Origin of the sequence: Serratia sp. 22264, assembly GCF_052045345.1 — a bacterium.
GTDB classification, from domain to species: domain Bacteria; phylum Pseudomonadota; class Gammaproteobacteria; order Enterobacterales; family Enterobacteriaceae; genus Serratia; species Serratia plymuthica.
The window spans coordinates 1,588,952-1,814,828 of the sequence record NZ_JBQEOY010000001.1; the positions used below are offsets into that span (position 1 = coordinate 1,588,952).

The 225,877-nt window shown below is 54.9% G+C and carries 220 protein-coding genes, 2 tRNA genes, 2 other RNA genes, 3 pseudogenes, 1 riboswitch and 1 other annotated feature (2 of these 229 cut by a window edge); of the genes and pseudogenes, 107 read left to right on the forward strand and 120 right to left on the reverse strand.

Features of this window, described 5'->3' with window-relative positions; all coding sequences use genetic code 11:
* The 6 genes from sapA to ACTJJ1_RS07335 all read left to right on the forward strand — a co-directional run.
* A protein-coding gene (gene sapA / locus ACTJJ1_RS07310) for an ABC transporter substrate-binding protein SapA (protein WP_004945131.1) crosses the window boundary here: on the forward strand, positions 1-266 show its 3' end. The gene continues 1,384 nt to the left of window position 1, outside the view; 266 of the gene's 1,650 nt are visible here — the last part of the coding sequence; its start codon lies beyond the left edge, outside the window; the stop codon is at positions 264-266.
* Positions 263-1,228, forward strand: coding sequence for a putrescine export ABC transporter permease SapB (gene sapB / locus ACTJJ1_RS07315; RefSeq protein ID WP_004945135.1), 966 nt, complete (start codon positions 263-265; stop codon positions 1,226-1,228). The genes sapA and sapB overlap by 4 nt, the downstream gene beginning before the upstream one ends.
* Positions 1,215-2,105: a putrescine export ABC transporter permease SapC gene (gene sapC, locus ACTJJ1_RS07320; protein WP_006325668.1), complete on the forward strand. Its 891-nt coding sequence runs from the start codon at positions 1,215-1,217 to the stop codon at positions 2,103-2,105. The genes sapB and sapC overlap by 14 nt, the downstream gene beginning before the upstream one ends.
* Complete coding sequence (gene sapD / locus ACTJJ1_RS07325; protein ID WP_004945143.1) at positions 2,105-3,097, forward strand: putrescine export ABC transporter ATP-binding protein SapD; 993 nt, start codon at positions 2,105-2,107, stop codon at positions 3,095-3,097. Before sapC ends, sapD begins: the two co-directional genes overlap by 1 nt.
* Before the next feature lies 1 nt (position 3,098).
* Positions 3,099-3,911: a putrescine export ABC transporter ATP-binding protein SapF gene (gene sapF / locus ACTJJ1_RS07330; protein WP_004945147.1), complete on the forward strand. Its 813-nt coding sequence runs from the start codon at positions 3,099-3,101 to the stop codon at positions 3,909-3,911.
* Between the two features lie 417 nt (positions 3,912-4,328).
* Positions 4,329-5,519 carry a CMD domain-containing protein gene (locus tag ACTJJ1_RS07335; protein ID WP_004945150.1) on the forward strand — a complete coding sequence of 397 codons (1,191 nt, stop codon included), beginning with the start codon at positions 4,329-4,331 and terminating at the stop codon, positions 5,517-5,519.
* On the opposite strand, the gene ACTJJ1_RS07340 is transcribed toward ACTJJ1_RS07335, so the two are convergent.
* Together ACTJJ1_RS07340 and dacD are read right to left on the reverse strand one after the other, a co-directional pair.
* Positions 5,520-6,416 carry a LysR family transcriptional regulator gene (locus tag ACTJJ1_RS07340; protein ID WP_006325669.1) on the reverse strand — a complete coding sequence of 299 codons (897 nt, stop codon included), beginning with the start codon at positions 6,414-6,416 and terminating at the stop codon, positions 5,520-5,522.
* A 72-nt stretch (positions 6,417-6,488) separates the two neighbouring features.
* A complete protein-coding gene (gene dacD, locus ACTJJ1_RS07345; protein ID WP_440832990.1) occupies positions 6,489-7,658 on the reverse strand; it encodes a serine-type D-Ala-D-Ala carboxypeptidase DacD in 1,170 nt (389 codons plus the stop codon).
* A 276-nt stretch (positions 7,659-7,934) separates the two neighbouring features.
* On the opposite strand from dacD, the gene ACTJJ1_RS07350 reads away from it, so the two are divergent.
* The 3 genes from ACTJJ1_RS07350 (at position 7,935) to ACTJJ1_RS07360 (ending at position 14,753) form a co-directional block, all read left to right on the forward strand.
* On the forward strand, positions 7,935-10,241 hold the full coding sequence (locus ACTJJ1_RS07350) for an FdhF/YdeP family oxidoreductase (protein WP_004945158.1): 2,307 nt from the start codon (positions 7,935-7,937) through the stop codon (positions 10,239-10,241).
* A gap of 209 nt (positions 10,242-10,450) precedes the next feature.
* A complete protein-coding gene (locus tag ACTJJ1_RS07355) occupies positions 10,451-12,385 on the forward strand; it encodes an exoribonuclease II (protein ID WP_004945160.1) in 1,935 nt (644 codons plus the stop codon).
* A gap of 307 nt (positions 12,386-12,692) precedes the next feature.
* Complete coding sequence (locus ACTJJ1_RS07360) at positions 12,693-14,753, forward strand: carbon starvation CstA family protein (protein ID WP_037433004.1); 2,061 nt, start codon at positions 12,693-12,695, stop codon at positions 14,751-14,753.
* Here ACTJJ1_RS07360 and fsa read toward each other — a convergent pair.
* Positions 14,746-15,411 (reverse strand): fructose-6-phosphate aldolase, encoded by a 666-nt coding sequence (gene fsa, locus ACTJJ1_RS07365; protein ID WP_440832993.1) that lies wholly within the window; start codon positions 15,409-15,411, stop codon positions 14,746-14,748. The genes ACTJJ1_RS07360 and fsa overlap by 8 nt on opposite strands.
* A gap of 209 nt (positions 15,412-15,620) precedes the next feature.
* Between fsa and ACTJJ1_RS07370 the strand changes: the two are divergent.
* Positions 15,621-15,707, forward strand: a pseudogene (locus ACTJJ1_RS07370) (hypothetical protein); the annotation flags it as partial.
* A 48-nt stretch (positions 15,708-15,755) separates the two neighbouring features.
* Entirely contained in the window at positions 15,756-16,502 is a 747-nt protein-coding gene (locus tag ACTJJ1_RS07375; RefSeq protein ID WP_006325686.1) for a DeoR/GlpR family DNA-binding transcription regulator, read from the forward strand.
* A 41-nt stretch (positions 16,503-16,543) separates the two neighbouring features.
* Here ACTJJ1_RS07375 and araD read toward each other — a convergent pair whose 3' ends face one another.
* Positions 16,544-17,239, reverse strand: a complete 696-nt coding sequence (gene araD / locus ACTJJ1_RS07380; RefSeq protein ID WP_062791824.1) for an L-ribulose-5-phosphate 4-epimerase — start codon at positions 17,237-17,239, stop codon at positions 16,544-16,546.
* A gap of 370 nt (positions 17,240-17,609) precedes the next feature.
* Between araD and osmB the strand changes: the two genes are divergently transcribed.
* Positions 17,610-17,828, forward strand: a complete 219-nt coding sequence (gene osmB / locus ACTJJ1_RS07385; protein WP_004945176.1) for an osmotically-inducible lipoprotein OsmB — start codon at positions 17,610-17,612, stop codon at positions 17,826-17,828.
* Positions 17,829-18,031: 203 nt separating this feature from the next.
* Here osmB and yciH read toward each other — a convergent pair whose 3' ends face one another.
* Positions 18,032-18,358, reverse strand: coding sequence for a stress response translation initiation inhibitor YciH (yciH, locus tag ACTJJ1_RS07390; RefSeq protein ID WP_004945179.1), 327 nt, complete (start codon positions 18,356-18,358; stop codon positions 18,032-18,034).
* 11 nt (positions 18,359-18,369) lie between these two features.
* Entirely contained in the window at positions 18,370-19,098 is a 729-nt protein-coding gene (gene pyrF / locus ACTJJ1_RS07395; protein ID WP_440832996.1) for an orotidine-5'-phosphate decarboxylase, read from the reverse strand.
* Positions 19,099-19,426: 328 nt separating this feature from the next.
* Between pyrF and bhsA the strand changes: the two genes are divergently transcribed.
* Both bhsA and ACTJJ1_RS07405 read left to right on the forward strand, forming a co-directional pair.
* Positions 19,427-19,687 (forward strand): multiple stress resistance protein BhsA, encoded by a 261-nt coding sequence (gene bhsA, locus ACTJJ1_RS07400; RefSeq protein WP_004945185.1) that lies wholly within the window; start codon positions 19,427-19,429, stop codon positions 19,685-19,687.
* Positions 19,688-19,854: 167 nt separating this feature from the next.
* On the forward strand, positions 19,855-20,151 hold the full coding sequence (locus ACTJJ1_RS07405) for an Arc family DNA-binding protein (protein WP_004945188.1): 297 nt from the start codon (positions 19,855-19,857) through the stop codon (positions 20,149-20,151).
* Between the two features lie 42 nt (positions 20,152-20,193).
* On the opposite strand, the gene lapB is transcribed toward ACTJJ1_RS07405, so the two are convergent.
* The 3 genes from lapB to pgpB all read right to left on the reverse strand — a co-directional run bounded on the left by lapB (position 20,194) and on the right by pgpB (position 22,786).
* Complete coding sequence (gene lapB, locus ACTJJ1_RS07410) at positions 20,194-21,363, reverse strand: lipopolysaccharide assembly protein LapB (RefSeq protein WP_004945190.1); 1,170 nt, start codon at positions 21,361-21,363, stop codon at positions 20,194-20,196.
* 6 nt (positions 21,364-21,369) lie between these two features.
* Positions 21,370-21,672, reverse strand: a complete 303-nt coding sequence (locus ACTJJ1_RS07415) for a LapA family protein (RefSeq protein WP_006325701.1) — start codon at positions 21,670-21,672, stop codon at positions 21,370-21,372.
* Positions 21,673-22,015: 343 nt separating this feature from the next.
* Positions 22,016-22,786, reverse strand: a complete 771-nt coding sequence (gene pgpB / locus ACTJJ1_RS07420) for a phosphatidylglycerophosphatase B (RefSeq protein WP_063201058.1) — start codon at positions 22,784-22,786, stop codon at positions 22,016-22,018.
* A gap of 278 nt (positions 22,787-23,064) precedes the next feature.
* Between pgpB and ribA the strand changes: the two genes are divergently transcribed.
* Positions 23,065-23,658 carry a GTP cyclohydrolase II gene (ribA, locus tag ACTJJ1_RS07425; RefSeq protein ID WP_006325706.1) on the forward strand — a complete coding sequence of 198 codons (594 nt, stop codon included), beginning with the start codon at positions 23,065-23,067 and terminating at the stop codon, positions 23,656-23,658.
* A 56-nt stretch (positions 23,659-23,714) separates the two neighbouring features.
* Here the strand turns inward: ribA and acnA are convergent, their stop codons facing one another.
* The gene (acnA, locus tag ACTJJ1_RS07430; RefSeq protein WP_004945198.1) at positions 23,715-26,387 is read right to left on the reverse strand and encodes an aconitate hydratase AcnA; all 2,673 of its coding nucleotides are present in this window, start codon (positions 26,385-26,387) and stop codon (positions 23,715-23,717) included.
* 128 nt (positions 26,388-26,515) lie between these two features.
* On the opposite strand from acnA, the gene ACTJJ1_RS07435 reads away from it, so the two are divergent.
* Complete coding sequence (locus ACTJJ1_RS07435) at positions 26,516-26,791, forward strand: hypothetical protein (RefSeq protein ID WP_147150476.1); 276 nt, start codon at positions 26,516-26,518, stop codon at positions 26,789-26,791.
* A gap of 251 nt (positions 26,792-27,042) precedes the next feature.
* Here the strand turns inward: ACTJJ1_RS07435 and ACTJJ1_RS07440 are convergent, their stop codons facing one another.
* The 3 genes from ACTJJ1_RS07440 to topA form a co-directional block, all read right to left on the reverse strand.
* Positions 27,043-27,498: a phage tail protein gene (locus tag ACTJJ1_RS07440; protein WP_041416971.1), complete on the reverse strand. Its 456-nt coding sequence runs from the start codon at positions 27,496-27,498 to the stop codon at positions 27,043-27,045.
* Between the two features lie 416 nt (positions 27,499-27,914).
* Positions 27,915-28,889, reverse strand: a complete 975-nt coding sequence (gene cysB, locus ACTJJ1_RS07445) for an HTH-type transcriptional regulator CysB (protein ID WP_004945202.1) — start codon at positions 28,887-28,889, stop codon at positions 27,915-27,917.
* A 355-nt stretch (positions 28,890-29,244) separates the two neighbouring features.
* A complete protein-coding gene (gene topA / locus ACTJJ1_RS07450; protein WP_004945205.1) occupies positions 29,245-31,842 on the reverse strand; it encodes a type I DNA topoisomerase in 2,598 nt (865 codons plus the stop codon).
* A 425-nt stretch (positions 31,843-32,267) separates the two neighbouring features.
* Here topA and ACTJJ1_RS07455 point away from each other — a divergent pair, with 425 nt between their 5' ends.
* Positions 32,268-32,519 carry a YciN family protein gene (locus ACTJJ1_RS07455; protein ID WP_004945208.1) on the forward strand — a complete coding sequence of 84 codons (252 nt, stop codon included), beginning with the start codon at positions 32,268-32,270 and terminating at the stop codon, positions 32,517-32,519.
* 46 nt (positions 32,520-32,565) lie between these two features.
* On the opposite strand, the gene sohB is transcribed toward ACTJJ1_RS07455, so the two are convergent.
* Positions 32,566-33,612, reverse strand: a complete 1,047-nt coding sequence (gene sohB / locus ACTJJ1_RS07460; protein ID WP_004945212.1) for a protease SohB — start codon at positions 33,610-33,612, stop codon at positions 32,566-32,568.
* Positions 33,613-33,971: 359 nt separating this feature from the next.
* On the opposite strand from sohB, the gene ACTJJ1_RS07465 reads away from it, so the two are divergent.
* Together ACTJJ1_RS07465 and cobO are read left to right on the forward strand one after the other, a co-directional pair.
* Complete coding sequence (locus ACTJJ1_RS07465; protein WP_006325743.1) at positions 33,972-34,733, forward strand: YciK family oxidoreductase; 762 nt, start codon at positions 33,972-33,974, stop codon at positions 34,731-34,733.
* Positions 34,734-34,746: 13 nt separating this feature from the next.
* Positions 34,747-35,337: a cob(I)yrinic acid a,c-diamide adenosyltransferase gene (gene cobO, locus ACTJJ1_RS07470; protein WP_004945218.1), complete on the forward strand. Its 591-nt coding sequence runs from the start codon at positions 34,747-34,749 to the stop codon at positions 35,335-35,337.
* 44 nt (positions 35,338-35,381) lie between these two features.
* Here the strand turns inward: cobO and rluB are convergent, their stop codons facing one another.
* The 5 genes from rluB to rnm all read right to left on the reverse strand — a co-directional run bounded on the left by rluB (position 35,382) and on the right by rnm (position 39,467).
* The gene (gene rluB / locus ACTJJ1_RS07475; protein WP_004945221.1) at positions 35,382-36,278 is read right to left on the reverse strand and encodes a 23S rRNA pseudouridine(2605) synthase RluB; all 897 of its coding nucleotides are present in this window, start codon (positions 36,276-36,278) and stop codon (positions 35,382-35,384) included.
* A gap of 208 nt (positions 36,279-36,486) precedes the next feature.
* Positions 36,487-37,284, reverse strand: a complete 798-nt coding sequence (locus ACTJJ1_RS07480; RefSeq protein ID WP_325986685.1) for an alpha/beta hydrolase — start codon at positions 37,282-37,284, stop codon at positions 36,487-36,489.
* A 151-nt stretch (positions 37,285-37,435) separates the two neighbouring features.
* The gene (locus ACTJJ1_RS07485) at positions 37,436-37,795 is read right to left on the reverse strand and encodes a Rap1a/Tai family immunity protein (protein ID WP_004945227.1); all 360 of its coding nucleotides are present in this window, start codon (positions 37,793-37,795) and stop codon (positions 37,436-37,438) included.
* 114 nt (positions 37,796-37,909) lie between these two features.
* Complete coding sequence (locus ACTJJ1_RS07490; RefSeq protein WP_004945230.1) at positions 37,910-38,530, reverse strand: L-threonylcarbamoyladenylate synthase; 621 nt, start codon at positions 38,528-38,530, stop codon at positions 37,910-37,912.
* Between the two features lie 49 nt (positions 38,531-38,579).
* Positions 38,580-39,467 carry an RNase RNM gene (rnm, locus tag ACTJJ1_RS07495; protein ID WP_020439146.1) on the reverse strand — a complete coding sequence of 296 codons (888 nt, stop codon included), beginning with the start codon at positions 39,465-39,467 and terminating at the stop codon, positions 38,580-38,582.
* A 242-nt stretch (positions 39,468-39,709) separates the two neighbouring features.
* Positions 39,710-39,813: a sequence feature (Trp leader region), on the forward strand.
* Between the two features lie 25 nt (positions 39,814-39,838).
* Between rnm and ACTJJ1_RS07500 the strand changes: the two genes are divergently transcribed.
* From ACTJJ1_RS07500 to ACTJJ1_RS07525, 6 genes and pseudogenes are all read left to right on the forward strand, one after another.
* On the forward strand, positions 39,839-41,401 hold the full coding sequence (locus ACTJJ1_RS07500; protein WP_062871021.1) for an anthranilate synthase component 1: 1,563 nt from the start codon (positions 39,839-39,841) through the stop codon (positions 41,399-41,401).
* Positions 41,401-42,995, forward strand: a pseudogene (gene trpD / locus ACTJJ1_RS07505) (bifunctional anthranilate synthase glutamate amidotransferase component TrpG/anthranilate phosphoribosyltransferase TrpD). The gene ACTJJ1_RS07500 and the pseudogene trpD overlap by 1 nt, the downstream one beginning before the upstream one ends.
* Positions 42,996-42,998: 3 nt before the next feature.
* Positions 42,999-44,360, forward strand: coding sequence for a bifunctional indole-3-glycerol-phosphate synthase TrpC/phosphoribosylanthranilate isomerase TrpF (trpCF, locus tag ACTJJ1_RS07510; RefSeq protein ID WP_004945247.1), 1,362 nt, complete (start codon positions 42,999-43,001; stop codon positions 44,358-44,360).
* 162 nt (positions 44,361-44,522) lie between these two features.
* Positions 44,523-45,713: a tryptophan synthase subunit beta gene (gene trpB, locus ACTJJ1_RS07515; RefSeq protein ID WP_004945250.1), complete on the forward strand. Its 1,191-nt coding sequence runs from the start codon at positions 44,523-44,525 to the stop codon at positions 45,711-45,713.
* Positions 45,713-46,519 (forward strand): tryptophan synthase subunit alpha, encoded by an 807-nt coding sequence (gene trpA / locus ACTJJ1_RS07520; RefSeq protein WP_440833005.1) that lies wholly within the window; start codon positions 45,713-45,715, stop codon positions 46,517-46,519. The genes trpB and trpA overlap by 1 nt, the downstream gene beginning before the upstream one ends.
* 220 nt (positions 46,520-46,739) lie before the next feature.
* Positions 46,740-47,054: a BON domain-containing protein gene (locus tag ACTJJ1_RS07525; protein ID WP_004945257.1), complete on the forward strand. Its 315-nt coding sequence runs from the start codon at positions 46,740-46,742 to the stop codon at positions 47,052-47,054.
* A gap of 41 nt (positions 47,055-47,095) precedes the next feature.
* Here the strand turns inward: ACTJJ1_RS07525 and ompW are convergent, their stop codons facing one another.
* Complete coding sequence (gene ompW / locus ACTJJ1_RS07530; RefSeq protein WP_006325752.1) at positions 47,096-47,740, reverse strand: outer membrane protein OmpW; 645 nt, start codon at positions 47,738-47,740, stop codon at positions 47,096-47,098.
* A gap of 282 nt (positions 47,741-48,022) precedes the next feature.
* Here ompW and ACTJJ1_RS07535 point away from each other — a divergent pair, with 282 nt between their 5' ends.
* Both ACTJJ1_RS07535 and ACTJJ1_RS07540 read left to right on the forward strand, forming a co-directional pair.
* Positions 48,023-48,463: a YkgJ family cysteine cluster protein gene (locus tag ACTJJ1_RS07535; RefSeq protein WP_037433010.1), complete on the forward strand. Its 441-nt coding sequence runs from the start codon at positions 48,023-48,025 to the stop codon at positions 48,461-48,463.
* A 97-nt stretch (positions 48,464-48,560) separates the two neighbouring features.
* The gene (locus ACTJJ1_RS07540) at positions 48,561-49,313 is read left to right on the forward strand and encodes a YciC family protein (protein ID WP_004945267.1); all 753 of its coding nucleotides are present in this window, start codon (positions 48,561-48,563) and stop codon (positions 49,311-49,313) included.
* A gap of 47 nt (positions 49,314-49,360) precedes the next feature.
* Here the strand turns inward: ACTJJ1_RS07540 and ACTJJ1_RS07545 are convergent, their stop codons facing one another.
* A complete protein-coding gene (locus ACTJJ1_RS07545) occupies positions 49,361-51,064 on the reverse strand; it encodes a SulP family inorganic anion transporter (RefSeq protein WP_440833008.1) in 1,704 nt (567 codons plus the stop codon).
* 234 nt (positions 51,065-51,298) lie between these two features.
* Here ACTJJ1_RS07545 and ACTJJ1_RS07550 point away from each other — a divergent pair, with 234 nt between their 5' ends.
* A complete protein-coding gene (locus tag ACTJJ1_RS07550; RefSeq protein ID WP_006325764.1) occupies positions 51,299-51,838 on the forward strand; it encodes a septation protein A in 540 nt (179 codons plus the stop codon).
* A gap of 75 nt (positions 51,839-51,913) precedes the next feature.
* Complete coding sequence (gene yciA / locus ACTJJ1_RS07555; protein WP_004945276.1) at positions 51,914-52,342, forward strand: acyl-CoA thioester hydrolase YciA; 429 nt, start codon at positions 51,914-51,916, stop codon at positions 52,340-52,342.
* Positions 52,343-52,406: 64 nt separating this feature from the next.
* Here the strand turns inward: yciA and tonB are convergent, their stop codons facing one another.
* Entirely contained in the window at positions 52,407-53,153 is a 747-nt protein-coding gene (tonB, locus tag ACTJJ1_RS07560) for a TonB system transport protein TonB (protein WP_440833011.1), read from the reverse strand.
* A 237-nt stretch (positions 53,154-53,390) separates the two neighbouring features.
* The gene (locus tag ACTJJ1_RS07565; RefSeq protein WP_122289116.1) at positions 53,391-54,044 is read right to left on the reverse strand and encodes an epoxyqueuosine reductase QueH; all 654 of its coding nucleotides are present in this window, start codon (positions 54,042-54,044) and stop codon (positions 53,391-53,393) included.
* Between the two features lie 182 nt (positions 54,045-54,226).
* Between ACTJJ1_RS07565 and ACTJJ1_RS07570 the strand changes: the two genes are divergently transcribed.
* Entirely contained in the window at positions 54,227-54,523 is a 297-nt protein-coding gene (locus tag ACTJJ1_RS07570) for a YciI family protein (RefSeq protein WP_004945285.1), read from the forward strand.
* A 333-nt stretch (positions 54,524-54,856) separates the two neighbouring features.
* Positions 54,857-55,069: a KTSC domain-containing protein gene (locus ACTJJ1_RS07575; RefSeq protein WP_006325768.1), complete on the forward strand. Its 213-nt coding sequence runs from the start codon at positions 54,857-54,859 to the stop codon at positions 55,067-55,069.
* A gap of 73 nt (positions 55,070-55,142) precedes the next feature.
* Here ACTJJ1_RS07575 and ACTJJ1_RS07580 read toward each other — a convergent pair whose 3' ends face one another.
* Positions 55,143-55,718, reverse strand: coding sequence for a TetR/AcrR family transcriptional regulator (locus ACTJJ1_RS07580; RefSeq protein ID WP_004945288.1), 576 nt, complete (start codon positions 55,716-55,718; stop codon positions 55,143-55,145).
* Positions 55,719-55,842: 124 nt separating this feature from the next.
* Between ACTJJ1_RS07580 and ACTJJ1_RS07585 the strand changes: the two genes are divergently transcribed.
* Positions 55,843-57,318 carry an MFS transporter gene (locus ACTJJ1_RS07585; protein ID WP_440833014.1) on the forward strand — a complete coding sequence of 492 codons (1,476 nt, stop codon included), beginning with the start codon at positions 55,843-55,845 and terminating at the stop codon, positions 57,316-57,318.
* A gap of 121 nt (positions 57,319-57,439) precedes the next feature.
* On the opposite strand, the gene ACTJJ1_RS07590 is transcribed toward ACTJJ1_RS07585, so the two are convergent.
* Positions 57,440-57,616 carry a YciY family protein gene (locus tag ACTJJ1_RS07590; protein WP_004945296.1) on the reverse strand — a complete coding sequence of 59 codons (177 nt, stop codon included), beginning with the start codon at positions 57,614-57,616 and terminating at the stop codon, positions 57,440-57,442.
* 253 nt (positions 57,617-57,869) lie between these two features.
* On the opposite strand from ACTJJ1_RS07590, the gene cls reads away from it, so the two are divergent.
* Together cls and ACTJJ1_RS07600 are read left to right on the forward strand one after the other, a co-directional pair.
* On the forward strand, positions 57,870-59,330 hold the full coding sequence (gene cls, locus ACTJJ1_RS07595; RefSeq protein WP_004945298.1) for a cardiolipin synthase: 1,461 nt from the start codon (positions 57,870-57,872) through the stop codon (positions 59,328-59,330).
* 56 nt (positions 59,331-59,386) lie between these two features.
* Positions 59,387-59,710 carry an HI1450 family dsDNA-mimic protein gene (locus ACTJJ1_RS07600; RefSeq protein WP_004945300.1) on the forward strand — a complete coding sequence of 108 codons (324 nt, stop codon included), beginning with the start codon at positions 59,387-59,389 and terminating at the stop codon, positions 59,708-59,710.
* A gap of 93 nt (positions 59,711-59,803) precedes the next feature.
* On the opposite strand, the gene oppF is transcribed toward ACTJJ1_RS07600, so the two are convergent.
* From oppF to ACTJJ1_RS07635, 7 genes are all read right to left on the reverse strand, one after another.
* Positions 59,804-60,805: a murein tripeptide/oligopeptide ABC transporter ATP binding protein OppF gene (gene oppF, locus ACTJJ1_RS07605; RefSeq protein ID WP_004945302.1), complete on the reverse strand. Its 1,002-nt coding sequence runs from the start codon at positions 60,803-60,805 to the stop codon at positions 59,804-59,806.
* A complete protein-coding gene (locus ACTJJ1_RS07610) occupies positions 60,802-61,818 on the reverse strand; it encodes an ABC transporter ATP-binding protein (protein WP_004945304.1) in 1,017 nt (338 codons plus the stop codon). Before ACTJJ1_RS07610 ends, oppF begins: the two co-directional genes overlap by 4 nt.
* Before the next feature lie 11 nt (positions 61,819-61,829).
* Positions 61,830-62,738: an oligopeptide ABC transporter permease OppC gene (gene oppC, locus ACTJJ1_RS07615; RefSeq protein WP_004945306.1), complete on the reverse strand. Its 909-nt coding sequence runs from the start codon at positions 62,736-62,738 to the stop codon at positions 61,830-61,832.
* 14 nt (positions 62,739-62,752) lie between these two features.
* A complete protein-coding gene (gene oppB / locus ACTJJ1_RS07620; RefSeq protein ID WP_004945308.1) occupies positions 62,753-63,673 on the reverse strand; it encodes an oligopeptide ABC transporter permease OppB in 921 nt (306 codons plus the stop codon).
* Positions 63,674-63,756: 83 nt separating this feature from the next.
* Positions 63,757-65,394, reverse strand: coding sequence for an oligopeptide ABC transporter substrate-binding protein OppA (oppA, locus tag ACTJJ1_RS07625; protein ID WP_004945311.1), 1,638 nt, complete (start codon positions 65,392-65,394; stop codon positions 63,757-63,759).
* Positions 65,395-65,544: 150 nt separating this feature from the next.
* Positions 65,545-67,182 carry an ABC transporter substrate-binding protein gene (locus tag ACTJJ1_RS07630; RefSeq protein ID WP_409442681.1) on the reverse strand — a complete coding sequence of 546 codons (1,638 nt, stop codon included), beginning with the start codon at positions 67,180-67,182 and terminating at the stop codon, positions 65,545-65,547.
* 690 nt (positions 67,183-67,872) lie between these two features.
* A complete protein-coding gene (locus tag ACTJJ1_RS07635) occupies positions 67,873-68,517 on the reverse strand; it encodes a YchE family NAAT transporter (RefSeq protein WP_004945318.1) in 645 nt (214 codons plus the stop codon).
* 521 nt (positions 68,518-69,038) lie between these two features.
* On the opposite strand from ACTJJ1_RS07635, the gene adhE reads away from it, so the two are divergent.
* Entirely contained in the window at positions 69,039-71,711 is a 2,673-nt protein-coding gene (gene adhE / locus ACTJJ1_RS07640; protein WP_440833020.1) for a bifunctional acetaldehyde-CoA/alcohol dehydrogenase, read from the forward strand.
* A gap of 125 nt (positions 71,712-71,836) precedes the next feature.
* Here the strand turns inward: adhE and ACTJJ1_RS07645 are convergent, their stop codons facing one another.
* Positions 71,837-72,421 carry a thymidine kinase gene (locus ACTJJ1_RS07645; protein ID WP_004945324.1) on the reverse strand — a complete coding sequence of 195 codons (585 nt, stop codon included), beginning with the start codon at positions 72,419-72,421 and terminating at the stop codon, positions 71,837-71,839.
* A gap of 700 nt (positions 72,422-73,121) precedes the next feature.
* Between ACTJJ1_RS07645 and hns the strand changes: the two genes are divergently transcribed.
* The gene (gene hns, locus ACTJJ1_RS07650; RefSeq protein ID WP_004945327.1) at positions 73,122-73,529 is read left to right on the forward strand and encodes a histone-like nucleoid-structuring protein H-NS; all 408 of its coding nucleotides are present in this window, start codon (positions 73,122-73,124) and stop codon (positions 73,527-73,529) included.
* A gap of 208 nt (positions 73,530-73,737) precedes the next feature.
* Here the strand turns inward: hns and ACTJJ1_RS07655 are convergent, their stop codons facing one another.
* The 5 genes from ACTJJ1_RS07655 to rssA all read right to left on the reverse strand — a co-directional run bounded on the left by ACTJJ1_RS07655 (position 73,738) and on the right by rssA (position 79,291).
* Entirely contained in the window at positions 73,738-74,748 is a 1,011-nt protein-coding gene (locus ACTJJ1_RS07655; protein WP_004945331.1) for an NAD-dependent epimerase, read from the reverse strand.
* Between the two features lie 9 nt (positions 74,749-74,757).
* Positions 74,758-76,101: a UDP-glucose dehydrogenase family protein gene (locus tag ACTJJ1_RS07660; protein WP_006325794.1), complete on the reverse strand. Its 1,344-nt coding sequence runs from the start codon at positions 76,099-76,101 to the stop codon at positions 74,758-74,760.
* Between the two features lie 43 nt (positions 76,102-76,144).
* Entirely contained in the window at positions 76,145-77,062 is a 918-nt protein-coding gene (gene galU, locus ACTJJ1_RS07665) for a UTP--glucose-1-phosphate uridylyltransferase GalU (protein WP_004945340.1), read from the reverse strand.
* Between the two features lie 208 nt (positions 77,063-77,270).
* Positions 77,271-78,284, reverse strand: coding sequence for a two-component system response regulator RssB (gene rssB, locus ACTJJ1_RS07670; RefSeq protein WP_004945343.1), 1,014 nt, complete (start codon positions 78,282-78,284; stop codon positions 77,271-77,273).
* Between the two features lie 104 nt (positions 78,285-78,388).
* Positions 78,389-79,291 (reverse strand): patatin-like phospholipase RssA, encoded by a 903-nt coding sequence (rssA, locus tag ACTJJ1_RS07675; RefSeq protein ID WP_004945347.1) that lies wholly within the window; start codon positions 79,289-79,291, stop codon positions 78,389-78,391.
* Positions 79,292-79,438: 147 nt separating this feature from the next.
* On the opposite strand from rssA, the gene ACTJJ1_RS07680 reads away from it, so the two are divergent.
* The 9 genes from ACTJJ1_RS07680 (at position 79,439) to ACTJJ1_RS07720 (ending at position 83,904) form a co-directional block, all read left to right on the forward strand.
* Positions 79,439-79,903: a YchJ family protein gene (locus ACTJJ1_RS07680; RefSeq protein WP_020439162.1), complete on the forward strand. Its 465-nt coding sequence runs from the start codon at positions 79,439-79,441 to the stop codon at positions 79,901-79,903.
* A gap of 126 nt (positions 79,904-80,029) precedes the next feature.
* Positions 80,030-80,878 (forward strand): formyltetrahydrofolate deformylase, encoded by an 849-nt coding sequence (gene purU, locus ACTJJ1_RS07685; RefSeq protein WP_004945352.1) that lies wholly within the window; start codon positions 80,030-80,032, stop codon positions 80,876-80,878.
* A 280-nt stretch (positions 80,879-81,158) separates the two neighbouring features.
* Positions 81,159-81,243 (forward strand) — tRNA-Tyr (locus ACTJJ1_RS07690).
* 126 nt (positions 81,244-81,369) lie between these two features.
* A tRNA-Tyr gene (locus ACTJJ1_RS07695) sits at positions 81,370-81,454 on the forward strand.
* 45 nt (positions 81,455-81,499) lie between these two features.
* Positions 81,500-81,626, forward strand: a non-coding RNA gene (locus ACTJJ1_RS07700) — RtT sRNA.
* 45 nt (positions 81,627-81,671) lie between these two features.
* Positions 81,672-81,798: non-coding RNA, RtT sRNA (locus ACTJJ1_RS07705), on the forward strand.
* A gap of 179 nt (positions 81,799-81,977) precedes the next feature.
* On the forward strand, positions 81,978-82,550 hold the full coding sequence (locus ACTJJ1_RS07710; RefSeq protein WP_440833024.1) for a TIGR00730 family Rossman fold protein: 573 nt from the start codon (positions 81,978-81,980) through the stop codon (positions 82,548-82,550).
* A 100-nt stretch (positions 82,551-82,650) separates the two neighbouring features.
* A complete protein-coding gene (xthA, locus tag ACTJJ1_RS07715; RefSeq protein WP_004945359.1) occupies positions 82,651-83,457 on the forward strand; it encodes an exodeoxyribonuclease III in 807 nt (268 codons plus the stop codon).
* A gap of 45 nt (positions 83,458-83,502) precedes the next feature.
* Positions 83,503-83,904 (forward strand): pyrimidine (deoxy)nucleoside triphosphate diphosphatase, encoded by a 402-nt coding sequence (locus ACTJJ1_RS07720; RefSeq protein WP_041416975.1) that lies wholly within the window; start codon positions 83,503-83,505, stop codon positions 83,902-83,904.
* Between the two features lie 17 nt (positions 83,905-83,921).
* Here the strand turns inward: ACTJJ1_RS07720 and ACTJJ1_RS07725 are convergent, their stop codons facing one another.
* From ACTJJ1_RS07725 to ACTJJ1_RS07745, 5 genes and pseudogenes are all read right to left on the reverse strand, one after another.
* Entirely contained in the window at positions 83,922-84,215 is a 294-nt protein-coding gene (locus ACTJJ1_RS07725) for a DUF1496 domain-containing protein (RefSeq protein WP_004945365.1), read from the reverse strand.
* On the reverse strand, positions 84,212-86,137 hold the full coding sequence (locus ACTJJ1_RS07730) for a DNA topoisomerase III (RefSeq protein WP_440833027.1): 1,926 nt from the start codon (positions 86,135-86,137) through the stop codon (positions 84,212-84,214). Before ACTJJ1_RS07730 ends, ACTJJ1_RS07725 begins: the two co-directional genes overlap by 4 nt.
* A pseudogene (locus tag ACTJJ1_RS07735) lies at positions 86,137-86,451 on the reverse strand (hypothetical protein); the annotation flags it as partial. The gene ACTJJ1_RS07730 and the pseudogene ACTJJ1_RS07735, both read right to left, overlap by 1 nt.
* Complete coding sequence (selD, locus tag ACTJJ1_RS07740) at positions 86,426-87,487, reverse strand: selenide, water dikinase SelD (protein WP_041416978.1); 1,062 nt, start codon at positions 87,485-87,487, stop codon at positions 86,426-86,428. The gene selD and the pseudogene ACTJJ1_RS07735, both read right to left, overlap by 26 nt.
* 154 nt (positions 87,488-87,641) lie before the next feature.
* The gene (locus ACTJJ1_RS07745) at positions 87,642-88,193 is read right to left on the reverse strand and encodes an NAD(P)H nitroreductase (protein WP_004945372.1); all 552 of its coding nucleotides are present in this window, start codon (positions 88,191-88,193) and stop codon (positions 87,642-87,644) included.
* 160 nt (positions 88,194-88,353) lie between these two features.
* Here ACTJJ1_RS07745 and sppA point away from each other — a divergent pair, with 160 nt between their 5' ends.
* The 4 genes from sppA (at position 88,354) to ACTJJ1_RS07765 (ending at position 93,491) form a co-directional block, all read left to right on the forward strand.
* The gene (sppA, locus tag ACTJJ1_RS07750) at positions 88,354-90,210 is read left to right on the forward strand and encodes a signal peptide peptidase SppA (RefSeq protein ID WP_062791851.1); all 1,857 of its coding nucleotides are present in this window, start codon (positions 88,354-88,356) and stop codon (positions 90,208-90,210) included.
* A gap of 94 nt (positions 90,211-90,304) precedes the next feature.
* On the forward strand, positions 90,305-91,321 hold the full coding sequence (gene ansA / locus ACTJJ1_RS07755; protein ID WP_004945378.1) for an asparaginase: 1,017 nt from the start codon (positions 90,305-90,307) through the stop codon (positions 91,319-91,321).
* 24 nt (positions 91,322-91,345) lie between these two features.
* Positions 91,346-91,978: a bifunctional nicotinamidase/pyrazinamidase gene (gene pncA / locus ACTJJ1_RS07760; protein ID WP_440833030.1), complete on the forward strand. Its 633-nt coding sequence runs from the start codon at positions 91,346-91,348 to the stop codon at positions 91,976-91,978.
* A gap of 232 nt (positions 91,979-92,210) precedes the next feature.
* Positions 92,211-93,491, forward strand: coding sequence for a glycoside hydrolase family 18 protein (locus tag ACTJJ1_RS07765; RefSeq protein WP_440833032.1), 1,281 nt, complete (start codon positions 92,211-92,213; stop codon positions 93,489-93,491).
* A 38-nt stretch (positions 93,492-93,529) separates the two neighbouring features.
* Here ACTJJ1_RS07765 and ACTJJ1_RS07770 read toward each other — a convergent pair whose 3' ends face one another.
* Entirely contained in the window at positions 93,530-93,802 is a 273-nt protein-coding gene (locus tag ACTJJ1_RS07770; protein WP_004945385.1) for a YeaC family protein, read from the reverse strand.
* A gap of 63 nt (positions 93,803-93,865) precedes the next feature.
* Complete coding sequence (msrB, locus tag ACTJJ1_RS07775) at positions 93,866-94,279, reverse strand: peptide-methionine (R)-S-oxide reductase MsrB (protein WP_004945389.1); 414 nt, start codon at positions 94,277-94,279, stop codon at positions 93,866-93,868.
* Between the two features lie 348 nt (positions 94,280-94,627).
* Here msrB and gapA point away from each other — a divergent pair, with 348 nt between their 5' ends.
* Both gapA and ACTJJ1_RS07785 read left to right on the forward strand, forming a co-directional pair.
* Positions 94,628-95,623 (forward strand): glyceraldehyde-3-phosphate dehydrogenase, encoded by a 996-nt coding sequence (gapA, locus tag ACTJJ1_RS07780; RefSeq protein ID WP_004945391.1) that lies wholly within the window; start codon positions 94,628-94,630, stop codon positions 95,621-95,623.
* A gap of 83 nt (positions 95,624-95,706) precedes the next feature.
* Positions 95,707-96,582: a D-hexose-6-phosphate mutarotase gene (locus ACTJJ1_RS07785; RefSeq protein ID WP_004945395.1), complete on the forward strand. Its 876-nt coding sequence runs from the start codon at positions 95,707-95,709 to the stop codon at positions 96,580-96,582.
* A gap of 175 nt (positions 96,583-96,757) precedes the next feature.
* Here the strand turns inward: ACTJJ1_RS07785 and ACTJJ1_RS07790 are convergent, their stop codons facing one another.
* The gene (locus ACTJJ1_RS07790; protein ID WP_122289106.1) at positions 96,758-97,522 is read right to left on the reverse strand and encodes a MipA/OmpV family protein; all 765 of its coding nucleotides are present in this window, start codon (positions 97,520-97,522) and stop codon (positions 96,758-96,760) included.
* 428 nt (positions 97,523-97,950) lie between these two features.
* On the opposite strand from ACTJJ1_RS07790, the gene yeaG reads away from it, so the two are divergent.
* A complete protein-coding gene (gene yeaG / locus ACTJJ1_RS07795) occupies positions 97,951-99,885 on the forward strand; it encodes a protein kinase YeaG (RefSeq protein WP_041416981.1) in 1,935 nt (644 codons plus the stop codon).
* A gap of 64 nt (positions 99,886-99,949) precedes the next feature.
* On the forward strand, positions 99,950-101,221 hold the full coding sequence (locus tag ACTJJ1_RS07800) for a YeaH/YhbH family protein (RefSeq protein ID WP_006325825.1): 1,272 nt from the start codon (positions 99,950-99,952) through the stop codon (positions 101,219-101,221).
* A 28-nt stretch (positions 101,222-101,249) separates the two neighbouring features.
* On the opposite strand, the gene ACTJJ1_RS07805 is transcribed toward ACTJJ1_RS07800, so the two are convergent.
* On the reverse strand, positions 101,250-101,681 hold the full coding sequence (locus tag ACTJJ1_RS07805; protein ID WP_041417349.1) for a GNAT family N-acetyltransferase: 432 nt from the start codon (positions 101,679-101,681) through the stop codon (positions 101,250-101,252).
* Between the two features lie 612 nt (positions 101,682-102,293).
* On the opposite strand from ACTJJ1_RS07805, the gene ACTJJ1_RS07810 reads away from it, so the two are divergent.
* Positions 102,294-102,866 carry a type 1 glutamine amidotransferase family protein gene (locus tag ACTJJ1_RS07810; protein ID WP_004945410.1) on the forward strand — a complete coding sequence of 191 codons (573 nt, stop codon included), beginning with the start codon at positions 102,294-102,296 and terminating at the stop codon, positions 102,864-102,866.
* Between the two features lie 48 nt (positions 102,867-102,914).
* On the opposite strand, the gene ACTJJ1_RS07815 is transcribed toward ACTJJ1_RS07810, so the two are convergent.
* Together ACTJJ1_RS07815 and ACTJJ1_RS07820 are read right to left on the reverse strand one after the other, a co-directional pair.
* Complete coding sequence (locus tag ACTJJ1_RS07815) at positions 102,915-103,604, reverse strand: alpha/beta hydrolase (protein WP_004945412.1); 690 nt, start codon at positions 103,602-103,604, stop codon at positions 102,915-102,917.
* A gap of 547 nt (positions 103,605-104,151) precedes the next feature.
* Positions 104,152-104,310, reverse strand: coding sequence for a YqaE/Pmp3 family membrane protein (locus tag ACTJJ1_RS07820; protein WP_004945416.1), 159 nt, complete (start codon positions 104,308-104,310; stop codon positions 104,152-104,154).
* A gap of 356 nt (positions 104,311-104,666) precedes the next feature.
* Here ACTJJ1_RS07820 and ACTJJ1_RS07825 point away from each other — a divergent pair, with 356 nt between their 5' ends.
* The gene (locus ACTJJ1_RS07825; protein WP_004945419.1) at positions 104,667-104,843 is read left to right on the forward strand and encodes a GhoT/OrtT family toxin; all 177 of its coding nucleotides are present in this window, start codon (positions 104,667-104,669) and stop codon (positions 104,841-104,843) included.
* A 52-nt stretch (positions 104,844-104,895) separates the two neighbouring features.
* Here the strand turns inward: ACTJJ1_RS07825 and ACTJJ1_RS07830 are convergent, their stop codons facing one another.
* Positions 104,896-107,013, reverse strand: a complete 2,118-nt coding sequence (locus tag ACTJJ1_RS07830; protein ID WP_440833037.1) for a TonB-dependent siderophore receptor — start codon at positions 107,011-107,013, stop codon at positions 104,896-104,898.
* 1,050 nt (positions 107,014-108,063) lie between these two features.
* Here ACTJJ1_RS07830 and ACTJJ1_RS07835 point away from each other — a divergent pair.
* Positions 108,064-108,396, forward strand: a complete 333-nt coding sequence (locus ACTJJ1_RS07835; RefSeq protein ID WP_230554758.1) for a hypothetical protein — start codon at positions 108,064-108,066, stop codon at positions 108,394-108,396.
* Between the two features lie 10 nt (positions 108,397-108,406).
* Here ACTJJ1_RS07835 and ACTJJ1_RS07840 read toward each other — a convergent pair whose 3' ends face one another.
* On the reverse strand, positions 108,407-108,562 hold the full coding sequence (locus ACTJJ1_RS07840) for a hypothetical protein (protein ID WP_004945427.1): 156 nt from the start codon (positions 108,560-108,562) through the stop codon (positions 108,407-108,409).
* A gap of 152 nt (positions 108,563-108,714) precedes the next feature.
* Between ACTJJ1_RS07840 and ACTJJ1_RS07845 the strand changes: the two genes are divergently transcribed.
* The 6 genes from ACTJJ1_RS07845 to ACTJJ1_RS07870 all read left to right on the forward strand — a co-directional run bounded on the left by ACTJJ1_RS07845 (position 108,715) and on the right by ACTJJ1_RS07870 (position 115,495).
* Entirely contained in the window at positions 108,715-109,524 is an 810-nt protein-coding gene (locus ACTJJ1_RS07845; protein WP_440833040.1) for an ATP-binding cassette domain-containing protein, read from the forward strand.
* Between the two features lie 3 nt (positions 109,525-109,527).
* Positions 109,528-110,310, forward strand: coding sequence for an ABC transporter ATP-binding protein (locus tag ACTJJ1_RS07850; RefSeq protein ID WP_440833042.1), 783 nt, complete (start codon positions 109,528-109,530; stop codon positions 110,308-110,310).
* 24 nt (positions 110,311-110,334) lie between these two features.
* Entirely contained in the window at positions 110,335-111,843 is a 1,509-nt protein-coding gene (locus ACTJJ1_RS07855; protein WP_006325837.1) for an ABC transporter substrate-binding protein, read from the forward strand.
* Positions 111,844-111,908: 65 nt separating this feature from the next.
* Entirely contained in the window at positions 111,909-113,570 is a 1,662-nt protein-coding gene (locus tag ACTJJ1_RS07860) for an ABC transporter permease subunit (RefSeq protein WP_440833619.1), read from the forward strand.
* A 62-nt stretch (positions 113,571-113,632) separates the two neighbouring features.
* Positions 113,633-114,193 (forward strand): 3'-5' exonuclease, encoded by a 561-nt coding sequence (locus ACTJJ1_RS07865; protein ID WP_004945437.1) that lies wholly within the window; start codon positions 113,633-113,635, stop codon positions 114,191-114,193.
* A 108-nt stretch (positions 114,194-114,301) separates the two neighbouring features.
* The gene (locus ACTJJ1_RS07870; protein ID WP_440833044.1) at positions 114,302-115,495 is read left to right on the forward strand and encodes a multidrug effflux MFS transporter; all 1,194 of its coding nucleotides are present in this window, start codon (positions 114,302-114,304) and stop codon (positions 115,493-115,495) included.
* Between the two features lie 3 nt (positions 115,496-115,498).
* Here ACTJJ1_RS07870 and dadX read toward each other — a convergent pair whose 3' ends face one another.
* Both dadX and ACTJJ1_RS07880 read right to left on the reverse strand, forming a co-directional pair.
* Entirely contained in the window at positions 115,499-116,572 is a 1,074-nt protein-coding gene (gene dadX, locus ACTJJ1_RS07875) for a catabolic alanine racemase DadX (RefSeq protein ID WP_006325841.1), read from the reverse strand.
* Between the two features lie 72 nt (positions 116,573-116,644).
* Positions 116,645-117,949 (reverse strand): D-amino acid dehydrogenase, encoded by a 1,305-nt coding sequence (locus ACTJJ1_RS07880; protein WP_004945444.1) that lies wholly within the window; start codon positions 117,947-117,949, stop codon positions 116,645-116,647.
* Between the two features lie 536 nt (positions 117,950-118,485).
* Between ACTJJ1_RS07880 and ACTJJ1_RS07885 the strand changes: the two genes are divergently transcribed.
* Positions 118,486-120,021, forward strand: coding sequence for a SpoVR family protein (locus ACTJJ1_RS07885; protein ID WP_006325844.1), 1,536 nt, complete (start codon positions 118,486-118,488; stop codon positions 120,019-120,021).
* Positions 120,022-120,109: 88 nt separating this feature from the next.
* Here ACTJJ1_RS07885 and fadR read toward each other — a convergent pair whose 3' ends face one another.
* Positions 120,110-120,829 carry a fatty acid metabolism transcriptional regulator FadR gene (gene fadR / locus ACTJJ1_RS07890; RefSeq protein WP_004945449.1) on the reverse strand — a complete coding sequence of 240 codons (720 nt, stop codon included), beginning with the start codon at positions 120,827-120,829 and terminating at the stop codon, positions 120,110-120,112.
* 243 nt (positions 120,830-121,072) lie between these two features.
* Between fadR and nhaB the strand changes: the two genes are divergently transcribed.
* Together nhaB and dsbB are read left to right on the forward strand one after the other, a co-directional pair.
* On the forward strand, positions 121,073-122,644 hold the full coding sequence (gene nhaB / locus ACTJJ1_RS07895; RefSeq protein WP_122289101.1) for a sodium/proton antiporter NhaB: 1,572 nt from the start codon (positions 121,073-121,075) through the stop codon (positions 122,642-122,644).
* 123 nt (positions 122,645-122,767) lie between these two features.
* The gene (dsbB, locus tag ACTJJ1_RS07900; RefSeq protein ID WP_004945454.1) at positions 122,768-123,298 is read left to right on the forward strand and encodes a disulfide bond formation protein DsbB; all 531 of its coding nucleotides are present in this window, start codon (positions 122,768-122,770) and stop codon (positions 123,296-123,298) included.
* A 511-nt stretch (positions 123,299-123,809) separates the two neighbouring features.
* On the opposite strand, the gene ACTJJ1_RS07905 is transcribed toward dsbB, so the two are convergent.
* Entirely contained in the window at positions 123,810-124,256 is a 447-nt protein-coding gene (locus ACTJJ1_RS07905; RefSeq protein WP_006325851.1) for a YcgN family cysteine cluster protein, read from the reverse strand.
* Between the two features lie 407 nt (positions 124,257-124,663).
* Between ACTJJ1_RS07905 and ACTJJ1_RS07910 the strand changes: the two genes are divergently transcribed.
* Positions 124,664-124,912 (forward strand): CsbD family protein, encoded by a 249-nt coding sequence (locus ACTJJ1_RS07910; RefSeq protein WP_004945460.1) that lies wholly within the window; start codon positions 124,664-124,666, stop codon positions 124,910-124,912.
* A 72-nt stretch (positions 124,913-124,984) separates the two neighbouring features.
* Here ACTJJ1_RS07910 and ACTJJ1_RS07915 read toward each other — a convergent pair whose 3' ends face one another.
* The 3 genes from ACTJJ1_RS07915 to ACTJJ1_RS07925 form a co-directional block, all read right to left on the reverse strand.
* Positions 124,985-125,641 carry a fumarylacetoacetate hydrolase family protein gene (locus ACTJJ1_RS07915; protein WP_440833048.1) on the reverse strand — a complete coding sequence of 219 codons (657 nt, stop codon included), beginning with the start codon at positions 125,639-125,641 and terminating at the stop codon, positions 124,985-124,987.
* A gap of 82 nt (positions 125,642-125,723) precedes the next feature.
* Positions 125,724-126,797: a lytic murein transglycosylase gene (locus tag ACTJJ1_RS07920; protein WP_440833621.1), complete on the reverse strand. Its 1,074-nt coding sequence runs from the start codon at positions 126,795-126,797 to the stop codon at positions 125,724-125,726.
* Positions 126,798-126,859: 62 nt separating this feature from the next.
* A complete protein-coding gene (locus ACTJJ1_RS07925; protein ID WP_020439176.1) occupies positions 126,860-127,132 on the reverse strand; it encodes a YcgL domain-containing protein in 273 nt (90 codons plus the stop codon).
* 136 nt (positions 127,133-127,268) lie between these two features.
* On the opposite strand from ACTJJ1_RS07925, the gene minC reads away from it, so the two are divergent.
* From minC to minE, 3 genes are read left to right on the forward strand one after another with little or no spacing between them, the layout of a single operon-like run.
* On the forward strand, positions 127,269-127,970 hold the full coding sequence (gene minC, locus ACTJJ1_RS07930; RefSeq protein ID WP_004945469.1) for a septum site-determining protein MinC: 702 nt from the start codon (positions 127,269-127,271) through the stop codon (positions 127,968-127,970).
* A 25-nt stretch (positions 127,971-127,995) separates the two neighbouring features.
* Complete coding sequence (gene minD / locus ACTJJ1_RS07935) at positions 127,996-128,808, forward strand: septum site-determining protein MinD (protein WP_004945470.1); 813 nt, start codon at positions 127,996-127,998, stop codon at positions 128,806-128,808.
* A 3-nt stretch (positions 128,809-128,811) separates the two neighbouring features.
* Positions 128,812-129,081: a cell division topological specificity factor MinE gene (minE, locus tag ACTJJ1_RS07940; protein WP_004945472.1), complete on the forward strand. Its 270-nt coding sequence runs from the start codon at positions 128,812-128,814 to the stop codon at positions 129,079-129,081.
* 238 nt (positions 129,082-129,319) lie between these two features.
* Here the strand turns inward: minE and rnd are convergent, their stop codons facing one another.
* The 5 genes from rnd to ACTJJ1_RS07965 all read right to left on the reverse strand — a co-directional run bounded on the left by rnd (position 129,320) and on the right by ACTJJ1_RS07965 (position 135,791).
* Complete coding sequence (gene rnd, locus ACTJJ1_RS07945) at positions 129,320-130,441, reverse strand: ribonuclease D (RefSeq protein WP_006325858.1); 1,122 nt, start codon at positions 130,439-130,441, stop codon at positions 129,320-129,322.
* An 89-nt stretch (positions 130,442-130,530) separates the two neighbouring features.
* On the reverse strand, positions 130,531-132,219 hold the full coding sequence (gene fadD / locus ACTJJ1_RS07950; protein ID WP_006325859.1) for a long-chain-fatty-acid--CoA ligase FadD: 1,689 nt from the start codon (positions 132,217-132,219) through the stop codon (positions 130,531-130,533).
* A gap of 208 nt (positions 132,220-132,427) precedes the next feature.
* Positions 132,428-133,018: a Slp family lipoprotein gene (locus ACTJJ1_RS07955; RefSeq protein ID WP_004945481.1), complete on the reverse strand. Its 591-nt coding sequence runs from the start codon at positions 133,016-133,018 to the stop codon at positions 132,428-132,430.
* Between the two features lie 101 nt (positions 133,019-133,119).
* Entirely contained in the window at positions 133,120-133,821 is a 702-nt protein-coding gene (gene tsaB / locus ACTJJ1_RS07960) for a tRNA (adenosine(37)-N6)-threonylcarbamoyltransferase complex dimerization subunit type 1 TsaB (protein ID WP_440833052.1), read from the reverse strand.
* 65 nt (positions 133,822-133,886) lie between these two features.
* Positions 133,887-135,791: an ATP-dependent DNA helicase gene (locus tag ACTJJ1_RS07965; RefSeq protein WP_004945486.1), complete on the reverse strand. Its 1,905-nt coding sequence runs from the start codon at positions 135,789-135,791 to the stop codon at positions 133,887-133,889.
* Positions 135,792-135,972: 181 nt separating this feature from the next.
* Here ACTJJ1_RS07965 and ACTJJ1_RS07970 point away from each other — a divergent pair, with 181 nt between their 5' ends.
* Positions 135,973-136,317, forward strand: coding sequence for a RidA family protein (locus ACTJJ1_RS07970; protein WP_004945489.1), 345 nt, complete (start codon positions 135,973-135,975; stop codon positions 136,315-136,317).
* Positions 136,318-136,375: 58 nt separating this feature from the next.
* Here ACTJJ1_RS07970 and mdtI read toward each other — a convergent pair whose 3' ends face one another.
* The 4 genes from mdtI to zwf all read right to left on the reverse strand — a co-directional run bounded on the left by mdtI (position 136,376) and on the right by zwf (position 139,883).
* Positions 136,376-136,705 (reverse strand): multidrug/spermidine efflux SMR transporter subunit MdtI, encoded by a 330-nt coding sequence (gene mdtI, locus ACTJJ1_RS07975; RefSeq protein ID WP_020453871.1) that lies wholly within the window; start codon positions 136,703-136,705, stop codon positions 136,376-136,378.
* A complete protein-coding gene (mdtJ, locus tag ACTJJ1_RS07980) occupies positions 136,692-137,060 on the reverse strand; it encodes a multidrug/spermidine efflux SMR transporter subunit MdtJ (protein ID WP_004945494.1) in 369 nt (122 codons plus the stop codon). Before mdtJ ends, mdtI begins: the two co-directional genes overlap by 14 nt.
* A gap of 551 nt (positions 137,061-137,611) precedes the next feature.
* Positions 137,612-138,253, reverse strand: a complete 642-nt coding sequence (locus ACTJJ1_RS07985) for a bifunctional 4-hydroxy-2-oxoglutarate aldolase/2-dehydro-3-deoxy-phosphogluconate aldolase (protein WP_004945498.1) — start codon at positions 138,251-138,253, stop codon at positions 137,612-137,614.
* A gap of 154 nt (positions 138,254-138,407) precedes the next feature.
* Positions 138,408-139,883, reverse strand: a complete 1,476-nt coding sequence (gene zwf, locus ACTJJ1_RS07990; protein ID WP_004945501.1) for a glucose-6-phosphate dehydrogenase — start codon at positions 139,881-139,883, stop codon at positions 138,408-138,410.
* Between the two features lie 395 nt (positions 139,884-140,278).
* Between zwf and ACTJJ1_RS07995 the strand changes: the two genes are divergently transcribed.
* From ACTJJ1_RS07995 to ACTJJ1_RS08005, 3 genes are all read left to right on the forward strand, one after another.
* Positions 140,279-141,151: a MurR/RpiR family transcriptional regulator gene (locus ACTJJ1_RS07995; protein ID WP_006325867.1), complete on the forward strand. Its 873-nt coding sequence runs from the start codon at positions 140,279-140,281 to the stop codon at positions 141,149-141,151.
* A 181-nt stretch (positions 141,152-141,332) separates the two neighbouring features.
* Positions 141,333-142,775 (forward strand): pyruvate kinase, encoded by a 1,443-nt coding sequence (gene pyk / locus ACTJJ1_RS08000; RefSeq protein ID WP_004945505.1) that lies wholly within the window; start codon positions 141,333-141,335, stop codon positions 142,773-142,775.
* 106 nt (positions 142,776-142,881) lie between these two features.
* Positions 142,882-143,766, forward strand: a complete 885-nt coding sequence (locus tag ACTJJ1_RS08005) for a leucine-rich repeat domain-containing protein (protein WP_409442697.1) — start codon at positions 142,882-142,884, stop codon at positions 143,764-143,766.
* A 69-nt stretch (positions 143,767-143,835) separates the two neighbouring features.
* Here ACTJJ1_RS08005 and lpxM read toward each other — a convergent pair whose 3' ends face one another.
* The 3 genes from lpxM to znuA all read right to left on the reverse strand — a co-directional run bounded on the left by lpxM (position 143,836) and on the right by znuA (position 147,251).
* On the reverse strand, positions 143,836-144,804 hold the full coding sequence (gene lpxM, locus ACTJJ1_RS08010; RefSeq protein ID WP_006325872.1) for a lauroyl-Kdo(2)-lipid IV(A) myristoyltransferase: 969 nt from the start codon (positions 144,802-144,804) through the stop codon (positions 143,836-143,838).
* A 149-nt stretch (positions 144,805-144,953) separates the two neighbouring features.
* Positions 144,954-146,276 (reverse strand): murein DD-endopeptidase MepM, encoded by a 1,323-nt coding sequence (gene mepM, locus ACTJJ1_RS08015; RefSeq protein ID WP_006325873.1) that lies wholly within the window; start codon positions 146,274-146,276, stop codon positions 144,954-144,956.
* A 21-nt stretch (positions 146,277-146,297) separates the two neighbouring features.
* The gene (gene znuA / locus ACTJJ1_RS08020; protein ID WP_122288895.1) at positions 146,298-147,251 is read right to left on the reverse strand and encodes a zinc ABC transporter substrate-binding protein ZnuA; all 954 of its coding nucleotides are present in this window, start codon (positions 147,249-147,251) and stop codon (positions 146,298-146,300) included.
* A gap of 78 nt (positions 147,252-147,329) precedes the next feature.
* Between znuA and znuC the strand changes: the two genes are divergently transcribed.
* The gene (gene znuC / locus ACTJJ1_RS08025) at positions 147,330-148,088 is read left to right on the forward strand and encodes a zinc ABC transporter ATP-binding protein ZnuC (protein WP_004945518.1); all 759 of its coding nucleotides are present in this window, start codon (positions 147,330-147,332) and stop codon (positions 148,086-148,088) included.
* Entirely contained in the window at positions 148,085-148,870 is a 786-nt protein-coding gene (gene znuB / locus ACTJJ1_RS08030) for a zinc ABC transporter permease subunit ZnuB (protein ID WP_004945521.1), read from the forward strand. Before znuC ends, znuB begins: the two co-directional genes overlap by 4 nt.
* A gap of 62 nt (positions 148,871-148,932) precedes the next feature.
* On the opposite strand, the gene ruvB is transcribed toward znuB, so the two are convergent.
* The 7 genes from ruvB to ACTJJ1_RS08065 form a co-directional block, all read right to left on the reverse strand.
* On the reverse strand, positions 148,933-149,937 hold the full coding sequence (ruvB, locus tag ACTJJ1_RS08035) for a Holliday junction branch migration DNA helicase RuvB (protein ID WP_004945523.1): 1,005 nt from the start codon (positions 149,935-149,937) through the stop codon (positions 148,933-148,935).
* A 19-nt stretch (positions 149,938-149,956) separates the two neighbouring features.
* Positions 149,957-150,571, reverse strand: coding sequence for a Holliday junction branch migration protein RuvA (ruvA, locus tag ACTJJ1_RS08040; RefSeq protein WP_004945526.1), 615 nt, complete (start codon positions 150,569-150,571; stop codon positions 149,957-149,959).
* 112 nt (positions 150,572-150,683) lie between these two features.
* Positions 150,684-151,205, reverse strand: a complete 522-nt coding sequence (gene ruvC / locus ACTJJ1_RS08045) for a crossover junction endodeoxyribonuclease RuvC (protein WP_440833059.1) — start codon at positions 151,203-151,205, stop codon at positions 150,684-150,686.
* A gap of 73 nt (positions 151,206-151,278) precedes the next feature.
* Entirely contained in the window at positions 151,279-152,022 is a 744-nt protein-coding gene (locus ACTJJ1_RS08050; RefSeq protein WP_004945533.1) for a YebC/PmpR family DNA-binding transcriptional regulator, read from the reverse strand.
* 19 nt (positions 152,023-152,041) lie between these two features.
* Positions 152,042-152,488: a dihydroneopterin triphosphate diphosphatase gene (nudB, locus tag ACTJJ1_RS08055; RefSeq protein WP_006325886.1), complete on the reverse strand. Its 447-nt coding sequence runs from the start codon at positions 152,486-152,488 to the stop codon at positions 152,042-152,044.
* Positions 152,488-154,272: an aspartate--tRNA ligase gene (gene aspS, locus ACTJJ1_RS08060; protein WP_440833061.1), complete on the reverse strand. Its 1,785-nt coding sequence runs from the start codon at positions 154,270-154,272 to the stop codon at positions 152,488-152,490. The genes nudB and aspS overlap by 1 nt, the downstream gene beginning before the upstream one ends.
* Positions 154,273-154,345: 73 nt before the next feature.
* A complete protein-coding gene (locus tag ACTJJ1_RS08065) occupies positions 154,346-154,576 on the reverse strand; it encodes an FmdB family zinc ribbon protein (RefSeq protein ID WP_004945545.1) in 231 nt (76 codons plus the stop codon).
* Between the two features lie 203 nt (positions 154,577-154,779).
* Here ACTJJ1_RS08065 and ACTJJ1_RS08070 point away from each other — a divergent pair, with 203 nt between their 5' ends.
* The 5 genes from ACTJJ1_RS08070 to cmoB all read left to right on the forward strand — a co-directional run bounded on the left by ACTJJ1_RS08070 (position 154,780) and on the right by cmoB (position 158,534).
* Positions 154,780-155,358: a hydrolase gene (locus tag ACTJJ1_RS08070; protein ID WP_006325887.1), complete on the forward strand. Its 579-nt coding sequence runs from the start codon at positions 154,780-154,782 to the stop codon at positions 155,356-155,358.
* A gap of 47 nt (positions 155,359-155,405) precedes the next feature.
* Positions 155,406-156,221, forward strand: coding sequence for a DUF72 domain-containing protein (locus ACTJJ1_RS08075; protein ID WP_086016592.1), 816 nt, complete (start codon positions 155,406-155,408; stop codon positions 156,219-156,221).
* 102 nt (positions 156,222-156,323) lie between these two features.
* Positions 156,324-156,719 carry an MAPEG family protein gene (locus ACTJJ1_RS08080; protein ID WP_004945554.1) on the forward strand — a complete coding sequence of 132 codons (396 nt, stop codon included), beginning with the start codon at positions 156,324-156,326 and terminating at the stop codon, positions 156,717-156,719.
* Between the two features lie 103 nt (positions 156,720-156,822).
* On the forward strand, positions 156,823-157,566 hold the full coding sequence (gene cmoA, locus ACTJJ1_RS08085; RefSeq protein ID WP_004945557.1) for a carboxy-S-adenosyl-L-methionine synthase CmoA: 744 nt from the start codon (positions 156,823-156,825) through the stop codon (positions 157,564-157,566).
* On the forward strand, positions 157,563-158,534 hold the full coding sequence (gene cmoB / locus ACTJJ1_RS08090; protein WP_062791873.1) for a tRNA 5-methoxyuridine(34)/uridine 5-oxyacetic acid(34) synthase CmoB: 972 nt from the start codon (positions 157,563-157,565) through the stop codon (positions 158,532-158,534). The genes cmoA and cmoB overlap by 4 nt, the downstream gene beginning before the upstream one ends.
* Positions 158,535-158,570: 36 nt before the next feature.
* On the opposite strand, the gene ACTJJ1_RS08095 is transcribed toward cmoB, so the two are convergent.
* From ACTJJ1_RS08095 to cutC, 3 genes are all read right to left on the reverse strand, one after another.
* On the reverse strand, positions 158,571-159,938 hold the full coding sequence (locus ACTJJ1_RS08095; RefSeq protein ID WP_440833064.1) for an FKBP-type peptidyl-prolyl cis-trans isomerase N-terminal domain-containing protein: 1,368 nt from the start codon (positions 159,936-159,938) through the stop codon (positions 158,571-158,573).
* Positions 159,935-160,336: a hypothetical protein gene (locus tag ACTJJ1_RS08100; protein ID WP_020439184.1), complete on the reverse strand. Its 402-nt coding sequence runs from the start codon at positions 160,334-160,336 to the stop codon at positions 159,935-159,937. Before ACTJJ1_RS08100 ends, ACTJJ1_RS08095 begins: the two co-directional genes overlap by 4 nt.
* A 563-nt stretch (positions 160,337-160,899) precedes the next feature.
* Positions 160,900-161,658 (reverse strand): copper homeostasis protein CutC, encoded by a 759-nt coding sequence (cutC, locus tag ACTJJ1_RS08105; RefSeq protein ID WP_421412727.1) that lies wholly within the window; start codon positions 161,656-161,658, stop codon positions 160,900-160,902.
* 102 nt (positions 161,659-161,760) lie between these two features.
* On the opposite strand from cutC, the gene ACTJJ1_RS08110 reads away from it, so the two are divergent.
* Positions 161,761-162,912, forward strand: a complete 1,152-nt coding sequence (locus ACTJJ1_RS08110) for a MalY/PatB family protein (protein ID WP_440833067.1) — start codon at positions 161,761-161,763, stop codon at positions 162,910-162,912.
* On the opposite strand, the gene ACTJJ1_RS08115 is transcribed toward ACTJJ1_RS08110, so the two are convergent.
* On the reverse strand, positions 162,909-163,472 hold the full coding sequence (locus ACTJJ1_RS08115) for a VOC family protein (RefSeq protein ID WP_006325898.1): 564 nt from the start codon (positions 163,470-163,472) through the stop codon (positions 162,909-162,911). The genes ACTJJ1_RS08110 and ACTJJ1_RS08115 overlap by 4 nt on opposite strands.
* Positions 163,473-164,396: 924 nt before the next feature.
* Between ACTJJ1_RS08115 and argS the strand changes: the two genes are divergently transcribed.
* Entirely contained in the window at positions 164,397-166,127 is a 1,731-nt protein-coding gene (gene argS, locus ACTJJ1_RS08120; RefSeq protein WP_004945573.1) for an arginine--tRNA ligase, read from the forward strand.
* 72 nt (positions 166,128-166,199) lie between these two features.
* Here the strand turns inward: argS and murJ are convergent, their stop codons facing one another.
* The 4 genes from murJ to rimJ all read right to left on the reverse strand — a co-directional run bounded on the left by murJ (position 166,200) and on the right by rimJ (position 170,056).
* Entirely contained in the window at positions 166,200-167,735 is a 1,536-nt protein-coding gene (murJ, locus tag ACTJJ1_RS08125; protein ID WP_004945575.1) for a murein biosynthesis integral membrane protein MurJ, read from the reverse strand.
* A gap of 166 nt (positions 167,736-167,901) precedes the next feature.
* Positions 167,902-168,822, reverse strand: a complete 921-nt coding sequence (locus tag ACTJJ1_RS08130; protein WP_020439187.1) for a Gfo/Idh/MocA family protein — start codon at positions 168,820-168,822, stop codon at positions 167,902-167,904.
* The gene (locus ACTJJ1_RS08135) at positions 168,815-169,459 is read right to left on the reverse strand and encodes a YceH family protein (protein WP_122290039.1); all 645 of its coding nucleotides are present in this window, start codon (positions 169,457-169,459) and stop codon (positions 168,815-168,817) included. The genes ACTJJ1_RS08130 and ACTJJ1_RS08135 overlap by 8 nt, the downstream gene beginning before the upstream one ends.
* Positions 169,460-169,471: 12 nt before the next feature.
* Complete coding sequence (rimJ, locus tag ACTJJ1_RS08140) at positions 169,472-170,056, reverse strand: ribosomal protein S5-alanine N-acetyltransferase (protein WP_006325909.1); 585 nt, start codon at positions 170,054-170,056, stop codon at positions 169,472-169,474.
* Positions 170,057-170,400: 344 nt separating this feature from the next.
* Here rimJ and mdtH point away from each other — a divergent pair, with 344 nt between their 5' ends.
* The 5 genes from mdtH to ACTJJ1_RS08165 all read left to right on the forward strand — a co-directional run bounded on the left by mdtH (position 170,401) and on the right by ACTJJ1_RS08165 (position 175,104).
* Positions 170,401-171,606, forward strand: coding sequence for a multidrug efflux MFS transporter MdtH (mdtH, locus tag ACTJJ1_RS08145; RefSeq protein ID WP_020439189.1), 1,206 nt, complete (start codon positions 170,401-170,403; stop codon positions 171,604-171,606).
* Between the two features lie 86 nt (positions 171,607-171,692).
* Complete coding sequence (locus tag ACTJJ1_RS08150; protein WP_440833071.1) at positions 171,693-171,941, forward strand: hypothetical protein; 249 nt, start codon at positions 171,693-171,695, stop codon at positions 171,939-171,941.
* A gap of 127 nt (positions 171,942-172,068) precedes the next feature.
* Positions 172,069-172,716 carry a glutaredoxin 2 gene (grxB, locus tag ACTJJ1_RS08155; protein ID WP_004945588.1) on the forward strand — a complete coding sequence of 216 codons (648 nt, stop codon included), beginning with the start codon at positions 172,069-172,071 and terminating at the stop codon, positions 172,714-172,716.
* A gap of 30 nt (positions 172,717-172,746) precedes the next feature.
* A complete protein-coding gene (locus ACTJJ1_RS08160) occupies positions 172,747-174,387 on the forward strand; it encodes an ABC1 kinase family protein (protein ID WP_202290955.1) in 1,641 nt (546 codons plus the stop codon).
* Positions 174,388-174,540: 153 nt separating this feature from the next.
* A complete protein-coding gene (locus ACTJJ1_RS08165; protein WP_004945593.1) occupies positions 174,541-175,104 on the forward strand; it encodes a lipoprotein in 564 nt (187 codons plus the stop codon).
* A gap of 81 nt (positions 175,105-175,185) precedes the next feature.
* Here ACTJJ1_RS08165 and yebF read toward each other — a convergent pair whose 3' ends face one another.
* The 4 genes from yebF to dbpA form a co-directional block, all read right to left on the reverse strand.
* The gene (gene yebF / locus ACTJJ1_RS08170) at positions 175,186-175,545 is read right to left on the reverse strand and encodes a protein YebF (RefSeq protein ID WP_440833074.1); all 360 of its coding nucleotides are present in this window, start codon (positions 175,543-175,545) and stop codon (positions 175,186-175,188) included.
* A 71-nt stretch (positions 175,546-175,616) separates the two neighbouring features.
* A complete protein-coding gene (gene yqfB, locus ACTJJ1_RS08175) occupies positions 175,617-175,925 on the reverse strand; it encodes a N(4)-acetylcytidine aminohydrolase (RefSeq protein ID WP_004945601.1) in 309 nt (102 codons plus the stop codon).
* Between the two features lie 39 nt (positions 175,926-175,964).
* Complete coding sequence (locus tag ACTJJ1_RS08180; RefSeq protein ID WP_004945604.1) at positions 175,965-176,288, reverse strand: YebG family protein; 324 nt, start codon at positions 176,286-176,288, stop codon at positions 175,965-175,967.
* A gap of 89 nt (positions 176,289-176,377) precedes the next feature.
* Positions 176,378-177,760 carry an ATP-dependent RNA helicase DbpA gene (dbpA, locus tag ACTJJ1_RS08185; protein ID WP_004945607.1) on the reverse strand — a complete coding sequence of 461 codons (1,383 nt, stop codon included), beginning with the start codon at positions 177,758-177,760 and terminating at the stop codon, positions 176,378-176,380.
* A gap of 242 nt (positions 177,761-178,002) precedes the next feature.
* Between dbpA and purT the strand changes: the two genes are divergently transcribed.
* On the forward strand, positions 178,003-179,181 hold the full coding sequence (gene purT / locus ACTJJ1_RS08190; protein WP_004945610.1) for a formate-dependent phosphoribosylglycinamide formyltransferase: 1,179 nt from the start codon (positions 178,003-178,005) through the stop codon (positions 179,179-179,181).
* Positions 179,182-179,214: 33 nt separating this feature from the next.
* Here the strand turns inward: purT and ACTJJ1_RS08195 are convergent, their stop codons facing one another.
* Both ACTJJ1_RS08195 and ACTJJ1_RS08200 read right to left on the reverse strand, forming a co-directional pair.
* Entirely contained in the window at positions 179,215-179,460 is a 246-nt protein-coding gene (locus ACTJJ1_RS08195) for a YoaH family protein (RefSeq protein WP_004945613.1), read from the reverse strand.
* Between the two features lie 63 nt (positions 179,461-179,523).
* Positions 179,524-180,531, reverse strand: coding sequence for a glycosyltransferase (locus ACTJJ1_RS08200; protein WP_004945615.1), 1,008 nt, complete (start codon positions 180,529-180,531; stop codon positions 179,524-179,526).
* A 528-nt stretch (positions 180,532-181,059) separates the two neighbouring features.
* Here ACTJJ1_RS08200 and pabB point away from each other — a divergent pair.
* The 4 genes from pabB (at position 181,060) to ACTJJ1_RS08220 (ending at position 186,717) form a co-directional block, all read left to right on the forward strand.
* Positions 181,060-182,433, forward strand: a complete 1,374-nt coding sequence (gene pabB / locus ACTJJ1_RS08205; RefSeq protein WP_122290048.1) for an aminodeoxychorismate synthase component 1 — start codon at positions 181,060-181,062, stop codon at positions 182,431-182,433.
* Positions 182,430-183,008 (forward strand): CoA pyrophosphatase, encoded by a 579-nt coding sequence (locus ACTJJ1_RS08210; protein WP_004945621.1) that lies wholly within the window; start codon positions 182,430-182,432, stop codon positions 183,006-183,008. The genes pabB and ACTJJ1_RS08210 overlap by 4 nt, the downstream gene beginning before the upstream one ends.
* A gap of 446 nt (positions 183,009-183,454) precedes the next feature.
* On the forward strand, positions 183,455-184,819 hold the full coding sequence (gene sdaA / locus ACTJJ1_RS08215) for an L-serine ammonia-lyase (RefSeq protein WP_440833078.1): 1,365 nt from the start codon (positions 183,455-183,457) through the stop codon (positions 184,817-184,819).
* Between the two features lie 281 nt (positions 184,820-185,100).
* Positions 185,101-186,717, forward strand: a complete 1,617-nt coding sequence (locus ACTJJ1_RS08220; RefSeq protein WP_208904113.1) for an EAL domain-containing protein — start codon at positions 185,101-185,103, stop codon at positions 186,715-186,717.
* Positions 186,718-186,735: 18 nt separating this feature from the next.
* Here the strand turns inward: ACTJJ1_RS08220 and ACTJJ1_RS08225 are convergent, their stop codons facing one another.
* The gene (locus ACTJJ1_RS08225) at positions 186,736-188,280 is read right to left on the reverse strand and encodes a TerC family protein (protein WP_004945630.1); all 1,545 of its coding nucleotides are present in this window, start codon (positions 188,278-188,280) and stop codon (positions 186,736-186,738) included.
* Between the two features lie 641 nt (positions 188,281-188,921).
* Here ACTJJ1_RS08225 and manX point away from each other — a divergent pair.
* The 5 genes from manX (at position 188,922) to mntP (ending at position 193,106) form a co-directional block, all read left to right on the forward strand.
* Positions 188,922-189,893 (forward strand): PTS mannose transporter subunit IIAB, encoded by a 972-nt coding sequence (manX, locus tag ACTJJ1_RS08230; RefSeq protein ID WP_440833081.1) that lies wholly within the window; start codon positions 188,922-188,924, stop codon positions 189,891-189,893.
* Between the two features lie 55 nt (positions 189,894-189,948).
* On the forward strand, positions 189,949-190,749 hold the full coding sequence (locus tag ACTJJ1_RS08235; RefSeq protein WP_004945641.1) for a PTS mannose/fructose/sorbose transporter subunit IIC: 801 nt from the start codon (positions 189,949-189,951) through the stop codon (positions 190,747-190,749).
* Between the two features lie 15 nt (positions 190,750-190,764).
* Positions 190,765-191,607 (forward strand): PTS mannose transporter subunit IID, encoded by an 843-nt coding sequence (locus ACTJJ1_RS08240; protein WP_004945644.1) that lies wholly within the window; start codon positions 190,765-190,767, stop codon positions 191,605-191,607.
* A gap of 54 nt (positions 191,608-191,661) precedes the next feature.
* Entirely contained in the window at positions 191,662-192,120 is a 459-nt protein-coding gene (locus tag ACTJJ1_RS08245) for a DUF986 family protein (protein WP_004945647.1), read from the forward strand.
* 221 nt (positions 192,121-192,341) lie between these two features.
* Positions 192,342-192,525, forward strand: a riboswitch (yybP-ykoY riboswitch).
* Positions 192,526-192,536: 11 nt separating this feature from the next.
* Positions 192,537-193,106 carry a manganese efflux pump MntP gene (gene mntP / locus ACTJJ1_RS08250; protein ID WP_004945650.1) on the forward strand — a complete coding sequence of 190 codons (570 nt, stop codon included), beginning with the start codon at positions 192,537-192,539 and terminating at the stop codon, positions 193,104-193,106.
* Between the two features lie 68 nt (positions 193,107-193,174).
* Here mntP and ACTJJ1_RS08255 read toward each other — a convergent pair whose 3' ends face one another.
* A complete protein-coding gene (locus ACTJJ1_RS08255; protein ID WP_440833084.1) occupies positions 193,175-194,560 on the reverse strand; it encodes an MFS transporter in 1,386 nt (461 codons plus the stop codon).
* Between the two features lie 129 nt (positions 194,561-194,689).
* Here ACTJJ1_RS08255 and ACTJJ1_RS08260 point away from each other — a divergent pair, with 129 nt between their 5' ends.
* Positions 194,690-195,427 (forward strand): ArsR/SmtB family transcription factor, encoded by a 738-nt coding sequence (locus ACTJJ1_RS08260; RefSeq protein WP_440833086.1) that lies wholly within the window; start codon positions 194,690-194,692, stop codon positions 195,425-195,427.
* On the opposite strand, the gene rlmA is transcribed toward ACTJJ1_RS08260, so the two are convergent.
* Positions 195,424-196,242 carry a 23S rRNA (guanine(745)-N(1))-methyltransferase gene (rlmA, locus tag ACTJJ1_RS08265; RefSeq protein ID WP_004945656.1) on the reverse strand — a complete coding sequence of 273 codons (819 nt, stop codon included), beginning with the start codon at positions 196,240-196,242 and terminating at the stop codon, positions 195,424-195,426. The genes ACTJJ1_RS08260 and rlmA overlap by 4 nt on opposite strands.
* Positions 196,243-196,374: 132 nt before the next feature.
* Between rlmA and ACTJJ1_RS08270 the strand changes: the two genes are divergently transcribed.
* On the forward strand, positions 196,375-197,088 hold the full coding sequence (locus tag ACTJJ1_RS08270; protein WP_004945657.1) for a polyphenol oxidase family protein: 714 nt from the start codon (positions 196,375-196,377) through the stop codon (positions 197,086-197,088).
* Between the two features lie 55 nt (positions 197,089-197,143).
* Here the strand turns inward: ACTJJ1_RS08270 and cspE are convergent, their stop codons facing one another.
* The 3 genes from cspE to ACTJJ1_RS08285 all read right to left on the reverse strand — a co-directional run bounded on the left by cspE (position 197,144) and on the right by ACTJJ1_RS08285 (position 199,381).
* A complete protein-coding gene (gene cspE / locus ACTJJ1_RS08275; RefSeq protein WP_002221949.1) occupies positions 197,144-197,353 on the reverse strand; it encodes a transcription antiterminator/RNA stability regulator CspE in 210 nt (69 codons plus the stop codon).
* Between the two features lie 41 nt (positions 197,354-197,394).
* A complete protein-coding gene (locus ACTJJ1_RS08280) occupies positions 197,395-197,511 on the reverse strand; it encodes a DUF2627 domain-containing protein (protein ID WP_002211058.1) in 117 nt (38 codons plus the stop codon).
* Between the two features lie 871 nt (positions 197,512-198,382).
* Positions 198,383-199,381 carry an MBL fold metallo-hydrolase gene (locus tag ACTJJ1_RS08285; RefSeq protein WP_041416991.1) on the reverse strand — a complete coding sequence of 333 codons (999 nt, stop codon included), beginning with the start codon at positions 199,379-199,381 and terminating at the stop codon, positions 198,383-198,385.
* Positions 199,382-199,603: 222 nt separating this feature from the next.
* On the opposite strand from ACTJJ1_RS08285, the gene ACTJJ1_RS08290 reads away from it, so the two are divergent.
* Positions 199,604-199,894 carry a hypothetical protein gene (locus ACTJJ1_RS08290; RefSeq protein ID WP_004945665.1) on the forward strand — a complete coding sequence of 97 codons (291 nt, stop codon included), beginning with the start codon at positions 199,604-199,606 and terminating at the stop codon, positions 199,892-199,894.
* Positions 199,895-199,933: 39 nt separating this feature from the next.
* On the opposite strand, the gene ACTJJ1_RS08295 is transcribed toward ACTJJ1_RS08290, so the two are convergent.
* The 3 genes from ACTJJ1_RS08295 to ACTJJ1_RS08305 all read right to left on the reverse strand — a co-directional run bounded on the left by ACTJJ1_RS08295 (position 199,934) and on the right by ACTJJ1_RS08305 (position 202,095).
* Positions 199,934-201,301, reverse strand: a complete 1,368-nt coding sequence (locus tag ACTJJ1_RS08295) for an amino acid permease (protein WP_006325942.1) — start codon at positions 201,299-201,301, stop codon at positions 199,934-199,936.
* 175 nt (positions 201,302-201,476) lie between these two features.
* Positions 201,477-201,713 carry a DUF4060 family protein gene (locus ACTJJ1_RS08300; protein ID WP_004945669.1) on the reverse strand — a complete coding sequence of 79 codons (237 nt, stop codon included), beginning with the start codon at positions 201,711-201,713 and terminating at the stop codon, positions 201,477-201,479.
* A 67-nt stretch (positions 201,714-201,780) separates the two neighbouring features.
* The gene (locus ACTJJ1_RS08305; protein ID WP_006325943.1) at positions 201,781-202,095 is read right to left on the reverse strand and encodes a phage protein NinX family protein; all 315 of its coding nucleotides are present in this window, start codon (positions 202,093-202,095) and stop codon (positions 201,781-201,783) included.
* Between the two features lie 170 nt (positions 202,096-202,265).
* Between ACTJJ1_RS08305 and fos the strand changes: the two genes are divergently transcribed.
* Positions 202,266-202,673 carry a fosfomycin resistance glutathione transferase gene (fos, locus tag ACTJJ1_RS08310; protein ID WP_004945676.1) on the forward strand — a complete coding sequence of 136 codons (408 nt, stop codon included), beginning with the start codon at positions 202,266-202,268 and terminating at the stop codon, positions 202,671-202,673.
* A gap of 50 nt (positions 202,674-202,723) precedes the next feature.
* Here fos and ACTJJ1_RS08315 read toward each other — a convergent pair whose 3' ends face one another.
* Complete coding sequence (locus tag ACTJJ1_RS08315; protein ID WP_004945679.1) at positions 202,724-202,996, reverse strand: YebO family protein; 273 nt, start codon at positions 202,994-202,996, stop codon at positions 202,724-202,726.
* A 99-nt stretch (positions 202,997-203,095) separates the two neighbouring features.
* The gene (locus ACTJJ1_RS08320) at positions 203,096-203,239 is read right to left on the reverse strand and encodes a PhoP/PhoQ regulator MgrB (protein WP_006325944.1); all 144 of its coding nucleotides are present in this window, start codon (positions 203,237-203,239) and stop codon (positions 203,096-203,098) included.
* Positions 203,240-203,417: 178 nt separating this feature from the next.
* Between ACTJJ1_RS08320 and ACTJJ1_RS08325 the strand changes: the two genes are divergently transcribed.
* Positions 203,418-203,651, forward strand: coding sequence for a YobH family protein (locus tag ACTJJ1_RS08325; RefSeq protein WP_004945682.1), 234 nt, complete (start codon positions 203,418-203,420; stop codon positions 203,649-203,651).
* A gap of 40 nt (positions 203,652-203,691) precedes the next feature.
* On the opposite strand, the gene ACTJJ1_RS08330 is transcribed toward ACTJJ1_RS08325, so the two are convergent.
* A complete protein-coding gene (locus tag ACTJJ1_RS08330) occupies positions 203,692-203,931 on the reverse strand; it encodes a DUF2766 family protein (protein ID WP_440833092.1) in 240 nt (79 codons plus the stop codon).
* Positions 203,932-204,132: 201 nt separating this feature from the next.
* Here ACTJJ1_RS08330 and ACTJJ1_RS08335 point away from each other — a divergent pair, with 201 nt between their 5' ends.
* On the forward strand, positions 204,133-204,345 hold the full coding sequence (locus ACTJJ1_RS08335) for a YccJ family protein (RefSeq protein ID WP_004945687.1): 213 nt from the start codon (positions 204,133-204,135) through the stop codon (positions 204,343-204,345).
* A gap of 513 nt (positions 204,346-204,858) precedes the next feature.
* Positions 204,859-205,245, forward strand: a complete 387-nt coding sequence (locus tag ACTJJ1_RS08340) for a helix-turn-helix domain-containing protein (protein ID WP_013813378.1) — start codon at positions 204,859-204,861, stop codon at positions 205,243-205,245.
* A 28-nt stretch (positions 205,246-205,273) separates the two neighbouring features.
* Here the strand turns inward: ACTJJ1_RS08340 and ACTJJ1_RS08345 are convergent, their stop codons facing one another.
* From ACTJJ1_RS08345 to lysM, 5 genes are all read right to left on the reverse strand, one after another.
* The gene (locus ACTJJ1_RS08345) at positions 205,274-205,627 is read right to left on the reverse strand and encodes a DUF1304 domain-containing protein (protein ID WP_004945694.1); all 354 of its coding nucleotides are present in this window, start codon (positions 205,625-205,627) and stop codon (positions 205,274-205,276) included.
* A gap of 428 nt (positions 205,628-206,055) precedes the next feature.
* Positions 206,056-206,997, reverse strand: a complete 942-nt coding sequence (locus ACTJJ1_RS08350) for a pirin family protein (protein WP_004945697.1) — start codon at positions 206,995-206,997, stop codon at positions 206,056-206,058.
* A 95-nt stretch (positions 206,998-207,092) separates the two neighbouring features.
* Positions 207,093-207,257, reverse strand: a complete 165-nt coding sequence (locus ACTJJ1_RS08355) for a hypothetical protein (protein ID WP_004945699.1) — start codon at positions 207,255-207,257, stop codon at positions 207,093-207,095.
* Positions 207,258-207,280: 23 nt separating this feature from the next.
* Positions 207,281-207,421 carry a hypothetical protein gene (locus tag ACTJJ1_RS08360; RefSeq protein WP_004945701.1) on the reverse strand — a complete coding sequence of 47 codons (141 nt, stop codon included), beginning with the start codon at positions 207,419-207,421 and terminating at the stop codon, positions 207,281-207,283.
* Between the two features lie 287 nt (positions 207,422-207,708).
* Positions 207,709-208,155, reverse strand: coding sequence for a peptidoglycan-binding protein LysM (gene lysM / locus ACTJJ1_RS08365; RefSeq protein WP_004945703.1), 447 nt, complete (start codon positions 208,153-208,155; stop codon positions 207,709-207,711).
* A gap of 229 nt (positions 208,156-208,384) precedes the next feature.
* Between lysM and ACTJJ1_RS08370 the strand changes: the two genes are divergently transcribed.
* Complete coding sequence (locus tag ACTJJ1_RS08370) at positions 208,385-208,576, forward strand: YebW family protein (RefSeq protein WP_004945705.1); 192 nt, start codon at positions 208,385-208,387, stop codon at positions 208,574-208,576.
* Positions 208,577-208,706: 130 nt separating this feature from the next.
* Positions 208,707-208,931 carry a biofilm development regulator YmgB/AriR family protein gene (locus tag ACTJJ1_RS08375; RefSeq protein ID WP_004945707.1) on the forward strand — a complete coding sequence of 75 codons (225 nt, stop codon included), beginning with the start codon at positions 208,707-208,709 and terminating at the stop codon, positions 208,929-208,931.
* 82 nt (positions 208,932-209,013) lie between these two features.
* Here the strand turns inward: ACTJJ1_RS08375 and ACTJJ1_RS08380 are convergent, their stop codons facing one another.
* From ACTJJ1_RS08380 to ACTJJ1_RS08405, 6 genes are all read right to left on the reverse strand, one after another.
* Positions 209,014-210,096: a porin gene (locus ACTJJ1_RS08380; protein ID WP_110605840.1), complete on the reverse strand. Its 1,083-nt coding sequence runs from the start codon at positions 210,094-210,096 to the stop codon at positions 209,014-209,016.
* A 651-nt stretch (positions 210,097-210,747) separates the two neighbouring features.
* Complete coding sequence (gene astE / locus ACTJJ1_RS08385) at positions 210,748-211,731, reverse strand: succinylglutamate desuccinylase (RefSeq protein ID WP_004945711.1); 984 nt, start codon at positions 211,729-211,731, stop codon at positions 210,748-210,750.
* A gap of 11 nt (positions 211,732-211,742) precedes the next feature.
* A complete protein-coding gene (gene astB, locus ACTJJ1_RS08390; RefSeq protein ID WP_004945713.1) occupies positions 211,743-213,083 on the reverse strand; it encodes an N-succinylarginine dihydrolase in 1,341 nt (446 codons plus the stop codon).
* Between the two features lie 240 nt (positions 213,084-213,323).
* Positions 213,324-214,808, reverse strand: coding sequence for a succinylglutamate-semialdehyde dehydrogenase (gene astD, locus ACTJJ1_RS08395; protein WP_440833098.1), 1,485 nt, complete (start codon positions 214,806-214,808; stop codon positions 213,324-213,326).
* Entirely contained in the window at positions 214,808-215,842 is a 1,035-nt protein-coding gene (gene astA, locus ACTJJ1_RS08400; protein ID WP_004945720.1) for an arginine N-succinyltransferase, read from the reverse strand. The genes astD and astA overlap by 1 nt, the downstream gene beginning before the upstream one ends.
* A 52-nt stretch (positions 215,843-215,894) precedes the next feature.
* Positions 215,895-217,109: an aspartate aminotransferase family protein gene (locus tag ACTJJ1_RS08405; protein ID WP_004945723.1), complete on the reverse strand. Its 1,215-nt coding sequence runs from the start codon at positions 217,107-217,109 to the stop codon at positions 215,895-215,897.
* A gap of 660 nt (positions 217,110-217,769) precedes the next feature.
* On the opposite strand from ACTJJ1_RS08405, the gene ACTJJ1_RS08410 reads away from it, so the two are divergent.
* On the forward strand, positions 217,770-218,744 hold the full coding sequence (locus ACTJJ1_RS08410) for an alpha/beta hydrolase (protein WP_122289244.1): 975 nt from the start codon (positions 217,770-217,772) through the stop codon (positions 218,742-218,744).
* Here the strand turns inward: ACTJJ1_RS08410 and ACTJJ1_RS08415 are convergent.
* The 6 genes from ACTJJ1_RS08415 to ACTJJ1_RS08440 all read right to left on the reverse strand — a co-directional run.
* Positions 218,741-219,709: an ABC transporter ATP-binding protein gene (locus tag ACTJJ1_RS08415; protein ID WP_004945728.1), complete on the reverse strand. Its 969-nt coding sequence runs from the start codon at positions 219,707-219,709 to the stop codon at positions 218,741-218,743. The genes ACTJJ1_RS08410 and ACTJJ1_RS08415 overlap by 4 nt on opposite strands.
* Positions 219,699-220,685 carry an ABC transporter ATP-binding protein gene (locus ACTJJ1_RS08420; protein ID WP_004945729.1) on the reverse strand — a complete coding sequence of 329 codons (987 nt, stop codon included), beginning with the start codon at positions 220,683-220,685 and terminating at the stop codon, positions 219,699-219,701. Before ACTJJ1_RS08420 ends, ACTJJ1_RS08415 begins: the two co-directional genes overlap by 11 nt.
* On the reverse strand, positions 220,682-221,632 hold the full coding sequence (gene opp4C, locus ACTJJ1_RS08425) for an oligopeptide ABC transporter permease (RefSeq protein WP_006325976.1): 951 nt from the start codon (positions 221,630-221,632) through the stop codon (positions 220,682-220,684). Before opp4C ends, ACTJJ1_RS08420 begins: the two co-directional genes overlap by 4 nt.
* 2 nt (positions 221,633-221,634) lie before the next feature.
* Entirely contained in the window at positions 221,635-222,591 is a 957-nt protein-coding gene (locus ACTJJ1_RS08430; protein WP_440833102.1) for an ABC transporter permease, read from the reverse strand.
* Positions 222,592-222,639: 48 nt separating this feature from the next.
* Complete coding sequence (locus ACTJJ1_RS08435) at positions 222,640-224,328, reverse strand: ABC transporter substrate-binding protein (protein WP_421412764.1); 1,689 nt, start codon at positions 224,326-224,328, stop codon at positions 222,640-222,642.
* Between the two features lie 154 nt (positions 224,329-224,482).
* Positions 224,483-225,877: the 3' portion of an aminotransferase-like domain-containing protein gene (locus ACTJJ1_RS08440; protein WP_006325985.1), read on the reverse strand. The gene runs 24 nt beyond the window's last position; the window shows 1,395 of its 1,419 coding nt (coding positions 25-1,419); the start codon falls outside the window, past its right edge; it ends in the stop codon at positions 224,483-224,485.

Below are 225,877 nucleotides of genomic sequence, written 5' to 3' on the forward strand. Positions count from 1 at the left end.
CGCAAACCAACTATGCTCACTGGTGTGACCCGGGGTTTGACGAGGTGCTGCAAAATGCCCTGCTGTCACAGCAGTTGGCGCAGCGCATCGAAAATTACCAGAAGGCGCAAAAAATTCTTGAGCAGCAACTGCCGGTGTTGCCGCTGGCCTCCTCATTGCGCCTGCAGGCTTACCGCTACGACATCAAAGGACTGGTATTGAGTCCGTTCGGCAACGCGTCATTTGCCGGGGTGTACCGTGAATCCGCGGAGGGGCCGAAAAAGTGATTATCTTTACCTTGCGCCGCATCTTGTTGCTGCTGATCACGCTGTTCCTCCTGACTCTGGTCAGCTTTAGTCTGAGCTATTTCACGCCGCGCGCGCCGTTGTACGGCGCCGCCCTGCTGGATGCCTACCACTTTTACTTCGTCAGCCTGCTGCACTGGGACTTTGGCGTTTCCAGCATTAACGGCCAGGCGATCAGCGAGCAACTGCGCGAAGTGTTCCCCGCCACCATGGAGCTGTGCCTCCTTGCTTTCACTCTGGCGTTGTTTATCGGCATTCCGCTGGGGATTATCGCCGGCGTGATGCGCGGCAAATGGCAAGACACCGCCATCAGCACCTTTGCCCTGATCGGATTTTCGATGCCGGTTTTCTGGTTGGCGTTGCTGTTAATGCTGTTTTTCTCGCTGCACCTTGGCTGGTTGCCGGTCTCCGGCCGTTTCGACCTGCTGTATCAGGTCAGGCCCATCACCGGTTTTGCGCTGATCGATGCCTGGCTGTCGGATTCGCCGTACCGTTCCGAGATGATCGGCAGCGCGTTGCGCCATATGATATTGCCGATTACCGCGCTGGCGGTGGCCCCCACCACCGAAGTGGTGCGCCTGATGCGGATCAGCACCGACGACGTGCTCAGCCAAAACTACATCAAAGCCGCCGCTACCCGGGGCTTGTCCCGCTTTACCATTATCCGTCGCCATGTGCTGCATAACGCGCTGCCGCCTATCGTTCCCAAGCTGGGGTTGCAGTTCTCCACCATGCTGACGCTGGCGATGATCACCGAAGTGGTCTTCAATTGGCCGGGCCTGGGGCGCTGGATGATTAACGCCATCCGCCAGCAGGATTATGCGGCAATCTCCGCCGGCGTGATGGTGGTCGGCACCTTGGTGATCGCCATTAACGTCCTGGCCGATATTTTGGGCGCAGCAACCAACCCACTGAAACATAAGGAATGGTATGCCCTTAGATAACGTATACCGCGAAAAGAAAATGCCCAGCCCGCTGCTTTATACCTGGCGGATTTTTTACGGCGATGCCCTGGCGATGATCGGCTTCTACGGCGTGATCGCGCTGCTGTTGCTGTGCGTATTCGGCAGCCTGTTGGCGCCTTATGCACTCGATCAACAGTTCCTGGGTTATCAGTTGCTGCCGCCCTCCTGGTCGCGTTACGGCAACGTATCCTTCTTTCTCGGCACTGACGATCTCGGCCGCGATATCCTGAGCCGTCTGTTGACCGGTACCGCCGCCACTTATGGTTCGGCGTTGTTGGTTACCGTCGCCGCCGCCTTTTTCGGGGTAATCCTCGGCGTGTTTGCCGGCGTGACCCACGGCCTGCGCTCGGCGGTGCTGAACCACATTCTCGACACCCTGCTCTCCATTCCCTCGCTGCTGCTGGCGATTGTAGTGGTGGCGTTCCTTGGGCCAAAGCTCGAGCACGCGATGCTGGCGGTCTGGCTGGCGTTGTTGCCGCGCATGGTGCGCACCATCTACAGCGCAGTGCACGACGAACTGGAAAAAGAGTATGTGGTGGCAGTGCGACTCGACGGTGCCTCGACGCCGCAAATCCTGTGGTATGCCGTAATGCCGAACATTGCGGCGGTGCTGGTGACCGAATTTACCCGTGCGTTGTCGATGGCGATCCTGGACATCGCCGCACTCGGTTTCCTCGACCTCGGCGCACAGTTGCCCTCTCCTGAATGGGGCGCCATGCTCGGCGATTCGCTGGAGCTGGTGTACGTCGCGCCCTGGACGGTGATGCTGCCCGGTGCGGCAATCCTGATCAGCGTGTTGCTGGTTAACCTGTTGGGCGACGGCATGCGCCGCGCAATCAACGCAGGAGTGGAATAATGCCGTTACTTGATATCCGCAACCTGACGATTGAATTTATGACCGCCGACGGGCCGGTCAAGGCAGTCGATCGCGTCAGCATGACGCTGACCGAAGGTGAAGTACGGGGTTTGGTGGGTGAATCGGGCTCGGGCAAAAGCCTGATCGCCAAAGCGATTTGCGGCGTAACCAAAGACAACTGGCGTGTCACCGCCGACCGTTTCCGCTTTGATGATATCGATCTGCTGCAATTGACGCCGCGCGAGCGACGCAAGCTGGTCGGGCATAACGTCTCGATGATTTTCCAGGAACCGCAGTCTTGCCTGGACCCTTCGGAGAGCATCGGCCGCCAACTGGCCCAGGCGATCCCCGGTTGGACCTATAAGGGCCGCTGGTGGCAACGTTTCAACTGGCGCAAACGTCGTGCCATTGAGTTGCTGCACCGCGTTGGCATCAAAGACCATGTCGACATCATGGGCAGCTTCCCCTACGAACTGACCGAAGGCGAATGCCAGAAAGTAATGATCGCCATCGCTCTGGCCAACCAGCCGCGCCTGCTGATTGCCGATGAACCGACCAACGCCATGGAGCCTACCACCCAGGCGCAAATTTTCCGCCTGTTGGCCCGGCTTAATCAAAACAACAACACCACCATTTTGTTGATCAGCCATGATTTGCAGATGATGAGCAAATGGGCCGACCGGGTGAACGTGCTGTACTGTGGCCAAACGGTAGAAAGCGCGCAGTGTGAAGATCTGCTGGCTGCTCCTCACCATCCGTACACGCAGGCGCTGATCCGCTCAATGCCGGATTTTGGTCGTTCATTGCCGCATAAAAGCCGGCTCAATACGCTGCCGGGCGCCATTCCATCGCTGGAACATCTGCCGATCGGTTGCCGGCTGGGGCCTCGCTGCCCCTACGCGCAGAAAAAGTGCATCGAGACGCCGCGCCTGCGCCCGGTGAAAAACCACTTATTCGCCTGCCACTTCCCGTTGAACATGGAGGAGCAATAACATGGAAACGCTGTTGGAAGTGCGCAACCTGACCAAAACCTACCGTTACCGCACCGGGCTGTTCCGTCGCCAGCACGTTGAGGCGGTGAAATCGGTCAGCTTTACCCTGCGTGAACGGCAGACGCTGGCGATCATCGGTGAAAACGGTTCCGGCAAATCGACGCTGGCCAAAATGCTGTCCGGCATGGTTGAACCATCATCCGGGGAACTGCTGATTGACGATCACCGGCTCGGCTACGGCGATTATCGCTACCGCAGCCAGCGTATCCGCATGATATTTCAAGATCCGAGTACGTCGCTTAACCCGCGCCAGCGCATCGGTCAACTGCTCGACGCCCCGCTGCGGCTGAATACCGATCTGGAGGGCCCAGAGCGTGAACAGCGCATCTATCAGACGCTGCGCCAGGTGGGCATGCTGCCGGACCACGCCTATTACTATCCGCATATGCTGGCCTCCGGCCAGAAACAGCGTGTGGCGCTGGCCCGTGCGCTGATCCTGCAGCCCAAGGTCATCGTCGCCGATGAGGCGCTGGCTTCGCTGGATATGTCGATGCGTTCGCAGATCATCAACCTGATGCTGGAACTCCAGGAGAAACACGGCATCTCGTACATCTATGTGACTCAGCATCTGGGCATGATGAAGCACATCAGCGATCAGGTTATGGTGATGCACGAAGGGGAAATCGTTGAGCGTGGCAGCACCGCCGAAGTGCTGGCCGCGCCATTGCACGATCTGACCAAGCGCCTGATCGCCAGCCATTTCGGTGAAGCGCTGACCGCAGACGCCTGGCGGCGCGACGGCGGCCGATTCTGACGCTGGCAGGAAACCCGCTTTCGAGCGGGTTTTTTATTGCCTAACTCTCCACTGCGCTTATCCAATATCCTCAAATACAAATTACAATTTTGTTATATATCATTATATTTTATTCCATTCAGTTATTGATTAGCACTTAACATTATTTTATCTCGCCTATCTAATCGGTGAGGATATCCCCTACGTTGAGCTTATTAAACGACAGGATATCACACTGATGAACAGCCCCCGCAATCGCCGACTCGCGCAGTTTCTGCTCGCTTTAGCCGCAGGTTTCTCTGTTTATGGTCACGCATTGTGTTGCGATGACCGCCGCTGATCCTGCCATTCCATGCCCGCTTCGGGTATGCACCTCTTGTCTTGCCGCCGCTGCCTGTCGCACCGGTGGCCGTTGCTCATGATTAAGGATTACCCCCTATGGAACTACTACGTCGACAACATAATGCCCAGTGGTATCACGAAACCCAAAGCAGCGTTCGCGGAGACCAGCCGCTTGAGCCGCAAGCGGCCACAGTCCGCGACAAATTCTTGCTGGGGCTGGGCGCATTTGCCGACGAAGCGTTGAACACCGCACTGACCGCGCGCGCCGGGGTATTTAATGCCTCGCACGCCAGCTATCACGTGCTGTTCCCGGATCATGTGACACTGACAAGAATGGTGACATTGTCACCTTACGATCGCCTTAGTACCGCACTGACCGTGGCTCAGGTGACCGGCGTTCAATCCCTTTGTAGCCATTACGCCGCTCGCCTCGCCCCGCTGCACAGCCCCGACGCCTCACGTGAAAGCAACATCCGCCTCGCCCAAATCACGCAATACGCCCGGCAACTCGCCAGCCAACCGACCCTGATTTGCAGCAAAGCGCTGCAACAGCTCAGCGATGTCGGATTAAGCCCGGCGGATATCGTGACCTTCTCGCAGATTATCGGTTTTGTCAGTTACCAGGCGCGCGTCGTCGCCGGCGTGGCGGCGCTGGCCGGGCGGCCAACGGGTGTGGTGCCCGGTTTCCCGAATATAGAGGATGCTGAAGGAGTGGAGTTCACCGACGAGGAACTGACGTGGCAATCGCGATTACCGCCGATAGCCCTGGAAGACGCTCGCGCTGAACAGCTCGACGTGCTCGACCAAAGCCACCCGGACGCTCGCAGCGAGCCTTATTATCTGCTGCTGGCCCACGATGCCCCCGCGCTGCGCGAACGCAATGGCGTCTTTAACAGCATCAACGCGGACGGTTACGGGTTGTCGGCGCGGTTGAAAGCGCTGGCGACGCTGGCCGTTTCGCGCATTAACGGCAGCCGCTATTGCGCATCGACCGTGGCCCAGGATATTCAGGACGCCGCATTGGCAGGCGCCATCTTCACCGACATTAACCGCGGGCTGGAAAGCAGCGATAATCCCGTAGTCCAGGCGGTGATCCGCGTTGCCGCAGACCTGACCCGCACGCCGGAAAAGTTCACCCCGCGCAGCGTACAGCCGCTGTTTAACAGCGGGCTGAATCAGGCTCAAGCCCTGGACGTGATCCTCACCGGTGCCCTCTACGCCTGGGAGAACCGTTTACGGCAGACCCTCGGCGATACACAGACGATCGGCGAGAGCCAACCGGCATAATTACTGCAACAGCCAACTGCTGGCGGCATCGAAAAAATGCTGGGCCAACGGCGACGCCCGTCCCGGCTCAGCTATCACCACTGCCGCATGCCGCGACATGGCGGGAATGGCGACTGGCCGCCGCTGCAAGTCCGGCGTCATGGCAGGCAGCAGGTTACCTTGCGGAAACAGGCCGCAGCCCAGGCCAACAAAAATGCCTTCCAGCAGTTGGAAAATAGACGTGGTTTCCATGCGCGCATGCAACGTCAACCCGGCTTCACGAAAGTTTTGATCGAGGTAACGACGGAAGTAACGTGTAGGTTCAGCCAGGCACAGCGGCAGCGCGGTGACCTCCGCCAAGGTCAAAGGTTTATCCCCCACCAAGTGCGGGAAGTGCTGCGGATGGAAGACCAGTTCGACGCCGGCGTCAGCCAAAGGCTGCGACTGAAAATGCAACTCTTTCAGCGTCGCCAACTCAAAGAAACCGATGCCGATATCCACGGTATGCGCCGTCAAGGCTTCCAGCAACTGATCGGCGCTCAACACCGCAACCCGATAGTCCAACTGCGGGAAACGCTCGCTGACCGCTTTAAGCATTTGCGCCAGTGAAATGCTGCACTGCGGCACGGCACCGATACGCAGGGTGCCGTTAAAGCCGTGCTTGAGCGATTCCACCTCCAGTTTCAACCCCTGATAAACCGATACAATTTCGCGCGCCCACGCCAACACACGCTCGCCTTCCGCGGTAAAACCTCCAAAGTTATTGCCGCGGTTGATCAACGAAACACCCAATTCTTTTTCCAGGTTTTTCAACCGCATGGATAACGTAGGCTGGCTAACGAAACTGGCTTCCGCCGCTCGGCCAAAGTGGCGCTCTCGTTCCAGATTGCACAGGTAAATCAGTTGTTTAATATCCATAAGACGGCTCGGGAAATAATGACAGTCCTTAGTATATCACTGCGGGGACTTTTGGGCGCTGTGCTCGATGGATCAGAGTTTCAGTTTCGCATAGTCCATCAGGCGCGAGAACATACCGCCGTTGTTTACTGGCTGCAGCGCCACCAACGGCAAAGTTTTCAACAGCTTGCCGTTATCGCTGATGCGGATCTCCCCAATCGGCTGCCCCTTTGCCAACGGGGCCTCAAGACGCGAAGGTTTTATCACATACTGGGCTTTCAACTTGTCCGCCTCGCGCTTTGGCAGGCTGAGGTATTGATCCTGTTCACTGCCCACCGGCACAAGGTGGCGATCGCCATACCACACTTTTTCCTGCCCCAGCGTTTGCCCGGCGCTAAACAGATGCACGGTGGCGAAATCTCGCAGACCCCAGGTCAGCAGTTTGCGGGCCTGATCTTCTCGCCCTTTTGCGCTTTTACCGCCCATCACGACGGCAATCAAACGCCGGTCCCCTTCGGTTGCGGAGGCAATAATGTTAAAGCCGGCCGATGCGGTATGACCCGTTTTCAGGCCGTCCACCCGCAGGTTTTTATCCCACAGCAGCCCGTTGCGGTTCTGTTGAGTGATCCCGTTCCAGGACAGCGATTTTTCGCTGTACATATGATATTCCGCCGGTTCGCTCATGATGATGGCGCGTGAAATCACCGCCAGATCGCCGGCCGTAGTGAACTGGCCCGGTGCGTCCAGCCCGTGGACGGTTTCAAAATGCGTATTTTGCAGGCCAAGCTGAGTGCTTTTTTCATTCATCAATTTGACGAATGCGGCCTGGCTACCCGCCACGTAGTCCGCCATCGCCACGCAGGCATCGTTGCCGGAGTCAATAATAATGCCGCGACTGAGATCGCGCACCGTGACCCTGTCACCGGGCTTCAGGAACATCAGCGAGGAGCCCTTGAACACCGGATTGCCCTGCGCCCAGGCGTCTTTGCCCACGGTCACCACGTCGTCCAGGCCAATTTTGTGCTGGTCGAGCGCATGATCAATCACCAATCCGGTCATCAGTTTGGTCAGGCTGGCCGGATTGCGTCGCTCGTCCGCATTGTTCTCCGCCAGTACCTGACCGGTGGTGTAATCCATCAATACGTAAGAAGCCGCGTCTATCGCCGGCGGAGTATTGAGAGGGAAACTGAGTGGCGCATCCGCCGCCTGTACCGCCAACGGCAGCAGAACTCCGGTCATCACAGACAATACTGAACGCTTCACTCACCCATCCTTAAATAAAATTCTAATATAATCCGCGGGATAGACTGCACTAAAGGCGCAGTCAGCGGAATCATTAGTCTTTTTCAGGGAATAACATAGTGAAACTATTTGTATGCCCAGCCGAGGAGCAAGACAGCGCGCGATAAATCCGCTCTATGCCGCGATTACCTAATTCTATTAGACGCCCATGCCGTACCTACCTAAACTTGCGACATAAATACCTAAAACGATTAAAAAATCGTTTACTTTTTAGCTACAACACATGCGAAAACAATCATGAAATTCAAACCGTCAATAAAGCCGTATACCGGCGCGGCAGGCGGCTGGGGTTCACTTGAAGCCACCACGCGCTACGTGCTCGACAGCAAACAGACGTTGAAAAACCTGCGCAATCTGATGCGCGTGAATAAGGTACGCGGCTTCGACTGCCCGGGCTGCGCCTGGGGCGACGACAATCACAGCACCTTCAGCTTCTGCGAAAACGGCGCCAAGGCGGTCAGTTGGGAAGCCACGCGCAATGCGGTTGAACCGGCATTTTTCGCCACCCACAGCGTCAGTACCCTGCAACAGCAAAGCGACTATTTCCTCGAGTATCAGGGCCGCATTACCCATCCGATGCGCTATAACGCAGAAACTGACCATTACCAGCCGATCAGTTGGCCGGACGCGCTGGCGCTGATCGCCCGCCACATCCAACAGATGGATAATCCGAACCAGATCGAACTTTATACCTCCGGCCGCGCCAGCAACGAAGCCTCTTATCTGTATCAGCTGTTCGGTCGCATGCTCGGTACCAGCAATTTCCCCGATTGTTCCAACATGTGCCATGAGGCCAGCGGCGTCGGATTGAAACAAAGCATCGGCGTGGGTAAAGGCACCATTCGCATGGATGACTTTGAAAAAGCCGACGCCATCTTTGTGTTTGGCCAAAATCCGGGCACCAACCATCCACGCATGCTGCACAGCCTGAAAAACGCCGCCGCTCGTGGCGCGCGCATCGTTAGCTTTAACACCCTGCGCGAACGCGGCCTGGAGCGCTTCGCCGATCCGCAAAACCCGATTCAGATGCTGACGCCAACATCGTCACCAATAAGTTCAGCTTATTTTCAGCCCAACCTCGGCGGGGATATGGCGGCGGTACGCGGCATGGTGAAAGCGCTGCTCGAGAGCCATCGCCGACGTTTGGCGGCCGGTGAGCCTGGCCTGTTCGATTTGGCGTTCATTGAGCAGCACAGCGTCGGCGTGGAGCGCTACCTGGCGCAGGTGGATGCCACCTCCTGGACTCACATCATCCAACAGTCCGGCCTCAGCGAAGCGCAACTGCGGCAGGCGGCGGCGATTTATCAGGGCGCCGAACGGGTGATTTGCACCTGGGCAATGGGCATCACTCAGCATAAGCATTCGGTGCCGACGGTGCGCGAGATAACCAACCTGCAACTGCTGTTCGGCCAGTTGGGCAAACCGGGCGCCGGCCTGTGCCCGGTGCGCGGCCACAGCAACGTACAGGGCAACCGAACCATGGGCATTGACGAGAAATCACCCAAGGCGCTGCTCGACAGTCTGGAAAAACATTTCAACTTCTCCCCAAGACGCGAGCCGGGCCATAACACGGTAGAGGCCATCGAAGCCATGCTGCGCGGTGAAGTGAAGGTGCTGTTGGCGTTGGGCGGCAATCTGGCGGCCGCCGCACCGGATACCGAACGCACCGCTCGCGCCCTGCGCTGCTGCGATCTGACGGTACATATCAGCACCAAGCTCAACCGCAGCCATCTGGTCACCGGTAAAGACGCGTTGATCCTGCCGACGCTGGGGCGTACCGAGCAGGATCTGCAGGCCAGTGGCCCGCAGTACATCACGGTGGAGGATTCATTCAGCATGGTTCACGCCTCCGAAGGCGTCGGTAAACCGCTGGCGGATACCCAAAGGTCGGAAACCGCCATTGTCTGCGGCATCGCCGATGCGGTGCTGGGCAACAAGCCATTGGATTGGCTGGCGCTGGCAGATGACTATTCGTTGATCCGTGACCATATCGCTGCCACCGTTCCCGGCTTCGAGGATTTCAACCGTCGCTGCGATCAACCCGGCGGTTTCTATCTGGGCAATGCCGCCGCCGAATTGCGTTTCGCCACGCCTAGCGGTAAAGCGGAATTCAGCGCAGCCTCGCTGCCAAAGAGCCTGCTCCCGGAGTTCGACGGCCAAAAAGCGCCGTTCACGCTGCAGACTCTGCGTTCCCACGATCAATACAACACCACCATCTACGGATTGGATGACCGCTATCGCGGCGTGTATGGCCAGCGTGAAGTGCTGTTTATCCACCCGGAAGACCTGGCGGCGTTGGGCATGCAAGACGGTGAGTTTGTGGAGATCGAAACCCTGTGGAATGACGGCGTCATTCGCAAGGTGAGCGGTTTCAAACTGGTGAGCTACGATATTCCGCGCGGCAACCTGGCGGCCTACTATCCGGAAACCAACCCGCTGGTGCCACTGGCCAGCTTTGGCGACGGTACCGGCACGCCGACCTCCAAATCCATTCCGGTGACGATCCGCCGCTGCGCGGCGCAACCGACGCGGCGTATCGCCTGACCTGATGCGCCCGGTTTACGCCGGGCGCATGACGCTCTGCGGCCACCTTGCGCACGGCGATTTTCTTTCCCGCCTTTTGATCGCCGGATATTCAGTAAAATCGCGTGCCAACACAGGAAAACCGTGACGTTAGGCTTGCCCGCAGCGGGTGATTCGCGTAAAACTGTCTGCCGCAAATCTTGCCACTCACAACCCATTCACTGGACGATATGTTTCAAGATAACCCGCTGCTGGCGCAGCTTAAACAGCAACTTCACTCTCAGACCCCGCGCGTTGAAGGCGTAGTAAAAGGGACTGAGAAAGGCTTTGGCTTTCTTGAGGTCGACGGTCAAAAGAGCTATTTCATCCCACCGCCGTACATGAAGAAAGTCATGCATGGGGATCGCGTGATCGCCACCCTGCACACCGAGAAAGAACGCGAAATCGCCGAGCCGGAGACCCTGGTCGAGCCATTCCTGTCGCGCTTTGTCGGTCGCGTGCAGAAGCGTGATGACCGCCTGTCCATCGTGCCCGATCATCCGTTGCTGAAAGACGCGATTCAGTGTCGCCCGGTGCGTGAACTGACCCATAACTTCCAGGCCGGTGACTGGGCGGTAGCGGAAATGCGCCGCCACCCGTTGAAAGGCGATCGCGGCTTCAACGCCGATCTGACCCACTTCATCACCGAAGGCGAAGATCATCTGGCCCCTTGGTGGGTCACGCTGGCTCGCCATAATCTGGAAAAAGAAGCACCGGAGATGGTGGCCATCAGCGAGCCGGACGCCGCGCTGCCGCGTGAAGATCTGACCGCGCTGAATTTTGTCACCATTGACAGCGCCAGCACCGAGGATATGGACGACGCGTTGTTCGTTCAGGACAACGGCGACGGCTCGCTGCAACTGACCATCGCCATTGCCGATCCTACCGCTTACGTAGAGCAAGGCAGCCCGTTGGATGATATCGCCCGCAAGCGCGCCTTCACTAACTACCTGCCGGGCTTCAACATTCCGATGTTGCCGCGCGATCTGTCAGATAACCTGTGCTCGCTGCGCCCGAACGAACGCCGTCCGGTACTGGCTTGCCGCGTCACCATAGGTACCGATGGCGCGTTGGCTGACGACATTCGTTTCTTCGCCGCCGAGATCGAGTCGAAAGCCAAACTGGTTTATGACGAAGTCTCCGACTGGCTGGAAGGCATTGCCGGCTGGCAGCCGCCAAGCGACGAGATTGCACAGCAAATCACCCTGTTGAAACGCGTCTGCGATGCCCGTAACGCCTGGCGCCATCAGCATGCGCTGGTGTTCAAGGATCGCCCTGATTACCGCTTTGTTCTGGGCGAAAAAGGCGAAGTGCTGGATATCATCACCGAACAACGCCGCAGCGCCAACCGTATCGTTGAAGAGTGCATGATTGCCTCTAACGTGTGCGCCGCCATCGTTCTGCGCGATCGCCTGGGCTTCGGGATTTACAACGTGCATACCGGTTTCGATCCGGCGCTGGTTGAACAGGCGGTGACCGTGCTGCAAGCCAACGGTGTGGAAGCCGATGCCGAGAAACTGCTGACGCTGGACGGGTTCTGCGAACTGCGCCGTCATCTGGACTCGCAACCTACCCAGTTCCTCGACAGCCGTATCCGCCGTTCCCAGACTTATGCCGAGATCAGCACCACGCCAGGCCCGCATTTCGGCCTGGGGCTGGAAGCCTATGCCACCTGGACCTCACCGATCCGTAAATACGGCGATATGGTCAATCACCGTCTGCTGAAAGCCATCATCGCCGAACAGCCTGCCGAAAAACCGCAGGACGACGTGACGGTCCAATTGGCGGAACGCCGTCGTCTTAACCGCATGGCGGAGCGTGACGTCGGTGACTGGCTGTATGCGCGTTACCTGCAAGACAAAGCCGGCACCGATGAACGCTTCAATGCGGAAATCATCGACGTGACCCGAGGCGGTCTGCGCGTGCGCCTGCTGGACAATGGTGCGGTCGCCTTTATCCCTGCACCGTTTATTCACTCGGTGCGTGATGAAATGGTCTGCAGCCAGGATACCGGCACGGTGCAAGTGAAAGGCGAAGTCGTCTATCGCCAAAGCGATACTCTGCAGGTCAACATCGCCGAAGTGCGTATGGAAACCCGCAGCGTGATCGCCAAACCGGCGGCATAATCTTGCGCGAGTAGCCCAGCGTCATGTAAACACCGGCAGGGAAACCTCCGGTGTTTTTTTTCGTCGGTCGACAGGCCACGCCGGTGAAAAGATCCGGATGATGCGAGGCTTCGGTATCGCCCTCTTACGTCCCTTGCAGCTCTCCGCAACAGCGACATCACATTGTTTTTACGCTATTACTCAACCAGCATCACATTTCTCATCCGACCTGCTACTTTTCGCGCGCAAAACTCCTATTTTTAATCTGTATTCATTCTCCATAAGAACATCTCTTTCTTTATCTCTGCACACCAAGGAGTTGTTGATCATGAAAAACGTCAAGTCCGGGATTATCTGGCTGGTGGTGGCGTTAGTCGGTGCATTTGCCTTCGCCATGCTGGCGCTCAGCCGCGGAGAGCATGTTAACGCGGTCTGGCTGGTGGTGGCTGCCGTCGCCTGTTACAGCATCGCTTACCGTTTCTATAGCCTGTTCATCGCCAAGAAAGTGTTTGAGCTTGACGACCGCCGCATGACGCCGGCGGAACGTCGTAACGATGGCCTGGACTATGTCCCGACCAACAAGTGGGTGCTGTTTGGTCACCACTTTGCCGCCATCGCCGGCGCCGGGCCACTGGTTGGACCGATTCTGGCCGCGCAGATGGGTTTTTTACCGGGCACCATCTGGATCCTGGTCGGCGTAATGCTGGCCGGTGCGGTGCAAGACTTCCTGATCCTGTTCATCTCTACCCGCCGCGACGGCCGCTCGCTGGGTGAAATGGCCAAACAGGAACTCGGTGCCTTCGCTGGGGTGATCACCATGCTTGGTGCTCTGGGCGTAATGATCATCATTTTGTCTGCGCTGGCTCTGGTGGTGGTAAAGGCGCTGGCCGACAGCCCCTGGGGGCTGTTCACCATCGCCGCCACCATTCCTATCGCGCTGTTTATGGGCGTGTACATGCGTTTTATCCGGCCGGGGAAAATCGCCGAAATCTCGGTGGTCGGCTTCGTGCTGATGCTGCTGGCGATCATTTACGGCGGCAATGTGGCGCAGCACCCTTACTGGGGCCCCTTCTTTACGCTGCATGGCACCACGCTGACCTGGGTGCTGGTGATCTACGGTTTCGTCGCTTCGGTGCTGCCGGTATGGCTGTTGTTGGCGCCCCGTGACTACCTTTCCACCTTTATGAAGATTGGCGTCATTATCGGGCTGGCGATAGGCATCGTCTTTGCCATGCCGGAAATGAAAATGCCCGCGGTATCGCGGTTTATCGACGGCAGTGGCCCGGTATTCGCCGGTTCACTGTTCCCGTTCCTGTTTATCACCATCGCCTGCGGCTCGATTTCCGGCTTCCATGCGCTGGTATCCAGCGGCACCACGCCGAAACTGGTGGAACGTGAAAGCCACATCCGTTTTATCGGCTATGGTGCCATGCTGATGGAGTCCTTCGTGGCCATCATGGCGCTGATTTGCGCTTCGGTGATCGACCCCGGCGTTTACTTCGCCATGAACTCTCCGGCGGCGCTGATTGGCACTACGGTGGAAAATGCTTCGCAGGTCATCAACAGTTGGGGCTTTATCATCACGCCGGAAACCCTGACGATGATCGCCAAAGACGTGGGTGAGCATTCGATCCTGTCGCGCGCCGGTGGCGCACCGACTTTTGCTGTGGGGATGGCGCACATCATCACCGAAGTGTTTAACAGCCGCGCGATGATGGCGTTCTGGTATCACTTCGCCATTCTGTTTGAGGCGCTGTTCATTTTGACCGCCGTCGATGCCGGCACCCGCGCCTGCCGTTTTATGGTGCAGGATCTGGTTGGCGTGGCGATCCCTCGACTGGCCAACAACCGCTCATGGTTCGGTAATCTGGCAGGGACGACGGTGGCCGTCGCCGGTTGGGGTTTCTTTGTTTATCAAGGCGTGGTCGATCCGCTCGGCGGCATCAACACCCTGTGGCCCCTGTTCGGCATAGGCAACCAGATGCTGGCCTCAATGGCGCTGATACTCGGTACCGTGGTGCTGTTTAAAATGAAAAAACAGCGCTACGCCTGGGTGACCATTCTGCCAACCGTCTGGTTGTTCATTACCTCGATGACCGCCGGCTGGCAAAAAATCTTCCACGAGAAACCCAGCATCGGCTTCCTGGCGCAGGCGAAGAAATTCTCCACCGGCATTGAGCAAGGCACACTGATTGCCCCGGCCAAATCGCTGAAAGATATGGAAACCATTGTCTTCAGCAACCAGATTAACGCGGCTTTGTGTGCGTTCTTTATGCTGGTGGCGGTAACCATGCTGGTTTCTGCGTTCTTTGTGATCCGCCGGGCGCTGAACGCCAACCAACCTACGGCAAATGAGTCGCCAGTCGTCTTGCGTGAAGAAACTAGTTAAGCAGGTTGGTGCCGAATGCCCCCTGCCAATCCTGCTCGAACCGTTCGACCGCCGCCTGTACCGCCGGAGCGGCAAGGAACTGTTCGGCCACATCGACAGGCAAGGTAATGGCCTGGCAACCCGCCAGCAGGCACGCCAGTGCCTGCCGCGGGGTCTTGAAACTGGCGGCCAGCACCCGGGAGCCCGGTGCATGCAACGTCAGCAATTGCTGCAGTTCATGCACCATTTCGATGCCGTCACCGCCCTGCGCGTCCAGTCGGTTAACGTAGGGGGCTACGTATTCCGCGCCGGCCAGAGCCGCCAACAACCCCTGGCCGGCACCGTAGACTGCGGTGCCCAGCGTTGGAATCGACATAGATTTCAGTTTTTTAATCGCCGCCAACCCCTCTGCGGTCGCCGGGATCTTGACCACCAACCCAGGCACTCGCTGATGAAGCAGCGCCGCCTCAGCCACCATGCGCTCGGCGTCGTTGGCCATCACTTGGGCAAACAGCTTGCCGGTCCCGCCCAGAGCATCACGCAGCGCCGGCAGCACCTCCCAAATGGGTTTCCCCTCTTTGGCGACAATGCTCGGATTGGTAGTGACGCCGTGCAGCGGCAGAATGCGTGCCAGGCGTTTTACAGCATTCACATCAGCGGTATCGAGATAAAGCTCCATTACGAACTCCTGAATCTTCTGTGGGTGAATTCAAACTCTCATCATAGTAGGACAAAAGAACTTATGATTTTTGATCGCAATCAAATCAATTTTCATTCAAAACCCCTTTAATATGAAAAATGGAGTAATTGAATGACGGGTCACTTGCGTTCCCCACTCTGCAACGCTATTCAATCCCTGCCGACCGAGCATTCGCAGCGTAGTCTGCTCGCATCGCTGGATATTCCGCTTTCTTTACCGCATCATCTTCTGACGCGCAGGATGGTATTATTGCGCGAACAGAACATACTATTTAAACAATAAATATTAGCGGCCGCACATTGGTAGCCGCACATCAGGTCGATATGAATTCAAGACAACAAACAATTCTGCAGTTGGTGAACGAACGCCGAAGGATCAGCGTCAGCGATCTGTCGCGCACCACCGGTGTTTCAGAGGTCACTATCCGTCAGGATTTGAACCTTCTGGAGAAGCGCAGCTATCTGAAACGGGTGCATGGCTCTGCGCTGGCGCTGGAAAGCGACGACGTCGATGCCCGCATGATGTCCAATTTTTCTCTCAAGCAGAAGCTGGCGCGATTTGCCGCTGCGCAGGTTAACGACGGCGAAACCATCTTTATAGAAAGTGGCAGCACCAACGCCCTGTTGGCGCGCTATATCGCCGAGCGCAAAACCATCACGCTGATCACCGTCAGCCACTATATCGCCAACCTGCTCAAAGAGAGCGATTGCGAGGTGATAGTGCTGGGCGGCATGTATCAGAAAAAGAGCGAGACCGTGGTCGGGCCGCTGACGCGCATGTGCATTCAGCAAGTGCATTTCAGCAAGGCGTTCATCGGCATTGACGGTTACCATGCGGAAACCGGCTTTACCGGCCGCGATATGATGCGCGCCGACGTAGTCAACGCCGTGCTGGCGAAGGGCGTGGAAAATATCGTGCTGACAGACTCGTCTAAATTTGGTCAGATCCAGCCCAATCCTTTGGCATTGCATGGCAAGGTTGATCGGGTGATCACCGATTCACGCCTGGAATTGGAGTATCAACATCAGTTGAAACGCCAGGGAATACGGCTGGACAAGGTCGGCGATTAATCGCCTCGAGGAACGGCGGGCATGGCTTGCCCGCCTGATGATCACTGCCCGTAATAAGCGTTTTTACCGTGCTTGCGCAGGTAGTGCTTATCCAGCAGCGTTTGCTGCATGTTCGCCAGCCCTGGCGTCAACTGGCGTGAAAAAATCCCCATATAGGCAATCTCCTCCAGCACGACGGCATTGTGCACCGCGTTCTCCGCGTCTTTGCCCCAGGTAAACGGCCCGTGCGAATGTACCAGTACCGCCGGCATGCTGGCCGGCTCCAATCGCCTTTCGCGGAAGGTTTCGACGATCACCCTGCCGGTCTCCCATTCATAACGCCCGGCGATTTCCTCATCCCGCATTGTTCGCGTACAAGGAATGTCACCGTAGAAGTAATCGGCATGCGTCGTGCCCCAGGCGGGAATATCCTGGCCGGCCTGCGCCCAGATGGTGGCATGTCGCGAATGGGTGTGCACGATGCCGCCGACCGCGTCGAACTCGAGATACAATGCCCGGTGGGTATCACTGTCTGAAGAGGGTTTTTTATTGCCCTCCACCACCTTGCCGCTTTCGAGTTCCACCACAACCATGTCATCGCGGGTCATCACCCCATACTCCACCCCCGAAGGTTTGATCACCATCAGCCCTGCCTGGCGGTCAACGGCACTGACGTTGCCCCAGGTGAAGGTCACCAGGTGATGGCGTGGCAATGCCAGATTAGCGTCCAATACCTGCTGTTTGAGATCGTTGAGCATTTGTCTTTCCCGGTTAAGCCTGTCTGCGAATATTGTCGGTAGGCCGGTGACGGGGCGGTATGGCATAAATCGCTAAAGACCGCGTAGGCTTCTGCTGGATACGGAGTTCTGTGGGGTTAGCGGCGAATCGCTCATATCAACGAAGGAGAGATATCTGGAATTTCGGACTATTTACCTGTTTATTGACCAACGGAAGCTTATAGTGAATTTGGGCAGAGAGACCGCTTTCAACTTTTTATTGTTCTGCCTTTAACAAATAATGCCATTTTTTATATCGATACTGTATGGGAGCCGATAGCAGGCCGAATTTATGGTTCACGCCTATACTTAAAGGGCACTTCCATATAGCCAATGCTAAGGAGAAGTCATTATGATGATTATCAATAAACGTTTCGCCACCGCCGCTCTGGCACTGACTCTGGCGTTTTCACTCAGCGCTTGTTCCAACATGTCCAAACGCGACCGTAACACCGCAATTGGTGCCGGCGCAGGGGCCGTAGGCGGCGCAGTGCTGACCGATGGCAGCGCATTGGGTACGCTTGGTGGGGCCGCCGTTGGGGGTATCATTGGTCATCAGGTAGGTAAATAACCTGCCCGGCCACTTCATATACCTCTGCCGACAGGCTGGCAAAAGCGTTCTCGCTTTGACGTATTAAGCATAATAAAGATTATTTCAGGTCTGTTTTACCTTCAAGCCATGGCATTTTCGCCATCGACGGGCTCCGGTCCGACAGCTCGACCTAAGCCATGCCGCAGCTATTGCACCGCGGCATGGCACTCCGCCAGCGGCAGTTAACCGCCCGCCAGCTTGACCTTCATTCCTTTGGCTTCCAGCAACTGCTTAAGCAGATCGCGCTTATCGCCCTGGATCTCGATCACCGCGTCTTTGACCGAACCGCCACAGCCACATTTCTTCTTCAGCTCTGCCGCCAACTTTTCCAGCGCCGCATCGTCCAAATCAATTCCGGTGATCAGGCAAACGCCTTTCCCCTTACGGCCGCTGGTCTGGCGCTGAATGCGCACGATGCCGTCACCCTTGGTTCGCTGCGGTTTGGCCTCTTCTTGCTTGATACGCCCGCTGTCGGTGGAGTAAACCAGCCGGCTATTGTCGTCATTCATCGCGAGCCCCCTCAGGCCAGGGAAGCGCGAATAGCGCTCAGCGTAGCGGCAGGATCGGCGGATTGGGTGATCGGACGCCCAATCACCATATAATCTACCCCGGCGGCCTGCGCCTGCACCGGCGTCATAATACGGCGCTGATCGCCGGCTGCACTGCCCTCTGGACGAATGCCTGGCGTGACCAGTTGGAACTGACGCCCGCAGACCGCTTTCAGCCGTTCAGCTTCATGCGCCGAACAGACAACGCCGTCCAGCCCGCACTCACGAGTCAAACGCGCCAGCCGCTCAGCCTGCTCAGCCGGGGAAATGTCGATGCCGATAGCTTGCAGATCCTCCGCCTCCATACTGGTAAGAACGGTAACGGCGATCAACAGTGGCGCCTCTGCGCCATAAGGCAGCAACGCTTCTTTAGCCGCGGTCATCATACGTGCGCCGCCGCTGGCATGGACGTTAACCATCCATACGCCCAGTTCGGCCGCGGCCGCTACCGCATGGGCCGTGGTATTGGGGATATCGTGGAATTTTAAATCCAGGAATACGTCGAAGCCACGATCGTGCAAATCACGCACCAATTGCGGCCCAAACAGGGTGAACATTTCTTTGCCCACTTTTAACCGGCAGTCCTGTGGATTAATGCGATCGACAAACGCCAATGCGGCGCCAATATCTGCGTAATCCAACGCAACGATGATTGGAGATGATTTTAAGTCATTGTTATTGATGTTATTTTTAGACTTCATTTCTTCTACCTTCTTTAAAATGGACATAACCAGGTAACAACCCACCAAACTGACCGCCGCATTCTACATGCCGCCCGGCAGAAATCCCAGCCGCAGCGCACCTTGCCGTTAAGTAATGTTAATCCATCGTTCGTCATCAAGCGTCAATAAAGCCTCAAAACCAATAGCGCAGGCTGCGTAAAGCGCCGTAAAGATGCGTAAATTATCAATCAGATATTTTGAATAAGATACTCAGCATTATCAGATTTTAAATCCTCATGGATGCTTTATTATTCAACTCATCGGAAGCGAACTGCTTCCAACCTAAAAAAACTGACTGGAGTCACCCATGAAAACCATCAAATATTTTGCAACTGCTGCCGCCATCGCCCTGACCTCTTTCGCTACCTTCGCCGCTGAGCCGGTTAATTTGCAGCAGGCTAACGACCTGGCCCCTGCCGGCGTAGTCTCCGCAGGCCACGCGACGACCCTGAGCGGTCTGGAAGCCAAACTGGCGGCGAAAGCAGAAGCCCAGGGCGCCAGCAGCTACCGTATTATCTCCGCCGGTGGTAACAACTTGCTGAGCGGTACTGCCATCATTTACAAGTAATTCTCTTCGCTATAGGGCCCGGCACGCCGGGCTCTGCCTATTTCCCCGCCATTACGTTCATTATTCCCGCGCACAATGTTACATAAATATTAAATTTTTATTACACCCTAGACTCTTACTCATTACTGGCTTAGCTTGAAGGTATCTTCCCGCAGAAAGGCTTCAAAATGAGCGAGATATCTACACTAACCATCAAAATCCCTCTGGAACTCAAAGAGAAAATTCGTGCTATTGCCGCTGATAACCAACTCTCTCTGAGTGCTGAGGTGTGTCAACGCCTTGAAAGCAGCTTCGAAGCGCCGGTTAAAGCGGAAAAAACCGCTAAAAAATCGGATGAGCTGCACCACGGCGAAATCGATAATCAGGGGATTGAAGAAGAAATCGAACAGCCTCTGAATCAAAAAGAATTGAAAAAGCTGCGTCAGTTGCTGAAAGGCGGCGTGAAAGCAGGCAAGAAAAAGTAATTCCGTCTACTACGAAAAACGGGGCGATCATCGCCCCGTTTTTTATTGTCCATCCAGCCCTCGAATCGGCTTAACCGATGCCCAGGCCCGGCATGACGGGCAATGCCAATAAAGTGAATGCGCGGTAAAACCGCATTTATGGCAACGATAGCGCGGCTTGGTGCGGATTTGCTCACCCACCATGTCCCGCAGCAGCAGCAGGCTCTCTTTTGCGCGCCCATCTTCGGCGTCCGCCAGGTGGTAATCCATCAGGCGATAAAACACGCGCATGGTAGGATGACGCTGTAACTGACGGTTGATATACACCTGAACTACGTCGCGCCCTTCATGCTGCTCGATGATCTCCGCCAGCATCAGTTCGGCGGTCGCGCCCGTATTTTCCTCAACGCAACGTTTGAGGAACTCCGCCCAATCCTGCTGGTTTTCCAAATGCTGATAACATTCATGCAGCATAGGCAGCGTTTCGCTTACCAGCTCTTTATCCTGATTCAGCACCCGCTGCAGAGACTCGACCGCTTTGGCGTATTCAGCCTGCGCCATGTAGATGCGGCCGACCATAATCGACACACGGGCGCACTGTTTATCCGCCGAGGCCGCACGTTTCAGCAGGCTCATCGCCTTATCGAGATCGTCACTGCCCATTGCCTGGAGCGCCAGCTCACAGTAGAAATGCGCGATCTCGATACGTTGTTTGTCTTTACCCAGCTTGACCAGTTTTTCCGCCACGTCGATCGCTTTCAGCCAGTCGCTGGTTGCCTGGTGGATCACCAGTAATTGCTGCAGCGCCGAGATACGGAAATCCTCTTCGCCGACCAACTGGCCGAACATGTCTTCCGCGCGATCGTACATGCCGGCGGCCATATAGTCGCGGCCCAGCTGTTGTACCGCCAGCAGGCGTTGTTCGAAAGTGAGAGAAGCGCTTTCCATCAGCGCCTGATGGATGCGTATTGCGCGGTCGACCTCGCCACGCGAGCGGAACAGGTTACCCAGCGTCAGGTGGGCCTCAACGGTGGTACTGTCCTCTTTCAACATATCTAGGAACAGATCGACCGCTTTATCCTGCTGATTGGAAAGCAGGAAGTTAACCCCGGCCACGTACTCACGCGACAGGCGGTTGGCTTCCTGTTGTTTATCCTGTTGAGCACTTCTGCGCCCCATGTACCAACCGTACGCGGCAGCCACGGGCAGCAACAGAAACAACAGCTCTAACATAGAAGATTATTCCTTGCTGACAACGGACTGAGCTGCCGGCTCAGCAGGTTGTTCAAGCTGCAGTTCCAGCCTCTTGACTTTGCGTTCGGCTCGCCCCAGCGCAATGCGGGTACGCAGATAAAACAGGCCGCAAATGACCCAGCCGAGAACAAAACCGGCGCCAAACAACGCAGCCAACAGGGTCGATATACGATAATCACCCTGCGCAACCAGGTAATTAAAACTCACAACCTGATCGTTATGCGCGCCCAACGTGACAGAAATCACGAAAACCACCAGAACCAACAAAAAAATCAGCAAATATTTCACATTCTTTCCCGCGATGCCGAGTTAATCGGATGAATTATACCCGATGTATTTCAAGTTGCCGCCTGGCGGCGACTTGAAAGACGAAAGGTATATGCCAATACGTGGCGTCCCTCCCATTAAGTTAGCATTTCCCATCGTGCCAGGGAAACCCTGCTGCACGATAAAACCAGATATCTGCCGGCATATTCGGCAGTAAATGGCGCTCCCGGGGAAATTAATGAGAAAGCTTCTCAAAATAATGAATTTATAAAGATATGGGGGCAATCATAGCAATTGCAATGATTGGCGAATGTAAGAGATTAATACGGCGCCTTCTCGGCGCCGCGTTAAGTGACAATGTCACCTAATGTTTCCTTCCGGACGTTCTTTCCACCACTTCCTGTTGCTCCTGAGGAGGCAGCGTCAGCGGGCCAAACCAGCGCTGCGCCAGCCAGCAGGCAATCGTCACCAGCAGCCAACTGATCAATGTCGCCATAGCCAGGTCGCGCGGCCAGTGCATGCCCAGCAGCAAACGGCTGCCCATCACGCCGCTCGCCCACAGCATCAGCAATGCGACGGTTTTGTAATGACGGCGCGGCCACAACAGCCCCACTCCCAGCAATGCCCAGGTGGCGGCGAACAGGGTATGCCCTGAAGGAAAGGCAAAGCCGGTTTCAAACTGCCAGTGCTTGCGCAGCCAGACGGGCACCAGCGGCTGATCATGCAACTGTTCCGCCACCAGCGCGCTGCGCTCTTTGCGAGGCAGCGAGTAAAAGTATTTTTCATCCACGCCGTGATTTTGCTCCAGCCAGACGACAAAAGGCCGCGGCTCCTGTACACGATCCTTGATCATTGATTTAACGCCCTGGCCGATCAATACCGCGGCAGAGAGTAAAATGACCAGACCTATGGCTGCCTTGAGGCGAAAGCGCAGACACCAAAGAAACCAGGCGGAGAGAATGATGCTGGTGATGATTCCCCACGGCGAGGTCACGGTTTCGGTGATCCAATAAAGACCTTTCAGCAAGGGGTCGTTACCGCCCGGCTGCCATTGCCAGCCTGATAACCACACGGCCAGCGGCATCAGCAACAACACTATCGCCCCCGCTGCCGTACGTTTTGCTATCTCAAACATTCCAGGTTTCCTTTGTTTAAGCCAAAGGTCAGTGTAACAATCTTGCAATATCGATAACACTCGAAAAATTAAACAGATAACAAACCTGTCGCAATAATAATGAGCTGAAAACGCCGGATGCTGGTTTGCTGAGCACCTCAGGGCAAGAAGTTATGGCAAAATAACCGATAATTAACGAAATAGAGATCGTCGTTGCGCGTTTTAATACTGGTCAGGTCACTGCGTCGGACGTAGGATGCGCAACAATGATTGAATCGGATGTGTTTGTGGAGAGCAACATGCAGCTTAAACGGGTGGCAGAGGCAAAACTGCCAACACCTTGGGGCGATTTCCTGATGGTAGGATTCGAAGAACTGGCTACCGGGCACGATCATCTGGCGCTGGTCTTCGGTGATATTACCGGCGCGACGCCGGTACTCTCACGCGTACATTCTGAATGTCTGACCGGCGATGCGTTATTCAGCCTGCGCTGCGACTGCGGTTTCCAGCTGGAAGCGGCGTTGGAGCATATCGCAGAAGAAGGCCGCGGGATCCTGCTCTACCACCGCCAGGAAGGTCGCAATATCGGGTTGCTGAACAAGATCCGCGCTTATGCCTTGCAGGACAAGGGCGCCGATACCGTAGAGGCCAACCATCAACTCGGCTTTGCCGCTGATGAACGTGATTTCACCCTGTGTGCGGACATGTTCAAATTGCTGGGCGTGGACGCGGTGCGTTTGTTGACCAACAACCCGAAAAAGGTTGAGATCCTGACCGAGGCGGGGATCAACATCACCGAGCGCGTGCCGTTGATCGTCGGCCGCAATCCAAAAAATGAACGCTACCTGGCGACCAAAGCCGCCAAAATGGGCCATTTGCTGGACCAGAAGTAATTTCCCTTCAAAAAATCAGGGCGCCATCAAAGGCGCCCTTTCTTATTACCCTACTCTTACAGCATTTTCCTGATCACATAGTGCAGGATGCCGTCGTTCTCGTAGTAGGTCAGCTCATTGCCGGTATCGATACGACAGCGGGTATTGACCACGTCCTGACGACCATCCGCATAAGTGATATGCACCGGCACCGTCTGCCCCGGCTTCAGCGTTTGCAAACCGCTTACGCTGATCTGCTCATCGCCGCTCAGCCCCAGTGTTTTGCGGTTGACGCCTGCCGGGAACTCCAGCGGCAGAATGCCCATGCCGATCAGGTTCGAACGATGGATACGCTCGAAGGACTCGGCAATCACCACCCTCACGCCCAGCAGACGCGGCCCCTTCGCCGCCCAGTCACGGCTGGAACCGGAGCCATACTCTTTCCCGGCAATGACCGCCAGCGGCACCTGCTCCTGCTGATACTGCATGGCGGCATCGTAGATCGACAGCTGATTTTGCGACGGAATATGGCGAGTGTAGCCTCCTTCAACCCCCGGCACCATTTCGTTGCGGATACGGATATTGGCAAAGGTGCCGCGCATCATCACTTCGTGGTTACCACGACGCGAACCGTATGAGTTGAAGTCCTGCGCCGCGACACCGCGATCGCTCAGGTAGCGCCCCGCAGGGCTGTCACGCTTGATATTCCCCGCCGGGGAGATGTGGTCGGTGGTCACAGAATCCGCCAGAATGGCAAGAATGCGCGCATTCTTGATATCCTGCACCGGATCCGGTTTCACCTGCATGGTGCTGAAAAACGGCGGGTGGCGGATATAAGTGGAATCAGCCTGCCATTGATAGGTGGCCGATCCGGTTACCTGAATCGCCTGCCAATTGGCGTCGCCGTCAAACACCGCGCCATATTCCTTGTGGAACATTTCGGTACGAACCTGCTCCACCGCCAGAGCAATGTCCTGGCTACTCGGCCAGATATCCTTCAGATAAACCGGCTTGCCGTCACGCCCGTCACCTAGCGGCTCTTTGGTCAGATCAATCTTCATGCTGCCTGCCAGCGCATAGGCCACCACCAGCGGCGGCGAGGCCAGCCAGTTGGTTTTCACCAGCGGGTGGATGCGTCCTTCAAAGTTGCGGTTACCCGACAGCACCGCGCCCACGGTAAGATCGCCCTCTTTGATCGCCTGCTCGATGGGCTCAGGCAATGGCCCTGAGTTGCCGATACAGGTGGTGCATCCATAACCCACCAGATTAAAACCCAGCTCTTCAAGGTATGGCGTCAGTTTGGCGCTGTCGAAATAGTCGGTGACGACCTTGGAGCCTGGCGCCAGAGAAGTCTTCACCCAAGGCTTGGTCCGCAACCCTTTGTTCACCGCATTCTTCGCCAACAGGCCGGCGGCCATCATCACGCTGGGGTTGGAGGTATTGGTGCATGAGGTGATCGCCGCGATCACGACCGCACCATTGTGCAGTTCGTGCTCCCGGCCACTGAGGGTAAAGGATTTGAATTCCGACTTGCTCTTCTGGCTGGCGATGTCCAATTCGGTTGCAGCATTAAACGCCTTCGGCACATCCGGTAGCGCCACCCGATCCTGCGGGCGTTTCGGCCCGGCGAGGCTGGCTACCACCGTCGACATATCTAAAGCCAAGGTACTGGTAAATACCGGTTCGTCGCCCGGATGGCGCCACATGCCCTGCGCTTTGGCGTAGGTTTCCACCAGCGCAATTTGCTCATCACTTCGGCCGCTCAATTTCATGTAGCCGAGTGTGACTTCATCCACCGGGAAGAAACCGCAGGTGGCGCCAAACTCCGGCGACATATTGGCGATGGTCGCCCGATCGGCCAACGGCAAGCTGGCCAGCCCATCACCGTAGAATTCAACGAATTTGCCGACCACACCGTGCTTGCGCAGCATTTGGGTCACCGTCAACACCAGGTCAGTAGCGGTGATGCCTTCGCTGAGTTTGCCCGTCAGTTTGAAACCCACCACATCTGGGATCAGCATGGATACAGGCTGGCCGAGCATCGCGGCTTCAGCCTCAATGCCGCCAACGCCCCAACCGAGAATGCCCAGGCCGTTAATCATGGTGGTGTGAGAATCGGTGCCGACCAGGGTATCCGGGTAGGCGACGTGCCTGCCGCTTTCGTCAGTGTGCCACACCGTCTGGCCAAGATATTCCAGGTTAACCTGGTGACAGATGCCGGTACCTGGCGGCACCACACGGAAGCGGTTGAAGGCTTTCTGCCCCCAACGCAGGAAAGTGTAGCGCTCGTGATTGCGCTCCATTTCGATACGCACGTTTTCTTCAAACGCATCGTCGTCACCGAACTCATCCACGGTGACCGAGTGGTCAATCACCAGGTCAACCGGCGACAGCGGGTTAACCTGGTCAACATTGCCACCCAACCGCTGCACCGCTTCGCGCATGGCGGCCAGATCCACCACCGCAGGCACGCCGGTAAAGTCCTGCATCAAGACGCGCGCCGGGCGGTAGGCAATTTCGCGATCGGCATGACCGGTTTGCAACCAATCGACGATGGCTTTCAGATCATCAACCTGCACGGTGTCGCCATCCACATGACGCAGCAGGTTTTCCAACAGCACTTTCATTGATTTTGGCAGCCGGTCGATATCACCCAACTGTTTCGCCGCCAGCGGCAGACTGTAATAGTAATACTCGCTGTTCAACGCAACCAGCTTATCCAGACTCGTTTCTCTAAGATCGGACGACATAGCTCCTCCATTTCTTATTATGACTAAAACAGGGTAATCACTGAGGTCTTGTTTAAAGATACCACATAGAGAAATTAACGTTTTGATAACAACACGTTTTGATCAGAACGATAGGCAGAAGTAATCAAGTGAGCGAAGTGACCTTGGCTCAACAAGTTAATCGCCAATGTTTATTGAACCCTGACAGAGCCCGAACAAAGTGCCTCTCCTTTCCCTCGACGCTACTCTTCACAGGCAAAGTCATGCAGCAGGTACAGCTATCTGGACACCCCACCTTGCATGTCAATTTTTCATTACATGGGAAGAAAAATATGGCCGAGACTAAAATCAATACGCTTGCAGATGTGGCCGCATTAAGGAGACCGCCGAATAAATTCGGTTTGTTTCATGTAGGCACCTCTTAAATTTGGAAAAAGAAAATCGCAACACGGAAGGAAGCACCCTGCGGGGGCTATCTCTTGTGCTGTCAAAGGATATGTTTATAACTCAGTATGGGGTGTATCGAGGACACTGCGAATTGGAAGCAACTCACTAATTTATAACACTATTATGGTATAGGTGGCAATGTCTCCAGCGACGTGGAGACCGCCGCGAACAGTTTACTCTCCAGTTCCCTGCCCCCATACAAAAACTTTTGGAGATTAGAGCACTAAAATTAGACTGAGTGACATTCGACAGTCAGACGATCAGCGTTGAGCGTGATCTGTTTAACGGCCACCTCATTACTGGAAGCATCCAGACTCGGCCCCGTAATACCAGTAGGAAAGCAGTTGAAAACGTTCCATGTGACATACAGCACCTTGCCGGATTCATCGGTCAAGCTAATGGATATGTCCTTCTTACCATCGCTGTTGTTAGCATAGTTATATAACCATTCATACAATTTGCACTCACCGGGAAAAACCGCTTGCGAGAGCGTAATGGAGGGGAGTTGTGCACGAGTCAAACCACGAAACAATCCCCCCATACCATCACGGTATTCAAAACTCTCGTATTGCTGATCTAATCCACTCACGGAACTACAGCGAATCACATCATCACCAATGGTAACCGTGAAACGAAATCCGGGAACGGGGTAAGTTGCATCAATAATATCGGTAGAATCTGCCATAGCCATTTCTCTGTATCTGCAAAATTAGTCATAATGATAATGCAGATTTTTTAAATTATTTCATTGCTAAAGTTTTTAGGAATTCCCTCACTCTATAGGCATAAGTTCGAATAAATAGAAGCCCCGTTGGGGTACAACAGTTGCAGGGCTAGAACATCTCGTACCAACTAAAACCTGAAAACAGCATAAAACCGCCCTGAGAGCGTTTAAGAAGGGTTGGCAGATGGAATATGTAGCTAGATGTGTAACGTGGTCGACAATGCGGTTAAGCGGCATTCTAACGAAAGGCGAAAACGGGAGGGTTGAATTTCCCCTCCCGTTGAGCCAAGTTCACCGCCTATTTAGATCAACAGGATACAAACAGGTGAGCGAACACCAGAGAATCGAAGCCTGCGGTAAGTCATTGGTTTACCGACTTACTTAATCGGCAGCTTGATGTCTTTGAACATCGCCTCGATCTCTTCGTTGGATCGCAGTGCTACCGCGTTGTCGACCACGTCGCGAGTCAGGTGCGGTGCAAAGCGCTGGATAAAATCGTACATGTAGCTGCGCAGGAAGGTGCTGCGACGGAAGCCGATTTTGGTGGTGCTGTAGGTGAAGATATCACGCGCATCCACGGTCACCAGATCCGGATCCTGCACCGGATCCACCGCCATGCTGGCGATCACCCCGACCCCTAATCCCAGGCGCACGTAGGTTTTGATCACATCGGCATCCGTTGCGGTGAATACGATGCGTGGCGTCAGGCCGGCGCGATTGAACGCCGTGTCCAACTCGGAGCGACCGGTAAAGCCGAAGGTATAGGTGACGATCGGGTACGCCGCCAATTCTTCAATGGTGATATGACTTTTGCCGGCCAATGGGTGATCGGGCTTCACTACCACCGCACGGTTCCAGTGGTAACAAGGCAGCATGATTAAGTCGTCGTAAAGATGCAGCGCTTCGGTGGCAATGGCAAAGTCTGCATTGCCTTTGGATACCGCTTCCGCAATTTGGGTCGGCGATCCCTGGTGCATATGCAACGAAACGCGCGGATAACGCTCGATAAAGCCTTTGATGACGTTAGGCAACGCATAACGCGCCTGGGTATGGGTAGTCGCGACGTACAGCGAACCTTTATCCGGATAGGTGTGCTCGCCGGCAACGGCTTTGATCGCATCCACTTTGGACAGAACTTCACGCGCGATGCGGATGATTTCCTGGCCTGCGGGGGTAACCTGGGTAAGGTGTTTTCCGCTGCGAGCGAAAATCTGGATACCCAACTCATCTTCCAGCATTCGCACTTGCTTGCTGATACCGGGTTGTGAAGTATAAAGCCCTTCTGCCGTCGATGAGACATTCAGGTTGTGGTTAACCACTTCCACAATGTAACGAAGCTGCTGCAATTTCATATCTTATACCATCCTAGGTTAAACACTGCGGCTTACCCGCAGCCAGGTATATCGGTGTCGCCCCGGTATGCTGAAAACTAACAAGCCTTAACACAGTGTCTCACCCAGATGCTGAAGAAAACGCCGTTATTAATAAGCTTTAATCATAAAAAAACTTTTTATATAACCACTATATCACGTAGCAGCTTCAAGTATAGATCCGCATCACACCATGATAACGATTATTTTGCATTGCTATCAACGCGAAACCCCAACCCGGTGAAGGAAAAACGGCAAAAAATAGACCCGCTATCGTTCAGGCAACAAAAAACCAGCCACAAGGGCTGGTTTTTATTATTGCATTCAGGCTGAAAACTTACTTTTTGCCTTCAACCCATTTGCCGTCAACGTAGAAAGCGGACCAACCCGTGGCCTTGCCGTCTTTCTCTGAAGAGACATACTGCTGTTTGGTTTTACGGCTGAAACGCACCATCGTTTTGTTGCCTTCGCCATCCGCTACCGGCGCATCCGCCAGGTAACGCAGTTTTTCCGGCAGACGATCCTTGAAACGGGCCAGCTCTTCTACCAGCGGCGCACGAGTCTCGCGCGATTTAGGGAAGGTGTTGGCCGCCAGGAACACGCCGGCTGCACCGTCGCGCAGAACAAAGTAAGCGTCTGACTTTTCGCACGGCAATTCCGGCAATGGAACCGGATCTTCCTTCGGCGGCGCAACATCGCCGTTACGCAGGATTTTACGGGTGTTTTTGCACGTCTCGTTGGTGCAGCCCATGTACTTACCGAAGCGCCCCATTTTCAGGTGCATTTCGGAACCACATTTGTCGCACTCAACTACCGGGCCGTCATACCCTTTCAGGCGGAATTCGCCCTCTTCGATTTCATAGCCGTCACACGCAGGGTTATTACCGCAAACGTGCAGCTTACGCTGGTTATCGATCAGGTAGCTGTCCATCGCCGTGCCGCATTTTTGGCAACGATGGCGAGCACGCAACGCGTTGGTTTCTGCATCATCCCCTTCGAGGATATTCAGCACTTCCGTTTCCGGCACCAGGTTAATGGTGGTTTTGCAGCGCTCCTTCGGCGGCAGCGCATAACCGGAACAACCGAGGAACACGCCGGTACTGGCGGTACGGATGCCCATTTTACGGCCGCAGGTCGGGCAATCGATGCTGGTCATGACCATCTGATTCGGGCGCATACCGCCGTCTTCAGGATCTTTCTCCGCCGTTTCCAACTGTTCGCTGAACTCGGCAAAAAACTCATCCAGCACCGCTTTCCACTCGGCGTGGTTATTGGCTACCTGGTCAAGGCCGTCTTCCATGCGCGCTGTAAAGTCATAGTTCATCAGCTCACGGAAGTTTTCTTCCAGACGGTCAGTAACGATCTCACCCATTTTCTCGGCGTAGAAACGGCGGCTTTCGACCCGCACATAGCCACGGTCCTGAATGGTCGAGATGATCGACGCATAGGTCGATGGGCGGCCGATGCCGCGTTTTTCCAGCTCTTTCACCAGCGAGGCTTCGCTGTAACGCGCAGGCGGCTTGGTGAAGTGCTGGCTCGGGATCAGCTTTTGCAGTTCCAGATCGCTGCCTACTTCAACATACGGCAAGGTGCGGTCTTCATCACCCTTGCGCAGAGCAGGCATCACTTTGGTCCAGCCATCGAAACGCAACGTACGGCCTTTGGCGCGCAGTTGATAATCGCCGGCCTTCACTGACAGCGTAGTAGAATCGTACTGCGCAGGCGTCATCTGACAGGCCACAAACTGGCGCCAGATCAGCTGATACAGCTTTTGCGCATCTGCTTCCATATCTTTCAACTGCTCGGCCAGCACGTTCACGTCCGACGGACGGATAGCTTCGTGCGCTTCCTGCGAGTTTTCTTTGCTGCTGTACTGGTTTGGCGCTTTCGGCAAGTACTTGTCGCCGAAATTGTCGCCGATATAGCCACGCACCATGTTGAGCGCATCCTGGCTCAGATTGGTGGAGTCAGTACGCATGTAGGTGATGTGACCGGCTTCATACAGCCGCTGAGCCATCATCATGGTTTTCTTCACGCCAAAACTCAGACGGGTGCTGGCCGCCTGTTGCAGCGTAGAGGTAATGAAAGGCGCGCCCGGCTTGCTGCTGGTAGGTTTGTCTTCGCGATCCAGCACCGTATAACGGGCTTTCTCCAGCAGTTTGAGAGCGGCGTGGGTCTGCTCACGGTTAACCGGTTTGAATGGCTTGTCGTGGGCATGCGTCACTTCCATCTGCAGCGCGGTATCATTCTTCGCCAGCAGATCGGCGTGCAGTTCCCAGTACTCTTCCGGCACGAAGGCTTTGATGTCGCGTTCGCGCTCCACCACCAACCGTACCGCAACGGATTGCACGCGCCCAGCGGACAGGCCGCGGGCAATTTTTTTCCACAGCAGCGGCGATACCATGTAACCCACCACGCGGTCCATAAAGCGACGCGCCTGCTGTGCGTTAACACGATCGATATTCAACTCGCCCGGCTGTTTAAAAGCCTGTTGGATCGCGTTCTTGGTGATTTCGTTGAACACCACGCGGCTAAAGCGTTTGTCGTCACCGCCGATTACTTCCCGCAGGTGCCAGGCAATGGCTTCCCCTTCGCGGTCAAGGTCCGTTGCGAGATAAATGTGGTCGGCGTTTTCCGCCAACGATTTTAACTCTGCGACAACTTTTTCTTTACCTGGCAGAATTTCATAATCCGCTTTCCAGCCATGGTAAGGATCGACGCCCATTCGATTTACCAGCGCCGTTTTCTCATCTTTTTTAACTTTCTTCTTGGCTTTGTCTTCGGTTGAGTCAGCGCTCTTTTTGCTGGCTGAGCCACTGGTCGGCAAATCACGGATATGACCGACGCTGGACTTCACCACGTAGTCATTACCTAAGTATTTATTAATAGTTTTGGCTTTTGCCGGGGACTCAACTATTACGAGAGCTTTACCCATATTTACCTTTACCTAAATTTGTTTCTTCTAAAAAGAAGTCTTTTATCTCGCCGTGCCGCAGCGATTCATATCTCTTTTTTATATTGCGGCAGTCTGGCAAGAGATCAACATGTTTTTTTCTTTTGGTTGCTTAACTGCTCAACCTGAACGCAAGTTGTTGATCCCGCCAGCTAATCACCCATGCCCCAGAAGTATGGCCGTGTGAGACTCATTCATGGCGTAAACAAAACCTTCCACCTGACGCCGCAAAATCCCACACTGTACCTGATAAAAAGCGTCACGCAACCTAATTAGCACGGAAACAGCGATTTCGCCAATCGACAGATACCGCTAGCCATCCAGACGGCAAATAAACCTTAGTCTGTTTGCGGATAAATGCGAACCGGCGTTAGAATACGCGCAGAATTTATGATTGGAGTGTAATAATGTGCACTAATACTACCCCCATTGGCCGTGAGGCCCTGTTGCAAGAAGCAAATAATATTATCCGACAACATGAAGATTATCTGCAGGGCATGGTGGCTGACGACGTTGAACAAAAAGGCAGCGTTTTAGTTTTCCGCGGCGAATTCTTTTTGGATCAGGATGGATTACCTACGGTAAAAACCACTGCTGTATTTAATATGTTTAAACATTTGGCCCACGTGCTTTCCGAAAAATATCATTTGGCCGATTAAGAAAAAAACGGGGGTTTTTAGCCCCCGTTATGTTTAATCAAAGCGCTTAAAGCAACGGTTTTTCACCGCGCTGCCACCAGCGCAGCAGCAAACGGTCGACGCTTTCCGCAGCGCTGCCGGTAAATCGATCCATCAGACGTTTACGACGCGTATAGCGCACCCCGACCACTTCGTGATTTTCCATTTCGGCGATCAGCAGATCGTCACTGGTGCCAATCGCATCAATCAGCCCTTTCTCTTTCGCCTGAGAGCCAAACCAGTGCTCGCCGGTCGCCACGCTGTCGATATCCAGCGAAGGTCGTTGCTGGTGTACAAATTCTTTGAACAGTTCATGGGTTTCATTCAGATCTTCGCGGAACTTCTCACGCCCCTGTTCGGTGTTTTCCCCAAACAGCGTCAGCGTCCGTTTGAACTGGCCTGCCGTATGCAACTCCACATCAATATCGTTCTTTTTCAGCAGGCGATGGAAGTTGGGAATTTGCGCCACGACGCCGATAGAGCCGATGATGGCGAAGGGGGCCGCGACGATGCGATCCGCCACGCAGGCCATCATATAGCCGCCGCTGGCCGCCACCTTGTCTACCGCTACCGTCAGGCGGATGCCGCCGGTACGCAGACGCGCCAACTGTGACGACGCCAGACCATAACCATGCACTACCCCGCCCGGGCTTTCCAGCCGTAGCAGTACTTCGTCCTGCGGCGTTGCCACTGCCAACACCGCCGAGATCTCTTCGCGCAGCGAAGTCACTTCATGGGCATCCATGCTGCCTTTGAAGTCCAGGACATACAGGCAGGGTTTGGTTGCTTCAACTGCACCGGCTTTAGCGCGTTGTTTCTTCAGTTTATCGTCGGCTTTGGTCTGTTTTTTAAACTGTTTACTCCAGGCTTTTTGTTCCGCTTCACCCATACGCGCCAGGCGCATGTCGCGTTGCATCTCGCGATATTGCTCCCCGAGATCAGTCAGCTGAAGCTCACCTTTCTGACGGGTCTTACGTTGCCCAAGGCTGACCGCCAGCAACGCCAGCGCAGCGATGGCAATCACTACCGTCGCGACTTTGGCCAGAAACAGGCCGTAAATAGATATAAACTCCACAGATTCCGCCTTTATTTACAGGTTGTTAGTATGATCTCGTTCATTCTAGCCAACCGACGCGGTGGCTGTCGCGGCTAAATAAAAATTCCTTGTGATGCCTCTTTACTATGTGGGCGCATTTTGACTTAACCAAGCCGGCGCTGTTCCATTTTTGTTACAAAAGAATGCCGATTCTGCTGCCTAATCATTGAAAATACGATCCATTTGAGGCATATAACACGGATTATTCATCAACATGATGAGCCAAATTCGCTGCGGGGCCCTGCATGCGGTCGAGCCTTTGCTCCCGCCTGGGTCTCTTAATCCACACCACTCCCCGATGCAAGCGGGAGACAGCCATCACGGCGCGAGGAATTATTGTGCATTACCAACCTAAACATGACCTGCTGGAACAAAGAATCATCCTGGTCACCGGCGCCGGTGACGGCATCGGACGCGAAGCCGCACTTACCTATGCCAAATTTGGCGCGCAACTGGTGCTGCTGGGCCGTACCGAAAGCAAGCTACGGGCGGTACAAAGCGAGATCGCCCTACTGGGCGGCGCACCAAGTTTCACCGTTACGCTGGATTTGCTGCACACTACGCAGGAACAGTGCAAACAGGTTGCGGATGATCTGGCCACCCAGATCCCGCGCCTCGACGGTGTTTTGCATAACGCCGGGCTGTTGGGGGATATCGCTCCGATGGCTGACTTGTCGATGGAGATGTGGCACGACGTCATGCAGGTCAACGTCAATGCAACCTTTATGCTCACCCAGGCGCTATTGCCGCTGCTGCTGAAATCCAACTCGGGATCGCTGGTATTTACCAGTTCCAGCGTGGGCCGTACGGGCCGCGCCAACTGGGGCGCCTACGCGGTGTCCAAATTTGCCACGGAGGGCATGATGCAGGTGTTGGCCGAAGAATACAAAAGCCGCCATCTTCGGGTAAATTGCATCAATCCTGGCGGAACGCGCACTCAAATGCGCGCATCGGCCTTCCCGAACGAAGATAAAAACAAGCTGAAAACGCCAGCGGATATTATGCCGCTTTACCTCTATTTAATGGGCGATGACAGCCGCCGAAAAACCGGCATGAGCTTCGATGCTCAACCCAATCGTAAACCCGGCGCCGCTGAATAAAGGAGGCTTTATCATGGCCGAAGACCGCCATCAACAACGTCAGCAGCGCCTGAAAGAACAGGTCGACGCTCGTATCGCCGCCGCCCAGCAAGTCCGCGGTTTAGTGCTGGTATTCACCGGTAACGGTAAAGGCAAAACTACCGCGGCGTTCGGCACAGTAACGCGCGCCGTCGGCCACGGTATGAAAGCCGCCGTTATTCAGTTCATCAAAGGCGAATGGCCGAACGGGGAGAAAAACCTGCTGCAGCAGCACGGGGTAGAATTCCAGGTAATGGCAACCGGCTTCACCTGGGAAACCCAGAATAAAGCCGGCGATACCGCAGCCTGTCAGGCGGTATGGCAGCACGGCAAACGCATGCTCGCCGACAGCAGCCTGGATCTGGTGCTGTTGGATGAGCTGACCTATATGGTCAGTTACGGCTATCTTGAGCTGGATGAACTGCTGGAAGCGTTGCGGCAGCGCCCTGCGCACCAGACGGTCATTATCACCGGGCGTGGCTGCCATCGCGATCTGCTGGAGCTGGCGGATACGGTGACGGAAATGCGGCCGGTAAAACATGCGTTCGACGCAGGTATCATGGCGCAACAGGGAATTGACTGGTAACGAAAAGAAAACGCCGCAGCCCAGATAGGGTTGCGGCGTAATGATTAGCTGCGCTTGCTTGGTTTGCCGGACTTGCTGCCTGGCGCGCTGCGGCGGCCACTGCCCGCCACCTGGGTATGGCGTTTGACCGCGCGACGGATCTGATTCGCTTTCACGCGGCGACGCTCACGCTCCACCGGCATCTTGCTGACCGTTTCGGGCTTCAGCTCAACCAATTCGCGCAGATAGTTAATCGCCGGCAGTTCCAGCTCGGTCCAACCGCCACGCGGCAGGCCTTTAGGCAGATCGATATCGCCGTAACGTACGCGGATCAGGCGGCTGACCTGCACGCCAACCGCTTCCCAAAGACGACGCACCTCACGGTTACGCCCTTCGGTCAGGGTCACGTTGTACCATTGGTTAATGCCTTCGCCGCCCTGGAAAGTGATGGTGCGGAAGGCGGCAGGGCCATCTTCCAACTGAACGCCCTTGCTCAATTGCTTCACTTTTTCATCGTCAATCTGGCCAAATACACGTACCGCGTATTCGCGCTCGACTTCACGGCTAGGGTGCATCAGGCGGTTTGCCAACTCACCGTCGGTGGTGAACAGCAGCAGGCCTGAGGTATTGACGTCCAGACGCCCCACCGCTACCCAGCGAGAGCCACGCAGCTTAGGCAGGCGATCGAACACCGTCGGACGGCCTTCAGGATCGCTACGGGTACAGAGTTCACCTTCCGGCTTGTAATAAGCCAGCACGCGGCAAACCGTTTCTTCGGATTCTTTAATTGAAAGTACGTGACCATCCAGACGAATTTTCATCGAGGCAGTCACTTCAACGCGGTCGCCCAGTTTGGCGACTTTACCGTCAACGCTGACGCGGCCGGCTTCAATTATGGTTTCGATTTCACGACGCGAGCCATGGCCGGCGCGCGCTAAAACTTTTTGTAACTTTTCGCTCATTGAGCAACCTCTAGTGTCGCCTTCACAGGCGTCGGGGGGATGACCACTGCGGCGACAGGCACCACGGTGGTAACAATACGTTTACTTGGATCGAACCGCGCATTATACAGGCTTTCTATAGTGTTGGAACCCACTTTATTAGCAGACCGATTATCGAAATCTATTAACCGCGGGCTCAGGCCCGCATCAGGTTAAGCCAGGCAAAAGGTTAATCGCCAAGAAAGTTAACCACCGCCCGATACACTTCATCCGGCCGCTCGAGGATCCCCAGGTGCGTTCGGGCATGTTCCAGCCGCAAGACCGAGAAGAAAGGATGGTCGGTCGCAAAAACCTGCTGTTGCCTCAGATAATTTTCATCGCGATCCAGCGAGTAAATATGCCTGCACGGGAGCGGCGAGCCAAGTTCGCTCAACCGGTTAAGCGGCGATTGGTATTGCCGATAAGCGTGTTCTATCGCCACGCCGGCGGCTTGCCAGAGGCGAAAGTCCTCACGGGCCATTTCAACGGTCAGATGATGCTTCACCGGCTGATGGTCAACCCCGCCTTGCCAGAAGGCAAACAGGGCATCGCGCGCCGCCAGCCATTGCTCTGGCCGTTGCATTTGCTGCACCGACTGGAAAAATGCCGGCGCGGGTTGCGTCATGATCCAATCGAGAAATACCAGGCCTTTGACCTGCTGCGGCATGAGCTCTGCCAAGGCGACGGCAATCCAACTGGCGTGTGCCACCGAAAGCGTCACAAAGCTTTCCACCTGCAGGGCAGCCAGCAACTGATGGATGTCCGCCAGCAAATCTTCGGCACCAAGCGAAAGCGCGTCATCACAGGAAGAAAGGCCGTGCCCACGCCAGTCGAAGCTAATCACCCGGTATCGCTCACTCGCCAGCGCGCTGAAGGGGGCAAATACCGTTTTTGGCTCACACCAGCCGGGCAGCAAGACCAGCGTCAACGGGCCGGAACCTGCATCATGATAATCGAGGGAGTGGGTACCAAAGTGAAACGCTGTCATTTTACCTCCTGAAGCGTCATGCCCTCAAAGCGGTTAAGAGGGCTTGTGCGCAGGAAGTAAACTGACAGCGTTTGGCGATTTAATCTATTGAAGAACGTGCTAAAAAACGGGGAGCGCACCAAATGAAAATATACGCACCAAACGAACGGATTTAGTGCCTTTCACAAGGATAAGCCGCGGTTAACGCCAGCATGATCACTGAAGGTGCAGAATAATGCAGCTGTTCCGGGTGTTCATTTAAATAATGCATTACCGCATCGGAAGCCATGCCTACGCTCATGCCGGCATCCGGGCAAATATTGCGGTTGCCCTGCATCGAATAGGTGTCAAAGACGCCAGCCACATAGCCCATGAACATGCCGCCATCGAGCGCTTCCGCAACGGTAGCAGCCCCATTTTTGTTTTTCACATAGCCGCCCGTTTCAGACAGCAAGGCGTTACCGGAATAAAAACCGGCATTGGCCACAGAGGAAAACAATAAGACCGCTAAAAGAGAACCCCGTTTAATCATCGCCATGCATCCTGCCTATTTTCAGTTTTTGATTGTGTAGAATAGCGGCTTTCACGATAAATGACGTCGTTTCAGCCACTTTTCAGAAAATGAGCAACCGCCGCGGCGATAAAATCAACGGAAAGGCGTTATGTCGCCCGCACCTTCGCGCACCACTTCCGGCGCCGACTCAGTCAGATCAATCACCGTGGTCGGCTGCTGGCCCAGGAAACCGCCGTGGATCACCAGATCCACTTGCTTGCCCAGATGATCGCTGATCTCTTCCGGATCGGACTCGGCGAAATCGTTACCCGGTAACATCAGCGTGGTCGACATCATCGGCTCGTTCAGCACTTCCAACAGCGCCAGCGCAATTGGGTTCGAGGGTACACGCAGGCCGATGGTTTTGCGTTTGTCATTCATCAGGCGGCGTGGCACTTCTTTGGTCGCTTTCAGGATGAAGGTGTAGTTGCCCGGCGTGTTGTTTTTGATCAAGCGGAATGCGGTATTGTCGACATAGGCGTAAGTCGAGAGTTCGGACAAATCACGGCACATCAGCGTAAAGTTGTGGTTACCGTCCAACTGGCGAATACGGCAAATACGTTCCATAGCCGATTTTTCTTCCAGCTTGCAGCCCAGCGCATAACCGGAATCGGTCGGGTAGACAATCACCCCACCCTTGCGCAGCACGTCCACCGCCTGGTTGATCAAACGCGGTTGAGGATTATCTGGATGAATATAAAAAAGCTGACTCATGACTTGCTCCTAAAAATGATGCACGCGGGCGCATCCGCCCCCCGTAAAATCAATATACTGCTGCCTGCTGCGGTTGCGGCCAGTCACGCCACACCGGCTCAACGCCACCGGGTAACCACAGTTTACGGCCCAGTTCGATCCACGCGCAGGGCTGATGAAAATCAGACCCCTGCGATGCCAGTAATTGATACTCTTGCGCATACTTTGCCAGTAGCGAACGCTCATGCGGTGCTTGCTGACACTGGGCCACTTCCATCGCGTCGCCGCCGTGTTCGGCAAAATGCGCAAACAGCCGCTTCAGCCATTTGGCCGTCAGATCGTAACGGCCCGGATGCGCTATCACCGCCTGCCCGCCAGATTGATGAATCACATCAATGGCTTGTTTTATTGTACACCACTGTGGCGGAACATAACCGGTTTTGCCCTTGGCCAGATATTTCTTGAACACCTGCGCCATGTTGTCGGCAATGCCGATCTGCACCAGATAGCGCGCAAAGTGCCCACGCGTCACCGCCCCGCCGTCCGCCAATTTTTGCGCGCCTTCGAAGGCGTCATCGATGCGTGCTTTTGCCAGCCGTACGCCAATCTCCTGCGCACGCAGGTTGCGACGTTCAGTCTGTTCGGCCAATAACTGCACCATCGCCGGATGGGCGATATCAATCCCCAGGCCGACGATATGAATCTCGTGGTTTTCCCACAGCGTGGAGATTTCTACCCCATTCACCAGTTGCAACGGCAGTGATAACTCGGCAATAGTCGCGGCGGCCGCAGCCAGCCCATCGGTGGTGTCGTGATCGGTGATCGCCAATACGCCAACCCGCATTTCAACCGCCCGCTGCACCAGTTGCGCCGGTGTCAGGTAGCCGTCAGAGGCGGTGGTATGGCTGTGGAGGTCGTAAAGGGTAAACGCGGAAGGCTGGGGGTTGCTGTCTGTCAAAAGAAATATCCGGCAATGGCTTGGCCTTCTATCATACCCGCGATCGTCGGCCGGACGGAAATCTATTCTGGCCCGCTCACATTCGCCCTGATGAAAATAACTCACGTTTGCCGCTAAAACATTGTGTAAAAAGAGGGTTGACTTTATTCCTGCGAACCAGTTAACTAGTACACAAGTTCAGGGGCATCCCCTGGTTGGATGATAATCGAGAGAGCAAAGATATGAACAAGCAAACTTCTCTTCTTCGTTGGTGGCGTACTTCCCTTTCGCGGGCGGTGTAATCACGCATACCTGTCATCTGACACTGCAGATTCCCTAAGCCCGCTGGTAATGCGGGCTTTTTTATGGACAAAATCTAACTGGAAACACCCATGATGAACATCAAACCACAACTCACACTGCTGAAGGCGGAAACCCACTACCGGGGCGATCCGACGACCATTTTCCATCAGTTGTGCGGCGCACGCCCGGCCACCCTGCTGCTGGAGTCTGCCGAAATAAACAGCAAGCAAAACCTGCAAAGCCTGCTGGTGATCGACAGCGCCCTGCGTATCACCGCGCTGGGCCGCAGCGTCACGCTGCAGGCGCTGACCGCCAACGGTGCAGCGATGCTGCCGCTGCTCGATGAAGCATTGCCGGCGGAAGTGCAGATTCAGGTTCGCCCAAACGGCCGCGAACTGACCTTCCCGGTCATCGATGCGGTGCAGGATGAGGATGCCCGTCTGCGCTCACTGTCAGTGTTTGACGCACTGCGCACTCTGCTGACACTGGTCGACGCCCCGGCGGACGAACGTGAAGCGGTCATGCTCGGCGGCCTGTTTGCCTATGACCTGGTTGCCGGTTTCGAAGATCTGCCGGCGCTGCGTCAGGATCAACGTTGCCCGGACTTCTGCTTCTACCTGGCGGAAACCCTGCTGGTGCTGGACCACCAGCGCGGCGTGGCTCGCCTGCAGGCCAGCGTGTTTACCGCCGATGCGGCGGAAGAACAGCGCCTGCAACAGCGTCTTGAGCAGTTGCAGACCCAGTTGAAGCAGACCCCGCAACCCATTCCTCATCAGAAGTTGGAAAACATGCAGTTGAGCTGCAACCAGACCGATGAGGAATACAGCGCCGTGGTCAGCGGACTGCAGCAGGCCATTCGCCAGGGCGAGATTTTCCAGGTAGTGCCGTCACGCCGCTTCTCGCTGCCATGCCCGGCCCCGCTGGCGGCCTACCAAACCTTGAAAGACAGCAACCCAAGCCCTTACATGTTCTTTATGCAGGACGACGAGTTCACCCTGTTCGGCGCCTCTCCGGAAAGCGCGTTGAAATACGACGCAAGCAACCGTCAGATCGAAATTTACCCTATTGCCGGTACCCGTCCGCGTGGCCGCCGCGCTGATGGCTCGCTGGATCTGGATCTCGACAGCCGCATCGAATTGGAAATGCGCACCGATCACAAAGAGCTGGCCGAGCATCTGATGCTGGTCGATCTGGCGCGCAACGATCTGGCGCGCATCTGCCAGGCCGGTAGCCGCTACGTGGCGGACCTGACCAAAGTGGACCGCTACTCTTTCGTGATGCACCTGGTTTCCCGAGTGATCGGTACCTTGCGCGCCGACCTTGACGTGCTGCACGCCTACCAGGCTTGCATGAACATGGGGACCCTGAGCGGCGCCCCCAAGGTTCGCGCCATGCAGTTGATCGCCGCCTCTGAAGGCTCCCGTCGCGGCAGCTACGGCGGTGCAGTGGGGTATTTCACCGCCACCGGCGATCTGGATACCTGTATTGTCATCCGCTCCGCATATGTTGAAGACGGTATTGCCACCGTGCAAGCCGGCGCCGGCGTGGTGCTGGATTCTGTTCCTCAGGCGGAAGCCGATGAAACCCGTAATAAGGCACGTGCCGTGCTGCGTGCCATTGCCAGCGCGCACCAAGCCAAGGAGGTGTTCTGATGGCCGATATCTTACTGCTCGACAACGTTGATTCCTTTACCTATAACCTGGTCGATCAACTGCGTGCCAGCGGCCACCAGGTGGTGATTTACCGCAACCAGATTTCTGCGGACGTAATTATCGAGCGCCTGCAACAGTTGGAGCAACCGGTGTTGATGCTGTCACCGGGCCCAGGTACGCCATCCGAAGCCGGCTGCATGCCGGAGTTGCTGCAACGCCTGCGCGGCCAGTTGCCGATTATCGGCATCTGCCTGGGGCACCAGGCGATTGTAGAGGCCTACGGTGGGCACGTCGGCCAGGCGGGCGAGATCCTGCACGGTAAAGCCTCGGCCATTAGCCACGATGGCGAAGGCATGTTTGCCGGTATGGTGAACCCACTGCCGGTGGCTCGCTACCATTCACTGGTCGGCAGCAATATCCCGGCCGAACTCACCGTTAACGCTCGCTTCGGCGACATGGTGATGGCAGTACGTAATGACCGGCACCGCGTATGTGGTTTCCAATTCCATCCGGAATCGATCCTCACCACCCACGGCGCACGTTTGCTTGAGCAAACTCTGGCCTGGGCGCTGGCGAAATAATAAGGGAAACGACGATGCAACCTATTCTTGAAAAATTGTACCGCTCAGAATCAATGAGCCAAGAGGAAAGCCAGCAGTTGTTCAGCGCCATCGTGCGAGGCGAGCTGGAACCCAGCCAACTGGCAGCGGCACTGATCAGCATGAAAATCCGCGGAGAGCGCCCGGAAGAGATTGCCGGTGCCGCCAAGGCCCTGCTGGCCGACGCCCTGCCGTTCCCACGCCCGGATTATCCGTTTGCCGATATCGTCGGCACCGGCGGCGACGGCACCAACAGCATCAATATCTCTACCGCCAGCGCCTTTGTGGCGGCGGCATGCGGTGCCAAAGTGGCAAAACACGGTAACCGCAGCGTCTCCAGCCGTTCCGGTTCTTCAGACCTGCTGGCGGCATTCGGCATCCGCCTGGATCTGCCGGCGGAAGAGTCCCGCCAGGCGCTGGATGAACTGGGCGTGTGTTTCCTGTTCGCACCGCAATATCATACCGGTTTCCGCCATGCGATGCCGGTACGCCAACAGTTGAAAACCCGCACGGTATTTAACGTGCTCGGCCCGTTGATCAACCCGGCACGTCCACCGCTGGCGCTGATCGGCGTTTACAGCCCGGAGCTGGTGCTGCCGATAGCCCAAACCCTGCGTGTGCTGGGTTATCAGCGTGCCGCCGTGGTGCACGGCGGTGGCATGGACGAAGTGGCAATTCACACCGCGACCCACGTGGCGGAGCTGAACAACGGTGAGATTGAAAGCTACCAATTAACGCCAGAGTCCTTTGGCCTGCAACGCTACCCGCTGGAAGCCCTGCAGGGTGGATCGCCGGAAGAAAATCGTGACATTCTGGCACGGTTGTTACAAGGTAAAGGCGACCCGGCGCACGCCGCAGCGGTAGCGGCTAACGTGGCGCTGTTACTGAAGTTATTCGGGCATGAAGACCTGCGCCAAAACGCGCAACAGGCACTGGACATGATTCATAGCGGGCAAGCTTACGAGCGCGTCACCGCACTGGCAGCAAGAGGATAAATGATGCAGGAAACCGTGCTCAACAAGATTGTTCGTGATAAAGCGCAATGGGTCGCAGCACGACAGCAACAACAACCACTGGCCAGCTTTCACGATGAAATCGTCCCCAGCGAACGCGGCTTTTATCATGCGCTGCAAGGGGCCAGAACGGCATTTATTCTTGAATGCAAAAAAGCGTCCCCTTCCAAAGGGTTGATCCGCGAAAACTTTGATCCGGTCGAAATCGCTTCGGTCTACAAGGATTTCGCTTCGGCCATCTCGGTACTGACCGATGAAAAGTACTTCCAGGGCAGTTTCGATTTCCTGCCGCTGGTCAGCAAAACGGTCACGCAGCCGGTGCTGTGCAAAGATTTTATTATCGACCCGTACCAGATCTACCTGGCGCGGTTCTATCAGGCCGATGCCATCCTGCTGATGCTGTCGGTGCTGGAGGACGATCAATATCGTCAGTTGGCAGCCGTGGCGCACAGCCTGAACATGGGCGTGCTGACCGAAGTGATCAGCGAAGAAGAACTGCAGCGGGCAATCGCGCTCGAGGCACGCGTAGTCGGCATTAATAACCGCGACCTGCGCGACCTTAGCATTGATCTGGACCGTACCCGCCAACTCGCACCACGCGTGCCGCATGGGGTGACGGTGATCAGCGAATCCGGCATCAACAATTACGGCCAAATCCGCGAACTGAGCCACTTCGCCAACGGGTTCCTGATCGGCAGCGCACTGATGTCGGAAACCGACCTGCGCGCCGCCGTACGCCGGGTAACGCTGGGCGACAATAAAGTCTGCGGGCTGACCCGCCCACAAGATGCCGCAGCCGCCTATCAGGCCGGCGCGATCTACGGCGGGCTGATTTTTGTCGGGCGTTCACCGCGCTATGTCGACATCAACCGCGCCCGCGAAGTGATTGCCGGCGCGCCGTTGAAATACGTCGGCGTGTTCTGCGACGCGCAGGTGGAAACCCTGGTTCAAACCGTTGAACGCCTCGGTCTGAAGGCGGTGCAGCTACACGGCGCGGAAGATCAAGCCTACATCGACGCCCTGCGCGCCAAACTGCCTGCCTCCTGCCAGATCTGGAAAGCGCTGAGCGTGAAAGACAGCTTGCCGGCACGTGATCTGCAGCACGTTGACCGCTATCTGCTGGATAACGGCGCCGGCGGCACCGGCCAGCGTTTCGACTGGTCGGTATTGCACGGCCAAAACCTGGGCAACGTGATGCTGGCGGGCGGTCTGAGCGCAGACAACTGCGTTGACGCAGCCAAACTCGGCTGTGCCGGGCTGGACTTTAACTCCGGCGTCGAGAGCGAGCCCGGGATTAAAGATCCTGCCCGCCTGGCGGCGGTATTTCAAACGCTGCGCGCCTACTGAGTCAAATATACCCAATAGATTTCAAGGCGCAGGAAGGCGGTAAGAGAGAGAATCCCCAGGAACTTACTCAGGTAAGTGACTGGGGTGAAAGAGCGCAACCAACGCACCTGCGGTTTGAAAGATGAAGGGTAGACAATTTAACGGATAATAACGGGAACTATAATGACGCTGCTTAACCCCTACTTCGGCGAATTTGGTGGCCAATATGTGCCGCAGATTCTGATGCCGGCATTAAAACAACTGGAAGAGGCCTTCGTCAGCGCGCAGCGCGACCCTGAATTCCAGGCTGAGTTTATCGATCTGCTGAAAAACTACGCCGGCCGCCCGACGGCGCTGACGCTGTGCAAAAACCTCACCGCCGGCACCAAAACCAAGCTGTACCTGAAGCGTGAAGATTTGCTGCACGGCGGCGCGCACAAAACCAACCAGGTGCTGGGGCAAGCGTTGCTGGCCAAGCGCATGGGCAAAACCGAAATCATCGCCGAAACCGGTGCCGGCCAGCATGGCGTGGCCTCTGCTCTGGCCTGTGCATTGCTCGGCCTGAAATGCCGCATCTATATGGGTGCCAAAGATATTGAACGCCAGTCGCCGAACGTGTTCCGCATGCGCCTGATGGGTGCAGAAGTGATCCCGGTGCACAGCGGCTCCTCCACGCTGAAAGATGCCTGCAACGAAGCGCTGCGCGACTGGTCCGGCAGCTATGAAACCGCCCACTATATGCTGGGTACCGCAGCCGGCCCGCACCCGTACCCGACCATCGTGCGTGAGTTCCAGCGCATGATCGGCGAAGAAACCAAAGCGCAGATGCTGGAGCGCGAAGGCCGCCTGCCGGACGCCGTATTGGCGTGCGTCGGCGGCGGTTCTAACGCCATCGGCATGTTCGCCGACTTTATCGATGACGTCAGCGTTGGGCTGATCGGTGTGGAACCTGCCGGCCTCGGTATCGAAACCGGCCAACACGGTGCACCGCTGAAGCACGGCCACGTCGGTATCTATTTCGGTATGAAAGCGCCGATGATGCAGACCTCCGAAGGCCAGATCGAGGAGTCCTATTCCATTTCCGCCGGGCTGGACTTCCCGTCCGTCGGGCCGCAGCACGCCTATCTGAACAGCATTGGCCGTGCCGAATATGTGTCGATTACCGACGACGAAGCGCTGGATGCCTTCAAGGCTTTGTCGCGCAGCGAAGGCATTATCCCGGCACTGGAGTCCTCCCACGCCCTGGCGCACGCGCTTAAAATGATCCGTGAAACGCCGCAGAAAGAACAGATCCTGGTGGTTAACCTGTCCGGCCGCGGCGACAAAGACATATTTACCGTTCACGACATACTGAAAGCTCGGGGAGAAATCTGATGGAACGTTATCAGCAACTGTTCAAACGTCTGGAAAGCAACAAGGAAGGCGCCTTCGTCCCGTTTGTCACCCTGGGCGATCCGAACCCGGCACTGTCGCTGCAGATTATCGATACTCTGGTTGAAGCCGGGGCAGATGCGCTGGAGCTGGGCATCCCATTCTCCGATCCCTTGGCCGATGGCCCGACTATTCAGAGCGCTGCGCTGCGTGCCTTCGCCTCCGGCGTGACGCCGACCCAGTGTTTTGAAATGCTGGCCGCCATTCGTCAGAAGCACCCGACCATTCCTATCGGCCTGCTGATGTACGCCAACCTGGTGTTTCATAAAGGCATCGATGCCTTTTACCAGCGTTGCGCCGAAGTCGGCGTGGATTCGGTGCTGATTGCCGACGTGCCATTTGAAGAGTCTGCGCCCTTCCGTGCCGCCGCTACCCGCCACGGCATCGCGCCTATCTTTATCTGCCCGCCGAACGCAGACGACGATTTGCTGCGTGAAATCTCTTCGCACGGACGGGGTTATACTTACCTGCTGTCCCGCGCAGGCGTTACCGGCACCGAAAGCCGCGCTCAATTGCCACTGCATCATCTGGTGAACAAACTGCGCGAATACCATGCCGCGCCACCGCTGCAGGGGTTCGGCATTTCCGAGCCTGCGCAGGTGCATGATGCGCTGCGGGCCGGTGCCGCCGGTGCGATCTCCGGTTCGGCGATCGTCAAAATTATCGAGCAAAATCAGGCGCAGCCGGCAGAAATGCTGACTCGGCTGGCGAACTTTGTTCGCGAAATGAAAGCCGCGACCCGAAGTTGATCCTCCCTGAGGCGGGCGTGATGGATCGCGCCCGCCGATAACATCTTGTTTCCTCTCAGTGTTGTTCGATTTTTTTACATCTAAAATTTGAACAAACCCGCTTATTGACTCACACTTGAAGGTGCCCGTTGCAGATTTCTGCATTTTGCGGAAATACTGAGCGTTTTCAGGTAATAACCTGAATGTAGTTTCAACAATAACATTGCATGGAGAGTAATTTATGAAGCTATTTAAAACCCTTTCGGCCTTATGCATGGCAGCCGTTGTGGCATTCGCAGTAAGCGCCTGCGCGCCGACAGCGAAATCCGAAGGGACTGGCGGTTATATTGACGATACGGTGATTACCACCAAAGTGAAATCAGCACTGCTGGCAGATAAAAACATCAAGTCGAGAGAAATCAGCGTAGAGACCTTTAAAGGCCGGGTGCAATTGAGCGGCTTTGTCACTTCCAGCGAAGATGCCAACCGTGCGGTGCAGACCACACGCGGCGTGGCGGGTGTTAAATCCGTTGAGAACGTCATGCAACTCAAATAACGATCGCAGGGAGGCATTGCGCCTCCCTGTCTCGGTCATCCTCAGAAGCGATAACCTGCCCCGAACATAAACACCCAAGGATCCAACCGCGTATCAATGCTGTGATGGTTGCCGTTGGCGTCATCAAAGCGGGTTTTGGTCTCGATATTCATCCACCACACCGACATATTCAACATCCAGTGTTCATCCAGGTTGTAATCCAGGCCCGCCTGCGCAGCGACACCCCAGGAGTCTTTCAGGCTCAGATTACTCAGCCCGGCTCCTTTGCCATTGTCATTGAATTTTTCATCAAAGAAAGTGGTGTAGTTCACGCCAAGCCCCAGATACGGACGCAGTTTGTCCTGCTTGTCGCCAAAGTAATATTGCGCCATCAGACTCGGCGGCAGATCGCGCACCGTGGCGATGTTGCCGTTCACTGCCGCGCCGTTCAACGACACCTTATGGCGGAACGGCGTCGCAGCCAGCAGTTCCACGCCAATATTGTCCGTTACCATATAGCCGAAGGTCAGGCCGAGCTGGGTATTATTATCGGCATTGAAGGATCCCTGCCCCAGTACGTCGTCCGATCCTGCATTGGGCCGAACCGTCGCCGCCCCCGCGCGGAAAAGAAAATCACCCGCCTGATGCGCGCTTGCCAACATTGGAGCCATCATAGCCGCCAATACCACCAGAGTTGTCTTTTTCATTATCCATTCCATTTGTGTGGTTACTATTCGGAAGGGAATATACCTACTTACGGGTATTTATGATCCCATCGGGATCACATCTTATGTGTAAATTTTTTTATTCCTACTAAAAACAAGGTTACCTAAGGGACTAATAAATCGAGAATTGATCTGAATCAAAAAATGCATTTTGTTGCAAATCATCTGCATGTTCAAACTTCTGTTGCTAAAAAAACAGCCACTGAGTAAGTTCATTATCCGTGTTGGTTTTGGTGAGTGCCGTCAGGAGTCGGCGCGATCAAGATGAGCGAAATTCATAATCCCTGTGTCAGTTGCGGTGCATGCTGCGGCTATTTTCGAGTGTCATTCTATTGGGCCGAAGCGGAAGATGGCGGCGGCGTGGTTCCTATCTCTCTTACCGAGCCCTTAACTCCCTTTTTGCGCTGTATGCAGGGGACTAACAGCAAGTCCCCGCGCTGTACCGCTCTCGAGGGCGAAATCGGCAAGGCCGTGTCCTGCTCCATTTATCTCAATCGCCCCAGCCCTTGTCGCGAATTCGATCAGTCCGGAGAAAACGGCCTGCGCAACGAAGCTTGCGATCGCGCTCGCGAGCGTTATGGTCTGCCGCCGTTGCCGGTTCCTTTACCCTTGTCGCTGCCAATAACGGTGATTGCCGAAGAAATAGCCGCAGTGCAACTCGCGGGGTGCCACAGCGACGCGGAACAGGGTACAATCGCCCACTGATTTTGCTATATACCTATGAATTTCAAGTTGCGGCCAACCATGGCGCAATTTGAAAGGCGATGGATATATCTTTGTTTCTCGACGCCAAGGAGTCTGCATGCCTATCACGGCCAACACGTTGTACCGTGACAGTTTTAACTTTTTCCGTAATCAACTGACCAGCATTCTGATGCTGGCGCTGTTGACCGCGTTCATTTCTGTGCTGCTCAATCAGGTTTTTAGCCCTGACGTCGAGCAGTTGAAGATCTTGTCCGCAACGGAAGGTGATTTTACGGCATCCGCCGGAATGGGGATCCAGGAAATCATTCAGCAAATGACGCCCGAGCAGCAGATGGTGTTATTGAAGGTGTCAGCTGCCGCCACTTTCTCCGCTTTGGTGGGCAACGTGTTGTTGGTTGGCGGGATGCTGACGCTGATTAGCCTGGTGTCCCAGGGGCAACGCATCAGCGCGCTGCGCGCTATTGGCGCTTCTGCGCCGGAATTGCCGCGTTTGCTGCTGCTGCTGTTTATCTGCACTCTGCTGATTCAGCTAGGCTTGACGCTGTTCGTCGTGCCGGGCGTAATCATGGCGATCGCCTTCTCGCTGGCGCCGGTGATCACCACCGCCGACAAAAAAGGCGTGTTCGCGTCGATCAAGTTGAGTTGCAAACTGGCCTTCGCCAATGCGCGCGTGATTGTGCCGGCCATGATGCTGTGGTTGGCCGCCAAGCTGCTGGTGTTGTTTATGGTGAGCCACCTTTCGGTACTGACCCCGAATGTCGCCAGCGTAGTGCTTACCGCGCTGAGCAACCTGGTTTCCGCCCTGTTGCTGATTTACCTGTTCCGTCTGTATATGCTGCTGCGCAGTTGATCTGCCTGCAGTGACTAAAAGGGCACGCCTCGGCGTGCCCTTTTTGCTTATGGAACCGCGGCCGTCTCAGCCTGTTCCTTACTCTGAATCAGCTTCAACGCCAGATACAAATCCGGCACCAGAATCAATTCCCGATCGCGTCCCAGCCGATTGATGCGGAACCAACGCGTCAGCTCGGTTCTCCTCCCTGCCAACACCAGCTTAACGTTACGCTGTAACAGATCGCGTTTCAGCTCATCTATCGCCGCCAGAACGCTGATATCCGCGTGGGTAAAGCTGGCGACAGCATCCACCACCACCCAGCGCGGCTGAAATGGTGTACTGTCCACCAAATTCAGGATCCGACGCTTGAAGTACGCCACGTTAAAATAGGTTAACGGCGAGTTGAAGCGGTACATCATCACGCCGGGTACCGCTTTAACGCCGTTGTTGTTGCCCATCGAGTGGATCATGCCCTCGTCGTTCACACCCAGCAACTGCTCCGTCGGACGAAATACCGTGCGCAGGAACTGCATCAGCCCCAGCAATACCGCCAGGCCGATACCGCTGATCACCCCCACCAGCAGCACGCACAAGAAGGTGAACATGGCCAACCTGAAGGCCTGCGCATTGCGGCGGCGCATGATCCAGATGCCCCGAAAATCCAGCAACGACCAGGCGGCATACATCAGCACTACGCCTAATCCCGCCACCGGAATAAACTGCAGCGGCGCCATCAGGAACAACAGCACGAAAGCAATCACCCCCGCTGCAATGATCGACACCAATTGACTCTTGCCGCCGTTGGCATCGTTAACCGCAGTACGGGAATCCGCCCCGCTGATGGCAAACCCCTGCGAAAGCGCCGAAACGATATTCACCAGCCCCAGCGCGCGGAACTCAGCGTCGGCGTTCACCTCATAGCCATTCTTTGCCGCAAAACTGCGCGCAGTCAGCATCATGCTGACAAAACTCACTACCGCCAGGTTGAGTGCCGGGATCACCATGTCTCGCAGCAACCCTGGCTGGAAATCCGGCCACTGGACTATCGGTAATATGTCGCTAAAACCCCCCACCGTCACTACGCCATGCCGTTGTAACCCGCCTATCCAGGTGACGAAAGCCGCCAATACGATGGCAAACAGCGGTGCCGGCCAGTTAGGACGCCATTTTTTAAACCCCAGCAGCGTGACCAGCGTCAACAGCGACACCGCCATAGTCAGCCAGTCGCTGTGCATCAGGTTGCCCGGCAGCGCGTAAATGCGCTCAATCAACTGCGCAGGGTGAACGCCAAAACCGAGGACCTTGCCGATCTGATCGACCATGATAGTGATCGCCACACCGTTCAGCAGCCCGCTGAGTATCGGCCGGGAGAGCAGATCCGCCAATGCGCCCAGTTTGAAACGGCTAGCCAACAGGCACCAGGCGCCCATCATTGCCGTCATCATAATGGTGAGTTGCCAATGCCGCTCCATATTACCCGCAGCCAGCGGCGTCACTACTGCGGCTATCACTGCACAGGTGGCTGCGTCCGGCCCGACAATAAGCTGGCGCGACGATCCGAAAAACGCGTAGGCGACCATCGGCAAAATACAGGAGTACAGCCCCACCACCGGGCTGACCCCGGCCAGCTCGGCGTAAGCGATCGCCACCGGCAATGCCACCGCAGCTACGGAGAGCCCGGCGCGTATATCCGGTTTAAGCCAACTGCGTTGATACCCTAATAAATGCGTCAAACCAGGCGTCAACGCCTGGAGAGATTTCCACTGCATAAACTGTTTTCCGTTATAAATTATCCGTCTATTATTACGCGTATCATGAGATGCCAGGGCCGCGCTGGCAATCGGCCCACCACGAAGTCGCGACCTCAATCGTAAGTTTATGCAAATTCCTGCTTTCATGGCAGAAATCCGGCCCCCAAACGCCGATAATCAGCGCTTCCCAGCGGTACACAGAGCCCGCCGAATCCGGTATAGTCGGGCGATGAACAGATGATGGATTGATTTATGAAGCAGTTTCTTGATTTCCTCCCGTTAATTGTCTTTTTTGCTTTTTATAAGCTCTACGATATCTACGTCGCCTCCGGCGCGTTGATTGTCGCTACCGCACTGGCGCTGGTGTTCACCTGGATCAAATACCGCAAGGTCGAGAAGATGACGCTGATCACCTTCCTGATGGTGCTGGTGTTCGGCACCCTGACGCTGGTATTCCATAACGATTTGTTTATCAAATGGAAAGTCACGGTCATCTATACCCTGTTTGCGTTGGCGTTGCTGATCAGCCAACTGGTGCTCAAGAAACCTCTGGTTCAGCGCATGCTGGGTAAAGAGCTGACGCTGCCGGACAAAGTGTGGAGCAACCTCAACCTGGCCTGGGCGGTATTCTTCCTGGTCTGTGGCCTGGCGAATATCTACGTCGCCTTCTGGCTGCCGCAAAGCGTTTGGGTTAACTTTAAAGTGTTCGGCCTGACGGCGCTGACGCTGGTGTTTACCCTGCTCAGCGGTATTTATATTTATCGGCACATGCCGGAAGAACAGAAAAAATAGTTACAAAATTGTTAATGCCCGTAGCGCTTGCTGCGGGCAGTATAATGAAAACCCTTCTTTGATAAGCAGACGGCTATGACTCAACAACGACCTTTACCCAGTGGCGAAATGGTGCTGCGTACTCTGGCAATGCCGGCAGATACCAATGCCAACGGTGATATTTTTGGCGGCTGGCTAATGTCGCAAATGGACATTGGCGGCGCTATTCAGGCGAAAGAAATTGCCGAAGGGCGCGTAGTGACAGTGCGTGTCGATGGTATGACCTTCCTGAAACCGGTCGCAGTGGGTGATGTGGTTTGCTGCTATGCGCAGTGTATCCGCACCGGACGCAGTTCGATCACCATCAATATAGAAGTGTGGGTAAAGAAAGTGTCCTCCGCGCCTATCGGTCAGCGCTACCGTGCAACCGAGGCGGTATTTACTTATGTGGCGGTGGACGATGAGGGCAATTCACGCGCCCTGCCCGATGGCAAAATGAACTTCCGCGTCGGCTTTGAAGAATAGCTGAAATGCAGACAGCAAAAAGGGTCGCTCCGGCGACCCTTTTCTATTGGCGCCAACGTCGATATCAGTCCATCTCCGTGGTGCCGTTTATTTTAAAGCGGATATTAACGACGCGATCTTTCGCTTCCTTGGCTTCGTAACGCCACTTGCGCAATGCCTGTTTTACCTCACGCTCGAACATATTGCGCGGTTCCGCAGACAGGATACGCACGTTGGTCACGCGGCCGTCGCTGTCGATATCAAATTGAACCCGCACACTGCCTTCAATCTGCAAGGCTCTGGCGCGCGGTGGGTAGATCGGATCTGCACGGCTGATTGGCTTCGGCCCCACATCACGCGAATTGCCCTGAACCGGCGCTGAAGGCGCTTGCTTCACCGGCGCTTTGTCGACTGGCTTGGCCGGCTCGTTATTTTCAAACGGCGATGGCTCGCGCGGCTCGGTTTTCTGCAGCTCGCGTTTGACCGTTTTTTCGACCTTCGGCTTCGGTTTCGGCTTCGGTTTGGGTTTTACCGGCTCAGGCTTCAGTATCGCCTTTGGCGGTGGCTCTGGCAGCGGTTCAGGCTCTGGTTCTGGTTCCGGTTCCGGTTCCACCTGCGGTTCTGGCTCAGCAGGCGCGGGCGGCGGCGGCTCGGCCATTGCCGCGGTATTGACCATCATGACGCTGATCGGCGCATCCTCTGGTTTCGGCAACTCCATGACTTCATTGACAGAAGCATAGAGCAAGCTCGCCACCAGGGCGCTATGTAAGCCAACGGACAGGACAATCGGCACTGATAAACGGCGATTAAGGAACATCTTTTTTAGCGGCATAATGATTCTGTTTCCTCTGGTTCGCCAAGTTTAAATGCAAATAGCAATCATATTCAATAACGAATGGCAAACTATCGCTTTAATCGTCATTATTCATCGCTAAAACCTGTAAACTCATGGGGATATTAACCTTTTATTTGCATTTTTACTGAGGATTTCACACGCTCTATTAACCTGATTTATCGCGACAAAAACAAAAAAACCCGCCGTAGCGGGTCATTCTTCACCAATGCGGCGTTATTCTTCATCACCGTAATACAGCACGCCCAGTTTGATCAGTGGCCGCCCCTGCGCTTTGCGATGCAGGTTGGTATCACGCAACGAATAGACACAGCCACAGTATTCTTGCTGGTAGAAGCGTTCGCGCTTGCTGATTTCTATCATTCGCGATGCGCCGCCTTTTTTGCGCCAATTGTAATCCCAATACTGCAGGTCAGGATATTTTTCTGCCGCGCGAATACCGCAATCGGTGATTTGCTGCATATTCTTCCAGCGGGAAATACCCAGCGAACTGGAGATGGTGTCGTAGCCGTTTTCATGTGCGTACAACGCGGTGCGCTCGAAACGCATGTCGAAACACATGGTGCAACGGATCCCACGCTCTGGTTCGTTTTCCATGCCTTTGGCGCGGGCAAACCAGTTATCGGTATCGTAATCGGCGTCAATAATGGCTATCCCATGTTGCTCGGCAAAGCGAATGTTCTCTTCCTTGCGCAGCAAATACTCTTTTTGCGGGTGAATATTCGGGTTATAGAAAAAGATAGCGTATTCGATGCCGGAGGCTTGAATGGCTTCCATCACCTCACCGGAACAAGGCGCACAGCAGGAGTGCAGCAACAGCTTGCTTTTGCCCTCAGGCAAGTCGAGTTTATCCCTAACCAGTTCCGTCATTTCCTCACCTCTCACACAGGGGTTCAATTCATCGCGCGGCCGCACTATACGAATAAAAACTAGCTGCTTCAAGGCATAAGCGCCAGCTAGAGGTAAATTCCCCCTGCCAGGCATTCCCTTGGCGCGCCTTTTGCGCTACCTTGAATCCCCCCCTTCTATACTAATGATTTTAAAGGTGAAACATGCTTTATCTGATCTACGCGCAGGACGTCCCTAACTCATTGGAAAACCGTCTGTCGGTGCGGCCGGCGCATTTGGCACGCCTGCAGGCGCTGCGGGATGAAGGCCGTCTGGTGGTTGCCGGCCCAAACCCGGCTATCGACAGCAACGATCCGGGTAGTGCGGGCTTCAGCGGCTCTACGGTGATTGCGGAATTCGCCTCGCTGGCGGATGCCCAAGCCTGGGCAGAACAGGATCCCTACGTCGCTGCCGGCGTTTATGGTGACGTGACCGTAAAACCCTTTAAACAAGTATTTTAGATAGTCATCAAGTAAACCTGTTGCTTTCCATTATAACGGGTTGCACTGCTACAATTACGGGTCACGTTAGGTGGTCCGTGACTTGTTTCTCCACCCGCCTCAGAATGAACAACACCGTAAAAAAAAAGCCAGCACGGAGTGGCTGGCTAAAGGGGTCTTCGAGGGAATATCTTATGAGATAACCCTACGCTTTCCTCTTTGGCCCCGCCAGCTATCGGTGCGATAGCTTTCCTCTTGAAGCGAAGCGTATGGCGGCGCATTCCGGCTTCTGGTATGGTTAACGGGCAGCCTATAACCATATAAATAATAATGAATTAACAGAGGGGAGTATACTTGCAGCGACAACCGGTTTCATCTTCAAGAATTATATCAATAGGCTATGATGAAACTGCTCAGGTTCTGGAAATCCAGTTTCGTGATGCAGGGATCTATCAATATATCGGGGTTCCCAATCGTATCTACCAGGACTTTGTTGTGGTGGTTTCGAAAGGCAGATTTTATGACGGCGTCATAAAGGGCAAATACCTCTGCCGTAAAACAGGGTAACCGACCAGGCCGATATCAACCCGGCCTGCGCGCCAACCCCGAACGGTATCGGGGTTAAGGTGATTTTCGCATATTACTTCAATGCCGGATCCCCTGCAGCCGTTTGGCTTTGCGCCAGAATCAGTGCCTGCATATCCGTAAACATAGCGTCCCACTCTTGCTGGTCGATATTCATCAAACCAAAAAAACGCAGCATAAATGCCCCTTCGGTGGCCAGAAAGGCCAGCCGCGCGCGCCTTCCCTGCTCAGTGGTCAAATCCAGACCGGCAATTCGGCTGCGGTACCATTCACGCGTGCTGTCCAGATGCTCCGGCGTTTGAATCAGCGTCGCCATCAACCCCGCAGCCTTGGCGCTGGACGCCTGATCGGAACTTCTGGTCGCCTGCATATGCGCCTGCACGGCGGTGGTCGCCGAGGGGTTCTCCCCGGCAATCGCGTCGAACAGGGTGTCATACGCCTTGCCCCAGCGTTCAAACATCGCATCGATCAACGCATCTTTACTGCCGAAGCAGTATTGTACTCCGCCTTTGGAGATCCCCATCGCTTTAGCGACGGAATCAATGGTCAGTCCGGCGGCGCCCTGGTTGGCGACAATCTCTTCGGCCGCATCCAGAACTTTGTCACGATCGATGCTGCGTTGACGTCCCATTGATAGACTCCTATTTTCAATACGTACGTATGGATATATATTATGACCAGTATACCACCAGTGGAGACTGGGGTTTACCTTCTGGCCGCGCATCCGCGCCGGCCGCATTTTTTGGAATAATATTATGTTCGTAAACAACCGCTGGTTGATCCTGGCCTTAATCTCCAGCGCACTATTTCTGATCGTTATCGACATGACGGTGTTATACACCGCCTTACCGCGGCTGACGCAGGCGCTGGATGCCAATGCGTCACAAAAGTTGTGGATCGTAAACGCTTACCCGTTGGTGGTTGCAGGTCTATTGCCTGGCGCAGGCATGCTGAGCGATCGCGTCGGTCATAAGCGCCTGTTTATGGCCGGATTGCCGGTTTTTGCCGCCGCCTCACTTTGCGCCGCTTTTTCGCCCACGGCAGAATGGCTGATTGCTGCGCGCGCATTCCTTGCCGTAGGTGCCGCCATGATGATGCCGGCAACCCTGTCCATCGTCCGTCATATCTTTACCGACGAGCGCGAGCGTGCTCTGGCTATTGGCATCTGGGCGGCGGTAGCCTCCAGTGCCGCCGCGCTGGGGCCCGTAGTCGGCGGGGTGCTGCTGGAATATTTCTGGTGGGGGTCGGTGTTTCTGATCAACGTGCCGGTGGTAATGTTGGTCCTGCCGCTGGCATGGCGATTGATACCGCACTGCGGCGGAGAGAATACGCGCCCTTACGACATCATAGGCTCGGTACAAATCATGATCGGCCTGGTGGGCAGCATCTATGCGCTGAAAGAATTGAGCAAAACGGCACCTTCGTTTATTGCGTTAGCGATGGCCGCGGCGCTCGGCATTGTCTCTCTTGTCTTTTTTGTGCGCCGCCAAAGGCAAACGCAATACCCGATGATCGACTTCACGCTGTTCCAAAACCGGCTGTTTGCCGGTGGCGTCGGCGTCGCCTTGCTCTCGATGATAGCGCTGATTGGCGTGGAACTGGTTCTGAGTCAACGCCTGCAACTGGTTCTCGATCTGAGCCCATTGCAAGCCGCGCTATTTATTTTGCCGATCCCGCTGGCCTCCGTGCTGGCCGGGCCGATGACTGGCTTATTTCTGCCCCGCTACGGCGAACGCCGCATGATGCTCGGCAGTTTTATGCTGACCGGTCTCGGGATCGCAGGTCTCGCCCTGTTCTATCAAAGCAGCGTTTTATTGCAATTGGTTTGCCTGTGTATCACTGGTTTTGGCGTCGGCGGCGCCATTACCGCCGCATCCACCGCCATCATGTTGAATGCGCCTGAAGAGAAGTCCGGCATGGCGGCGTCGATTGAAGACGTTTCCTATGAACTGGGCGGGGTTTTGGGTATCACCCTGCTGGGCGGGCTAATGACTGCCGTCTATAGCCACAGTTTGACGTTGCCGGGCAGTTTGCCGGTGAGCGACATCGCCTATGACAGCATTGATGAAGCTCTACGGCTGGCCGCCACTCTGGCCACCGATCAGGCTGAACAGCTAAAACAGCTGGCGCGCATGGCTTTCGACCGGGCATTTATCGCGGTACTGATAGCGGCAGCGCTGTTAATGGTGCTGGGGGCAGGCATGGCGAAATGGACTTTAGGCAAGAAGTGATAACGCTCTGAATCAGGGAGAGTTTGTCGCTGAGGAATACAAGGGCGTATCCCATAATACCCCCAGGCTTAAAGGCAACTTTTTCATCGAATTCACAGTCCCTGCCGGGACTGTTTTCGTTTTACCACTCGTAGGCGACCACAAACAGCAATGCGCGCCGGTGCTGGTCATCCAGGCGGCGTCGCACCCGAATAATGTGCCGGTTGCTGCATGACTGGCGCTCCAGCCAGCGATGCCTGCGGCGCTGACTCTGCCGCAGCATCCGCCAACGGCCCACCTCGTTTCTACTGCGTCTCATCGTTTCGTCACTCGTCCGTCAAATGCCAACGGCGGGCATTATAGCGCTTTCGCCGTGCGATCCAAGCCACAGTTCGTCGCACTTTCACGTCGCCAAGCGACGCGATGGCCGGATAAAAATGTTTTTTTCGCTTTCAGCAAGTGCCTTAAGGCAATCATATTTATGCAACATAAGCGCCGAGAAAAGGTTCCCCCTTTACCATTCTGTGCGTACACTCATTGTTGGTGGTTTGCGAACAGGATTTTTCGCCTTTATGACAACATTTTATACCGTAATCAGTTGGCTCATGGTGTTCGGTTACTGGCTGCTTATCGCCGGGGTCACGCTACGTATTCTGATGAAACGTCGCGCTGTACCTTCCGCCATGGCCTGGCTGTTGGTTATCTATATTCTGCCGTTATTCGGTATCGTGGCTTATTTATCTTTCGGCGAATTGCATTTAGGCAAACGTCGCGCCGAACGAGCCAAAGCGATGTGGCCCTCGACCGCTCGCTGGCTCAGCGAATTAAAAGAGAGCCAACGGATCTTCGCTACGGAATACAGCGAGGTTGCCAGGCCTCTGTTCCAGCTGTGCGATCGTCGCCAGGGTATTGATGGCGTTAAGGGTAATCAACTGCAATTGCTCACCACCACAGACTCGACGATGAAGGCCCTGATCCGCGATATCGAGCTGGCACGCCATAATATTGAGATGGTGTTCTATATCTGGCAACCCGGCGGGCTGGTGGATCAGGTCGCCGAATCGCTGATGGCTGCCGCGCGACGCGGCGTGCACTGCCGGGTGATGCTGGACTCTGCCGGCAGCCTGCAGTTTTTCCGCAGCCCTTATCCGGGCATGATGCGCAATGCCGGCATCGAGGTGGTAGAAGCGCTCAAGGTTAACCTGTTCCGCGTGTTCCTGCGCCGAATGGATTTACGTCAGCACCGCAAAGTCATCCTGATCGACAACTACATCGCCTATACCGGCAGTATGAATATGGTCGATCCGCGTTATTTCAAACAGGGCGCAGGCGTCGGCCAATGGATCGATCTGATGGCGCGTATGGAAGGCCCGGTCGCCAGCACCATGGGTATCGTTTATGCCTGTGACTGGGAGATTGAAACCGGCAAACGCATTCTGCCGCCGCCGCCCGATGTCAATATCATGCCGTTCGAACAAGAAAGCGGCCACACCATTCAGGTCATCGCCTCCGGCCCCGGCTTCCCGGATGAGATGATCCATCAGGCGTTGCTGACCGCCGTGTACTCTGCGCGTGAGCAATTGATCATGACGACGCCCTATTTCGTGCCGAGCGACGATCTGCTGCATGCCATTTGCACCGCCGCGCTGCGTGGCGTCGAAGTCAGCATCATAGTGCCGCGCGACAACGATTCAACGATGGTACGCTGGGCCAGCCGCTCCTTCTTCTCTGAATTACTCGAAGCCGGCGTGCGCATCTACCAGTTTGAAGGCGGCCTGCTGCATACCAAGAGCGTACTGGTCGATGGTCAACTCAGCCTGGTAGGCACGGTGAATCTGGACATGCGCAGCCTGTGGTTGAACTTTGAAATCACCCTGGTCATCGACGATGACGGCTTCGGCAGCGATCTGGCCTGCGTGCAGGATGACTATATCGCCCGCTCACAGTTGCTGAACGCCCAAGAGTGGCAGAAACGGCCGTTCTGGCACCGTATTGTCGAACGCCTGTTCTACTTTTTCAGTCCGCTGCTATAAAAGCCGCGTCGGGCATGGTTTAATAACGCCAAATCATTTTTTATCGGGATTTTTTTATGGATTTGAATAACCGCCTTACCGAAGACGAAACGCTGGAACAGGCTTATGACATCTTTCTGGAATTGGCCGGCGACAATCTGGATCCGGCGGATATTCTGCTGTTCAACCTGCAATTTGAGGAACGCGGCGGCGCCGAGCTGTATGATCCGGCGGAAGACTGGTCGGAACATGTGGATTTTGACCTGAACCCGGACTTTTTTGCCGAAGTGGTCATTGGCCTCGCGGACAGCGATGGTGAACCGATCAACGACGTGTTTGCCCGCGTATTGCTCTGCCGCGAGAAAGACCACAAGCTGTGCCACATTTTGTGGAAAGAATAAGCGCCCTGCTTGTATGAAAAAACCCGCCAACGTTGGCGGGTTTTTTGTTGGTGACGCAGCGAACCATGCTGCGGTTTGAAGACGACGGGTAAATTATAAAGGATCGACTTTCAGGCACGACACCGCATGGCGGAAACTCCCCTCCAGCAGCGGCCGGGTTTTGGCGCATTCCGGCCCGGCAATCGGGCAGCGAGTGCGGAACACGCAGCCTGAAGGCGGGTTGATCGGCGAAGGCAATTCCCCTTCCAGCAGTTGGATCTGTTTTTCCCTCTCCTTGTCCGGGTCCGGGATCGGCACCGCCGACATCAGCGCTTTGGTGTAAGGGTGCTGCGGGTTATGGTACACCTCATCGTAGGTTCCCAACTCCACCGCATGGCCCAGATACATCACCAGCACACGGTCGGAGATGTGCTTGACGACCGCCAGGTCATGGGCGATGAAGATCAACGACAGCCCCATTTCACGCTGCAGTTGCTGCAACAGGTTGACCACCTGCGCCTGAATCGACACATCCAGTGCAGAGACCGGTTCGTCACAGATCACCAACTTCGGTTCCAGGATCAATGCACGCGCAATGCCGATACGCTGACACTGACCGCCGGAGAACTCATGCGGATAGCGGTTGATCAAGTTTGGCAACAAGCCTACCTTCAGCATCATCGCCTTCACCTTGTCCTTCACTTCCTGACGCGGCATCTTCGGATAATAGGTGCGCAACGGTTCGGCGATGATTTCGCCGATGGTCATGCGCGGGTTCAGCGAGGCCAGCGGATCCTGGAAGATCATCTGGATATCGCTGCGCGTTTTGCGCCAGTCGGTATCGCTCATGCCGAGCAGATCCTTACCTAACCAGGCAACACGCCCGCTGGTGGCTTTCACCAGGCCGATAATGGCGCGGGCGAAGGTCGATTTTCCGCAACCGGACTCGCCAACCACGCCCAGCGTTTCCCCTTCGAACAACCGCAGCGTCACGCCGTCGACCGCCTTCAGGGTTTTCGCCGGCTGCCAGAACCACTGTTTGTCATCATGAATGTCGAAGTGCACTTTCAAATCGGCCACTTCGAGCAGCACTTTCTTGTCGGTTACCGCTGTCATACCAACGCCTCCACCGGTTTAAAGCAGGCGCGCAGGCGCCCTTCACCAAACTGCTCCAACGGCGGAGCGCTCGCACATTGTTCCATAGCGAACTGACAACGCGGTTGGAACGGGCAACCTTTCGGCAGACGCAGCAGATTCGGCGGGTTGCCGGGAATGGTCATCAAGGCTTCACCTTCAGCGTCCAAACGCGGTACCGCATTCAACAGACCGATGGAATAAGGGTGGCTCGGGTGATAGAACACATCACGCGCGCTGCCGTATTCCATCGTGCGCCCGGCGTACATGACCAGCACCTTATTGCAGATACCGGCCACCACGCCCAAATCGTGGGTGATCATGATAATGGCCGTGTTGAACTCGCGTTTCAGTTCATTCAACAACGTCATAATCTGCGCCTGAACCGTCACATCCAGTGCGGTGGTCGGTTCATCGGCAATCAATAGTTTGGGCCGGCACAGCAACGCCATGGCGATCATCACCCGCTGGCGCATACCGCCGGAGAACTCATGCGGATACATGCGCATGCGCTTGCGCGCTTCCGGCATTTTTACCGCATCGAGCATACGCACCGACTCTTCGAAGGCTTCGCTTTTGCTCATTTTTTTATGCAGCATCAGCACTTCCATCAGCTGCTCGCCAACGCGCATATAAGGATTAAGCGACGTCATCGGATCCTGGAAGATCATCGAAATCTCTTCCGCCCGCAGCTTGTTGAGCTGTTTTTCCGGCAGGTTGAGGATTTCGCGGCCGTTAAATTTAGCCGAGCCGCCGATGCGGCCGTTGCTGGCCAACAGCCCCATCAGCGCGAAAGCGGTCTGGGATTTGCCCGAACCGGACTCACCGACGATGCCCAGCGTTTCACCGGCTCGCAGGTCGAAGTTCAGATCGTTCACTGCCGTCACGTCACCGTCCGGGGTGCCGAAGGTCACGCGCAGGTCTTTTACATCCAGCAACAGCGGCGATTTGGCGACGGCACTGGTTTGCAACTGCGGGTTTTCAATGGTGCTCATGATGGCACTCCTTAACGATCTTTCGGGTCGAGGGCGTCACGCAGACCGTCGCCGATAAAGTTGAAACAAAACAGAGTGACTACCAGGAAACCCGCCGGGAACAGCAGCAACCACGGTGAAACTTCCATCGAGTTGGCGCCGTCGCTGAGCAATGCGCCCCAGCTGCTTAATGGCTCCTGCGTACCCAGCCCCAGGAAGCTGAGGAAGGATTCGAACAGGATCATGCTCGGCACCAGCAATGAGGCATACACCACCACCACGCCAAGCACGTTAGGTACGATATGGCGCAGTACGATATTTCGGGTTGAAACCCCGCACACCAATGCCGCTTCGATAAACTCTTTACGCTTTAAGCTCAGGGTTTGCCCACGCACAATACGCGCCATATCCAGCCACGACACCATGCCGATTGCCACAAAGATCAGCAGGATATTTTGACCGAAGAAGGTCACCAGCAGGATCACGAAGAACATGAACGGGAAGGAGTTAAGGATCTCCAGCAAACGCATCATCACCGAGTCGGTCTTGCCGCCCAGGTAACCTGACATCGCGCCGTACAGGGTACCGACAATCACCGCCACCAGTGCCGCAGCCACGCCGACCATCAGCGAGATGCGCCCGCCAATCGCCACGCGCACCAGCAAATCGCGGCCGGAGGAGTCAGTACCGAAGTAGTGCGCAGATTCAAGACTCGGCGCAGCCGACATCATCGCCCAGTCGGTATCGTCATAGGCGAACTGAGACAGCCACGGCGCTACAATCACAAACAGGGTAATCAGCCCCAGCACAAACAGGCTGCTGACCGCCGCACGGTTATGCACAAAGCGGCGACGGGCATCCTGCCACAGGCTTCGCCCTTCCACTTCCAGCTTTTCGCCGAAGTGTTCCAGAGCTTCGCTGTTCTTTTTCGTCAACATCATTTGCGTGCTCCAGCTTAATAACGAATTTTGGGATCGATAACGGCGTACAGCACGTCAACAATCGCGTTAAACAGAATAGTCAGGCCACCCACCAGAATGGTCAGGCTCAATACCAGAGAATAGTCGCGGTTCAGCGCACCGTTAACGAACAGCTGGCCGATGCCCGGCAGGCCATAAATGGTTTCGATCACCATCGAACCGGTGATGATGCCGACAAAGGCAGGCCCCATATAAGAAAGCACCGGCAATAACGCAGGTTTCAAGGCATGACGCAGAATGATGCGGCGCATTGGCAAACCCTTGGCACGGGCTGTACGGATAAAGTTTGAGTGCAGCACTTCAATCATCGATCCGCGCGTGATACGGGCGATACTGGCAATATAGGCCAGCGACAACGCCACCATCGGCAAGATGATAAATTTCGGTGCCCCGCCGTTCCAACCCCCGCCTGGCAACCATTTCAGCGTGATGGCGAAAATCAATACCAGCAACGGCGCCACCACGAAACTGGGGATAACCACCCCGGTCATGGCAAACCCCATTACCGTATAATCCCATTTGGTATTTTGATTCAATGCGGCAATGACACCGGCGCTAACCCCCAAAACCACCGCCAGCAAAAATGCGGCCAGGCCCAATTTGGCTGAAACCGGGAAAGAAGCGGCGACCAGATCGTTGACCGAATAATCTTTGTATTTGAAGGACGGGCCAAAATCACCTTGCGCAAGCTGAGCCAGATAATGGCCGTACTGTTTCCAGATAGGATCATTCAAATGGTATTTGGCTTCGATATTGGCCATCACTTCCGGCGGCAATGCACGCTCACCGGTAAAGGGGCTGCCGGGGGCCAAACGCATCATGAAGAATGAAATGGTGATAAGGATAAATAGTGTCGGGATCGCTTCTAACAAGCGACGAAATATAAATTTTAGCATTGCCCTAACCCTGTGCTGCAGCCTGATAACGGCTTATTATTCTCAACATGGGCCGGCGGTTCGCACCGCCGGCGCTTACCGTATCAATGCTTGATGATGTACAGGTTTTTGTCGTACACGTTATCAAGCGGGTCTTGGCCGGTGTAACCGCCAACATAAGGTTTCACCAGACGGGCATTCACATAGTAATAAACCGGAACGATGGCGGAGTCTTTATCCAGCTGAACTTCGGCTTTCTGATACAGTTCGGCACGTTCTTCTTTTGTTTTCGCCGTCAGCACGTTAGCCATCAGCTTGTCGAACTCGGCGCTCTTGTAGTGCGGGGTGTTACTGCTGCTGTCAGACAGCATCATGTTCAGGAACGAGCTAGGTTCGTTGTAGTCCGCACACCAGCCGGCGCGAGATACGTCATAGTTGCCCTGATGACGGGTATCCAGGAAGGTTTTCCACTCCTGGTTCACCAGCTTCACATCCACACCCAGGTTTTTCTTCCAGATGGAGGCGGCGGCAATCGCCAGCTTCTTGTGCAGATCTGAGGTGTTGTACAGCAGCGAGAAAGTCAGCGGTTTGCCTGGGCCGTAACCCGCGTCTGCCAGCAGTTTCTTCGCCACTTCGTTGCGTTTTTCCTGCGTCCAACCGAACCATTCCGGCGGAGTCAACTTGGCGCCATCGGTATAAGGCGGCGTGAAGCTGTAGGCAGGCAGGTCACCCTGGTTTTTCACTTTATTGGTGATGATGTCGCGGTCCAGGCCCAGTTTCAGCGCTTCACGTACGCGCTCATCGGTAAACGGCGCTTTCTGGTTGTTGATTTCGTAGTAATAGGTACACAGGTACGGATCAACATGAACTTCTTTCGGGATCTCTTTTTTCAGCTTCTGGAACAGCTCGATCGGCATGTTGTTGTAAGTCATGTCGATTTCACCGGTACGGTAGCGGTTAACGTCGGTCACTTCCGACGCAATTGGCAGGAACGTGACTTTATTAATGATGGTTTTTGCGTTATCCCAATATTCCGGGTTACGTTCCAGTACGATGCGTTCGTTGACTACCCAGTCTTTCAGTTTATAAGCGCCGTTGCTGACGTAGTTGGCAGGCAGAGTCCACTTCTCGCCATACTTCTCTACGGCGTCTTTAAACACCGGTTTCATCGCGTAGTGCGGCGTCATTTCAACCAGGTAAGGTACCGGCTCGGTCAAGGTAACCTGGAAGGTATGGTCGTCAATGGCTTTCACGCCCAAGGTTGATTTGTCTTTCTTGCCTGCGATGATGTCATCCACGTTTTCTACGTGGGCGTATTGCAGATAGCTGGCATAAGGGGATGCGGTTTTCGGATCCACCACGCGTTGCCAGCTATACACGAAATCTTGCGCCGTTACCGGTTTGCCGTTCGACCATTTCGCGTCTTTACGCAGGTGGAAGGTCCAGACTTTAAAATCCTTGTTATCCCAGCTTTCCGCCACACCCGGCACGACGGCCCCATCCAGGCCGTTGTTGGCCAGACCTTCCATCAGATCGCGCGTTACGTTATTTTCCGGCACACCTTCGATTTTATGCGGATCCAGCGACTGTACTTCCGAACCGTTGTTTTTAACGATCTCTTGTTTCTCTGCCAGTTGCACACCTGCGGGCACGACGGCAGCAATTGCGCTGCCGGTTGCTGTGATGCCCAGCGCGGCAATGATGCCGGCGGCAAGGAGGGTTTTTTTCGTGATGTTGGTCATTGATATACTCCAGTTTTTTATTATCACAGACTCATCGTGGAGCCTGCGTTGCCCGTGAGCGGACCTTGTTATACCGGCTGCCGATGAACGAAGGCGGCAGGCGGCCTTCCCTGTATTACTCCTCGTTGTTGGCGTGGCGTAATACCCCTTTTACTGCTTGATGATGTACAGATTTTTTACGTCGGTATAATCCAGCGGATCTTTGCCGGTAAAGCCCCCGACCGACGGCCTGATCAGGCGCGCGCTGACACGGTAATACACCGGAACCAACGCAGAATCTTTATCCAACTGCGCTTCCGCCTGTTGATAAATCACGGCGCGTGCAGCCTCATCCGGCGCCTTCAGCGTACTGGCCATCAGGGCGTCAAATGCCGGGCTCTTGTAGAAGATAGTGTTCATGCTGCTACTGGAAACCACCAGATTCAGGAAAGCGCTTGGCTCGTTATAATCGCCGCACCAGGTCGCGCGCGCCACGTCGTAGTCCCCTTGATGACGGCTTTCCAACGAGGTTTTCCACTCCTGATTGCGCAACGTGACATCCGCCCCGAGGTTTTTCTTCCACATCGACGCCGCAGCGATCGCCTGCTGTTTGTTTTGATCAGAGGTGTTATACAACAGCGTGAACTTCAAAGGTTTTGCCGCAGTGAAACCGGCTTGCGCCAACAGTTTCTTCGCTTCGGCATTACGCTGCTCCTGGCTCCAGCCCGCCCATTCCGGCGTGGTGAATCTGGCGCCATCGGTAAAGGTTGGGGTGAAGTTGTACGCCGGGATCTGGCCCTGGCCCATGATTTTGTTGGCGATGATGTCGCGATCGAGCGTTAGCTTCACCGCAGTGCGCACCCGGGCATCGGTAAAAGGTGCGCGCTGATTATTGATCTCGTAATAGAACGTGCACAGGAACGGGTTAACGTGCAGTTGCTCCGGGATTTCTTTTTTCATCTTCACGAACAGATTCGGCGGGATAGCATTGTTGGTGATATCAATCTCACCGCTGCGGAAGCGGTTGACGTCGCTGACCTCTGAAGCGATCGGCAAGAAGGTCGCCTGGTCGATGACCGTTTTTTTGTTGTTCCAGTAGCTCGGGCTGCGCTCAAGCACAATGCGCTCATTCACCACCCACTCTTTCAGGCGGTAAGCGCCGTTGCCGACATAGTTGGCGGGCAACGTCCATTTGTCGCCAAACTTTTCAACTACCGCTCGTTTTACCGGTTTCAACGAGGTATGGCTCAACATGCTGACAAAGTACGGCACCGGCTCGCTCAGTTGAACCTGCAGCGTTTTGTCATCGATAGCCTTGACGCCAAGGGTTTGCGGGCTTTTCTTGCCGGTCAGGATATCGTCGACGTTTTCAATTTTGGCGTATTGCAAATAGCTGGCGTAAGGGGAAGCGATTTTGGGGTCGGCCAGACGCTGCCAACTGTAGACAAAGTCCTGCGCGGTAACCGGGGAACCGTCGCTCCACACTGCATCCGCGCGCAGGTGGAAAGTCCAGGTTTTAAAATCCTGGTTTTCCCAGGTTGTCGCCGCCGCCGGCACCACATGCCCATTGGCGTCGGTGCTGACCAATCCTTCCAGCAGGTTAAGAATGATATTGCTTTCAGGCGTTCCTTCGACCTTGTGCGGATCCAATGAAGCGACTTCGCTGCCGTTGTTGATCACAATGCTTTGCTGTTGGGCCAATTGCACCCCTGCCGGAACATCGGCCGCCTGTACGGAATAAACGGTGCAGATACCCAGCATGCCGGCAATGAACATGGTCAACGGCGTGCGCTTCATTGTTTGCTGCATAGTCGAGGCTCCTTTTCACCGACAAGCATTGCTTATCGATATTTGTGAAGTATTTATAAGAATTCTAAATAACGGACACCAGCAAGAATCGTTCCTACTTTGACGACGCTCTGCAATTATCTAAGCGAATAAAGTTGCTCGGAAATTAGCAGAAGCCAAATTCCATAGCCAATAATTTTTACAAAAATGTTAAGCAATTCTCTTTTATTGCCCAGTGTGCGATTTGCCCCACCGCTAACCAGACAACCCAATCAATATATAACAAATTGATTTTATTGAATAAAATTAAAATCAGCCTTGTACAATTTCTGCACCACAGGCCAGGACGCACCACAAAGAAACATTCAGTTAACAAAGAGCCCATTCAAAGAACAAACACCTGCTTATACGCGGTTAATCACTAATAACACCTGGATGAAAGCGAGACAAGCCCTACAGAATGATGTGACTAAATTAACAGCAGATTTGACATTAGGCAGGCTATAACGGGCAGAAAAAGCACAAGATAAGGGTCAGAAATAGCGATTAGAGCTTTTATTGAGCAGCAAAGTGAGATTTATGCCACATTATGGTGCAAGTGAAGAAAATTTATTCACATTCCGCACTATATTAATGCGAGCCAATAATTAATTTTAACTTTTAAAATTAATTTGAGTCGCGAATTATCCTATTCGCGACCCACTGACCTGATTACAACAGCCCCGGGAATATGGCTTTAATACCGGTGACAATAAACTCGATACCTAATGCCATCAGGAGCAGACCCATGATTCGGGTAATAACGTTGATGCCGGTTTGTCCCAATAAACGCACCAGCAAGGGAGCGGCACGGAACAGCAGCCAACAGCAGAAAGCAAACAATGCAATCGCCAGGCTAAAACCCAGCAGGTTTTGCCAATTGTGATAACGGGAACTCCAGACAATAGTAGAACTGATAGCGCCCGGCCCCGCCATCAGGGGCAACGCCAACGGCACCACGCCGATGCTTTCCCGGATCGCGCTCTCTGATTTTTCCTGTTTGTTCTGTTTATCTTCACCCAGCTTGCCGCTGATCATCGACATGGCGATGCTTACCACCAGAATGCCGCCGGCAATGCGGAACGAATCAATAGAGATGCCGAACATGCGCAAAATCCCCTCCCCCAGAAACAGCGAGGTCCACAGGATAATGGCAACCGACAGGTTGGCGGTCATGTTCGTTTTATTGCGTCCGGCCGCCGCCTGGTAGCTGGTCATGCTGATGAATACCGGCAAAATGCCCACCGGGTTCACCAGCGCAAACAGGCCGACAAAAAATTTAATGTAGCCGGAAAAATCCAACAGAGATTGGCCCACAAATGACTCCGCTTAAATAGCTTTGAAAAGTGATACTGCCTACGCGCGCTAATGTAATTGAATTGCCACGGGTAATCCATTGGCCAAATGCAGCATTTTTATCCATTAATAATAAAAGTTATGAAATAATTCACTATTGTTAAAGTAATGTGTGGTTTATGATTTTTTTATGTTTAAAAAACACGTCTGCCACACAGTTATCAAGAATAATTATCAACAACTCGAGCTGAATGGTGTCAGCCTGCACTTTTCATGATTTAAATCACAAAACCGCTAATCAAGAGTAGTTAAGCTCTTAGTCGTAGTCAGGGAGTAGAACAGGTTAAGGAAAAAGAGGTATCTCTGTTCAGCCCACCGGTCTTCCCCAGAGGCAGTGGGAAAGCTCTTTAAGCAAATCAGCAGCATGCGTTGCACAGTATGGAAAGCCCTTGTTTTTAAGCAGCATTTTCCGCTTAGGTGTCTATACTAGTTGCTCGCACGGCTTATTTACTGAAAGAGTTTAACATTATCAGGAGAGCATTATGGCTGTAACGAATGTCGCTGAACTGAACGAGCTAGTCGCACGTGTCAAAAAAGCCCAGCGCGAATATGCCAACTTCACTCAAGAGCAAGTTGATAAAATCTTCCGCGCTGCTGCCCTCGCCGCTGCCGATGCCCGTATTCCCCTGGCCAAAATGGCCGTTGAAGAATCCGGTATGGGTATCGTTGAAGATAAAGTGATCAAAAACCACTTCGCTTCAGAGTATATCTACAACGCGTATAAAGATGAAAAAACCTGCGGTATCCTGTCTGAAGACGATACTTTTGGCACGATCACCATCGCCGAGCCTATTGGCTTGATTTGCGGTATCGTACCGACCACCAACCCAACCTCTACGGCTATTTTTAAAGCGCTGATCAGCCTGAAAACCCGTAACGGCATTATCTTCTCGCCACATCCGCGTGCGAAAAACGCCACCAACAAAGCGGCGGATATCGTGTTGCAGGCGGCCATCGCTGCCGGGGCACCAAAAGACATCGTCGGCTGGATTGACCAGCCTACCGTTGAACTGTCCAACCAGTTAATGCACCACCCGGACATCAACCTGATCCTCGCTACCGGCGGCCCAGGTATGGTGAAAGCCGCCTACAGCTCCGGCAAGCCTGCAATCGGTGTTGGTGCCGGTAACACTCCGGTGGTGGTTGACGAGACAGCGGACATCAAACGCGTTGTTGCCTCTATTTTGATGTCTAAAACCTTCGACAGCGGCGTGATTTGCGCCTCCGAGCAGTCTGTCATCGTCGTTGACTCCGTCTATGATGCAGTGCGTGAGCGTTTCTCTTCCCACGGCGGCTACCTGCTGCAGGGCAAAGAGCTGAAAGCGGTCCAGGACATCATTCTGAAAAACGGCGGCCTGAACGCGGCCATCGTCGGCCAATCTGCGCCGAAAATCGCTGAAATGGCCGGCATCAAAGTGCCTGCCAGCACCAAGGTACTGATCGGTGAAGTGAAATTGGTTGATGAATCCGAACCTTTCGCTCACGAAAAACTGTCTCCGACGCTGGCAATGTATCGCGCCAAAGATTTTGAAGACGCCGTCAGCAAAGCGGAAAAACTGGTCGCCATGGGCGGTATCGGCCATACGTCCTGCCTGTACACCGACCAGGATAACCAACCGGAACGCGTTGCCTTCTTCGGCGACAAGATGAAAACCGCACGTATCCTGATCAACACCCCGGCGTCTCAGGGTGGTATCGGTGACCTGTACAACTTTAAACTCGCTCCGTCACTGACGCTGGGCTGCGGTTCCTGGGGTGGTAACTCCATCTCTGAAAACGTCGGTCCAAAACACTTGATCAACAAGAAAACTGTAGCGAAGCGAGCAGAAAACATGTTGTGGCATAAACTTCCGAAATCAATCTACTTCCGCCGTGGCTCATTGCCTATCGCGCTGGAAGAAGTAGCGACCGACGGGGCAAAACGCGCCTTCATTGTGACCGACCGCTACCTGTTCAACAACGGCTACGCAGACCAGATCACCACGGTTCTGAAATCGCACGGCATTGAAACAGAAGTGTTCTTTGAGGTAGAAGCTGACCCAACGCTGTCCATCGTGCGTAAAGGCGCCGAACAGATGAACTCCTTCAAACCAGACGTGATCATCGCGCTGGGCGGCGGTTCACCGATGGATGCTGCGAAGATCATGTGGGTGTTGTACGAGCATCCGGAAACCCATTTCGAAGACCTGGCGCTGCGCTTTATGGATATCCGTAAACGTATCTACAAGTTCCCGAAAATGGGCGTCAAAGCAAAAATGATTGCCGTCACCACTACCTCAGGTACCGGTTCTGAAGTCACGCCGTTTGCGGTAGTGACCGACGATGCGACCGGCCAGAAATACCCGCTGGCTGACTACGCATTGACGCCGGATATGGCGATCGTTGACGCCAATCTGGTGATGAACATGCCGAAATCCCTCTGTGCCTTCGGCGGCCTGGATGCGGTTACCCACGCACTGGAAGCTTATGTATCGGTACTGGCGAACGAATACTCTGACGGACAGGCGCTGCAAGCCCTGAAATTGCTGAAAGAATATCTGCCAGACAGCTACAAGGAAGGCGCCAAGAACCCGGTAGCCCGTGAGCGTGTGCACAACGCCGCGACCATTGCCGGTATCGCGTTTGCCAACGCCTTCCTGGGGGTTTGCCACTCCATGGCCCACAAACTGGGCTCTGAGTTCCATATCCCGCACGGCCTGGCCAACGCCATGTTGATCTCCAACGTCATTCGCTATAACGCGAACGACAATCCGACCAAGCAGACGGCCTTCAGCCAGTACGACCGCCCACAGGCACGTCGCCGCTACGCTGAAATCGCCGACCACCTCGGCCTGAGCGCCCCGGGCGACCGTACCGCGCAAAAAATCGAGAAGCTGCTGGTATGGCTGGATGAGATCAAAACCGAGCTGGGCATCCCTGCTTCCATCCGTGAAGCCGGCGTGCAGGAAGCCGACTTCCTGGCGAAAGTCGACAAACTGTCCGAAGACGCCTTTGACGACCAATGTACCGGCGCCAACCCGCGTTATCCGCTGATTGCCGAACTGAAGCAAATCATGCTGGATACCTTCTACGGACGTAAGTTTAGCGAAGCGGACGAGGAAGAAGTTGTGGTTGCACCGGTTGCGGCCAAAGCGGAAAAAAAGTCCAAAAAATAACGGTTCATTGAGCCGACAAAAAAACCGCCGAAAGGCGGTTTTTTTATGTTGATGAATCATTCATTCGGCCTTACGGCACGGTAGCGCTAAAACGCCCCACAATGCGTGCTACGCTGCCCAGTGGCTTACTCCAGTGCGTGTATGGCTTCCTTGTAATGTTTGCGGCAAACGGACACGTAGCTCTCGTTACCGCCTATCACGACCTGTTCACCTGCATGCATTGCCTGGCCGCTTTCATCCAGCCTCAGAACCATATTCGCCTTGCGGCCGCAGTGACAGATGGTTTTTAACTCCACCAGTTTATCCGCCCAAGCCAGCAAATATTGGCTGCCGATAAACAGCTCACCCAGAAAGTCGGTGCGCAACCCATAGCACAACACCGGAATATCCAGTTGGTCGACTACGTCGCACAATTGCTCAACCTGTGCTTTCGTCAAGAATTGGCTTTCATCCAATAACACGCAGTGTACCGGCTGCTGCTGATGTTCCTGAGCAATCATGGCATAGAGCATGGAGTCATTATTATAGAGCTGCGCCTGAGACGACAATCCGATGCGCGAACTCACCTTCCCTACGCCAAAACGATGATCGATTTCGGCAGTAAACACCAACGTGCGCATACCACGTTCTTGATAATTATATGAAGATTGTAACAGCGCGGTGGATTTTCCTGCATTCATAGCAGAATAATAAAAATAAAGTTGAGCCATGGGCCCGCAACTCCAATGGTATAAGAAATATTCAGACGTTGATTCAAGCGCTAAGTGTACCATATCCCGTAGGCCTGCTCATGCTCTGGGTTCTCAATATCCTGGGAAAGGTAATAGCAGGCTTTCAAATGAAACATTTCGTTCTGATCCAGCCCCTCTTTTACATCTATTTACAGGATAATCTTTGCCTGCCATCACTATTAATTACCGCTAATGATTTGCCCTCCGCATTAATGGTTAAGCTAGTGGAGAGACTCCGTCGCACGACTGCCCCCCGGTAACAGACTCAAATCTATTAACCCCAAAAGGGAGCACCGAGAAATTTAATGACATAAAACAGACAAAGGCACAGTTCTTGACGTTATCTTTACCCGCATACCCCCATTGTTTACAATGTCTGCATACTAAAACACGTGATTAAGCCCACAGAATTCGTCGTAATATCGATATAAAACACAATTATAACTTAGCCATAAATGCCTTACAGCCCCATCAAACATAGTGCGGCTGTTGAAAATTTGACTTAAAAATGGAGGTTGTAATACTTAACATCCCTACCTATATTAGCCAAACGGATCTGATTAACCGTTTTTTTAAAGATAAATTTGAGCCCTCCTTTCAATTTGGCTATTGCAGAAAAGAAAAGAGCACTCTATTATTATCCAGACGCCCCCCACCAATATAATTTGAGACTAGGATAATGAGCGAAGCATTAAAGATTTTGAACAACATCCGTACTCTACGCGCACAGGCAAGAGAATGCAGCCTGGAAACGCTGGAAGAGATGCTTGAAAAACTGGAAGTTGTTGTGAACGAACGTCGCGAAGAAGACAGCCAGGCTCAAGCAGAAGTGGAAGAACGTACCCGTAAACTGCAGCAATATCGTGAAATGTTGATTGCTGACGGTATTGACCCAAATGAACTGCTGCAAACTATGGCTGCGACTAAAGCCGCTGGTAAAGCCAAACGTCCAGTACGTCCAGCTAAATATCAATATAAAGACGAAAACGGCGAACTGAAAACCTGGACCGGCCAGGGCCGTACCCCGGCAGTGATTAAGAAAGCTATCGAAGAGCAAGGTAAATCTCTGGACGATTTCCTGCTGTAATAGCATTTCGCTGCACGTTAAAAAGGCTCCCTATGGGAGCCTTTTTGTTATGTGTATTTTCTGCCTGCCAAGCCCACAGCTTAGCTTTGACGCAAATATCCACCCACGCCAGGCTCCCCATTCTTCTTATCGCCTGAGCTATCCCTGGCGTTTTTCAAGACATAAAAAAGGGGCCGCAGCCCCTTTATAACATTGTCTGGTTGTTCAATTACTGAACTTTATAAAATGACTTATACCACTCGACAAAGCGTTTCACGCCTTCTTCAACACCGGTTTCCGGCTTGAAGCCGATAACGCGATAAAGCTCGGCGGTATCCGCGCTGGTATCTAAAACGTCGCCAGGTTGCATCGGCAGCATATTCTTGCGCGCCTCAATCCCTAACGCCTGCTCCAGTGCGCGAATATATTCCATCAACTTCACCGGGCTGCTGTTGCCGATATTATAGACACGATAAGGCGCAGAACTGCTTGCCGGTGAACCCTGCTCGACCGTCCATGCCGCGTCAGCCTGAGGAATAACCGCCTGCAACCGCACAATAGCCTCAGCGATATCGTCAATGTAGGTAAAGTCGCGGTGCATCTCGCCGTGGTTATATACGTCGATGCTTTCGCCCGCCAATATGGCCTTGGTAAATTTAAACAACGCCATATCCGGGCGGCCCCACGGGCCATATACGGTAAAGAACCGCAGGCCGGTGGTCGGAATACCATATAAGTGGGAATAGCTGTGCGACATCAGCTCATTGGCTTTTTTGGTTGCCGCATACAATGACACCGGATGATCAACTGAGTCTTCCGTCGCAAAGGGCAGTTTACGGTTCAGACCGTATACCGAACTGGAGGAGGCATATAACAGATGCTCAACTTTATTGTGACGACACCCTTCCAGCACGTTTAAATGCCCAATGAGATTGGCATCCGCATAGGCCAGAGGATTTTCCAGCGAATAACGTACACCCGCCTGCGCACCCAGATGAATCACCCGTTGAAACTTTTGCTCTGCAAACAGCCCCGCCATACCCTCGCGATCGGCCAGATCCAGCTTAATAAACTGAAATTCAGATTTATCCGAAAGCAACTCAAGGCGGGCCATTTTCAGGCCCACATCATAATAATCATTCAGGTTGTCGATACCGACAACCTGATGCCCGGCAGCCAACAAACGCTCAGCAATATGATAACCAATAAACCCTGCAGCGCCTGTAACCAGGAATTTCATGTTCACCCCTTAAATAACCGGCTGAATGGACGCGCCACGGCCGATTGCATAATACGTGAAACCGCGACTTTCCAGACGTTCTGGATCAAACAGGTTGCGGCCATCAAAAATGACAGGCTCTTTAAGAGAACCTTTAACCACATCGAAATCTGGCGCACGGAAATTCTGCCATTCGGTACAGATAACCAGTGCGTCAGCCCCCTGCAGCGCCGCCTCTTTGGTGCCCACCAGCTTCAGGTCGTCACGCTGACCATAGATACGCTGTACCTCGTTCATGGCTTCCGGGTCGAAGGCTTGAACGATAGCACCCGCTTCCCACAGTTGCTCCATCAGTACGCGACTGGAGGCCTCGCGCATGTCGTCGGTGTTGGGTTTGAACGCCAACCCCCACAACGCAAAGGTTTTGCCTTTCAAATCTTCACCGAAGTGATGTTTGATAAATTTAGTCAGCTTATATTTTTGCTGATAGTTAACCTGCTCTACCGCCTGCAACAGTTTTGGCTGGTAACCAATATGCTCCGCAGTGCGGATCAGCGCTTGAACGTCTTTCGGGAAGCATGAGCCGCCGTAGCCACAGCCCGGATAGATGAAGTGGTAACCGATACGTGAGTCAGAACCGATCCCCTGGCGCACTTTCTCAATATCCGCACCCAACATTTCGGCCAGATTGGACATTTCGTTCATAAAGCTGATCTTGGTCGCCAGCATACAGTTGGCGGCATATTTGGTCAGCTCGGCGCTGCGGATATCCATCATGATCATGCGATCGTGATTGCGGTTGAACGGCTCGTAAAGCTCACGGATAGGTTCGATAACCTCTTTGTTATCGGTACCGATAACAATACGCTCCGGACGCATGCAGTCCGCTACCGCCGCGCCCTCTTTCAGGAACTCCGGATTGGAAACCACGTCGAATGGCACTGTGCTGCCGCGTTTTTTCAGGGTTTCTTCCATCACCTGGCGTACTTTATCCGCAGTACCGACCGGCACTGTAGATTTGTCGATCACCACCTTGCGATCGGTCATATGTTCCGCGATGGTGCGCGCTACGGCAGTCACGTATTTCAGATCGGCAGAGCCGTCTTCATCCGGTGGCGTCCCCACGGCGATGAACTGAATGGTACCGTGTGCAACACCGGCTTTAGCGTCGGTGGTGAAGTGCAGACGACCCGCTTCATAGTTTTGCTGCACCAGCGGCGTCAGACCGGGTTCAAAAATGGGGATATTCCCGTTCTTCAGGTTTTCGACTTTACGCTCGTCTACATCAATACACATAACGTCATGGCCGACTTCTGCCAATACCGCAGCCTGTACCAGGCCAACATAGCCAATACCAAAAACTGTTACTTTCATGGGAAAATCCTAGTTTTTCAAATTAAGACGAAAGATAAATAAATTATTTCTTATCAGCGGCCAACAGTTGTTGCAACCACTGAGAAAATTCTTTGCCAAGGCTGGCATGGCGTAGACCATACTCGACGAAAGCCTGCATGTAGCCCAGCTTGTTGCCGCAGTCATGGCTCACCCCTTTGAGGTGATAGGCTTCTACGGTTTCCTGCTGCATCAGCATTTCAATACTGTCGGTAAGCTGGATCTCGCCGCCGGCGCCTGGAGGCGTTTTCGCCAGCAACGGCCAGATATCGGCAGAAAGCACATAGCGGCCAACAATAGCCAGGTTTGACGGCGCTTCGTCTGGCGAAGGTTTTTCGACCACACTGACCATCGGAGCGCTTTCACCTGCTTGCAGTTCATAACCTTTGCAATCAGCCACGCCATAATTGCCGACATCTTTCTGCGGCACAGGTTCAACCATAATCTGGCTGATGCCGGTTTGTTCGAACCGCTGCAACATTTCGTGCAAATTGTCTTTTTTCAGATCGGCGCTGTACTCATCGAGGATCACGTCCGGCAAAATTACGGCAACCGGCTCATCGCCCACCAATGGATAAGCGCACATGATGGCATGCCCAAGGCCTTTCGCCACCCCTTGACGCACTTGCATCACGGTGACGCCCTTCGGGCAAATAGACTGCACTTCATCCAGTAGTTGGCGCTTAACGCGTTTTTCCAGCATCGCTTCCAGCTCAAAACTGGTATCGAAATGGTTTTCAATCGAATTCTTGGAGGAATGGGTGACCAGCACAATCTCGTTAATCCCTGCCGCAATGCATTCGTTGACCACGTACTGGATCAATGGCTTGTCAACCAGCGGCAACATTTCTTTTGGGATGGCTTTTGTCGCCGGCAACATTCGTGTTCCCAAGCCTGCAACCGGGATCACTGCCTTTCTGATTTTACGATTTACAGCAGGCATTATTTCCTCTCTCTAATAGAATTGGCGCTCATTTTGTGAGCTTCTTCTGCCATACAAAAAACCTTCGGAGTATACCAGTTTATGACTGTCTGGCATTAGTCTGAGCACAAATAGAAAAAATTTAGGACAATTACCCAATCAGATTTTCTGAGATAAAAATAAGTATGTTGAATATCTTAATTTCAAATAATATTTTTACAACTGCTTGCTATTCGGCGCTAAGCATCAGCCGCAGCCTGCCCCCAGAGCCCCAAACCTGACACTGCCAGGCGGAACAGTGCTGGCTGATTTGGTTCATGTAGGTTGCGCCCAGCATCCCCAGAGGCACGCCGTTGCTCAGTTGGATTTGATTGTCACCGGTATTCACATTGGCATGCAGGCCCGCAGAAACCAGAATCAGGTTTTTATATTCGGCGTGATAATAACCAACTAACAGAGGGAATTGCCCTTCCAGCTTGCCTTGGCGCAATAATTGATTAACTTGCTTTAACAGTGTTGTCATTTGCGGCAACCGATGACGCTGATTAACTAAATGATCCTGCAATAACCCGTTAAATAAAGCACGCAGCAACAGCGCAGCCAATACGCCATTATCACCGGCGCGGGTAACATCCAGGCAATAGAAAGCCAGATCCTTATCCGACAGTGCGGCTATATCGAGCACCAACCCCGGATTCTCGCTGGTGGTTAATTGCCGATAATTAATCCGACAATGGGCTACGGTCTGTTGCACCGGCGGCTGAAGCTGTTTGAGTAATTTTACCGCTTCGGAAGGATTTTTACTCAGCGCATTCCAATCCTTGAACAGCTCTGCTTCTTCCAGAGCCGGAGAGGTAAACATATTGGGATATAAACACCCCAATACCGCTTCACGCAGTCGGTTCAGATCGGCCACCGGTTTCAGCAACACGTCCTGCACGCCCAAACGCAGCACCTTGGCGATATCCGCCATTTTATCCGTGGCCGAAATCACCAGCACCGGGATTTGCAGGCCTTGCAGCCGCAGATGTTCGACAAACTCGATCCCGCCCATTTCCGGCATGGCGAGATCGCACAAGATTAAATCGGGATGGACATCGTCGACGGCACTCAGCGCCTGCAAACCATTGGTCGCTTCACTGGTCTCCGCTCCCAACGATTTCAAATAGCCAACAAGCACGGAACGAAACACCAGTTCGTCCTCGACGATCAAAATCCGCTTGTGAGTGAGTGGTAATGCCATCAGCCGAGCCTCTTCCCTTTTCATAGTGTAATAGTGGCTCAAAAAGGGCATTTACGCTTGCCGGAAAATGTCCCAACCGCACGTTGCCCCCCTGAAGCCGGCAGCTATTTATTTTTTATCAATGGCAACAGCATATCGAGCTGTTTTTCCACCGCCAGTTCGCCGGCTTCAATCGCCTCATTGGCGCGGTGAAAGTCCAGCGTTGAAATTTGCGGGCAGTAGGGTTGAATCAACACATCGGGCGGATCGCCGGCCATGCGGTTGCGTTTCAGGCGATTTTCCAACACCTGTATCGACGTCCCCATGATTTCCATCGCCGTTGGCGTGAAGTTAGGCTTTCTCAACGTCATCTTGCTGATTCGTTCGCGCAAACGCCCCCGCCAGTTGCGGGCTGGGAGATCGTTCGGCTCTTCCATATCATTGCGAACCGAGAACAAATCCTGCTGCATCAAATGCGCGTCATGTTGCAGGTCAACGGCGATGACGATATCGGCGCCCATCGCGCGAGTTAATGAGATGGGAACCGGGTTAACCACCGCACCATCCACCAGCCAATAACCGTCGAACCACACCGGCGCCAACAAGCCGGGCATGCTGCATGAAGCTCGTACCGCCTGATGAATATCCCCTTTCGTCAACCACAACTCCCGCCCGGTACTCAGATTAGTCGCCACGGCACCGAATTTCAGAGAGCACTCGGCAATATCATCGATCTTCAACAACTGCCCCACCGCATTGAACACCCGCTCGCCCCGCAACAGGCCGCCCCGCTGCCAGGACAAATCCATCAACCGAATCACATCCCAATAACTGAACGAACGCACCCACGTCTCCATGGCGGGCAGACGATGGCTGGCAAAAGCGGCCCCCACCAGCGCGCCAACCGAGCAACCGGCTACTATATCGACCTCAACGCCCAATTTCTTTAGCGCGTTGATGACACCGATATGCGCCCAGCCTTTGGCCGCCCCCGCCCCTAATGCCAGTCCCACTTTAATTTGTCGCATAACGCCTGCCCTTTGCCCGGTAAATTGTATCAAACCTGCTGTCAGCGTAGATTGTCACGACCGAATAATGTTAGGTAACATATGCGCTAAATTCATTTCATCATCGTTGGCCCGTTCTTTTTCGTGCCGGCCATTTTAGGAGTTACCTTGCCTGAATTATGCCCCTGTGGCGGCGGTCTGGAGTATAGCGCATGCTGCGAACCCTACATTAACGGGGTCAGATTCGCCCCCACTCCAGGCACGTTAATGCGCTCGCGCTTTAGCGCCTACGTAAAACACAATGTTGATTATCTGATCGCCACCTGGCATCCCGATTGCCATGCCAATGAATGGCGCAAGTCCATCGTCGACAGCTTCAAAGGCACCGAGTGGCTTGGTCTGACTGTAGTAGAAGAAAAAGAAGGTCATGATACCGGCGAAGGTTTTGTAGAATTCATTGCGCGCTTCGTTGACGCCGACAGCGGCGAACACAAGGCGATGCATGAGCGTTCGCGCTTCCTTCAGCTTGACCAACGCTGGTACTATATTGATGGAACCAAACCCCAGCCTGGCAGAAATGCAATTTGCCCCTGTGGTTCAGGTAAAAAATATAAAAAATGCTGCGGGCGTTAGCCGGTTGTCATTGTGTCCCATAGCGTTCAAGCCGCAGCCGACCAGGCTACCGTTTGAAGATGAAGACTATAAAAACTCTCGCCTGCACAGACAGGACGTTCAGTATCAGACAGGATCCTCATTCCCATGCCACACCAAAATGTACAAAGAAAAGTTTTGCGCACCATCTGTCCGGATGCCAAAGGCCTGATCGCCAAGATCACCAACATTTGCTACAAACATGAACTCAACATTGTTCAAAACAATGAGTTTGTTGATCACCGCACCGGGCGTTTCTTTATGCGTACCGAGCTGGAAGGTATCTTCAACGACACCACGCTGCTGGCAGATCTCGACAGCGCCCTGCCGACAGGCTCTGTTCGCGAACTGCACAACTCCGGCCGTCGCCGCATTGTGGTACTGGTGACCAAAGAAGCACATTGTCTGGGCGACTTGCTGATGAAAAGTGCTTACGGCGGTCTGGATGTAGAGATTGCTGCGGTTATCGGCAACCACGATACGCTGCAAACGCTGGTGGAACGCTTCGATATTCCGTTCCATCTGGTCAGCCATGAAGGGTTGACGCGCGACCAGCACGATCAAAAAATGGTGGCTCAGATCGATCAATATCAACCGGATTACGTGGTATTGGCCAAATATATGCGCGTGCTGACCCCGGCATTTGTTCAGCATTACCCGAACCAGGTGATCAATATCCACCATTCGTTCCTGCCGGCCTTCATTGGCGCACGGCCTTACCATCAGGCTTACGAACGCGGGGTAAAAATCATCGGCGCTACCGCGCACTACGTTAACGATAATCTGGACGAAGGCCCAATCATCATGCAGGAGGTAATTCATGTTGATCACACCTATTCTGCTGAAGATATGATGCGTGCCGGGCGTGACGTAGAGAAAAACGCGCTCAGCCGCGCGCTGTATCATGTGTTGGCCCAGCGGGTATTTGTTTACGGTAACCGCACGGTTATTCTGTAACGGCCAAATATATCCGATAAATTTCAAGTTGCCGCCAGGTGCCACTCGCTTATCCCCAGGGGCGAATATTTCTGCCCCCTGGGGTGAGCCAGCGCAGTCAAAAACGCGACAGCTTGAAAGGTTAGGGGTATAAAACGGGGCCTTTCGTTCAGGAATGCACCGCCACGGGCAAAAAATCGGCAAACGATTCATTTTCTGCATTTCAATACTTTACACGCGCGCTTCATTTGATATGATGCGCCCCGCTTACCGAGACAGACGTTTCGCAAGCAAGGCCAGTGGTGGGGTTCCCGAGCGGCCAAAGGGAGCAGACTGTAAATCTGCCGTCATAGACTTCGAAGGTTCGAATCCTTCCCCCACCACCATCTTCTCTCTGTTGATGAGAGCACAGCGAAAGCTGAGGCTACATAAAACACCGAGGAGACAACGAAACCGGCCAGGTTTCTTCCGGGCAAAACCGGAGCGACAATTTGTAAATCCATGAATATCATGGTGGGGTTCCCGAGCGGCCAAAGGGAGCAGACTGTAAATCTGCCGTCACAGACTTCGAAGGTTCGAATCCTTCCCCCACCACCATCCTTGTACTTCCCCCTTAATTTAAATCAAACTCAGCCGTAGCCTGTAATTCCCTTTCGGGGAAGGATGAGAAGCTTCGACAAGGTTCGAGTCTCACAGCGTGAGACAACGCGCTTCAGCGCGGCCCGCAGGGTGAGTCGCGCAGCGGCGAATAATCCTTCCCCCACCACCATCCTTGTACTTCCCCCTTAATTTAAATCAAACTCAGCCGTAGCCTGTCGTTCCCTTTCGGGGAAGGATGAGAAGCTTCGACAAGGTTCGAGTCTCACAGCGTGAGACAACGCGCTTCAGCGCGGCCCGCAGGGTGAGTCGCGCAGCGGCGAATAATCCTTCCCACACCACCATCCTTGGACTTCCCCCTTAATTTGAATCAAACTCAGCCGTAGCCTGTCGCATCACTAATCAAAATAGTTGCACGTCACATTTATCAGTTACCTTAACCATTGACCTCACGCTCAGCTTGAACTCCGGTCAACAATTCGCTATACCACTGACTTCTTTAATGCAGTAAGGAAAAAAGTGCATGCGTAACAATATCTGCGTTTTTTGTGGTGCCAGCGAAGGCGCTAACCCTGCTTATGCCGATAATGCCCGGCAATTGGGCCGGACGCTTGCCAGCCAGGGCAGACGTCTGATCTATGGTGGCGGTAAAAAAGGGTTAATGGGCATTGTGGCGGACGCAGTGCTTGAAGCCGGTGGTGAAGCCGTGGGTATCATTCCTGAACGGCTGGTAGAAGCAGAAACCGCGCATCGTAGTCTGACCGAACTGGAAGTCGTGCCGGACATGCACACCCGCAAAGCACGCATGGCGGCCCTGGCGGACGGTTTTATCGCCCTGCCCGGCGGTATTGGTACTCTGGAAGAACTGTTCGAGATCTGGACCTGGGGCCAGATCGGTTATCACAGCAAACCGGTTGGCCTGTTGGATGTAAACGGGTTCTATCGCCCGTTGAACAATTTCTTGCAGCATGTAGCCGATGAGGGCTTTATGCGCCATGACTACCTCGGCACCCTGCACCTCAGCGAATCACCGCATATCCTGCTGCAACAATTCGACGATTACCAGCCAAAGAATTACGATCGCTGGGCAAAATGATCCCATCCCGCTGGCGGCAAGTGCCGCCGGCCTGCGTTACATTTCCGGCCAAACTCTGCTACTATCTCAACACATTTTTCTCGCGAAAACGGCACCGCTCATGAAGTTTGTCTCTTTCAATATCAATGGACTGCGCGCGCGTCCGCATCAACTGTCCGCAATTATCGAACAGCACCAACCCGACGTGATTGGCCTGCAGGAAACCAAAGTTCACGATGACATGTTCCCGCTGGAAGAAGTCAGCCAGCATGGCTATCACGTGTTCTATCACGGCCAAAAAGGCCACTACGGCGTCGCACTGCTGACTAAAGATGAGCCGATTGCCGTACGCCGCGGGTTCCCTACCGACGATGACGACGCGCAGCGCCGCATCATCATGGCCGATCTGGCCACACCTCAAGGCACATTGACCGTAATTAACGGCTATTTCCCGCAGGGAGAAAGCCGTGACCATCCGACCAAGTTCCCGGCCAAATCACGCTTCTACCAGGATCTGCAGAACTACCTGGAGCAGCAACTTTCCGTGGAATCGCCGGTGCTGGTGATGGGCGACGTAAATATCAGCCCAAGTGATTACGATATCGGGATCGGTGAAGAAAGCCGTAAACGCTGGTTGCGCACCGGCAAGTGCTCCTTCCTGCCGGAAGAGCGCGAATGGATGGACCGCTTGCTGAACTGGGGCCTGGTAGATACCTACCGCCATGCCAACCCGGGGCGCAACGATGAATTCTCATGGTTTGACTACCGCTCACGAGGGTTCGATGAGAACCGGGGTCTGCGCATCGATCTGCTGCTGGCCAGCACGCCGCTGGCGGCGCGTTGCACCGCAACCGGCATCGATTACCAGATCCGCGGGATGGAAAAACCGTCGGATCACGCCCCGGTCTGGGCAGAATTCTCGCTGTAATTCCTCCAACCCCGGCAATTGCCGGGGTTTCACGCTGTGGTACGCATGAAAATTATCGACGTCGTCGCTGCCATCATTGAAAAAAATGGCAAAATTTTACTGGCTCAACGCGATGCAAACAGCGATCAGGCCGGCTTATGGGAGTTTCCCGGCGGTAAGGTCGAGGAAGGCGAAAGCCAGCCGCAGGCGCTGGCCCGTGAGTTGGATGAAGAGTTGGGAATTATGGCGAGCGTAGGGAATTACGTCGCCAGCAACCAGTGGCAACACAACGAACGCATTATCCGGCTGCATGCCTGGCGTATTGAAGCATTCAGCGGCGAATTGCAAAATCGCTGCCATTCTGATTTTGTCTGGCTAACACCGGAACGGGCGTTCGACTATGCCTTGGCCCCGGCGGATGTGCCGCTGTTAACGGCCTATATTGCCTCTTTGCCGCCCAAGAGCTAAACGGCAACGTTACCTCGTCACTTTTTCAAGCGGATCCAGATCAACGGATTGGTGCCAACCACGTTGGGATCGCGAGTGCATTGCAGCACTTCCCCTTCGACCTTGAGCACCGCCCCTTCAGAATAGTGTTGATCCTGATAAATGCAGCACCGGCTGCAAGGCTGTGCTGCCGGCTGGGCGACGGCGTCTTTCGCCGTGCCCCAGATTTCCGGCGCCACCGGCAACACTACATCCACATCACCACGATTGGCCGCCGCAACAGTGGAAAACAACAGCCCACCTGCGGCCAGCATCAGTAACCCATGATTCACTCGCTTTTCTCCCGCGCCTTGCCGGCGCTTTTCTTGCGTTTTTTTGCCCCGGCGGAAGGCGACGGCGGCAACCCGCGAAACGCCATACTCGCCCGGCTTTGCTTGGCCTGATAAATCAGCTCCTGCAAAGTGCCTACCAAGGGTTGCATAAAGTCCTGATAGCGGCAGGATTTTTCACTGATTTGCGTCAGCGTAGCCTCCCAGTTGGCCGTCATATCAGGGCGAGCCGCAATATCCGGCAGCGAATGGATCAACGCCCGACCGGTCTCGCTGGAATGAATATAACGCCCTTTCTTGTACAAAAACGCCCGCTTGAACAGCAACTCAATGATGCCCGCACGCGTCGCCTCGGTACCTAAACCATCGGTCGCTCGCAGGATTTTCTTTAGCGCTTTATCTTGTACGAAACGCGCTATGCCAGTCATGGCAGAAAGCAGACTGGCATCGGTGAAAGGCCGCGGAGGCTGAGTCTGGCGTTCCACTACCTCACCACGTTCGCACAATAGCGAATCATCTTTCGCCACCACCGGCAACGGAGAACCTTCGTTTTCTTCGTCGCGTTCTTTGCTGCCCAGCAGCGTCCGCCAGCCCGCTTCGGCCAGGAAACGCGCTTTGGCAACAAATTTCCCCCCGGCGATATCCAGCTCAATCACGCATTTGCGGAACATGGCATCCGGGCAAAACTGCATCAGGTACTGGCGCGCCACCAACCCGTAGACGTTCAATTCGTCCTGACTGAGGCTCACTTTGCTGGCACGGGCAGTAGGAATAATGGCATGGTGGGCATCAACTTTTTTATCGTCCCAGCAACGGTTGCGACGATCGCTGTCGATCACCGGCTGCGGGTAAAGATCCGGTTGATGAGCGCTGATCGCGTTAAGCACCGCATGACGCCCGGCAAAATGTTCTTCCGGCAGATAGCGGCAGTCGGAACGCGGATAGGTGATCAATTTATGCGTTTCATACAACCGCTGGCAGACATCCAGCACCTGCTGCGCACTCAGGTTGAAACGTTTGGAAGCCTCAATCTGCAGCGTCGAGAGCGAAAACGGCAGCGGAGCGGTATCTGATTCCCGTTTATCATTATAGGACGTGACCAGCGCAGGCTGGCCCTCGATGCGTTTAAGCACGTGCTCCGCCAGCGGCCGATGCAGCAGACGCCCTTCTTCGTCCTGATAAGGCTCGCAAGAATCACTCGGCTGCCAAAGCGCGACAAAGCGCTCTTCCTTTGGCGTCACGATGTGCGCTTTGACTTCAAAGAAGTCTTTTGGCACAAAGTTTTCAATCTCTTCATCACGCCGCACCACTAACCCCAACACCGGCGTCTGCACCCGCCCAACGGACAACACGCCGTCATAGCCGGCATTTCGCCCTAAGATGGTATAGGCTCGGGTCATGTTGATGCCATACAGCCAGTCAGCGCGGGAACGCGCCAGCGCGGAGACGCACAGCGGGATAAAGTCGCGGTTGTCACGCAGCCGTTCTATAGCGCGCTCCACCGCCTGCGGGTTGAGATCGTTAATCAGGCAACGGCGCACGCTGTGACGTTTTTCCGGCGTCAACGCCAGATAGTCCAGCACCTCATCCACCAGTAATTGTCCTTCGCGATCCGGGTCACCGGCATGCACTACCTCGTCAGCATCATGTAATAGCTTTTTAATCGCATTAAGCTGTTTACTGACCGAGGGACGCGGCTGCAGTTGCCACTTTTCGGGGATAATGGGCAGATCCGCCAGCGACCAGCGCGCATAGCGGCTATCGTAGGCATCCGGCTGCGCCTGCTCTAGTAAATGGCCCACACACCAGGTGACCACATCATTGTTGCCACAGGCAATAAACCCGTCACCGCGACGATGCGGTTTGGGAAGAACGTCGGCAATGGCGCGCGCCAAACTCGGTTTCTCGGCAATAAACAGTCGCATTATTCACCGTTATTCTGGCTGTACGTCATCAGGAATTCTCTTACTTCAGCATCATTCCCGCGGAAAGCGCTCCGTCGGGATTTCTTTTCCAATTGATAGTGATACATCGGATCATAATCGTGCCGCAACACCGGCACCAGCCACTTCTGATGCGCGTCACCCTTGCCGCCGGCATGCTGGAACTGCAACGCCCATTCAGGCCGCTGCGTCGGCAACGGGAAGCGTTCCATTAGGCGACGGCCACCATGCTGTTTTTTCAGCAATAACACAGCCAGACGATTCTCAAAATCAATCTGCGTGTTTGACACTGACAACCTCAATCAGCGGCTTGCCCGACCTCGGCGAATGCAATTCACCGATGGCGGTTAGCTGAACACCGTGGCGCTCGGCAATCGCCAGCACCTGCTGTTCTGCTGCGGGAAGCACCGCCAGCAACAGGCCACCGGAAGTTTGCGGATCGCACAACAACTGACGCTGCAGATCGGTCATGTCACCAATCAGGTGCCCGTAGCTGTCAAAGTTACGCCCAGTGCCGCCCGGCACGCAGCCTTCGGCAATATAGCGTTCGACATCCGGCAGTTTCGGCACCTGATCAAACCATAACGTCGCCTGCAAATCTGAACCCTGACAAACTTCGCTCAGGTGACCCAGCAGGCCGAAACCGGTGACGTCGGTCATCGCCGTCACGCCGGCGACCTCGGCAAAATCCGCTCCCGGTTTGTTCAGTTGACACATCACTTCCGTCGCCAAGCCTGCATGTTCAGGGCGCAGTTTGCTTTTCTTCTCCGCGGTGGTCAGCACACCAATACCCAGCGGCTTGGTAAGGAATAATTGGGTGCCGGCTTGCGCAGCGCTGTTTTTCTTTACCCGGTCGGTATTGACGATGCCGGTTACCGCCAGGCCAAAAATGGGTTCGGGGGCATCAATCGAGTGGCCACCGGCCAGTGCAATACCCGCCTGCTGGCAGGCGTAACGCCCGCCGTCAATGACCTGCTGCGCCACTTCCGGCGACAGTGTGGCGATCGGCCAGCCGAGTATGGCTATCGCCATGATCGGTTTGCCGCCCATGGCATAGACGTCGCTGATGGCGTTGGTGGCGGCGATGCGGCCGAAATCGAACGGGTTGTCGACGATCGGCATAAAGAAGTCAGTGGTACTGATGATGCCAACGCCGTTGCCGATGTCATACACCGCAGCATCGTCACGGGTCTCATTGCCAACCAACAAGCGCGGATCGACAAACTTTTCCCGTTCGCTGTGCAGAATGGTTTCGAGAACTTTCGGTGAGATTTTGCAGCCGCAGCCTGCACCATGGCTGTACTGGGTCAAACGGATCGCTGGCGATGTCATATACCACTCCCTTCGGTTAACGGCATTCAAGATATCATAGGGTAGCGCTTGCCGACGGGATTGATAAGAGCGGGCTGCCGATAACCGTACAGCCTGCTCAGAAACAACGCAGAATTGCGGGATTCGGCGCATTTTCGCGCAACCCCGCAGGGGATCAGAAGTAACTGACGAAAGGTGTGCTGTCGGGGGCGACAACTTTAGTAGCGGCTTTCAACTGTGGCGTGCCCAGATAGAGGAAACCGACGATTTCGTCTTGCTCACGGCACCCAAAAGCTTCGCGAACCAGCGGGTGTTCGGTCCAGGCACCCGTGCGCCAGATCCCGTTGAAGCCCTGCGCCAGGGCGGCCATCTGCATCGCCTGTACCGCGCAACCGGCAGAAACCACCTGCTCCCAACGCGGCACTTTGGTTTCTTCGTTGCAATGCGCCACCACCGTGATGATAAGCGGGGCGCGGAACGGTGCCTTTGTGGCCTTTTCTACCGCAGCGTCGTCCAGTTGATCCTGTTTCGCAGCAGTTTGTAACAATTGGCTGAAACGCTCCAGACCCTGATTCTCGATCATCACAAAGCGCCACGGCTGCAGCGCCCCGTGATCGGGCGCACGAAGGCCCGCATTGATGATATTCTGGCGAATATCCCCCGTTGGCGCTGGGGCCGCGAGGCGTGATGCAGAACGGCGATTCAGTAAAAGATCCAGTGCATCCATCGTAAACTCCCAATAATAATTTTCATTACGATCACGTTAACATAGCTCAACGGTGAGTTACAGCCTCGGCGATAGCTCCCGTGACTCACGATTTAAAGCTGACTTTTCTTCGGCCGCTCATTAGGATAGCGGGACATTCTCGACTCTTGTTGGAGAGCACATGCGCACATTGTGGCAAATCATTGCCGGCGTTTTCAGGTGGACATGGCGTCTGCTGAACTTTATCAGGGAACTGATCCTTAATCTGTTCTTGGTGTTGCTGATCCTGGTTGGGGTCGGTATTTATCTTTCATTCCAGAGTTCCACTACCCCTGCCGTCCCGACGAGCGGTGCGCTGCTGGTTGATTTGAGCGGCGTGGTCGTTGACCAACCGTCAATGAACAACAAAGTACGCCAGTGGGGCCGCGAACTGCTGGGCGCTTCCAGCAACCGTCTGCAGGAAAACTCGCTGTTCGACGTGGTCGACAGCATCCGCAAGGCCAAAGACGACAAAAACATTACCGGCATGGTATTGCAGTTGAATGACTTTGCCGGCGCCGATCAGCCTTCGCTGCAGTACATCGGCAAAGCACTGCGCGAATTCCGCGATAGCGGTAAACCGATCTTCGCCATCGGCGACAGCTATAACCAGACGCAATATTATCTGGCCAGCTACGCCAACAAGGTTTACCTGTCGCCGCAAGGCGCGGTCGACCTGCATGGCTTTGCCACCAACAACCTGTACTACAAATCGCTGCTGGAAAAACTCAAGGTCACTACCAATATCTTCCGCGTCGGCACCTACAAGTCAGCCGTGGAACCCCTGATCCGCGACGATATGTCACCGGCGGCGCGCGAAGCCGACAGCCGTTGGATCGGCGGGCTGTGGCAAAACTATCTCGATACCGTGGCGGCCAACCGTCAGATCACTCCGCAGCAGCTGTTCCCGGGCGCGGCAGGTGTACTGACCGGCTTGCAGGCGGCCGGCGGGGATACCGCCAAGTTTGCGCTGGACAGCAAATTGGTGGATGAGCTGGCGTCACGCACCGTTATCGAGAACCAACTGATCAAAACCTTCGGTTGGGATAAACAGGCGAATGATTTCAACGCCACCAGCATCTACGATTATCAGCCCAAACCAACGCCGGATCAGGGCGGCAAAATCGCCGTGGTGTTTGCCAATGGCGCCATCATGGATGGCCCGCAAACGCCGGGCGCCGTTGGGGGAGATACTACCGCCGCGGAACTGCGCCAGGCTCGTCTTGACCCGTCAATCAAAGCGGTGGTGTTCCGCGTGAACAGCCCAGGCGGCAGCGTCAGCGCCTCCGAAGTGATCCGTTCTGAACTGGCTGCAGTGCGTGCCGCTGGCAAACCTGTGGTGGTGTCAATGGGCGGTATGGCGGCCTCTGGTGGCTATTGGGTCTCTACGCCGGCGGACTACATCATCGCCAGCCCAAGCACCCTCACCGGGTCCATCGGCATCTTCGGGGTCATCAATACCTACGAGCAAACGCTGGACAGCATCGGCGTGCATACTGACGGCGTCGCAACTTCGCCGCTGGCGGACCTCGCCGTGACCAAGGCGCTGCCGCCGGAATTCTCGCAAATGATGCAGTTGAATATCGAGAACGGGTATAAGAACTTTATCGATCTGGTTGCCAAATCACGCAAAATGACGCCGCAACAGGTCGATCAGATCGCTCAGGGCCACGTGTGGCTTGGCAGTGACGCCAAAGCCAATGGCCTGGTCGATCAGTTGGGCGATTTCGACGATGCGGTGAAGAAAGCCGCCGAGTTGGCGAAGCTGAAACAGTGGCAGCTTAACTGGTTTGTCGATACCCCAAGCCTGACCGACATGGTGCTCAGCCAGTTTGGCGTGTCAATTCACGCCATGTTGCCGGCGGCCATTCAGTCGATGCTACCGGCTCCACTGGCATCCGTCGCCATGGCGGTGAAAGAACAACCTGGATTGTTCAATAATCTGAACGATCCGCAAAACCGCTATGCCATCTGTTTGACCTGCGGAGAGGTTCGCTAACAAAATAATCCTGAGCCCGGCACACGCCGGGCTTTTTTTCTGCCGTTATCCCCCTATAATTCAGCCCATCTTATTTTCTGTTAAAACAATTACTATGCAAAAAAAATCCATTTACGTCGCCTACACCGGCGGGACCATCGGCATGCAACGCTCTGAACAGGGCTACATTCCGGTTTCCGGCCACCTGCAACGCCAACTGGCGCTGATGCCTGAGTTTCACCGGCCGGAAATGCCGGACTTCACCATTCATGAATACGCACCGCTGATCGACTCTTCAGACATGACGCCGGAAGATTGGCAGCACATCGCCGACGACATCAAACGGAATTACGATAGCTATGACGGCTTCGTCATTCTGCACGGTACCGACACCATGGCCTTCACCGCTTCAGCGTTGTCGTTCATGCTGGAAAACCTGGCCAAACCGGTGATCGTGACAGGTTCGCAAATCCCGCTGGCAGAACTGCGCTCAGATGGCCAAACCAACCTGCTCAACTCGCTCTATCTGGCCGCCAATCATCCGGTAAACGAAGTCAGCCTGTTCTTCAACAACAAACTGTTTCGCGGTAATCGCACCACCAAAGCGCATGCAGACGGTTTCGACGCCTTTGCTTCGCCCAATCTGCCCGCGCTGCTGGAAGCCGGTATTCACATTCGCCGCCAGAACGGCATCGACAGCCCGGTTTGCAACGGCGAACTGCAGGTCCACAACATCACGCCGCAACCGATCGGCGTGGTGACGATTTATCCGGGCATTTCCGGCGCTGTGGTGCGCAACTTCCTGCTGCAACCGGTGAAAGCGCTGATTCTGCGCTCTTATGGCGTGGGCAATGCGCCGCAAAAAGCGGAGCTTGTCGACGAATTACGCGATGCGTCCGAACGCGGCATCGTAGTGGTGAACCTGACCCAATGCATCTCAGGCCGGGTGAACATGGAAGGTTATGCCACCGGTAATGCCTTGGCCCATGCAGGTGTCATCAGCGGCTTTGACATGACCGTCGAAGCGGCGTTGACTAAACTGCATTATTTGCTGAGCCAACCGCTGACGCCGGAGCAAATCCGCAGCCAGATGCAGCAAAACCTGCGCGGCGAGCTGAGCATTACAGGCTAAGTTTACCCAGATTACGGAGCCGAGATGAAAACCGCCCTGTTGTTAATCGATTTGCAAAATGATTTTTGCCCCGGTGGCGCGTTAGCGGTGACGGACGGCGATGCCACCGTTATCGCAGCCAATCAGGCGATTGCCGCCTGCGTGGCGCGCGGTGAACCGGTAGTCGCTTGCCAGGATTGGCACCCCGCCAATCATCGCAGTTTTGCGGTAAATTCAGGGACTGAGGTCAACACGCAAGGTGAATTGGCAGGATTGCCGCAGGTGTGGTGGCCGGTGCACTGCGTGCAGGAAAGCCACGGGGCGCAATTGCATCCGCAGTTGCACCGAGAGGCCATTGCCGAGGTGTTCCGTAAAGGTCAAAACCCGGATATCGATAGCTACAGCGCCTTCTTTGACAACGGTCACCGAGCACAAACCGCGCTGGACGGTTGGCTGAGGGCGCAGGGCATCACTCACCTGGCTATCATGGGGCTGGCAACCGATTACTGCGTGAAGTTTAGCGTTCTGGATGCACTGGAACTGGGATATGTGACCTCAGTGATTACCGACGGCTGCCGCGGTGTCGATTTACAACCAGGTGACAGCCCAAAAGCGTTCCAGGCAATGGAGCTGGCCGGAGCACAACTCGTTACCCTGTCACAATTCATCGCACATTGATTCCAGCGGACGCCCCAGGCGCCCGCTTCTTCTCCCTCGGTGCAAATCTCGACATCGCTCACATTCCAACCATTCTCCCGTGATTACATCTTGTTCCCAGACGTTGCTTTTGCTGTTATGACCGCTGATGCCTTCGCATCAATCGGTTATACGCATCCGGGGCCCTTTGAGCCCGGTTTTATGTTACCGCCTCAGGCGGTTTCGGTCGGCCTTGCCGACCAAAGGAGATAACATGGCATTACCCCGTAAGCTGCTGCCTTTGCTGGTAGCGGTGCAGTTAGGCATGGCCGGAGCCGGCATGGCTCACGCGGCTTCTTACCTGTCCGTCGGTTATTTTAACGGTGGCGGCGACGTCACTGCCGGCCCCGGTGGCGATATCAACAAGCTGGATGTCACCCAAATCACCCACCTCAACTACTCTTTCGGCCTGATTTACAACAATGAGAAAGAGGAAACCAATCCGGCGCTCAAAGACCCGGCTCGGCTGCATCAGATCTATTTATCGCCGAAGGTTGAGGCCGATTTGAAGCTGTTACCGGTGTTGCGCAAACAAAACCCTGAGTTGAAGGTGCTGCTTTCCGTTGGCGGTTGGGGAGCGCGCGGTTTTTCCGGCGCCGCCGCCACCCCGGAAAGTCGGGCAATATTTATCCGTTCGGTACAACAGGTAATTCAACAATTTCACCTCGACGGCATCGATCTCGATTGGGAATATCCGGTCAACGGTGCCTGGGGCCTGGTCGAAAGCCAACCGGCGGACCGCGCCAATTTCACCCTGCTGCTGGGGGAATTGCATAAAGCGCTGGATAAAGGCAAATTGCTGACCATCGCCGTCGGCGCCAACGCAAAAAGCCCACAGGAATGGGTCGATGTAAAAGGCATTGCGCCCTATCTCGATTACATCAACCTGATGACCTACGACATGGCGTATGGCACCCAGTATTTCAATTCCAACCTGTATGACTCTAAACAGTGGCCAACCGTCGCCGCCGCCGATCGTTACAGCGCCAATTTCGTGGTGGATAACTACCTGGCAGCCGGACTAAAGCCCGCACAGTTGAACCTGGGCATCGGCTTTTACGGCCGGGTGCCCAAACGGGCGACGGAGCCGGGCATCGATTGGGATAAACCGGATGCAGCCAAAAATCCGGTTACCCAGCCCTATTTCACCGCACGTGAAACCGCCGTGTTCAAGTCACTGGGGTTGGATCTGAGCAAGGACAGCTATTTTAAGTACAACGATATCGTCAGCAAACTGCTGAACGATCCACAGCGCCGCTTCAGCGCCCATTGGGACAACGACGCCAAGGTTCCCTACCTGACCCTGCAATCCGCCGAGGGCAAACCGTTGTTTGCGATTTCGTATGAGAATCCGCGTTCGGTCGCGATCAAGGCTGACTACATTAAAAGCAAGGGGCTGGGCGGCGCCATGTTCTGGGAGTATGGCGCCGACGACAACAATCGGCTGGCACACCAGTTGGCGGAATCATTGGGGATAAACGGCGGGAAACGCTAAATCGGCAGGGCGATGGTTGCATCGCCCTGCCTTCGGATTTATTGCGGCTTCAACTTAACCAGCGGTTCGGCAACGAACTGCTGTTTCAGTTCCTGCTTGCTCTTCATCACTATCTGGCCGTCGGTGCCAATAGTCATATGCTGCGGATCGGCATTGTTCAACGATTGCCACAACATCACCGCCTGCAGACTGTTTTCTTTCTGTTCCGGCGTCAGCGCAACGCCGTCTGGCCATTTACCCAGTTCTACCGCCTGTACCAGGCGCTGATAGATCTCCGGAGTCATTGCGGCAATCAGGTCTTTCACGTCCATCAGAGCATTTCCTCACTCGTGGAAGAATAATTAGCTGAATCGATTTTTCTGGCAGAATAATCCTCAGCCGGCTGTTTTTTCGCCGTTCTCGCCGTCGGTAAAACTCAACGAAGCCGAGTTAACGCAGTAGCGTTCACCGGTAGGCTGCGGGCCATCGGGGAATACGTGCCCCAGATGAGCGTCGCAGTGGCCGCAACGAATCTCGATTCGATGCATATTGTGTGAATTATCATCAATATAACGAATCGCATCGTCGGATACCGGCTCATAGAAGCTTGGCCAGCCACAGCCGGAGTCATACTTGCTGTCGGAATAGAACAGCGGATGGTTGCAACACAGGCAATGGTATACACCCTCGCGCTTATTGTGCAGCAATTTACCGGAGTACGGCGCTTCAGTGCCCCGTTCCTGGGTCACATAACGTTGGATTTCATTCAGTTCCGTGGCCGGATGGTCAGGGGTTGTGTCTTTAGCCATTTGCGTGATTCTCTGAATGTGGATAATGTCAACGAAAACAATGAGTAATAATAACAAAAAATTAACAACATTGCAGTGCTTTTTGGCCTAAACTGTAGCGCATAAAGGTCACGCCGCGGCGTTATGTGATACCGATCACATATATGAAGTAGGGTGACTTTATACTTGGCGGTTTGACCCCATATAACGGATGAGGCCGAACGCAAACGGAATGTGCAATAAGCAAGCAGATCAAGCCCCGTGATTTGATTTGCAGCAAGAATTGACACGATTCCGCTTGACGCTTGGTAAGGTTTTTGTAATTTTACAACCAACCTTTTATTCACTAACAAATAGCTGGTGGAATATATGACTATCAAAGTAGGTATCAACGGTTTTGGCCGTATCGGTCGCATTGTTTTCCGTGCTGCTCAAGAACGTTCTGACATCGAAATCGTTGCAATCAACGACCTGTTGGACGCAGAGTACATGGCATACATGTTGAAATTTGACTCTACTCACGGCCGTTTCAAAGGCACTGTAGAAGTCAAAGACGGCCATCTGGTTGTTAACGGCAAAACCATCCGTGTTACCGCAGAGAAAGACCCGGCTAACCTGAAGTGGAACGAAGTGGGTGTTGACGTTGTTGCAGAAGCGACCGGTATCTTCCTGACCGACGAAACCGCACGTAAACACATCACTGCAGGCGCTAAGAAAGTTGTTCTGACCGGCCCTTCAAAAGACGCGACCCCAATGTTCGTACGTGGCGCAAACTTTGAAAAATATGCTGGCCAGGATATCGTTTCCAACGCATCTTGCACCACCAACTGCCTGGCTCCGCTGGCTAAAGTTATCAACGACAACTTCGGCATCGTCGAAGGTCTGATGACTACCGTTCACGCGACCACCGCTACTCAAAAAACCGTTGATGGCCCGTCTCATAAAGACTGGCGCGGCGGCCGCGGCGCATCCCAGAACATCATCCCTTCTTCTACCGGCGCAGCTAAAGCAGTTGGCATCGTTCTGCCAGAACTGAAAGGCAAACTGACCGGTATGGCGTTCCGCGTTCCAACTCCAAACGTGTCTGTAGTTGACCTGACCGTTCGTCTGGAAAAAGCAGCGACCTACGAAGAAATCAAGAAAGCCATCAAAGCCGCTTCTGAAGGCTCTATGAAAGGCGTTCTGGGCTATGTTGAAGACGAAGTGGTTTCTACTGACTTCAACGGCGAAATCCTGACTTCCGTGTTTGATGCCAAAGCGGGTATCGCGCTGAACGACAACTTTGTGAAACTGGTTTCCTGGTACGACAACGAAACTGGCTACTCCCACAAGGTTCTGGATCTGATCGCTCACATCTCCAAATAATGGAATGATGGAAAGCTGATAATGAGGGGCGACATTTTTTGTCGCCCTTTTTTTTGTTTTTGCGGCGAACTAAAGGCAACTTAATGAACGAAAAAATTTTCACCCTGCCCGTTACCGAACAAATTTCACCTTACATCAGTCAACGTCAGCTCGAAGAACTGCCGGTAGTGGTCGTCTCCCACCCGAAAGTCCGCGCCGCTGTTGCGCTGCAAGGCGCACACCTGTTAGCCTGGCAACCTGCCGGTGATAAGCCGGTTATCTGGCTGAGCAACAACACCCCCTTTAAAAAAGGCAACGCCATTCGCGGCGGTGTGCCTATTTGCTGGCCCTGGTTTGGCCCGGTAGCGCAACCCTCGCACGGTTTCGCCCGCAATCAACCCTGGAACCTGACTGCGCACGATGAAGACGACAACGGTGTCATTCTGACCTTTACCCTGAAAGACAATGAGCAAACCCGCAAGCTTTGGCCGCATGCCTTTACGCTGATTGCCCGTTTCAAGCTGGGTGAAGAATGCGAGATTGAGCTGGAGTCACACGGCGACTATCAGGCTACCGCAGCGCTGCATACTTATTTCCAGATTGGGGATATTGAACAAGTAAAAGTGGCGGGCCTCGGCGAACCTTATATCGACAAAGTGGCCGGTGGAGCTGAAGCTCGTCAGACCGGAGACCTGGCATTTATTGGTCAAACCGATCGGGTCTATACCCAACCGGACGCTTTCAGCCTGATCAAAGATCCTTCTCTGCAACGCACCATTGAGGTTCATCACCATCATATGAGCGATGTGATTGCCTGGAACCCAGGCGTGGAGCTGTCCTGCAGCATGGCAGACATGGCGAATGACGGTTATAAAACCATGGTTTGCGTGGAAACCGGCCGCGTCAGTAAACCACTGGTGGCCGCAGGTGAACAACCTGCACGGCTGGCGGTCACCTTCCGCAGCCGTAAAAGCGCCTGATGCTTTCAGGGCGACAAACCGCTCGCCCTGCTTAATCCCCTCTCCAACCACTCAAACGACATATCCCACGCTACCTGCATGATGTCAGCATCATTCAATGCACTGCAGGTGTGCAAAAGGGGCGCAAGCGCCCCTTTATAATGCAACCACTGCACAATATTTGTGCAATTTGATTTTAGAAGCTGTAGCTCACACCCGTCATCAACAACCCGGTGTAAGATTTATCAACCATTGGGCTGTCTTTGACTTCATCAGACAGTTGGATGTAACGCCCGGTGAAGAAAGCATTCCAGTCCTTGTTGATCTGATAGTTGGCGCTCAGCTCAACGTAAGGCGCCCAGCTGTCGCCTGGCGTGTAGCTGTCCAGACCACTGCGGCGAGATTCGTGATCGCTGATGCCATAGTAGTATTTATTCTGGTTTTTGCTGTTCCACATCACGCCCACACCAGGAACCAGAGTCAAAGCGTCTAAATCGAATTTGTAGAGGTAGGCGACATCCCCTACCAGACCGTTGCTGTTGTCCAGCATATCACCGGTAAAGGTGGTGCGGATCGAGCCCCACTCGGCATTATGGGTATAAGCCAGGCCAGCCATCAACGTACCGCGACGTTTATCCAGGCGCTTCATGCGATCGTCGTCACTGTCACCCGGACGGTAGCCAAACGGCGAGTAATATCCCATGACGCTCAGTTGGTTTTCCTGATCTTTCCACAGGTAATACCCGGCAGTCAGCGTGCGGAAGTAGAAGTCGTCGCCTTCATAGTTAATGACTGGCACCGGGTAGACGCGAGTATCATAACCACGGTATGCGTCAGGGCTAACCAGCGCTGCAGCACCGAGCGACCAGGTTCCTGCCTGAGCACTTTGTGCGCAAACCATTGCGGAAGCGATAATTGCTAGCGTTTTGAGTTGAAATATCTTCACTGGTTCTTTTTCCATAAATAACAGGGTTAATAGCCGACTTAGTTTATGTGAAAACACCGTTACACGCCTAATCTTTACAATAAAAAACGACCAAGATCGAATAACTTAGATCGGAAATATGAATTAATCATGGCAGAACAATGACGTTTTTTGCCGCAACCCGCGCCAGACAAGGCGTTTGGCCATCCCTGTCACAACTGAGTCATTGATATGACTTAAAAAAAGCTTTTTATGGCGCAGGAAATTTTCCGGTATGCCAACTAAGCTTAATCAGAAGGTGAATTTATCCTGGGCCCAGTGGCAATACAGCGCAACTCGCGATAATAAGCGCACCAAGTTGGCATACGGGTTGCTGTACTCAGGTAATAACTTCTTCTTTCGGGAGCCAAAACACTATCACCAGCTCCCTTTAACCTGTGCTAATAACGAAAAGGACGGGCATCATGAACATATTTGACCACTATCGCCAGCGCTATGAAGCTGCCAAGGACGAAGAGTTCACACTGCAGGAATTTCTTACCATTTGCCGGCAAGATCGCAGTGCGTATGCCAATGCGGCCGAACGTCTGCTGATGGCTATCGGCGAACCCGTTATGGTCGACACCGCGCTTGAGTCACGCATGTCTCGCCTGTTCTCCAACCGGGTGATCGCACGCTATCCGGCATTCGAAGAGTTTTACGGCATGGAAGAAGCTATTGAACAGATAGTTTCTTACCTGAGACACGCCGCGCAAGGCCTCGAAGAGAAGAAACAAATCCTTTACCTGTTGGGCCCGGTGGGCGGCGGGAAATCATCGCTGGCGGAACGCCTGAAAGCGCTGATGCAACGCGTACCGATTTACACGCTGAGCGCCAACGGAGAACGCAGCCCGGTCAACGACCATCCGCTGTGCCTGTTTAATCCGCAGGAAGATGCCAATATTCTGGAAAAAGAATACAACATCCCGAACCGCTACCTCGGCACTATCATGTCGCCGTGGGCCGCAAAACGCCTGCATGAATTTGGTGGCGACATCACCAAATTCAAAGTAGTGAAAGTGCGCCCTTCCATTCTGGAACAGATAGCCATCGCCAAAACGGAACCGGGTGATGAGAATAACCAGGACATCTCTGCGTTGGTCGGTAAAGTGGACATCCGTAAACTGGAGAACCACGCCCAGAACGATCCGGATGCCTACGGTTATTCAGGCGCTCTGTGCCGTGCCAACCAAGGGATTATGGAGTTCGTAGAGATGTTCAAAGCGCCGATCAAGGTGCTGCATCCTCTGCTTACGGCTACCCAGGAAGGTAACTACAACGGTACCGAAGGTATCTCCGCCCTGCCGTTCAGCGGGATTATTCTGGCTCACTCCAACGAATCCGAATGGGTGACTTTCCGTAACAACAAAAACAACGAGGCCTTCCTCGACCGCGTTTATATCGTCAAGGTACCGTACTGCCTGCGGGTGTCGGAAGAGATGAAAATCTACGACAAGCTTCTTGATCACAGTGAACTGACCCATGCGCCTTGCGCCCCCGGTACGCTGGAGACGCTGGCACGCTTTACCGTGCTCTCTCGCCTGAAAGAGCCGGAAAACTCGAGTATTTACTCGAAGATGCGCGTCTATGACGGTGAAAGCCTGAAGGACACCGATCCAAAAGCCAAGTCGTACCAGGAATACCGCGACTACGCTGGGGTCGATGAAGGCATGAATGGCCTGTCCACCCGTTTCGCGTTCAAAATCCTGTCGCGGGTATTCAACTTCGATCACGCCGAGGTAGCCGCCAACCCGGTGCACCTGTTCTACGTACTGGAACAGCAGATCGAGCGTGAACAGTTCCCGCAGGATCAGTCGGAAAAATATCTGGAACACCTGAAAGGCTATCTGATCCCGAAATACGCCGAATTCATCGGTAAAGAGATCCAGACCGCTTATCTGGAATCCTACTCGGAATACGGTCAAAACATTTTTGACCGCTACGTGACCTATGCAGACTTCTGGATCCAGGATCAAGAGTACCGTGATCCGGATACCGGCCAGCTGTTCGATCGCGAATCCCTGAACGCTGAGCTGGAGAAAATCGAGAAACCGGCCGGCATCAGCAATCCGAAAGATTTCCGCAACGAAATAGTCAACTTCGTGCTGCGTGCCCGTGCTAATCATAGTGGCCGTAACCCTAACTGGACCAGTTATGAGAAGCTGCGTACCGTGATTGAGAAGAAAATGTTCTCGAACACCGAAGAGTTGCTGCCGGTGATTTCGTTTAACGCTAAAACCTCAACGGATGAGCAGAAGAAACATGACGACTTCGTCGACCGCATGATGGAAAAAGGCTACACCCGCAAACAGGTTCGCCTGCTGTGTGAATGGTATCTGCGGGTCAGAAAGTCTTCATAACGGCTAATGAGAATTAGCGTCATGGAGATGGCGTAGAAAGTTGGCAACGTCGTTTGGGGGAAGTATGGCGTATTTTATTGACCGACGGCTTAACGGCAAAAACAAGAGCATGGTGAACCGCCAGCGCTTCTTGCGCCGCTACAAGTCGCAAATCAAACAGTCGATTGCCGAAGCCATCAACAAGCGTTCGGTCACCGACGTGGACAGCGGGGAGTCGGTTTCAATCCCCAATGGCGATATCAACGAGCCTATGTTTCATCAAGGCCGCGGTGGCACTCGCCACCGCGTTCATCCCGGTAACGACCATTTTGTGCAGAATGACCGTGTCGAGCGCCCTCAGGGCGGCGGCAGCGGCGGGGGTGGCGGTCAGGGAAACGCCAGCCAGGATGGCGAAGGCGAGGATGAGTTCGTCTTTCAGATATCCAAAGACGAATACCTTGATCTGCTGTTTGAAGATTTGGCGCTGCCGAACCTGAAAAAAAATCAGTATAAGCAGCTTACCGAGTACAAAACTCATCGGGCCGGTTACACCGCCAACGGCGTGCCGGCCAATATCAGTGTGGTGCGTTCGCTGCAAAACTCACTGGCGCGACGTACCGCCATGACCGCCGGAAAGCGGCGTGCCCTGCATGAACTGGAAGGCGAGCTCACCCAGTTGGAAAACACCGAGCCGGTGCAATTGCTGGAAGAGGAGCGGCTGCGCAAAGAAATTGCCGAACTGCGCAAAAAAATCGAAAGCGTGCCCTTTATCGATACTTTTGATTTACGTTACAAGAACTATGAACGTCGTCCTGAACCCTCCAGCCAGGCGGTAATGTTTTGCCTGATGGACGTTTCCGGCTCCATGGATCAGGCAACCAAGGACATGGCTAAACGTTTCTATATCCTGCTCTATCTGTTCCTGAGCAGGACCTATAAAAACGTCGACGTGGTGTATATCCGCCACCACACCCAGGCGAAGGAAGTGGATGAACAGGAGTTCTTCTACTCGCAGGAAACCGGCGGCACTATCGTTTCCAGCGCGCTAAAACTGATGAATGAAGTGGTTGAAGAGCGTTACGATCCGGCTCAATGGAACATTTATGCCGCACAAGCCTCGGATGGCGATAACTGGGCCGATGACTCACCGCTTTGCCACGAACTGTTGGCAAAAAAACTGCTGCCGATGGTGCGTTATTACAGCTACATTGAAATCACCCGCCGTGCCCACCAGACGCTGTGGCGCGAATATGAAGACCTGCAGGCCAAATTCGATAACTTTGCCATGCAGCATATCCGTGAGCCGGACGATATTTATCCGGTATTCCGCGAGCTTTTCCATAAGCAAACGGCATAATATTTATTAAAACAGCCAGTTAATCTTGTTAGCTGGCTGTTCCTTTTACAGGAAAAAAGAACACCCTCTCAGGATCGTTTTCATCCAGGTTCTCAATACAACCGCTCTCAGTAAAGCCGGCTTCCAGTAACAGCCTCTTCATGGGTAAATTCGAACCGTTAGTTGAGGTAAACAGCTTGGGGCGCTCGCAAAGCGATTTTAATTGTTCGAGTAACTTTCGCCCCACGCCTCTGCGTCGGAACCGCTCATCGACCATAAGAATGTCGATAAACCCATAACCGTAAAAGTGATAGTGCAGCACGCCATAAGCCACTATTTCGCCGGCAAGCTCTGCAATATGGCAGACACCGGCCTCGCACCACTCACGGATCTCGGTGTGACGGTGCAGATCATGCGATGCATGGGTATCAAAACCGATCAACACATTAATATCCTGCATTGTTGCAAGGCGAAAAATCATTTTTCCCATCCTCATCTTTCTTGCCATTAGCACAATCAGCGCTGAGGTAATTCCTAATTACGTTTTCTTTACGCGTTGTTCATTGCTTATATTGGGAATATTCCTATTTAATGGGATGCCAAATTGCAATCTTAGGTGAGCGCTATGGAACTACTTCCAATCGCAATCATCGTCGTTTTGATGGCAGTTGTCGTATTTTCCTTTGTCCTCTATTGGCGGCAAAGAAGAACAAGTACTTTCAACACCAAGCGGAAACGACGTTAGGACGACTATCCACAAGGACGTGGTCCCACAATAACGCTGACAAGCTGCCCCATCACCGCATAAAACCCTCTTTGAGGATATTCTGATACATGTAGCGCCTTGAACCTTTCACTTGTCCATAAAGTTTCCGTGGGTTAGTGTCACCTTCTGAAGGTCCACACCACCTCATAACCAGAATAAAATCCAATAGCTAGGCTATCATCCCTTAATCCCGCCGTCGTGCGGGATCTTTTTAACGCCAGAAAAAATCACCCCTGCCAGAAATTGACAGTAGCGCCCATTAAACTTGGGATCCTGCGGTAAACCATTCCGCGGACCATTTTCATCCTCATAGGGAAATACACGCCAATGACACGTGCCATAACTCTTCTTACCGATAATTTTTCCGATTGGGAAACCGCTCTGATCAACTCCACTTGTCGAGGCTATTACGGTTTCGATACCCGTTTCGCTTCACCCAAAGCCACCCCCATCGTTTCCTCTGGAGGGATGCTCGTTACCCCGCAGCTATCCATTGAAGCCATCGAACTCGATGATGTAGACCTGTTGATCGTCTGCGGCGGTACGGCATGGCAAAGTGGACAAGCGCCAGACATCACCGCGTTGGTCGCCGAGGCTCACCGAAAAAACATCGTCGTCGCCGGTATTTGCGATGGAACTCGCGTATTGGCACAGTCGGGCGTGCTCGACAATCTCCGCCATACTTCCAATTCAGCGGAAAATCTGTCGCAACTGAACTATGCGGGAGCCGCGTACTATCAGGATGTGCCTTACGCCGTTGCCGATCAACGCGTCGTCACCGCGCCCGGCACCGCTCCCGTCAGCTTTATGGCCGCGATCCTTGGCGTGCTTGGTTTTAACGACGAGAATCTTAAAGCCTATTTGGCGATGCATGCGGCCGAACACAGCAAACCTGTTTAACCGGCCTGCGGCAAAAAAACGCTGTTGCAAGGCCTTGGTAAGGATATTTCATGAGGTGCTCGCCGCCTCATCAATCAAAGCGACCACTTCTTTTGGGTGCGAGGCAAGCGACGCATGGCTGGCATTCAACGTAATCACTTTTTTAGCGTTCAACCGGGCCGACATGCGCTGCTGATTCTCAGGCGAAATCATCCGGTCGTCGCTGGAAATTTGGTACCAGGAAGGTTTGTGCTTCCACGCAGGCTCATTGATAACGTTACCGAAGGTGCTTGCCAGCGGAGCCTTTTGCGTCACCGCCATCACCAGAGCTTCATCAGAGGAAAGATCCTGGCCGAAGCTTTCATGGAACTTGTCCGGTTTAATCCATAAATAACCGTCGCTGTCCGGCACCAGGTTAGCCATCGCCGCCGGAGGATGTTCCTGCGTGATACCGCCAGGGCTTTCCCCGGCATCCGGCGCAAAGGCGGCGATATACACCAGCCCGACCACGTTGGGTTGGTTACCCATTTCGGTAATAACCGCACCACCATACGAATGACCAACCAACAGAACCGGCCCTGCCTGCTGAGCCACCATTTTGCGCGTACGCTCGGCATCATCGGCCAACGATGTCAGCGGCATTTCTACGGCGTGTATCGAGTGATAACCTTTACGTGACAATTCGCCAATCACCTTACTCCAGTGCGCGGCCCCACCCCAAAATCCATGCACCAGGACTACTGTAGGTTTTGTATTCATACCTGATTCCTTCTTTAAGATGATGGCGTTACGCCGGCCCGCCTGTGCAAGGCCAAACGCCGTTTAGACCTATGATATATAGTTCACCCCAGCAGATTCCGGCAATAGCTACGAATAGTTAACGCGGCTGGCCGCCCCTCCTCCTGACGTTCCATTCACCCCGCGTCATTTCCCAGATGCCTGATGGCATGCCCACACAGACGCCTCCCACAACCAAACCTAAACGCAGTTGCAAATCAGCATGAAAACCACTTTAAAACTAGGATTTTTACCCATTAAGATATAAAATCCCATGTAAAAACAATGGGAAGTAAAAACACCAAACATCAAAAGGGAATTTTCACGTGAAGGAAATGATCTCCATCCTTTTCATCGTAAGTCTGTTGGCGATGCTTTTTTCATGGTTGTTTGTCTACGGCCTCAACATTTATTAGACGGCTGAACGGCGTAAAAAACCCCGGCATGCGAACGCATACCAGGGTTGAGAGTCTCGGACTACATGAACATGTCCCCCAGTGCAAAACGGCTGGGCCAGATGATGGCACCACTACTGTTTAGTCTGGATCCAGAAGGCATGAATCAATCCAGGGAAATAGCCCAACACAGTCAGGATAATGTTGAGGATAAAAGCCCCGCCGATACCTTTATCAAGCAACACACCCAGCGGCGGTAGAATAATGGTAAATACGATTCGCCAAAAACTCATACTCTCTCCTCACGTTCTCCAGGGCCTACCAACATATTATATCTGCCAAACGCTTTCAAATTATCCGATTAATTGGGCAACCGCGAGCAGTGGGGAATTATGTTCTTCCGCTTCGCCAATACGGCCGCCGAACAATTTCCCCCACCGAAGATTCCTGAGTTTCCCCCGCGGGTAAACCTATGTCCTGATTTCTCCCATTATCGCTAACAGGAACCGTCCCGTGCACGTCAGAGCCCAATAACAACATTAATAATATGGTTATAAATAATAAACTAAATAAACAACTAATAAGCATTGATTATGTGGAATTAAGCCCCTAGAATTCGCGGCTTAAAAATACAACTGGGATAGGTTTCATGTCACCGCTGTGGGTTGCGACACAATATTTCTATTTAATAGGCCTTTTAGTTTCTATGGTTTTTACCTATTTAGTCAGCCGGGATACCATCAAAATTCGTTTTATCAGCGCGTTGACGATTGGTTTGACCTGGCCGCTAAGCCTGCCGGTGGTGTTGCTTTTCTCCCTGTTCTAGCAATGTAAAACCGCCCCGTCGGCAAAGCGACGGGGCGATACGGCCCCTTTCCTCAGAAATCGTACCCCAGGGTAGCCACCACAGAACGTTCCGCCCCCCAATAGCAATAGCCGGTGCCATAACAGGCCGCGACGTATTTCCTGTCGGTCAGATTATTGACGTTCAACTGAACGTAGGCGCCTTTCATTGATGGGTTCACGCTGCCCAAATTCATCCTTATCGAGGCATCCACCAGCGTCACCGAAGGAATGCGCAGCGTATTTTCATTGTCTGCCCACTGCTTGCCGATATAGCGTACCCCAACGCCAAGATCCACGCCGAATCCGGCCGCGTATTTACCCCACAGAGAAGCCATTTGGTCGGGGGCCAGATACGGCGTATTGCCGTTGTTGCCATCGATCGCGTCTTTAAACTTCACCTTGTTGTAGCTGTAGCCGGCAATCAGATCGAAACGTTCGCTGATCTTGCTGCGCGCTTCCAGTTCAATCCCCTGCGAATGCACTTTGCCGGCCGGCAGATAATAACTTTGCTGCACCACCCGGTTGGCAACGTCTTTCTGCGTCAAATCGTACAATGCCACGCTGTAAATCGATGAACTGCCTGGCGGCTGATATTTCAACCCCACCTCATACTGCTCACTGGTGCTCGGTTTCAGCATGTGTCCGTTTTGATCGGGCAGCGCCTCAGGCGTTACCGCCGTACTGTAGCTGGCGTAAGGTGAAAGACCGTTATCAAAGTGATACAGCAAGGAGGCACGGCCACTGAAATTATCATCGCTGCGCGCATCGCTGGTACCGGTATTGAGCGTCGTATTTTTAGACTCGATACGATCGAAGCGGCCGGACAGGTTCAGATACCAGTTCTGTAAGTTGATTTCATCCTGCAGATATACGCCGCTCTGCTCGTAGTGGCGCCTGGAGTCGGTATGCGTCAGGCCGGTTAACGCCGCCCCGCCGGACACACCGGTATAAGGATTCAGCTGCGATGCACCAGCAGATTCTTCCCACAAATTATTGCGAAAGCGCTGGTAGTCCAGCCCCAGCATAACCTTATGATCCAGCGCCCCGGTGGTAAAGTCGGCTTCCAGTTGGTTATCGACGGCAAAGGCGTCCAGCGAAGTGGCAGAACCGCTGTAATAACGGTTCAGCAAACGGTGATCGTCATTCCAGCCAATCTGATACACCTGTTGCAACTCAACATTGGAATGGGTGTAACTGGCATTCTGACGGAAAGACCAGACGTCGTTAAAACTGTGAGAGAAGGCATAGCTGTAGATTTGCTCCCAGCGCTTGAACACATTCCGGCTGCTCTCACCGTCAAAGAATCCGCGCCCCAGTTTGTCGCCCGAGCTGGAATAGAGGCTGCCATCGGCCGGCACGGCACTGTGGTAACCGCCGGAAGGATCCTTCTGCAGGTAGGCTTTGAGCAACAGCGAGGTATTTTCATCCGGCTGCCACAGCAATGAGGGGGCGACGGCATAGCGTTCTTCACGCTGATGGTCGTACATGGTTTCGCTGCTGCGCGTCATGCCGGTCAGCCTGTAAGCCCACTGTTCAGACAGCGGTCCGGTCACATCGAAGGCGCCGCCCTGAGTACTGTTGTTGCCTGCCATCAGGTTAACGTGCCCTTCCGTGGCGAACTGAGGCCGCTTGGACGTCAGCGCGACCAATCCACCCGGAATGCTTTGCCCATACATCACCGAAGAGGGTCCTTTGATGACGTCGACGCGTTCCAGGAACCAGGGATCAACCTGCAAGGCATTATAGGTGCCACCGTCACTCAACAAACGCAGGCCATCAAGGAAAGTGTTATTGACGTCACCGCCATGAAAACCGCGCAATGCAATGGTGTCATAGCGGGTGGCGCCACCGGAAAAATTGGTGAAGACGCCCGGAGCATATTTCAGCGTATCGTTAACCGTCTGGGCATTCTGATCGGTCATCTGCTGCCGAGTCACTACCGAGATCGACTGGGCCGTCAGGGCTAACGGTCTGTCCGTTTTCGTCGCACCCTGGCTGGTCGTAGCCTGATAGCCCTGCGTCGCCGCCTCCGCCGTATCGGCAGATTTGGCAGTGACAACCAAAGTATCCTCAGCCAACGAGGTTAGTGGCAGGAACATGGCGAGCGCGCAGAACAGACGCGATCGTTTAACCGTAAAATGCATCGACATCTCTGTAACCCCTGGTAAATACTCAAAATCACGCCGAATAAGATTCTCTGTCAGCAGCGCTGGCTGACAACGTGCAGCGGATCTATCAGTGCACTGAATCCAATGAAAAGATAATATTAATGATAATTATTATCTTTATCGACAAAAAGTTTCAAGCATAGCGGCGCTTTTTATGAGCGGGGAAAGTGTTTCATCGTCACTGAAAAACCAAGGGTGTAAGCTGGGTTAGTAGACTGAAATAAAAGAAGTAAAAAAATGCCAGCGCGAGGCTGGCAACAAAGATTGGAAGCAATGTGAGCAATGTCGTGCCGGCTTGGGTGGCACATAAGGAGACAATCCTTCTACCCTTACCGACCATTAAATGATAACGACTATCATTATCCATTGTAAAGTGCTTTTTATCTACCTCTTTTTGTCAGCGCACAAGGGTGACTCATCGATGCTTTGTCCTGCCAAGCCAACGATATAAACCCAATATCGCAAAAAAAATGGCCGCCACCAGGGCATTGATTAAAAGCCATACCACTAATATGGGCACAAAGGTCTGATAGATCGGAATCCCGCGTGCAGCAGCGAAGGGATTGAGATGCCAGGATCTAATAAGAAAAAAGGGGTTCAAGTTAAACCATTGGCAGAACAAGGCGATGAGCGTCGGCGGCAGGAAAAAGTAAAGTCCCAACGTGGCAACCAGTAAACATACCGTAGAGTGACCGTTTTTATAATTTTTCATATCAATGTAGTGTCATTACTCTTTCGCTGAAAATACCCTGGACATTACCGTTTGAACAGACCCAGCAGGCGCTGATTAGTTCCCGTTTGGGGGTAAAATAAAGCCCGTTTGGCGTTTAATTTTCATTTAGCTCTTCGGTGTTATAACGCTATCCAGCTCAGGAGGCCCCAATGATACCGGACTATTGCCCTATCTCGCCAAACACCCAAAAACTCAAAGTCATCTATGGTTGGTATATATATGCCGTCTATACACTGTTGATCTTTAATATCTACCTGGCCGTGTATAACGTCTGCGTCAGGCATCCTATTGAATCGCCAATGATCTCATGGTTTCACAGCCTGTTCATCGCTTTTATACTCTATCAATTGCTGAAAAAACGAACGCGTTTTGCCTGGTTAATGCTGGCCTATTTTATTCTGATGCGACTCTATTACGCCAACATATTGCATATCGAATTTAATTCCTGGAGCCGGGGATTGGTATTCGTGATCCTGACAGTGATGTTCACCGGTACGGTTGCTCTGGGACAACTCGCAACGCCGCCGTTGCGTCAGGATTGGCTGGCGCGATTAGGCTGGCGGCAATGGGCTACGTTAGCCTGCCTATCCGGGATACTGACGCCATTGATCACTACCGATTATCTGGGTTGACGACGGTCATTTATTTTGGAATATGCGGCTCGGAGATATCAACCATACGGCACAACTTGGTGTAGTTACTGGATTGCTCGCACAGTTTATCGGTGACGTAAACACCAAGGTAACCCAGTACCAGCACATAGGCGGCCATGCACAGAATAAAAATCAACGTTCTCACCGATAGAACCAACCTGACAACAATACCTTGAGCATCATACCTTGATTTCCCTGCTTTAGACTATTTCAAAGTATTTCAGAAATCTGCTGGTCATGTCACGCCAACGAATGTTATGTTATTACATATCATAACTGCTTCGCACAGACACGCTAATGGAAAACCAATGCCCGCCGTTACTCACCGTAGAACAGTTGACGCTGTCGATTAACGGGGAAGTCAAAATCAGCGATCTGAACTTCACCCTACATGCCGGCGAACGGCTATGCCTGCTGGGTGCATCAGGCTCAGGCAAATCACTCACCGCCGCTGCCATTTTAGGCACGCTGCCGAACGGTGCCGAACTCAGCGGATCGATACGGCTATTGGGGCGAGAAATCAGCGGCCAACGTTTACAACAGCGCAAGTCACTCTCGCTGGCGGCCATTTTTCAAGATCCTTTTACCAGCCTCAATCCCCTGACCACCGTGGGTAAGCAATTGATCATGGCTCTGCGTGGCCGGAGCGGCATGAGCAAAGAACACGCCCAACGCTGCGCCACAGAACTCTTGGCTGCGCTGGGCCTGCCGCCGGAGAGCATCATGATGCGCTACCCCGGGCAATTGTCCGGCGGCCAATGTCAGCGGATTTGTGCGGCTCTCGCGCTGAGCGGCGAGAAAAACCTGCTGATAGCGGATGAACCTACCACCGCACTGGACATGGTCAGCCAGCATCAGTTAATCGATATCCTGAAGCGCTACACCGAGCGCCCCGCCGCGCCCGCGCTGCTGTTTATCACCCACGACCTTGCCGTCGCCGCCAGCCTGTGCCAACGGGCCATCGTGCTGGCGAATGGCACGATAGCCGAGCACGGCTCTGTCGCGCAGCTGTTGCGCCACCCTGTACATCCCTACACTCAGCGGCTGGTTGCCACGGTACTGCGCCCGGCATTCGATCATGACTCCTCTATGAGTATGGCGGGATAACCAATGAGTCACCTACCGGTCAACGCCGCATTGCCTTTTATCAGCCTGCAGAATGTCTGTCGGCGATATGCGTCGGCATCTGGTGGCCTTAGCCCTACCGATCTGAATCTGTATGCCGAAGAACGCATCGGGTTGGTTGGCTGCTCCGGCGCAGGCAAATCCACCTTGCTCAAGCTGCTGCTAGCGCTCGATGCGCCGGATTACGGCCATATCTTCTGCCAGGGTACCGCGATTCGCCCAGCGTCCGTTCGTCGGCTGCGTTGGTACCGACGTTTGGTGCAGTATGTCCCGCAAGACGCCCACGCCTCGCTCAATCCACGCCATACGGTCGCCGAACTGATTATCGCCCCGCTGCGCCAACTCGGTCTGCCGCAGGATCCGGGTATCACTGCAGAGCGTGCTCTGCGTCAGGTTGAACTGGATGAACACCTGCTGTACGCCAGGCCGGGCCAGCTTTCCGGCGGGCAGGCACAAAGGGTGGCACTGGCGCGCGCTATCGCGCTGCAACCTCGTTTTTTACTGGCCGATGAGCCGGTCAGCGGTCTGGACCAGCCCTTACGCCGGCAGATCATCAACCTGCTCGATCGTATTGCCCGTCAGCAACGGATGGGAATGCTGCTGGTCTCCCATGATATTTCATTGGTGGCCGCCTTATGCCACCGCACGCTGGTGATGGATCGCGGCGCCATCGTGGAAGATCGCCCAACCTACGATCTGTTGCAATCGCCCCGGCATGTCGCTACCCGTGCGTTGATCGCCGCAATCCCATCATTACCCCCCTTTTAGCCCTGAGATCCTGAGGTATTTTGCATGCTGAACCTGCGCTTTATTGGCCCCACCGGCTGCCTGCTTGCCGGCAGTTTGCTGCTTGGCGGTTGCTTTGAACCTGCAAAACCAAAAGAAAGTGTCGCCGAAGAAAAACGTATCCGGCTGGCCATGCTGCAGCCGCCCCGCTCCGGGTTAACGCCGTTGAGCGACGATGCGTTTAAACTCTCGCGCTGGAGCAATGCCGAAACCCTGGTGGTGCTGAACGCCAATGGCGATGCCGAGCCGGCACTGGCGACTGAATGGCAGCAAATCGATGAACGCCGCTGGCGCTTTGTGCTGCGTCAGGGTGTCAGTTTCCACGACGGCAGCGTAATGACGGCGCAAAGCGTAGTGCGTTCACTTTCAGCGGCGATAAATGCCGCGCCGAAACCACGCATTCTGGACGGCGTCGAGCTGTCGATCACCGCCGAAGGCGATAATGCCGTGCTGATCGCTACAGCCCGCCCCGATCCTTTAATTCCGCAACGGCTGTCCAGCCCACAACTGGCGATCCTCGCTGAACGAGCCTACGCCGCCAACGGCGTGGTCAATCCGCTGCAGGCCGGAACCGGCGCTTTCGTGTTAACAGAAATCAACGGCACCAGCAGCGCACGGCTAAATCGTTTTGACGGTTACTGGGGCGAGAAAGCCGCCGCACCGGGGATCGACGTCAGTTTTGTGCCGGACAGCAATGCACGTGCCGCCGCCCTGAGAACCGGCAGCGCCGATCTGGTTGAGGCTCTGCCGGTATCGCAGTTGCCGCTCATTGAAGCGGGGCTGATCCACGAAGTCCCGATGCCGCGCACCAATACGCTGTATCTGAACACTCGTGTCGGCGCTTTCCGCGATCCTGCGGTGCGCGCAGCGGCGGCGGCGGCGGTTCAACGCCAACAGTTAGTGGACAACGTCTACGAAGGCCGTGCCGATCTTGCCACCGGGTTGCTTGGCCCCGCATTACCTTGGGCCGCCTCATTACGGCAACCGCAACCGGCTATCCCGCCGGCGGCGGTGAAAGGCCAAACCATTACCCTGGCGACCTTCAGCGATCGGGCAGAGCTGCCCGAAGTCGCGGTTTATCTGGCTCAACAGCTCAGCGCAGCCGGTTTTACAGTAAAGCAGGAGGTGCGGGAATACGCCCACATTGAAGCCGACGCGTTGGCGGGCAAATTCGATGCATTCATTTTGTCGCGCGCCACAGTGTTGGATTCCGGCGATCCGGTAGCCTACATGTACAGTGATTTTGCCTGCCGGGGATCGTTCAATATCGCTCAACTCTGTGACCCCGCGGTGGACAAAGCCTTAACCCACGCGGCGACCATCCCGGCCGGCGCGCAAAGACGCCAGGCGATTATCGAGGCGGAGAGCCTCATCCTCGCCACACATGCGGCTATCCCCTTGTTGCATGAAAGAGTTATCCAGGGTGAAGCCGCCACCATGCAGCACGCAGAACGCGATCCGCGTGAACGTCGACTGGTGACACCGCGCAGCGTTATTTCCGCCGGGCAGCCCTGATCGTGATAAAGCGCTCGATAAAGACGTTGTTGCCACTCGCCTCACGCCTGCTTGCCCTGCTGGCCATGGTTTTGCTCATTGGTCTGATGCCTTGGATTTCCGGCCGCGATCCCGCGCTCAGCTTGCTGCGGGCTCGCTCAAGCGAGCAAGAAGCGACGCCGGAAGCCCTGAACGCCATTCGCCAACGATTCGGTTTGGATGACGGGCCGCTGGTGCTGCTTGGCCGGTGGTTTTCGGGGTTGTTGCGGGGGGATGCCGGTAACTCCTGGATCTCGGGTCAGCCCGTGCTGGAAGGCATGCTGCAAGCCGCCGGAGTGTCTTTGATCCTGATGGCCTGCGCGCTCACGGTGGCGCTGTCGGTAGCACTGTTGTTGGCGTTGCCAACCCTGTGGCATGGCATGCGCGGTGACAGTCATCGCCCTGCCGGCGTTCTGGCCGTAGCGCTGACCTCCCTGCCGGAATTTTTGCTGGCGGCGCTGTTGCTGATTGTCGGCGCCGTCTGGTTGCGCTGGTTCCCGCCCTACGGCTGGCAAAACCTCCAACACGCCGTTCTGCCCGCGCTGGCGCTGGGCCTGCCCGCTGGAGGATTGCTGGGTCTGTTGTTCAGCGACGGGCTGGCCGCAACCTTTTCTGAACGCTGGTTGATCACCTGGAGTCTTGCCGGTATCTCCCGGAGGCAACGTCTCTTGGCGGTATTGCGCCGCACGTTGCCCGCCCTGTTGCCACAAATTGGTCTGGTGCTGGTAGGGCTTACCGGCGGCGCCATTGCCGTCGAGAAGGTGTTTGCCATTCCCGGTCTTGGTCGGGCGACCTTAGGCGCCGCCATCGCACAGGATCTGCCTGCGCTGCAGTGCGGTATCCTGATTCTGCTGATGATCGCCTTCAGCGCCGGTTTCCTGGCGCAGGGAGCGCATTATCTGCTGCTGGGCCGCATCGCCGCGTCCCTGCCTAATGCGCCGCAACCCCAGCACAGCGCCAAAGGCAGTTATCTTGTCGCCGCAATCGCCGCGCTATTGCTGTGCCTGCTGGTGGTGAGCGGGATCATCCGCGATCCATTCGCGTCCCTGCATATGCGCCTGCAATCGCCCGGCCTGGCGTTACCCTTTGGCGCCGACGCCACCGGCAGGGATATTCTGGCGCGGGTCGCGCACGGCGCGGTGAATACCAGCCTGCTGGCGCTGGGCGTCAGCTTCGCTTCACTGATCCTGGGAATGCTATTTGGGTTGATGCCGCGCCTGATGTGCGGGGTGATTGAACTGGCCAACGCCACGCCCCCCATCATGGCAGGCCTGTTGGTCATCGCCATTACAGGTCCTTCAGCCTACGGCGCCGCGTGCGCGGTGATGTTGGTCAGTTGGGCGCCGTTGGCGGCACACTGCGCCTCGTTATTGACGGAGGCGCGTACGCAGTCCTATATCCGCATGCTTCCCGTATTGGGGATAGGCCGCCTGCGTACGCTGACGCACTACCTGCTGCCGGCGTTAGTCGGGCCGTTGCTTCGTCACGCCATGCTTCGTTTGCCGGGTATTGCTCTGGCGCTGGCCGCGCTGGGTTTCCTCGGACTGGGGCCTCAGCCGCCGGGTGCAGAATGGGGGCTGGTGCTGGCCGAAGCCATGCCTTATATCGAACGAGCGCCCTGGGGCGTTGTGACCCCGGTGGCCGCCCTGGTGTTACTGGCAGTGTTGGCGGTAACGCTGGCTAATGCCGCAGGCCAGCGCCGTGGCTGACTGCGCATCCTCGCCCGGTTTGTAGTAACATACTACGATGACTCAGCCCGCGGAGATCGCCAATGCACCATCTGATGCTAGACATTGAAACTCTGGACATAAAACCCAGCGCAGTGATCCTGGTGGTTGCCGCCGTATTTTTTGATCCCAGGACTGGCCAGCTCGGCGCGGAATTTGAAAACGCCGTCAGCAGCCAAAAAGATCAGCCTGGCAGAACCATCAGCCTGGATACCGTGGCTTGGTGGGCAAAGCAGTCTGACGAAGCACGCAAACTGGCCTTTGCCGGAACCGAAAGCCTAAAGCGCGTTCTGACCAGCCTGAGCCGTTTTATCCATATGAACAGCACAGACAGAGTGAAGGTCTGGGGAAATGGCAAGGAATTCGATTGCGCGATCCTCGAGCATGCTTTCCAGCAGTTGGAAATGCCCTGCCCATGGAAGTTTTGGGACACGCAGGATGTGCGTACGGTGATCACCCTGGCCGAACTGCACGGCTTCAACCCGAAGAAAGAACGCCCTTTCGAAGGCACACCGCATCGGGCGCTGGACGACGCCAAACACCAGGCGCGTTACGTGGCGGATACGGTTTCCGCACTTTATTATCGCCAAGCCTCTGCCGTGTAATGAGGGAGGCAAAATTAGCCTGTCGAACGCTTATGCTTTGCCTCTTTCCATTTGACGCCAGAATCTCTACTCTACCTCTCTTTGTCACTAGGACGTGCTGTTTTTGTTATGCAAAAATTTCTGTTTCTGCTTCTTAGCCTGGTGCTGCTCGGCCCGCTGGGCATCGATCTCTATCTGCCGACCATTCCCGCTATTGCACTTGGCCTTAACAGCAGTGAAGCGCTGATTCAGTCCACCATTTCACTGTTCATTCTGGTGTTGGGCCTTGGGCAGGTTATCGCCGGCCCGCTGGTGGATAACTACGGCCGCAAGCCGGTCGCATTGGCCGGCGTCGTTATCTACATGATCGGCGCGGCAATGGCGGCACTGGCGACCACGCCAACGGTGTTTGTTGCCTCACGCCTACTGCAGGGCGTTGCCGTGTGCTGTACGGCGGTAGTGGCGTTCAGCGGCGTACGTGACCGTCTGAATGGCGACGACGCTGCACGTGCCTACGGTTTTCTCAACGGCACGCTGAATATTATTCCTGCGCTGGCGCCGCTGCTCGGCGGGTTGCTGGCGGAAGCTTTCGGCTGGCGCGCCCCGTTCTGGTTCCTGGTTTGCTATGCCCTTGCGGTGCTGGTACTGATCGCCCTGCGTCTGCCGGAAACCCGGCCGGCGGATACCGTTAGAGTCAAAGGATTGCCGGTGCGGCAATATGCGCGCATCCTCAGCGATCGCAACTTCCTGTCCTTCGCCGTGGTGAACTCAGGGGCAATGGGAATGGCGTTAACCTATGTTTCCCTGGCGCCGAACGTGCTGATGGGCACCGCCAGGCTGACGCCGCTGCAGTTCTCGCTGGTATTTGGCGCCAACGGTTTTTGGATCATGCTGGTGAGTTATTTCGCCAACCGCATTATTCACAAAGTCGGCCGACCGATTTGCCTGGCGACAGGTGGGGTATTGATGGGGATCGGCTGTATTGGGCTGTTACTGGGCGTTGGCCTGCTTTCCGACGCGGCGCAACCCCACTGGCTGGCGTATATGCTGCCGGTCGCCTGCGCCTGTGCGGGTCTGGCGTTTGTAATGGGCCCGGCAACCAGCTATGCGCTGGAGCCGTACTCCAATGAAGCCGGCGTCGCTTCGGCGTTGGTGGGCTTTGTGCAAATGGCCGGCGGCGCAGCGCTGGGCCTGTTGGCAATGGCTATGCCGTTGCCACCGAAGCTGTCACTGGCGTTGGTCATGCTGGCGGGCTGCTTGCTGGCGCTGCACGCACGGCAGCGCAGCAAGCAAATTAAAAGTCAGTTGAAGAAAATTGCCTGAAGTTTACGCCTCGACGGTGACTGGCACTCTCGCGGCCAGCGCCGTCAGCAACTCATAACCCAGCGTGCCTGCCGCTGCGGCGACATCGTCAACCGGCAGGCGCCGCCCCCACAATTCCACTTCCGCACCAATGTCAGCGCCAGGACAGGGCGTCAGATCAACCGCCAGCATATCCATGGAGACCGTGCCCACCGTATGCGTCAACACGCCATCTACCCAAACCGGCGTGCCGCTCGGCGCATGACGAGGATAACCGTCCGCATAACCGCAGGCCACTACGCCGATACGCTGCGCAGCCTTGGCGCTGTAACGCCAGCCATAACCGACACGATCACCACTTTTCAGCGCCTGAACGCCAATGATTTCGCTACTTAACGTCATGGTAGCCTGCAAGCCGCTGTCGGCGATATCACGCCACTGGCCGCTTGGCGATGCGCCATACAGCACTATGCCTGGCCGCACCCAACTGCCGTGGGTTTGCGGATGCCACAACGTGGCGGCGGAGTTCGCCAGGCAGCGCGGCAAAGGGATTCCAGCCGCCGCACCCTCAATGACAGTCATTTGCTCTGCCACGCCCTGTGGGCCGTCGGCGGTGGCAAAGTGGCTCATCAGCGTCAGGCTGGCGATATTGCCCATCTCCCGCGCTTGCAACCAAACGCTGTGCAAACGATCCGGGGAAAAGCCCAGGCGATTCATCCCGCTGTTCACTTTCAGATAAACATCCAGCGGCGCGGACAATTTGGCTGCCGCTATCGCTGCCAGTTGCCAGTCGCTGTGTACCGAGGTAGTTAAACGATAGCGGTCGAGCAGGAGCAAATCTTGTGGCTTGAAAAAACCTTCCAGCAGCAGAATCGGCCCTTGCCAACCGGACTCTCGCAGTAAAATGGCCTCGGCGAGATCCAGCAAGGCGAAACCGTCGGTTTGCCCCAGGCTACGCCAGACATGTTTGATTCCGTGGCCATAAGCATTGGCTTTTACTACCGACCAAATTTTGGCGCTGGGGGCGAAACGGCGAATCACCTGCAGGTTATTTTCAAAAGCGGAAAGATGCAGCGTGGCGGTAATCGGGCGAGGCATGGATTCTCCTGCGGACTGGCGGTTGAAGTCACGGGCCAGCGCCCGTGACTTCAGCATTATAAATTAAGAGGATTAACGCGCTGGATGCACATCGTTCAAGGGTGTGGGGTGCTCGTTGCGAAAGCCGGCGCTGTATCGCGCCACCGCCAGATCGTCTGAAGGGATAGCCGGCGTGATTCCGGAAATCAGATCGGAAAGCAATTGCCCGGAGCCGCACGCCATGGTCCAGCCCAAAGTACCGTGCCCGGTATTGAGGAACAGGTTTTTCAGCGAAGTCTTGCCGACAATCGGCGTGCCGTCCGGCGTCATCGGACGTAGACCGGTCCAGAAAGTCGCCTCTTCAATCCGCCCGCCGTTAGGGTAGAGATCGCGTACCACCATTTCCAGCGTTTCACGGCGTTTCGGCTCCAACTGGGTATTAAAACCGACAATTTCCGCCATACCACCGACGCGAATGCGTTTGTCGAAACGGGTAATGGCGATCTTGTAGGTTTCATCCAGAACGGTCGAGAACGGCGCCGCAGCTTCATCCGCAATAGGAATGGTCAGTGAATAGCCTTTCAACGGATAAACCGGGATCGAGACCAGATCGCGCAACAGTGCGGTGGAGTAAGAGCCGAAAGCCACGACGTAGCTGTCAGCCTTGAACACTTCTGCGCCGCACTGCACGCCGCTGATCTGATCGCCGTCGACCAGCAGACGATCAACACTGCGGTTATACAAGAAGGTGACGCCCGCCTGCTGCGCCATCTTGGCCAGTTGCTGAGTAAACAGCTGGCAGTCACCGGTTTCATCATTGGGCAATTGCAGACCGCCGGTCAGCTTGTGCGCGACCTGCGCCAGTGCAGGTTCAACTGTCGCCAGTTGGTGAGCTTCCAGCAGTTTATAGGGCACGCCCGCCTCCTCCAGTACGGCAATGTCTTTCGCCGCACTTTCGAACTGCTGCGGGGTGCGAAACAGCTGCAGCGTACCGCCCTGACGCCCTTCATACTGGATGCCGGTTTCCTGACGCAGCGCCTTGATGCAGTCACGGCTGTATTCCGCCAGCCGCACCATGCGCCCTTTATTGGTCATGTAGTGTGAGGTATCGCAGTTTTTCAGCATTTGCCACATCCAGCTCAACTGGAAACTGCTGCCATCCAGGCGTACCGCCAACGGTGCATGGCGTTGAAACATCCATTTGATGGCTTTCAACGGCACACCCGGCGCAGCCCACGGAGCCGCATAGCCCGGCGAGATTTGGCCGGCATTCGCCGCGCTGGTTTCCATTGCCGGGCCAGGCTGGCGATCGATTACCGTCACTTCATGACCGGCCTTCGCCAAATACCAGGCGCTGGCAACGCCCACCACCCCACTACCTAAAATTACCACTCGCATCGCTGACTCCAGCTCAAGGCTTCACAAAGCATAATCTTCTGCTCACAGGAAATTAACTCAGTGGAAAAATCCGTCCAACATCTTCGTCATCAAACGTGACAACATTCACAATTAATTTATCGTTCATGGCTGCGCCTTTTGCAATACCTACCTATAAATAGCGATAAGATGTCGTCCAAGGCCAGTTTTAGAGGGCAACAGCCGCTGATATGCTATCAATGCTAGCGTTGATAGCATCAAAAAAAACCGGGATGCGCAACAAGCTTTTAACAGAATATAAAAACGAAACACGCGCATTTAAACAGAATAAAAAACCAATAAAGCATCCTTTTATCGCCATAACCTTTTACCGATGGTCGAGTCTGCCATAGCAGAAAAAACTCAGGGAAAAATCCCCCCGGCTCCCCGTTGTGGAGACGTTGCGGGCAGATCGTTGAATTTTTACGCTTTATATCATTATTCCCTATGCGCAGTTTGAGCTACGATTGATACAGGGTCTGCCGTTCGAGCAAGGTCCGTAATAAGAGGGTGCGCTGATGACTACTTCAACACATGATAAGGTCAAGGAAGATAAGCGTCTGAGCGATGGACCGGACTGGACGTTCGAGTTGCTGCAGGTGTATCTGGAGCACATCGATCGCGTAGCCAAACATTACAAGCTCGACACCTACCCGCATCAGATCGAGGTTATCACCTCAGAGCAGATGATGGACGCCTATTCGAGCGTGGGCATGCCGATTAACTATACCCATTGGTCATTCGGTAAAAAATTCATTGAAACCGAGCAGCGCTATAAGCACGGGCAGCAGGGCCTGGCGTATGAAATCGTTATCAACTCCAACCCCTGCATCGCCTATCTGATGGAAGAAAATACCATCACCATGCAGGCCCTGGTGATGGCGCATGCCTGCTATGGGCACAACTCCTTCTTCAAAAATAATTACCTGTTCCGCAGTTGGACCGACGCCAGTTCGATCGTCGACTACCTGCTGTTCGCCCGCCATTACATCAGCCAATGCGAAGAGCGTTACGGCGTTGAGGAAGTAGAAAAACTCCTCGACTCCTGCCATGCGCTGATGAACTACGGCGTGGATCGTTACAAACGGCCGCAGAAAATTTCGCTGATAGAAGAAAAAGCGCGACAGAAAAGCCGTGAGGAGTACCTGCAAAGCCAGGTAAATACGCTGTGGAAAACCCTGCCGCGTGTCGAACGCGAAGAGGCGCCTGAACAGGCCCGCCGTTATCCGAGCGAACCTCAGGAAAACATTCTCTACTTTATGGAAAAAAATGCGCCACTGCTTGAGCCTTGGCAGCGTGAGGTTCTGCGCATCGTGCGCAAAGTGAGCCAGTATTTTTATCCGCAGAAACAAACCCAGGTGATGAACGAAGGCTGGGCGACATTCTGGCACTATACCATTCTCAATCACCTGTACGACGAAGGCCGGGTCACCGAGCGTTTCATGCTGGAATTCCTGCACAGCCACACTAACGTGGTGTACCAGCCGCCGTACAACAGCCCGTACTACAACGGCATCAACCCTTATGCGCTGGGCTTTGCCATGTTCCAGGACATCAAGCGCATTTGCCAATCGCCGACGGAAGAAGATCGTTACTGGTTCCCGGATATCGCCGGTAAAGACTGGCTGGAGACCTTGCATTTCGCCATGCGCGACTTCAAGGATGAGAGCTTTATCAGCCAGTTCCTGTCACCCAAGATCATGCGTGATTTTCGGCTGTTCACCGTGCTGGATGACGACCGCAATAACTATCTGGAAATTGCGGCTATTCATAATGAAGCCGGTTACCGGGCGATTCGCCAAGAGCTGTCTGCGCAATATAACCTGAGCAACCATGAACCTAACATTCAGATTTGGAATGTGGATTTACGCGGCGATCGTTCGTTGACGCTGCGCTACATCCCGCAAGATCGCGCGCCGCTGGACAAGAGCCGTCGCGAAGTGATGAAACATCTGCATCGCCTGTGGGGCTTCGACATTATTCTGGAACAACAGAACGAAGACGGCAGCGTCGAGTTGTTGGATCGTTGCCCGCCACGCCCGACGCCACTCTAGGTTTACTTGATAACTCTGTTTCCATAATAACGAAGGGGGGCCACTTTCAAGTGGCCCCCCTTTTGCTTCATGCAGAAAACGTGAAGAATCAACGGCGAGCGTCGGTCAGGTCGCTCGGCATGGTGCCTTGCATGCTCTGCCAAATGGCACCGCTGTCTTTACCGTAGTTCCGCACGCAATCCATGACCTGATCGTAGGATTTCTCATGGCACAGAGTCGACAGCTTGCTGTAGAAGGCCAGTGCCAGCTTGCGTGATTCCGGGTTGGAAAAATAGTAACGGCCAACGCGGGTATACAAACCTTTCAGGCCGTTGAAGATCAAACCGTAGATCGGGTTGCCGGAAGCAAACGCCAGACCGCGGAAAATGTCGTAATCCAGCCAGTTGAAGGCATCCGCCTGATCTTCCACTTGGGCAGCTTTAGCCAGCACTTCCAGAGCCTGCTCTGGATGATTACGCACTGCGGCGCGAATAAAGATCGAGGCGATATTGGTGCGCACCGACAACAAATTGTCAATCAATTGCGGGACGCTTTTATGATCGAGGCGCGCCAGGGTCTCAAGAATATTGAGGCCGGATGTTTCCCAGAAATTGTTTACTTTGGTCGGTTTGCCATGCTGAATGGTCAGCCAGCCATCACGGGCCAGGCGTTGTAAAACTTCACGTAACGTGGTGCGCGTGACGCCAATCAGTTCCGAAAGCTCACGCTCCGCGGGCAAAATAGAGCCAGGGGGGAAGCGATTATTCCAGATACTCTCGATAATGTATTCTTCCGCGAAACCGGCAGGGCTCTGCGCCTTTATGACCATGTTTTTGACGTTCCGTTGCGACGATAATCAGTAATAGTAATCGGCTGATCATACCAGATCGCACCAGCATGACATAGCGTGAGCGAAAAACATTAAACGAAAGTGTGCATAAAGTGGCAAAAATTGTGCGAAAACACCGCTTCGCAGAAATTTCTCTTCGTAAAGCAAGGCCCTATTGTCTCCGCCCCTGCGACATTGTTAGGGTAATATGCAACCACTTATTTTCAGGACAAGTCACGCACAATGGAAACAACCTTACGCAGTGCTCTGGTGAAGAACTTTCTCGGGCAATCACCTGACTGGTATAAATTGACCCTCGTCATTTTCTTATTGGTCAACCCACTGGTTTTCTTCCTGGTCGATCCCTTTATCGCCGGTTGGCTGTTGGTGGTCGAGTTTATCTTCACCCTGGCTATGGCGCTGAAGTGTTACCCCCTGTTGCCGGGCGGCCTGCTGGCGATTGAAGCGGTGCTGATTGGCATGACCAGCCCCGCTCGCGTGGGCGAAGAAATTGCCCATAATCTGGACGTGGTGCTGCTGTTGATCTTTATGGTAGCCGGCATCTACTTTATGAAGCAGTTACTGCTGTTCGTGTTTACCAAGCTGCTGCTCAATATTCACTCTAAAATGCTGCTTTCGCTGGCGTTCTGCCTGGCCGCAGCGCTGCTGTCCGCCTTCCTCGATGCGCTGACGGTGGTCGCTGTGGTGATCAGCGTCGCCACCGGGTTTTACTCGATCTACCACAATGTGGCGTCTAACCGCTCAGATGGCCATACCGACGTCGGTGACGACAGTGAACTGGCGAGCGACGATCACAAGCAAACGCTGGAGCAGTTCCGCGCCTTCTTGCGCAGCTTGCTGATGCACGCCGGCGTCGGCACCGCACTGGGCGGCGTAATGACCATGGTGGGTGAGCCGCAGAACCTGATTATCGCGAAAAGCGCCGGCTGGGGGTTTGCCGAGTTCTTCTTGCGAATGGCTCCGGTTACCTTGCCGGTGATGGTTTGCGGCCTGCTGCTCTGTCTGCTGCTCGAACGCTTTGGCGTTTTCGGTTACGGCGCCAAACTGCCGGAACGGGTGCGCGAGGTGCTGAAAGAGTTTGACCGCCAGGCCACAGCAGGACGCAGCAAGCAGGAACAGGTCAAACTGGTGGTCCAGGCGCTGATCGGCATTTGGCTGGTTATAGCCTTGGCCTTTCACCTTGCGGAAGTTGGCCTGATCGGTTTGTCGGTGATCATTCTCGCTACCTCCCTGTGCGGCGTAACCGACGAGCACGCTATCGGCAAGGCTTTCCAGGAAGCGCTGCCCTTTACCGCCCTGTTGACGGTATTTTTCACCGTGGTCGCAGTGATCATCGAACAACATCTGTTCAGCCCGATCATCCAGTTTGTCCTGCAAGCGGAACCCTCTTCGCAGTTGGCGCTGTTTTATCTGTTTAACGGCCTGCTGTCGTCAGTCTCCGACAATGTCTTCGTCGGCACGGTTTACATCAATGAGGCGCGCGCCGCATTCAACAGCGGAGCAATATCCCTGAAGCAATTCGAAATGTTGGCAGTCGCCATCAATACAGGAACCAACCTGCCTTCGGTCGCCACGCCGAATGGTCAGGCGGCATTCTTGTTCCTGCTGACGTCTGCACTGGCGCCGTTGGTGCGTTTGTCCTATGGACGAATGGTGTGGATGGCTTTGCCCTATACTGTGGTATTAACCTTGGTTGGGCTGCTGTGCGTACAGTTTGCTCTGGCGCCGATGACAGAGCTGTTAACCCAGTGGCACTGGCTGACGTTGCCTTCAATCGAAACCGCTGCGCATTGAAGTGCTAACCCACTCTGCTGTCGGCGACTATTTTTGTGCTGAATCCGGCCCAGGTGGCTGGCAGCGGGGTTGAATTGGTTTACACTGCCGGTTCAATTGCTTACTGCATGGAAGAATAAATATATGTTGCAATTCTTTAACCGTTGCTCGCAGGGGCGCGGTGCTTGGCTGCTAATGGCCCTGACTGCGCTGGCGCTGGAATTAGTAGCGCTCTACTTTCAGCACGTAATGCTGCTGCAACCCTGTGTAATGTGCATCTATGAACGCTGCGCGCTGTTTGGCATTCTGGGCGCCTCGCTGGTCGGTGCTATCGCGCCGAAAACGCCGCTGCGCTATGTCGCTATCCTGCTGTGGATTTACAGTGCCTGGGAAGGCTTACAGCTGGCATGGAAGCACACCATGATCCAACTGCATCCTTCGCCGTTTAATACCTGTGATTTCTTCGTCAGCTTCCCGTCCTGGCTGCCACTGGATAAATGGCTGCCGGCGGTATTTCACGCTTCCGGCGACTGTTCAGTGCGCCAATGGCAGTTCCTGTCGCTGGAAATGCCACAGTGGCTGGTAGGTATCTTTGCGGCCTATCTGCTGATCGCCATCGTCGTGTTGATCGCTCAGTTTGTTCGCCCGCGTCGTCGTGACCTGTTCGGTCGCTAAGCGCAGCATTACGACATAATGAAAACGGCGCCTCAGGGCGCCGTTTTGCATGGGGTTGCTTGTGATTTTCAGAGATAACCCGACGTCAAGTATGCGTAAGGTAATAAACGAGCACTATCAGTACGCCAGCCACTGCAAACAGCCGTATCATTTTCATTATTGTACTCTCGAAACCAGGCGGGAGAGCGGCCAAAGTACCTAATATCATGACGATAAAGAAGCGCCCTGGCTGGATTTAGCAGGTAATTTACATAACATTAAGTTTGAACGGCATGGCACGTTAATCGCAGGGGGAATGTATTACCCGATCGTCCCTAAGGTCGAGAAGCAAAGAGCGGTGATTTTGCACTCATTAAGTTCATACAAAAAAACTCATCATAGTGATGCATTATTGCATCAATATTTTGATGAACTTCTGTCAAAAAATCCTTATAGTAACCGCAAGTTGTATCCCGATTTCCCTGGTGTTGTTGTGTGTCTTGCCCCTCTCTCTTTGCAGGGGCTTTTTTCCTTATCTTGCCCAACTCGGCTTGTTCAAAATATGGTCCTGCCAGTCCACCACTTCACTCTCGCGCACCGCAATGTGCCGTACCGTAATACGTTCACCGTGCATCGCCGCCTTGGAACCGCTTACCAGCGGGTGCCATGAAAACAGCGGTTTACCCTCGCCAATCAGGCGATACGCACAGGTCGGCGGCAGCCAATCAAACGTGGTGAGATTGTCACGCGTCAGCTTGATGCAGTCTTCTTCCAGCTCGAAGCGGCGTTCATAGTTGCGACACTGACACGACTTAATATTCAACTGGTTGCAGGCTACGTTGGTGAAATAAATCTCGTCGGTATCTTCGTCGATCAGCTTATTCAGACAGCACTGCCCACAACCGTCGCACAGCGATTCCCACTCTTGTTCTGACATTTCCGCCAGCGTTTTTTGTTGCCAAAAAGGGATTTGTGACATGTTCGCGTCCGGTATAGGTAAATGAATAGATAACCTGCGTACAGGTTTTGAGGGTGCACTATATAGATATCAGAGCCAATTGGAAAGGCCGAAAATACAATATAATCATAATGATAACCATAATGCCGCTTAAAAAAAACGCTATTTAAAACAATAACGTCCACCATTGAGCAACAAGAATATCATGGTGTTACCGGTTGTATCCGGTGAATAAAATCACACCCACTGTCCTCAATTATACGTACAAATTACAGGTCCTACACCTTTTGGCGCATCCCGTCTGACGCCATCGGCCTTCCGCTCGACAATGTTCGGATTCATCTCATTAAGCACGTTATGCCGCCTGGAACGGAATAATGCTGCTATGTTTAATGTTCGCCTTTAGAACAGAAGATAAGGAGCTAAACATGTTTGGAAAAGCAGAAGACAAGGTCAATGAAGCTGCTGGCGCTGTTCAGGAAGCCTTCGGTGAGGCAACAGATTCGCCGGAGCATCAGGTCAAAGGCGCGGCCCGCAAGTACGCCTCTCAGGCCAGCTATGCGGCTCGCGACGCGGCAGACACGGTGCGAACCCAGGTTGAGTCCAACCCGCTTGCCGGCGTAGCTATCGCCGCAGCCGTAGGTATCGTTTTCGGTTTTTTGTTGGGCCGTAAATAATCCGGTGCCAGAGCGGCAACAGACAGACAAAAGGCCCTTTCGGGCCTTTTTAATTTTGTGCCGCCGGCGATTTTAAATCACGCGGGTGCTCAGTGATTTACCGTTAAGGGTAATCTTCAACATATCGCCAGAGCTCATCGGACCGACGCCCTGTGGCGTGCCGGTAAGAATGATGTCGCCCGCGCGCAGCGTGAAGAAACGGCTCATATAGCTGATCAGCGGCAAAATCGGCGTAATCATATCGCGGGTGTTACCCTGCTGACGCAGTTGGTCATTCACCGTCAGCGACAGCTCGGCATTTTGCGGATCGCCAAACTCCGCTACCGGAATAAAACCGGAGATCGGGCATGAACCGTCAAAACCCTTGGCTTTTTCCCAGGGTTGCCCGACCTTCTTGAAACCCGCCTGCAATTCGCGCAGCGTCAGATCGAGTGCCACGCCATAACCGGCGATAGCACGCGCTACGCGATCTTCATTCGCCTGCTTTAACGGCGTACCGATAAGTACGGCCAACTCCACTTCATGGTGCACCGACCCGAACTCTTTGGGGATAGCCACCGGCTGGCGAATGTCGCACAGCGCTGTTTCAGGCTTGATAAACACTACCGGCTCTGCCGAGGCCGCACTGCCCATTTCCTTAATGTGATCGGCGTAGTTACTGCCGACGCAGACCACCTTATTAACCGGGAAATCAAGTAGTGAACCCTGCCAGTCTCTATGTTGATACATACCGCCTCTCCCTACAATCATGTAGGGGCTTAGCATGCTAAGCCCGTTATTCCACGCTCTGGTGGGGTACCGTAGCGCTAATTTATTGCCCGATACCGTCAGCCATCATACCCACAGCTATCGCAAAATAGTAAGAGCGATTCCAGTGCATGATGGTCCGGAAATTATCATAAACCAGAAACGCGCGGCCCTGCATATCATCGGGTGTGATAACCCAACTGCGCAGGGTTGAGTGCGGAAGTGCTGAACCGTCAGGCCGCCTTACACCGCGTTTTTGCCATTCGTTTACGCTGCGAGCCTGACGATCTTTCAACCCCAGGCTATCGGTGCCAAAACCCGCCGGCAGCGTCACTTCCCTGCCCCAACCAATGCCCCGTTGCCAGCCCTCACTCGCCAAATAGTTGGCGGTGGAAGCAAACACGTCGTCAGGGTTGTTCCAGATATCGATACGGCCATCGCCGTCGCCATCCGCCGCATAGCTCAGGAACGAGGTCGGCATAAACTGGCATTGGCCCATCGCGCCGGCCCAGGACCCCTTTAGCTGGGTACTGCCGACCCGGCCCTGTTCCACGATCTGCAGCGCCGCCATCACTTGTTGGGTGAAGAAGGCTTCACGCCGGCCTTCAAACGCCAAGGTGGCAAGCGCCGAAATAACATCTTCACGCCCCTGAATCTTGCCGAAGGCGCTTTCCATTCCCCACAACGCCACGATATAACGCCCCGGAACGCCATAACGCGCGGTGACGCGGGTCAGTTGCGAGCGATATTGCCGGGACAACGTCCGGCCCTGCTCGATTTTGACGGGTGGCAGTACGCGTTTGAGATAATCATCCAGCGTGATTTTCTTTTCCGGCTGATTACGATCGGCCTTGATGACACGGTCAACAAAATGCGCGTTGGCGAAGGCGTTATCGATGGTTGCCTGACTAATCCCCTGCGCCAACGCCTGGCGTTTCAGTTGCTCTACATAAGCCGGGAATTGCGCAGGATCGCGGCCAGTTTCAGCCAATGTGGCCACAGTAGCGGTCGTTGTCGGCGCAGGCGCACCCGACGGGGCTGACTCTTCCAGAGCAGCGGCCTGCGCAGCTGTCTGCTGACAGACGCCGCATCCCAGCATCAACAGAGTTAACGCCACCGTTATCGCCGACAATTTCATCACACTGTTCCTTAGTCGTTTTGGGGTACTGATTCAGCCAGGCCCCTGCGCGCCAGCAGTGATTATTTTTTGTCCTCTGACAAATGCTGGTTTAATAAATTTTCCACTGGCGGCGGGAATTGCAGATAAAACCCTTCCTCTTTCAAGGCTTCTTTCACTTTCTCAATATCCGCCGAGGCTAACTTTTCCCGTCCTTCGAGGGAAATCACCATCGCCAATTGCGGCGAACCGAAACTTTTCATCAGATCTTCCGGCACTCGGGAGAAATCGTCTTTTTTTTCGACATAAAGATAAGTTTGATCCCGTTTTGGGCTTCTATAGATCACACAAAGCATTTTTTTAACTCTATTTAATTGGGGCAGCGTCTTGCCTGGATATAACTCTGACTATAACATGCTTATAGTACTTCGGAATATCGCACCCCGATTGGTATTCCGGGGATTTAAAGTTGCTGAGACTGAGTCAGGATAGATGTCACAATCGCCAATTGAGCTAAAAGGCAGCAGTTTTACCCTATCGGTTGTTCATTTGCATAATTCGGAACCCGAGGTAATTCGTCAGGCGTTACTGGAAAAAGTGGAGCAAGCGCCCGCTTTTTTGAAAAACGCCCCTGTTGTTATCAACGTTGCAACGCTGAACGGCGATGCAAACTGGAAAGAACTTCAACAGGCTGTCACGGCTGCGGGTCTGCGCGTTGTTGGCATCAGCGGCTGCAGAGATGAGCGTCAGAAACGCGCTATAACCCGTGCCGGGCTGCCGTTACTGAACGAAGGCAAAGGCCAAAAGATGGCCGCCCCGGAGCCGGCCCCTGCGCCTGCCCCGGTGGTGGATATCAACGCCCCTGCCAAAACGCGCATCATCAGCGCCCCGGTCCGTTCCGGCCAACAAATTTATGCCCGCAACTGCGATCTGATCGTGACCAGCAGCGTCAGTGCCGGGGCCGAATTAATTGCCGATGGCAATATTCACATTTACGGCATGATGCGCGGTCGTGCGCTGGCCGGTGCCTCAGGAGATACGCAGTGCCAGATTTTTTGCACGCACCTGGGTGCTGAGCTAGTCTCTATCGCAGGGCAGTACTGGTTGAGCGACCAAATCCCGTCCGATTTTCTCGGGCAGGCAGCACGACTCAGCCTGTTGGATAACGCTTTAACCATACAACCTTTAAATTAAGCCCTTTTGACAAGGAATCCATTTCATGGCACGCATTATTGTTGTTACATCGGGTAAAGGGGGCGTTGGCAAGACCACTTCAAGCGCGGCCATCGCTACCGGCTTAGCCCAAAAAGGTAAGAAAACCGTAGTGATCGATTTCGATATCGGCCTGCGGAACCTTGACCTGATCATGGGCTGCGAACGCCGGGTGGTGTACGATTTCGTCAACGTGATTCAGGGCGATGCCACGCTGAATCAGGCGTTAATCAAAGACAAACGCACTGATAACCTTTATATCCTGCCAGCGTCGCAAACCCGCGACAAAGACGCACTGACCCGCGAAGGCGTCGAGAAAATCCTCAACGATCTGGGTGAGATGAATTTTGATTTCGTGGTCTGTGACTCACCTGCCGGCATCGAAACCGGTGCGCTGATGGCGTTGTACTTCGCCGATGAAGCCGTGATCACCACTAACCCGGAAGTCTCCTCGGTGCGTGACTCTGACCGTATTCTGGGCATCCTGTCTTCCAAATCGCGTCGCGCCGAGAAAGGCGAAGCACCCATTAAGGAACACCTGCTGCTCACCCGTTACAACCCGGGTCGCGTCAGCCGTGGCGACATGTTGAGTATGGAAGACGTACTGGAAATTCTGCGCATTCCATTGGTCGGCGTTATCCCTGAAGACCAGTCCGTGCTGCGTGCGTCTAACCAGGGCGAGCCTGTTATTCTTGATGTCGAGTCTGATGCCGGTAAGGCCTATGACGATACCGTTAGCCGCTTGTTAGGAGAAGAACGCCCCTTCCGCTTCATTGAAGAAGAGAAGAAGGGCTTCCTGAAACGCCTTTTTGGGGGATAAACCATGGCATTACTAGACTTCTTTCTGTCCCGCAAAAAACCGACAGCCAATATAGCCAAGGAACGGCTGCAAATTATCGTCGCAGAGCGTCGTCGTGGGGACAGTGAGCCCCATTATCTGCCTGATTTAAAACGCGATATTCTGGCGGTAATTTGCAAATACATTCAAATCGACCCTGAAATGCTGCACGTGCAGTTTGAGCAGAAAGGGGATGATATTTCGGTACTTGAACTCAACGTGACATTACCGGAATCGGAAGAAGCAGCTAAATGATTGCGACGCATTAATTACCCCCTGTATATTTTTTACAGGGGGTAACTGTATGCACATCCAGTTATTGAGATAAAAATCACCCATTAACCGTTTTCTCCCTTTGAGATTAATCTCAATTAATCTTGCACCGCAGCTGTTTAAAGTAAAGGATGGCGATAAAAGTATTTTCTTCGGCTATTCCTAATAAATAACCAGAGCAGCGTTTCCTTACCCTGCCCTCTGCTTTTCTACCAATCGATTAATAATTTTTCAGAATGTCCTGAAGTGGCGTCGCTAATAAATCACCGCGCCAACCGCTGACTAATTCCGGCAGGCTATCACCGCTTTTCAATTTCCAATGCCAATTCAGCAGTTGGTTAATCTGCCGACGCGATGCCAGCAATTCACTGCTCAACCCGCTTTGTTCACTGACGATAACGATCGCCGCTTTGATATCCTTGAACACTTTCTTATAGCCTGGCTGGTCGATCAGGTTGGACAACGGCTCGGGCAGTGCAGCTTCATCCAGCTCGCCGGCCTCGGCCACCAACGCCAGCAACGTCTTGCCGTGATAACGAATTTCCGGGCCGCTCAGGCCGAGCGAATCCAACTCTCCCAACGAAGTTGGCATATAGCGCGCCACCTGCCAGAGATTTTCCTCGCGTACCACAAAGTTTACCGCCAAATCACGTTCGCGTGCCTGACGCAGTCGCCATTCCGCCAGTTTCTGCAAACAGCCCAGTTGGCGCGGGCGCAGTTGCCAGGCGTTAGTGATTTCACGGTAGGCCAATTCCGGCGCCAGCGACTCGCTGCGGCGCTGACAGAGCAGCAGGCACTCATTGGCGGCGGCGGCAGTCCAACCGGCGTCTTCGGTTTCCTGCACCAGTTGCTTGGCCATCGGCAGCAGGTAGAACACGTCGGCTGCGGCGTATACGCACTGTTTTTCCGTCAGCGGACGCGCCAGCCAATCCGTACGGGATTCACTTTTATCCAGATCTACCTGCATATACTCCGTCACCAGAGTCGCAAAACCACAAGACAGCGGTCGACCGGTAAAGGCTGCCAGGATCTGAGTGTCGACCATCGGGGTCGGCAGCGTTTTGAACGCATTCAGGAATACCTCAAGGTCTTCGCTGCCGGCGTGCAGGAATTTCACAATCTGGGTATCGCTCAGCAGATCGATAAACGGCTGCCATTGCTTGATCGGCAAGGGATCGATCAGGGAGAGTTGTTCACCGTCGTATAACTGAATCAGGCCTAACTGCGGATAGTAGGTGCGCGTTCTGACAAATTCGGTGTCCAACGCAATCTGGGCATGGTTTCTTGCCTGCTCGCAGACCTGCTGCAATCCGGCATCGGTAGTGATCAACTGATAGTTCAAAACGTCATTCTCTTGGTCGCTTTCATGATTCAAACACAACAACGCCGGCATTCACCGGCGTCGTTGATCTGTAAGGCGTGGATGATAACCTAGGCGGCATCGGCCGCCCGCGTTTTTTTCTGCTCATCACGCAGTTCTCGCCGCAAAATTTTACCGACGTTAGATTTCGGCAACTCGTCGCGGAACTCAACAATTTTAGGCACTTTATACCCGGTCAGGTACCGGCGGCAATGGGTCAACAGCTCTTCTTTAGTCAGAGAGGCGTCTTTCTTCACCACGCAAATCTTGACCGTTTCACCGGACACGTCATTCGGCACACCAATCGCAGCAGACTCCAGCACCTTCGGATGCTGGCTGACCACGTCTTCGATCTCATTCGGGTAAACGTTAAAACCGGAAACCAGAATCATATCTTTCTTGCGATCGACCACGCGTACAAAGCCCGACTCGTCAACTGTAACGATATCGCCGGTTGCGAGCCAGCCCTCTTTTAACACTTCATCAGTGGCGTCCGGCCGCTGCCAGTAGCCTAACATAACTTGCGGTCCTTTGACCCACAGTTCGCCCGGCTCACCCACCGGCACATCATGGCCATCATCATCCACCAGCCGAATATCGGTGGACGAGACGGGCAGACCGATGCTGCCGCTGTAGTGCGTCAGATCGTGCGGGTTACAGGTAACCAGCGGCGCGCATTCCGTCAGGCCATAACCCTCAAGCAAATGCCTGCCGGTGACCTTCTCCCATTTGTCCGCCACGGCCTTCTGCACCGACATCCCGCCCCCGACCGAGAAACGCAAAGTCGAAAAATCCAGCTTGTGGAAATCTTCATTATTGAGCAACGCATTAAACAGCGTATTGACGCCGCTGATGGCCGTGAATGGGTATTTGGCCAGCTCTTTCACCAGCCCCGGAATATCGCGCGGGTTAGTGATCAGCAAATTGCGACCGCCCAGCTCGAGAAACAGCAGGCAATTCACCGTCAGCGCAAAAATATGGTAGAGCGGCAGCGCGGTGACTATCAGTTCCTGACCATCGCGGAACAGCGGCCCGTAGGCAGCGTTGCACTGCGCCAAATTGGCCTGCATGTTACGGTGCGTCAGCATTGCGCCCTTCGCCACACCGGTGGTACCGCCGGTATATTGCAGAAACGCCAGATCGGAATTGATGATATCGGGTTTGACATACTGCAGGCGGCGCCCGCGTTGCAAGGCGCTACGGAAAGAAATTGCGGCCGGCAGATGGTATTTCGGCACCAGTCGCTTAATGTACTTCACCACAAAGTTGACCAACGTGCCTTTGGCGGTGGAGAGCTGGTCACCCATGCGCGTCAGAATCACATGTTTTACCTGGGTATTGAACACCACTTTTTCCAACGTATGGGCAAAGTTGGAGACGATCACGATAGCGCCGGCGCCACTGTCATTCAGTTGGTGCTCCAGCTCGCGCGGTGTATACAGGGGGTTAACGTTTACCACCACCATGCCGGCGCGCAAAATGCCGAACAGCGCGATCGGATACTGCAACAGGTTTGGCATCATCAGGGCAACGCGATCCCCCTTCTTCAAGCCCAACTCATTTTGCAGGTAAGCGGCAAAGGCCCGGCTGCGTTCCTCCAGCTTACGGAAGGTCATCATCTCGCCCATGTTGATGAAAGCGGGTTGATCGGCATAGCGCTGAACCGCATTTTCAAACATTTCGACCAAAGATGAATAATGATCGGCGTCGATCTCTGCCGGAACATCTGCCGGGTAACGTTTTAACCAGACCTTATCCAAGGTATTACTCCTGAAATCATTGCTCATTATCATCGCAGCCCCTAACACGCAGCTAAATCATAACAATATTTTAACTCAGCAGACCAGTTTGGGTTTTAAACATTATTCAGGTTGCGATGTACATCACTAATTGGCGGTATTTCCCTGTGCCAAAAGGAAAAGGCGGCCGGAGCCGCCCTGGTAAAATTAGTTAACTTCAAGCACAACCCTACTCGGTAACGATGGTTTGGATCTGCGTAGGACCAGGATTGTACCAGCCATACCCTACGCCCCACCCCGGGCCCCAGGTGCCGCTGCGCCAGCCCCATGGCCCCATCGGCGCCGGTGGCATCATCACCTGCTGGGTTAAGTGCCAGCGCTTGTAACCGGTAGCGTTCATCGTTACAAACTTGTACGGCGTCATGCCGATTTTGCCTTCTTTCACGCCGGTGATTGGCCCGACAACGGTAACCAACTGCCCCTTAAAATCGACCGGCTCCAGGAAACCGTTGACCGTAGCGAGCAAACGGCCCCGCGATGGCTCGCCCAGAATCGGCCGGGCGCCAGAATCGAGCGGCACCGCCGCGATCTCGAGCACCGTGCGCCCCTGTTCGTTAGCGACGTTCACTACGGTGCCGCCAAAGCGGGCTTCAGCGCCTGCAAACAGGTTCGGCGCATTTTGCACCGAAGACAACTGCTGCACCGGCGTCGCCGTACTGCCTTTGATCGCATCCGGCACGGTTACGCAGCCTGACAACGCCAGCGCGCCACCGGCCATGGCCAGCAGCGACATTTTTTTACTTACAGTGCGGGTTAACATCGTCGCAATCTCCTGAAATGGCTGTAACTTTGACATCAAATCGCTGAGCAAGTTGCAGTTCATTCATAGCCCGGATTCAACCACAGCACAATAGGCTGCCGCTATTCGCGCCCAGGCAGCTTTTTCCAGGTGACTTCGTTGCGCAGGTAAGTCGGTTCGGCATTTTCTACCGCCACCGACAGCCCTTGTTGCCAGGCATGCAGCGCCAGCGGCAACATGTCTTGCGCTTGCGGCAGCAGCATTTGCCCGTCGCGCAGGCACAGGGAAGAGCCTGCAATCAGATCCGGATAGGTTTGCCAGCCGGTGCCCACATGCGCCCAGTTGCCTTGCAGGCCTTGCGCGCGTTCCAGCGCTTGCTGTGGCGAAAGCACCGCTTCACCTTCGCTTTCCAGCCAACTGCCGTCTTGCCGGCGCTCAAACTGCCCCCAGTAGACTTCCCCCATCCGCGCATCAATCGCCGCCAACACCCGGTCTGCACCGGTAATGCGCCAAGCGCCCTGCGCCATGGTTTGCAGCGTAGAGATGCCCAGCATTGGCAACTCGGCCCCCAACGCCAGCCCTTGCGCAATGCCGATACCGATACGTACGCCGGTAAAGCTGCCGGGCCCGCGGCCAAAAGCCAGCGCATCGAGTTGATTAAGGCTTAAACCGGATTCCGCCAGCACTTGCTGCACCATCGGTAAAATGCGTTGCGTATGCTCACGTGGGCACAGCTCAAACAGGGCGTGGATTTCGCCTTGATTCCAGATGGCGACGGAACAGGCTTCCGTCGCCGTATCGATCGCTAAAATTCGCGTGGACATACCAACCTCTGGCGGGAAAAAACAGGGCGCGCATTGTAGCACACCCCCGTGGCTGCGCCTATCCGCTAGCGCTCAGCCTGCAGGAAGGCAATCGCCTGAGCGATATCCCGGGTGCGCGGCGTCGGCGGCAGGCTATTGAGGAACACCTCGCCATAAGGCCGCATCACCAGACGGTTATCGCAGATCACCAGCACGCCGCGATCGTCAGTATCGCGGATCAGGCGTCCGACGCCCTGCTTCAGGGTAATGACCGCATCCGGCAATTGCACGTCGTTGAACGGATCGCCGCCGCGCAGCCGGCAATCTTCAATTCGCGCCTTCAACAGCGGATCGTCGGGCGAGGTAAACGGCAGCTTGTCGATGATCACGCATGACAAAGCGTCACCGCGCACGTCAACCCCTTCCCAGAAACTGCTGGTCGCCACCAACAACGCATTGCCGGCCTCGACAAACTGCGCCAACAGTTGGCCTTTACTGGTTTCCCCTTGCAACAGTACCGGCAGCGTCATGGTGGCGCGGAACTCCTCCGCCAGTTCGCGCATCATCTGGTGCGAAGTGCAAAGGAAGAAACAGCGGCCGTTATTGGCTTCAATCAGCGGCCGCAGCATGCGCGCCAACTGGCGGGCACCGCCGGGTTGATTCGGCGAAGGCAGAAAACGCGGTACGCACAGCAAGGCCTGGTTGGCGTAGTCGAACGGGCTGGCCAACAACAAGGTTTTGGCTTTGGTCAGGCCCAACCGCTCGGTAAAATGCCCCATCTGCTCGTTGACCGACAGCGTTGCCGAGGTAAAAATCCAGCTGCCCGGTTTCTCATCCAGCAGTTCACGAAAACGATCGGCCACCGTCAGCGGCGTCAGCGCCAGCACGAAATGGCGTGAATTGCATTCATACCAGTAACTGAAACCCGGCTCATTGACCTCTTTCAGTCGCTTAAGGCGTGCGCGATACAGCGTGGCACGCTCGAAGGCGGCGTCCAGCAAGGCCGAGCGCCCAAGGGACAGTTTAACCACGTCGTAGCACAGCTCCAACGCGTCATCGAGCAGCAGCAGGGCGCGCTGCACGTTCGGTTGGCCAAGCACGTCGCGCAGGTTGCCGCGAAACCCCGGCTCCCCCAACATCAAACGGAAATCCTGGGTACTCTGGCTGAGGCGATCGGCGCTTTTTTGCAACTGTGCGGCGTCGCGCACTTCGGTGCGGTAGGCAATAGTAATGTCTTTAGCGAGATCCAGCAGTTGGCGGCTGGTCAGTTGCTTGCCGAAATACTGGCTGGCGATGTCGGGGATCTGATGGGCTTCGTCGAAAATCATCACGTCAGCCTCGGGGATTAACTCGGCAAATCCGCCCTCTTTCACCACCATATCCGCCAGAAACAGATGATGGTTCACCACGATAACGTCGGCATCCATGGCACGACGGCGAGCCTTGACCACAAAGCAATCTTTATACAACGGGCAGTCGCTGCCCAGGCAGTTGTCGTTGGTGCTGGTCACCAGCGGCCAGATAAAGCTGTCTTCCGCCACGTCGCTGCAACTGCTGATGTCGCCCTCTTTGGTCAGTGATGACCATTTGCGCAAATGGACCAGATCGATCAGCGTCTGTCCTGCCAGCTCACCGCCGGCCATCGATTGTTGCTCCAGACGCTCCAGACACAGGTAGTTGGAACGCCCTTTCAACAGCGCCATCTTGCCTTTGTACTTGAGCGCTTTGGCGACGGTAGGCAGATCGCGCGCATAAAGCTGGTCCTGCAGGGCTTTTGAACCGGTGGAAATAATCACTTTGCGATCGGCACGCAGCGCCGGCACCAAATAGGCGAAGGTTTTACCGGTACCGGTGCCCGCTTCGACCACCAACTCCTGTTTGAAATTAATGGCCTCGGTGACCGCTTCCGCCATCTGCCGCTGAGCTTCACGCGGTTTGAAACCCTTGATTGCCTGCGCCAGTGCGCCGTCTGTTGCGAAATCGTCCGTCACGCTATCTCTCTGCCAGTGTAATTCAGCGGTGATTATGCCAATCCTGCCGCACGGCTACCACAGACTTTTACCCTATGGCTTGCAAGCCGCACTGCAGCTTGAAAGACGACGGATTTATCGTCACGTATTTCTGCCGACGGCTGTGTTACCCTTAAGGTGATGATGATATGGAGATAACTGAATGAACATCGAACGCATTGATCCCGACCAACGCTGGTCCGAAGCTGTGATCCACAACGACACCGTCTATTACACCAGCGTACCGGAAAATCTGGATGACGACGCCACCGCACAGACGGCAAACACCCTGGCAGCCATTGACGTGCTGCTGGCCCGCGTTGGTTCCGACAAGAGCCGGATATTGGACGCCACTATTTTCCTGGCAGACGCCGCAGATTTCGCCGCGATGAACGCCGCCTGGGATGCCTGGGTGGTTGCTGGCAGCGCACCGGTGCGCTGTACCGTGCAGGCCAAATTGATGAACCCGAAGTACAAGGTTGAAATCAAGATTATCGCCGCGCTGTAAACAAAAAACCGCAGGGAGTGACCCCTGCGGTTTTTATGTTGTCATTCTGCGCACTGAATTAAGCCAGTTTGATAATCACCATTCCCGCCAACAGCAGCGCCAGGCCGATCCAGCCCTTGGCATTCAGTCGTTGGCCGAACAGGATCCAACCGGCGGCGATGGTCGCGGCAATCCCGAACCCGCCCCAGAGCGCATAGGCCACCGACAGATCAATCCCCTTCACTGCCTGCGCCAGCGCACTGAACGCGCCCAGCACCGACAGCAGAGACAACAGACCCATCCATACTTTACGGAAGCCGTCCGACATTTTCAGAAAGATGTTGGCGACAATTTCCAGGACTATCGCCAGTGCCAGGAACCCGATGTGGTACAACTCAAGCTGTTGCATGGTTGTCACCTCGCGGGCTGACCTGTTTTCGTACTTTGCGGGTACCGGACTTCACCAGCATGATGCCGGCAATCAGCGTCACCAGACCCAACACTTTCAACGCAGAGATCGGCTCATCAAACCACAACACGCTGAACAGCGTAATAAACAAGATACCGATGCCTTCCCACAGCGCATAAGCCACGCCAAGGGCGACGCGTTTTATCGCCAGCGACAGCATTACGTAAGAAGCGGTGATCATCACATACATCACGATATGCCCGGTCATGCCGCCGCTGATACTGGCGTATTTCATTGACAGAGTACCGATAATTTCGGCCACGATAGCCAAACCTAAAAAGATCCAATAAATCATAATTTTTCTCCCAAACGGCGAATAACGCACGCTAAGGCGTATTTATCCCGATTTATCTCGTCGGACAGGCGCAATAAGGCGCTGACGACGCAGAGATCCCTGGGGATAAACTGACCCAAACGTAATAAAAATGTTTGCCCGGCTACGCGGAATGACGAAGGACTGAGCCTGTCACCAGCACCGGTTAAGGGAGAAAGACGCTATAGCTCGCTGCACCAGTGATGCTCACTGGCAAGGATGGCAGACAGGAAAAGCTGGCAAGTAGAGGTTCTGAGGGTGGTTCCGTTAAGTTTCATCATAATTATTCTCTATTCTCAGCCGCACACCGTGCGATTTGCCCAATATCCTCATAAAATTAAAATTTTCAACTGCGATATTTGTACCATAGCCAAAATAAGAAAGCAAACTGCCGTTTTCACAAAAAGCAGAAAAAAACGGGTTAAAAATAAGAAAGTTAAGCATTTTAAAAATAAAAAAAGGTTCAACGAACCGTTGAACCTTGATGATTTCAGGGGTGGGCAAACTATCGCCAAACCCAGGCTCTGCGCGGGTTACAACGCAGCGCCCTTGACGGCGCTGCGCGCCAGCTCGCTGATGCGTTCGTAGTCGCCGCTCTCCAACGCGTCGGCCGGCACCAGCCAGGATCCACCGATGCACAGCACGCTTTTCAGCGCCAGGTAATCTCGGTAGTTATTCGGGGTGATGCCACCGGTCGGACAAAAACGCACCTGCGGGAATGGGCCGCCGATAGCCTGCAACGCTTTTACGCCGCCGTTGGCTTCTGCCGGGAAGAACTTGAACTCGCGCAGGCCGTAATCCATGCCCAGCATCAGCTCTGAAACGGTACTGATGCCCGGAATTAACGGAATAGTCCCTGCGGTAGCGGCTTTCAGCAACGCCTCGGTCAGGCCTGGGCTGATAGCGAATTGCGCACCGGCCTCGGTCACTTCTTGCAACTGTTGGGGATTAATTACCGTACCTGCGCCGATAATCGCCTCCGGCACCTCTTTGGCAATGGCGCGGATCGCCTCCATGGCGCAGGCGGTACGTAACGTCACCTCCAACACGCGAACGCCACCGGCGACCAGCGCCCTGGCCAGCGGCACCGCATGTTCCAGTTTATTGATCACAATGACCGGAACCACCGGGCCCGCCGTCAGGATCTGTTCTGCGCTGGTTTTCCAGTTTTTCATTATTACGTCTCCACTACTTACGGTTTATAAATGGCACGCCCCTGCCACAGGGCTCCGCAAGTGTATGCGGACGTCCGGCCGTACCCTAAGTGAGGTTGCTATCCCGCGTTCTGCGGGCAAAAAAATGCCGGCAGATAAGCTGCCGGCGGCGTCGTTACTCGAACTCGTTCCAGGAACGGCCATCGCGGGTGATCATCGCGACCGAGGCTACCGGGCCCCAGGTGCCGGACTGGTAAGGCTTCGGCGCTTCGTTGTCCGCTTTCCATGCGTCCATGATGGAGTCTACCCATTTCCAGGCCTCTTCCACCTCGTCACGGCGCACGAACAGCGCCTGAATGCCGCGCATGGTCTCCAGCAACAAACGCTCGTAGGCGTCTGCCACGTGTTCCTGGTTAAAGGTTTCCGAGAAACTCAGATCCAGCTTGGTGGTTTGCAGGCGGTGCTTGTGATCCAACCCCGGCACCTTGTTCAGTACCTGGATCTCGATACCTTCATCCGGCTGCAGTCGAATGGTCAACTTGTTCTGCGGCAGTTGCTGGTAAGAATCGCTGAACAGGTTCAACGGCGGGTTCTTGAAGTAAACCACCACTTCAGAACATTTGGTCGGCAGGCGTTTACCGGTACGCAGGTAGAACGGCACGCCGGCCCACTGCCAGTTGTCGATATCCACGCGGATAGAAACGAAGGTTTCGGTGTTGCTGCTTTTGTTCGCCCCTTCCTCTTCCAGGTAGCCCGGCACTTTTTTGCCCTGCACAAAACCGGCGGTGTATTGGCCACGCACCGTGGTTTCACGCACGTTGGTCTGATTAATGCGGCGCAGCGAGCGCAGCACCTTCACTTTCTCGTCACGAATGCGATCGGTGGTCAGATCCGCCGGCGGCGACATGGCGATCATGGTCAGAATTTGCAGCAGGTGGTTCTGGATCATGTCGCGCATCTGGCCGGCCTGGTCAAAGTAGCCCCAGCGCCCTTCGATGCCCACCTCTTCCGCCACGGTGATTTGTACGGAATCGATAGTGCGGTTGTCCCAGTTGGAGGCAAACAACGAGTTGGCAAAACGCAGCGCCAACAGGTTCAGTACCGTCTCTTTACCGAGGTAGTGGTCAATACGGTAAACCTGGGACTCGTTGAAGTACTCCGCCACCTGATCGTTGATCACGCGGGAAGACGCCAGATCGGTGCCCAACGGTTTTTCCATTACGACACGCGCCGGGTCGTGATTCAGTTTTGCCTCGCCCAGCCCTTTGCAGATCGCGCCGAAGGTGCTTGGCGGCATGGCGAAGTAGTTGATGGTGGTGCGATGCTTCTGGTCCAGCATTTTACCCAGTTTGGTAAAGTTTTTGCTGTCGTTCACATCCAGGTTGCAGAAATCCAGGCGCGCGCTCAGCGTAGCCCAGAGTTCGTCATCCAGTTTTTCTTTCATAAAGGTGCCAAGCGCTTCCTTGACCACCTTGATATAGGCTTCTTTATCCCACTCGGCACGGCCAACGCCGATAATCCGGGTTTCCGGGTGGATATGGCCGGCTTTTTCTAACTGGTACAGGGAAGGCAGCAGCTTACGACGCGCCAAATCGCCTTTCGCGCCGAAAATAACCAGGTCACACGCCTGGGCTGTAGAGGTTACCGCCATGTTCATCTCCTCGTTGCAGGATATTTGTAATTTTCTTACATTACTAATGTACTCTCTTTGACTACGGCCAGTAAACCCGGATCAAAAGCAGAAAAAAAGCCCCAGAAACTCCAGTGTTAAGTGCGATCGGGCGTAAACGCCGCTGACGAAACTAAAAACTGTAATTTTCTGTCTTTTTTGACGCTCTTTTACCATTATGAAAGTTAGACACAGGTCATGTTCTGATGAAAAAAGTCTGCATACCCTCTGTCGAGACTGCCAACGGTTACCGGCACGTAGTATATTTTCATTAAACCGGCATTGATTTCTCCTTTGATTGAAATCGACATATCCGATGGATTCCAAGTGGCAGCTTGAAAGACTGCGGGTATAAAACCATGAGTGACTCTCGTTATATGAATACGCTGGAAAAAATCCAGAGCCATCTGGAGCTCCTGAGCAAATCTGAAAGGAAAGTCGCCGAGGTGATCCTGGCCTCCCCACAAACCGCCATTCACTCCAGTATCGCCACGCTGGCCAAGATGGCGGACGTCAGCGAACCCACCGTCAACCGTTTTTGTCGCCGTCTCGATACCAAGGGCTTCCCCGATTTTAAGCTGCATCTGGCGCAAAGCCTGGCCAACGGCACCCCGTACGTAAATCGTAACGTGGAGGAAGATGACAGTGTGGACTCCTACACCGGTAAAATATTCGAATCGGTGATGGCCTGCCTGGATACAGTAAAGGCAAATTTGGATATTGCCGCAATCAATCGTGCGGTTGACCTGCTTACGCAGGCAAAAAAGATCTCTTTCTTTGGTTTAGGCGCGTCGGCGGCAGTCGCCCACGACGCGATGAACAAATTTTTCCGTTTTAATATCCCGGTGGTCTACTTCGATGACATCGTCATGCAACGCATGGGATGCATGAACTCCAGCGAAGGCGACGTGGTGGTATTAATTTCCCATACCGGCCGCACCAAAAACCTGGTTGAAATGGCGCAACTGGCGCGCGAAAACGACGCCACGGTGATCGCCATCACCTCACGCGATACCCCCCTCGCCCATGCGGCGACGCTGTCTCTGTTGCTCGATGTGCCGGAAGACACAGACGTTTATATGCCGATGGTGTCCCGAATTGCGCAATTAACGCTCATCGACGTTCTGGCTACCGGATTTACCTTGCGCAGAGGGGCTAAATTCAGAGATAACTTGAAGCGGGTCAAGGAAGCATTGAAAGAATCGCGCTTTGATAAGGGTGCAGTTATCCCGAATAATTTCGACTCGTAACCGATGTAAAAAAACCTGCCGAAAAATTTGAACGGCAGTCTTAGAGGCAGTACCTGTAAAACGCTCATGCGGGTAACCCGGGTGAAACATCAGTGTAGTAAAATTACATTTCACTCCTGGTTTCGTTATCCGACGTTATCGCAACACCAATACTTTGCTTCACCAGTCAACGGAGTAATACATGTCCAGACGGCTCAGAAGAACCAAAATTGTTACCACCCTAGGCCCGGCTACTGACCGCGACAATAATCTTGAAAAGATCATTGCTGCCGGCGCTAACGTGGTTCGGCTCAACTTTTCCCATGGCAGCGCGGAAGATCACCAGGCTCGCGCGGATAAAGTGCGCGAAATCGCTGCCAAACTGGGGCGTCACGTCGCTATTCTGGGCGACCTGCAAGGGCCGAAAATCCGTGTTTCCACCTTTAAGGAAGGCAAAATCTTCCTCAATATCGGTGACAAATTTCTGCTCGATGCCAACATGGCAAAAGGCGAAGGCGATAAAGAAAAAGTCGGTATCGACTATAAAGGCCTGCCTGCCGACGTGGTGCCGGGCGACGTACTGCTGCTGGACGATGGCCGCGTACAGTTGAAAGTGCTCGAAGTTCAGGGCATGAAAGTGTTTACCGAAGTGACCGTTGGCGGCCCGCTGTCCAACAACAAAGGCATCAACAAACTAGGCGGTGGCCTGTCCGCAGAAGCCCTGACCGAGAAAGATAAAGCCGATATCATTACCGCGGCAAAAATCGGCGTCGACTATCTGGCGGTCTCCTTCCCGCGTACCGGCGAAGACCTGAACTACGCACGCCGTCTGGCGCGCGATGCAGGCTGCAACGCCAAGATCGTTTCTAAAGTTGAGCGTGCCGAAGCCGTATGCAGCGACGAAGCAATGGACGACATCATCCTGGCTTCCGACGTGGTCATGGTTGCCCGTGGTGACCTGGGCGTTGAAATCGGCGATCCGGAACTGGTCGGCATCCAGAAAAAACTGATCCGTCGCGCCCGCACGCTGAACCGCGCCGTCATCACCGCGACCCAGATGATGGAATCGATGATCACCAACCCGATGCCAACCCGCGCCGAAGTCATGGACGTGGCGAACGCCGTGCTGGATGGCACCGACGCCGTAATGCTGTCTGCCGAAACCGCAGCGGGCCAGTACCCGGCCGAAACCGTGGCGGCAATGGCGCGCGTTTGTCTGGGCGCTGAAAAAATCCCAAGCATCAACGTTTCCAAACACCGTTTGGACGTACAGTTCGACAACATTGAAGAAGCCATTGCCATGTCTTCAATGTACGCCGCCAACCACCTGAAAGGCGTGACCGCACTGATCGCCATGACAGAATCGGGCCGCACTGCGCTGATGATGTCACGTATCAGCTCCGGACTCCCGATCTTCGCCATGTCACGTCATGAGCACACGCTGAATCTGACGGCGCTGTATCGCGGCGTTACGCCGGTTTATTTCGACAGCCACAACGACGGCGTCATCGCGGCCAATGACGCAGTGAATCGCCTGCGCGACAAAGGCTTCCTGGTTTCCGGCGACCTGGTGATCGTGACACAGGGCGACGTGATGGAAACCGTTGGCACCACCAACACCAGCCGTATCCTGCGCGTAGAATAACCTCTCTTGCCGCCGGCCGTTAACGCGGCCGGCATTTTTTCCCGCACCGCCCTTTCCGCCTGATAAACTCGCCTCCAGTCGCCGCTAAGGCAAACGGAGAGCCAAGATGCTTCATCAACACCCACAGCAAAACAGCAGTTCGCTTGCATTGGATCTTGACGGCCAGGGGCTGGAAAGCCTGGACGATGACAGCCTGCAGGGCAGCGCATTGCTGAAAATCAGCCTGTACGATAATCGCCTCCGCCAGTTTCCGGCGCAGATCTTTCAGCATCGTGCGCTGCAGGTACTGAATATCTCCTGCAACCAACTCAGTGAACTGCCGGAAGAGCTCGGCCAATGGCAAAAACTGGCGATGCTGGATTGCGGTCACAACAAAGCCGAGCGCGTGCCTGCCAGCATCGGCCAACTCAGCGAACTGACCTATCTTTATCTGAGCGACAACGCTTTCAGCACGCTCCCCATAGAGCTGGGCCGTTTGCATAAATTGCGCTATCTAAACGTGACCGATAACCTACTGAGCGAACTGCCGGCTGCTATCGTTCAATTGAGCGGCCTGCTGGAACTGAGGCTGTATAACAACCAGATTACCGCGTTGCCGGCCGCCATCGGCCAGTTGAGCGCGCTGCGGGAACTGCACCTGATGAATAATCGTCTGGAAACGCTGCCGGAAGAGATCTCGCAATTGTCTGAACTGGCGGTGCTGGACGTGGAAAATAACGCCATCAGCAGGCTTCCTGCGGCATTCTGCCACTTAGCCAGCCTGACCGACCTCAATCTGCGCGCTAATCAGCTACGGCAGTTGCCAGGCTGTTTCGGTCAACTAACGGCGCTCACCACGCTTGACCTGCGCGCTAACCGGTTGAGTGAGCTGCCGGACAGCATGGCGGCATTGACCCGTCTGCGGCGATTAGATTTGCGCTGGAACAACTTTGCCCAAATGCCTGCGGTGCTGGAGCCATTGATGGCGCAAGGCTGTATGGTGCATATATAAGCGCAGTAAACACAAAGGGCCAGCCACCTTTCGATGGCTGGCCCTTGTGGCCGGAAGCGACTGTGCCGCTTAGCGATACAAATCGTCGCGTGAATAGGGCTCAGTTTCCCCTTCTTTACGCGTTTTCAGCAGTTTGAGGATCCAGGTGTATTGCTCTGGGTTCGGCCCCACCAAATTCTCCACTTCTTCATTCATGCGGCGCGCAATATAGGGGTCATCGGCCGTGGCCAAATCATCCATCGGCGGACGAATATGGATATCCAGCATGCTGGTTTTGCCGTCATACACCGGGAACAAAGGCACTATTGCCGCACGGCATACCTTCATCAGGCGCCCCACCGCGGGCAGCGTCGCTTTGTAGGTAGCAAAAAAGTCGACGAACTCGCTATGCTCGGCGCCATGATCCTGATCGGGCAAATAATAGCCCCAATACCCTTGACGCACCGAGCTGATAAACGGCTTGATGCCGTCATTGCGCGCATGCATTCGGCCGCCAAACTTACGGCGCACCGCATTCCACAGATAATCCACCAAAGGGTTGCTTTGGTTGTGGAACATTGCCGCCATCGGCTGACCACGTGCCGCCATCAGCATTGCGGGGACATCCACCGCCCATCCGTGCGGCACCAGGAAAATCACGTTGCGACCTTCTTCGCGGATTTTATCCAGCACCTCTTCGCCGTGCCAACGCACGCGCTTCAGCACTTTTTCCGGTTTGGTGCAGGCCAGTTCCGCCATCAGAATCATTGATTGCGGCGCGGTGGCGAACATCTCGTCAATAATGTGCTCGCGTTCGTTTTCCGACACTTCCGGCAGGCAATACAGCAGGTTGATACGCGCACGGCGGCGGGCGCTTTTTGCCACCTTGCCGACCAGTTTGCCAACTGCACCTAGCACCGGATCGCGCAAGCGCGCAGGGATCAGTGAAATGCCGGCCATCAGCCCGGTTCCCAGCCAAACGCCCCAGTAGCGTGGATGGTAAAAGGCTTTTTGAAATTGCGGGATGAACTCCAGGTTCGATTTTTTCTCGTTTTGCATGCACAAGCTCTTAACTTAGCGGTTCGGCTAATCATAATTGCAAAGACTGATTTTGCAATTAACAACGACGAAGCGCCAATATAAAACAACATCGGCCCGCAATCAGGCCGATGGAATCACTGGCGCGGCAGCGCGCCCGAACAAAAGGATTAGTCCAACTGCAGTTGAGGAACCACTTCCTTCACCTGCGCCAGATAATCGCTGCGGTCTTTACCGCTCAACCCTTCGGAACGCGGCAGTTTCGCCGTCAACGGGTTGACCGCCTGTTGGTTGGTCCACATTTCGAAATGCAGGTGCGGCCCGGTAGAACGGCCGGTGTTACCCGATAACGCGATGCGGTCGCCACGTTTGACCTTTTGCCCTGGTTTAACCAGCAGTTTTTTCAGGTGCATATAACGTGTGGTGTACTGACGGCCATGACGGATCGCCACATAGTTGCCTGCGGCACCGCTGCGTTTAGCGATCAATACTTCACCGTCACCCACCGCCAGCACCGGGGTGCCAACCGGCATAGCAAAGTCGACGCCTTTGTGCGGCGCAATGCGCCCGGTCACCGGATTCACCCGGCGCGGATTGAAGTTTGAAGAAATGCGGAACTGCTTCATGGTTGGGAAACGCATAAAGCCGCGCGCCAGGCCGGAGCCCTGACGATCGTAGAATTTGCCGTCTTCAGCGCGGATGGCGTAGTAATCTTTGCCGCCGGAACGCATGCGCACACCCAGCAACTGGCTTTGCGCGCTCTTGCCGTCAAAGTGTTCGCGTGACATCAATACCGAGAATTGATCGCCCTTGCGCAGTTTGCGGAAATCCAACTGCCACTGCAGCGCTTTGATTACCGCGTTGATTTCAGCGCGGCTCAAGCCGGCAGCACTGGCGCTGCTGACGAAGCTGCCGTTGAGGCGGCCGCTGATCACGTTATTACGCCATTCACCCTGCTGGGCTTCCTGGGTTTCTTTGAAACTATTGCCTACGCGATCGTAGGTGCGGGTTTCACGCCGGGAGACTTCCCAGGTCAAACGCTGCAGATCGCCGGCATCGTTTACCGTCCACGACAGTTGCTGACCGATCTTCAGATTACGCAGATCGCGATTTTGCGATGCCAGCATAGAGACGTCCGACATATCTATGCCGTATTGGGTCAGAATGCTGCCCAGCGTATCGCCGGTAGAAACTACATATTCATGCACGCCATCTTCGCCGGCGACCTTCTGGTCCAGTTCATCCTGTGGGATGTCATCATCGGGAGTGGCTTGGTCAAGGTCGATCGGCTCACTGGCTTCTGGCAGTAAGGACCGTAACTGGCTGGATTCTAATTCGATGTTCTTTACGATGGGGTTATGTTCTGGGTGATAAACAAAAGGCCGCCAAACGGCGACGGCCAGTGTAACCACTGTCAGCGACCCCAGCATGACGCGATGGGGCCGTGGCAGATTGTTATACGCCAGAGCGATAGTTCGGACTATCTGCTGCACTCGATATTTTCCTCATAATCTTTACTTCAGGCAGCTCACGTACTGGTTTGACAGCTGAGTCAGGAAGTTCCCGTAGCTGTCTTTCCCCAGTGCGATGCCGGTGCCCAGCGGGTCCAGCGTTCCAGAACGCACTTTGGTACCCTTGGCAACGGCATTGATTACGGCCGGCCTGAATTGTGGCTCAGCAAAAACGCAGACTGCTTTCTGCTCAACCAACTGTGTTCGAATTTGGTGTAGGCGCTGTGCTCCAGGCTGTATTTCGGGATTAACGGTAAAATGGCCCATTGGGCTCAAGCCGAAGTGTTTTTCAAAGTAGCCGTAAGCATCATGAAAAACAAAATATCCCTTGCCTTGCACAGGCCTAAGCATGTTACCAACATTTTTGTCAGTTTGCGTCAGCAGATTCTCGAACTGGCGCAGGTTTGCGTCTAATTTGTCCTTATTTTGCGGCATAAGTTCCAATAACCTGTCGTGAATCGCGATCGCGGTCACTTTTGCCACTTCCGGGGATAACCAAACGTGCATATTATATTCGCCGTGATGATGTCCATCATCTTCGCCATGATCTGCATGGTTATGCGCATCCCCGGCATGTTCATCCCCATGATCGTCGTCGTCCCCCTTCATCAACAGGGGCTTCACCCCGCTCAGTTCACTGATGGCCAACTGACGATTGGCCGATACCGGGGTGAGCGATTTGGTCAGAAAGGCTTCCATGTCCGGCCCTACCCACACCACCAGATCGGCGGCGCGCAGGCGCTGAATGTCGGAAGGCCGCAGAGCAAAATCATGCGGCGAAGCGCCATCCGGCAGCAACACCTCGGTTGACGTCACGCCGTCGGCTATCGCAGAAGCGATAAACCCCAGCGGACGAATGGAAGTCACCACCGCGGCATAAGCGCTGTTCAGCGGCCCGGCCATCATCAATGCGCTGGCCAGCAGCGTGCGTTGCAGCCATTTATTTTTCTGTGCCATTCTCAGTAATCCCGTCGTTTTCATCAGCAAGGCGTGATATTATAACATTCGGTTAGTTCTGCAAAATGTAATCACGAGATGTCTACACTGACAACGCTAAAAAATATCACCGTCTCCTTTGGTAGCCGCAAGGTTCTGTCGAATATTTCGCTCAGCCTCCAGCCGGGCCGTATTCTGACGCTGCTCGGCCCTAACGGCGCGGGTAAATCTACGCTGGTGCGGGTGGTGTTGGGGCTAATTGCGCCAACCGAAGGCACGATTGAGCGCGAACCGGGCCTGCGCATCGGTTATGTGCCGCAAAAACTGCACCTCGATGCCACCCTGCCGCTCACCGTCAGCCGTTTTATGCGCCTGAAACCCGGCGTCAAAAAGGCCGATATCCTGCCTGCGCTGAAACGCGTGCAAGCGGCCCATCTGCTCGATCAACCGATGCAAAAGCTTTCCGGCGGCGAAAACCAAAGGGTGCTGCTGGCACGAGCGCTGTTGAATAAACCTCAGTTGCTGGTGCTGGATGAACCGACGCAGGGGGTCGACGTCAATGGTCAACTGGCGTTGTACGATCTGATCGATCAACTGCGTAAAGAGCTGGGTTGCGCGGTATTGATGGTTTCCCATGACCTGCATCTGGTAATGGCGAAAACCGATGAGGTGCTGTGCCTCAACCAACACATCTGCTGTTCCGGCGCACCGGAAGTGGTGTCGATGCACCCTGAATTTATCGCCATGTTTGGTAACCGGGGAGCGGAACAGCTGGCGGTTTATCGCCACCATCATAATCACCGTCACGACCTGCAAGGACGCATTGTGTTGAAAAAAACCGGGGGCCGTGAGGCATGATCGAACTGTTATTACCCGGCTGGCTGGCCGGGGTGCTGTTGGCGGGAGCCGCAGGTCCGCTAGGCTCATTTGTTGTCTGGCGTCGAATGTCCTACTTTGGCGATACCTTGGCGCACGCCTCTCTGTTGGGTGTGGCCTTCGGCCTGCTGTTGGATGTGAATCCTTTCTATGCGGTGATTGCCGTAACGCTGGCTCTGGCTCTGGTGCTGGTGTGGCTGGAGCGTCGGCCGCAGCTTTCCGTTGATACCCTGCTCGGCATTATGGCGCACAGCGCGCTGTCGCTGGGTCTGGTGGTAGTGGCGTTAATGTCCAATGTGCGAGTCGATCTGATGGCCTATCTGTTTGGCGATCTGTTGTCTGTCACCTTTAGCGATATCTGGATGATTGGCATCGGCGTCAGCATCGTGCTGCTGATTCTGTGGTGGCAGTGGCGCAACCTGCTGTCGATGACCATCAGTCCTGAGCTGGCGCACGTAGACGGCGTTAATCTGGTGCGGGCGCGCACCGTGCTGATGCTGGTCACCGCTCTGACCATTGGTCTGGCGATGAAGTTCGTCGGCGCACTGATCATCACTTCTTTGCTGATTATACCGGCGGCCACGGCACGTCGATTCGCCCGCACGCCTGAGCAGATGGCCGGTTATGCGGTACTGGTAGGCATGCTGGCCGTCACTGGCGGGCTGGCCTTCTCGGCATTTTACGATACCCCGGCAGGCCCCTCGGTAGTGCTGAGCGCGGCGGTGTTGTTTGTGCTGAGTTTATTCAGGAAGCAGCAGGCCTGATACCGGGCTGCCGACAGACGTAACAAGGGCCGCATCCGCGGCCATTTTTAATGTTTTAATGCTTACTCTTCGCGCGCAATGCCAAAGTGTTTATAGGCATGATTGGTCGCCATTCGTCCACGCGGCGTTCGCTGGATAAAACCCTGCTGGATCAGGAAGGGTTCAATAACGTCTTCGATGGTTTCGCGCTCCTCGCCAATCGCCGCCGCCAGGTTATCCAGGCCCACCGGCCCGCCGGCGAACTTGTCGATTATCGCCAGCAACAGCTTGCGGTCCATGTAGTCGAAACCTTCGGCATCAACGTTCAGCATGTCCAGCGCCTGCATCGCAACTTCGCCATTGATCACGCCGTTGGCCCGGACCTCGGCAAAGTCGCGCACCCTGCGCAGCAAGCGGTTGGCGATACGCGGCGTTCCGCGTGCCCGACGAGCCACCTGGTGAGCGCCCTCTTCCGAGAGATCCAGCCCCAGGCAGTTGGCGCTGCGTGAAACGATATGCTGCAAATCGGCAACCTGATAGAACTCCAGGCGCTGCACAATGCCGAAGCGATCGCGCAGCGGCGAGGTCAAAGAACCGGCACGGGTGGTAGCGCCCACCAGCGTAAAGGGCGGCAGATCGAGTTTGATCGAACGCGCAGCCGGGCCTTCGCCGATCATGATATCCAGTTGGTAATCTTCCATTGCCGGATACAATACTTCTTCGACCACCGGCGACAGACGATGGATCTCATCGATAAACAAGACGTCGTGCGGCTCAAGGTTGGTCAGCATAGCCGCCAAATCGCCCGCCTTCTCCAACACCGGGCCGGAGGTAGTGCGCAGGTTAACGCCCATCTCATTGGCGACGATGTTCGCCAGCGTGGTTTTACCCAGCCCTGGCGGGCCGAAGATCAGCAAATGGTCCAGCGCATCGCCACGCTGCTTGGCCGCCTGAATAAAGATTTCCATCTGCTCACGCACGTGCGGCTGGCCGACATATTCCGTCAGCAGTTTTGGCCGAATGGCGCGATCAAGAATTTCTTCTTCGTTGATCGGCTCAGCAGAAATCAGGCGATCGGCTTCAATCATTCTCTATCCCTTATCAACCTTACAGTGCGGCGCGCAGCGCGTCGCGGATCAGGGTTTCGCAATCAGCGCCCGGCTTGGCGATTTTGCTGACCATGCGGCTGGCTTCCTGCGGTTTATAGCCCAATGCCACCAGTGCAGAAGCGGCTTCTGCTTCCGCGTCCAGCTCAGCCGCCTGCGTCGCCGAAGCGGGCAGCGTGATTTCGCTGCTGTTATTGAACAGATCGCCATTAAGCCCTTTGAAGCGGTCTTTCATTTCGACCACCAGCCGCTCGGCGGTTTTCTTGCCCACTCCCGGCAATTTCACCAATGTGGTGATCTCTTCACGTTCTACCGCGCTGACAAACTGCTGTGCGGACATCCCGGACAGGATAGCCAGCGCCAGTTTTGGGCCCACGCCGTTCACTTTAATCAACTCGCGGAACAGTGCGCGCTCTTGTTTATCGTTGAAGCCGTACAATAGCTGCGCGTCTTCGCGCACCACAAATTGGGTAAATACGATAGCTTCTTGCCCCAGGTCCGGCAGCTCATAAAAGCAGGTCATGGGCATATGCACTTCATAGCCCACGCCGTTTGCCTCCAGTAACACCAGCGGCGGCTGTTTTTCCAGAATATATCCTCTGAGACGACCTATCATTTACCCTCCTGCAGAATTCTTGAGCATGACCGACTGCCATGCCGTGCTGGTAAAGCTTATAACATAAAAAAGGCTGGATGAATATCCAGCCTGAGTTGTCACTGTTCAAGCGTTACTTTAAACGGCCACGAGCCAGGTTTAACCGCCCTTCGCTTATTCGCAGCACGTTTTGGCTGAGATGGCAGTGAGTGATGGCGATAGCCAGCGCATCGGCGGCGTCCGCCTGGGGGTTGGCCGACAGTTTAAGCAGCGAGCGCACCATGTGCTGCACCTGCGCCTTCTCTGCCGCACCGGTGCCGACCACCGTTTGCTTCACCTGACGCGCCGCATATTCAAACACTTCCAGATCCTGGTTCACGGCAGCAACGATCGCCACGCCGCGCGCCTGCCCGAGTTTGAGCGCCGAATCCGGGTTCTTCGCCATAAACACCTGTTCGATAGCGAAAAAATCAGGTTTAAACTGGGTGATGATTTCACTGACGCCTGCGTAGATCAATTTCAGCCGCGTCGGCATGTCATCCACCACGGTGCGAATGCAGCCACTGGCGATATAGCTCAGTTGGCGGCCCTGCTGGCGAATGAGACCATAACCGGTGACGCGCGATCCGGGATCGATACCCAATATGATCGTCATCCCTACACCCACCTTGCGTTAAGCATTAACATCGCCAGGCGCTGCCACAGAGCAGCGCCGTACTGCCACTCCATTACAGCGTCGCTGCAACCTCGTCGGAGATTTCGCCGTTGTGGTAAACCTCCTGCACGTCGTCACAGTCTTCCAGCATGTCGATCAAACGCAACAGCTTCGGCGCGGTTTCTTCATCCATATCGGCCTTGGTCGATGGGATCATGGAAACTTCCGCCGAGTCGGCGGTGAAACCGGCCGCAGTCAGCGCATCTTTCACCTCGCCCAGGTTTTCCCAGGCGGTGAATACGTCGATAACACCGTCGTCGTAGCTGACGATATCTTCAGCGCCGGCTTCCAGCGCCGCTTCCATCACCGCGTCTTCATCCAGGCCCGGTGCATAAGTGATTACGCCCTTCTTGGTGAACAGATAAGCCACGGAACCGTCGGTGCCGAGGTTACCGCCGCATTTGGTGAAGGCATGACGCACTTCGGCCACGGTACGGTTGCGGTTGTCGCTCAGGCATTCGATCATGACGGCAGTGCCGCCCGGACCGTAACCTTCATAAATGATGGTTTCCATGTTGGAATCATCATCGCCGCCTACGCCACGCGCGATGGCGCGGTTCAGGGTGTCGCGCGTCATGTTGTTGGACAGCGCCTTGTCGATCGCCGCACGCAGACGTGGGTTAGCCCCTGGATCTCCACCGCCCAGTTTCGCGGCGGTCACCAGCTCGCGAATAATTTTGGTGAAAATTTTACCGCGCTTGGAATCCTGCGCAGCTTTACGGTGCTTTGTGTTGGCCCACTTACTATGACCTGCCATAAAAAATCTCCGAAAAAAATTACTGGACTGAATTAATCACAAACTCTTCAATCGCCTGCTGATTGCTCCAGGACTTGGTCAACTTCACGGCTTGCGCCGCCTCAAGCCAGCGGTAAGCATGATGCTCGGTAATCACCGGATCGCGCTCTTCAGGCAACGCCAGACAGAACCAGTGCTCTTTATTACGCGTGGTTCCCGGGGCATAGCGATGTCGCAAATGGACAAAGAGTTCAAACTCCACACAACGCTGGCAATCGAACAACGGCAGATTCTCTGCTTCGATATCGATGCCGACTTCTTCCATGACCTCACGCCGTGCGGCATGCGGCGGCGACTCATTTTCCTCCAGGCTACCGGTAACCGACTGCCAGAATTCGGTATCGTCGCGCCGCTGTAACATCAGCACCCGTCCACTGGATTTGGCGTAAATCACTACCAAAATGGACTCGGGCCGCTTGTAGCTCATCACTCGTTCTCTTCCGGTAACGCGGCTTTCTTGACCACGCAAATCCCCAACTCCTGCAACGACGCCGGGTTGGCGAAGCTTGGCGCTTCGGTCATCAGACAGGCAGCCGCGGTAGTTTTCGGGAAGGCAATCACGTCACGAATGTTGTCGGTGCCGGTCAGCAGCATCACCAGTCGGTCCAGACCAAAAGCCAGGCCGGCGTGCGGTGGTGTGCCGTATTTCAATGCATCCAGCAGGAAGCCGAATTTCTCGCGCTGTTCGTGTTCGTTGATGCCCAGAATGCTGAAAACCGTCTGCTGCATTTCGCTGCGGTGAATACGCACGGAACCGCCGCCCACTTCGTAGCCGTTGATCACCATGTCATAGGCATTGGCAATGGCCGTGGTTGGCGCCGAATTCAGTTCTTCCGGGCTCATGTCGCGCGGTGCGGTGAACGGATGGTGCATCGCCGCCAGGCCACCCTCACCGTCTTCTTCGAACATTGGGAAGTCCACCACCCACAGCGGTGCCCAGCTGTCCAACTTGGTCAGTTGCAGATCACGGCCCAGTTTCAGACGCAGCGCGCCCATCGCATCGGTCACAATCTTGAAGCTGTCTGCGCCGAAGAACAGGATGTCGCCGGTCTGCGCGTTGGTGCGCGCCAGGATCGCCTCCAGCACTTCCGCGCTGAGGAATTTGGCGATCGGGCTTTGTACGCCTTCCATGCCGGCGGCACGGTCGTTGACCTTCAGCCAGGCCAGGCCTTTGGCGCCATAGATGTTAACGAAGGTGCCGTACTCATCGATCAGCTTACGGGTCAGCTGCGCGCCGCCCGGAACGCAGATAGCGGCTACGCGGCCTTTGGCGTCGTTAGCCGGGCCGGAGAACACTTTGAACTCAACGTCTTTCACCAGATCGGCAACGTCCACCAGCTCCAGCGGGTTACGCAGATCCGGTTTGTCGGAGCCATAGCGACGCATCGCTTCGGCGAAGGTCATGACCGGGAAATCGCCCAGATCCACGCCCTTCACATCCAGCCACAGGTCACGCGCCAACTTCTCCATCACTTCACGCACTTGATCGGCGGTCATGAAAGAGGTTTCAACGTCGATTTGGGTAAATTCAGGCTGACGGTCAGCGCGCAGATCTTCATCGCGGAAGCATTTGACGATTTGGTAGTAACGATCAAAACCCGACATCATCAGCAGCTGTTTGAACAGCTGTGGCGACTGCGGCAACGCATAAAACTTACCTTTGTGCACACGGCTCGGCACCAGGTAGTCACGCGCACCTTCCGGCGTGGCTTTGGTCAACATCGGGGTTTCGATGTCGAGGAAGCCGTTGCTGTCCATAAAGCGACGCACGAAGCTGGTGATTTTGGCGCGGATCTTCAGGCGATCGGCCATTTCCGGGCGACGCAGATCCAGGTAGCGGTATTTCAGGCGCGCTTCTTCAGTGTTGACCTGGTTGGAGTCCAACGGCAACGGCTCGGAGCGGTTGATGATCTCCAGAGCATGAGCGAACACTTCCACTTCCCCGGTGGACATATCTTTATTGATTTGGCTGTCCGGACGCGCACGCACGGTGCCGACAATCTGAATGCAGAACTCGTTGCGCAGGTCGTATGCCTTGTCAAACGCGGCTTTCTGGTCCGGGTCGAAGAACACCTGCACGATGCCTTCGCGGTCGCGCATATCAATAAAGATCAGGCCGCCCAGATCGCGACGACGGTTGACCCAACCACACAAAGTGACTTCCTGGCCCACGTGGGACAGATTCAATTGCCCGCAATATTCAGTACGCATACGCTATCCTTTTGGCTTAAGCCGATTCCGCGCGGGCTTTTGCGCCGGCCACGCGGCTGTTAACTGATGAACTCTATTTATTACCCGGTTTGAAGTCTGTTGCATACCAACCGGTGCCCTTTAACTGGAAACCCGTGGAAGAAATCAACTTGGTTAACGCGGGCTGCCCACACGCCGGACAGTCAGTCAGCGGCGCATCGGAAAATTTTTGCAATTTCTCTAACCGAAGGCTGCAAGCACCACATGCATATTCATAAATCGGCATAGTTCGTTGGAGTAAAGTGTGTTGAAAAAAGGCGATCATTATAAAGGAAATTCATGCTCCAGATAAGTGCGAACACAGCTTTGTTGCAGCACTAAATGGCGTGTTTTTGTCCGAAGTAACACATTGATTAACAAATTTCTCATTAACCGGTGACCCTTTTTTCACGTAGCCTGAATTCACCCTGGTTTTAGCGCGCCGTTCTGGCTGCGCATATTTTATCCACCCAGTAACGGGAGACCCCGATGTTGAAACTCGATGCTCAAACCACAGCGCTGGTGCTGATTGATTTGCAAAACGGCATTCTGCCTTACGCCGGCGGGCCGCACAGTGCCGAAAGCGTGGTAGCCCACGGCGCGCAACTGGCAGCGCGTTTTCGCTCGCTCGGCGCGCCGGTGATCCTGGTGCGCGTCGGCTGGTCCGACACATTTGCCGATGCGCTGAAACAGCCGGTGGACAGACCTACGCCATCGCCGGCGGGCGGATTACCGGCAAACTGGTGGGAATTCCCGGAATCTCTGGCGGTCAGCGACGGCGATATTCTGGTGACCAAACGTCAATGGGGCGCGTTTTACGGTACCGAACTGGATTTGCAATTACGCCGCCGCGGCATTAAAACTTTGGTGCTGGGCGGGATCGCCACCAATATCGGCGTGGAATCCACCGCCCGCGCCGGCTGGGAGCACGGTTACGAGTTAGTGATAGCCGAAGACCTGTGCAGCGCACAAAATACTGAGATGCACCGGTTTGCCTTCGACAATATCTTCCCACGCCTGGCTCGCGTGCGCAGCACCGGCGAAATCCTTGCCGCGCTCGACCAGTAACGTTAACGTGTAAGCTGATGAGATAAATTAAGGAAGATGACGCGTTGATCTACATCGGACTACCACAGTGGCAGCACACAGCCTGGAATCGCATCGGGCTGCGCGATCTGGCGGATTACAGCCGCTATTTTAACTGCGTGGAAGGTAACACGACTTTCTACGCGTTACCCAAGCTGGAGATCGTTCAGCGCTGGCGCGACATGACCACCGATGATTTTCGCTTTTGTTTCAAGTTCCCCTCAGAGATCAGTCATAAGGCCGCACTGCGTAACTGCGATGCCGAACTGCAGGCATTTTATCACTGCCTGAGCCCGGTCCATCAGCGTATCGGGCAGCTTTGGTTGCAGTTACCCTCGGCATTTGGGCCGGATGAATTGCCGCGCATGTGGCAGTTCTTTGACGGGTTGCCGAAAGAATTCACCTACGGCGTAGAAGTACGTCACCCGGCTTTCTTCGCCAAGGGCGAGGAAGAGCGCCTGTTGAATCAGGGGTTGCATCAGCGCGGGATCAATCGGGTGATCCTCGACAGCCGGCCGGTGCATCATGCCGCCCCTGACAGCGCCGCAGTGCGTGACGCCCAGCAAAAGAAACCCAAGCTGCCGGTGCATGCGCTGGTCACCGCCCACAATCCGCTGGTCCGTTTTATCGGCGGCGACGTGTTGCAAGACAATCTGCGTTGGTTTGACGCCTGGCAGCAGAAACTGCCCCTATGGCAACAGCAATCCACCCCCTTCCTGTTTATTCATACGCCGGATAATGGCGATTCACCGCAACAGGCGCAAAAAATCTGGCAGCAGCTTCATCAGGCTATTCCTAATTTGCCCCCGCCGCCGGACTGGCCGGAGCAGGATGCACTGTTTTGACCGATTAATCTGACCGATTACATCAGATTTTTCCTCGCGACAGTGATTGTAATGGCGGCTATGATGCTCGCTGCCAGTTTTGGTTAGGGAATGGAGTTAAAAATGGTAAGCGCGCTTTATGTCGTGCTCGGCGCATTGTTGTTGATCAAACTCTCTTATGACGTGGTTAAGTTAAGGATGCAGTACCGTGTCGCCTACGGAGACGGCGGCTTTTATGAGTTGCAGACCGCCATCCGCGTTCACGGCAATGCCGTAGAATATATTCCTATCGCCGCCGTACTGCTGGTGATCATGGAAATGAACGGCGCAGGAATATGGATGATCCATATTTGCGGCCTGATGCTGATGACCGGGCGCCTGGTGCACTACTACGGTTTGCGTAACCGTGAAGTCCGCTGGCGCCGTTCAGGTATGGCGGCAACCTATATTTCGTTGGTCCTGATGGTGTTGGCCAACATTTTCTATCTGCCCTGGGATCTGATTTTCAGCCTGTATTGATCTTCTGTTCGTCATCAGGCGGCCCCGCCGCCTGCTTCCGCTGCGCTTTCTTGCCGTTATCTGTTAGAATACGCGCCTTCGAATTCTGAACTGACTTCCCGCTATGCCAAACCGCGATACTCTTTTTTCTGCCCCCATCGCCAAACTGGGCGACTGGACCTTCGACGAACGCGTCGCTGAAGTGTTCCCCGACATGATCCAGCGTTCCGTTCCCGGCTATTCCAACATCATTTCGATGATTGGCATGCTGGCCGAACGCTTTGTGCAGCCAGACAGCCAGGTGTATGACCTGGGATGTTCATTAGGCGCGGCAACGCTGTCGATGCGTCGGAATATCAAGGTGGCGGGTTGCAACATCATCGCCGTCGATAACTCTCCGGCGATGGTCGAACGCTGCCGCCGCCATATTGACGCTTTTCGCGCCGATACTCCGGTAGAGGTTATCGAAGCCGATATCCTCGATATCAAGATCGAAAATGCTTCCATGGTGGTGCTGAACTTTACCCTGCAATTTCTCGAGCCGGCTGACCGTCTGCGGTTGCTGGAGCAGGTTTATCGCGGTTTGCGCCCAGGCGGTGCGCTGGTGCTGTCGGAGAAGTTCAGTTTTGAAGATGCTGACGTCGGCGAACTGCTGTTCAACATGCACCACGATTTCAAGCGTGCCAACGGCTACAGCGAGCTGGAAATCAGCCAAAAGCGCAGCATGCTGGAAAACGTCATGCTGACCGACTCGGTTGAAGCCCACAAGGCACGCCTGAAACAGGCCGGTTTTAAACATGCCGAAGTGTGGTTCCAGTGTTTTAACTTCGGTTCACTGATCGCATTGAAAGCGGGAGCTGAGCAATGATTGAGTTTGGTGATTTCTATCAGCGTATCGCTAAAGGCAACCTTAGCCACTGGCTGGATACCCTGCCCGCGCAGCTCAGCGCCTGGCAGCGCGAGTCGCTGCACGGCAAATTCAAACAGTGGTTTAACTCGGTTGAACACTTGCCGGAACTGACGCCCACCCGCCTCGATTTGCTGCACGGCGTGCGGGCCGAAATGGAAGCACCGCTGTCGCCGGGCCAGTTGGAAGGCATCGAAAAGATGCTGCGGACACTGATGCCGTGGCGTAAAGGCCCATTCTCGCTGTACGGCATCGACATTGACACCGAATGGCACTCCGACTGGAAATGGGATCGCGTTCTGCCGCACATTTCACCGCTGGCCGGCCGCACCATTCTGGACGTCGGTTGCGGTAGCGGCTATCACCTGTGGCGTATGGTGGGTGCCGGCGCACAGATGGCGGTGGGCATTGATCCGATGCAGCTGTTCTTGTGCCAATTCGAAGCGGTTCGCAAACTGCTGGGTGGCGATCAACGCGCTCATCTGCTACCGCTGGGTATTGAGCAACTGCCCGAGTTGGCCGCCTTTGATACGGTATTTTCCATGGGCGTGCTGTACCACCGCCGTTCACCCTTGGATCATCTGTATCAGTTGAAAAATCAGTTGGTTTCCGAAGGCGAGTTGGTATTGGAAACTCTGGTGGTGGAAGGCGATCGCAACCAGGTGCTGGTGCCGGGCGATCGCTATGCCCAGATGCGCAACGTCTACTTCATTCCTTCGGCCGAAGCGCTGAAGTGTTGGCTGGAGAAATGCGGCTTTGTCGACGTCAAGATCGCCGACATGTGCGTAACCAGCACCGAAGAGCAACGCCGCACCGATTGGATGACCAGCGAATCACTGGCCGAATTCCTTGATCCCAAGGACAGCAGCAAGACAATTGAAGGTTACCCGGCCCCGTTGCGTGCGGTGCTGGTGGCCAGAAAACCTTAATTCTTGCCAAAAGGGCCTGGATAACCAGGCCCCGCATTACCCCTTATCGGCATCTACTACCCGCAATTCATACACCATGGTAGCGTTCGGCGGGATTTGCGGCGCATAGCCCGCTTCACCGTAAGCCAGTTCTGGCGGCACCACCATGGTCAGCGAACCGTGATTTCTCAGGTAACCTATCGCCTCGCGGAATAACGGCGGATAGGCTGACAGCGGTTGAGAAAGCACCTTCCCGCTGCGATCCATATCCTGAATCACCCGGCCATCGGTCAACATTTCTTTCACCACGATATCCACCAAAGAGGTTTCAGCAATGGCTTCATCGCCCAGGTAATCGACCCGGTACCAGAAGCCAGCGGACGATTTCTTTACGCCTTTTTTCTTCCTGAACTCAGAAACGAAAGATTCGCCTTTGGCCTGTTGGTCTTTCGCCGCCTTGGTTCTGCCGGCATTCACCGTTTTTTCCGACTCTGCCAACGCACTCGCCAACACCGCCTCACTCAATTGATAGTGGCCATTGAAGGTGTCGATCATGCCGCCCAACAACGTCGTTTTATCGGGATCGATTCCCCACGTTTTACGCTCCGCCAGCAGGGTCTGGATATCTCGTCCCAGCGCTACACCGGCGGCATAACTCTGCTGTTCCTGAGGTTTCGTCAACGCCAGCTTGTCCGGCAACAGCGTGGCCCGTGAACGCAGATCGTCAATTTCCTTGCGCAAACGCTTCTCCACCTGATTGCCGGCAACCCGCTCTTGCTCAGCCTCGCTTGCCCGCTTGCTTACCTGCTCGAATTGCCGAGCTGATTTAGCATTTTCTTCAAGTGCAGCGGCAAGTTGCAGCCCATTATCTTCAAGCTGTTTCGCCTGCTTTCGGTTTTTATCCTGAAGCTGCGCCAACTGCACCTGAAGTTCCCCCATCGTCTTGTGCGCCTCAGCTATCAACGCCTGCGCCTGCCGTTCCGTCGGCGTCAGATTTAACGCCTGCCGTACACCACGGGCAAACTCACTCAAGGCGGTGAAATCTTGTCGTGAAGGCGCAGTGTTTGGCGCCGTCAACGTTGAAGCGACGCGCAGCGCCGTTAACTCCTGCTGCAGGGACTGAATGGCGGCCTGTTGACGCTCAAGTTGAGCTTCTTTCTCCCGCAACGTTTTGTGGACTGCCATCAATTGTTGCCGTTGATTAGTGGCAGGCTCCCGAACTTGACTCACCTTAACCGTTGGTTTTTGAACCGGTATCTGGGTTGGCTGCTGCTTGTTTGCCGGCATTTCCTGTGCCCCCTGTTGGTGATATCGTTCGGCAAACTGCAGTAAAACGGGCACGCCGTCATCCGCATTAAGCGCACCCGACGCCGCCATCAGCGGCAGCATCAGGCTAAAAAAAGTCTGTCGGGAGCAAGAGATCATTGAGTACGTTCTCCCCGCTCGGCGAGGCCGGTCATCATGGTGGTGCTGATATCGGCGCAAAGGCGGTTGGTGCGATAGCGGTAAAGCGCATCGACGGTTTCCTGAGTGTCAGTATTTACCCTTGTCCGCATCCCGGCATATTGCGCCGCGCCACTCATCAAGGTGTCAAATTCGCGTTTGAATTTTTGGTATTTCTCGGGATCCATATTGCGCATTGCCTCAAGTTCATGTTGGCATTGCTGCATGCGCTCGGCTTCGCGCTGTTTTTTATCTTGCTCCAGCACTTCTGTCGCACTCTCTTTATTCACCAGAGGCACAGGCCGTTTGACGTTTTGGCAACCGGCCAATGTCATGGTCAATAAAAGTGAAGCGGTTAGGCGGTATGCCGTTCTGGTCATTATCTTTATCTCCTTGTTAAACCTGACAAGCACTTCCGTTTATGGCCGTGACGGCCATTCGGCGGCCTGTAGCAGGCTTCCTTAGTGGTATTAAGATACTTTCTCTCTCCTATCTCCGTCGCTTCTCAGCAGCCGCGTTGCTGGCTGCGACTTGAAGACCATTGGGTATAGAGAACAGGGGGTTTGAAAATAAAATGGTTAAATTCACCGAGTGGTAAAAATATAACTCAGGTTATTTCTTAGATTAAACCTCATTCATGGCGTTTATAATAATAGTGCATGAAATTTAAATTAATGATATTAAATGACCGGCGTGAATTAAATTTATCAGCTCACATTAATAATGACAAGGGAATACCCAAGGCATCCGACAATAACGAGCCTGATGAGAAATGCCTGTCGTTTTAATCTATCTATATTGCCACTCATCGGGCTTTTTCGGGCATAAAAAAAGCCCCGACAAAACGCCGGGGCCTGGTACTCGCGTGATCACCGAGGGTTCAGTTGCACGCCAAGGGGCTTTAGCCCGGAAACCGGTAATCAGTACACGGTTAGCTGCGTGTTTATGCGCTTTGCGCCAAGGGATCAACCAAGGCCAGCGCGTTTTTCATCGCTTCCACCATTTCGCCATCCACGCAATAATGGCTAAATTCATCGAACTCATTGTCTGAACACATGGTCACGCCGGCTTTACGATAGCGCATGGTCGAAGGCACCGCGTGGCCGGAGGAACTGTGCACCTCCTGAACGCCGATATCCACAAACTTGTGCAGGTTGCTGAGCCGCACACCGGCGCCAGCCATAATCACGGGCCCCTGGCTGGCATGCACCAGATCGCGCAGCAACGGCAGCCCAAGCTCGGCGTTTTGTTGTTGACCGGAGGTCAATATCCGCGCAACCCCCAGTTGCGTCAGTTGGTCAAGTGCCACCATCGGGTTCTGGCACATGTCGAAAGCGCGATGGAAGGTAACCGCCATATTGCCGCTCAGCCGCATCACTTCACGCATGCGCGGCAGGTCGATATGCCCTTCTTCATCCAGCATACCCACCACTACGCCGGCAAAACCCATGTCGCGGATCTGCACGATGTCCTGCTTGATCACGTCGAAATCCACCGCGCCGTAGCAAAAGTCCCCGCCGCGCGGGCGTACGATCGGATGCACCGGGATGGATACCCTGTCGCGCGCCAGGCGCAGCGTACCGTAGCTGGGCGTCAAACCGCCCTCGCTCTGGCTGGCACATAATTCTATGCGATCAGCGCCTGCCTGCTCCGCCGTCAGCGCGCAATCGACGCTAAAGCAGCAAACTTCCAGTTTAATCATTGTCACCCCCAGATGACGGCCAAAATGTGACGGCAGTTTGTTAACTTCAGAATTTCTCGCGTAGGCTCATTGATAGACATGAACCTGTTCAGGGTAATAACTATGGCATTCAATTTTGATCAATGGGTAGACCGTAGTCACAGTGACAGCGTTAAGTGGGATAAATATCGCGACCGCGACATCATTCCGCTTTGGGTCGCCGACACCGACTTCCGCTCCCCGCCAGCGATCATCGACGCATTGCAGCGGCGCGTAGCGCATGGCGTGTTCGGCTACGGCCATCCATCCCCTGAACTTATTGAGGTTTTTACCCGCCGCATGGTAGAGCGCTATGGCTGGCACATCAAGCCCGAATGGCTGATTTTCCTGCCCGGTCTGGTCTGTGGGCTGAATCTGTGCGTCCGCGCCTTTACCGCCGAGGGTGAAGGCACTCTGGCGCCGTCACCCATCTACCCGCCGTTTCGCAAAGCGGCGAAATTCGCCGGACGCCCGCATCTGCCGGTGCCGCTCAAGCTGCACGACCGGCGTTGGCTGCTGGATTTCGACGCGATAGCGGGCCAGCTCGGCGGCAGCGAAAAATTGCTGTTGCTGTGCAACCCGCAAAATCCGGGCGGAACCGTCTACCGGCGGGAGGAGTTGTCGCAACAGCATGAATTCGCCCGTAGCCATGATTTGATCGTCTGTTCGGATGAAATTCATTGTGATCTGTTGCTTGAGCCGGGTTGCGAACACATCCCCTTTGCCACGCTTAATGAAGACGCAGCCCAACGCAGCATTACGTTGATGTCGCCATCGAAAACTTTCAACATTGCCGGATTAGGGGCCTCAATGGCGGTGATTCCCAACGCCGGCCTGCGCCAAAAGTTGGCCCGCGCGCGCAGCGGCATAGTTCCGGAAGTCGACGTGCTGGCGTTGGTCGCCGCACAAGCCGCCTACCAGGACGGGCAAGGCTGGTTGGACGCCCAGTTGGCGTATCTGCGCGCCAACCGCGATTTGGTGACCGAACGCATTAACGCCATGCCCGGCCTGTTGCTGCACCCGATAGAAGCCACCTATCTGGCCTGGATCGATTGCAGCCAACTGGCGACCGACAATCCACACGCTTTCTTTGAACAGGCCGGGGTGGGCTTAAGCGCGGGCCTGGATTTCGGCGACCGCAGGTTTGTACGTCTGAATTTCGGCTGCCGGCGCGAACTGCTTACGCAAGCGCTGGACCGCATGATGCTGGCCACCCAAGCGCTGATGCCCGGTTAAGCTTGCTCGCTGGCGACGATTTCCCGGATGGAATACGGGTGAAACTTAATCGTTACGCTGCCGTCGGTGATCGCCAACGTCGGATTCGGCAATCGCTCGCCCTCACCCTGCGGCGAGCTCTGTTTCAGCTTGATCCCCGGCGCCAACAGAGCCTCGTCGGGCAAATGGCTCAGCGCGCGCGCATACAGCGAGGCCGGTTCGCCGCTAAGCACCAATTCCACATGTTCCCATCCCTCGTGAGGATAACGCTTGTCCCCCGGATAAGGCAGTTCCACGCAGTCAATTAACCACGGGCCTACCTGCAACGGCTGCTGCAGATCGAACAGGCAAATCGGGCGTCCGTTGATCGTCGCTTCAGACAACAACGAGCCGCATTGCTGCAACCCCTGCCGCCAGCGTTCAGCGGTGGTGTTTTGGTGGCAACGCACCGAAATGTGGTCCGCGCTGAACTGCGACAAATCCAGATGCAGTTTTTGCGCAAACTGGCTCAACGCCTGTTCAAAACGCGGGAGATCCAGCGCCAAGTCATTAAGCTCGGCAATGGCCGGGAAGATCGTCATAGGGGCCTCGATACGAAGGAAAGCGAATTCAGGGGGGCTAATTTACACGGCTGAGACGCGGCTATCCACGTTTTGCCCAGTAAAATGTAATATTTGTGTCCGTCGCATTACCGCCGTGTAAAATATTTCGACTAACGTTGATAAAGAGCACAAAAGAACAAGCGTTAGCTCCCCTTATTAAGGGCACTGTTAAACCTCGAGTCTGATTAATTAAAGTTCGGAATTTTCGTATGCCATAGATAGATTTTTCTTATGACGGAAATATTTCAGAAATTATTAGCTTAATAAGCCGTATTGAATCCAGAAAATCACTCAACCCACTCGATAGCTCGCCATGAAAACAACAAAATCAACAATGGGAAAACGAGATGATTTCAGTAAGAATAATGACATCAACTCATTGTTTTTATTGAATTCCACCCCCGAGCACAGTGAGACTTATCTTAAATGGAGTTTTAATAATTGCTTATAAAAATCAATTAAGCTACTTTGGGGAAAATCAAAGCTTGAGATAATAACCATGTTTCTTTTAATCATATCTTTATTGTTGATCGTTATTGCCGCGTACGCAATTTACCGCCATTTCAAATCACGTAGCGTTAACACTCTGGACTCCCGTCGTCATAACAAAAAACGTTAGATCTGGTTATTTCATTTCCTTATCACCTATTCCTTTTCACTCATTTTGACCTTCTTGTACTGCACACGCCCCCCTTGAAACACACTCTCTTTGTTGGCCCGGTATTTTCAAACCTGCACTTTCGCCTTCCCCCCCGGCGCCAACTGCTGACGTAACACATCAGATCGGTTACAATTACAGGCTGTTTTGTGGTGGGCTGCCGTCTCGACGCGCAGCCAGAAAACCACCTTTGAATCCCACAGGGGCATGGCATACGGCCCCTCGTTCGTCATTAAGGTAACCCGGTGAATATTCAGGTTCTTCTTTCAGATAAGGTCAGCCAGGCGCTGATTGCCGCAGGCGCGCCAGCCGATTGCGAAGCACAGGTCCGTCAGTCAGCAAAAGCACAATTTGGCGACTATCAGGCCAACGGAGTGATGTCCGTAGCCAAGAAACTCGGCATGCCACCACGCCAGTTGGCGGAAAAAGTGGTCCAGCTGCTTGATCTCGGCGACATCGCCAGCAAAGTAGAAATCGCCGGCCCCGGCTTTATCAATATCTTCCTGAACGGCGAATGGGTTGCGCAACAGGTTGATCAGGTGCTGAATGCGCCGAAGCTTGGCATTGCACCGGTTAAACAACAAACCATCGTCATCGACTACTCCGCGCCCAACGTGGCGAAAGAGATGCACGTCGGTCACTTGCGTTCGACCATTATCGGCGACGCCGCCGCGCGCACCCAGGAATTCCTGGGCCACAAAGTGATCCGCGCCAACCACGTCGGCGATTGGGGCACCCAGTTCGGCATGCTGATTGCCTACCTGGAAAAAATGCAGAATGAAAATGCCAGCGACATGGGCCTGTCCGATCTGGAACAGTTCTATCGTGAAGCGAAGAAACACTACGACGAAGATGCGGAGTTCGCCGAACGCGCCCGCGCCTACGTGGTGAAATTGCAGGGCGGCGATCAATACTGCCTGAAGATGTGGCGTAAGCTGGTCGACATCACCATGGCGCAAAACCAGCTCACCTATAACCGCCTGAATGTCACCCTGACCGAAGACGACGTCATGGGCGAGAGCCTGTATAACGCGATGCTGCCGGAAATCGTCGCCGATCTGAAAGCCAAGGGGCTGGCGGTAGAAAGCGAAGGCGCCACCGTGGTGTTTCTCGACGAATACCAGAATAAAGACGGCGAACCTATGGGTGTCATCATCCAGAAGAAAGATGGCGGCTACCTGTACACCACCACCGATATCGCCTGCGCCAAATACCGTTACGAAACGCTGGGTGCTGACCGCGTGCTCTATTACATCGACTCCCGCCAGCACCAGCATCTAATGCAGGCATGGACCATCGTGCGTAAAGCCGGTTACATCCCGGATTCGCTCTCGCTGGAACACCATATGTTCGGCATGATGCTGGGCAAAGACGGCAAGCCGTTCAAAACCCGTGCGGGCGGTACGGTGAGGCTGTCCGATCTGCTGGATGAAGCTATCGATCGCGCCGGCAAACTGATTGCCGAGAAAAACCCGGATATGCCGGCAGAAGAAATGCAGCACCTGGCAAATGTCGTCGGTATCGGCGCGGTCAAATACGCCGATCTGTCAAAAAGCCGTACGACCGACTATATCTTTGACTGGGACAACATGCTGGCATTTGAGGGCAACACCGCTCCTTATATGCAGTATGCCTATACCCGCGTGGCCTCGGTATTCAAGCGTGCCGGTCTCGATGAGAACAGCCTGACCCTGCCGCTGGTAATGACCGAAGAGCGTGAGATTGCGCTGGCGACCCGCCTGCTGCAATTCGAAGAAGTTATCACCACGGTGGCACGCGACGGCACTCCGCACGTGATGTGTACTTACCTGTACGACCTGGCAGGCCTGTTCTCCGGCTTCTACGAACATTGCCAAATCCTGAATGCAGACAGTGAGGAAGCGCGTCAAAGCCGCCTGAAACTGGCATTGCTGACCGCCAGAACGCTGAAAACCGGTCTGGATACGCTGGGTATCGACACCGTCGAACGCATGTAAGCCAACGTCTGAATACGAAAAAGGGTCGCCGAGGCGACCCTTTTTTATGCAATGGCGACCGGGAATTCCCGTTTATGCCACCCGGCGCGCGAAGTCCCGTGGGCGGAAGCCCAATCCGGCCAACACGCCAAAATAGGCGATCACGCCGGCCACCACGACTACCGCCAGTCGCAGCAGGCGCTCCAGCATATTGCCCTGATCCCATGCCGGCATCAGCCACATTACGCCAACCAATACCACTGACATCACGATTACCGCAATCACCAGTTTGGTGAGGAACGTTGCCCAACCAGGCTGCGGGTGGAAAATCTTCTGTTTACGCAACTGCCAGTACAGCAGCGAAGCGTTAAGGCAAGCTCCCAGCCCAATCGACAGCGAAAGGCCGGCATGCTTTAGCGGGCCAATAAACATCAGATTCATCACCTGCGTCATGACCAGCGTGATAATGGCGATTTTTACCGGTGTTTTGATGTCCTGCCGCGAATAGAAGCCCGGCGCCAGTACCTTCACCACGATCAACCCCATCAAACCTATCGAGTACGCCACCAGCGCACGCTGGGTCATGGCCGCGTCGAAAGCGCTGAACTTGCCGTACTGGAACAGCGATACGGTCAGGGGTTTCGCCAATATCCCCAGCGCGATAGCGCTCGGCAGCGCCAGCAGGAAGCACAAACGCAGCCCCCAGTCCATCAGGCGCGAATACTCATCGTGGTTACCGCTGGAAAAACTCCTGGCCAGCGACGGCAGCAGAATGGTGCCCAACGCCACGCCCAGCACGCCGGAAGGAAACTCCATCAGACGATCGGCATAGTACATCCAGGATACCGAGCCCGAGACCAGGAACGAGGCGAAAATGGTATTGATAATCAGCGAGATCTGGCTTACCGAAACGCCAAAGATCGCCGGCCCCATCTGCCGCATCACACGCCATACGCCGGCATCGCCCAGCTTGAGGCGCGGCAAGACCAACATACCGATCTTTTTCAGATGCGGAAGCTGGTAGCCCAGTTGCAGTACGCCTCCCACAACCACCGCCCAGGCCAACGCCAGCACCGGTGGGTTGAAATAAGGTGCGGCAAACAGCGCAAAGCCGATCATGCTGACGTTCAACAACGTCGGCGCAAAGGCCGGGATAGAAAAACGGTTCCAGGTATTGAGGATCGATCCCACCAGCGAAGCCAGTGAAATCAGCAGGATATAAGGGAAAGTGATACGCAGCAGCGACGACGTCAGCGCGAACTTGTCCGGCGAATCAGCGAAGCCCGGCGCGGTAATGTAGATCACCCAAGGGGCAGCCAGCATCCCCAAGACGGTGACCACCGCCAGCACCAGTGTGAGCAAGCCGGAAACGTAGGCGATGAAGGTACGAGTCGCCTCCTCACCCTGCTGGGTTTTATATTCGGCCAGGATCGGCACAAAGGCCTGAGAAAATGCGCCTTCGGCAAAAATACGGCGCAGCAGGTTGGGCAGTTTGAACGCCACGAAGAAGGCATCCGTCGCCATGCCGGCACCAAACACGCGCGCCACTATGGCGTCACGGGCAAAGCCCAGCACCCGTGAAAACATCGTCATAGAGCTCACGGCGGCCAGTGATTTTAGTAGGTTCATGTGGTTGTCTGATGTGTCCCGTAAATGTCGACGCCTGCATCAGCAGGCGTCCGTAAAACTAGCGGATAAGTTTACGCATCCACAGCAGAATAGCTACCGCCATATGTTACATAGAGTTATAGGCACATCCCGCAATAGCGCATGCGCCTCACGCGGGGGCATCTCCTTACAAACCGGCATCCTGCAGCAGCCGTTCGATCACCCGTTGCGCGGCGATAGCCTGTTCCCCGGCCGTTTCCGGCACGGTCTGGTTGCTGACAGACGCGATAAAGTGCCGGATAGCGCCATCGAAACCTCGCTGCGCCAGCGTGGTCTGCCAACCCGGTGCCGGATGCTCCAGTACGCCCTGCGGATCTTCCCGCAACCATTGCCGCATATCGTTCACCTGATACACCGCCCCCTCGGCCACCGCCTGCACGCTTTCACGCTGGCTGCCGGCCCGACGATGCATACTGGTCGTCACCAGCGTTTCGCCGCAGGCAAAATGGTGTTCGGCGTACAGCAGTTCACCGGCGTCTGTGGCGCGCAGGTGGCCGCTGAGTAGGTGCCCCGCACTTCCCCCCAGCCACAGCGCGGTATCGACCACGTGCAAATAATCATCCAACAGGGTAAAGCGCAGGCCGTTTGGCCCTACGCTGTCGGCACGGTGCTTATCCATGCGAATCGACGCCGGCCGTTGCATTTCCTGTTTCAACTGAAGATACAAGGGGGAGAAACGGCGGTTAAAACCCACCATCAACGTTTTGCCCTGCTTCTCAGCCAGTGCGATCAGCCGTTCGCCCTGCTCCACGGTCTCCGCCAGCGGTTTATCGACATAAACATGCACGCCATGGCGCAACAGTTCGCTTATCACCTGAAAATGGCTGGCTGTGCTGCTGTGAACAAATACCGCGTCACACTGCTGCGCCAGGCTATCCAGGCTGGAAAAGCAGGCCATGCGATAACTGTCGCATATCGGCTGCGCTTTTTGCTGATTAGGGGAAAAACCGCCGACCAACGTCCAATCCGCTGCCTGTGAAAGGATGGGCAAGTAGGCTTTTTGCGCGATACCACCCAGCCCTACCACACCAACGCGTAACTTAGTCATGCTGCCCCCCGGCCAGTAACGTCTGCAACTGCCGTTTCAATTCTGCGACTTCGCTTTCCAGCACGCTGACGCGTTCACTCAAATCCGCATCGTCAATCTGCGCAACCTCCGCCGTCGACTCATCAATCTGGCCGCTGAACAGATGCATAAAACGGCTTTCTCGCTTGCCCGGCTCCCGCGCCAAACGCACGACAAACGGGCCATCCTCCCGGGCGCTTAATTGCTGCAGTACCTGCTCCACTTCAGAGACATCGCTGAATTCATGCATGCGATTGGTACGGGTACGCAGTTCACCGGGGGTTTGCGCCCCGCGCAGCAATAGCGTGGCTATCACCGCCAGCTCGGCGGCAGACAGCTTCAGTTGGCCGAACTCAGAATTGCAAAAGCGGTGTTCATACTTGACCACCCGGTTACCGAAACCGCTCAGAGTACGGATAAAATGTTTTTTCAGCAGCAGGTCGAGAACCTGCTGCACTTCGCTTTCCGTCAGATCCATCACAGGTTCGCGGTTGGTTTTCTGGTTGCACGCCAAGGCGATGCCGTTCAGGGAGAGAGGATACTGATCCGGAGTGGTGACCTGTTTTTCCAGCAGGCAGCCAATCACTCTGGCTTCTTTAGCGCTTAATTCGTATTTCATTATTATTTGGCCTCAGCGTGGCGGTAGCCATTCTTTATTGGTGAATGCCGTCAGGACGTGATCCTGCCACTGCCCGTCGATCAGCAGATAATCCTTGGCATAACCTTCACGTTCAAATCCCAGACGAGCGAGCAACGCGCCGCTGCGTTGATTGTGCGGCATATAGTTGGCCATAATACGGTGCATGCGCTGCTGACGCAGCATGTAGCGGAGCGCCGACTGCAGCGCTTCATACATCAGGCCCTGCCCCTGCCATTTTTCAGCCAACGAATAGCCAAGGAAACAGGCATAAAACGAACCGCGCAGCACGTTGCTGAAGTTAGCCACGCCCCGCACTTCATTTTCTTCCGGATCGAGCAGGATAAAATAGTACGCGCTGCCCTGCTTTTGCATTTCAGTGATCATCCCAAGCCGCGCCTGCCAGCCGGAAGGGTAACAATGGCTTTCATCCCGCACCGGCTCCCAGGGTTTCAGGAAAGCCCGGTTCTCGGCATAGTATTCCGCCAGACGATAGGCATCGCGTTCATGGACTAAACGCACGACCTGTCGGTCGGTGATGAGACGTACTTTTGGTGATGCAGAGCGGTAGCCAAACATCATTTCCCCCGCGGTCAGAACGGTTCGATAAGAAGTATTTATTGGGGCGCGTCCGGATAATAATCCCGTAACGATCATATCCTGAGCCATTATTTTTCAACGACCGGCGCAGAACCGCACTTACCCTCATTTAATATAACCGTAGCCTGCCCCGGAGGTAAAATCCCGACAGCTCAGTAAATAAGCGATTAGTCATTTTACGGCTATTTTCGTGCGGTTTTGTCGCGCAGGTAACGTATTGACGATAAAAAAATATTATCTACCTGGCCCCTATCGGTAGACGGAGATTGGGTACAAACTAGACGGGTCGCACTCCTCTCCCTCTTAATTGCTCGTGGTGAAGCATGTCTCTGGTATCGCAGGCTCGGAGCTTGGGTAAATATTTCCTGTTACTCGATAATCTGTTAGTGGTTTTGGGTTTCTTTGTGGTCTTCCCGCTTATTTCGATCCGCTTTGTCGATCAACTCGGTTGGGCTGCGGTAGTGGTGGGCGTCGCTCTGGGCTTACGGCAGTTGATTCAGCAGGGATTGGGGATCTTCGGCGGCGCAATCGCCGACCGGTTCGGCGCCAAACCGATGATCGTCACCGGCATGCTGATGCGCGCGGCAGGCTTCGCCACCATGGCGATGGCCGATGAACCCTGGCTGTTGTGGTTCTCTTGCGCCCTTTCCGCACTCGGCGGCACCTTGTTTGATCCACCGCGCACCGCACTGGTGATTAAGCTCACCCGCCCGCATGAGCGCGGCCGTTTTTATTCTCTGCTGATGATGCAAGACAGCGCCGGTGCGGTGATTGGCGCCCTGATCGGCAGTTGGCTGCTGCAATATGACTTCCACTTTGTCTGCTGGGTTGGCGCAGCCATTTTCGTGCTGGCGGCAGGCTGGAACGCCTGGTTGTTGCCGGCTTACCGTATTTCCACCGTTCGCGCCCCGATGAAAGAAGGCATGATGCGCGTGCTGCGCGACCGGCGTTTCCTGACTTATGTGCTGACGCTGACCGGCTACTACATGCTGTCGGTTCAGGTAATGCTGATGCTGCCTATCGTGGTCAATGAAATCGCCGGCTCGCCGGCAGCGGTAAAATGGATGTATGCCATTGAAGCCGCGCTATCGCTGTCACTGCTCTACCCGCTGGCGCGCTGGAGCGAAAAACGTTTTCGCCTGGAACAACGGCTGATGGCGGGCCTGCTGCTGATGACCCTCAGCCTGTTGCCCGTCGGCCTGGCGACCAGCCTGCAAGGCGTTTTCTCTCTGATCTGCTGTTTCTACCTAGGCTCCATCATCGCCGAACCTGCGCGGGAAACCCTCAGCGCCTCGCTGGCGGATCCGCGCGCACGCGGCAGTTACATGGGATTCAGCCGCCTGGGGCTGGCTTTGGGCGGTGCGATCGGTTACACCGGCGGCGGTTGGATGTACGACACCGGCCGGACGCTGAACATGCCCGAACTGCCGTGGATCCTGCTAGGTATCGTGGGTTTTACGACACTGTTAGCGCTGTACTGGCAGTTCAATCCGCGCACTGCCGCACCGGCGATCCTGCGCGGTGGCTGAGTTTCTTTTGTAAGTTGCCAGAAAATCAGCCGAATTTCCCAGAGCTGCTATCCTGATAGTAAAAACATAAACGGGAGAAGTTGGCGATGAATGACGAAGATAAATTACCGCAACTGTTGGAACACATGGTACTGAACCTGCGCATGATCTACGCGCGCTCAACGTTGGTAGAAAAAGCGCTGGCCCACATCATTGCTGAAAATGCGACGCTGAAGAGTGACATCATCAAACAGTTGCAAATAGTCAACGCCGCCAACGACCGCGATAAAATCGATTTGGAAGAGGCGCGTACGCACCTGATAGACGTCATCAATTCCGTGCCCGCAAAAAAATAATCTCTGCCCTGGCCCGCGTGTAATGCGCGGGCCACGCGACAATAACGCACCTTCCAACACAACTCTTCGCGACAGCCTCAGTATGCTGTGATAACTATTGCTGTTCAAACCTAAAACCGGAGCAAGCATGAAACTGTTTATCTACGATCATTGCCCATTCTGCGTTAAAGCCCGCATGATTTTCGGCCTGAAGAACCTGCCCGTCCGCCTTGTCACCTTGCTAAGCGATGATGAAGCTACGCCCATCAGCATGATTGGCAAGAAAATGGCGCCCATTCTGCAAAAAGACGATGGCAGCTACCTGCCGGAAAGCATGGATATCGTGCGCTATGTCGATAATCTCGATGGCCGGCCGCTACTGACCGGCAAGACCAACCCGGCGATCGCCGACTGGTTGCAACGGGTCGGCGGTTACTCCGCAAAATTACTGTTGCCGCGCATCGCCAACGCCGATTTCGAAGAGTTCGCCACTGACAGCGCGCGCCAATACTTTACCCACAAGAAGCAGGCTTCAATAGGTGATTTTTCCGAGCACCTGGCCAACAGCGCCGATCTCATTGCTGAGCTGGAAACCGATCTCCAGGCGCTTTCCAGCCTGATCGTCACCTCCGATGCAGTGAATGGCTCGCTGTCGGAAGATGACATTCAGCTGTTTCCGCTGCTGCGTTCTCTGTCGATCGTCGCCGGGGTTACGCTGCCGGAAAACGTGGAGGCCTACCGCAACCGTATGGCGCAACTCAGCGATGTTCCACTGCTGCTCGATATGGAACAGTGAAACCTCTCGCAATAAGGATATAGCGCGCCTATGTTAAAAATGGTGTTGGTCACCGCCCGTGATCGGGTGCGACTGAAAGAAATTTCCTCGGTGTTAATTCGCTACGGATTGCAGGATATCATTCGTCTGCTGGGCCTGGGCTCCCTGCTGAGCGGAGCCGAAAGCGGCAATGTTCAACAAGACAATCAAACCCTGCCGGAGCGTTTGCGCACCGCGCTGGAGGCGCTGGGCCCGACCTTTGTCAAATTCGGTCAAATTCTGGCTACCCGTTCGGACCTGCTTGACTCAAGTTGGACCGACGAGCTCGATCGCTTGCACAGTCAGGCGTCTACCCTGCCATGGAGCGAGCTGGCAGCGCAAATCACGGCCGATCTGGGCAGCGATCCGCACAGCCTGTTTGCCGAGTTCGACAGCACGCCGCTGGCCGCCGCCTCAATGGCGCAAATTTACCGGGCACGCCTGCATAGCGGTGAAGCGGTGGTGATCAAGGTGCTGCGACCAAGCCTTGCGAAAACCATTCACGCCGATCTGCGCCTGCTGACTTATCTGGCGGAGACCGTAGAGCAACAAAGCCCCGCGCTGGCCCGTTACCGCCCGCGCCAGATGGTGCGTGCGTTGGCGACCGCGCTCAATCACGAGCTGGACCTGACCCATGAAGGCAATAACTGCGAACGTATCGCCGAATGCTTTACCCAGCATCCTGAGGTAGTAATTCCGAAAATTTACTGGCAATGGTCGTCAAAACGGCTGTTGGTCCAGGAATTCTTGCCTGGCACCGCGCCGGAAAACCCGCAACAGTTGGCAACTGCCGGCTTTGACGGCCCGTTGCTGGCCCAGCGCGGCGCACAAGCCTTTATGAAAATGGTGCTGGAGCATCGCCTTTACCACGCCGATCCTCATCCCGGCAACGTCATGGCGTTAGCGGGTAACCGCGTCGGTTTTATCGATTTCGGTATGGTGGGGCAGCTTTCCGAACGACGTCGCAACCAACTGTTACTTCTATTGCAAGCCATCGCTGAACGCGAATCCGGCGGCATCGTCAATACCCTGATTGCCTGGTCGGACAGCGATCCGCTTGATCTGTTGGATCTGGAGTTGGCGGCGCAGAACTTCCTCGATAAGCAGGCGTCTTCCACCCTGACGTTAGGCAAGGCGTTGACCGATCTGCTGGTGATGGCACGTGAGCATCAGTTAGCGATGCCGCCGGACCTGGTGCTGCTGTTCAAGGCGCTGATTACCGCTGACGGCGTGCTGCATCGGCTCGATCCCAACTTTGATATTATCGCCACGTTGAAACCCCTGCTGCAGCAGGTGATGTTGCAGCGTTATTCCCCCGATGCGGTACATCGACGCATGCTGGCGTTAGGTGCAGAAGCGCTGGATGCCGGTGAAGAGATCCCGCAAACCCTGCGGCTGCTGATGCGCCGTTTGAAGCGCGGGCAAATCGGTGCCGACATCAACGTCAAGAATATCGATCAATTGGGCAAAGCGCTGGAGAGAGCTGCTGTCACGCTGGCCATCGCCATTGTCACCTCAGCCTTCGCGCTGGGGCTGGCGCCTTATCTGATGCACGCTTCGCCGCGGCTTTGGGGCATTCCGCTGTTTCCTGCGTTGGGTGGGCTTGCCTGCCTGGGCGGCGTGCTGTTGCTGGCGCTGCGTCTGCGGCGCTGAGCAGTTTCAGCGTTATCCGATAGGTGATGCCGTCTTTCACGCGCACTATCATTTCGTTTGCCAGCGTCAGCGATTTCCCTCACAGGCGGTGGCCGTTTATAATGACAAATCAATTATCTGCAGCATGTTGTTGGCAGTAGCTATGAGGCACAAATGAAGAAAATTCTGATGGGCGCAGCCGCCCTGCTGTTCGCCGGCGTATTGGCCGGTTGTAATCAACTCACCCAATACACGCTCAGCGAGCAAGAGGTGAACGATTACCTGCAAAAGCACAACGATTATCAGAAGCAAATCGGCGTACCGGGGCTGTTGGATGCCAATATTGTGCTGACCCAGTTAAAAAGCCAGATTGGCCGCAGTGAACCGGGTAAGGTCACCCTTTCCGGCGATGCCAAGGTGAATATCAGCTCAATCCTCGGCCCGCAGACTGCGGACCTGAAACTGACGCTGAAAGCGCAGCCGGTCTATGACCGTGAACAAGGTGCGGTATTCCTGAAAGACATGGAGTTGACCGACTACAGTGTGCAGCCGGAGAAAATGCAGACGGTGATGAAAGCCCTGACCCCTTACCTGAATCAGTCGCTGAAATCCTACTTCGATCAAAAACCGGCCTACGTGTTGAACCCGGATAACAGCAAGACAGAAGCGCTGGCGAAAAAGCTGGCAAAAGGGCTGGAAGTGAAGCCCGGCGAACTGGTTATTCCGTTCACTGACTAAGGCAACCGCTAAAACTAAAAAACCCGCTGACAAGGCGGGTTTATTATTTTTCAGGCAGGCGATACCCTGAAAGCAGTGGCGTTACTGCGGTTCGCTGTAGCTGATTTCACCCGTGTTGCAGTTAAGGGTAACGTTATAGGTTTTATCCTGCTTGGTGCCCCGTACCGTCAACGGCACCTGCCAGATCGCGTCCTTGCCGGTGATGGCTTCCGGGCTGATCCAGGCTATCGGGGTGGCTGTGCCCAGCAACTTTTTATCCGATGCCCAGCGCGTGATGCGGTTCTGCAGATAATCGCGTTTTACCTGAGCGGCAACGTCTGCAGGTTGCAGACCGGTGCATTGCGCCACTTTGGCCGCGCGTTGCTCTTGTGCCTGTACCGCCGTCGTCAAACCCGCCATGGCCAACAGCGCTACGGCCACACTCAGTCCCGTTCTTTTCATATGCCCTCCAGTTGTGATTGACACTATCCATGGGTATTTGCCCCCTGGCTCACAACAGGTCTGGCAAAGGATCAGCGTTTTACAAAGCTGATGACAAACAGCTCATCCAACCCCGGATAGATTTCCTTGATCACCTGCTTCAGCTCGCTGAGCGACATATTTTCTTGTTTGGCATGCTGTTCGGTTAGCGCATCCAGGCGAACCGGCGTGACTGACAGCACTTCAATAAAGCAGAAAAATACGTCGTCTTCATTACGGCTAACGCGCAATACCTCACCGGGCTGAAAGTGGGATTCACTGGCGTCCCGGAGAGTAATGGTTTTGAGCCCGGCCAAAATGTCTTGCTCAAAGCGACTGAAGAAAGTTATTCCACGCGTCATTCTAGATCCTTTTTCATCACATTGCCGCAACATAAGTCATTATGCTGCCTGCTTTTCTGACGCAGATCCCTCTTTTGAGGTAGCGACGGATTTTTCCGTTTTCACTTTGGTCGGTTTCTTCGGCGCTTCCGCCGGCGCGGCGCCACGCAGAATCTGCCCCAGCGCGTCTTTATGCTCCGCCAGGAAGAAGCTCAGCCCTTCACGCTGCTCGTCATCCAGGTTCAGAGGCGCCTGCTGCAGCCATTCACCCAGGCTGTCCGCCAGGTCCAGCATTTTGTCGTAAGCATCGGCTTCTTTCTTGGTTGCGAAAGTCATCTTTTCCTCACCGTTTCTCACCACCACATATTTTACTTCAACGGCCATGTGTGCATTCCTCAAAGGTTAGAATACTGTATTTTTATACAGTATAAGGTGATTTTACGCAGGGATGCAAGGCGCACCCCTGACGCGAATTATTTCAACAACCGCACCTTGCAGTTCTTGCCTTTGATTTTGCCCTGCTGAAGCTGTTGCAGCGCCTTGCGAGCACTGGCCTTGCGGATCGCCACATAGGCGTGTACCGGGAACATGTCGATTTTGCCCACTTCAGCGGCCGTCAATCCGGCGTCGCCGGTCAAGGCACCGAGAATGTCGCCAGGGCGAATTTTGGCTTTGCGCCCGCCGTCGATGCACAGGGTGACCATTTCGGCCTCCAGCGTGGTATTGGAAGCGCCGCTCAGTTCAGATACCGGCGCCCAGTTGACCGCCTTGCGCTGGTACTCTTCAATCGCATGCGCACGTTCCATCTCCTGCGGCGTACACAGGCTGATCGCCAGGCCGTTCAGGCCCGCGCGGCCGGTACGGCCAATACGGTGTACGTGTACTTCCGGATCGAACGCCAGCTCATAGTTGACGACCAGCTCCAGCTCTTTGATATCCAGCCCGCGAGCAGCAACGTCGGTCGCTACCAGCACCCGGCAACTGCGGTTGGCAAAACGCACCAGCACCTGATCGCGATCGCGCTGTTCCAGATCGCCGTGCAACGCCGATACACTGATGCCACGGGCTTCCAACGCTTCATATACGCTCTGGCAATCGCGCTTGGTGTTGCAGAACACCACGCAGGAAGAAGGTTGGTAATGGCGGATGGCGGATACCAGCACCGCCGGACGCTGATCGCGGGTGGTTTCGTAGAAGCGTTGTTCAATGGAGGTCTGATCGTCGCCATCGTCCACTTCCACATTCAAGGGATCACGCTGCACTCGGGCGCTGATGCGCTCGATGCCGCTCGGATAGGTCGCGGAGAACAACAGAGTCTGGCGCTGCGGCGGGGTGTAACTGATCACATCGTCGATGTCATCGGCAAAGCCCATGTCCAGCATGCGATCGGCTTCGTCCAGCACCAGTACTTTCAGTTCATCCAGCACCAGCGTTTTCTTGCGCAGATGCTCCTGAATACGCCCCGGCGTGCCCACCACGATATGCGGCGCATGCACCAGCGAATCGAGCTGTGGCCCCATAGGTTGGCCGCCGCACAGGGTCAGGATTTTGATGTTCTGGGTAAAGCGCGCCAGACGACGCAACTCTTTGCTTACCTGGTCAGCCAGCTCGCGCGTCGGGCACAAGATCAACGCCTGCGCCGCCACCTGGGAAACATTGATTTTATCCAGCAGGCCGATGCCGAACGCAGCCGTTTTACCGCTGCCGGTTTTTGCTTTGGCTCGTACGTCCTGCCCTTTCAGGATGGCGGGCAACGCGGCGGCCTGCACCGGCGTCATTTCGGCATACCCCAGTTCGTTGAGGTTGGCCAACTGTTCGGCTGGCAGCGGCAGGGAAGAAAAAGATACTGTGCTCACGGCGATAACTCTTATATGGCAAATGGAATGGCGGCGCGCCCACGGGCTGGCGCCGAATCAACCGCAGATGATAACAGAGATAGTAGGGATTACGGATTTCACGCATAAAAAAAGCCGCCGGATGCATTTATTTGGCAATAACATCGCCAACTCTATCCCCCGCCTGCACGCGCAAACGTTTTCGTATATACTGCACACCCGTTATCAGACCGCCTTAAATCCACAGATCCAGGTACGAGACTATGTTAACTATTGGAACCGCCCTGCGCCCGTCCGCCACTCGCGTTATGCTGCTCGGCTCCGGCGAGCTGGGTAAAGAAGTTGCCATCGAATGCCAGCGTTTAGGACTGGAAGTGATTGCCGTAGACCGCTATGCGGACGCCCCGGCCATGCACGTGGCGCACCGCAGCCACGTCATCAACATGCTGGACGGCAACGCGCTGAAAGCCCTGATTGAACAGGAACGTCCCGATTACATCGTGCCGGAGATCGAAGCCATCGCCACCAGCATGCTGGTTGAGTTGGAGCAACAAGGGCACCGCGTAGTGCCCTGTGCCGAAGCGACTCGCCTGACCATGAACCGCGAAGGCATCCGCCGCCTGGCCGCAGAAACCCTGGGCCTGCCAACCTCCAGTTACCGCTTCGCCGACGGTGAAGAAGCCTTCCGGCAGGCCGTCGCCGAAATTGGCTATCCGTGCATTATCAAACCGGTCATGAGCTCCTCCGGTAAAGGCCAGAGCCTGATCCGCAGCCCGGAACAGCTGAAAACCGCCTGGGATTACGCCCAACAGGGCGGCCGCGCCGGCGGCGGCCGAGTGATTGTCGAAGGGCTGGTGAAGTTTGATTTTGAAATTACTCTGCTGACCATCAGCGCGATCGACGGTGTCCATTTCTGCGCGCCAATAGGCCACCGTCAAGAAGACGGTGATTACCGTGAGTCGTGGCAACCGCAACGGATGAGCGAACTGGCGCTGAACCGCGCGCAGGAGATCGCGCAAAACGTGGTGCAGGCATTGGGCGGATTTGGTCTGTTCGGCGTTGAATTGTTCGTCTGCGGCGATGAGGTGATCTTCAGCGAGGTGTCACCGCGCCCGCACGATACCGGCATGGTAACGCTGATCTCGCAGGATCTGTCCGAATTCGCCCTGCACGTTCGCGCCTTCCTTGGCCTGCCCATTGGCGCCATTCGCCAGTTCGGGCCTTCGGCCTCGGCGGTGATCCTGCCGCAAATGACCAGCAGCGATCTGCGCTTCAGCGGTTTGGAACGCGCATTGAGCGGCCACAATCAGTTGCGCCTGTTCGGCAAACCGGAAATTAACGGGCAACGCAGGATGGGCGTGGCGCTGGCAACGGCGGAAAATGTGGAAGAGGCGGTGGCGTTAGCCAAGCAGGCTGCCGCTGCGGTAGTGATTGAAGGATAAAACGTTGGGGCCGGCTTGCCGGCCCCTGCAACATCAATAGTTTTCGTCTTCTTCCGAATCGTCGTCAGCCTGTTCGTCCGGCCTTTCCTGATAGTCTTCGTCTTCGTCTTCATCATCAAACAGAACGCTAACCTGGTCGCCCTGGTGTTTTTCGCGGATTTCCTGCGCGACGCGCGCGATGGCTTCACCACTGCTCATGCCTTGTTCCATCAACAGATGGATACGGTCCGCAGCGTCCTGCTGCTCTTGGTGACTCAATGACGGCATACCTGCAAGCATGTGTTTCTCTCCGGCAAAATGGAGGGGGATTATACGCCTTAAACCGGCGGATCCCAACGCCTGTTATTCGGCGGCGGGCTGCGAGCAATGATCGCAATCCCGCCACTGCTTCAGACGATGCAACCACAACGTAACGTGCCAGATCTGCTTGAGGCCGCGTGCGTTAGCCGCCATCGTTCTATCAATACCACGCTGATAAAACTCAGCGGTGATTTGGCACTGCGCCGCCGGCTCAGGCTCCCGCCGAATACTGTGGCAAATACCCAACGCCTCGCGGGCGATCTGCCAGTGAAAAGCCGGTCGAATAACCATTTTGCTGGCATAGCGTTGGTTAAGCACCACTAGCATTTCCACTATTTTCATATAGTGTCGCTGGTATTCCACGTTCGCCTTGCCGGTGCGGCGGCGATTGCTGATGGATTGATCGTGCACCCGTTGCCGGTACAACGCTTTGCTGAGGTACTTGACCCGCTGCGCATTAAACATCACCTCGGTGGTCCAGGGAATATCCTGGTGATGTAACCCCGGTTCGAAATACAACTGATGCCGCTTAATAAAATCAAGACGATACACCGCCAACCAAACCACATGAATAAATTTTCTTGTTTTCAGCGCCCGCTCTAGCCATTGTGCCCCGCTAATAACGCCGGTGTCGCCCAGTCGCTTTTGCGGAATAATCTCTTGCAGTTCGTTTTCTCGGGAAAAATAACGTTGGCCGTTACACTGCATGACATCTAATTGTTCTTGTTCGGCCAAGGCCACTAACGTTGAATACATTTCAGGCGCCAATAAATCATCCGCATCAGGAAACGCCACATATTTTCCCTGCGCAATAGCCAGCCCCGCGTTGCGTGCGCAGGAAACGCCGGAATTAGGCTGGTCGATCACGGTAATATGCGGGTATTGCCGCGCATAGCGGTGGGCGATAGCGCCAGAGCCGTCGGTGGAACCGTCATTAACGATGATCACCTCCAGCCGCCGCTCATCCTGAGCCAACAACGACGCCATGAAAGGCTCAAACAGTGCTCCCGCGTTATGCAACGGGACAATGACACTAAGGATTAAGGGCATAGGCAGCTCTTCGCAAAAAGTAACGAATAAATATTTCTATTTTCTAAAAAAACGGTGCACAGTTAAATGAAGCGACTCGAGGTTAAATAATCAAACCAGGCCCCCAAGCGCGTCTTTTTCCAACGGATTTTCTTTAATTTTCCTTCCCCCGCAGATAGCGGATAAAGGTGAAAATCGCGACAGTGCGAGACAGCAAAATTTCGGTTGTGACGGTGTTGGCAATAAGGCATGTGGTCCTCACTATTTTTGATGCCCCCCGAAACAATAACAACATAAAAACAATAAATTGTTTTATTTTCAATCAGCGCCTGCAGATTAAAATTGATTTAACCTCAGCCTGAATTATTATTTTCTAACACATAAAATTGTCGCTAATGGCGCAAAAAATGCTTCATTACAAAATCGTTTACTCACCGTTTATGTGAGGTGTGCTCTGGCGCCCAACGCCAGAACATGCACCCGCCGGTCGAATATGGCAGAATAGCGGGCAGAAACCGCCGTTCCCGTCAGTCAGGTTTATTGAGGCCCATGAGCGCAACCGCACCGAATCTTAAGTCTTTGCCTTACACCCGTACCGCCCTGCTGGAGCATTTTGCTCCGCTGGCACAGCAGCCGTGGGCGATGTTGCTGCACTCCGGCTTTGCCGAACACTCGCATAACCGTTTTGATATCCTGGTCGCAGATCCCTGCACAACTCTGAGCACACGAGGGCAAATCACCGAGGTTCGCCGCGGTGAAGATGACCGACAGTCGCAAGAAGATCCGTTTAGCCTGCTGCAAGAAGAGTTGGAAAAACAACAGTGGCATCCCGCGGCAGATCCCAACCTGCCGTTTCAAGGGGGCGCACTCGGGCTGTTCGGTTACGACCTGGGGCGCAGAGTGGAAAAGCTGCCGCAATGGGCACAGGCGGATATCGCGCTGCCGGATATGGCGATCGGCATTTATGACTGGGCGCTGATTGCCGATCACCACCGGCAGACGTTGACGTTGCTCAGCTACGGCGACACGGAACAGCGCTGGCAGTGGCTTAACGCACAACGGCCGCAACCGCAGCAGGCATTTGCCTTGACCAGCCGCTGGCAGGCCAATATGACGCGCCAACAGTACGGCGAAAAGTTCCAGCGCATTCAGCATTACCTGCGTAGCGGTGATTGCTATCAAATTAATCTGGCGCAGCGCTTTTCAGCAGATTATCAGGGCGATGAATGGCAAGCCTTTCAACAACTGAACGCCAGCAACCGCGCGCCCTTCTCCGCCTTTTTGCGTCTGCCGGACAACGCCGTACTGAGCGTTTCGCCCGAGCGTTTTCTATGGCTGGAGAACCGGCACATTCAAACCCGTCCGATCAAAGGCACCTTGCCGAGGCTGGACGATGCCGATCAGGATGCGCAGCAGGCGCAGCGATTGGCACACTCTGCGAAAGACCGCGCGGAGAATCTGATGATTGTCGACCTGCTGCGTAATGATATCGGCCGTGTTGCCGAGCCGGGCAGCGTGCGCGTCCCCGAATTGTTCGTGGTCGAACCCTTCCCCGCAGTCCATCATTTGGTCAGCACCATCACCGCTATCCTGCCGGAACGCACAGCAGCAACCGAACTGCTGCGCGCTTGCTTCCCGGGTGGCTCCATTACCGGCGCGCCAAAAGTGCGGGCGATGGAAATCATTGAGGAGCTGGAGCCGCAGCGGCGCAATGCCTACTGCGGCAGCATCGGTTATATCAGCGCCTGCGGCACCATGGACACCAATATCACCATCCGCACGTTAATCACCGAAAACGGTCGCATTTACTGTTCTGCAGGCGGCGGCATCGTGGCCGACAGCCAGGAGCAAGCGGAATATCAGGAAACCTTTGATAAGGTCGGCCGTATCTTGCCGCAATTGGGAGAGGTTACCTCGTCGTGAGCCAACCGATTTACCCGACCTCGCTTGCCGCTTTTATCAGCCGCTTCCAACTGCAGTTGCCGCAGGCGTCGCAGATTTCGCACAATACCCGCCCGGCGGCGGTGCTGATCCCTATTGTCTGCCGCCCCGAACCCACTCTGCTACTCACCCGCCGCGCCGACTCACTGCGTAAACATGCCGGCCAGGTGGCATTTCCCGGCGGCAAAACCGATGCCGAAGATGGCTCGGCGATTATCACCGCACTGCGTGAAGCGCAGGAAGAAGTGGCGATCCCGCCCCAGTCGGTGACCGTGCTTGGCCAACTGGCGCCGCTCGACAGCAGCACCGGGTTCCAGGTCACGCCGGTGGTCGGCTTGATCTCGCCCGATGTGCAATTCAGCGCCAACGAAGACGAAGTGGCCGACGTCTTTGAGATCCCGCTGCATGAAGCGTTGACGCTATCGCGCTATTATCCGCTGGATATCCACCGCGCAGGCCACTCGCACCGCATTTATCTTTCCTGGTATCAGAGTCAGTTTGTCTGGGGATTGACCGCCGCCATCATTCGCCGGCTGGCGCAGCAAGTGAATATTTAACGCCAGATACGTGACACAGATCACAAGACAAACGGTTACCTGCGCAACAGGCGCGGGTAAAGCGATCGGCATCACTTCATTCCTCTGCTTTTTCAACTACCTTTCTGGCCATGAGAGTTTTAAAAAAACTGTAAACCCTCTCTTCAACCTTACGAAATACCTGTAAAATACTGCCGTCCGGAATAAACCACTATCAATATAGGGATTAAACCGGCAGCGCCCCGCAACGGAAGCTGGCGCGATTGTCATTAACTGAGTTTGGGCAACGGAAGGTTCCACGGCTGACCGCCTGCCAGAGACAATCAATAAGTAAGCCAACACCAAGGATTATTTTATTTCATGCGAAAAAGGCAACCGAACCCGTACGGGCCTTTTACAATATCGCTGTTCCCTGCGCGGTTTTTAACCGATGCAGCCATAACAATATGCCTCTAAGGAGTTTTAGCGTGATTAGCGTTTTCGACATGTTTAAGATCGGCATCGGCCCGTCCAGCTCTCATACGGTTGGACCGATGAAAGCCGGCAAACAGTTTGTCGACGATCTGGTAAATAAAGGCCTGATGCCTTCTATCACGCGTGTAGCTGTAGACGTTTACGGCTCACTCTCATTGACCGGTAAAGGTCACCATACCGATATCGCTATCATCCTCGGCCTGGCGGGCAATATGCCGGATACCGTTGATATCGATAGCATCCCGAGTTTTATTCGCGATGTAGAACAACGTCAACGCCTGATGCTGGCCTGCGGCCTGCATGAAGTCGATTTCCCGCGCGACGGCGGCATGGTTTTCCGCAGCGACAACCTGACGCTGCACGAAAACGGCATGCAGATCCATGCCTTCGCCGGCGATAAAGAAGTTTACAGCAAGACCTACTACTCTATCGGTGGCGGTTTTATCGTCGATGAAGAGAACTTCGGCAAAGCCGACGAACATGAGCTGACCGTTCCTTACCCGTTCAATTTTGCTCGTGAAATGCTCGATCACTGCCGCGAGACCGGGCTGTCTTTATCTGGCATGGTGATGCAGAACGAACTGGCGCTGCACAGCAAGCAGGAAATCGAAACCTATTTCGGCAACATCTGGCAGACCATGCGCGCCTGTATCGATCGCGGTTTGAACACCGAGGGCGTGCTGCCTGGGCCGCTGCGTGTACCGCGTCGCGCTTCCGCGCTGCGCCGTTTGCTGGTTTCCTCCGATAAGCTGTCCAGCGACCCAATGAACGTTATTGACTGGGTCAATATGTTCGCGCTGGCGGTTAACGAAGAAAACGCCGCCGGCGGCCGCGTAGTCACAGCGCCAACCAACGGCGCTTGCGGCATCGTTCCTGCCGTACTGGCCTACTATGACCACTTTATCGAATCCGTCAGCCCGGACATTTACATCCGCTACTTTATGGCTGCGGGTGCCGTCGGCGCACTCTACAAAATGAACGCATCCATCTCTGGCGCCGAAGTAGGCTGCCAGGGGGAGGTCGGCGTCGCCTGCTCTATGGCGGCGGCAGGCCTGGCTGAATTGCTGGGTGGCAGCCCGGAGCAAGTTTGCATCGCGGCGGAAATCGGCATGGAGCACAATCTGGGTCTGACCTGCGATCCGGTTGCCGGGCAGGTTCAGGTCCCTTGCATTGAACGTAATGCGATTGCGTCCGTGAAAGCGATCAACTCGGCGCGCATGGCGTTGCGTCGCACCAGTGAACCACGCGTTTCTCTGGATAAGGTGATCGAGACCATGTACGAAACCGGCAAAGATATGAACGCCAAATACCGCGAAACCTCGCGCGGCGGCCTGGCAATAAAAGTGCAGTGCGATTGACCCCACACCCCGCCTTCACGGCGGGGTTTTTCTTTGTATAAGATCTTGATAATCAATTCCCTACTCGTCACAAGTGACGCCGTCACGAAAAAATAATTTTACAATATCTCGTCGATCCACCGGTTAACCTGCAATTTAGCCCTTTGTTTCTCCAAATTTAAATAATTTACTGGGTTACCATCACTCTTGTATAACGACAGGCTAGAATTAGCCGAGTATCATTCCATGGCAATTTGGCCTGACGAGGATTCCTGGCTAGCTTACCGAACAAGGATTTACCGATGTTGATGACCCAACTTGCCGTGACTAAATACCGCTATTACCGTTGGCTGCTGGCCGGGGCGGTTGGGTTGGCTATTCTGTTGCTCTCGCTGTATACCCGCTACTATCAGGAACTCGGCACCATTGAACAAAGCCAACGGGTACTGGCCACCCGTACTGTCGCCAAAATCAACAATCTGCTGGCGCCGGCTGAGCAGCAAGCCAAGCGCTCCATGCCCTTGCTGGAACAATCCTGTGAATCCGTCCTGCCGACACTGCGCTTCCGCGCCGCGCAAAATCAGGCGCTGCGGGCCGTGTTGTTAGTCAACGACGGGGTTATTTACTGTTCCAGCCTGTTCGGTGCTCGTAACTATGTTTTCAACGCTATCTTGCCCACCCTGGCAAGCGGTAGCACAAAGTTGACCCTGCGCCCTTCTCTTGCCGTCGCCAAAGGGGTGCCGACGCTGATCATGTGGACGCAGCAAACCGCCGATAACAACCGCAACGGCGTGCTGCATGTATTCAATATTGAGCTGTTGGCCAATTTCCTGCTGGAACCGCAAGAACCCTATGCACAACGGGTGGTGCTGAACGTCGGTGACAACAGCCTGGAATACGGGCGACGGGAGATCCTGCGCAGCGACTCCCTGACTACCGGCCTTCTCTATACCGCAAAATCAACGCAATACCCCTTCTCCATCTCGCTGTTTGGCCCGCAGGCAAGCCTGCTCGCCCTGGCTGCGCTACCGCGCCATATTCCGCTGGCATTGCTGATCAGCCTGCTGGCGGCCTATGTCGTGTACCTGCTCACCGCCAACCGCATGAGCCTGTCCTACCATATTGGCCACGCCATTACCCACCGCGAATTCCGCGTTTACTGCCAGCCGATCATCAACGCGGAAACGGGCCGCTGCATCGGGGTGGAAACCCTGCTGCGCTGGAAAAACAAACGCCAGGGCTGGATCTCGCCGGACGTATTTATTCCCCTCGCTGAGCAACATGGGCTGATCATCGCCCTGACCCGCTACCTGATGGGTACCGTGGTGGAAAACCTGCAGTTATTCCCGCCACGTCCGTCGTTTTACATCAGCATTAACGTCGCCGCAGAGCATTTCAACGCGGTCACCCTTATCGACGACATTCGGCGCATCTGGCTACCGGCCCAACCGATGCCCTCGTTGATGCTGGAGCTTACCGAACGCACCGCACTGTCTGAAATTCAGTATGAGCAAATCAAGACGCTGAAAGAAATGGGGATCATGCTGGCAATCGATGATTTCGGCACCGGGCACAGTTCGCTCAGTTACCTGAAAAAACTCAGCCCTGACGTGTTGAAAATCGATCGCGGTTTTACCGCCGCCATCGGTACCGATGCGATCAACGCCACCGTCACCGATACCATCATTACTCTGGCGCACAAGTTGAAGCTAAAGCTGGTGGCGGAAGGCGTGGAAACCGAGGAACAGGCCGATTACCTGCGTTCACACGACGTGAACGCGCTGCAAGGCTTCTATTTCGCCAAGCCGATGCCAATCAACGTATTTCCGCTGTGGTTACAGCAGTATGAATCGAAGTTGCGAGCGATGAGTGCGCGCGAGGAGCGGCAGAAAGAAAGGGAAAACAAGCCGGAGGCGTGATGCCCCCGGCTCGTCATGTTACTGCTGTTCCTCGTCGTGAGGCGTCACTTTAGTGATACGCACCAGCTCGATGCGGTACTCCGATACTTCAATAACTTCGAAACGCAGCTGGTTTAGCTCCACCACATCCCCCGCAGCCGGCATCTGGCCGTAATGAGAGAGCAGGAACCCCGCCAGTGTGGCGTAATCCGCCGTCGGACTGACCAAATCTTCGCAGTTCAGCGCCTGTTCCAGCGAGTGCAAGTCGGTGCCGCCCTTCGCCAGCCAGCTTGCGCCTTCCACCACGATATCCGGCGTCTCATCTTCGTCCGGGAATTCGCCGGCGATGGCCTCCAGCACGTCCAGCGGCGTTACCAGCCCCTGTACCACGCCAAATTCATTGGTCACCACCACCAGACGCCCCTTGGCACGACGCAATACCGCCAGCAGGTTAATCACGTCCATGGTTTCCGGCACCACTATCGGCGGCGTGCGTGCGGCAAACTCGGCGATATCGTCACCCTGTTCTACCGCCACCAGCAGATCCTTGGCGCGCACCACGCCGATAATCTCATCCAGCGAGTCACGGCAAACCGGGAACAGGCTGTGCGGCGTATCCAGCAATTGCTCGCGCACCTCTTCACGTGAGCGATCGCAATCCACCCACGAGATTTCGGTGCGCGGTGTCATTACGCTGCGCAATGAACGCGAAGCCAGCGTTAGCACGCCGCTGATCATATAGCGCTCTTCAGCGGCAAAAGTTTCGTTCACCGGCTGCGGTACGGCTTCATCCGTTTGCTGTGCGCGCTGTTGCCCCATCAGACGCATAATCGCCTCTGCGGTACGTTCGCGCATCGGGCGGTGCGCCTGGTGTTTGATAAAGTTACGGCGGGCAATCTGGTTAAACAGCTCGATCAAGATCGAGAAGCCAATCGCGGCGTACAGGTAACCTTTAGGAATATGCATGCCAAAGCCTTCGGCAATCAGGCTCAGGCCGATCATCAGCAAGAAGCTCAGGCACAGCACCACTATGGTCGGATGGGCATTCACGAAGTTGGTCAGCGGTTTTGACGCCACCAGCATCACCACCATGGCGATCACCACCGCGGTCATCATTACCGGCAGGTCGTTCACCATCCCCACGGCGGTAATCACCGCATCAAGAGAGAACACTGCGTCAAGGATCACAATCTGCACCACCACCGCCCAGAACTTGGCGTAGCCACGGTTGGCGCCATCCTGGTGCGTCTGCCCTTCCAGCCGTTCGTGCAGTTCCATAGTGGCTTTGAACAACAGGAAGACACCGCCGAACAGCAGGATCAGATCACGGCCGGAGAAGCTGAAATCCGCCACGCTAAACAGCGGCGTAGTCAGCGTAACCATCCAGGAAATGACCGACAACAGGCCCAGACGCATAAACAGCGCCAGCGACAGGCCGAGTATGCGCGCTTTATCGCGCTGCTTCGGCGGCAGTTTATCGGCCAGAATGGCGATAAACACCAGGTTGTCGATACCCAGTACAATTTCCAATACCACCAGTGTAAGTAACCCAGCCCAAATCGAGGGGTCCATTAAAAATTCCATATCAGACTCCGGAAAAAAGACAGGATTGCTGAGCGTGGCTCAGGCGTGACGATGCTGACGCAGTGAGCGCGCAGACAACAACAGCAAGATAACGGGATTGCAGTACCGGGGGATGGCCGAACGGCCGTGTGACTTGTGTTACGCCAGCAGGTGGCGGGTGGAACCTTGAAAAACAGCAACTTCGGTGACAGTCCATAGGGTGGGCTGAGGCCCTTCACTCCTAAATATGAAAGAGCAAATACTCTAGCAGGAATTTTTTTTACGGCAAAGAAGCTTTTTTACCTTCAGCATCGTCTTGTAACAGCTCTGTTGTTTAATTATGCAAATGCCGGATTAAGAGTTATCTGAGCGCTCAATAACAGAGCAATGTCACAAAATTTATTTTTTCACTCACTAAAATAAATGACGCCAATGTGAATTAACGCGCACAGGCTTTTGAAACTGCGCGAGAAATGTTAAGCCCGCGTTTCTAATTTTCTACCATAATGTATCTGAACCTGTATCTGAACCGCGGAAGTGACTGCCAGGAAGGAAATCAAGAACGACACAATCCGTGCATATACCCTATGGCTTTCAGGTTGCAGCCAACAATGCTGCGGCTGGAAAGATGACGGGTATGAAGTTTAATGAGGAGGTAGCGAGTGGCAATAGCTATTATCATCGGCACACACGGGACCGCAGCGGAACAATTGCTGAAGACGACGGAAATGCTATTGGGCGAGCAAGATAACGTCGCTTTTATAGACTTCGTCCCCGGTGAAAACGCCGAAACGTTAATCGAGAAATATAACCTGAAAATCAGCGAGCTAGACACCAGCGGTGGTGTCTTGTTTCTGGTGGACACCTGGGGCGGCAGCCCATTCAACGCGGCCAGCCGCATTGCCGTCGATAAAGAAAACCATGAGGTCGTCACCGGGGTTAACATTCCCATGCTGGTGGAAACGTTCATGGCGCGGGACGATAACCCAGGCTTCGACGAATTGGTCGCACTGGCGTTGGAAACCGGCCGTGAAGGCGTAAAAGCGCTGAAAAAACCGGAAGAAGAGAGTGTTAAGCCCGCGGCGCCACAAAGTTCCCCTGCCGCCAAACCCGCAGCACCGCAAACCCCGCTTGGCCCCAATGACCATATGAAGATCGGCCTGGCGCGCATCGATGACCGCCTGATCCACGGCCAGGTTGCCACCCGTTGGACCAAGGAAACCAACGTCAGTCGCATCATCGTTATCAGCGACGAAGTTGCCGCCGATCACGTTCGCAAAACCTTACTGACCCAAGTGGCCCCGCCGGGCGTTACCGCGCACGTGGTCGACGTGGCGAAAGCCATCCGCGTATGGAACAACCCGAAATACGCCGGTGACCGCGTGATGCTGCTGTTCACGAATCCGACCGATGTTTGGCGTCTGGTCGAGGCCGGCGTGGATATCAAATCGGTGAATATCGGCGGCATGGCGTTTCGCCAGGGGAAAACCCAGGTCAACAACGCCGTGTCGGTCGACGAAAAGGATATCGAAGCGTTTAAGAAATTAAACGATCGCGGTATCGAACTGGAAGTTCGCAAAGTCTCGTCCGACAGCCGGTTAAAAATGATGGACCTGATTAACAAACTCAATTAATGGCGCAAGCCAATAATTATTTTACTCAGAGCTCTTTGGTCATAGGAGAAGTGCAATGGAGATCACCACTCTTCAGATTGTGCTGATATTTATCGTTGCCTGTATCGCCGGGATGGGATCCGTTCTCGACGAGTTCCAGTTCCACCGTCCGCTGGTCGCCTGTACCCTGATTGGCTTTATTCTCGGTGATATGAAAACCGGCATCATCATCGGCGGTACGCTGGAGATGATCGCCCTAGGCTGGATGAATATCGGTGCCGCGGTCGCGCCAGATGCGGCGTTGGCTTCCATCATTTCCACCATTCTGGTTATTGCCGGCGGCCAGAGCGTCGGCGCCGGTATCGCGCTGGCCATACCGCTGGCGGCGGCCGGGCAAGTGCTGACCATCATAGTGCGTACGCTGACCGTGGCCTTCCAGCACGCGGCAGATAGCGCAGCGGAACGCGGCAGTTTGCGCGCCATCACCTGGATCCACATCTCCGCCCTGCTGTTGCAGGCGATGCGTATCGCCATCCCGGCGGTTATCGTGGCGATCTCGGTGGGCACCGCAGGCGTTCACGCTCTGCTTAACTCGATCCCGGAAGTCGTCACCAGCGGCCTGAACATCGCCGGCGGGATGATTGTAGTGGTCGGTTACGCCATGGTGATCAACATGATGCGCGCCGGTTACCTGATGCCCTTCTTCTACCTCGGCTTCGTTACCGCCGCCTTCACCAACTTTAACCTGGTGGCGCTCGGCGTCATCGGCGTGGTGATGGCCGTGCTTTATATCCAGCTCAGTCCGAAATACAACAAGTCCCAGGTTGTACAGGCTGGTCCGGCTAATGCCAACGATCTCGATAACGAACTCGATTAGGAATAGGTGAGAGACATGGTTGATACAACAGCTCAAAAGAAACTCACGCCGGCCGATATTCGCGGTGTGTTCCTGCGCTCGAACCTGTTCCAGGGCTCATGGAACTTCGAACGCATGCAGGCGCTGGGTTTTTGCTTCTCTATGGTGCCGGTGATCCGCCGCCTGTACCCGGAAAATAACGACGACCGCAAGCAGGCAATCAAACGTCACCTGGAATTCTTCAACACCCACCCTTACGTGGCGGCGCCGGTGCTTGGCGTTACCATGGCGATGGAAGAACAACGTGCCAACGGCGCACCGATCGACGATGCGGCCATCAACGGCATCAAGGTCGGTTTGATGGGGCCACTGGCCGGCGTGGGCGACCCGATCTTCTGGGGCACCGTACGGCCGGTATTCGCCGCGCTCGGCGCCGGTATTGCCATGAGCGGCAGCCTGCTTGGCCCTATTTTGTTCTTTGTCTTGTTCAACCTGGTGCGCCTGCTGACCCGCTATTACGGCGTGGCCTACGGTTACCGCAAAGGGGTGGATATCGTTAATGACATGGGCGGCGGCTTCCTGCAAAAACTGACGGAAGGCGCGTCCATTCTTGGCCTGTTTGTGATGGGAGCATTGGTTAACAAGTGGACGCACGTGAATATCCCGCTGGTGGTGTCGAAGATCACCGATCAGACCGGACATACCACTGTGACCACGGTGCAAACCATTCTCGATCAGTTGATGCCGGGTCTGGTGCCGCTGCTGCTGACCTTCGGCTGTATGTGGCTGTTGCGCAGAAAAGTGAATGCGCTGTGGATTATCATCGGCTTCTTCGCCATCGGCATCTTCGGTTACTGGATTGGTCTGCTGGGCCTGTAAAGCTAGTCGCAGCCGGGGGGAAACCCCCGGTTTTTTTATTTGTGGAGTTGAAAGATGTCACTGACCGATGGCGTATTACTGATTTTTACCGCGCTGATGCTGCTGTATGCAATTTACGACGAATTCGGCATGAACCTGCTGAAGGGCAAAACGCGGCTTAAAGTGCAGTTAAAACGCCGCAACCGGATCGACTGCCTGATTTTTGTCGGCCTGATTGCCATTTTGATTTACCGAAACGTCACCACCAACGGCGCAATATTGACCACTTACCTGCTTATTTCTTTAGCGCTGATCGCCATCTACATTTCTTATATTCGCTGGCCCAAGATACTGTTTAAAACCCAGGGTTTCTTTTATGCCAACACCTTCATTGAATATAACCGCATTAAAGCCATGAATTTATCTGAAGATGGCATTCTGGTCATCGACCTGGAACAGCGCCGGTTACTCATTCAGGTTACACAATTAGACGACCTGGAGAGGATTTATCATTTTTTCGTTGAAAATCAATAAATAAACAAGTCATCAAGTTTCCCCCCTACCGATAACACGCGCTGTACATGGATAATTAATCAACAACCCCAGCGCTTATCCGTTTATTATTTACGCAACATTGTTGCATCAGCCTACATTATATTCCCTCTTGCAATTCTTTAATGAAAACAATTCTCAATTCCAAAAAGAATATTCTCAAGTAATTAAGGTTGTCGTCGTCAGAAATATTATGGTATGGTTGCGCCGTCATTGGGGAGTAGCCGGTTTCTGGGCAATAAAACGCCAGAAACGCCCGTATCAACATACTCGTTTCGAACTCTGAAACGTGGTGCGGGCAGCCAGGTAAGGTTGGCGAGACCATAGACACGTAACTCCGTCGTATGGTTGGGGGTGGGTTACGTGTATATGGAGCCGCCCGGCCGAGGCTATTTAACATGAATCTTTCCGCTACACTCATTCTCGCTTTTGGCATGTCTATGGATGCGTTCGCCGCGTCGATCGGCAAAGGTGCCAGCCTGCATCAACCCCGTTTTCGTGAAGCCCTGCGCACCGGACTCATCTTCGGTGTGGTCGAAGCCATTACGCCGATCATCGGCTGGGCGATTGGCCTGTTCGCCAGCCAATACATCATGGAGTGGGATCACTGGGTAGCCTTCTCGCTGCTGTTTATTCTCGGTACTCGCATGATTGTCGAAGGCATCAGAAACCGACCGGACGAAGTGGAAAAAGTGAAGCGCCACGGCTTCTGGCTATTGGTGGCCACCGCTATCGCCACCAGCCTTGATGCCATGGCTATCGGCGTTGGCCTGGCCTTCCTGCAGGTCAATATTGTGCATACCGCCATGGCCATCGGCATGGCCACCATGATTATGGCAACGCTGGGTATGATGATTGGCCGCTTTATTGGGCCGCTGTTGGGGAAACGCGCAGAGATCATCGGCGGCGTGGTGTTGATCGGTATCGGCATCAATATTCTGCTGGAGCATTTGGGCTACCTCGCCTGATTGTCCCTGAACGCAAAAAACCTGCCAATGGCAGGTTTTTTCTTTTCTGGCATAAGCATTCACCTTAACTACCGCCCGGTCGCTTCCCGGCCTCCTGCACGCGCGGCAAACCTGATCGCCAATCCCCATAGAACAGCCGTGAGCAACGACAGGCCTATCGCGCCGCACACGGCGAACTGGATCCCCTTTTCCAGCGGATGAAATGCCGTCATTAGCGCGCCGAAAATCGCCACGCCAAACGCGGAGCCGCTTTGCCTGCCGGCATTGAACACGCCGGCGGCAATGCCCGCCCGTTCACTCGCGACCTCATTCAACAATGCCGCCGTGGCCGCAGGCGTAATGATCCCGGCCGCCAGGCCAAGCAAGGGGAAGCACAACGCAATACGCCAGTAAGGCGGGCTTTCGGCCAGCGCCAGCAAGCCACCGAAGCCCAGCGCATACAGCAGCAAACTGCAATAAACTACCCGCCCCGCACCAAACGCCTGAACCAGACGGCCGCAAAGAAAGCTGCCCAGCGTGACCATAATGGTCAGGGGAAGAAATGCCAGGCCGGACTGCAGCGGCGACCAACCACGTACCTCTTGAAAATAAAGATTCAGCAGAAAGAACGCCCCGTAAAACACCCACGCAGAAACCAGCGAAACCCATGCCAAGGCGGAAAAAACCGCGCTGCGGAAAAGCGCCGGCGGCAGCATCGGCTGCCGGCTTCGTCGCTCTATCGCAACAAACATCAGCCAGCTCAAGGCAGCCACGGCGATACCGCCCAACACCCAGCCGGAGAGCCAACCAAGCCGCGCTCCCTCAATCAACACCGCCACCGAAGTGGCTAACGCCACAATCACCGTCCCCTGCCCGGCGTAGTCCATCTGGCGCAAGGATAGTGACGGGCGAACGGCCGCAATACGCAGAGTCAGCCCGATTCCCAACGCAATCACCGGGATATTGATCCAAAACAGGCTACGCCAGCCCAGCAATTGGATCAGCACGCCGCCGGCCAGCGGCCCCGCTGCCATCGCCACGCCGCCGCATCCGGCCCATACGCCGATGGCACCCGCCCGCTGTTTCGCCTCGGGGAAGGCCGCGTTAATCAGCGTTAAGGAACTGGGCACCAGCAAAGCGGCCCCAACGCCTTGCAATATTCTGGCGGCGACCAGTACGGGCAATGCCCCCGCCAGCCCGCAAAGGGCTGAAGCGCAGGCAAAGATCGCCAACCCGGCAAGGTAGACTTGCCGTCCCCCTAACCTGTCGCCCAGCGTCCCGCCACTGAGCAACAGGCTGGCGAACGCCAACGTATAAGCGTTCACTACCCACTGCAGACCGCTAAGCCCGGTACCCAGATCGACGGCGATCGGCGGCAAGGCGACGTTAACGATCGACGTATCCAGGATGACGATGACATAGCTGAGGCTGGTCGCCATCAGTACTCGTTTTTGTTGTTTATTCAAGCTTGCCACTCGTTGCGAACCCAGGTTGATGAAACAGGCATTGACTATAAGCCGCGCTTAGCCTGGAATACTTCGAAGCATATCGAAGTGTGCCTTGAGCGATGAAAACATCGCCTGCTATCGATAAAGGAGAAACTCGTGGGCCAACATAATATTGCATCCGTTGCGCATCTGATCGCCGAACCGGTGCGGGCGGTGATGTTGATCGCGCTGGCCGACGGCAACGCGCTATCAGCCAGTGCGCTTGCAGAGGCGGCAGGCGTCACCCCGCAAACCGCCAGCTCGCATCTGGCAAAGTTGTTGGACGGCGGCTTGCTTAGCGTCGAACAGATTGGGCGCTATCGCTACTATCGTCTCTCGGGGCCGCACGTCTCGCATCTGCTGGAAAGTCTGGCGTCGATCGGGCCGGTAACGCCGGCCTGGCGCAATACGCCCAACCGTTCAGCGCGTGAGATGCGTTTCGCGCGCTGTTGTTATGATCATCTGGCCGGGAAAGTCGGCGTAGCCGTAACGCGCAGCCTGCTGAAACAAGGGCTAATCGTCGAAAATGGCGCATGCGAATATGTGCTGACGCCGGCCGGTGCCAATTGGTTACAGGCGTTGGGCACTGAGGCGGCCGCAGTAGAGCCAGAGGGGGTTGGCAAAGGCCGCCAATGTTTGGACTGGACCGAGCGGCAATATCACCTCGCCGGGCCGCTGGCGGCTTATCTGCTGGACGCGTTTTGCCATTGGGGCTGGCTGCAGCGCTTGCCGGCAACCCGGGCGCTCAAGGTTACCCCACGGGGCTGGACGGCATTGAAAACGCACCTCGCCGTTGAGCGCGCAGATCTGGAGGACGATGCAGTCAATGGCGAAGCGGCATATCCGGTGGTTTAATCGGCTTGGCGACGGTACAGGCCTATAACGAAATCCGTTTCACAGGCGAATGCTTCGCTGGCACTCAGGCGCTGTTGCACCTCTGGAGAAGCCCGCCAGGCGAAAGGCGTCATCTGCAGCAGGTTGGCCGCCTGATCGCCCGGCAGCGTCATCGGGTACGCCAGTGCCTCGAGCCGCTCGCAGTCAAAGCCCGCCAATTGCTCATCGGATTCCGCGTGCAGTTGCACCTGCTGATAAACCTGTTCTTTCAATTGATACAGATGGCGCGGGCCAGGCGATACCGTCACTACGACGCCGCCGGGTTTGACCACCCGCGCCAGCTCTTCGGCTTTGCACGGCGCGTAAATGCGCAGGATCGCGTCCAAAGAACGGTCGGCAAAGGGTAAACGGTGGCTGGACGCCACGCAGAATGACACCGCAGGGTAACGCTTGGCCGCATAGCGGATCGCCACTTTGGCAACATCCAGCCCATAAACGGTGATGTCGCGCGGCGCCAATCGTGCCGCCACTTCAGCGGTGTAATAACCTTCGCCACAGCCAATATCCAGCAGCGCCTGCGCCTCGCCACCCAGCGCCTGTTCCAGCAGTTCCGCCACCCGTTGCTGCAACGGTCGATAAAATCCGGCATCGAGAAAAGCGCGCCGCGCCTGCATCATTTCCGTGCTGTCTCCCGGCTGCTTCGAGCGTTTATGCTGCACAGGCAGCAGATTGACATAGCCTTCTTTGGCGCAGTCAAACTGATGATTGGCATCGCAACGCCATTGCAAGTGAGAAAGAAGAAGCGGCTGGTGACACAGAGGGCACTGATAAGACATGGTTGGATTCCAGAGAGATACGGCGCAGGTAGTCTAAAGAAGGCTTCTGCACGATGCAAGGCAGGCCTAGCCAACGGGTAAAAAAGCTGGCTACACTGACGATATGTTTTCTGACGCAGGCAAAGACGTTATATGACCGACTACTCCCCGCTTCTCAGCACCGTTCCGGCCATTCAGCACGGTTTCGGCCACAAAAGTGCCCTGCTGCCCGGCCATCTGCAACCCTATCGCGCCACGCTGCCGGAAAAAAAACAGGTGCACGGTACTCGCATCGTCGACATTCATCATGCGGCCCAAATTTGCGGTGAAGCCGACGGTTTCTACACCACCCAACCCGGCATTCTGCTCAGCGTATTGACGGCAGACTGTCTGCCGGTCATTTTCAGCCGCAATGACGGCTCGGCCATTGCGGCCGTGCATGCCGGTTGGCGCGGCTTGCTGGATGGCATTCTTGAGCAATTGGCGGCGCGAATCAGCCGCGATGACTCAACGGCAAACTGGGTGGCCGCCATCGGCCCGGCTGCCGGCCCGTGCTGTTATGAGGTGAACGAGGAGCTGGTTACGCGCTTTAAACAGCAGTTGCCGCTGCCTGCCGCCTTGATCAGTCCAAGCTATCGCCATCTGGATCTGGCCGCCATCGCCGAATACAAACTCAGCGAGCTGGGGTTTGCCGCCGTTGATCGCGCCGGGAGTTGCACCATCTGCACGCCGAATACCGACTCGCGGCACCCGCAGCGCTTTAAATACACCAGCTACCGCCGCAACAGCCACCGGCGTGAGCAGGATCCTGGGCACCCAGGCATTACCGGCCGCAATCAGTACGCGGGGATTATCATCGCCGGCTGAGCGCAGACACGAAAAAGCCCGCACGAAGGCGGGCTTTTTGTACAGCTGACGCTGATTAGATAGCAGTAACGTTCACTGCAGATGGGCCTTTCTGGCCATCTTGGATTTCGAACTCAACGTTCTGGCCTTCAGCCAGGGTTTTGAAGCCGTTACCCTGGATTGCAGAGAAGTGTACGAACACGTCTTTGCTGCCGTCAGCTGGGGTGATGAAACCGAAACCTTTAGACTCGTTGAACCACTTAACTTGACCTTTGATCTTTGCCATCTTGAGTATTTCCTTTGGATTGTTTAAACCGCCCGTAGGCGTTACATAGACAAACTAGAGTCGTTACTGCTTGAGGCACTAAGATAAGGATCGGCAGAGAAGCGGTATTCAACGCTAACGTCTTTACTCAGAACTTCTTTACTGAAAATGCCACACATATACAGAACTGTACCTCGTTTTACCCAGATGCGTTATCACATACTCTGTATTCGATGGCAAGCCATTTTTAATCACTGATGGACCTGTCGCACATATTTGAAACGGTCGATAGCAACATAAGCTTAAATAGGCTAAAAGATGTTGAAGCCTTAGCTATTTTCTGCTTAACGCTCACACCGCGCTACACTCCGCAGCCTGACTGAATTTTAACAATTCTTTCATCCGATCGCTCCTCTGCGTGGCGACATATAACCGCCATCGGGCGCTTAGAACGTTAAAAAATTTGAATCTTTATGGAATTTCTTATACAACATTTGAATATCGATGAACGGGTGCCTTTGACCTCAAACTCGTCAGACCACTTGGTCGCCATCTGGACGGCCCAACGCCGGTGCCGCCGCCTGTCTGATAACCTTCCCGTCTCCGGAGAAAATAATACCGATGCTAATTATTAATATTAGTTATCGCGAATACCCGCTGCACAATCGGACCCCCGGCAAAAAACAAATGGCACTGCCGCTTTAAGGTGCATAAGCATGCAACGGGGAAAATTACGCACCATCATTGTGCATAGCCGGATAAATATCCTGCTGACGGCAGGATTAAATAACGGCAATAACCCTAAAATCCATGAGAATGTATAACCGAATTAAATCTTAAAAAGACAGGGGGTATTTACTCTGCCGACAAAACCAACTCTCGGGTCTAATTATTTTGCCTTTTTGCGCACCTCGCTATTCGCCCCCACTCATCAGACCCGGCACCTGATAACGCCCTCCGCCGTTCCCCCGTACAACGGCAGCCCGCAACCGGGCGGCCTTGCAGGCGGTTCAATCCGAAAAACCGTCCCTCACGGGACGGGGTTAACCCCTAAGAGTTAGAATCAAGCGCAATGCGCTCGCCAATTTTGATTGGCAAGAACTGATGCCGCTCTATTCCGGCGGAACTCAATGCCAGATTTAATTGCTGTGGCGGTTCATCCAGCGACTCATCGGCCAATTCAAAAACACCCCAATGAATCGGAATAACCCGCGGCGAATTTAATTGCTGATACAGCGTCACCGACTGCTGCGGATCCATATGTTGTTCCTGCATGAACCAACGCGGTGCATAAGCGCCTATCGGCAACGCTGCCACGTCAAACGGCCCCAGGCGCGCGCCGATATCCGCCAGCCGTTCCGAATAACCGCTGTCGCCAGAAAAATAGAAACGCAGCGACGGATGATGAATAACCCAGCCGCACCACAAAGAGCGGTTGCGATCCCACAGGGTACGCATGCTCCAGTGACGCGCCGGCGTACAGTGGAACCTTAACTCGCCCAATGACAGGCTGTCCCACCAGTCCAATTCCTCCACACGCTTGAGGCGATAACGCCGGAACCAGCTTTTTAACCCCAGAGGCACGATAAAGGTCGCGTTGGGAAAACGTCGCGCCAATTGGCGCACGGTCCGCCGATCAAGGTGGTCATAATGGTTGTGAGAAATCAACACCACATCCACCGCCGGTAATTGTTGCACCGTCAACGGCGGCGGCGTTTTACGTTTAGGGCCGTAGAAACTCAGCGGAGATGCGCGTTGCGAAAGCACCGGGTCGATCAGGATATAGCGGCTATCCAGACGCAGCAGCATCGAAGCGTGCCCCAGCCACCAGATGCCGTCATCGCTGCCGCTGAGGTCGGCAGGCTGCCACCAGCGCTGGGTAAATTGCTGATACCCCAACTGCGGCGGTTTGGGCAACCCTTGCTGCTTGCGCTCATTTTGCCAGCGTCTCAGATCCCCTTCCTGACGCTGAGTCGGTTCCGGATTGCGAAACCCCTCCGGGGTGTGGTGAGCTTTCGCGGCATCATAGTAACGATTGATTCTCTTCAAATTGCTCTCCCGACCACTGCGGACACCCTGCACGGGCAGATTAGATAACATAACAAGATAGTCGATTGGCGTGCTTTGTGAACCGTGCTCACCTCGGGGGGGACCTTTTCGGATATTGTGTTGTCACAGTCCCTGTGAGCATGCCAGGGCCATAAAGAGCCTGTTAAGCATCTCTTAAGATCTTTATGATTTACTTATAGGACATTCAGAAAAGGAGAAGTTATGAGCCGTTCTACATCACGCAAATCACGTGTTCGTCTGGGCCGTATCCGTAGCGCGATGCGGCAACAGAGCCAGTATTGGAAAATGTACGCGGCGATGAAGCTCCGCCGGGTGAGAGTGCCGGCACCGCTGGTGCTGCTGTTTGGCGCGCTGGTGAGTTTTTTCATGTTGGGCGTGCTGATGCTTAGCGTGGTCGCTATCGATATCGTCACCACCCTGTTCCTGCTGTGCAGGAAGCTGTTGGGGCTGAGCCGCGGCAATCAGGGCACGGCCTTTATGCCACGTAGCTAAAGCCTGAACCGGAGGCGCGCAAGGCGCCTCCGTTATAGATTAACGCCGCACTTTGGCGCCTTTACGGCGCGTCAGCATAAAACCGACCCACAGCAGCAGGATCCATACCGGCATCAGCAGCACGGAGATGCGGATCCCCTCGCTGAAATACATGATCACCAGAATCAGGCTGAGAAACGCCAGGCACAGGTAGTTGCCAAACGGATACCACAACGCCTTGAAGCTCGGGATCACCCCCTGGCGGTTTTTCGCCGCACGGAACTTCAGGTGCGCCAGGCAAATCATCACCCAGTTAATCACCAGCGTAGACACCACCAGCGCCATCAACAGCTCAAACGCCTTGCCGGGCATCACGTAGTTGATCAGCACGCCGACAGAGGTCACCAGCGCCGACAGCGCAATGGACAGCACAGGTACGCCGCGCTTATTCACCCGGGTCAACGCCTTCGGCGCATTCCCCTGCGTCGCCAAGCCGAACAGCATGCGGCTGTTGGCATAGACCCCGCTGTTATACACCGACAGCGCCGCCGTCAGCACCACCACGTTAAGGAGGGTCGCCACCAGGTTGCTGTTCAGCGCGTGGAAAATCATCACAAACGGGCTGCCGCCTTCCACCACCTTGTCCCATGGGTAGAGAGAAAGCAGTACGGTCAGTGAGCCGATATAAAAAATCAGGATGCGGTACACCACCTGGTTGGTGGCTTTCGGAATGCTGCGGCGCGGATCGGCGGCTTCCGCTGCCGTGATGCCGACCATCTCCAGCCCACCGAATGAAAACATGATCACCGCCATCGCCATGACCAGCCCTTCTATGCCGTGCGGCATAAAGCCCCCCTGCTCCCACAGGTTGCCGAAGCTGGCTTGCGGGCCGCCATTTCCGCTGACCAACAGCCAGGCGCCGAAGACGATCATGCCGACAATCGCCACCACCTTGATGATGGCGAACCAGAACTCCGTTTCGCCATACAGGCGCACGTTGACCAGGTTGATCAGATTAATCAGCACAAAAAATCCCGCAGCGGAAACCCAGGTCGGGATGTCCGGCCACCAATACTGAATATAAATCCCTACGGCGGTTAACTCGGCCATGCCGACCAGAATGAACATGGCCCAATAGTTCCAGCCGGAAAGGAAACCGGCGAAATCGCCCCAGTATTTATAGGCAAAGTGGCTGAATGACCCCGCGACCGGCTCTTCAACCACCATTTCACCCAGTTGGCGCATAATCAGAAAAGCGATAACGCCACCGATTGCGTAGCCCAGCAGTACGGAAGGGCCAGCCATTTTAATGGTCTGCGCGATGCCGAGAAACAAGCCGGTACCGATGGCGCCCCCAAGGGCGATAAGTTGTATATGTCTGTTTTTTAAACCGCGTTTTAGCGGAGTATCCTGTTGCTGACCGCCCATCTTATCCTCATATGGCGTTGAATCCCGTCGCTTTCGCACAAGATTTCGCCAATCAATAAATGTATCTGCGGGCGGCTTTTTAACACTTAACCCCGGGAGCATCAAGGAGAAGCACCCCGGCCACAGGAACCAGGATGCTATTTTATGCAAAGAATGGCGCCGGAATGGCTGGGATTCAGCCTGGCAGGCCGCACAGTTTGGTCAGATTGCGTGCGCCAATCATCAGCGTCGCGACATAGGACTGGCGACGCGTGACCACTTCCACTGCCACGCGATCGTTTTGATATTTTATCAGGTAGGTCGAGGGCCAGCCCTGTCGGCGCTGCCCAAAGCTTTCGGCATGACGATCGATTGCCGCATGGGCAATCACCAGATGAGACAAGTTTTTATCACCTTTAATAATGCGCTTCATAAACAGGCTCCGCCAGAGACAGTTCTGTTGTCATAAAAAGGGAAAAATCATCAGTATTTCTGGTGGTTCAACGGGCCATCTCGGTGGTTTGCTGGCTCAGCAGGAAACAGATCATCGCGGCGCGCAATGGGCTGTTGCTGTCTGCCTGCCACTCACCGCGCTGGGTGATCATGCGGGCCTGCCACAGCGGGTTATCGCTTTGGCCGTCAGCATTCAAACTGATTTTATTGGCGCAGATAATCGGCCAGGCATCGGAGGGATTCTTGCAATAATCTTTACCTTTCACGCCGCCGTAAGGATACCATTTTTCCGGGTTTTCTCCGGTGATCAACGCAATGCTGCGGTTCACCTCGGCGTCGCTTTCTTCATACCATTTAATCATCGGCTTCATCCATCTTTCGTAAGGTTGGCGCTACATTACGATGCCAATACGACAGATTTATGACAAAGCGACGGCTTTTCATATTATCCATACTAATGTTTTTACCACTTTATATTCCCGATTAGGATGATTACACTTTTTAGCTGTTTCTTTACACGGAAATTATCGCCATGTTGAGCGGCCTCAACCACCTGACGCTCGCGGTACGCGACGTCAACCGCAGTTTCGATTTCTATACCAACCTGCTGGGATTCATTCCGCGTGCGCGCTGGCAACATGGCGCCTATCTGTCCCTTGGGGAACTGTGGCTGTGCCTGTCATGGGACAATTCTCGAGCACTGAACGCGCCAGGTGACTACACCCATTACGCCTTCAGCGTGGCGGCGGAGAATTTTTCGGCCGTGGCATTACGGCTACGCCAGGCAGGAGTAAAAGAGTGGAAAAGCAACCGCAGCGAGGGGGAATCACTGTATTTTCTCGATCCCGACGGGCATCAGTTAGAAATTCACAGCGGCGATCTGGCCAGTCGTCTGGCAGCATGCCGTGCTCAACCTTATCAGGGGATGGAGTTTTTCTGAGGAAGGCGGGTGGCACAAAGTGCGTGAAGCGCCACCCGACAGGCAGCTGATTAACGTTCGGGGATGAATCCCTTGAAATCCAGCGCCGGGCTGAGATCGTCATCGTCCGCCACGCTGTCGCCGCGGGCGCTTTGCGCCAGGCTTTTCAGTAACGCCGTTTGTTGGCGCTGCTGCTCGGCTATTTCCTGCAACAGGCGAATCTGTTCATTGGCACGCACGCTGGCGCGGTTCACCAGGAACCAGCCCCATAATCCCACCAGCAGCGCCAGCGCTGCGATGGCCAGCGAAACCAGGCTATTTGGACCAAAACCTAAATCGTACATGGACAACCCTATCTACTGCTAAAATCAGGCGGACATCTTAGCACTCCGGGTATGGGCACGAACATCTCCGCGGAAAATTGTTGCGCACCGCCGCGCACCTCACCAGGGAACAAAGCGAGTGATTGAACAAATTCCCAACGCAAACCTCTCCCCCTCATCACAATAACTGTCCAGTGCCAGCAGATAAAAAAACAGACAGGCAGCCAGAGCCGCAATTATCACGAGGATTTTTTTTCGCAACAAATTTTAGCAGCCTCATTGTTATCTTGGTAATTGGTTACTCAGCCTATCACGGCCAACTTAAACGAAGTTTAACCGGTCGTTTAGAAATCTCACCTGGGTTTATTTTTCAGAATGTTACCGTTGCGCCCTGCTCTGGCTCGTGGCTATATCGCTACGACAATCAATAACAGGAGTCACAATGGGTAAGCTGATTAAGTGGATCGCGGCGCTGGCGGTGCTGTATGGCGTATTTCTGTTTTCGGGGTACGGGGTGCTTATCGGCAGCAATCAAAACGTCGGTGGGCTGGGGTTGCAGTGTAAATACCTGACGGCGCGGAATGTGGTGATAGCGCAGTATCTGCACGGTGACAACGGCGTGATTGGCATTGCCGACTGCCCGCTGTTCAAAAAGATCGAAACGGTGGTGGATTGATCACCACCGTCCGAAACCGCCGTCAAACGGCGGTTTCCCATCAATTACGCGTGAATTTCATCTCAATCAAAGCAATCGCTTTTTCGATAGCCCGCCGCGTCACCGGATCGGCACCGGCAGGATGGGTGGAGAAATCGATGCTTTTCAACTGACTTGCCATTTTTTCCCGCACCTCGGTTGGTGCGATAACGTCAATGACATCCAGAATTTGTTTGATGACCAGTTGGCAGGCGACCAGATCGGATGCCAATTCCTGATCGTTGCTCAGCATGTCGGACATAGTGACTTTCCTTCTTAGTTCAGACGCCGCACAGAATACCATGCCGCCTGCCGCTTTTCCGCCCCCCACGCCGTTTGCCGCTGAATTTTCAGCGTTAATGCGCATTGGTCGGCAAAACGCCCTGCCGAATTGGCCTATACTTGGGGCTTGAGCCTTGCGCTTGGCGGCGCATTGCAAATCCTAACCTGACGGGAGAACGTGATGGCAAACCACAATGTGAAATCCTGGGCGACAGTGCGCGAAACTTCGGTTGAAATTGCCGAGGCGATTTTTGAGCTGGCGAAGAACGACGAGATATTGGCGCAAAAAATCTGGGAGGAAGGCAGTGACGAAGCGTTGGAAATGGCCTTCGCCAAAACCAGTGCCGATCAGCTGTACTGGGGCGAAGAAACCGTAGAGCGCAAAAACGTCTGATCGGACGTTATCAACAAAAAGCCCGGATGAACGATGCCCTGTGCATTTCAGGTTGCAGCCAAAACGCGCTGACGCGAAACACGACGGGTATGAACATCCAGGCTTTTTCGGTAGTCTGTCACATCCCACAGCGGGTTATATTGTGGCCTGATCTCACGGCTCTTCACCTCCCACACCTTCCGCATTATTCATTCTCATTACCGGTGTCACCATAAAAGCGGCAACGCCCACGATTACAACCAGAGTAATAATCACTGTCATTAACATGCGATCACCCCATCAACGCTGAGTTGTTACGGCTGACTCTGTCTAGGCGGTTTATTTCCTGCGGCCTGAACCACTTTAGTATCAGCGGTAACGGGCAATCTCAGATTAGCCGTTTTTCCTTCCGGCTGACAAGCCACCTGATGATGGTTTTTCCGAATAATTTCGCCCTGGAGCGGGTGGGCTTTTTGTCCGGGGCGGCAAGTTGTGTATACTTCACCGCTATGTAGATCTCACACAGACGCACTGATGATACAAGAACATCACCTCTCATTAGTCTGCGCCCTCAGTAAATGGGTCGAAACTCACCTAGGTAGAGTGATCCATCTCGAAGAGTTGGCCGAGTACTCCGGCTACTCCCTGTGGCACATGCAGAAGCTGTTCAAAGAAGCGACCGGGATTTCGCTGGGCAAGTATATCCGCGAGCGCCGCCTGGCCGGTGCGGTTTATCAATTGCGCAGCAGTGACGCTACCATTTTTGACATTGCACTGGATTTTGGTTTTGGCTCGCAGTCACATTTTACTTATATGTTCAGAAAACGGTTCAACATCACGCCTTATGATTTCCGCCAGGATTTAAGCGTGGATTTGCACATCGCCCCGCCGTTGCACGTCATCCATCAAAAAACCGCCTGACCGCTCTCCCGCCGTACCCACCGGCGGGCTAATGGGCCCAAATCACCACCAAAATGGCAATCAACGCAGGGAGCGCCTGAACCTTAAGAATTTTACGGCTCGCCGTCAGGCCGCCGAAGATGCCCGCCACCAGCACGCAGCCGAGGAAAAACAGTTGCACCGTCGGATCAGCACGCCAGACTCCCCATGCCAGCCCGGCAGCCAGGAAACCGTTATACAACCCCTGGTTAGCGGCCAGCACCCGCGTTGCAGCCGCAAATTCCGCCGTAGTGGCGAACACGCGTCTGCCGGTCGGCGTCTGCCAAAGGAACATTTCCAGGATCAGGATATACAGATGAATCGCGGCTATTAATATCACGATAACATTAGAAAGAATTACCATTGTATTTTCAAAGGCTAATTAAGAATCAGGTTTAATAAGTATAACCGCATTCGGAAAATTGCGAATAATCAGACATAAAAAAACCCGCCGCAGCGGGTCTATTACCTAATCACTCAGTGTTAGCTTAGCGCAACAACCAGCATAGCTGCGATAGAGATCCAAAAAGCCGCCGTTGCAATAACAACATGGGATAATCTTGCACGATAGAGTACTTGGCTCATAATGACCTCACAGGCTTCTGACTAGCGGTTAGATAACAACACTTCTTGAAAGATATCTTAATCCACTGCTCCGACCAATTATTTGCGCCAGATCACTATTTACCAGATAAATTATATTCGATCTAAAACATGGACTTTCGATCACATTAATTCAGCGTTGATAGAAAGAAATGAATAAGATCGCCTCATCGTTATAGCCAGAGAGCATCAAACCCCGTTCCAGGGCAGGCGTGGCGCGGTCATACGCGGCCCGCTATAACCACTCACATCCGGAAAACGGCTATTCCCCTGCTCCCAGTCATGCTGCGCCTGGGTAATATCTTGCTTACTGTGGCCGACAAAGTTCCACCAAATGAGAATCTCTTCGTTTAATGGCACCCCGCCGATTAATAATGCCCGACTGCCCTTCTTGGCATTTAACCCGATTTGGTTAAGATTCATGCCTAAATAGGCGAACTCATCAGGTGAAAATTTTTCATCATTAACCTCAATTGCACCAACAAGGGGCAAAAAACCTATTTCATAGTCTTCCCGCAAAGGTAAGGGTAAATAGCCGTCGCTCTGCCACGCCAAATCAATGGCGATTAATGGCGAAAATGTAAACACCGGAGAACGGTATTGCTCAAACTCGCCCACCAACAAAGTATGCCTAACCCCATTTTTTTCCCAGGACGGCAAGTCGGGATAATGATCGAAGCGCGGCGCCATATCGGCATCGTCGGCAGGGAGAGCAATCCACAGCTGTGCGGCATGTAAACGCCGCTCTTCCCCCGTTGACTGTTCTGTATGGGCGATACCGCGTCCTGCCGTCATCAGATTGACCTGGCCCGGACGAATCACCTGCTCGCTACCCAGGCTGTCGCGATGCAGCACCTCTCCTTCAATCATCCAGGTAAAGGTTTGCAAGCCAATATGCGGGTGCGGCCCCACGTCCATACCTTTAGAGGAGCCGCTGAAGACCGAAGGTCCGGCATGGTCGAGAAAGCACCAGGCGCCCACGGTACGGCGTTCGCGGGTAGGTAAGGCGCGATTGATAGGGATACCGCCGACTTCGGCATTCCGTGCGGTAATGCGTTGTATTTGACGCACACCCTCGACCACGGGACAGTCACGGGAAGAAGAAGAATGGGTTGGGCGGGAGTTGCTCATAGTAACGCCTCCAGAACGGCACACAGGTTGAATTGATGGCAAAGCCAGCTTATCACACAGCCGGCGGCCTCGATGCAACCTGGGGGCGGAGAGCGTCAGGACGTCTTGATATAACAGCCTTTTACATCAATTTCGTCACGTGCGTGCTTCAAATCGGAGAAATACGTCACACCAAAGAGTATCGATACGACCAACAACACGGAAACCAGCAAGCCGATAACAGCCAGCAGTTTGGTTTCATCGTGGAGATTATGCTCCATTTTATCTCCTGTACAGAACGACATCATGTCAGCCACAGAGTGACTGACAGCGTAAAGATGATCAGGGAGCAGGACGCGATCGCCAGCACAATGATGGCAAACTGCGCATCCCCCAGAGTTTCACGGTAGTTTTTGTCTTGTGAGGCATTACGTTGTTCTTTCACAAAATCTATCTTAACTCATCACGCGTAAACGCTACTGTTATGGGATGGTCGATAAAAACGCGCTACTGCGGTTTTCTTAGATTCTGCGTCAACGCCATTCAGACCTCAATAGTGGCAAGACGCTATCAACTTTCCTCGCCAGGGTCAACATCCCCGGGAGCAGAGGCGGCGGCGAGTATAAAACATTCACAACTTTTATTAAAATCAAAAAATAATCAGTAAAACTGATATGACCTACGATAAAAAAAGCCCGATATCACATCGGGCTCCTGGATATCTTATCTTCTTTACTGCGGGATGCGCAGAACCTGTCCTGGATAAATTTTGTCCGGGCTGGATAGCATGGGTTTGTTCGCTTCGAAGATCTTGTTGTACAGATTGGCGTTGCCGTACACTTCTTTCGACACTGCGCTCAGAGTGTCGCCCTTCTTCACGGTATAGAAACGGCTTTCGGCTTCAGATTGTGCAACAGACACCTTGTCTTCCACACCGCTGATACCCGCCACGTTACCGATCGCCACCAGGATTTTTTCTTTCAGTTCCTGGCTGACGGCGTCCCCGGTCACCACGGCTTTGCCATCCACCACCTGCACGTCGACCTTATCGGCACCCGGCAGGCCGATTTTATCCAGGTGCTCCTTCAGTTTGGCACTTTGGTCTTCGGCAGTCGCATTGCCGGTCACTGTGTCCCACAGTTTTTCGCCAGCTTCTTTGACGAAGTTAAACAATCCCATATTCACTCCTTTCGATGGTTACAATGTTGCGTTCACTTAAGGCTTGTTAAGCTTAGCACTGCAAAAGGGATATTCAATTGCTCCTGCGGCATTCAGCCGCTGGAGTAATCCGAAAGTGCACCCTTTTGTTGCCAATCCATCGCTTTGCACCGATTCTCGCACTGAAAGACACCCCGTTTTTACCTACAATAAAGGTATGGAGAGATTTGGGTAGAGGACGCAAGACGTTATGTACGCACTGGTGATGTTTGTATGTTATCTGGATGGCGGCTGCACCGATATCGTGGTTGACGTGCTGCGCAATGAACCCCAGTGCCTGGTCGTCATGAAGGAACAAAATCTGCGCCACGCCGGGTGTTTTCCGGTGGAGGATTTTATCGATGGTTTCTGGCTACCTGCCAGTGAATATGCGCCGTTGTAGAGCGGTCGTCCATTTTTCCACTATTTACCTCTGAGGAATTTCTGAATTCATCGGAAAAGAGGTGTGTCTACGATATTTTATACCGCCACTTTGCTAAATTGCCTCACCCGAACGATATGGAGACGGCATCATGCCCGTATCTGCTCTCTCAGACGAACATTATGAAACCCTGTTACGCGATGTCAGCCTGGTACTCGGTGGCGCGGTGATCCAACTGATCAATCTCAATAAGAAAGTGTCCGGCAATAATATTTTGGCCCATTTGGTCGCCGAGATTGAACATGAGAAAAATCAGCAGCGCTTTGAAACCCTGCGCTCCGCTATTGAAGTCGTGGGCCAGGCAGCCAAAGGATAGCGCCCCAAATAAAGAAGGCAGAGCTTGCGCCCTGCCTTTTGACCGTTATCCCGACACAGGATGAAGGTAATAGCGTTGAAACTTAGAAACGATAAGTCAGGTTGACCGCAACGATATCGTCTGTGCTCAGTTTCAGCTTGTTGTCGTCATTCAGCTGGTTGATTTTGTAATCGACATAGGTGTACATGTTTTTGTTGAAGTAGTAAGTCGCACCCACTTCCACGTATTTCACCAGATCGACATCGCCAAGCCCTTCAATATCCTTGCCTTTGGATTGCACGTAAGCCAGAGATGGGCGCAGACCGTTTTCGAACTGGTATTGAGCGACCACCTCGAAGTTCTGAGTTTTGTTGGCGAAGCCAGACACGCCGTTGCCGCTGATTGGCGTCATGTTGCGGGTTTCAGCATACATTGCCGCCAGGTAAACCTGATTGGCGTCGTATTTAACCGCAGTGGTCCAGGCCGTCGCGCTGTCGCCTTTGCCGTACTGCAGTTTCTTTTGATCGCTGGTGCGGTTCGAGTCAGAGAATGCCGCCGCCACGCCAACGCCTGAGCCACCGATATCCTGGTAATCCAATGACAGACCGTAGCCGTCACCGTTCTGCTTGGTCACGCTGCGACTGTCACCGTCGTTTTTACCCTGGTACTGTACTGCCAGGTTCAGGCCTTCCACCAACCCGAAGAAGTCACGGTTACGGTAAGTTGCCAAGCCGTTGGAACGCGCGGTCATGTAGTTGTCGGTGTAGCTGTAAGAATCGCCGCCGAATTCCGGCAGCATGTCGGTGTAGGCTTCCGCGTCGTACACCACGCCGTAGTTACGGCCGTAGTCGAATGAACCGTAGTTGGCGAACTTCAGACCGGCAAAGCCCAGACGGGTTTTGGTGCCTGTAGTGCCCTGCGCTTCGTCGTGGTTGGCCTGGACGTTATATTCCCACTGGCCGTAACCGGTCAGTTGGTCATTGATTTGCGTTTCGCCTTTGAAACCCAGACGGACATAAGTCTTGTCGCCATCTTCAGATTTATCATCGCTGAAAACATGTTTGGCGGAAACGCGACCGTACAGGTCAAGTTTATTGCCATCCTTATTATAAATTTCAGCCGCGTTGGCAAAGGAGGTGATTGCCGCAAGGGCAACAGCTAAGGCTAATACACTGCGATTCATCATTTATTTTCCTAGATATTATAATTAAAAACCTGCCCATCACGCCCAATTTATGATTTGGGCTGTGATCTTTATCATTTAGTATTTTATGAGCGCCCCTAATCAGGGGCCATGTGACATTAGCATCATGAATCCAAACTTCAAAAGAAAAAGTTCATAAAATACCGTGGGTAAAGCATGTTTATTTGTAACTGAATATTACAACCAAGGTTATCATCAAATCATTGATTCATATTGATATTTGACACATAACTTATAACCAAATTGGTGCATTGCACTAATTTAGGGCAAATTACTTTCTTTTTGCCTACTTTATAAACGATACGTAAATAACATGAAACTTAGCGTGGTTACTAATAACGTTACTTATTTCACATTTTTATCTGAACAAAGTCGCTGCGTTGATTTAGACCATTAACCGAGTTTTAAGCAGATCTTTTACAGGTTCTCATAGTCAATACGATTCAAACCGTCAAAATAGTAATACCGGGGGAAATTAAATTTAAGAAATGGCAACAGTGAATAGCGGATATATAAAGAGAAGGGAATGAACAAATACTACAGAATAATACACCATGCTAACTCCAGGTTGCAGCTGACAACGCTACAACCTGGCGTACACCGCAAATGAAAACCGCCAACATGGCTGACAGATTAATACAGCGTGCTGCGCGGCACCTCAGTCAGCACCATACCGGCACGCAGCCCAAGCGCAACGCCAGGATTGGGGAACAGAATCCACTCGCTGGCATGTTGAACCCGGTACTCCTCACCCGGTTGCTCGCACAATAAAGTGCCCTGCTTAAGCTCGGTAAAATTGGCGGTGTCGTCGCTAAGGTGCAGCCTGAAAGCCTCACTGCGCTTAATCAACGACTGTTCTACGCGGAATAGGCGCAGCGCCTCACCCAGCCGAGAAGGTAAAGGTTCAGCGCTCACCACCCCCTGCAACGCACGGTTAATGGCGGCAAACTGTAGCAGATCGTTGCTGCCGAAGGGTTTCGCCTTGCCCAGCTCCAACGTACAACTTGCGGCGTCGGCGTGCTCGCTGGAAAAATGACTAAAGGTGCCGCCGGGCGCGCTGTGGATCACCAGCGCGTCAAGATCGGCGGCATCCAGCACCCCCAGCATCTCCGCACTGTAAGGCCGCGTCTGGAAGGGCAGAATGCCAAAACGCGGCAGCCGCGATTCACGTATCGCCGTGTGCAGATCATAATGGAAACGCGCGGCCTCCTCCCCGTCGAAAAACGCCGTTATCACCTGCTCCAGTTGCTGCGCCCGCGCGGTTTCACCACTGTGGTTAAACTCGCGATAGCGGCCGCCGAACATGCGGTTCATGTCACTGTGCAGATAACGTTTACCTGCACGTATCGCCGCCGGGTTACCCAGCACCACCAACAGCCGCACCGCCAGCGGCCTTTCACCCGCCAGCAGTGCATTGACCAATTGGTTCAGCAGTTCAATCGGTGCCGTTTCATTACCGTGTATCCCGGCGGAAAGCACCACCGCCTGCCGGTAAGCCTGGTGCGGAGTGATTTCCAACAGGCCTTCCCCCAGCCAGCGCCAGTGCACATTCAGGTTATCACCCTGTTGGTTGGCCGGGGCTTGCCCCGCCAGCGTCAGGGCCAACAAATCAAACATGGCAGCTCCGTCTATTGTTGGAAAGGATAAACCGACCCCAGCCCGAGTATGGACGTCAACGCGTCCAGCGCATCGCGCCCCTCGCGCAGCAACTGCGGGTCGGCCAAATCGTTTTGCGTCAGCCGATCGCGATAATAGCGATCGACCCACTCATTGAGCGTAACGAACAGCGTATCGTTCATCATCGCGCGCGGATTCACCGCCCGCAGTTCCTGTTCATTCAGCGCCACACGCAGTCTCAGGCACGCCGGCCCGCCGCCGTTACGCATGCTCTCACGCAGATCGAATACCTTGATTTCATCGATCGGCCCGCCGCCGGTCACCATCTCGCTCAGATAGCGCCACACACCGCCATGCTGGCGTGACTCTTCCGGCACCACAATCATCATCTTGCCGTCAGGTTTGGTTAAAATCTGGCTGTTGAACAGATAGGTCGATACCGCATCCGCCACCGAGACCTGCGCCGTCGGCACCTCAATCGCCGTCAGTTCGCAGTCCAGCGTCGCCATCTTGCGGCGCACCTCGTCCAGCGCTTGCTGCTGCTGATGAAACGCCTGCTGATGATGGAACAGCACGTTCTGGTTACTGACCGCAATCACGTCGTTATGAAACACGCCCTGGTCGATCACCGCCGGGTTTTGCTGCACAAACACGGTGTGCTGCTCATCCAATTGATGCAGGCGAGCAATCGCCTCGCCGGCCTCACGCGTCTGGCGTGCCGGGTAGCGTGTCGGGGCCGTTTCGCCACCGAACTCCTGGCGCCCATAGACAAACATCTGCACGCTGCGTTTGCCATAGTCGCCGCCCAACCGGTTGTGGTTGGCCGCGCCTTCGTCGCCAAACAACGCCACCTGCGGCAAGGCTTCGTGGTGGGCGAAATGGCGTTCATCGTTGAAAATCGCGCGCAGCACGCCGGAGGTGGTCTCGGCCTCAATCGCACGATGGAATTTATTGTTCAGGTTGGCGGCGGTGAAATGCACCTTGCCATCTTTGCTGTCCGCCGAAGGCGAAACCGTGGCCGCATTGGCGGTCCACATGCAGGAGGCCGAACTGAGCGCCGACAACAAACGTGGCGACTGACGCATCGCCTGCGCCAACACGGCCTCATCGCTGCCGCTGAAACCCAGTTTGCGCAGCATCGGCACATGCGGCCGCTCCTGCGGTGGCAAAACCCCCTGCTGGAAGCCGAGATCGGCCAGCGCTTTCATCTTCAGCAACCCCTGTTTGGCCGCCAGTTTCGGGTTGGACACGCTGTTTTGGTGCTGCGTAGAGGCTTCATTACCAAACGATAATCCGGCGTAATGATGGGTCAGGCCCACCAGGCCATCAAAATTGACTTCATATCCTGCCATGCTGTTCTCCCGGACCGAGCAGGCTCGGCCCTATTCAAAAAACATACCCCGTGAATGTCAAGTTGGCCGATCTAGCGCGTCCATGCGCTCGCGACATTTGTACATTCCTGTACAGCACAGCCGGGTGCCCAGCTAAATAACGGCGCCTGGCTGTGGGGCGTCATACCGAGCGCCGACATTCTTGAGAGCTGGTGCACTCAACGGTCGGTTAACCTGTCATGACCCCCACCGGCCTCAAATTTAGGGTGTATCGATATTAAACGACAGCCCTGGCGACAGACTTGCTGGCAGAGTCAAGCTTTCGCTTTCCAGCGACGCCATTGGCCAAGCGCAGTAATCCGCCGCGTAATAGGCGCTTGGGCGGTGGTTGCCCGAGGCCCCCACTCCGCCGAACGGCGCGGCACTGGAGGCGCCGGTCAAGGGTTTGTTCCAGTTGACGATACCGGCACGCGCTTCCAACAGCAGTTGATCAAAGCGTTCACGCTGCGGCGACACCAGGCCGACAGACAGGCCATAACGCGTCTGGTTGGCGATGCGTAACGCCTCGTCAAAGTCGTTATAGCGAATGACGGTGGTCAGCGGGCCGAAATATTCTTCATCCGGCACGTCCCGTACGCCGGTCACATCGATAATGCCGGGGCTGAGCAGCGCACTGCCACTTTCCAGCCGTTGCATGGTCAGCAAGGCTTTGCCGCCCAAAGACAACAAATGATGCTGCGCCGCCAGCATTTTTTCCGCCGCCGCAGAGGAAATAACCCCGCCCATGAACGGCTGCGGTTCAGCGTCCCAACGGCCGACGCGCAGAGCGCCCGCCACCTGCACCAAACGTTCAATGAAGGCATCGCCCTCGCTGCCGCGTTTCACCAGAATGCGGCGCGAACAGGTGCAACGCTGGCCGGCGGAGATAAACGCCGACTGAATCGCCAGATTGACCGCCGCATCGCGATCGTCAATCTGGTCGACAATCAACGCGTTGTTGCCGCCCATTTCCAACGCCAGCATCTTTTCAGGCTGCCCCGCCAATTGGCGATGCAAGTGATAGCCGGTCCCTGCGCTGCCGGTAAACAGCAGACCGTCGATATCTGCACTGGCAGCCAGCGCTTCGCCGGTTTCGCGCCCGCCCTGCACCAGGTTGATCACCCCGTTTGGCAAGCCGGCCTGCTGCCACAGCTTCAGCGTTTCCTCGGCGGTCAGCGGCGTCAGCTCGCTGGGTTTAAAGACCACCGTATTGCCCGCCAACAGGGCCGGCACAATGTGGCCGTTCGGCAAATGGCCCGGGAAGTTATAGGGCCCGAATACCGCCAGCACGCCATGCGGCCGATGGCGCAGCACCGAAGCGCCGTCCGCCATCGCGGTTTCACTGATGCCGGTCCGCGCCTGGTAAGCCTGCAGGGAAATCGCCACTTTGCCGATCATCGCCTGCACTTCGGTCAACGTTTCCCAGCGCGGTTTGCTGGTTTCACGGCTGATCACCGCCGCCAAATCCTGTTTATGCGTTTCCAGTAGGGCAGCAAAACGCTTTACCAACTGCTCACGCTGTTCAAACGGAGTACGGGCCCAGGCCGGGAACGCGGCGCGAGCAGCCTCGCAAGCGGCGGCGACATCACTGCCATCGGCGGCATTGGCCTGCCACAGCGTCTGGTTGTCGACCGGATCGGTTTTGCCGAATTCAGCGCCCCGGCCCTGTTGCCAGGCGCCGTTAATAAACAGTGCAGGATGTGACATTAGGCTTTCTCCTTTGAAATGAGGGGGATGACCCGCACCAGGCTGCCTTGCTCAACGCCCAGCGCCGCAGCGGTTTCCGCATTGAGATGCAGACGCTCGTCATACAGATCGGCATTGACCAGCAGTGCGCGGTAGGACTGATAATGATCGTTGGCCACCAGAAGAGCCGGCGCATCGGCGCGCATCGGCGTCTCGTCCAACACCACTTTCACCGTGCGGCTCTCTTTGACAGCGCGGATCTGGTCGATTTCCGCTTCCAGCGTCGGCCCGCCGTCGAAGATATCGACATAGCCCTGATAGCGCAGGCCCTCAGACTCCAGCACCCGGCGGGCAGGAACGGTCTGTGGGTGCACTTGGCCAATCACCTTTTGCGCGTCTTCGGCCAGGAAATCGACATACAGCGGGTGTTTCGGCATCAGCTCGGCGATAAACGCCTTCTGTCCGGTACCGCTCAGGTAGTCCGCCTTGGCGAACTCGATGGAAAAGAAATGGTTTCCGACGCTCTCCCAGAACGGCGAACGGCCCTCTTCATCGGAGAAACCGCGCATTTCGGCAATCAGCCGCGCGGAAAAACGCTCACGGAAAGCGGCGATAAACAGGAAACGCACCTTCGACAACAGTTTGCCGTTTTCGCCGTGACGGTAGTCCGGATCGAGGAACAGCGTACACAGCTCGGAATGGCCGGTGTGATCGTTGCTGAGAAACAGCGTCGGCACCGATTTATAGACGTTCAACTGTTTGGACGCGTGCACCTGGGTACCGACGCGAAAGCTGTACCAGGGTTCAGTCAGCCCAACGGCCACTTCAATCGCGCAAACCCCTACCGCCTGCCGGCGCTCGCTGTCCTCCAGCACAAACAGATAGCACTGCTCGCCACGCGGAAGTTCGCCTTGCCAGGTTTTTAACGCCCGCTCAATGCGCGCCGACAACGTATCTTCATCTTGCGGCAGGGAAGTGAGACCGATGCCGGATTTACCGGCCAGCGTCAGTAAATCAGCCAAATCGCGACGCTCTATAGGGCGAATAATCATCATAATGCGAACCTCGTCAGAATCAGGCTGCGCCGGTTAAGGCGCAGCCTGTGTATTAGCTGCAAATCCGCGCCACAGCACGCGCGAATCGCGCCAGCCCCTCTTTCACATCCTGCTCTGGAATGATCAGTGAAGGGGTGAAGCGCACCACATCCGGGCCGGCGATCAGTGCAATCACGCCCTCTTCGTTGGCCAACTGGGTGATCTGTTTTGCCTTGCCGGCATAATCCTTATTCAACTGGCAGCCAATCAGCAGACCGCCACCGCGAATTTCAGAGAAAATCGGGTATTGCCGGTTAATTTCGTTCAAGCCGTCGATAAACCACTGGTGGCGCTGCTTCACGCCTTCCAGCACCTCTGGCGTGTTGATGATGGAGAACACCGCGCCCGCCACCGCCGTCGCCAGCGGGTTGCCGCCGTAGGTGGTGCCGTGGGTACCTACGCTCAGGGTTTTGGCCAATGCGTCGGTGGTCAGCATGGCGCCAATCGGGAAGCCACCGCCCAGCGCTTTAGCGGTGGTCAGCACGTCCGGCACGACACCGTATTGCATGTAAGCATACAGATGGCCGGTGCGGCCCACGCCGGTTTGCACTTCATCGAAAATCAGCAACGCATCGTGGCGATCGCACAGCTCACGCAAGCCCTGCAGGAAAGCGGCATCGGCCGGCAGCACGCCACCTTCGCCCTGAATCGGCTCCACAATCACCGCACAGGTCTGGTCGTTGATCAGCTCAGCCGCGGCAGCCAGATCGTTAAACGCCGTGTGGCTGATACCGCCCGGCAGCGGCGCAAAATCTTTTGAATACTTCGGCTGGCCGCCGGCAGACACGGTGAACAGCGTCCTGCCGTGGAAAGCGTTATTGAACGCCACAATCTGGTTCTTGCCGGCGTTGCCGTTGTCCAGCGCACGTTTACGCGCCAGCTTCAACGCCGCTTCGTTGGCTTCCGCCCCGGAGTTGCAGAAAAACACCTTCTCGGCAAAGGTGGCGTCAATCAGCTGTTTCGCCAACAGCAGCACCGGTTCGTTGGTATAGCCGTTGCCCAGATGCCACAGTTTCCCCGCCTGCTCCACCAGCGCCGCCTTCACCGCCGGATGCGCGTGCCCCAACGCATTAACCGCGATGCCGCCGGCAAAATCGATGTAAGACTTACCCTGCTGGTCCCAGACCTGTGACCCCTCTCCCCGCACCAGAATAAAATCAGCGGGGGCATAAACCGGGACCATCCAGTCGTCGAAAGACTGGCGGGTAACTGCGATTGGCTGTTCCATAATGACCTCATAACCTCAGCAAAGGCTGAATTTTGACTGTAAGGGCCGTTCCTGCCCGGATATTCCGCAACAAAACAAAAAAACCGCGCCGTTGATTCCGCTTTTCACCCGGTGATAACTCTGCCATCTACCGGCTATTCAGAAACAAATCTGTTACATAAAATCGGTTTTCCACTATTTCTGCCGCGTATCCGGTCTCTGAACGGGGAATAAATGTTAACGAGCAGTTAAAATACATGCCGTTTGATAAAGAGTGTAGAGCAGCTATCGTGCCAAAACGGGATTTTTGGCGAATATCGCGTTTTTTTTCGTTAAAACAACGGCTTACAATGCATACTTATTCAATAATTATGCATTGGTAATGAATAATTGAAAAAATAAGGCTAAAAATCATCATTGGCCGCGAAATCCTATTCAATTGCAAAAAACTTCAATATTTCTGATCGCGCTCGCAAAAATAATTTGGCCCGATTTGCGCCCGATCACACTTTCGCCCCATTTAAGTGCAGCGAATGCACCAGCGACGAGCAATCCCGCGTCAGTTAAGGCTCTGCCGGGCCATGCTCCTGTCCGCCGGCGGTTCATCCACTCGCCAGATCACCTATTTGTTAAGCAGCAACTACACTGTGATTTCGACCACCCCGCACTTGAGGAGCCATGATGTCTAAAAAAACTGTTGATCCCACCCAACCGGCAGCGCAAAAGGATATTCGCGTATTCCTGGATGCGTTAAATGCCGGCGGCGGCAAACCGATGGAACAGATGAAACCGAAAGAGGCGCGTAAAGTGCTGGAGGGGGCGCAAAGCAGCGTTGAGGTGCCGCTGTACGAAGTCGAAATCAGCGAGAAGACCATCCACGTTGAGGGGCAGGATATCCTGCTGCATCTGGTGCGGCCGGCCAGAGTAAAAGAAGCGCTGCCGGCATTCATGTTCTTCCACGGCGGCGGCTGGGTGCTGGGCGACTTCCCGACTCATGAACGGCTGGTGCGCGATTTGGTGCACAGTTCCGGTGCCGTGGCGGTGTTCGTCAATTACACCCCTTCACCGGAAGCGCATTATCCCACCGCCATCAACCAGGCCTATGCCGCCACTGAATGGGTGGCCGAATACGGCGAAAAAATCAACGTCGACGGTTCGAGGCTGGCGGTAGTCGGCAACAGCGTAGGCGGCAATATGGCGGCGGTGGTCAGCCTGATGGCCAAGGAAAAGGGCACGCCGGCGTTGCGCAGCCAGATTCTGCTGTGGCCCGTGACCCATGCCAGCTTTGATACCGACTCCTATCACCAGTACGCCGAAGGCCACTTCCTGACGCGCAACATGATGAAATGGTTCTGGGACAACTACACCACCGACAAGGCACAACGCAAAGAGATTTACGCTTCACCGCTCAATGCTACGCTGGAACAGCTGAAAGGCTTACCGCCGGCGCTGGTGCAGACTGCGGAGCTGGACGTGTTGCGCGACGAAGGCGAAGCCTATGCTCGCCTGCTTAACGCCGCCGGCGTAGAAGTCACCTCCACTCGTTATAATGGGCTGATCCACGATTATGGCTTGCTGAACCCGATAGCCCACGTCCCGGCGGTGCACTCGGCCATCCACCAGGCCGGGCGCGCGCTGAAACACTATCTGGCCTAATCGGCATAATGGCAGGCCACACGGTGCCCTGCCGCCAGGGTACGTAACGCGGGGGCCTGTTGCCGACACTGAGCGGTAGCCTGCGGGCAACGGGGATGAAAACGGCAACCGTGCGGCGGTTGAGCCGGGTTGGGCAACTCCCCCCTGGCCATCGCCTGCGGCTGCCGCAGTGGATCCAGGCTGGGCACCGCCGCCAGTAACGCCTGGGTGTAAGGATGCCGCGGTTGGCGAAACAGGCTGTCGCGATCGGCGCTCTCGACAATCTGGCCGAGATACATCACCGCCACATCCTGACACAGGTGTTCCACCACCCCAAGATCGTGCGAAATAAACAGGAAGGTTACGCCCTGCTGCTCCTGGAGATCGGAAAACAGGTTGATGATCTGCGCCTGAATCGAGACGTCGAGCGCCGAAATCGGCTCATCGGCGACGATAAACTCGGGCTGCAAGATCACCGCACGCGCAATGCCGATGCGTTGCCGCTGGCCGCCGGAGAACTCATGCGGAAAACGGCCGTAGTGCTGCGCCGACAGCCCGCAGATCTCCATAGTGTCGATCACCCGGTCGCGCAATTCACTTTTAGTCGCCAGACCGTGTTGCAGCAGGGCTTCGCCAATCGCATCGCCAACGCGCATTCTCGGATTCAGCGAGCTGTAGGGGTCCTGAAACACCAGTTGCATCTTCGGGCGCAGGGCGCGCAGTTGGCGTGGGCTGAGCGCATCCAGCGCCTGCCCGTTAAACGACACTTCACCGGCGGTTTTATCATGCAGCCCCAGCAACGTGCGGCCAACGGTGGTTTTACCGCTGCCGGATTCGCCCACCAAACCGAAAATGGTGCCCTTGCGAATGGCGAAACTGACGTCATCCACCGCCCGCAATTGCCCGGTCGTTTGGCCGAACAGGCCATCGCGCAGCGGGAAATACTTCTTCAGCCCCTTCACTTCAACCAGTAATTCAGCCGACATGAATACGCCCTCCCGCGTTCAGAAAGCAAGCGGACTGACGTTGCGCATGGCCATACAGCGGCGGAATGCCGTCACGACAGCGTGCGCTCACCTGCGAGCAACGATCGGCAAAAGCGCAATGGTCGGGCAAACGGGCCAGATCGGGCACCTGACCGGGGATCGAATACAGTCGGCGCCGCCGCTGTCCGGCCACCGGCCGCGAAGCCATCAGCCCCTGGGTGTACGGATGCTGCGGGTTAGCCAACACCTCTCGGGTGGCCCCCTGCTCGACAATGCGCCCGGCGTACATCACCACCAGCCGGTCGGCCATCTGAGCGATGACCCCAAGGTCGTGGGTGATCAGCATCATCGCCATATTGTGCCTTTGCGCCTGTTCACGCAGCAACGCCAGGATTTGCGCCTGCACGGTGACGTCGAGCGCCGTGGTCGGCTCGTCGGCAATCAGCAACGCCGGGCGGCAACTGATGGCCATGGCGATCATGATGCGTTGCAGCATGCCGCCGGAAAGCTGGTGCGGGTAGCTGGCCATCAGTTGCTCTGCACGCGCCAATCCCACCTCCGTAATCAACGCCGTCGCCTCCCGCCAGGCGGCCTTCGGCGCCGCCCCTCGGTGGCGGATAAGCGGCTCCACCAGTTGCTCACCAATGGTCAGCACCGGGTTCAGCGCGCTCATCGGTTCCTGGAAGATCATCGCCAAGCGGTTACCGCGCAAATCGGCCATCTGCTGCGGACGCAGTTTCAGCAAATCCTGGCCGTCAAAATAAATCTCGCCGCCGTCGATCTGCGCCAATGGCTGCGGCAACAACCCCATCATCGCCAGGGCGGTGACGCTTTTGCCACAGCCGGACTCGCCAACCACACCCAGCGTCTGCCCGGCGTGCAGTTCGAAACTCACCTGCTGCACCGCCCGCACCCGGCCTTGCTCGCCGTTGAAGGCCACCGACAGTTGATTAAAAGCTACCAGCGGTTGGCTCATCGTCTTACCCCGTTCATTTTCGGATCGAGCGCGTCCCGCAGGCCGTCGCCCAGAATGTTAATCGCCACTACGGTGATAAAAATCGCCAGACCCGGCGGCATCCACAGCCAGGGGCGACGCTGAAAATCGATCAGGCTGTTGGCGGCATCCATCATGTTGCCCCACGACGGCGTCGGCGGTACCACACCCAGCCCCAAATAGCTGAGCGCCGATTCGCTGAGAATGGCGTTGGCCACCCCCATGGTCGCCACCACCACCAGGATCGGGATGGTATTCGGCAGCAGGTGGCCGAAAATACGTCGCCGCGTGGACAACCCCAGCACTTCGGTCGCCAGCATGAAATCACGCTCGCGCAGCGACAGGATTTGGCCGCGCACCAGCCGCGCCAGCGAAGGCCAGCCCAACAGGCTGAGCATGATCATCACCATGTAGATACGGTAATCCGGCGAGACGTCCAGCTCGGACAACATCGCTCCCATAATGATCAGCAGCGGCAGGCTGGGGATGGTCATCAACAGATCGGCAAAACGCATGATCAGCTTATCCACGATGCCGCCCAAATAGCCGGATAACGCCCCCAACAGGTAGCCGAGCGTCACCGACAGCAGCATCGACACCAGGCCGATGGTCAGCGAGATGCGCCCCGCCAACAGCAGCCGGGTGTAAATATCGCGGCCGAGAAAATCCGTACCCAACCAGTGCGCGGCATTGGGGGCCTGGTTAATGTTCAGCGCGTCGCCGGCGTCGTCCTGCCACGGCGACAGCATCGGCCCCAAAATGCACAGCACGGCCAGGATCAGCAGCAACAACAGCGAGGCCATCGCCAGCCGGTGGCGCCGCAGCCGTTGCCAGGCCTGTGCAGCCGGCGGTGGCGACAACTGCGCCAGCGCCGGAAGTTGCGCCTGCCGCCAGCGACGACGGCGACCAAAAAACAGCGTTGCCAACATGTTTACCTCAAACGAATTCGTGGGTCGGCATAGGCGTACAGAATGTCCGCCAGCAGGTTGCCCAAAATGGTCAGCACCGCCAGAAACAGCGTAAAGCCCATCAGTACCGGATAGTCGCGCGCGGCCAGCGAGTCGATGTGAATATGCCCCGCCCCCGGCCAGTTGAAGATCTTTTCGGTGATCAGCGCGCCGGAAAACAGCGCCGGCAGCTCAAACCCCAACAGCGTGATGATCGGCAACAGCGCATTGCGCAGCGCATGTTTGACGATCACCGTTTTTTCTTTAAGTCCCTTGGCGCGCGCGGTGCGGATATAGTCCATGCGGATAACGTCCAGCATGCTGGCGCGGAAATAGCGCGTCAGGGTGCCGGCCTGCAACATCACCAGCGCAAGTACCGGCAATAGCAGGTGCGCCGCCACTTCCAATACCCACGCCAGCCCGGTCGCTTCACTGCCGGTGCGCAGCATGCCGCCCGCCGGCAACCAATGCAGGTCGACGGCGAACCATTTAATCAACAGCAGGCACAGGAAAAACGTCGGGAACGACATGGCGCCGAACACCGCCACCGTGACCAAATGATCGAACAGCGAATAGGGTTTCATCGCCGAAACCACCCCCACCGCCAGCGCGATGCCCCAGTACAGCACCAGCGCCACCGAAGCCAGCAGGAACGAGTTCCAGATGTACTGGTTCAACAGCGTGCTGACCGGGATTTGGTATTGCAGCGAAAAGCCGAGATTGCCTTGCAGCAACTGGCCGAGCCAGTGCCAATAGCGGATGAGCATCGGCTGGTCCAGCCCATACAACGCCCGCAGTTCGGCGGCGCGCTGCGGTGTCAGGTTGATGTTGCCGTCAATAAAGTCGCCGGGGGTCAGCGCGAAGATAAAGAAAATCAGCAGTGACACCAGCAGCATCATCGGAATGGTTTGCAGCAGGCGGCGCAGGATAAAATTTCTCATGGTGTTTTTCCTCGCCGCCGCGCACGATGGCGCGACGGCGTCTTGCCGTTACTGAACCAGTTTTACGTCCGGCAGGCTGCCGGTCAGGCCGTTGTAGACGTCCGGTTTAAAGCCGGTTACACGGGCGCTGCTGGCGCTGAGGATTTTGCGGTTGCCCAGCAGGATTACCGGCGGATCTTCGGCCAAGACCTGATACAACTGGTGATACAACGGTTTGCGCTGCTCGATATCCAACGTAGCGTTGGCCTGGCCGATCAGCTTGTCCACCTGCGGGTTGTTGTAGCCGGTTTCACTCACCTGGCTGATGTAATCGCGCACCCCATCATGCGGATCGTTCAGGCTGCTGGTACTGAGCGATGCCAGGTCATAATTGCCCGCCTTGCGTTGCGCCAGTAAGGCGTTGAAATCCAGCACCTGCGGCTTCAGCAGCACGCCAATCTGCCGGTAGTTGTCTTTGGCGATCGGCACCAGTGCGTCATTCAGCAGCTTTTTGGTCACCAGCAGCGTCAGCTCCAGCTTTTTGCCGTCTTTTTGGCGAATGCCGTCCGCGCCCGGTTTCCAGCCGGCCTGATCCAGCAGTTGCTTCGCTTTGTTGACGTCGTAGGCGTACGGATTAATACCCTGTGGATCGTAAGCCCAGGAAACGGGAGAGATCGGCTGATTAGCCACGGTGCCGTACCCCTGATACACCACGGTAATCAGCTTTTGGCGGTCCAGCCCGTAGATTAAGGCCTGCCGCACGCGCGCATCCTGCAACGCCGGCCGCTTAAAGTTGAAATCGATACGGCTGTAGTCGCTGGAGCTGTACAGATTGATGTTGGCAAAGCCGAGCAGCTTCAACTGCTCAATGTCATCCGGCTTGGCGGTGAAGGCGTCGTAATCGGTTTCGCCGGTCTGGAACAGTTGGAAGTTGGTGGCCGGGTTGGTCACGCGGTAAATAAAGCGCGCCACCGGCGGCGAGCCGAGGTAGAAATTCGGGTTGGCGTGGAAACGGATCTCCTGCCCCGGCACGTATTTATCGTAAATATAAGGCCCGTTGCCCAACGGCTTACCGTTCAGCGCACGCACGCTCTCCAGCTTGCCGCGCTGGTAATCCTTGCCGTAATAGGCTTTCGACAGCACCGGCCCGCCGATCAGTTGCAAGGTCGTCGCCCCAGGCTGGGTGGTGGTGATTTGAATAGTGCGATCGTCGACGACCTTCAGCCCGCTGATGCTGGGCGCAGTGCCGTTTTTATACTCCGCCCCGCCCTGGATATGCGCCGGAGCAATGTCGGTGTCGCCGTCATAAGCCGGGTCATGCAGCAACGTAAGGGTAAAGGCGATATCTTCAGCTTTTATCGGCGATCCGTCACTGTAGACCAGGTTGGGACGCAGCTTGAGGGTATACACCCGGTTGTCCGGGCTGATCTGCCAGGATTCTGCCAGCCGCGCCACCGGTTTGCCCTGGCTGTCCAGGCCAATCAAGCGGGTGAAAATCACGTCGGTAACGTTCTCGTCCCAGCCGTTGGTAAACAGATAAGGGTTAAAATTGCCCTGCGGCTCGAGAATACCGGCCACCACGGTGTCTTTACGCAACTTGGCGGCCGCCGGCACCTGGCTGGCGTCGCTGGCCGGGGTAATGCCTTCCGTCAGGAGTTCCGCCTGAGCGCTGAAGGCCAGGCCCACGGCACAGGCTATCGCCAATGGCGCCAGCCGTTTTTGCAACAGTTTGTTTATCTTGTTTTTTATTCTGCTCACCCACTGCCCCTTGTCTGCCCGTTGATTAAATGTGACAAAATTTATCGCAGAGTAATGGGCGGCCGGAGGGCTGTCTAACAACGAAACCGGCATTCCATTGCCGGATAAAGCATTATGAATTTTTCTATTGCGATGCTTACCCGCACGGTGCCACTCAGCCTGCCGGTACAAGCTGCCGGATAAGTTTGGCTAAGGTTTTAATCGCCGCCTCATGCTTGTCGCTCCAGTCAAAAGAGGCGTTCAGGCGGAAGCAGTGGTTGAAATGATTGCCAGTGGTGAACATTCTGCCCGGCGCGATGCTCACCCCCAGCGCCAGCGCACGCTGGTACAGCTCCATCGACGACAGCGCAGGATCCAGCTCCAGCCAAAGGAAGTAACCGCCGTCGGGCTGGCTGACCTTCACGGTGGGCGGAAAATGGTGGGCAATCGCCTGGCGCATCATGCTCTGGCGCTGGGCCAGCAGCCGCCGCAAACGCCGCAGGTGAGTATCGTAGCCACCGTGCAGCAGGTAGTCGGCAATCGCCATCTGGGTCGGCACGCTGGTCGATACGGTGCTCATCAGTTGCAGCCGCTGGATCTGCTGCGCGTAACGCCCCGCCGCCACCCAGCCGACGCGAAACCCCGGCGCCAGGCATTTGGAAAACGACGAGCAGTGCAGGATCTGGCCGCCGTTGTCCAGCGCCTTGGCCGGCAGCGGCCGTTCTGCACTGAAGTACAGCTCACCGTAAACATCGTCCTCAATCAACGAAATCTGCCGTTCACGCAGCAAGGACACCAGCCGCTGCTTGTTCTCCTCCGGCATGGTGGCGCCCAGCGGGTTCTGGAAGTGGGTCATCAGCCAGCAGGCCTTGATCGGATACTGTTCCAGCGCCTGCTCCAGCGCATCCAGATCGATACCGTCCTGCGGATGGGTGGCGATCGCCACCGCCTTCAGCCGCAGCCGTTCGAGCGCCTGCAACGCGCCGTAAAAGGCCGGCGATTCAATCGCCACGTAATCGCCCGGCTGGGTCACCGCCTGCAGGCTGAGGCTCAGTGACTCCATTGCCCCGGCGGTAATCACTATCTCGTCGGGTGCCACCTGCATGCCGCTCAGCGCATAACGCTGGGCGATGTTACGCCGTAGCGCGTCGTTGCCGGGCGGCAGGTTGGCCAGCGAGCTGTGCGGCGTAAACTTGCGCGCCACGCTGCTCAGCGCCCGCGCCAGCTTCGGCTGGGCAAACAGCGTAGCGTCGGGAAACGCCGAGCCGAAAGGGACGATTTCCGGATCCTTGCACGCCTGCAACACATCGAAAACAAAGGTGTTGATGTCCACCTGCTCGCTCAACAACATCTTCTCGCCACGCACCGGCTGCGGCAGCGGTTGCGGGCGCGCCGCCACGTAGTAGCCGGACTGCGGCCGGGCGACGATCCAGCCCTGGCTCTCCAGCAACTGGTACGACTGCACCACCGTCATCAGGCTGAGACCGGCCCGCTTGCCGCTCTCTCGCAGTGACGGCAGCTTGTCTCCCGCCCGCCACACCCGGTTCTGAATTTGTTCGCGAATCTGTTG

Coding starts and splice junctions, on each gene's coding strand:
- ACTJJ1_RS08380 (WP_110605840.1), bottom strand. CDS start 210,096: ATGATGAATCGCAGTGTATTAGCCTTAGCTGTTGCCCTTGCGGCAATC.
- yebF (WP_440833074.1), bottom strand. CDS start 175,545: ATGAAAAGAACGGGACTGAGTGTGGCCGTAGCGCTGTTGGCCATGGCG.
- ansA (WP_004945378.1), top strand. CDS start 90,305: ATGCAAAAAAAATCCATTTACGTCGCCTACACCGGCGGGACCATCGGC.
- purU (WP_004945352.1), top strand. CDS start 80,030: ATGCCACACCAAAATGTACAAAGAAAAGTTTTGCGCACCATCTGTCCG.
- murJ (WP_004945575.1), bottom strand. CDS start 167,735: ATGAACCTACTAAAATCACTGGCCGCCGTGAGCTCTATGACGATGTTT.
- ACTJJ1_RS08100 (WP_020439184.1), bottom strand. CDS start 160,336: ATGACCAGAACGGCATACCGCCTAACCGCTTCACTTTTATTGACCATG.
- sapD (WP_004945143.1), top strand. CDS start 2,105: ATGCCGTTACTTGATATCCGCAACCTGACGATTGAATTTATGACCGCC.
- ACTJJ1_RS08355 (WP_004945699.1), bottom strand. CDS start 207,257: ATGGAGCATAATCTCCACGATGAAACCAAACTGCTGGCTGTTATCGGC.
- ACTJJ1_RS07500 (WP_062871021.1), top strand. CDS start 39,839: ATGATGAACATCAAACCACAACTCACACTGCTGAAGGCGGAAACCCAC.
- ACTJJ1_RS08095 (WP_440833064.1), bottom strand. CDS start 159,938: ATGATCTCTTGCTCCCGACAGACTTTTTTTAGCCTGATGCTGCCGCTG.
- ACTJJ1_RS08220 (WP_208904113.1), top strand. CDS start 185,101: ATGTTGATGACCCAACTTGCCGTGACTAAATACCGCTATTACCGTTGG.
- ACTJJ1_RS07710 (WP_440833024.1), top strand. CDS start 81,978: ATGCGTAACAATATCTGCGTTTTTTGTGGTGCCAGCGAAGGCGCTAAC.
- ACTJJ1_RS07925 (WP_020439176.1), bottom strand. CDS start 127,132: ATGCTTTGTGTGATCTATAGAAGCCCAAAACGGGATCAAACTTATCTT.
- ACTJJ1_RS08330 (WP_440833092.1), bottom strand. CDS start 203,931: ATGTCCGACATGCTGAGCAACGATCAGGAATTGGCATCCGATCTGGTC.
- ACTJJ1_RS07455 (WP_004945208.1), top strand. CDS start 32,268: ATGTGCACTAATACTACCCCCATTGGCCGTGAGGCCCTGTTGCAAGAA.
- purT (WP_004945610.1), top strand. CDS start 178,003: ATGTTAACTATTGGAACCGCCCTGCGCCCGTCCGCCACTCGCGTTATG.
- ACTJJ1_RS08245 (WP_004945647.1), top strand. CDS start 191,662: ATGTCACTGACCGATGGCGTATTACTGATTTTTACCGCGCTGATGCTG.
- ACTJJ1_RS07550 (WP_006325764.1), top strand. CDS start 51,299: ATGAAGCAGTTTCTTGATTTCCTCCCGTTAATTGTCTTTTTTGCTTTT.
- osmB (WP_004945176.1), top strand. CDS start 17,610: ATGATGATTATCAATAAACGTTTCGCCACCGCCGCTCTGGCACTGACT.
- ACTJJ1_RS08130 (WP_020439187.1), bottom strand. CDS start 168,822: ATGACTAAGTTACGCGTTGGTGTGGTAGGGCTGGGTGGTATCGCGCAA.
- ACTJJ1_RS07850 (WP_440833042.1), top strand. CDS start 109,528: ATGAGTCACCTACCGGTCAACGCCGCATTGCCTTTTATCAGCCTGCAG.
- sapC (WP_006325668.1), top strand. CDS start 1,215: ATGCCCTTAGATAACGTATACCGCGAAAAGAAAATGCCCAGCCCGCTG.
- ACTJJ1_RS07730 (WP_440833027.1), bottom strand. CDS start 86,137: ATGCGACTGTTTATTGCCGAGAAACCGAGTTTGGCGCGCGCCATTGCC.
- ACTJJ1_RS07720 (WP_041416975.1), top strand. CDS start 83,503: ATGAAAATTATCGACGTCGTCGCTGCCATCATTGAAAAAAATGGCAAA.
- oppA (WP_004945311.1), bottom strand. CDS start 65,394: ATGACCAACATCACGAAAAAAACCCTCCTTGCCGCCGGCATCATTGCC.
- cysB (WP_004945202.1), bottom strand. CDS start 28,889: ATGAAATTGCAGCAGCTTCGTTACATTGTGGAAGTGGTTAACCACAAC.
- ACTJJ1_RS07570 (WP_004945285.1), top strand. CDS start 54,227: ATGCTTTATCTGATCTACGCGCAGGACGTCCCTAACTCATTGGAAAAC.
- ACTJJ1_RS08405 (WP_004945723.1), bottom strand. CDS start 217,109: ATGGAACAGCCAATCGCAGTTACCCGCCAGTCTTTCGACGACTGGATG.
- ACTJJ1_RS08180 (WP_004945604.1), bottom strand. CDS start 176,288: ATGGCCGTTGAAGTAAAATATGTGGTGGTGAGAAACGGTGAGGAAAAG.
- ACTJJ1_RS07585 (WP_440833014.1), top strand. CDS start 55,843: ATGTTCGTAAACAACCGCTGGTTGATCCTGGCCTTAATCTCCAGCGCA.
- ACTJJ1_RS07860 (WP_440833619.1), top strand. CDS start 111,909: ATGGTTTTGCTCATTGGTCTGATGCCTTGGATTTCCGGCCGCGATCCC.
- xthA (WP_004945359.1), top strand. CDS start 82,651: ATGAAGTTTGTCTCTTTCAATATCAATGGACTGCGCGCGCGTCCGCAT.
- ACTJJ1_RS07490 (WP_004945230.1), bottom strand. CDS start 38,530: ATGAGTCAGCTTTTTTATATTCATCCAGATAATCCTCAACCGCGTTTG.
- galU (WP_004945340.1), bottom strand. CDS start 77,062: ATGCCTGCTGTAAATCGTAAAATCAGAAAGGCAGTGATCCCGGTTGCA.
- zwf (WP_004945501.1), bottom strand. CDS start 139,883: ATGGCGGTAACCTCTACAGCCCAGGCGTGTGACCTGGTTATTTTCGGC.
- ruvB (WP_004945523.1), bottom strand. CDS start 149,937: ATGATTGAAGCCGATCGCCTGATTTCTGCTGAGCCGATCAACGAAGAA.
- sppA (WP_062791851.1), top strand. CDS start 88,354: ATGCGCACATTGTGGCAAATCATTGCCGGCGTTTTCAGGTGGACATGG.
- acnA (WP_004945198.1), bottom strand. CDS start 26,387: ATGTCGTCCGATCTTAGAGAAACGAGTCTGGATAAGCTGGTTGCGTTG.
- minC (WP_004945469.1), top strand. CDS start 127,269: ATGTCACAATCGCCAATTGAGCTAAAAGGCAGCAGTTTTACCCTATCG.
- lapB (WP_004945190.1), bottom strand. CDS start 21,363: ATGTTAGAGCTGTTGTTTCTGTTGCTGCCCGTGGCTGCCGCGTACGGT.
- ACTJJ1_RS07800 (WP_006325825.1), top strand. CDS start 99,950: ATGGCGTATTTTATTGACCGACGGCTTAACGGCAAAAACAAGAGCATG.
- ACTJJ1_RS07995 (WP_006325867.1), top strand. CDS start 140,279: ATGAATACGCTGGAAAAAATCCAGAGCCATCTGGAGCTCCTGAGCAAA.
- nhaB (WP_122289101.1), top strand. CDS start 121,073: ATGGAAACAACCTTACGCAGTGCTCTGGTGAAGAACTTTCTCGGGCAA.
- yciA (WP_004945276.1), top strand. CDS start 51,914: ATGACTCAACAACGACCTTTACCCAGTGGCGAAATGGTGCTGCGTACT.
- ACTJJ1_RS08315 (WP_004945679.1), bottom strand. CDS start 202,996: ATGTACGATTTAGGTTTTGGTCCAAATAGCCTGGTTTCGCTGGCCATC.
- ACTJJ1_RS07340 (WP_006325669.1), bottom strand. CDS start 6,416: ATGGATATTAAACAACTGATTTACCTGTGCAATCTGGAACGAGAGCGC.
- ACTJJ1_RS08225 (WP_004945630.1), bottom strand. CDS start 188,280: ATGGAATTTTTAATGGACCCCTCGATTTGGGCTGGGTTACTTACACTG.
- ACTJJ1_RS08070 (WP_006325887.1), top strand. CDS start 154,780: ATGTTGAAACTCGATGCTCAAACCACAGCGCTGGTGCTGATTGATTTG.
- dadX (WP_006325841.1), bottom strand. CDS start 116,572: ATGCCTCGCCCGATTACCGCCACGCTGCATCTTTCCGCTTTTGAAAAT.
- nudB (WP_006325886.1), bottom strand. CDS start 152,488: ATGAGCTACAAGCGGCCCGAGTCCATTTTGGTAGTGATTTACGCCAAA.
- ACTJJ1_RS07815 (WP_004945412.1), bottom strand. CDS start 103,604: ATGAATACAAAACCTACAGTAGTCCTGGTGCATGGATTTTGGGGTGGG.
- cmoB (WP_062791873.1), top strand. CDS start 157,563: ATGATTGAGTTTGGTGATTTCTATCAGCGTATCGCTAAAGGCAACCTT.
- rssA (WP_004945347.1), bottom strand. CDS start 79,291: ATGCGACAAATTAAAGTGGGACTGGCATTAGGGGCGGGGGCGGCCAAA.
- znuA (WP_122288895.1), bottom strand. CDS start 147,251: ATGGCACAGAAAAATAAATGGCTGCAACGCACGCTGCTGGCCAGCGCA.
- ACTJJ1_RS07630 (WP_409442681.1), bottom strand. CDS start 67,182: ATGCAGCAAACAATGAAGCGCACGCCGTTGACCATGTTCATTGCCGGC.
- ACTJJ1_RS08305 (WP_006325943.1), bottom strand. CDS start 202,095: ATGATTAAATGGTATGAAGAAAGCGACGCCGAGGTGAACCGCAGCATT.
- ACTJJ1_RS08280 (WP_002211058.1), bottom strand. CDS start 197,511: ATGTGTGGCATTTTCAGTAAAGAAGTTCTGAGTAAAGACGTTAGCGTT.
- lpxM (WP_006325872.1), bottom strand. CDS start 144,804: ATGCAAAACGAGAAAAAATCGAACCTGGAGTTCATCCCGCAATTTCAA.
- mntP (WP_004945650.1), top strand. CDS start 192,537: ATGAATCTTTCCGCTACACTCATTCTCGCTTTTGGCATGTCTATGGAT.
- ACTJJ1_RS07440 (WP_041416971.1), bottom strand. CDS start 27,498: ATGGCAGATTCTACCGATATTATTGATGCAACTTACCCCGTTCCCGGA.
- ACTJJ1_RS07655 (WP_004945331.1), bottom strand. CDS start 74,748: ATGAAATTCCTGGTTACAGGCGCTGCAGGGTTTATTGGTTATCATATT.
- topA (WP_004945205.1), bottom strand. CDS start 31,842: ATGGGTAAAGCTCTCGTAATAGTTGAGTCCCCGGCAAAAGCCAAAACT.
- sapF (WP_004945147.1), top strand. CDS start 3,099: ATGGAAACGCTGTTGGAAGTGCGCAACCTGACCAAAACCTACCGTTAC.
- ACTJJ1_RS07350 (WP_004945158.1), top strand. CDS start 7,935: ATGAAATTCAAACCGTCAATAAAGCCGTATACCGGCGCGGCAGGCGGC.
- ACTJJ1_RS08420 (WP_004945729.1), bottom strand. CDS start 220,685: ATGAGCCAACCGCTGGTAGCTTTTAATCAACTGTCGGTGGCCTTCAAC.
- ACTJJ1_RS07480 (WP_325986685.1), bottom strand. CDS start 37,284: ATGACAGCGTTTCACTTTGGTACCCACTCCCTCGATTATCATGATGCA.
- pabB (WP_122290048.1), top strand. CDS start 181,060: ATGAGCGCAACCGCACCGAATCTTAAGTCTTTGCCTTACACCCGTACC.
- ACTJJ1_RS07525 (WP_004945257.1), top strand. CDS start 46,740: ATGAAGCTATTTAAAACCCTTTCGGCCTTATGCATGGCAGCCGTTGTG.
- ACTJJ1_RS07825 (WP_004945419.1), top strand. CDS start 104,667: ATGTCACCGCTGTGGGTTGCGACACAATATTTCTATTTAATAGGCCTT.
- msrB (WP_004945389.1), bottom strand. CDS start 94,279: ATGGCTAAAGACACAACCCCTGACCATCCGGCCACGGAACTGAATGAA.
- ACTJJ1_RS07335 (WP_004945150.1), top strand. CDS start 4,329: ATGGAACTACTACGTCGACAACATAATGCCCAGTGGTATCACGAAACC.
- ACTJJ1_RS08335 (WP_004945687.1), top strand. CDS start 204,133: ATGGCAAACCACAATGTGAAATCCTGGGCGACAGTGCGCGAAACTTCG.
- ACTJJ1_RS08080 (WP_004945554.1), top strand. CDS start 156,324: ATGGTAAGCGCGCTTTATGTCGTGCTCGGCGCATTGTTGTTGATCAAA.
- ACTJJ1_RS08345 (WP_004945694.1), bottom strand. CDS start 205,627: ATGGTAATTCTTTCTAATGTTATCGTGATATTAATAGCCGCGATTCAT.
- ACTJJ1_RS07830 (WP_440833037.1), bottom strand. CDS start 107,013: ATGTCGATGCATTTTACGGTTAAACGATCGCGTCTGTTCTGCGCGCTC.
- minE (WP_004945472.1), top strand. CDS start 128,812: ATGGCATTACTAGACTTCTTTCTGTCCCGCAAAAAACCGACAGCCAAT.
- minD (WP_004945470.1), top strand. CDS start 127,996: ATGGCACGCATTATTGTTGTTACATCGGGTAAAGGGGGCGTTGGCAAG.
- ACTJJ1_RS07590 (WP_004945296.1), bottom strand. CDS start 57,616: ATGAGACGCAGTAGAAACGAGGTGGGCCGTTGGCGGATGCTGCGGCAG.
- yciH (WP_004945179.1), bottom strand. CDS start 18,358: ATGAATGACGACAATAGCCGGCTGGTTTACTCCACCGACAGCGGGCGT.
- rimJ (WP_006325909.1), bottom strand. CDS start 170,056: ATGTTTGGCTACCGCTCTGCATCACCAAAAGTACGTCTCATCACCGAC.
- ACTJJ1_RS08270 (WP_004945657.1), top strand. CDS start 196,375: ATGACCGACTACTCCCCGCTTCTCAGCACCGTTCCGGCCATTCAGCAC.
- cobO (WP_004945218.1), top strand. CDS start 34,747: ATGGCCGAAGACCGCCATCAACAACGTCAGCAGCGCCTGAAAGAACAG.
- astA (WP_004945720.1), bottom strand. CDS start 215,842: ATGATGATTATTCGCCCTATAGAGCGTCGCGATTTGGCTGATTTACTG.
- ACTJJ1_RS07970 (WP_004945489.1), top strand. CDS start 135,973: ATGAACATCGAACGCATTGATCCCGACCAACGCTGGTCCGAAGCTGTG.
- ACTJJ1_RS07535 (WP_037433010.1), top strand. CDS start 48,023: ATGAGCGAAATTCATAATCCCTGTGTCAGTTGCGGTGCATGCTGCGGC.
- ACTJJ1_RS07985 (WP_004945498.1), bottom strand. CDS start 138,253: ATGAAAAACTGGAAAACCAGCGCAGAACAGATCCTGACGGCGGGCCCG.
- ACTJJ1_RS08195 (WP_004945613.1), bottom strand. CDS start 179,460: ATGCTTGCAGGTATGCCGTCATTGAGTCACCAAGAGCAGCAGGACGCT.
- dsbB (WP_004945454.1), top strand. CDS start 122,768: ATGTTGCAATTCTTTAACCGTTGCTCGCAGGGGCGCGGTGCTTGGCTG.
- adhE (WP_440833020.1), top strand. CDS start 69,039: ATGGCTGTAACGAATGTCGCTGAACTGAACGAGCTAGTCGCACGTGTC.
- ACTJJ1_RS07600 (WP_004945300.1), top strand. CDS start 59,387: ATGGATTTGAATAACCGCCTTACCGAAGACGAAACGCTGGAACAGGCT.
- astD (WP_440833098.1), bottom strand. CDS start 214,808: ATGTCACATCCTGCACTGTTTATTAACGGCGCCTGGCAACAGGGCCGG.
- ACTJJ1_RS07785 (WP_004945395.1), top strand. CDS start 95,707: ATGAACGAAAAAATTTTCACCCTGCCCGTTACCGAACAAATTTCACCT.
- ACTJJ1_RS08110 (WP_440833067.1), top strand. CDS start 161,761: ATGGCATTCAATTTTGATCAATGGGTAGACCGTAGTCACAGTGACAGC.
- pyrF (WP_440832996.1), bottom strand. CDS start 19,098: ATGAAGTCTAAAAATAACATCAATAACAATGACTTAAAATCATCTCCA.
- rlmA (WP_004945656.1), bottom strand. CDS start 196,242: ATGTCTTATCAGTGCCCTCTGTGTCACCAGCCGCTTCTTCTTTCTCAC.
- rssB (WP_004945343.1), bottom strand. CDS start 78,284: ATGGCATTACCACTCACTCACAAGCGGATTTTGATCGTCGAGGACGAA.
- cls (WP_004945298.1), top strand. CDS start 57,870: ATGACAACATTTTATACCGTAATCAGTTGGCTCATGGTGTTCGGTTAC.
- ACTJJ1_RS08325 (WP_004945682.1), top strand. CDS start 203,418: ATGGGTAAGCTGATTAAGTGGATCGCGGCGCTGGCGGTGCTGTATGGC.
- ACTJJ1_RS07660 (WP_006325794.1), bottom strand. CDS start 76,101: ATGAAAGTAACAGTTTTTGGTATTGGCTATGTTGGCCTGGTACAGGCT.
- fos (WP_004945676.1), top strand. CDS start 202,266: ATGTTGAGCGGCCTCAACCACCTGACGCTCGCGGTACGCGACGTCAAC.
- astB (WP_004945713.1), bottom strand. CDS start 213,083: ATGGCAGGATATGAAGTCAATTTTGATGGCCTGGTGGGCCTGACCCAT.
- pyk (WP_004945505.1), top strand. CDS start 141,333: ATGTCCAGACGGCTCAGAAGAACCAAAATTGTTACCACCCTAGGCCCG.
- ACTJJ1_RS08430 (WP_440833102.1), bottom strand. CDS start 222,591: ATGAGAAATTTTATCCTGCGCCGCCTGCTGCAAACCATTCCGATGATG.
- ACTJJ1_RS08290 (WP_004945665.1), top strand. CDS start 199,604: ATGAGCCGTTCTACATCACGCAAATCACGTGTTCGTCTGGGCCGTATC.
- ACTJJ1_RS07645 (WP_004945324.1), bottom strand. CDS start 72,421: ATGGCTCAACTTTATTTTTATTATTCTGCTATGAATGCAGGAAAATCC.
- oppB (WP_004945308.1), bottom strand. CDS start 63,673: ATGCTAAAATTTATATTTCGTCGCTTGTTAGAAGCGATCCCGACACTA.
- ACTJJ1_RS08235 (WP_004945641.1), top strand. CDS start 189,949: ATGGAGATCACCACTCTTCAGATTGTGCTGATATTTATCGTTGCCTGT.
- ACTJJ1_RS08050 (WP_004945533.1), bottom strand. CDS start 152,022: ATGGCAGGTCATAGTAAGTGGGCCAACACAAAGCACCGTAAAGCTGCG.
- tonB (WP_440833011.1), bottom strand. CDS start 53,153: ATGCCGCTAAAAAAGATGTTCCTTAATCGCCGTTTATCAGTGCCGATT.
- ACTJJ1_RS07375 (WP_006325686.1), top strand. CDS start 15,756: ATGAATTCAAGACAACAAACAATTCTGCAGTTGGTGAACGAACGCCGA.
- ACTJJ1_RS07885 (WP_006325844.1), top strand. CDS start 118,486: ATGACTACTTCAACACATGATAAGGTCAAGGAAGATAAGCGTCTGAGC.
- ACTJJ1_RS07540 (WP_004945267.1), top strand. CDS start 48,561: ATGCCTATCACGGCCAACACGTTGTACCGTGACAGTTTTAACTTTTTC.
- yeaG (WP_041416981.1), top strand. CDS start 97,951: ATGAACATATTTGACCACTATCGCCAGCGCTATGAAGCTGCCAAGGAC.
- lysM (WP_004945703.1), bottom strand. CDS start 208,155: ATGGGATTGTTTAACTTCGTCAAAGAAGCTGGCGAAAAACTGTGGGAC.
- opp4C (WP_006325976.1), bottom strand. CDS start 221,632: ATGTTGGCAACGCTGTTTTTTGGTCGCCGTCGTCGCTGGCGGCAGGCG.
- ACTJJ1_RS07880 (WP_004945444.1), bottom strand. CDS start 117,949: ATGCGAGTGGTAATTTTAGGTAGTGGGGTGGTGGGCGTTGCCAGCGCC.
- ACTJJ1_RS08350 (WP_004945697.1), bottom strand. CDS start 206,997: ATGAGCAACTCCCGCCCAACCCATTCTTCTTCTTCCCGTGACTGTCCC.
- ACTJJ1_RS08115 (WP_006325898.1), bottom strand. CDS start 163,472: ATGACGATCTTCCCGGCCATTGCCGAGCTTAATGACTTGGCGCTGGAT.
- ACTJJ1_RS07610 (WP_004945304.1), bottom strand. CDS start 61,818: ATGAGCACCATTGAAAACCCGCAGTTGCAAACCAGTGCCGTCGCCAAA.
- oppF (WP_004945302.1), bottom strand. CDS start 60,805: ATGACAGCGGTAACCGACAAGAAAGTGCTGCTCGAAGTGGCCGATTTG.
- ACTJJ1_RS08005 (WP_409442697.1), top strand. CDS start 142,882: ATGCTTCATCAACACCCACAGCAAAACAGCAGTTCGCTTGCATTGGAT.
- trpB (WP_004945250.1), top strand. CDS start 44,523: ATGACGCTGCTTAACCCCTACTTCGGCGAATTTGGTGGCCAATATGTG.
- ACTJJ1_RS08240 (WP_004945644.1), top strand. CDS start 190,765: ATGGTTGATACAACAGCTCAAAAGAAACTCACGCCGGCCGATATTCGC.
- ACTJJ1_RS07485 (WP_004945227.1), bottom strand. CDS start 37,795: ATGATTAAACGGGGTTCTCTTTTAGCGGTCTTATTGTTTTCCTCTGTG.
- ACTJJ1_RS07905 (WP_006325851.1), bottom strand. CDS start 124,256: ATGTCACAAATCCCTTTTTGGCAACAAAAAACGCTGGCGGAAATGTCA.
- ACTJJ1_RS07405 (WP_004945188.1), top strand. CDS start 19,855: ATGAGCGAGATATCTACACTAACCATCAAAATCCCTCTGGAACTCAAA.
- ACTJJ1_RS07360 (WP_037433004.1), top strand. CDS start 12,693: ATGAAAAACGTCAAGTCCGGGATTATCTGGCTGGTGGTGGCGTTAGTC.
- araD (WP_062791824.1), bottom strand. CDS start 17,239: ATGCTCAACGATCTCAAACAGCAGGTATTGGACGCTAATCTGGCATTG.
- ompW (WP_006325752.1), bottom strand. CDS start 47,740: ATGAAAAAGACAACTCTGGTGGTATTGGCGGCTATGATGGCTCCAATG.
- ACTJJ1_RS07915 (WP_440833048.1), bottom strand. CDS start 125,641: ATGTATCAACATAGAGACTGGCAGGGTTCACTACTTGATTTCCCGGTT.
- selD (WP_041416978.1), bottom strand. CDS start 87,487: ATGACATCGCCAGCGATCCGTTTGACCCAGTACAGCCATGGTGCAGGC.
- ACTJJ1_RS08370 (WP_004945705.1), top strand. CDS start 208,385: ATGTACGCACTGGTGATGTTTGTATGTTATCTGGATGGCGGCTGCACC.
- astE (WP_004945711.1), bottom strand. CDS start 211,731: ATGTTTGATTTGTTGGCCCTGACGCTGGCGGGGCAAGCCCCGGCCAAC.
- mdtJ (WP_004945494.1), bottom strand. CDS start 137,060: ATGATTTATTGGATCTTTTTAGGTTTGGCTATCGTGGCCGAAATTATC.
- fsa (WP_440832993.1), bottom strand. CDS start 15,411: ATGGAGCTTTATCTCGATACCGCTGATGTGAATGCTGTAAAACGCCTG.
- mdtI (WP_020453871.1), bottom strand. CDS start 136,705: ATGCAACAGCTTGAGTTGTACCACATCGGGTTCCTGGCACTGGCGATA.
- ACTJJ1_RS08165 (WP_004945593.1), top strand. CDS start 174,541: ATGAAGAAAATTCTGATGGGCGCAGCCGCCCTGCTGTTCGCCGGCGTA.
- ACTJJ1_RS07910 (WP_004945460.1), top strand. CDS start 124,664: ATGTTTGGAAAAGCAGAAGACAAGGTCAATGAAGCTGCTGGCGCTGTT.
- ACTJJ1_RS08135 (WP_122290039.1), bottom strand. CDS start 169,459: ATGAAATACGAATTAAGCGCTAAAGAAGCCAGAGTGATTGGCTGCCTG.
- ACTJJ1_RS07820 (WP_004945416.1), bottom strand. CDS start 104,310: ATGAGTTTTTGGCGAATCGTATTTACCATTATTCTACCGCCGCTGGGT.
- hns (WP_004945327.1), top strand. CDS start 73,122: ATGAGCGAAGCATTAAAGATTTTGAACAACATCCGTACTCTACGCGCA.
- ACTJJ1_RS08415 (WP_004945728.1), bottom strand. CDS start 219,709: ATGTCGGCTGAATTACTGGTTGAAGTGAAGGGGCTGAAGAAGTATTTC.
- fadR (WP_004945449.1), bottom strand. CDS start 120,829: ATGGTCATAAAGGCGCAGAGCCCTGCCGGTTTCGCGGAAGAATACATT.
- ACTJJ1_RS08295 (WP_006325942.1), bottom strand. CDS start 201,301: ATGGGCGGTCAGCAACAGGATACTCCGCTAAAACGCGGTTTAAAAAAC.
- rluB (WP_004945221.1), bottom strand. CDS start 36,278: ATGAGCGAAAAGTTACAAAAAGTTTTAGCGCGCGCCGGCCATGGCTCG.
- ACTJJ1_RS07920 (WP_440833621.1), bottom strand. CDS start 126,797: ATGAAATTGTCGGCGATAACGGTGGCGTTAACTCTGTTGATGCTGGGA.
- ACTJJ1_RS07845 (WP_440833040.1), top strand. CDS start 108,715: ATGGAAAACCAATGCCCGCCGTTACTCACCGTAGAACAGTTGACGCTG.
- znuB (WP_004945521.1), top strand. CDS start 148,085: ATGATCGAACTGTTATTACCCGGCTGGCTGGCCGGGGTGCTGTTGGCG.
- ACTJJ1_RS07805 (WP_041417349.1), bottom strand. CDS start 101,681: ATGATTTTTCGCCTTGCAACAATGCAGGATATTAATGTGTTGATCGGT.
- trpA (WP_440833005.1), top strand. CDS start 45,713: ATGGAACGTTATCAGCAACTGTTCAAACGTCTGGAAAGCAACAAGGAA.
- ACTJJ1_RS07545 (WP_440833008.1), bottom strand. CDS start 51,064: ATGCAGTGGAAATCTCTCCAGGCGTTGACGCCTGGTTTGACGCATTTA.
- oppC (WP_004945306.1), bottom strand. CDS start 62,738: ATGATGTTGACGAAAAAGAACAGCGAAGCTCTGGAACACTTCGGCGAA.
- gapA (WP_004945391.1), top strand. CDS start 94,628: ATGACTATCAAAGTAGGTATCAACGGTTTTGGCCGTATCGGTCGCATT.
- ruvC (WP_440833059.1), bottom strand. CDS start 151,205: ATGACGATCATATTGGGTATCGATCCCGGATCGCGCGTCACCGGTTAT.
- ACTJJ1_RS07745 (WP_004945372.1), bottom strand. CDS start 88,193: ATGGATGCACTGGATCTTTTACTGAATCGCCGTTCTGCATCACGCCTC.
- ribA (WP_006325706.1), top strand. CDS start 23,065: ATGCAGCTTAAACGGGTGGCAGAGGCAAAACTGCCAACACCTTGGGGC.
- bhsA (WP_004945185.1), top strand. CDS start 19,427: ATGAAAACCATCAAATATTTTGCAACTGCTGCCGCCATCGCCCTGACC.
- ACTJJ1_RS08160 (WP_202290955.1), top strand. CDS start 172,747: ATGTTAAAAATGGTGTTGGTCACCGCCCGTGATCGGGTGCGACTGAAA.
- pncA (WP_440833030.1), top strand. CDS start 91,346: ATGAAAACCGCCCTGTTGTTAATCGATTTGCAAAATGATTTTTGCCCC.
- mdtH (WP_020439189.1), top strand. CDS start 170,401: ATGTCTCTGGTATCGCAGGCTCGGAGCTTGGGTAAATATTTCCTGTTA.
- ACTJJ1_RS08150 (WP_440833071.1), top strand. CDS start 171,693: ATGAATGACGAAGATAAATTACCGCAACTGTTGGAACACATGGTACTG.
- ruvA (WP_004945526.1), bottom strand. CDS start 150,571: ATGATAGGTCGTCTCAGAGGATATATTCTGGAAAAACAGCCGCCGCTG.
- ACTJJ1_RS08200 (WP_004945615.1), bottom strand. CDS start 180,531: ATGCCCTTAATCCTTAGTGTCATTGTCCCGTTGCATAACGCGGGAGCA.
- znuC (WP_004945518.1), top strand. CDS start 147,330: ATGTCTACACTGACAACGCTAAAAAATATCACCGTCTCCTTTGGTAGC.
- ACTJJ1_RS07870 (WP_440833044.1), top strand. CDS start 114,302: ATGCAAAAATTTCTGTTTCTGCTTCTTAGCCTGGTGCTGCTCGGCCCG.
- yqfB (WP_004945601.1), bottom strand. CDS start 175,925: ATGACGCGTGGAATAACTTTCTTCAGTCGCTTTGAGCAAGACATTTTG.
- ACTJJ1_RS07565 (WP_122289116.1), bottom strand. CDS start 54,044: ATGACGGAACTGGTTAGGGATAAACTCGACTTGCCTGAGGGCAAAAGC.
- ACTJJ1_RS07355 (WP_004945160.1), top strand. CDS start 10,451: ATGTTTCAAGATAACCCGCTGCTGGCGCAGCTTAAACAGCAACTTCAC.
- trpCF (WP_004945247.1), top strand. CDS start 42,999: ATGCAGGAAACCGTGCTCAACAAGATTGTTCGTGATAAAGCGCAATGG.
- cutC (WP_421412727.1), bottom strand. CDS start 161,658: ATGATTAAACTGGAAGTTTGCTGCTTTAGCGTCGATTGCGCGCTGACG.
- ACTJJ1_RS08375 (WP_004945707.1), top strand. CDS start 208,707: ATGCCCGTATCTGCTCTCTCAGACGAACATTATGAAACCCTGTTACGC.
- cspE (WP_002221949.1), bottom strand. CDS start 197,353: ATGGCAAAGATCAAAGGTCAAGTTAAGTGGTTCAACGAGTCTAAAGGT.
- grxB (WP_004945588.1), top strand. CDS start 172,069: ATGAAACTGTTTATCTACGATCATTGCCCATTCTGCGTTAAAGCCCGC.
- ACTJJ1_RS07580 (WP_004945288.1), bottom strand. CDS start 55,718: ATGGGACGTCAACGCAGCATCGATCGTGACAAAGTTCTGGATGCGGCC.
- ACTJJ1_RS07865 (WP_004945437.1), top strand. CDS start 113,633: ATGCACCATCTGATGCTAGACATTGAAACTCTGGACATAAAACCCAGC.
- pgpB (WP_063201058.1), bottom strand. CDS start 22,786: ATGTTTGAGATAGCAAAACGTACGGCAGCGGGGGCGATAGTGTTGTTG.
- aspS (WP_440833061.1), bottom strand. CDS start 154,272: ATGCGTACTGAATATTGCGGGCAATTGAATCTGTCCCACGTGGGCCAG.
- ACTJJ1_RS07835 (WP_230554758.1), top strand. CDS start 108,064: ATGATCTCATGGTTTCACAGCCTGTTCATCGCTTTTATACTCTATCAA.
- ACTJJ1_RS07810 (WP_004945410.1), top strand. CDS start 102,294: ATGACACGTGCCATAACTCTTCTTACCGATAATTTTTCCGATTGGGAA.
- ACTJJ1_RS07770 (WP_004945385.1), bottom strand. CDS start 93,802: ATGGACGTGAAAGACCTGATTGCCGCAATGACTCCGGAGATCTATCAG.
- ACTJJ1_RS07765 (WP_440833032.1), top strand. CDS start 92,211: ATGGCATTACCCCGTAAGCTGCTGCCTTTGCTGGTAGCGGTGCAGTTA.
- ACTJJ1_RS07855 (WP_006325837.1), top strand. CDS start 110,335: ATGCTGAACCTGCGCTTTATTGGCCCCACCGGCTGCCTGCTTGCCGGC.
- ACTJJ1_RS07955 (WP_004945481.1), bottom strand. CDS start 133,018: ATGTTAACCCGCACTGTAAGTAAAAAAATGTCGCTGCTGGCCATGGCC.
- ACTJJ1_RS08300 (WP_004945669.1), bottom strand. CDS start 201,713: ATGAAGCGCATTATTAAAGGTGATAAAAACTTGTCTCATCTGGTGATT.
- ACTJJ1_RS08340 (WP_013813378.1), top strand. CDS start 204,859: ATGATACAAGAACATCACCTCTCATTAGTCTGCGCCCTCAGTAAATGG.
- tsaB (WP_440833052.1), bottom strand. CDS start 133,821: ATGTCCACGCGAATTTTAGCGATCGATACGGCGACGGAAGCCTGTTCC.
- cmoA (WP_004945557.1), top strand. CDS start 156,823: ATGCCAAACCGCGATACTCTTTTTTCTGCCCCCATCGCCAAACTGGGC.
- ACTJJ1_RS08065 (WP_004945545.1), bottom strand. CDS start 154,576: ATGATCGCCTTTTTTCAACACACTTTACTCCAACGAACTATGCCGATT.
- ACTJJ1_RS07790 (WP_122289106.1), bottom strand. CDS start 97,522: ATGGAAAAAGAACCAGTGAAGATATTTCAACTCAAAACGCTAGCAATT.
- ACTJJ1_RS08410 (WP_122289244.1), top strand. CDS start 217,770: ATGTCTAAAAAAACTGTTGATCCCACCCAACCGGCAGCGCAAAAGGAT.